The organism is Rathayibacter sp. PhB179 (assembly GCF_004345345.1).
Classification (GTDB): domain Bacteria; phylum Actinomycetota; class Actinomycetes; order Actinomycetales; family Microbacteriaceae; genus Rathayibacter; species Rathayibacter festucae.
Window position 1 is genome coordinate 338073 of record NZ_SLVD01000003.1, and the last position, 185409, is coordinate 523481.

Consider the following 185409-nt stretch of genomic DNA (forward strand, 5'->3'; position numbering starts at 1 on the left):
CTTCTCGCGCTTCTCCCGCGCGGCCACGAACTCCGGGTACAGCCCGATCGAGACGGTGTTCAGCACCGTGACCGGCTCGGCGTCCCCGGCCGTCACCTCGGCCACGTCGACGTCGCGGCGCTCGCCGTGCGCCGCCGCGTCGAGCGCGTCCTGGATCGTCACCAGGCCCAGCGCCTTGGCGAAGTGGTTCATCGTCCCGCCCGGCAGCACCAGGAGCGTCATCCCCTCGGCCCGCGCGAGCCCCGCGCCGACCGCCATCGTCCCGTCGCCGCCGTAGACGCCCAGCACCTCGGGCGGAGCGTCGCCGGCGCGCGCCGAGCGCACCACGTCGCCGAGGTCCTCGCCCTCGGCCAGCCGGTGCACCCGCGCCGCGGGGAAGCGCTGCAGGATCAGCGGCTCCGGATCCGGCCGGTGCGAGTCGCGCCCGGCGCTCGGGTTGAGCACCACCAGCAGCTCGGCTCCGTCGCCGAGAGGACGCACGTCGACCGGCGGCCGGCTCGTCCGCTCCGAGACGGGGACGTGCCGCGGGCGCGCCGGCACCAGCACCTTCCCGAGGCCCGCGACGACCGCGCCGAGCGCCGCTCCGCCGACCACGTCGGAGAGCCAGTGCACCCCGACGTGCAGGCGCGAGAAGGCGACGGCCGCGGCGAGCGGCGCGACGGCGAGTCCCACCCGCGGGTTCTCGAGCGCGACCCCGGCGGCGAAGGCGGCGGCACTCGCCGCGTGGCCGGAGGGGAAGCTCGGCGAGGTGGGCACGCGGGCGAGCCGCCGCCCCACCGGCACGTCCACCACGAGCGGCCGGACCCCGCCGAAGAGCTGCTTGCCGACGAGGTTCGCCGCGGCGCTCGCCACCGCCAGCGACGCCGCTCCCCGCGCCGCCTCGCGGGGCCGGCCGGCCAGGAGCAGCAGCGCCCCGAGCCCGAACCAGAGCACCCCGTGATCGGCGGCGCGCGAGAGCCCGACCAGCGCTCCGTCCACGAGCGGCACCGGACGGCGCGCGTTGAGCTTCCGGGCGGCGCGGGCATCGGCCCGGCGCACGGCGCGCGGCACCGCGAGGACGCGCCGGAGCAGGACGGACGGGGGTCGGGTTCCGCGCAGAGGCATGCCTCCAGGGTAGGAGGCGCCTTCCGCGACTCCCTGAGCCCTGGGCGGCTAGACCTCGCCGAAGCCCGACTCGACCAGGTCGGCGAGCCGCCCCACGGCCTCCTCCGCCTCGGCACCGGTGGCCGAGATCGCGACCTCGTCACCGCGGTCGAGCCCGAGCGACATCACGCCGAGCAGGCTCGTCGCGTCCTTGCCGTTCACGTCGATCCGCGCGTCGAAGCGGGTGGCGAGGGTGACGAAGTCGGCCGCCGGCCGGGCGTGCAGCCCGTTCGGGTTGATCAGCCGCACCGTCCGCCGCACGCTCGCCGACTCGGCGGGGGCCGCGGGCGACTCGGCGAGCAGCGCGCCCCGCGCCGACTCCGCCGCCGCGAGCACGTCCGCCAGCGCGGCACCGGTGCCCGCCGCCACGGCCGCCGCCACGGCACCCTCCACGAGCGGCGCGTCCGCGATCCGGACCCGCTCCCGCGCCTCGTCGTCCAGGAACTCCACCGCGGTCTCCGCGGTCATGATCGCCGAGCCGAGGTCGCAGAGCACCACGGCGCCCTCGCCGGAGTCGGCCTCGGCCAGCGCCGCGGTGATCCGCTCGAAGCTCGTCCCGATCCCGCCGTCGTCCGTGCCGCCCGCGGCGATCAGCGCGACGTCGGGCGCCATCTGCGCCGCCAGCTCCACAAGTCCCTCGGCCAGTCGCGCGCTGTGCGAGACGAGGACGAGCCCGACGCTCACGCCGCCGCCTCGGCCGCGGCGCGCAGCAGCAGGACGCTCGACACGCTGCCCGGATCGCGGTGCCCGACGGCCCGCTCGCCCAGGTAGCTCGCCCGGCCCTTCCGTGCGACGAGCGGGTCGGTCGACTCCGCTCCGCCCTGTGCCGCGTCCGCTGCCGCGGCGAGCACGGCGGCCGCCGAGGAGCCGTCGGCCGAGGCGGCCTGCGCGGCCTCGACCGCCGGCGTCCACGCGTCCACCATCGTCTTGTCGCCGACCTCGGCCTTGCCGCGCAGCACGATCCCGTCGCGCGCCGCCGCGAGCAGGGCCGCGACCGCGGCACCGTCGAGCGACTCCTGCCCGGTGACCGCGCCGGACGCCTTGAGGAACGCGGTGCCGAACAGCGGCCCGGAGGCTCCGCCCACCGTCGAGATCAGCGTGGTCGCCACCAGCTTGAGCACCTCGGCCGGAGTCGCGAGCTCGGCAGCCGCGTCGAGCTTCGCGACCACGGCCTGGAAGCCGCGGTCCATGTTCTCGCCGTGGTCGCCGTCGCCGATCGCGCGGTCGAGTGTGATCAGCTCCACCCGGTGCTCCGAGACCGCCTGCGCCGCGGCCCGGATCCACGCCACAGCCCATGCCGCGTCGAGCCCCAGTGCTCCCTGTCCGTCCTGCATCGATCCGTCCTCTTTCCTGTGTCGCCTCTGCGACCGTCGTGTCGTCGTGTCGTCGTGCGGTCGTGTCGTCGTGCGGTCGTGTCGTCGTGTGCGCGCCGCTGTCCGGGCCGGGCGCCCGCCCTCTGCTCGGGGCCGCTCAGCGTCCCCAGCGCAGCGCCGCGGTCTGCACCGGTGCGTCCCAGAGCTCCGTCAGCGCGTCGTCCAGCTTCAGCAGCGTGATCGAGACCCCCTGCATCTCCAGCGAGGTGACGTAGCTGCCGACCAGGCTCCGCCGCACCGTCACGCCCTTCTCGGCCAGCACCTCCGCGGCACGCCGGTAGACGAGGTAGAGCTCGACCTGCGGGGTGCCGCCCAGTCCGTTGACGAAGAGGAGGACGTCGTCGCCGGAGGAGAAGGGCAGGTCCTCGAGGATCGGCGCGAGCAGGCGGTCGACGATCCGGTCGGCCGGCTCGAGCGGGATCCGCTCGCGGCCGGGCTCGCCGTGGATGCCGATGCCGATCTCGATCTCGTCCTCGGCCAGCTCGAAGCTCGGCTCCCCCGCGTGCGGCACCGTGCAGGGCCGCAGCGCGACGCCCATCGAGCGGACGTTCGCGACGACCGTCTCGGCGATCGCCGCCACCTCGTCCAGCGAGTCGCCGCGCTCGGCCGCCGCTCCGGCGATCTTCTCCACCATCACCGTCCCGGCCACGCCGCGACGCCCCGCCGTGTAGAGGGAGTCCTTGACGGCCACGTCGTCGTCGACGATCACCGAGCGGACCTCCACGTCGTCGGCGAGGGCCAGGTCGGCCGCCGTCTCGAAGTTGAGCACGTCGCCGGTGTAGTTCTTCACGATGTGCAGGACGCCCGCACCGCCGTCGACCGCCTTCGTGGCGGCGACGATCGGATCGGGAGTGGGCGAGGTGAACACGGGCCCGGGCACTGCGGCATCGAGCATGCCGACTCCGACGAAGCCGGCGTGCAGGGGCTCGTGCCCGCTGCCGCCGCCGCTGACGATGCCGACCTTCCCCTGCCGAGGAGCGTCGACGCGCACCACGAACAGCGGATCGGGCTCGACCCGCACCAGGTCGGCGTGCGCGAGGCCGAATCCGGCCACGGACTCCGCGACGACGTTCTTCGGGTCGTTGATGAGCTTCTTCATCGAGGTCTCCTCCAGGGCGCTCCGCTCCGTCGCGGACAGCGGCTCCACGTTACGCCCGCCGTCCCGGCTCGCGCAGGCCCGGCCGCGCGGCTCAGGCGCCGCGCCGGGTCTCCTCGACCCACTGGTCCAGCTTCGCCGTCGCGGCACCCGAGTCGACCGCCTGCGCGGCGCGGTCGAGCGCCGAGCGGAGGCGGTCGAGGATCGCCGTCCGGATCAGCCCCGGGTCGCGCGCCAGATCGAACGCGATCAGTCCCGCCGCCGCGTTCAGCAGCACGATGTCCCGCACCGGCCCCTCCTCGCCGGCCAGGACCGAGCGCACCACCTGCGCGTTGTAGGCGGCGTCGCGCCCGCGGAGCTGGTCGATGCTCGCGCGGCGCAGGCCGAGGTCGCGCGGGTCGAGGTCGTGCTCGACGACCGAGCCGCGCGAGACCTCCCAGATGTGGCTGTGACCGGTGGTGGTCAGCTCGTCGAGACCGTCGTCGCCGCGGAAGACGAGCGCGGTCGCGCCGCGGGTCTGGAACACCCCGACGAAGAGCGGGACCCGGTCCAGGTGCGCGACCCCGACGGCGGACGCCTCCGGCCGCGCCGGGTTGCAGAGCGGCCCCAGGAAGTTGAAGACGGTCGGCACGCCCAGCTCGGCCCGCACGGGCCCGGCGTGGCGGAACCCCGGGTGGAACATCGCGGCGAAGACGAAGGCGATCCCCGTCCGGCGGAACACCTCGGCCACCCGGTCGGCGGAGAGCGTCAGATCGACGCCGAGCGCCGCGAGCACGTCCGAGGAGCCCGATGAGGAGGACGCCGCGCGGTTCCCGTGCTTGATGACCGGCGTGCCCGCGGCCGCCGCGATGATCGACGCGGTGGAGGAGATGTTGACCGTGCCGAAGCGGTCCCCGCCGGTCCCGACGATGTCGAGGGCCATCGGATCCACGTCCAGCGGCACCGCGTGCTCGAGGATCGCGTCGCGGAAGCCGACGATCTCGTCGACCGTCTCGCCCTTGGCGCGCAGCGCGATCAGCAGGCCCGCGAGCTGCGCCGGCGTGGCCTCGCCCTGCATCACCCGCTCCATGGCCCAGGTCGCCTCCGACACCGAGAGATCGGAGGAGTCGAGGAGGGAGCCGAGAATGAGCGGCCAGGACAGGGTTTCCGACATGGCTCTCAGATTATGCGACTACGAAGGCCCCACGGGAAGTGCGAGTTCCCCCCCTTGCGATCGTCCATAATGGTCTGTGTGACGAGCACCTCTCTCTCCCCCACGGCCACCGTGCCCGCAGTGAACCGACCCAACCCGGTCGCGGTCGGAACGATCGTCTGGCTGGGCAGCGAGGTCATGTTCTTCGCGGGCCTGTTCGCGATCTACTTCACCCTCCGCAGCACCTCACCGGAGCTGTGGTCGGCCGAGACCAGCATCCTGAACGTCCCCTACGCGAGCGTCAACACGGTGATCCTGGTCGCCTCGTCGTTCACCTGCCAGTTCGGCGTCTTCGCCGCCGAGCGCCTGCAGCCCCGGTCCACCGGGCTCAGCCCGTTCAAGTGGGGCATGGTCGAGTGGTTCTTCCTCACCTACGCCCTCGGCGCGGTCTTCGTCTGCGGCCAGGTCCTCGAGTACGCGACCCTCGTCTCGGAGGGCGTCACCCTCTCGAGCAACGCCTACGGCTCCGCGTTCTACCTCACCACCGGCTTCCACGCCCTGCACGTGACCGGCGGGCTCATCGCCTTCCTGCTCGTCATCGGCCGCGCCTTCGCCGTCAAGAACTTCGGCCACAAGGAGGCGACCAGCGCGATCGTCGTGTCCTACTACTGGCACTTCGTCGACGTCGTCTGGGTCGGCCTCTTCGTCGTCATCTACTTCCTGAAGTGAGGCCAGCCGCCTCCATGCCCCACCACACTCCCGAACCCCGCAGGAAGGTTGCCTCGATGGCCTCCCCGAAGACGAAGAGCCGCGCCAAGAAGGGTCGCCGTCACCCCCTGGCCACGCTGGCCCTGATCGCGATCGGCCTCGGCCTCACCGGCGGCACCTACGCGGCCGTCGGCGTCGCGACCTCCGCCTCCGCGGAGACCTCGGCCACCAGCCAGCAGACGATCGACGAGGGCTCGAAGCTCTTCGCCGCCAACTGCGCCACCTGCCACGGCCTCGACGCCGCGGGCACCGACAACGCCCCGTCGCTGATCGGCGTCGGCGCCGCCTCGGTCGACTTCCAGGTCGGCACCGGCCGCATGCCGATGCAGATGCACGGCCCGCAGGCCCTCGAGAAGCCGGTGCAGTTCACCGACGACCAGGTCGCCGAGCTGGCGGCCTACGTCGCCTCGCTGGCGCCCGGCCCAGCCATCCCCAGCGGCGAGGTCCTCGACGCCCAGGGCGACTCGGCCAACGGCGCCGAGCTCTTCCGGATCAACTGCGCGATGTGCCACAACGTCGCCGGCGCCGGCGGCGCCCTGACCGAGGGCAAGTTCGCTCCCCCGCTGGGCGGCGTCACCGAGGCGCACATCTACGAGGCGATGGTCACCGGCCCGCAGAACATGCCGGTCTTCAACGACCTCAACATCTCGCCGGAAGACAAGCGCGACATCATCTCCTACCTCAAGTACATCGAGGCCAACCCCTCCCCGGGCGGATTCGCCCTGGGCTCCCTCGGCCCCGTCGCCGAAGGCCTCTTCCTCTGGATCTTCGGACTCGGTTCCATCGTCGCCCTGACGGTGTGGATCACCGCACGATCCAACTAGCAGACACCGGCGCCCTGGCGGGCGCTCGACCCCCACGACGCCGAGCGGCGTCGACACGGCGTGAAAAGGAGAACCATGGCAGAGCACGATGAGGGTGGCACCGACCTCGCCACCTCGTCGGCCACCGGGCACGGGAGTGCTCCGGCCGGCACCGCGGTCGTGACGCGGGACCGCGTCCAGGACCCGGGCCTCCCGCCGCACCGCCCCCGGATGACCGACGTCGACCCCAAGGTCGCGAAGCGGGCCGAGCGCACGGTCTACACGCTCTTCTACCTCTCCTTCGCGGGCTCGATCTTCGCGGTGGCCGCCTACATGGCGTTCCCGATCACGGAGAACATCGAGTCGGTCCGGCTGAACACGCTGTTCATCGGCCTCGGCATGTCGCTGGCACTCCTGGGCATCGGCATCGCCGCCGTCCACTGGGGCAAGCAGCTGATGTCCGACCACGAGGGCATCGACATCCGCCACCCCGTCCGCAGCGCGGAGGACACCCGTGCCCGTGCGCTCGAGATCTTCGACCAGTCCGACAAGGAGTCCGGCTTCGGCCGGCGCTCGCTGATCCGCAACAGCCTCATCGGCTCGCTGGTCGTCTTCCCCCTGCCCGCCGTGATCCTGTTCCGAGGCCTCGGACCGCAGGACCAGAACCCCGTCGCCCTCCTCAAGACTACGATGTGGCGCGAGGGCACGCGGCTCACCCTGGACCCCTCCGGAGCGCCGATCCTCGCATCGGACGTCACGCTGGGCTCCGCCTTCCACGTCATCCCCGAGGGACTCGACGAGGTCGAGGGCAAGCTGGAGGAGAAGGCCAAGGCCGCCGTCCTCCTGATGCGCCTGAAGCCCGAGGACCTGACCGTCAGCGAGGGTCGCGAGACCTGGAACTACGACGGCATCGTCGCCTACTCCAAGATCTGCACGCACGTCGGCTGCCCCGTGGCGCTGTACGAGCAGCAGACCCACCACCTCCTGTGCCCGTGCCACCAGTCGCAGTTCGACATCAAGCGCGAGGCCGAGGTCATCTTCGGTCCTGCGAAGCGCCCGCTTCCGCAGCTCCCCATCACCATCGACGCCGACGGATACCTGGTCGCCCGCAGCGACTTCACGGAGCCGGTCGGACCATCCTTCTGGGAGCGATGACACACATGTCCACCACCACACCTTCCCGCCCCGCGGCGTCGCCCGCGGAGCCCGGCGACGGCGTCATCCTCGGCAGCGGCAAGCTGCAGAAGGGCTACGTCGGGGCCGCGTCGAACTACATCGACGAGCGCACGAGCATCTCGGCGGTCGTCAAGGAGTTCGGCCGCAAGATCTTCCCGGACCACTGGTCGTTCCTCCTCGGCGAGGTCGCGCTCTACAGCTTCGTGATCATCCTGCTGTCGGGCACCTTCCTCACCTTCTTCTTCCAGGCCTCCATGGTCGAGACGCACTACGAGGGCAGCTACCTGCCGCTCAAGGGCATCGAGATGTCCGCGGCGATGGCCTCGTCGCTCGACATCTCGTTCGACATCCGCGGCGGCCTGCTGATGCGCCAGATCCACCACTGGGCGGCCCTGCTGTTCGTGGCCTCGATCGGCCTGCACATGCTCCGCATCTTCTTCACCGGCGCGTTCCGCAAGCCCCGCGAGATCAACTGGGTCATCGGCTTCGTCCTCTTCATCCTGGCGATGGCCGAGGGCTTCACCGGCTACTCCCTCCCGGACGACCTGCTCTCGGGCAACGGCCTCCGCATCATCGACGGCATGGTCAAGGGCATCCCGATCGTCGGCACCTGGGTCTCGTTCCTCCTCTTCGGCGGCGAGTTCCCCGGCACCGACATCGTCGGCCGCCTCTACACCCTGCACATCCTGCTGCTCCCGGCGCTGGTGCTCGCGTTCATCGCCCTGCACCTCGTGTTCGTGGTCGTCCACAAGCACACCCAGTTCCCGGGTGCGGGCAAGACCGAGCAGAACGTCGTCGGCTACCCGGTGCTCCCGGTCTACGCCGCCAAGGCCGGTGGATTCTTCTTCATCGTCTTCGGTGTCGTCGTCCTCATCGCCTCGCTGTTCACGATCAACCCGATCTGGAACTACGGCCCGTACGACCCCTCCCCCGTCTCCGCCGGCACCCAGCCCGACTGGTACATCGGCTTCGCCGACGGTGCCCTGCGTCTGGTCCCGCCGGGACTCGAGTGGGCGATCCCGGGCCTCGGCACGATCTCGTTCAACATCCTCCTGCCGCTCTCCGTGGTCGGGCTGTTCATCGTCGTCGTCCTGCTCTACCCGTTCCTCGAGGCCTGGATCACCGGTGACAAGCGCGAGCACCACCTGCTCGACCGCCCGCGCAACGCCGCGACCCGCACCGCGATCGGTGCCGCCGGAGTCACGTTCTACGCCGTCCTCTGGGCTGCGGCGTCCTCCGACATCATCGCGACGCACTTCCACCTCACGATGGAGGGCGTCATCCACGCCCTGCAGTTCCTCCTCTTCGCCGGTCCGGTCATCGCGTACTTCGTCACGAAGCGCATCTGCCTCGCCCTGCAGAAGAAGGACCGTGAGATCGCCCTGCACGGCTTCGAGTCCGGCCGCATCGTCCGCCTCCCCGGCGGCGAGTTCATCGAGGTGCACCAGCAGCTCGACGCGTACGAGCGCTGGAAGCTGGTCGGCCAGGAGGAGTACGAGCCCCTCATGATCCGCCCGGACTCCCGCGGCCGCATCACCGCCCCGGAGCGCGTGCGCGCCGGCCTCTCCCGCTGGTTCTTCGAGGACCGGATCACCCCTGTCACCCAGAAGGAGCTCGAGAGCTCGCACAGCGAGCACTGACTCCCTCTCCCGAAGGGCCCGGACGCACAGCGTCCGGGCCCTTCGTCGTCCCCTGTTCGACCACCCCTCACAGAGCGCACCACTGACCGAGCGGCACCCCCGCACAGCAGAGCCCGCCCTTCATGCTGATCGAGCAGCCCGCCCAGCGGGCGTCTCGAGATCCACCACCGTCAGAACACGAGACTGCAGACCCGCACGTCTGGGGACGGCCGGTCTCGACGCTCCCCTGCGGGCCTCCTCGACCATCATGGACAGCACCGCCCCGCACATGCTGATCGAGTAGCCCGCACAGCGGGCGTATCGAGATCCACCACTGTCAGAACACGCGTCTGCAGACCCGCCCTGCTGGGGACCGCTGGTCTCGATAAGCCCAGGGAGAAAGCGCGGCTCCTCCCCCACGCACCATGGAGTGGGCGACGCGGCACCACCTCCCGAGACGCCGCGCAGCGGCTCGGACGGCTCCCCCCGGGCGGGAACCATGCTGATCGAGTAGCGACAGCAGGTCACGAATCGAGCGGAGGGGGGCGCCTTCGGCGCCATCGCAGGGCGGGGAAGAGACCGACGTCCTTGCGGTGGGCGGGTCTCGATACGCCCCTGCAGGGCTACTCGACCATCATGTCTGCGGGTGACTCTTCCAAGGAGATCCACCCACCTCAGAACCCGCAGTGTGCCGACCTGTACTGCGGAGCGAGCCGTGGAGTCGATAGTGCTGATCGAGTAGCCCGCGAAGCGGGCGTATCGAGCGGAGGGGGCGCCTCCGGCGCGAGTGCAAGCGGGGAAGAGACCGACGTCCTTGGGGTGCGCGGGTCTCGATACGCCCCTGCGGGGCTACTCGACCAGCATGTCTGCGGGCGTCTCTTCCAAGTAGATCCACCCACGTCAGAAGGACGAGTCTGCAGACCCGCCCTGTTGAGGAAGCCGGGTCTCGATACGCCGCTGCGGGGCTACTCGACCAGCATGAAGGGTGCTCCGCCCTTCGAGACTCTCCGGAACGGACGCAGGCAGTCGGCTGAGGCCCGTGACGGGTCCGTTCGCGGCCCAGCGATAGCACGAGTGGACTCGGGGCGGCCTCAGGGGGCCCTTCAGGGCCCGTTTCACGCCCGTTCGCGGTGTCGGGACGCCCGAGGCAGACCACAGACGCCCGCACCCGCCCCGCGGGCGCCCTCGCCCCACGCGAAAGGGCCGGGTGCCGGAGGTCGAAACCTCCTGCACCCGGCCCTCGGAGCCGTGCAGTCCGCCTAGCGGGCGAAGTACCCGCGGTAGTACTCGTACACCCAGCCGGCGATCGCGACCAGGAAGAGGCCGACCGCGATGTAGGTGATCCAGAAGCCGACCGCGAGGCCGAGGAAGGCCAGTGCGGCGGAGCCGCCCAGGATCAGCGGCCACCAGCTCCACGGGCTGAAGAAGCCCAGCTCGGGGTCACCGTCGTCGATGTCGGCGTCGAGGCGGTCCTCGGGCAGCTCAGCGCCCTGGGCCTTGTGCACCCGGCCGACGTAGAAGGCGATGAAGCCGCCCAGCACCGACGAGAGCGCGATGCCCACGGTGCCGACCCACTCGACCTGGCCGGTGTCGATCAGCGACCAGAGGATGTAGGTGACGTCCGCGAGGAGGAAGAACCCGGCGAGCAGCCAGAACAGATTGACGTTGGCGCGCATGGCCCTACTTCACCGTGCCTTCGGACTTGTCGTACGTGGGGGCGTCCGGAGCGTCCTTCGCCGGGCCGATGCCGACGGGGATGCCGGCCTCGGGGTGGTTGAGGTCGAAGGCCGGAGCCTCGCTGCGGATGCGCGGGATGGAGGTGAAGTTGTGCCGGGGCGGCGGGCAGGAGGTCGCCCACTCAAGCGAGCGCGAGAAGCCCCACGGGTCGTTCACCGTGACCTTGGGCGCCTTGCGGGCCGTGATGTACACGTTGAGGAAGAACGGGATGAGCGAGACCGCGAGGATCATCGCGCCGATCGTCGACAGCTGGTTCATCCAGGTGAAGCCGTCCTCGGGCAGGTAGCTCGCGTAGCGGCGGGGCATGCCCACGACTCCGAGCCAGTGCTGGATGAGGAAGGTGGTGTGGAAGCCGATGAACAGCAGCCAGAAGTGCCACTTGCCCAGGGTCTCGTTCAGCATCTTGCCGGTCCACTTGGGCCACCAGAAGTAGAAGCCCGAGAACATCGCGAACACGACGGTGCCGAACACCACGTAGTGGAAGTGCGCGACGACGAAGTACGAGTCGGACACGTGGAAGTCCAGCGGCGGCGAGGCGAGGATGACGCCGGTGAGGCCACCGAAGGTGAAGGTGATCAGGAAGCCGATCGCCCAGATCATCGGGGTCTCGAACGTCACCGATCCGCGCCACATGGTGCCGATCCAGTTGAAGATCTTCACGCCGGTCGGGACCGCGATGAGCATCGTCATCAGCGAGAAGAACGGCAGCAGGACCGAGCCGGTGACGTACATGTGGTGCGCCCACACGGTCACGGACAGGGCGGCGATCGCGATGGTCGCGTAGATCAGCGTCTTGTAGCCGAAGATCGGCTTGCGGCTGAAGACCGGGAAGACCTCGGAGACGATGCCGAAGAACGGCAGCGCGATGATGTACACCTCAGGGTGGCCGAAGAACCAGAACAGGTGCTGCCAGAGCAGCACGCCGCCGTTGGCCGCGTCGTAGATGTGCGCATCGAACACGCGGTCGGCACCGAGGGCGAACATCGCCGCCGCGAGGACCGGGAAGGCCAGCAGCACGAGGATCGACGTCACCAGGATGTTCCAGGTGAAGATCGGCATGCGGAACATCGTCATGCCGGGGGCGCGCATCGTGATGATCGTGGTGATGAAGTTCACCGCACCGAGGATCGTGCCGAAGCCGGACAGCGCCAGGCCGAAGACCCAGAGATTGCCGCCGAGCCCTGGCGAGAACGTCGTGCTCGAGAGTGGCGCGTAGGCGAACCAGCCGAAGGACGCGGCGCCCTGCGGGGTGATGAAGCCGGCGACCGCGATCAGCGAGCCGAAGCTGTAGAGCCAGTAGGCGAACGCGTTGAGTCGCGGGAACGCGACGTCCGGAGCGCCGATCTGCAGCGGCATGAGGACGTTGGCGAAGCCCGCGAAGAGCGGCGTCGCGAACATCAGCAGCATGATCGTGCCGTGCATGGTGAAGAGCTGGTTGTACTGCTCGCGGGTCTCGACCACGGCGAGGCCGGGCTCGAAGAGCTGGGCGCGGATGACCAGGGCCATCACGCCCGCGATGCAGAAGTAGATGAACGAGGTGATCAGGTACATGTACCCGATGACCTTGTGATCGGTGGACGTCATCCAGCGAACGAGGACGTTCGCCTTGCGCTCGACCGGCGGTGTGCCGAATGAGCGGGACGGGGCGGGTGCTGTGGCGGTGCTCATGCTCCCTCTACTCCTCGTTCTCGGTGCGGGCCGGCGCGCCGGTGCCGGGCAGGTTGCTGTTGCGGTCGTACTCGGCGCCGAGCTGGCCGGTCTGGCCCGCGTCGCGCAGCGACTGGATGTAGTCGTCGTACTCGCCCTGCGAGACGACCTTCACGTTGAAGAGCATCGCGGAGTGGTACTCGCCGCAGAGCTCGGCGCACTTGCCGGCGTAGGTCCCCTCCTTGAGCGGCGTGACGTACATGTAGTTCGTCTTGCCGGGGATCATGTCCTTCTTGTAGAGGAAGTCGACGACCCAGAAGGAGTGGATGACGTCGCGGGCGTCGAGCTGGATCTTGATCTTCTGGTTCACCGGCAGGTAGAGCGTCGGGACCTCGGACTCGACCAGCGAGCCGGCGCCGTCGGCGCTGTCCTCGTACTGGCCCTGGATGCCCGCGGAGTAGACGTCCTCGTCGACGTAGTTGAAGTCCCACGCCCACTGCTTGCCGTACACCTGGATGGTCTCGTCCGGGTCGTCGTAGGCCTGCTCGATGGCGGCCTGGTCGCGCGCGGTGAAGGCGAAGAAGCCGATCACGAGGATCAGCGGCACGATCGTGTAGAAGATCTCGATCGGCATGTTGTAGCGCAGCTGCACCGGGAGGCCGGTCTGGCCCTTCCGGCGGCGGTAGACGACGACCGCCCAGATCGTCAGGCCCCAGGTGATGACACCCACGGCGAGCAGGACGATCCAGGAGGTGACCCAGAGTCCGATGACCCGGTCGACGTGGTTCGTCGTGCCGGGTTCTGTGGGGAGCCAGCCCTGCAGCTGCTCCTGCGTGCAGCCCGCGAGGACGAGGGCGAGAGCTCCTGCGACGGGTACTGCGACCCATCGGCGGAGACGGCGATTGAAGCGCACCGGTGACCTTTCGGAAGACTGGGGACCAGTTCACACGAAACTGTATTAGACCGGCCCTAGCCTACCCGCCGTCGTCGGCAGGGAGTGCACCGGCACCCGCTCTTGACCTCTCGCCGAAGTGGTGCTGCAACGGCGAACGGCGCCCGGCCGCCCGCCGGAGCGGGGAGTCGGGCGCCGTTCGAGCGGGCCGTGCGGCGTGTCGCCGCGGGTGATCAGTGGAAGCTGTCGCCGCAGGCGCAGCTGCCGCCGGCGTTGGGGTTGTCGATGGTGAAGCCCTGCTTCTGGATGGTGTCCTCGAAGTCGATCGAGGCGCCGTCGAGGTAGGGGACGCTCATCTTGTCGACGACGAGGCCGACGCCCTCGAACTCGACCGCCGCGTCGCCGTCGAGCGTGCGCTCGTCGAAGTAGAGCTGGTAGATCAGGCCGGAGCAGCCGCCGGGCTGGACGGCGACGCGCAGGCGCAGGTCGTCGCGGCCCTCCTGCTCGAGGAGGCTCTTCACCTTCGCGGCGGCGACGGGGGTCATCGAGACGCCGTGCGCCGCGGTGGTGGTGCTGGCGGTCAGTGTCGTGTCGGACATGTCACTCCTCGGTGGGATCGGTCGGAACGGAGCCGAGCGGGAACAGAGCCGGCGGGATCGGACGGCGTGCTGCCGACGATTCTACGGTGGCAACCCAGGCGCGGGCCGGGCTATTCCGAATCGCTCAGGCCCGGTGCTCGGCGGCGCGCAGCAGGAACAGCGCCTCCGTCTGCGCCGCGCGCTGGAAGACGCCGAGGTGGAGGGACTCGTTCGGGCTGTGCGCGCGCGAGTCCGGGTCCTCGACACCGGTGACCAGGATCTGCGCGTCCGGGAACTCGCGCACGAGGTCGGCGATGAAGGGGATGCTGCCGCCGACGCTGGTCTCCAGCGGCGCGCGGCCCCAGGCGTCGGCCATCGCCTGCTCGACCAGGCCGACGGCCCAGCCCGAGGTGTCGACCAGGAAGGGCTCCCCCGTGTCGACGTCGGCGATCTCGAGGTGGGCGCCGAACGGAGCGTGCGCCCGCAGGTGCCGCTCGAGGGCGGTGAAGCCCTCCTGCGCCTCCTGGCCGGGAGCGATGCGGGCGCTGATCTTGACCCGCACGGACGGGCTGAGGGTGTTGGAGGCGTCCACCACGCTGGGCGCGTCGATGCCGGTGACCGTGATCGACGGCTTCGACCAGATCCGGGAGAGGAGCGGTCCGGAGCCGATCGGCGAGACGCCGTCGAGCAGGCCGGAGTCGCGGCGGAGGTCCTCCTCGGTGGTCTCCGGAACCGCACCGTCGTGCTCGGTGAGCCCGGCGACCGCGACCGAGCCGTCCTCGTTCCAGAGCGTGTCGAGGAGGCGGATCGTCGCGAGCATCGCGTCGGGCACCGCGCCGCCGAGCATGCCGGAGTGCGAGGCGTGGTCGAGGGTGCGGACGGTGAGGGTCAGCGTGACGTTGCCGCGCAGGCCCACGGTGAGCGAGGGGGTGTCGATGTCCCAGTTGTCGCTGTCGGCGACCACGATCACGTCGGCCCGCAGCGCGTCGTGGTGCTCGCGGAGGAAGGTCGGGAACGAGCGCGAGCCGAACTCCTCCTCGCCCTCGATGAAGAGCACGAGGCCGAGGTCGTGGTCGTCGCCCGCCACCCGGCGCAGGGCACGGACCGCGGCGAGGTGCGAGACCACGCCCGCCTTGTCGTCCGCGGCACCGCGGCCGTAGAGACGGTCGCCGCGCACGGTCGGCTCGAACGGCGGCGTCTCCCACGCCTCCTCCGCCCCCTGCGGCTGGACGTCGTGGTGGGCGTAGAGCAGGACGGTGGGTGCGCCGTTGCGGGCGGCCCGCGTCGCGAGGACGGCGGGCTGACCGAGGAGGTCGGAGTCGCCGATGGTGGAGCTGCGGATCGAGACCTCGTCGAAGGCACCCGTCTCCCGGGCGAGCTCGGCGATCGCCTCGGCGCTGGCGGCGACGCGGGTGGCGTCGAAGCCGTCCCAGGAGACGGAGGGGATTCGGACGAGCCGGCCCAGCTCGCCGAGCGAGCGGGGCAGGTCGTCGCGCACGGCGGCGAGCACCTCCTCCTCGGCGGCGGACAGGGTGGAGGACGGAGTCGGAGCGTCGTGAGCCATGGAGGTAATCTTAAGAGACCCTCGATTCCAAGGACGTTCCCCTGTGGCCAAGCACCCGATCGCACCCGACACCCCCGACGACGCCGACGTGACGGCCATCGGGAAGGGCCGGCCGACCCCGACGCGCCGCGAGCAGGAGCTCGCCCGCAAGCGTCCGCTGGTCGTGACCGACCGCAAGCAGGCCGCGCGGGACGCCCGCTCGAAGACCGCGGAGCTGCGCGAGCAGGCTCGGGTCGGCATGGCCGCCGGCGACCAGCGCTACCTGCCGGTGCGCGACAAGGGCCCGCAGCGCAAGTACGTCCGCGACTACGTCGACGCGCGCTTCAGCTTCGGCGAGTTCCTCATCCCGGTGATGGTCGTCGTGCTGCTGATCAGCTTCTTCCCGCAGCCCGAGCTCGCCTCGCTCACCCTGATCATCCTGTGGGCGTTCTTCCTGCTCGCCGTCCTCGACTGCATCCTGCTGGGCCGCCGCCTGAAGAAGAAGCTCGCCGAGCGCTTCGGCGGCGCCGACAAGGTCGAGAAGGGCATCCCGTGGTACGCCGCGATGCGCGCCCTGCAGCTGCGCGTGATGCGCCTGCCCAAGCCTCAGGTCAAGCGCGGAGCGTTCCCGGCCTGACCCGGCGGCGCGAACCGGGCCGGTAGAGGCCGGACCGGTCCCGGCGCCCTCGGACTACGCGGCGCGCAGCCTGGCGAGCCCGCGGTTGATCTGACGGCCCCAGAGCGGGCCGCGGAAGACGAACGCCGAGTAGCCCTGCACCAGCGTCGCGCCGGCGTCGAGCCGCTCCTGCACGTCCTCCGCGGTGTCCACTCCCCCGACGGAGATCACGCAGAACTCCGCGGGGACGACACCGCGGATGACCCGCAGCACCTCGAGCGCGCGCGCGGCGAGCGGAGCGCCGGAGAGCCCGCCCGCTCCCGCGCGCTCGACGACGGCGCGGTCGGTGCGCAGTCCCTCGCGGGACAGGGTGGTGTTCGTGGCGATGACACCGGCGAGGCCGAGGCGCACCGCGAGCTCGGCGACGCGGACGACCTCCTCGTCCGAGAGGTCCGGCGCGATCTTGACCAGCAGCGGAGTCGTGTCCGCCGCCTCGGCGACCGCGGCGAGCAGCGGCTCGAGCTTGTCGATCTCCTGCAGGCCGCGCAGACCCGGGGTGTTCGGCGAGCTGACGTTGACGACCAGGTAGTCGGCGAGCGGCGCGAGCATCCGGGCGCTGACCAGGTAGTCCTCGATCGCGTCGTCGACGTCGACCACCCGGCTCTTGCCGATGTTGACGCCGATCACGGGGCGGCCCCGGGCACTGCGCAGGCGGGCGAGGCGACCGGCCGCCGCGCGGGCGCCGTGGTTGTTGAAGCCCATCCGGTTGATCAGCGCGCGGTCGGCGATCAGCCGGAAGAGCCGCGGGCGGTCGTTGCCGGGCTGGGCGCGGGCGGTCAGCGTGCCCACCTCGACGTGGCCGAAGCCGAGCGCGCCGAGACCGAGCACGGCGGTCGCGTCCTTGTCGAAGCCGGCGGCCACGCCGAACGGCGTCCGGAAGCGCAGGCCGAGCGCCTCGACCGAGAGGTCGGCGCGCGGCACGGTGAGCCGGCGGACGAGCGGGGCGACGGGGCCGAGCGCTTGGATCACCGGGAAGGCGAGGTGGTGCGCCCGCTCGGGATCGAGGCGCGTGAGCACGGTGGAGAACAGCAGCGGGTACACGGCGGCCCTCACAGCTCGTCGGCGGTGTGCAGGGCGGCGGGGCGCTCGGCGCGCAGCAGGGCGATCGCCGACTCGAAGTCGTCGAGGGAGTCGAACGCCTGGTAGACGCTCGCGAAGCGCAGGTAGGCGACCTCGTCCAGCTCGCGGAGGGGGACGAGGATGGCGAGACCGATGTCGTTCGCGTCGATCTGCGAGGCGCCGGTGGAGCGGAGGTTCTCCTCGACCCGCTGGGCGAGCACGGCGAGGTCGGTGTCGGTGACCGGGCGGCCCTGGCAGGCCTTCCGGACTCCGCTGACGATCTTCTCGCGGCTGAACGGCTCCACGACTCCGCTGCGCTTGATCACGACGAGGCTCGCGGTCTCGGTGGTGGAGAAGCGGCGGCCGCAGGACGGGCACTGGCGGCGGCGGCGGATGGAGAGGCCGTCGTCGCTGGTGCGCGAGTCGATCACGCGGGAGTCGGGGTGCCGGCAGAAGGGGCAGAACATCTCGGGTGCCTCTCGAGGTCAGGCGAAGCGGGCGTCGACGGCGTCGCCGTGCGCGGGGAGCGCCTCGGCGTCGCTCAGCGCGCGGATGTGCGGGGCGACCCGCTGCAGGGCGGCGCGGTCGTAGGAGACGAGCTGCTGCGGGCGGAGGAAGGTGTGCGCGCCGAGACCGGAGGAGAAGCGCGCCTGCCCGAGGGTCGGCAGCACGTGGTTGGAACCGGCCAGGTAGTCGCCGAGGCTCACCGGGGTGGTCGGGCCGAGGAAGACGGCACCGGCGTCGTGGATCCGCTCGGCGGTGGCCTCGGGGTCGACGGTGTGCAGCTCGAGGTGCTCGGGGCCGTAGGCGTCGCTGAACGCGCAGGCGATCTCGAGGTCGTCGACGATCACGAGGGCCGACTGCGGGCCGGAGAGGGCGATGCGGACGCGCTCGGAGTGCTGGGTGCGCGCGGCCTGCTCGACGATCTCGCGGCCGACGGCCTCGGCGAGGGCCGGATCGTCGGTGACGAGGAGGGCGGAGGCGGCCTCGTCGTGCTCGGCCTGGCTGACCAGGTCGGCGGCGATCAGGCGCGGGTCGGCGCTGGAGTCGGCGATGACGAGGATCTCGGTGGGTCCGGCCTCGGAGTCGATGCCGACCTGGCCGAGCACCTGGCGCTTGGCGGTGGTGACCCAGACGTTGCCGGGGCCCGTGATGATGCTGACCGGGTCGAGGCCGAGGGAGTCGACGCCGTAGGCGAGGGCGGCGACCGCTCCCGCGCCGCCCATGGCGTAGACCTCGTCGACGCCGAGGAGCCCGGCGGCGGCGAGGATCGTCGGGTGCACGGAGCCGCCGAACGCCTTCTGCGGCGGCGAGGCGAGCGCGACGGAGCCGACGCCGGCGACCTGGGCGGGCACGGCGTTCATGATCACGCTGGAGGGGTAGACGGCCTTGCCGCCGGGGACGTAGAGGCCGGCTCGGCCGACGGGCTGCCAGCGCTGGGTGACGGTGGCGCCGTCGTCGAGCACCGTGGTGCGGGCCGGGGGGATCTGCGCGGCGCTGGCCTTGCGGACGCGGACGATCGCCTCCTCGAGGGCCGCGCGGATCGCGGGATCGAGGTCGCGGACCGCCGCGGCGATCTCCTCGGCGGGCACGCGCAGGTGCGGCGGGCGGACGCCGTCGAGGCGCTCCGCCTGCTCGAGCAGCGCCTCGGCGCCGCGCGCGCGGACGTCGGCGATCAGCTCGGCGACGACGGGCCCGACGGCGGCGGAGGTGCCCGGATTGCGCGGAACGAGGGCGAGGAGCTCGGCGGCGGACGGACGCCGCCCCCGCAGATCGAGAGTCTGAATCATGGCCGCCCCAGCCTACCGGCCGCGCTCGCGCCGCTCCCCCGCGGGCGCCTCCCGCGCCGTCCGAGCGCGATCTCGAGACGCCGCCCGCACGCCGGTCACCGGGTCTCGATACGCCGCTGCGCAGCTGCTCGACCAGCATGTGCAGCGCGCGCCGCGTCGGCGCGGCTCAGTACAGGCAGTTCGGACCCAGCAGGCTCTTCAGCTCGCCGAAGAGGTCCGGGGTGATCCGGACCGGGAACGGGACCTCGAAGACGCGGGCCGTGTCGCCCTTGATCAGCTTGAGGCGGACCTCGGTGCGGCCGGAGTGGCGGATGAGCACGTCGCTGAGCTGCGAGACGGTGTCGGTCGTCGCGCGCGACTCCGGCATCGAGACGGTCAGCGGCCCGGAGTCGCCGTCCTGGCTCATCTCGGGGGCGAAGAGGCTGAACGCGTGCAGGTTCATGCCGTCGTCGCGCATGCTGACGCGGCCGCGGACGACGACGATGGAGTCGTTCGTCAGCGCGGGAGCGAACTCCTGGTACGCCTTGCCCATGAACATGCAGGTGATCTCGCCGCCGAAGTCCTCGACCTGGATCATCCCGTACTGGTTGCCGGAGGCCTTCGCCATCCGGTGCTGCACGCTCGTGACGAGTCCGGCGACGACCACCGTCTCGCCGTCGCCGATCGACTCCGAGACCAGGAGGTCGGCGATCGTCGTGCTGTAGTGCTTGGCCAGCTCCGTCTCGAGCCCGGCGAGCGGGTGGTCGGAGACGTAGAGGCCGAGCATGTCGCGCTCGAAGGCGAGCTTGTCCCGCTTGGCCCACTCCGGCCGGGTCGGCACCTGGATCGCGGCCTGCGGCTCGTCCCAGAGGCTGTCGAAGTCGAACCCGACCTGGCCGTTGGCCTCGTTGCGCTTCTCGCCGACGGCGGCCTCGACCGCGTCCTCGTGCACCTCGACGAGCGCGCGCCGGGTCGAGCCGAGCGAGTCGAACGCGCCCGCCTTGATCAGCGACTCTATGGTGCGCTTGTTCGCGACCGGGAGCGGCACCTTGCGGAGGAAGTCGTGGAACGACTCGAAGCGCCCCTTCTCCTCCCGGGCGACCCGGATGCCCTCGACGACGTTGGTCCCGACGTTGCGGACGGCACCGAGGCCGAAGCGGATGTCGGGCCCCACGGCGGTGAAGAAGCCGATCGACTCGTTGACGTCCGGCGGCAGCACCTTGATGCCCATCCGCCGGCACTCGTTGAGGTAGGCGGCCATCTTGTCCTTGGAGTCGCCGACGCTGGTGAGCAGCGCGGCCATGTACTCCGCGGGGAAGTGCGCCTTGAGGTAGGCGGTCCAGTAGGAGATGACGCCGTACGCGGCCGAGTGCGCCTTGTTGAACGCGTAGTCGGAGAAGGGCAGCAGGATGTCCCAGAGGGTCTTCACCGCGGCCATCGAGTAGCCGTTGTCGGCCATGCCGCCGGAGAAGCCCTCGAACTGCTTGTCCAGCTCGGACTTCTTCTTCTTGCCCATCGCGCGGCGGAGCAGGTCGGCCTGCGCCAGCGTGAAGCCCGCGAGCTTCTGCGCGATCGACATCACCTGCTCCTGGTAGACGATCAGCCCGTAGGTGCCGCCGAGCACCTCGGCGAGCGGCTCCTCGAGCTCCGGGTGGATCGGGGTGATCTCCTGCACGCCGTTCTTCCGCAGCGCGTAGTTGGTGTGCGAGTCGGCGCCCATCGGGCCCGGCCGGTAGAGCGCGAGGACCGCGGAGATGTCCTCGAAGTTGTCGGGCTTCATCAGGCGCAGGAGCCCGCGCATCGGCCCACCGTCGAGCTGGAAGACGCCGAGCGTGTCGCCGCGGGCCAGCAGCTCATAGGCGGCCGGGTCGTCGAGCGCGAGGTCCTCGAGGACGAGGTCCTGACCGCGGTTGGCGCGGATGTTGTCGAGGGCGTCGTCGATGATCGTGAGGTTCCGCAGCCCCAGGAAGTCCATCTTGATCAGGCCGAGCGACTCGCAGGCGGGGTAGTCGAACTGCGTGACGATCTGGCCGTCCTGCTCCCGCTTCATGATCGGGATGATGTCCTTGAGCGGATCGCTCGACATGATCACGCCGGCCGCGTGCACGCCCCACTGGCGCTTGAGGTTCTCCAGGCCCAGGGCCGTCTCGAAGACGAGCTTCGCCTGCGGGTCCTCGGCGATGACGTTCCGGACGTCGAGCGCCTCCTTGTAGCGCGGGTGCTCGGGGTCGTTGATCCCGGTCAGCGGGATGTCCTTGCCCATGATCGCGGGCGGCATCGCCTTGGTGAGCTTCTCGCCCATCCCGAACGGGAAGCCGAGCACGCGCGAGGCGTCCTTGAGCGCCTGCTTCGCCTTGATGGTGCCGTAGGTGACGATCTGCGCGACGCGCTCGTCGCCGTACTTGTCGGTGACGTAGCGGATGACCTCGCCGCGGCGACGGTCGTCGAAGTCGACGTCGAAGTCGGGCATCGAGACGCGGTCGGGGTTGAGGAAGCGCTCGAAGATCAGGCCGTGCTTCAGCGGGTCGAGATCGGTGATCTTCATCGCGTAGGCGGCCATCGAGCCGGCTCCGGAGCCGCGGCCCGGGCCGACGCGGATGCCGTTGCGCTTGGACCAGTTGATGAAGTCGGCGACGACGAGGAAGTAGCCCGGGAAGCCCATCTGCAGGATGACGCGGGACTCGTAGTCCGCGCGGTCGCGCACCTCCTGGGAGATCCCGTCCGGGTACCGCTCGTTCAGCCCGGCCTCGACCTCCTTCACGAACCAGGTGTCCTCGGTCTCCCCCTCGGGGACGGGGAAGCGCGGCATGTAGTTCGCGGAGGTGTCGAACTGCACGTCGCAGCGCTCGGCGATCAGCAGCGTGTTGTCGCAGGCTTCGGGGTGGTCGCGGAAGACCTGGCGCATCTCGCGCGGGGACTTGAGGTAGAACTCGTCCGCGTCGAACTTGAAGCGCTTGGGGTCGTCGAGCGTGGTGCCCGACTGCACGCAGAGCAGCGCCGCGTGCGAGGTGGCGTCGTGCGCGTGGGTGTAGTGCAGGTCGTTCGTCGCCACCAGCGGCAGATCGAGGTCCTTCGCCAGCCGGATCACGTCGCCGATGACGCGGCGCTCGATCTCGAGGCCGTGGTCCATGATCTCGGCGAAGTAGTTCTCCTTGCCGAAGATGTCGCGGTAGTCGGCGGCCGCCTGCCGCGCCTCCTTGTACTGCCCGAGGCGCAGACGCGTCTGCACCTCGCCGCTCGGGCAGCCGGTGGTCGCGATGAGGCCCTCGGAGTGCTCGGCGAGGATCTCGCGGTCCATCCGGGGCTTGAAGTAGTAGCCCTCGATCGAGGCGCGCGAGGAGAGCCGGAAGAGGTTGTGCATGCCGGTCGTCGTCGAGCTCAGCAGCGTCATGTGCGTGTAGGCGCCCGAGCCGGAGACGTCGTCGCCGCCGCCGTCGCCCCAGCGGATCCGGGTCTTGTCCGAGCGGTGCGTCCCGGGGGTGATGTACGCCTCGGTGCCGATGATCGGCTTGATCCCCGCCGCCGTCGCGGTGCGCCAGAAGTCGAAGGCGCCGAACACGTTGCCGTGGTCGGTGACGGCGATCGCCGGCATGCCCTCCTCCACCGCCGCGTCGATCAGCGGCTTGACCCGGGCGGCACCGTCGAGCATCGAGTACTCGCTGTGCACGTGCAGGTGGACGAAGGAATCGTTACTCGGCAAAGGATGCGCCTCCGACGGACTGCGGGCAGGGAGACCGAAAGTCTACCCGCGTCACTCCCCGCGGAGGACGTCCAGCGCGTGCGCGAGGTCGTCCGGGTAGGTCGCCTCGAACTGCACCCACTCCCCCGTGCCCGGGTGGGTGAAGGCCAGCCGCACGGCGTCCAGCCACTGCCGGGTGAGGCCGAGGCGCTTGGAGAGCGTGGGATCGGCCCCGTACATCGCGTCGCCCACGCAGGGGTGGCGCTGGGCCGCCATGTGCACGCGGATCTGGTGCGTCCGGCCGGTCTCGAGCCGGATCTCGAGGAGCGAGGCGAAGGGGAACGCCTCGATCGTCTCGTAGTGCGTGACCGAGGGCTTGCCGTCGGCGCGGATCGCGAACTTCCAGTCCGAGGAGGGGTGACGTCCGAGCGGCGCGTCGATCGTGCCGGTCAGCGGATCGGGGTGCCCCTGCACGACGGCGTGGTAGATCTTCTCGACCAGCCGGTCGTGGAAGGCGCGCTTGAGGTGGGTGTACGCGCGCTCGGACTTCGCGACGACCATCAGGCCGCTCGTGCCGGCGTCGAGGCGGTGCACGATGCCCGCCCGCTCGGCGGCGCCGGAGGTCGAGATCGTGAAGCCGGCCGCGGCGAGGGCGCCGAGCACGGTCGGGCCCTCCCAGCCGACGGCCGGGTGCGCCGCGACCCCGACGGGCTTGTCGATCACCACGATGTCGTCGTCGTCGTGGACGATCCCCAGATCGGGGACCGCGATCGGGACGATGCGCGGCTCCTCGCGGGGACTCCACTCGACGCTGAGCCAGGCGCCCGCGGCGACGCGGTCGCTCTTGTCGAGCACCCGGCCGTCGGCGGTGACGCCGCCGGCGTCGATGACCTCGGCGGCGAAGGTGCGCGAGAAGCCGAGGAGCTTGCCGACGGCCGCGTCGGCGCGGAGGCCGGCGAGTCCGTCGGGGACGGGCAGCGAGCGGGACTGCACCATCAGGCGCCGCCGCGCGGCTCGGAGTCGATCGCCGCGGTGCTGTCGGTGTCCGCACCGTCCTCCGCGGCGGCCTGCTCGGCCTTCCGCGAGGAGCGCGTGCCGTCGAGGTTCACGCCGCGCAGGCTGAGGATCACGAAGAGCCCCATCGCCGTGCAGATCGCGATGTCGGCGACGTTGTAGATCGCCGGCAGCAGCCACGGCGTGTAGAGGAAGTCGACCACGTGGCCGAGACCGAACGACGGCTCGCGGAAGAGCCGGTCGAACAGGTTGCCGAGCGTGCCGCCGAGCAGCAGGCCGAAGAACAGCGCCCACGCCGTCGAGCGGATGCGCCGGGAGAACCAGATCACGGCGACGACCACGCACGCGGCGATGATCGAGAAGATCCAGGTGGAGCCGCTCGCGAGCGAGAACGCGGCTCCGGGGTTCTTCACGTAGTGCAGGATCAGCACGTCGCCGAGGACGCGCACGTCCTCACCGAGCGTGAGCCCGGTGCTGACGAGGTGCTTCGCGGTCTGGTCGATCGCGAACACCGCGAGCGCAACGAGGCCGAGGGTGACGAGCACCCTCGGCCTGACGTTCGCTGCGGTGGTGCTACGCCCCAAAGCCGGGGAACGAGGACGACTCGGCCGACACCGGCTGGGTGTCGAGGTCGCGGAGCTGGCCCTCGATGTAGCTCTTCAGCTTCTGGCGGTACTCGCGCTCGAAGGTGCGGAGCTCGTCGATGCGGTGCTCGACCGTCGCGCGCTCCTCCTCGAGCTTCGCGACCTGGGCACGCTGCTTGGCCTCGGCCTCGGCGACGATGCGCGCGGCGGTGGCACGGCCCTCGGCGACGAGAGCGTCGCGCTTGTCGGCACCCTCGCGGACGTGCTCCTCGTGGAGACGGCGCGCGAGCTGCAGGAGTCCGCTGGAGCTCTCGGCCTCGTCGACCGGAGCCGACTGCGAGGCGGCGGGAGCGGCCTGGGCGGGGGCCGGGGTGGGCTCCGGCTCGGGCTCGGGCTCCGGCTCGGGAGCCGGGGTCTCGTCGACCACGGGAGCGGGGGCCGGCGTGGACGCGACGGGGGCGTCCATCGGCCGCGAGTCACCGGAGGAGAGGCGCTGGCGCAGCTCCTCGTTCTCCTGGTTCAGGCGGCGGAGCTCCACGACGACCTCGTCGAGGAAGTCGTCGACCTCGTCCTGGTCGTATCCCTCGCGGAACTTCGTCGGCTGGAACCGCTTGTTGACAACATCTTCGGGAGTGAGCGCCATGGCTTTCCACCTTCGATTTCAAGTAGGTACACGTTCAAGAACGTTCGGCTGGAGCTAGCAACGACTAAAGCTAGCAACTGGGAGCGCGCGGCGCAGTGCGGGCACAGCGGAGCACGTCCGATCGACGCCAACGATACAGGGGACGCGGGCGACCCGTGCACCGCCGGGCATCAGACGCGCTGGAGCCAGGTGGCGATGTACATGCCCACGATGACGCAGAGCATGGTGAGGCTCCAGCCGAAGTCGAGGGCGATCGGGCCGATCGAGACCGGCTTGATCACGCGGCGGAAGAAGGAGATCGGCGGATCCGTGACCGTGTAGACGGTCTCGGCCGCCACGAGTCCCACACCGCGAGGGCGCCATTCGCGGCGGATCACCCGGACGAGATCCAGGACGAACCGCGCCCACATGGCGAAGAAGTACAGCAGGAGCGCGAAGTAGAGGACGCTCGCGAAGAGCGAGATGACGGAGCTCACCGAACGACAGGGCTCCCGGGATCAGGACTTCGCGAAGAACGACGCGTCGGCGTCGCTCTCGGCGGAGGCCGAATCGCCCGCGACCGTGATGTGCGACGGGGAGAGGAGGAACACCTTGCTCGTGACGCGCTCGATGCGGCCGTAGAGGCCCTGCGAGAGGCCGCTGGCGAAGTCGATCAGGCGGCGCGCGTCGGCGTCGCTCATCTGCGAGAGGTTGATGATGACGGGGATGCCGTCGCGGAAGTTCTCCGCGATCACCTGAGCGTCGCGGTACTGCTTGGGGTGGACGGTGAGGATCTCGTTCATCTCAGCGTGTGCCGTCGCCTTCGGGGTCTGGGGGGTGGGCTTGCGGAGCGGGGTGACCGTCGCGCGGGGCTGCTGCGGGGTCGGCTCGACCGGCGGGACCGGCTGGACCGGGGAGACCGGGGCGCGGTGCGCTGTCGCGGGGGCCGCCTCGACGGTCTCGGCACGCTCGTACTCGACCTCTTCGTCGGCGAGTCCGAGGTACACCATCGTCTTCTTCAGCGGGTTGGCCATCAGTGTCCTCCGTGTTGTCGTCGCACCCACAGCTGGGTCACGACGAGGCTACGGGCGGGCGGGCCGATTGCCGGTGATTGCCGACCCGATTCGCAGGTGTGTCGCACCCTCGGCGATCGCGTCGGCGAAGTCGTGCGACATGCCGGCGGAGATGCCGGTCGCACCGGGGTCGATCGAGCGCACCCGCTCCGAGATCGCGCGCAGCCGCGCGAAGGCCGGGCGGGGCTCCTCGCCGAGCGGAGCGACGGCCATCACGCCGCGCAGGGCGAGCCCTGGGGCGGCCGCGAGGGCCTCCGCGAGCGGCTCGACCTCGCCGAGGGCCGCTCCCCCGCGGTCGGGGTCGTCGGTCAGATTGACCTGCAGGAACACGTCGAGCGGCACCTGCCCGGGCTCCGGCGGGCCGGCGTCGAGCAGCGGCACGAGGGCGAGCCGGTCGACGGAGTGGATCGAGCTCGCGTAGCGCTCGACCTGGCGCGCCTTCTTGCTCTGCAGCTGGCCGATGTAGTGCCAGCGCGCGGGCGTGCCGACGAGCTCGGACGCCTTCTCCTGCGCCTCCTGGTGGCGGTTCTCGCCGAAGTCGGCGACGCCGAGCTCGAGCAGGTCGCGCAGGAGCGAGACGGGGTGGTACTTGGTGACCACGATCGTGGTCAGCTCCGACGGGTCGCGACCGGCCGAGCGGGCGGCGGCGGTGACCTGCTCGGTCACCGAGGCCCAGCGCTCGGCCAGCTCGCGATCCACCACGGCGGCGACTACTTGAGGAAGTCGGGGATGTCGAGGTCGCTCTCGTCGTCGTCGAACGACGGGTCGGCGACGGGAGCCGGCGCGGCGACGGGGGTGCTCGACCAGATCGACCCGGCCGACGGCGCGGCGACCGGGGCCGGGGCGGGCTCGGACGACGCCTCCGCGGGCAGGCTCTGCTGCGGGCGCGGCGCGGCGACGGCCGCGGGACCGGTCGCGCCGGGCTCACCGCCGTCGAAGCCCGCCGCGATCACGGTGACGCGCACCTCGTCGCCGAGGGTGTCGTCGATCACGGCACCGAAGATGATGTTCGCCTCGGGGTGCACGGCCTCCTGTACCAGGCGCGCCGCGTCGTTGATCTCGAAGATGCCGAGGTTCGATCCGCCCTGGATGGAGAGCAGCACGCCGTGCGCGCCATCGATGCTCGCCTCGAGCAGCGGGGACGCGACGGCCAGCTCGGCCGCCTTGATCGCCCTGTCCGCCCCGCGCGACGAGCCGATGCCCATCAGCGCGGAGCCGGCGCCCTGCATGACCGACTTGACGTCGGCGAAGTCGAGGTTGATCAGGCCCGGGGTGGTGATCAGGTCGGTGATGCCCTGGACACCGGCGAGGAGGACCTGGTCGGCCGTGGCGAACGCCTCGAGCATCGAGATGCCGCGGTCGCTGATCTCGAGCAGACGGTCGTTCGGGACGACGATGAGGGTGTCGACCTCGTTCTTCAGGGTCGCGACACCCGCCTCGGCCTGGGTCTGGCGGCGGCGGCCCTCGAAGCCGAAGGGCTTCGTGACGACACCGATGGTGAGCGCGCCGATCGACTTCGCGATGCGGGCCACGACGGGCGCGCCGCCGGTGCCGGTGCCGCCGCCCTCGCCCGCGGTGACGAAGACCATGTCGGCGCCCGCGAGCACCTCCTCGATCTCCTCCGCGTGGTCCTCGGCGGCGCGGCGGCCGACCTCGGGGTCGGCGCCGGCGCCGAGTCCACGGGTCAGCTCGCGGCCGACGTCGAGCTTGACGTCCGCGTCGCTGAGCAGCAGCGCCTGCGCGTCGGTGTTGATCGCGATGAACTCGACGCCGCGGAGGCCGAGCTCGATCATGCGGTTGACGGCGTTGACGCCGCCACCGCCGATGCCGACGACCTTGATCACGGCGAGGTAGTTCTGGTTTGAAGTCACGTGTCCGGCCTCCGGGCTGAACCTTAAACCTATAGTTGAGGCTTAAAGTTATGCTGAGTATGCATTTGGGGTGTGGGCTCGACGGTAGGCGGAGTGCGCGCCGCGCTGCGACAGACACGCCCGCAATCGGAAAAGAGCCGCGCGGATCCGTCCGGCGCGCCGCTCATCGCCGGGCGACGACGGCGGCCTCGGGCGAGGAGACGTCGTAGGAGGCGACGGCCGCGGGGTCCGTCGCCGCCATCAGCTTCTCCAGGACGACGGCCTTGAGCGCGGAGTCGTCCGACCCACCCCAGAAGACGACCGCGCCGTCCGCGAGGGTCAGGGAGACGTCGTCCCCCGTGGTCGCGGCCGCCGAGGCGACCTGGCTCTCGAGCGACTCCGGCAGGGTGAGCAGCACGCGTGCGGTCGCGCGGAACGCCGCTCCCGAGGCGGAGCCGGTCGGCGTGCTGAGCAGCGGGTAGCCCTCCTGCGCGGCCGGCGCCGTCTCGATCACCACGCCCGCCGGGTCGACGAGGTCGAACGCGGCGCCGTCGGCGATCACGCCGACCGGGGTCCGCTCGACGACGCTGACGATGAGCGTGCTCGGCGGTCGCGTCTGCACGGAGTAGCTGCGCACCAGGGGGTAGCTGCCGAGCACCCGTCCGACGGCGGCGCGGTCCACCAGCGTGAGCGGCACCCCGACCTGGTCGGCGAGCGAGCTCTGGATGTCCTCGGCGCTGACGCGCTGGGTCCCGGTGATCTCGATCGTCTTGACCGCCATCAGCGGCGAGTAGGCCGCGACCGCGACCACCAGGGCGAGGAGGACGAGCGAGCCGGCCGTGACCAGGGCGATGGTGCGGCGGCGGCGTGCGCGCCTGGTGAAGCGGCGGACCTCGCCGCGCTCGAAGCGGCGGCGCTCCCGGGCCGCCTTCGCGAGCGCGCGACCCTCCGACCCGGGCAGTGGGAGACCCCGGAGCCGGGACAGCGGCGTCCTCCGCGGCTCGGCCGCCGTCCCGGGCGGAGTCCTCTCCGACTCGGCCGTGGCGGGCTCGGCACGCGCGGGTACCGCCTTCTCGGACGTCGCCTTCGCGGGTGCGACCTTCTCAGGTGCGAGCTTCGCGGGTGTGACCTTCGCCGGTGCGGCCTTCGCCGGTCTCCCGGCCTCCGCCGCCTTCTCCGCCTTCATCCGCTCGGCCTGCAGCTTCCCCGCCGCGCTCCGGGGAGCGGACGGCAGCCGCAGTGACGCCGGCGTCGTCAGCCGGATCGGCTCGGTGGGGTGCTCGTCGTCGCCGGACGGACGCGACTGCGCCGGCGGAGGGCTCGCCGGACGATCGGGCGCGGAACGCACTCCGCTCGGCGGCCGCACGCCGTCCGGCCGCTTCATCGCGCGACCGGCGCGACCTCGCTCGCGCCGAGCGACTCGAGCAGCTGCGGGATGATCCGGTAGACGTCGCCGCAGCCGAGGGTGATCACGAAGTCGCCCTCGCGCGCGATCTCCGCGGTGCGGCGGGACGCCTCCTGCCAGTCGGCGAGGAACGAGACGTGCGAGGGGTCGGCGAACTTCTCGCTCACCAGCGCGCCGGTGACGCCGGGCTCGGGGTCCTCGCGCGCGCCGTAGACGTCGAGCACGATCGTCTCGTCCGCGTAGGTCTCCAGCGCCTCGGCGAACTCGCGGGCGAAGAGCCGGGTGCGGCTGTAGAGGTGCGGCTGGTGCACGGCGATGATCCGGCCGGTGCCGACGACGGTCCTCGCGGCCGACAGGGCGGCGGCGACCTCGGTGGGGTGGTGCGCGTAGTCGTCGTAGACGCTCACGCCGCGCACGGCGCCGTGCAGCTCGAAGCGGCGCTCGGTGCCGCCGAACTCGGAGATCGCGGCGAGGGCCGGAGCCGGTTCGAAGCCGAGGCCGACGAGCACGGCGAAGGCGCCCGCCGCGTTGATCGCGTTGTGGCGGCCCGGGATGCGCAGGCGCGTCGTGTAGCGGCGGCCCTCGTACTCGACGGTGAAGCCGACCGGGCCGACCAGCTCGAGATCGACCACGCGGACGTCCGAGCCCTCCGCCTCGCCGAAGGTCAGGACCTTCGGTCCGTCGATGCGGCGGGTGACGCTGACGGCGCCGGGGTCGTCGGAGGAGATGACGACCAGCTCGCGCGCGCTCGAGGTGAAGGTGACGAACGCCTCCTCGAACGCCTCGAGCGAGCCGTAGTGGTCGAGGTGGTCCGGGTCGACGTTGGTGACGAGCGACACCGCGGTGTCGTAGAGCAGGAAGCTGCCGTCGGACTCGTCCGCCTCGACGACGAAGACCTCGCCGGAGCCGGCCGCGGAGGAGGTGCCGAGGCCCTCGATGATCCCGCCGTTGACGAAGCTGGGGTCGGCGTCGAGGCCGAGCAGACCGGTGACGATCATGCCGGTCGAGGTGGTCTTGCCGTGTGCGCCGGCGACGGCGACGAGGCGCTTGCCGCGGACGAGCCAGGCGAGCGCCTGCGAGCGGTGCAGGACGGGCAGGCCGCGCTCCTTCGCCAGCAGGTACTCGGGGTTGTCCGGCCAGAGCGCCGACGTGACGACGACGGCCTCGGCGTCGCCGAGGTGCGCCGCGTCGTGCCCGATGGCGACCGGGATGCCGAGCTCGCGGAGCTGCTCGATCGGGTGCGACTCGCGCACGTCGGAGCCGGTGACGCGGTGACCGGCGCGGTGGAACAGCCGCGCGATCCCGCTCATCCCCGAGCCGCCGATGCCGATGAAGTGGACCGAGCCGAGCTCGTCGGGGACGGTGATGCCGAGGTCGGGCTTGATCACGGGGCTCTCGCTTTCGGGTGGACGGCTCGGCGTGCGGGGTGCCGCAGGCCGGACGAAGGGATCAGTTTAACCGCGGAGGGATCAGTGCGGACGGAGACCGGACCCGATGAGGTCGACCAGCCGGCCGGAGCCGTCGCGCACGCCGACGGACGCGGCACGGCGGCCCATCTCGGCGAGGCGCGGAGCGTCGTGCAGGAGCGGCACCAGGTCGCTCGCGACCCACGCCGGGGTGAACGCCGCGTCCTCGACGAGGAGCGCTCCGCCCGCATCGACGACACCGCGCGCGTTGAAGCGCTGCTCGCCGTTGCCGACCGGGTAGGGCACGTACACCGCAGGGAGGCCGAGCGCGCTGAGCTCGCTCACGGTGGCCGCTCCGGCGCGGGAGACCGCGACGTCCGCGGCGGCGAGAGCGAGGTCCATCCGGTCGCAGTAGGCGAGGAGGTGGTAGCCGGGGACGGCGGGGTCGGCGATCTCGGCACGGTCGCCGGTGATGTGCAGCACCTGGAAGCCGGTCGCGACGAGCGCATCGGCACTCGCGTGCACGGTCGCGTTGATCCGCCGGGCACCGAGCGAGCCACCGGTGACGAGCAGGGTGCGGCGTGCGGGATCGAGACCGAAGGCGGCCATCGCCTCGTCGCGGACGGCCGCGCGGTCCAGCTGCGCGATCTCCCGGCGCAGCGGCATGCCGACCACCTGCGCGTTCCGCAGCGGCGTGCCCTCGAAGGCGACGCCGACGTACGGCGTGAAGCGGGCACCGAGCCGGTTGGCGAGCCCCGGCCGGGCGTTGGCCTCGTGCACCACGAACGGGATCCCGGCGCGCCGGGCGGCGAGGTAGGCGGGCGCGGCCGCGTAGCCGCCGAAGCCGACGACCGCGTCGATCCGGCGCTCGCGGAGGGTGCGGACGATGCCGTCGATCGTCGCGCGGAAGGCCGATGGGAAGCGCAGGGCGGCGCCGTTCGGACGGCGCGGGAACGGCAGGCGCGGGATCACCGACAGCTCGTAGCCGCGCAGAGGCACCAGTCGGGCCTCGAGTCCCTCGGCCGTGCCGAGGACGAGGACCTCGTCCTCCGGGTGGCGCGCCCGGATCTCGTCGGCCGTGGCGAGCAGCGGATTGACGTGGCCGGCGGTCCCGCCGCCGGCGAGCAGGAAGCGGGTCATCGGGCGGCGGCCTTCTTGGCGGCGCGCGCGGCGGCGCCGTCGCTCGGCGAGGTCTGGTGGCGCGCGAAGGAGAGCACGACGCCGATGGCGAGGAGCGAGCTGAGCAGGGCGGTGCCTCCGGAGGAGATCAGCGGCAGCGGCACTCCGAGCACCGGGAGCACCCCGAGCACCACCCCGATGTTGACGAACGCCTGGCCGATCAGCCAGACCATGACGGCGCCGGTCGTGATGCGGACGAACGGGTCGGTGGACGCGTGGATGATGCGGAAGAACGCGATCGCCAGGACGACGAAGAGCGCGAGGACCACGATCGCCCCGATCAGGCCGAGCTCCTCGCCGATGATCGCGAAGATGTAGTCGTTGTCGGCCGCGGGCAGCCAGGACCACTTGGCCTTGGAGTTGCCGAGGCCGACGCCGAAGATGCCGCCGGAGGCCATCGCCCAGGTGCCGTGCACGGGCTGCCAGCAGGAGGTCTCGTACTGCTCGGAGCCCGAGCAGTCGCCGAGGAAGGACATGATCCGGGTCAGCCGGTTCTCGCTCGAGACGGCGAAGAGCACGGCGCCGACCGCGCCGACGAGCACGATCGGGATCAGCACCTTCATCTGCACGTTCGCGTAGAAGAGCGCAGCCAGGACGATGCCGGCGAGGATCAGGACGGTGCCGAGGTCGCCGCCGCCGAGGACGAGGCCGATCGAGCCGCCCGCGACGATCAGGACGGGCATCAGCGCGTCCTTCCAGTCCTTCGGGCCGCGGTACCGGCGGGCGAGCAGCAGGCCGAGCCAGAGCGCGAGCGCGAGCTTGATGATCTCGGACGGCTGCATCGTGAAGCCGCCGATCCGCAGCCAGTTGCGGTTGCCGCCGACCTCCCAGCCGAGCGGGGAGAAGAGCACGAGCAGCTGCAGGAAGCAGCCGGCCCCGAGCAGGAGGGGTGTCGCCTTCTTCCAGAAGCGGATCGGCACGCGCGACACCACGAGCATCAGCGGCACGCCGAGCAGGGCGAAGCCGCCCTGGCGGAAGAAGCCGCCGAAGGAGTCGTCGCTCCGGACGTAGGACGTGACCGACGAGGAGGAGAGCACCATCGTCAGCCCGAAGAGCACGAGGAAGAGCGTCGTGCCGAAGAGCAGGAAGAAGTTCGGCGATCCCGAGGCGAGGACGCGGGCGAGCACGATCCGCGCGGTGCGCAGTCCGCCGCGCTCCTTGTGCTGCTCGCCCTCGGTCGCCTCGGCGCGCGAGCGGTCAGTGCGCGAGCGGCCCGGGCTGCGGTTCGTCGTCGGAGCGGTCATCGGCTCCCCCTCCCAGATACGTCGCCACGGCGGCCGCGAAGAAGCGGCCCCGCTCCGCGTAGTCGCGGAACTGGTCCATCGACGCCGCGGCAGGTGCGAGCAGGACGACGTCACCCGTGCGGGCGATCACCGCGGCGGCCTCGACGGCCGCCTGCATCACCGCCCCAGTGTCATCCGGGACCACCTCGGTCACGGGGAGGGCGGGCGCGTGTCGCCGGAATGCCTCGAGGACCTCCGCGCGGTCCGCGCCGATGACCACGGCGCCGCGCAGGCGGCCGACGTGGGCGCCCACGAGAGCGTCGATGTCGACACCCTTCAGCAGCCCGCCGACGAGCCAGACGACGGACGGGTAGGCCCGGAGCGAGGCGTCGGCGGCGTGCGGATTGGTGGCCTTGGAGTCGTTCACCCAGACCACGCCGGAGCTCTCCGCGACCACCTGGATGCGGTGCGCGTCGAGCTCGAAGCTCGCGAGAGCGCGGCGGACGGCGGCGGGCTCGATGCCGCAGGCCCGCGAGAGCGCGGCGGCCGCCAGCACGTTCTGCACGATGTGCGGGGCGGCGAGTCCGCGGGCGGCGAGCTCGTCGACGGTCGCGATCTCGATCGCGCTCGTGGCGCGGTCCTCGAGGAAGGCGCGGTCGCAGAGGATGCCGTCGACGACGCCGAAGTCGCTCGGCCCGGGGACCCCCAGGCCGAAGCCGATCGCGCGCGCGCCCTCGATCACCTCGGCGTCGACCACCATCTGCTCGGTGGCGGCGTCGGCGCGGTTGTAGACGCAGGCGACCCGGGTGTTCGCGTAGACCTTCGCCTTCGCGGCGCGATAGGCCTCGAAGGTGCCGTGCCAGTCGAGGTGGTCGTCGGCGATGTTCAGGCAGGTGCTCGCGAGCGGCTCGATCCGGCCGAGGTAGTGCAGCTGGTAACTCGAGAGCTCGACCACCAGGACGTCGAAGCCCTGCGGGTCGCGGACCGCGTCGAGTACCGGGATCCCGATGTTGCCGCAGGGGGCGGCCCGCAGCCCGCCGGCGATCAGCATCGTCGCGGTGAGCTGCACGGTCGTGGTCTTGCCGTTCGTGCCGGTCACCAGCACCCAGTCGGCCGGGGTGCCGTCGGCGCGGACGACCTTGTCGCGCACGCGCCAGGCGAGCTCGACGTCGCCCCAGAGCGCGATGCCCGACTCCCCCGCCCACGCGACGATCGGATGCGTCGGCGCGAAGCCGGGCGAGACGACGACGAGCTCGGGGTCGAACGACGCCAGCTCCTCCGGGACGCGGTCGAGCCGCTCGGCCCGGTGCAGGCGCGCCCCGATCACCTCGAGCAGGCGCTCGCGCTCCTCGTCGGCGCGGTCGGCCAGGACGAGCACCTCGGCGCCCAGCTCGGTCAGCGTGTCGGCGACGGAGAAGCCCGTGACGCCGAGCCCCAGCACGGCGACGCGGAGACCGCGCCAGTCGGAGTGCCAGCTGGTCAGCGAGTCGGGGCGGGCGGACGAGGCGGGAGCGGTCATGCCAGGGAGAGCCATTCGAGGTAGAAGAGCCCGACGCCGGCCGCGACGAAGATGCCGGCGATGATCCAGAAGCGGACCACCACCGTGATCTCGGCCCAGCCCTTGAGCTCGAAGTGGTGGTGGAGCGGGCTCATCAGGAAGATGCGCTTGCCCCGGGTGAGCTTGAAGTAGATCCGCTGCACGATCACCGAGCCGGTGACGATGACGAACAGGCCGCCGATCAGGATGACGAGCAGCTCGGTGCGGGTGAGGATCGCGAGGGCGGCGAGCGCGCCGCCGAGGCCCAGCGAGCCGGTGTCGCCCATGAAGATCTGCGCGGGCGAGGTGTTCCACCAGAGGAAGCCAACGAGCGCGCCGGAGATCGCCGCGGCGATGATCGCGAGGTCGAACGGATCGCTCACCTGGTAGCACTTGTCGGCCACCTCCGGGTTGAGCTGCGCGTCGAAGCACCACTGGTTGGACTGCCAGAAGCCGATGATGACGTAGGAGCCGATCGCGAGGATCGAGGAGCCGGTCGCGAGGCCGTCGAGGCCGTCCGCGACGTTGACGCCGTTGGACGTGCTGGTCACGATCACGCAGATCCAGAGCACGAACAGCCCGATGCCGATCCAGCCGAGCGTCGCGAAGTCGAACGGCAGGTCGCGGATGAACGAGATCGACGTCGAGGCCGGCGTCAGTCCGTTGGAGTCGCGCACCATGATCGCGATGACCGCGAAGGCCGCGGCGACGATGATCTGCCCGGCGATCTTGGCCCAGCCGCCGAGCCCGAGGCTGCGCTGGTTGCGGGTCTTCAGGAAGTCGTCGATGAAGCCGACGAAGCCGAGCCCGACCATCATGAACAGCACCAGCAGCGCCGACGGCGCGAGCGCCCGGTTGCCGAAGAGCGAGCCGAGGAAGTAGCCCGCCACGGTGGCGATGATGATGACGATGCCGCCCATCGTCGCCGTGCCGTGCTTGACGTGGTGCGACTTCGGTCCGTCCTCGCGGATGAACTGGCCCCACTGCAGGCGGTGGAACAGCCGGATGAACAGGGGCGTCAGCAGCAGCGTGAAGGCGCCGGAGAAGGCTCCGGCCAGAAGGAGTGCTCTCATCGGTGGCGCTCTCCCAGTCGGTCGCCCAGGAATCGCAGCCCGGCGGAGTTGGACGACTTCACCAGGACGGTGTCGCCGCTCCGAAGATAGCCGTCGAGCAGGTCGTAGGCCTCGTCGGCGGTTTCGACGAAGACGGACTCGCCGCTCCAGGAGCCCTCGCGCTCGGCGGCGACGTGGATCCGTCGCGCCTTCGCGCCGACCACCACGATCTGCGCGATGTTGAGCCGGACGGCGAGCAGGCCCACGCGGTCGTGCTCCTCGTCGGCCCACTCCCCCAGCTCGCTCATCTCGCCGAGGACCGCGACGGTGCGCCCCTCCGGCTTCGCGATCTGAGCGAGGGTCCGCAGGGCGGCGGCGGTGGAGTCGGGGCTGGCGTTGTACGCGTCGTTGACGACCGTGACGTCGGCGCCGCCGAGCACCTGCATGCGCCAGCGCTCGGCGAGCGTGACGGTCCCGAGCGCGGCGACGATCGCGTCGAGCGGGACGCCGACGGAGAGCGCGGCCGCGGTGGCCGCCAGCGCGTTCATCACGTGGTGCTCGCCGAGGACGCGGAGGAAGAGCTCGGCGCGGGCGGCCTCGCGGCCCTCCCCAGCGCTGATCTCGACGGTGAAGCGGGTGCCCTCGGCCGTCGGCTCGATGTCGACGGCGCGGACGTCGGCCTGCTCGCCGTGGCCGAACCACAGCACCCGGGCGGCGGTCCTCGCCTGCATCGAGGCGACGCGGCCGTCGTCGGCGTTCAGCACCGCGACGTCGTCGGCCGTCAGGTCGGCGACCATCTCGGTCTTCGCCTCGAGCGTGCGCTCGATGCCGCCGAACTCGCCGGCGTGAGCGAGGCCCACCGCGAGGACGATCCCGACGTCGGGCTTCGCCATCCGGACGAGGCGGCGGATCTCGCCGACCGCGCTCGCGCCCATCTCGGCCACGAGGAAGCGCGTCGAGGGCGACACCTTCAGCATCGTGATCGGCGCACCGACCTCGTTGTTGAACGAGCCCTGCGGGGCGACGGTCTCGCCCTCGCGCTCGAGGATCGTGCGGAGCAGGTTCTTGGTGGTCGTCTTGCCGTTGGAGCCGGTGACCGCGAGGACGGTGAGGTTCCCGAGCGCGCGCACGCGGCGGACGACCTCGGTCGCCAGGGCGCCGAGCGCCTCGACGGAGTCGTCGACGAGCACCTGCGGCACGTCGAGGTCGAGCGGCCGCTCGACGATCAGCAGGGCGGCGCCGCGCTCGACGGCGACCGGAGCGAAGAGGTGGCCGTCGGTGTGCTCGCCGCGCTTGGCGACGAAGATCCCGCCGGGCGCGATCTCGCGCGAATCGGTCTCGGTCGCGCCGTCGACGACGGTGCTCGCGTTCGCGGAGGAGCCGGCGAGGTGCAGCCGGCCGGAGACGGCCGCGGCGATCTCGGTGAGGGTCAGGGCGATCATCTAGAGCCAGCCCGCCTCGCGCAGGGCCTGCCGGACGTCGTCTCTGGCCGAATACGGCATGTGCACTCCTGCAATCTCCTGATAGTCCTCGTGGCCGGGTCCGGCGTAGAGGATCGCATCGCCCTCGTCCGCGAGGGCGACGGCCGCCCGCACGGCGGCGCGCGGGTCGGGGATCTCGTGGATCTCCCGGCCGGGCACGGCCTCGGTCGCCGCGCCGACGAGGACGGCGCGGATCGCCGCCGGGTCCTCCCAGCGCGGATGGAAGTCGGTCACGATCACGACGTCGGACAGCTCCGAGGCGATGCGCCCCATGTCGGCCCGCTTCGTGGTGTCCCGGTCGCCGTCGGCGCCGAAGACCATGATCAGCCGGCCGGGCGTCAGCGCCCGCAGCGCCTCGAGTGCGTTCGAGAACGCGTCCGGGGTGTGGCCGTAGTCGACGTAGACGCGCGGACCGCGGTCCCCGGAGACGCGCTCGGCGCGACCGGGGATGTAGACGTCCAGCGCGCCCTCGCCCAGAGCGTGCGCGATGGCCTCGAGGTCGAAGCCCGACTCGACGAGCATGACGATCGCGAGCGCCGCGTTGGCCGCCATGTACCAGCCGATCAGCGGGATGCTCACGACGACCGAGCGGTTCTCGGGCCCCTCGAGGCGGAAGGTCGTGCCGTCGGCGGTGCTCTCGACGACGGTCATCGACCAGTCGGCCGGCGTGCTCGGAGCGACCCCGACGACGGGCGAGCTGGCGAGCGTCGTCACGGGGATGCGGCTGCGCTCGACGAGCTCGCGGCCCCAGCTGCTGTCGACGGTCACCACGCCGCGGCGCGCGCGGTCCGGACCGAACAGGTCGGCCTTCGCCTCGAAGTAGTGCGCCATGTCGGTGTAGTCGTCGAGGTGGTCGTGCGTCAGGTTGGTGAAGCCGACCACGTCGAAGACGAGGCCGTCGATCCGGTGGCGGGTGAGCGCCTGCGCGGAGACCTCGATGGAGACCGCGCGCACCGCGGACTCCCGCATCCGGGCGAGCAGCGCGTGCAGCTCGCTCGCCTCCGGAGTGGTCAGCGAGCTGACGACCGCCACGTCGCCGATGCGGCGCTCGGCGGTCGAGCTGAGACCGGAGACGACGCCGAGGCGGCGCAGCAGCGCGTCGAGCAGGTAGACCACGCTCGTCTTGCCGTTGGTCCCGGTCACGCCGAACAGCGTCGGCGCGTCCTCGCGGGTGCGGTGGATCCAGGCCGCGACGTCGCCGAGGGCGGCGCGGGGGTCGGGCGTGACCAGCACGGGGAGGCCGCTGCCGGCGGCCAGCTCGGCGCCCTCGGGATCGGTCAGCACCGCGACCGCACCGGCGGCGGCGGCACCGGCGGCGAAGGCGGCGCCGTGCGCGGCCCGGCCGGCGACGCCGACGTAGAGATCGCCCGGCTCGACGCAGCGCGAGTCGAGGGTGACCCCGCTGACCTCGACGCCCTCGACCCCGCGGACGGGCCCGAGCGAGAACTCGGCGACGAGCTGCGCGAGCGCTCGGGGCGCCGGGTGCTCGGGCCGGAGGGAGGACTGCGGGCGAGTGTCGTGCAATGCCCGCTCTTTCTCTCGTGCTGGTGCTCGTGCTGGTTCTGGTCTGCTGGGTCGTGTCCTGGAGAGGGCGGTCACCACGTGGTGGGGTACTCCACCGGCGGGACCGTGGACGGCTCCACCCGGTTGGTCTTGAGCACCTGGGTCATGACCTGCTGGAACACGGGGGCCGTCGCCTGGGACGTGTTCATCTTAACCGGATCGGCGATGGTGACCGTCACGACGTACTCCGGGTCCTCCGCGGGCGCGAGGCCGGCCAGCGAGACGGTGTAGCTCTTCGAGTAGCCGCCGTTGCCGTCCGGCTGCTGCGCCGTGCCGGTCTTGGTGGCGATGTTGTAGCCGTCGACGTGGATGTCGTTCGCCAGCCAGCCCTCGTTGTAGTGGGTCTGCAGCATGTCCACGACGTCCTTCGCGGCACCGGCGGAGACCACCGGGGTCCCGGTGGTGTCGGGCACGTCGATCACCGAGCCGTCGGGCATGGTGCAGCCCTCGACCAGCTGCGCGGGCAGGCGCACCCCGCCGTTGCCGAGGGTCTGGTAGATGCTCGCGACCTGGACCGCGGTCGCCGAGACGCCCTGCCCGAACATCGTCGTGTAGTTGGTCTGGTTGTCCCAGTCCTCGGAATCGGCGAGGAGGCCGCCGGTCTCGCCGGGGAAGTCGACGGCGGTCGAGGCGCCGAGGCCGAACTTCTTGAGGTAGTCGTAGCGCTGCGAGGCGGAGAGCTTGGAGCCCATCATCGCGATGCCGACGTTCGAGGAGTCCTTGAGGATCCCGGTCAGCGTGTAGTTCGTGGGCGTGTGCGCGAAGTCGTCGCTGAAGGAGGCGCCGTCCTTCTCGAAGGTGTCGGGGACGACGACCTGGCTCGTCGGGCTCGCGAGGCCCTGGTCGATCAGCATCGCCGCCGTCATCGGCTTGAAGGTCGAGCCGGGCTCGAACGGGCTCTGGAAGGCGCGCGAGCCGCGGTCGGCCGGAGCGCTCGCCGAGACGTTGTTCGGGTCGACGGTCGGGGTCTCGGCGACGGTCAGGAGCTTGCCGGTCTTGACCTCCTGCACCACGACGATGCCGTAGCTGCCGCCGACCTCGGCGACCCGCTGGGCGAGCACCTGCTGCGAGTAGTACTGCAGGTCGGCGTCGATGGTCAGCTCGAGCGTCCCGCCGTCGACCGCGGGGGTCTCCGCCACGGTGCTGCCGGGGATGCGGACGTAGTCGGCGCTGCGCTCGTAGCTCTCGGAGCCGTTGGCCCCGGCGAGGCACGCGTTCTCGGCGTACTCCATGCCCTCCTGGGCGGCGCCGTCGCCGCCCACGTAGCCGACCAGGTTGCCGGCGACCGCGCCGTTCGGGTAGGTCCGGCCCTGCTGCGTCTCGAAGTAGGTCCACGGGATGTCGAGGGCGACGAGCTTCTGGTACGCCTCGAGGTCGAGGCCCTCGGAGAGGATCAGGTAGTTCGCCTTCGGGTCCTTCGCGACCGCGTCGCTCACGGCCGTGACGATCTGCGGGACCGTCTGCCCGGTGATGGCGCCGATCTCGGAGGCGGCCTGCTCGACGCTGACCATCACCTCCTGGCCGTCGGGCATCTCGCGCAGGAACTCCGCGACGTTCTTCGGCGAGGTCGTCAGCCGGTACCGGGTCGTGGCGTCGGCGAGCACCGTGCCGGAGCGGTCGACGATCGAGCCGCGGGTGCCGTAGGTGATGACGCTGTTCGACTGGTTCTGCGCCGCCTCGTCGGTCAGCTCGTTGGCGCGGACGACCTGGATGTCGACCAGCTTGCCGATGAACAGTCCGACGACGGCGGCGATGACGAGGAAGGTGACGGCGGTGCGTCGCCTGCTCGAACGGTGGTGTCTCACGGCGCTAGGGGCCCTTCGGTGCGTGGTCGGAGCGGCTCGGTGCGTGCTGGGCGGAGTCAGTGCGTGATCGGGGCGGGCAGCTCGCCCTGCAGCGGTGCGACCGCCGTGGTGGAGCCGGGTGCGGCCGCGGCGGCCGGCGGTGCGATCAGCGCGTTCGGCACGGCGGAGGCGGTCGCGGCGGTGCCGACCTCGCTCGCGGCGGCGGTGGCGGGATCGCCCAGCACGGCACCGTCGGAGAGGCGGAGGTAGACGGGCGCGGTGTTCGCGACCATGCCCAGGCCCTGCGCGGCGGTCGCGAGGTTCTGCGGCGAGCTGAGGGTGTCGACCGCGTCCTGCTTCTCCGCGTTGCCGCGGGTGAGCGTCTTCTGCTCGCCCTGCAGCGTCGCGATCTGGTAGGCGCCCTCGGAGAGGCCGACGCTGACCAGGAGCTGGATCACGATGATCGCGAACAGCCCCGCGACGGCGACGATCCCGTAGACGAGCTTCGGCCGGGCCTGGCGCGCTGGAGCGGGGACCGCCTCGATGCGGGGTCGCTGGGCCGGCTCGGCGGGCTGCGCCGGTCGTGCGGTGCTGCGGTCGATGACGGGGTCGATGACGGCGGTCGCGCTCATGCGGTGCTCCTGATCCTCTCGGCCGCGCGCAGTCGCACGGGTGTTGCTCGGGGGTTGGCGGCCTTCTCGTCGTCCGAGGCGAGCTCTGCGCCGCGGATGACGAGCCGGAACTCGGGTCGGTGCTCGGGCAGCTCCATCGGCAGGCCGACCGGCGCCGTGGAGGAGGAGGCGGCCTGCAGGGCGCGCTTGACGATGCGGTCCTCGAGCGACTGGTACGCCTCGACGACGAGGCGACCGCCGACGGCGATGCGGCCGAGTGCGGCGGGGATCGCCCGCTCGAGCACGGAGAGCTCCTGGTTGACCTCGATGCGCAGCGCCTGGAAGACGCGCTTGGCCGGGTGCCCGTTGCGCTGGATCGCGACCGGGGTCGCCGCCTGGATGATCTCGACGAGCCGGCCGGAGCGCACGATCGGCGCCGACGCGCGGGCCTCGACGATCTTCTTGGCGTAGCGCGCCGCGAGCCGCTCCTCGCCGTACTCGTGGAAGATCCGCCGGAGCGCGACCTCGTCGTAGTCCGCGAGGATGCTCGCCGCGGTGAGCGGCGCCGACGCGTCCATCCGCATGTCCAGCGGAGCGTCCTTGGAGTAGGAGAAGCCGCGCTCGGTCTCGTCGAGCTGCAGCGAGGAGACGCCGAGGTCGAACAGTGCGCCGTAGATCGTGTCGATGCCGAGCTCGTCGAGGACGTCGGGCAGCTCGTCGTAGACGGCGTGCACGAGGTCGATCCGTGCGGAGTGCGCGGCGAGCCGGGCGCCCGCCAGCTCGAGGGCCTCCCGGTCGCGGTCGAGGCCGACCAGGTGGAGGCGCGGGAAGCGCTCCAGCAGCGCGAGCGAGTGGCCGCCCATGCCGAGCGTCGCGTCGACGAGCACGGCGCCGTCGCGCTCCAGCGCCGGAGCGAGCAGCTCGACGCAGCGCTCGAGGAGCACGGGCAGGTGCCGCTCCTCGGTCGGGCGCACGCCCGCGCGGGCTGCGTCGGCGCTGGTCGCGTCGTCCGCGCTCACGTCGGCGCGGTGCGCAGGGGTGCTCTCGGTGCTCTCTGTCATGGCGGTCCCGCCGTCCTGTTCCTGCCGTCCGATCCCCATCCAGCTCACGACCGGACACCGGGGAAGGTGCGTCCGGGCGCCGAGTGGCTGGGAGTCGCGCGGCAGGAGCTAGAACAGTCCGGGGATCACCTCCTCCTCGGTGTCGGAGAACACGGACTCCTGCTCGGTGAGGTAGCTGTCCCAGGCGTCCTGGGCCCAGATCTCGGCGCGATTGCCCGCACCGATGACGGTGAGGTCGCGGTCGAGACCGGCGTAGGCGCGCAGCGGCGCCGGGAGGGTGATGCGGTTCTGCTTGTCCGGTGTCTCGGCGCTGGCGCCGGAGAGGAACACGCGGAGGAAGTCGCGGGCCTGCTTGCTGGTGACCGGCGCCTGGCGGATCTTCTCGTGCATCGCCTCGAACTCGCGCTGGCTGAAGACGTAGAGGCACCGCTCCTGGCCGCGCGTGACGACGACTCCGGAGGAGAGCTCGTCGCGGAACTTGGCGGGAAGGATGACGCGGCCCTTCTCGTCGAGCTTGGGGGAATGAGTGCCGAGGAACAACGGACTGCCCCCACTTCTCTCCGGCCAAGGTTGGTGTGGGCCCCACAGTACTCCACTTCCCCCCACCCACAACCCTCCGAACCGTCGCGGCGCGCCGCGGCGGCCCCGTCGATCCGCGTCGTTCTGCGGATCCAGCATCGTGGAGCGCAGTGGAGGGGAATCGCACCCCCGGGGAGCGTCCGGGCACGAAAAAAGGGCCGATCCGTGAGGATCGACCCTGTGGGTGGTACGGGGTGGAGGACCCGCGCCGTGGAGCGCTAGGAGCGGCCGTCGCCGCGGTTGTCCCACCGGTCGTTCAGACGGTCCATGAAGTTGGACCCCTGGCGTCCGCTCGCGGAGCGCGGCTTCGAGGGCCGACCCGCCTCGGGGATTCCGGAGGTGGTGGAGCCGCCGGGCGCGGGGCGCATCGCGACGACCACGCCGGCCAGCATCAGCGCGAAGCCGGCGACGCCCACGAGGGGCTGACGGACGATCACGCCGGCGACGAGGACTCCCAGGCCGACGATGGCGAGGAGGATGCCGAGCACGAGCGCGCGGTAGTTGGTGCCGCCCCGGCCCTTGCTGACCGCCGCGACGAAGTCGGCGTCGTTCTGATAGAGATTGCGCTCCATCTCGTCGAGGAGCCGTTGCTCGTGTTCCGAAAGCGGCATCGGGACCCCTTCAGGGTGTGGCGTCGACCCGGCGGGGACGGCACCGAGGGTGGGCGGGCGGTCTGCTCGACCGGGCTGGTGGCGCTTCAGTGTAGACCGCGGCCCGCCGAGGCGCCAGGCGCCATCGGTGCATAGGCTGGTCGGGTGAACCACAGCACTCGTCTGGTCGATCGCGTCCAGTTCCGAATCGATGAATTCCTCACCGGGCGCACGCCAATTCTGCGCTCCATCGGAGAGGACGTCTCCGCCCTCGGCGACCTTTCGCGGGACTTTCTCAGCGGGGGCAAGCGCTTCCGGGCGCGCTTCTGCGAGGCGGGCTGGACGGCGGTCTCCGCCGTCCCGAGCGACGCGCACCGGAGCGCCTCGGATCCGGTCGCGCGGGTCGGCGCGAGCCTGGAGCTGTTCCACGCCGCGGCCCTGGTGCACGACGACGTGATCGACAACTCCGACACCCGCCGGGGCGCGCCCTCGGCGCACCGCCGCTTCGCGTCGCTGCACGCGGGCGGCGGCTGGTCGGGCGACGCGGACGAGTTCGGCCGCTCCTCGGCGATCCTCCTCGGCGATCTGCTGCTGGTCTGGTCCGACGAGATCTTCGCGGACGCCGAGTGGGCGCTCGAGGACCGCACCGCTGCGGCGCGGGCCCGGGCGGAGTTCAACCTGATGCGCACGGAGGTGACCCTGGGCCAGTACCTCGACATCCTCGAGGAGAGCGCCTGGGTGCAGCACCCCGAGCACGAGCACCTCGAGCGCTCGGAGCGCGTGGTCGTCTTCAAGAGCGCGAAGTACAGCATCGAGGCGCCGCTGACCATCGGCGGCTCGCTCGGCGGCGGCGACGACGCCCAGATCGACGCCCTGCGCCGCTTCGGCCTGCCGCTCGGCATCGCCTTCCAGCTGCGCGACGACGTGCTGGGCGTGTTCGGCGATCCGGCCGTGACCGGGAAGCCGGCCGGCGACGACCTCCGCGAGGGCAAGCGGACCGTGCTGCTCGGCCTCGCCCGAGCGGCCGCCTCGGCGGGCGAGCGCGACGAGCTCGACGCCGTGGTGGGCCGAGCGGACGCGAGCGCCGACGACATCGCCCGCGCTCAGGAGATCGTGGCGGGCTCCGGGGCGCTCGACAGCCTCGAGGAGCGGATCGCCCGCGACGTCGAGGCCGCGCTGGCCGTGCTGCCGGACGCGCCCCTGCGCGAGGAGGGCCTCGCGGAGCTCCGCGAGCTCGCCGACCGGGTCACCGCCCGGACGGCGTAGAGCGGATCAGCCCAGGACCGGCGCTGGTGCCGGCTCGGCTCAGGCGAGCGCCTGGGCCACGCGGCGGACCTCGGCCTTGCGGCCGGCGAGCAGCGCCTGCACGGGGCTGGTGCCGAGGCTGTCCTCGTCCGCGAGCAGCCAGTCGATCGCCTCGTCGTCCGAGAAGCCCTGGTCCGACAGCAGGATCGCGGTGCCGCGGATCTCGCTGAGCGGCTCGCCGTCGCGGAGGAAAACGGAGGGGACGACGAGCTTGCCGTCACGGCGAGTGCCGAGCAGGTGGCGCTCCTCCAGGAGGCGGCGCACCCGGCTGACGCCGAGACCGGTGAGCTCGACCAGATCGGGCACGGTCAGCCATTCGATCTCGGGAGCGGACGAGGAGGCGGAGGCAGCGGACGAGTCGGTCACCCGTCAAGAGTGCCACGAGCCGCCTCCGCGTTGCACGCCGGTTGTCAGGAGCGTCTTGCCTAGACTCGTCGCGTGACCACCAGCCAGCTCGACCCTCTCCTCGGCCGTCTCGTCGACGGCCGGTACGAGGTGCGCTCCCGCATCGCGCGGGGCGGCATGGCCACCGTCTACCTGGCGCACGACCAGCGCCTCGAGCGCCGGGTCGCCATCAAGGTGATGCACGGGCACCTCTCCGACGACGCGACGTTCAAGAACCGCTTCGTCCAGGAGGCGCGCTCCGCCGCGCGCCTCGCCCACCCGAACGTGGTCAGCGTCTTCGACCAGGGCCAGGACTCCGACATGGCGTACCTGGTCATGGAGTACCTCCCCGGCATCACGCTGCGCGACCTGCTCAAGGAGCGCGGGCGCCTGACGGCCCAGCAGGTCGTCGACATCATGCACTCGGTGCTGTCCGGCCTCGCGGCCGCGCACCGGGCCGGGATCCTGCACCGCGACCTCAAGCCCGAGAACGTGCTGCTCGCCGACGACGGCCGGATCAAGATCGGCGACTTCGGCCTCGCCCGCGCGGCGAGCGCGAACACCGCGTCGGGTCAGGCGCTGCTCGGCACGATCGCGTACCTCTCCCCCGAGCTGGTCACCCGCGGCACCGCGGACACCCGCAGCGACATCTACGCCATCGGCATCATGATCTACGAGATGCTCACCGGCGAGCAGCCCTTCACGGGCGAGCAGCCGATGCAGATCGCCTACCAGCACGCGAACGACTCGGTCCCCTACCCCAGCGCGAAGGTGCCCTCGGTGCCGACCTCGCTCGACGAGCTCGTGCTCTGGGCGACGGAGCGCGACCCGGACATGCGTCCGCGCGACGCCGGCGTGATGCTGGCGCAACTGCTCGAGGCCGAGCGCCTGATGGGCATCACGCCGACCGACCGCCGCGGCGCGGACACCCAGGCCGTCACCCCCCTTCCGGTGGCGGAGCCCGCCACCGCGCTGCTGTTCGACGAGGCGGTGACCGGGCACACCTCGGTGATCGAGGGCTCGCCGGCGGAGCTCGAGCAGCGCGACGACGACGACGCGGTCGCGCGGCTCGCGACCAAGCGCCGCACGCGGCGCCGCCGAGGCGTGCTGCTGACGGTGATCGTGCTGCTGCTCGCCCTCATCGGCGGCGGGACCGCGTGGTGGTACGGCGAGGGCCCGGGCGCGATCGTGAACGTGCCGGACGTGGTGAGCCGCTCGCAGGACGACGCGACGGCCGCGCTGGTGAGCCAGGGCTTCGAGGTGTCGCCGCAGCAGGCGAACGACCTGACCGTGCCGGCCGGGACCGTGCTCAGCACCGATCCGCCCGGCGGCCAGGGGCTGCACAAGGGCGAGGTCGTGACACTGGTCGTCTCCAGCGGCCCGCGGCAGATCGAGGTGCCCGCACTGGCCGGTGTCTCCGAGGAGGAGGCGACGGCCGCGATCCAGGCCGCGCCGTTCACCGTGGGCGACGTGACGCGGATCTTCGACGCCGACGTCCCCGCGGGCGTCGTCGTCTCGGCGTCGCTGCCCGACGGCGGCGAGCTGCCCGCGACGATGTCGGAGACGAGCACGATCGCCATGGTGGTCAGCCTCGGGGCGATCCCCAACGTCGTCGGTCTCACCGTCGACGAGGCGACCGCCGCGGCGAAGGACGCCGGGCTCGCCCTCGACCGCGAGCGCGAGGACTGGAGCGACACGGTCGCCGCCGGCGTCGTCCTCACCCAGATCAACCCGGAGGCGCCCGCGACCACCGGCGACACCGTCTCCGTCGTCGTCTCCAAGGGCCCGCAGCCGGTCGCCGTCCCCAACGTCGTCGGCATGACCCGCGACCAGGCCAAGGCCGCGCTCAGCGCCGTCGACCTGAAGTGGAGCTACGGCCTGACGACCCCGCTGATCGACCAGGTGCCGGACGAGGTGACGAAGGTGACCAACCAGTCCGACAAGGAGGGCGCCCTCGTGCAGCGCGGCACCACGGTCCAGCTCTCGATCACGATCACGATCTGACCACTGAGCACTGCGGCCGAGCGCGGCACGCCGCGTCGGCATGCCGCGCCGGCATGCTGCGCCGGCATGCTGCGTCGGCATGCTGGTCGAGTAGCCCCGCAGGGGCGTATCGAGACCCAGCCTCCAGACAACGGTGGATCTCGATACGCCCGCTCCGCGGGCTACTCGATCAGCATGGAGGACCCGCCGCGCCGGCCACTCGCTCAGCGAAGACTGCCACGGGCACACGACCAGCGGCGGAAACATGCTGGTCGAGTAGCCCCGCGGGGGCGTATCGAGACCCAGCCTCCAGACAACGGTGGATCTCGATACGCCCGCTCCGCGGGCTACTCGAGCAGCATGAGGGCGCCCGCCCAGCGGGCTCCTCGATCGGCAGGGAGGGCCCGCTGGCGGGCAGCGGCCGGCTCAGCGCTCGCGCAGCTCCTCGGCGACGAGGAAGGCCAGCTCGAGGGACTGCATGTGGTTGAGGCGCGGGTCGCAGACCGACTCGTAGCGCGTCGCGAGGGTCGCCTCGTCGATGTGCTCCGAGCCGCCGAGGCACTCGGTGACGTCGTCGCCGGTGAGCTCGACGTGGATGCCGCCCGGGTGCGTGCCCGCGGCGCGGTGCGCCTCGAAGAAGCCCTTGACCTCGTCGACCACGTCGTCGAAGCGACGGGTCTTGTAGCCGGTGGGCGTCGTCAGTCCGTTGCCGTGCATCGGGTCGGTGACCCAGAGCGGCAGCGCGTCGCTCGCCTTGACCGCCTCGAGCAGCGGCGGCAGGGCGTCGCGGATCCTGCCGGCACCCATCCGCGTGATGAAGGTGAGGCGGCCGGGCTCGCGGTCCGGGTCGAGCTTGTCGATCAGCTCGAGCATCGTCTCGGGCGTCGTCGACGGGCCGAGCTTGACGCCGATCGGGTTGCGGACGCGCGAGAGGAAGTCGACGTGCGCGCCGTCGAGCTCGCGGGTGCGCTCGCCGATCCAGATGAAGTGGCTGGACGTGTTGTACGGCGTGCCGGTGCGCGAGTCGATCCGCGTCATCGGGCGCTCGTAGTCCATCAGCAGGCCCTCGTGGCCGGTGTAGAACTCCGTGCGCTTCATGCCCTCGAAGTCTGCGCCGCAGGCCACCATGAACTTCACCGCGCGGTCGATCTCGCGGGCGAGCTGCTCGTAGCGCTGGTTCTGCGGGTTCTCGGTGAAGCCCTTGTTCCAGTAGTGCACGAGCCTCAGGTCGGCGAAGCCGCCCTGAGTGAAGGCGCGGATGAGGTTCAGCGTCGAGGCGGCCGTGTGGTAGCCCTGCACGATGCGGCGCGGGTCGGCGGTCCGCGACTCCGGAGTGAAGTCGTAGCCGTTGACGATGTCGCCGCGGTAGGCGGGCAGCGTCACGTCGCCGCGGGTCTCGAGGTCGCTCGAGCGGGGCTTGGCGAACTGGCCCGCCATGCGGCCCATCTTGATGACGGGCATGCTCGCGCCGTAGGTCAGGACGACGGCCATCTGCAGCACGGTCTTCACGCGGTTGCGGATCTGGTCCGCGGTCGCGCCGGCGAAGGTCTCGGCGCAGTCGCCGCCCTGCAGCAGGAAGGCCTCGCCGCGGGCCGCGGCGCCGAGGCGCTCGCGCAGCTGGTCGACCTCGCCGGCGAAGACGAGCGGCGGCAGCGCGGCGACCTCGGCGGACGCGGCGGCGACCGCGGCGGCGTCCGGCCAGTTCGGCTGCTGCTTGACCTCGAGCTCACGCCAGTAGTCCAGGCCGGCGACCACGGAGGGGGCGGCGAGGACGTACGGTTCGTTCGGATCGATGACCACGAGGGTTCCTGGTTCTGACGGGCGCGCGGCGCGCGCAGTGATCGCCGCCCGGTCGGACGGCGACGGTTGACGAGCTTATCGGCTCGGCGGAGCGTTCTCCGGAGGTGCGCGCAGTCGGCCCACCGGACCCGGCGGTGTGCGGCCGGCTCGGCGCGGCGGGTTCAGCGCAGCAGGGCCGCGCGCTTCTCCTTGACCGAGGTCGCGTAGACGTCCAGGTACTCCTGGCCGCTCAGAGCCAGCAGCTCGTACATGATCTCGTCGGTGATCGAGCGGAGGATGAAGCGGTCGCCCTCCATTCCCTCGAAGCGGCTGAAGTCGAGCGGCTCGCCGAAGACGATGCCGATGCGCCCGAGCTTGGGCAGCCGCTTGCCGATCGGCATGATGCGGGCGGTGTCGATCATCGCCACCGGGACGACGGGCACCCGCGCCTCGAGGACCATCCGCGCGACGCCGGTGCGGCCGCGGTACATCCGTCCGTCGGGGCTGCGGGTGCCCTCGGGATAGATGCCGAGCGCCTCACCGCCGGCCAGGACGCGGAGCCCCGTGTTCAGCGAGGCCTCGGACGCCTTGCCGCCCGAGCGGTCGATCGGCAGCATGCCGGTGGCGGTGAAGAAGAGCTTCGTCGCCCAGCCCTTCAGGCCCTTGCCGGTGAAGTAGTCGCTCTTGGCGAGGAAGACCATGTTGCGCTCGATCACCAGCGGGAGGAACACCGAGTCGATGAAGGAGAGGTGGTTGCTCGCCAGGATGACGCCGCCGGTGGCCGGGACGCGGTCGGCGCCGACCACCCAGGGCCGGAAGATCGTCTTGAGCAGGGGCCCCGCGACGATGTGCTTCATGAACCAGTAGAACAAGGGGCGCTCCTCAGCGGTCCGCGACCGGGGTCACAGCGAGCTCGCGTGCAGGCGGGCGAGGTCGGCGGCGCCGACGACCCCCGCGTCGTTGACGAGCTCCGCGATGCGGAACTCGGGCTCGGGGTGGTACCCCCGGGCGGGCAGGTTGTCGAGGTAGGCCTGGCGGATCGGGTCGAGCAGGAGGTCGCCGGCCTGCGCCACTCCCCCGCCGATCACGAACATCTGCGGGTCGAGGACCGCGCTCAGGCTCGCCGCCGCCTCGCCGAGCCAGTGGCCGAGCTGGCGGAGGGCGGCGAGGGCGCCCAGGTCGCCGGCGCTGATCAGCTCGGCGATGACGCCGCCGTCGAGCTCGCCGCCGTTCCTCGCACGCGCGTCGGCGATGCCCTGGCCGATCCCGCCGGCGTCGGCGAGCTCGGCGGCGAAGCGCTGCAGTGCGCGGCCGGAGCCGTACTGCTCGATGCAGCCGCGAGCACCGCAGCCGCAGGGCAGGCCGCCGGGGACGACCCGCATGTGGCCGATCTCCGCCGCCGCGCCGAAGCCACCGCGCAGGAGCCGGTCGTTGATGACGATCGCGCCGCCGACGCCGGTGCCGATCGTGAGCATCAGCATGTCGCTCACCAGTCGGCCGGCGCCGTAGCGGAACTCGGCCCAGCCGGCCGCGTTGGCGTCGTTCTCGATGATGATCGGCAGGTCGATCCGCGCCGAGAGCTTCTCGCGGAAGGGCTCGTTGCGCCAGTTGATGTTGGGGGCGTAGTAGACGATCGACTGCGAGGCGTCGATGAAGCCGGCCGCGGCGACGCCGACAGCGGAGACGTCGCCGGCGGGCAGGCCCTCGCGCAGGCGCGCCACCATCTCGACGACGACGTCGACGATGAGCTCGGGATGACCGGCGGGCGTCGGCTGGCGGTCCTCGCGGACGATGCCGCCGAACTCGTCGACCAGCGCTCCCGCGATCTTCGTGCCGCCGATGTCGATACCGATCGCGTGCACGCGAACCGCCTTCCGCTAGCCTCCGACGCCGCTGCGCCGCGGGTCCGCCCTGGAGCGGCGGCCACATCGAGTGTAGTGACCCGCCGAGAACCGACGTGCGGATCGTTATCCTGAGTGGATACACAGTCGGGATGCGCCGGTAGGCTGGATCCGACAATCATTCAGGTACCGAAGGAGTTGCCGTGGAGCAGTTCGATTCCCCCCTCGTGGTCGCGCCGGATCCGCAGGCCAACACGACGGCGCTGCTGCTCGACCGCGTGCGGGAGACGCCCGACCGGGCGCTCTTCGCCCTCCCCGAGGCCGGCGGCTGGCGCGACGTCACCGCCCGCGAGTTCCTCGACCAGGTGACCGCGCTCGCGAAGGGACTCGTCGCGGCGGGCATCGAGCCCGGCGACAAGGTCGGCCTGATCTGCAAGACCCGCTACGAGTGGACGCTGATCGACTTCGCCGTCTGGTTCGCGGGCGGCGTCCTCGTGCCGGTGTACGAGACCTCCTCCCCCGCGCAGGTGCAGTGGAACCTGTTCGACTCCGGAGCGCGGGCCGTCATCGTCGAGACGGCGGACCACTTCGCCCGCTTCGACGAGGTCCGCCCGGATCTCCCGGACGTCCGGCTCGCCTGGCAGATCGGCCTGGGCGACCTCGACAAGCTGGCCGCGCGCGGGGTGGACGTGCCGGACGCCGAGATCGAGCGCCGCCGCTCGATCGCCACCGGCGCCGACATCGCGACGATCATCTACACCTCCGGCTCGACCGGCCGCCCCAAGGGCTGCATCATCCGGCACTCCAACTTCGTCGAGCTGAGCCGCAACTCCGCCGTCGCGCTCACGGAGCTGATCCACCAGCCGGGTGCCTCGACGCTCCTCTTCATCACGACCGCGCACGTGTTCGCCCGCTTCATCGCGATCCTCTGCGTCCACGGCGGGGTCAAGGTCGGCCACCAGGCCGACACGAAGCAGCTGCTCCCCTCCCTCGGCTCCTTCAAGCCGACGTTCCTGCTGGCCGTGCCGCGGGTGTTCGAGAAGGTCTACAACTCGGCCGAGCAGAAGGCCGAGGCCGGCGGCAAGGGCAGGATCTTCCGGCGCGCGGCCGATGTCGCCGTCGCCCACTCGATCGCCGTCGAGGCCGGCTCGGTGCCGCTCGCGCTGAAGCTGCAGTTCCTGCTCTTCGACCGGCTCGTCTACTCGAAGCTGCGCACGGCGATGGGCGGCAACGTCCGCTTCGCGGTGTCCGGATCGGCACCGCTCGGCGACCGGCTGGGCCACTTCTTCCACGGCCTCGGCATCAAGATCCTCGAGGGCTACGGGCTCACCGAGACGACGGCGCCCGCGACGGTGAACCGGACCGAGCGGTTCAAGATCGGCTCGGTCGGCCCGGCGATGCCCGGCTGCTCCATCCGGATCGCCGCGGACGGCGAGATCCAGGTGCGCGGGATCGACGTCTTCGGCGGCTACTGGAACGACGAGAAGGCGACGGCCGAGGCCTTCGACGGCGAGTGGTTCAAGACCGGCGACCTCGGCTCGCTCGACGAGGAGGGCTACCTCCGCGTCACCGGGCGCAAGAAGGAGATCATCGTGACCGCGGGCGGCAAGAACGTCGCGCCGGCCGCGCTCGAGGACCCGATCCGCGCCAACCCGCTCGTCGGGCAGGTCGTCGTCGTCGGCGACCAGCGCCCGTTCATCGCGGCGCTGGTGACCCTCGACCCCGAGATGCTGCCGACCTGGCTCGCGAACAACGGCCAGGACGCGAAGCTCTCGCTCGATCAGGCGGCCGTGAACCCGGCCGTCCTCGCCGAGGTGCAGCGCGCCGTCGACGCCGCGAACGCCCGCGTCTCGCGCGCCGAGTCGATCCGCAAGTTCGTGATCCTGCCCACCGAGTTCACCGAGGCGAGCGGCCACCTCACCCCGAAGATGAGCATCAAGCGGAACGTCATCCTCGACGACTTCGCCGCGACCATCAGCAGCGTCTACAGCGCCGCCCCCGCCACCGAGGGCATCAGCCTCCGCTGACTGGTCCACGTCTGCACCACGGTGGATCTCGATACGCCCGCTCCGCGGGCTGCTCGATCAGCATGCTGAGCCGCTCCGCGGCCTACTCGATCAGCATGGACCGCGGAGACCGCAGGTCCTCCGCCGGTCGAGTAGCCCGCAGGGCGTACCGAGACCCACCCTCTGCAGGACGGCGGATCTCGATACGCCCGCTCCGCGGCCTACTCGATCAGCATGACGTCCGACCGCGGAGACCGCAGGTCCTCCGCCGGTCGAGTAGCCCGCAGGACGTACCGAGACCCACCCGCTGCACCACGGTGGATCTCGATACGCCCGCTCCGCGGGCTACTCGATCAGCATGGAGCGCGAGCTGCGCTTTCAGCATGCGTTCGGGCACGATGGCCGAAGGCCGAGCCGTATCCGGCGAAGCGCGTTGCAGCGCTTCGCCGTCGGCGGACGCACGACGCTCTGCGGAACGCGACCACCCCAGGAGGCCGACCGCGCCGAGCCGGGCAGGGACCGGCTCGGAAACGGACTCAGAACCAGGAGCTCTCGCGGACTTCCTTCATGGCGGCTCGGCGGTCGTCCTTGGAGAGGCGGTCGAGGTAGAGGCGGCCGTCGAGGTGGTCGCATTCGTGCTGGAGGGCCTGGGCCATCAGGCCGTCGCCCTCGAGGACGACCTCGTTGCCGTCGAGGTCGGTGCCGCGGACCTTCGCGTGCGGGTAGCGGATCGCGGGGTACCAGAGGTTGGGCACGGAGAGGCAGCCCTCGTCGACGGGCTCCGGCTCGCCGCTCAGCTCGACGATCTCGGGGTTGAGGATGTAGCCGACGACGCCGTCGACGTTGTAGCTGAAGGCGCGGAGGTTGACGCCGATCTGCGGGGCGGCGACGCCGGCGCGGCCGGGGGTGCGCACGCTGTCGACGAGGTCCTCGACCAGTCCGCGGATCCCGTCGTCGACGGTCTCGATCGGGGCGGACACCGTCTTCAGGACGGGATCGCCGAAGATCCGGATCTGGCGTTCGGTCATGCGGTGCGCTCCCTCAGTGCCTCCTCGGCGGAGAGGAGGGCGTTCTCGACGACTTCGCTCGCCGCGGGGTGCGGCCAGTACTGGCTGCGGGCGAGGCCGCGGATCCCGACCCCCGCGCTGGCGGCCTGGACGAGCGGCTGAATGAGGATACTCGCCTGTGGGCCCATCAGGTGCGCGCCGAGCAGCTCGCCGTCGAGTCCGACGACGAGGGTGCAGATGCTCGAGTCGTCCTCCATCGCCCAGCCGTAGGCGGTGGAGCCGAACTCCTGGGTGACGGCGACGACGTCGATGCCGCGCTCCCCCGCCTCCTTCTCCGTGAGGCCGAAGTGCGCGATCTGCGGGTGCGCGAAGATCGCGCCGGGCACGGGAGCGAGGGTGTTCGAGAGCATCTCGCCCGGGTGCAGGAGGTTGTGCGCGACGAGCCGCGCCTCGTGGTTGGCGACGTGCTTGAGCTGCCACTCCGAGGAGACGTCGCCGAGCGCGAAGAGCCCGGGGACGACGCGCCCACCGGAGAGGACCCGCTGCTCGTCGTCGACGACGACTCGGCCGTCGGGGTGCAGGTCGATGCCGACGGAGGCCGCGGCGATGGTGTCGCTGTTCGGGTCGCGCCCGGTGGCGACGAGGATCGTGTCGGTCTCGACGCGGGAGCCGTCGTCGAAGGTCGTGACGAGTCCGCCCGGAGTCGCCTCGACGCCCTCGGCGGAGACGCCGGTGCGGACGTCCCAGCGCTCGCGTGCCAGCGCGGTGAAGCCGCGGGCGATGCCCTCGTCGAGCGAGCGGAGCAGACGGTCGCCGCGGACGGCGACCGTCACCGCGGTGCCGAAGGCCGAGAAGATGTGGGCGAACTCGACCGCCACCGCACCGCCGCCGAGGACGAGCATCCGTGCGGGAAGCTCGTCGATCCGCATGATCGAGTCGGAGTCGTGGATCCGCGGGTCGGGCTCGTAGGCCGCGAGGAGCGGACGCGGACGCGAGCCCGCGGCGACGACCACCTGCGGTGCGCTGATCCGGACGCCGCTCGCGCTGACCAGCACGTGCGGCCGGTCGCCGTCGCCGAGCGACTCGAAGCCGAAGCTCTCGCGCAGCACGGTGACGTTCTCGGACCGGTTCGCCCGGTAGTCGAGGCCGCCGGCGCTGATGGCGTCGGTGCGGCCGAACACGCGGTCGCGCACCTCGGCCCATTCCGGCCGGGCCACGCGGCCGTGCACGCCGACCCGGTCGCCCTGGTCGACGTCGGTCACGATGTCGGCGACGTGCACGAACATCTTGGTCGGGATGCAGCCGGCGTTGAGGCAGGTGCCGCCGAACCACTCGCCGTCGTCGAGGATCGCGACGCGGGAGCCGGCCCACTCCTCGCCGACGATCGAGTTCCCGGAGCCGGCGCCGAGCACGATCAGATCGAACGTCAGGGTCTCCGTGGAGTCGACCGCCACGGCGTCCTGCAGAACCGCGTCAGGCACGACGGACCGGGATGCCCTCGACGACGAGCGCGGCGAGCAGGCGCGCCGCCTCCTGGGTCGCCGGTCGCAGCTGCTCCCACTTGACGACCGAGCCGGCGGCGAGCACCGGGTCGTACGGGATGCGGACGATGTCGCGCACGCGCGAGCGGAAGTGCGACTCGATCTCCTCGAGCTTCACCAGGCTGGTGCCCTGCGTCGCGGTGTTCAGCGCGACGACGGCGTTCCGGACGAGATCGCCGTAGCCGTTGGCGTCGAGCCAGGTCAGGGTCTCGGAGGCCAGGCGCGCCTCGTCGACGCTGCCGCCGGAGACGATCACGACGCTGTCCGCGCGCTGCAGCGTCGCGCGCATCACGGAGTGCACGATGCCGGTGCCGCAGTCGGTGAGCATGATCGAGTAGAAGCGCTCGACGAGGTCCGCGACGACGTTGTAGTCGTCCTCGTCGAAGGCCTCGGAGAGCTGCGGGTCCGTGTCCGAGGCGAGCACGTCGAGCCGGGTCTCGTCGCGCGAGACCATCGTCGAGAACTCGGTGAACCCGGTCACGCCGGCGGCGCGGTTGACGACGTCGCGGACGGTCGAGCGGGTCTGCTTGGGGACGCGCTCGGCCAGGGTTCCGCGGTCGGGGTTGGCGTCGACCGCGATGATGCGGTCCTCGCGCGAGTCGGCGAGAGCCATCCCGAGCAGGGTCGTGACGGTCGTCTTGCCGACGCCGCCCTTGCGGGTCATCACCGGGACGAAGCGGGTGCCGCCCTCGAACTGGCGGCCGATCCGCTCGTCCATCGCCTTCCAGGCCTGGACCTTCGCGGAGTCGCCGAGGTTGACGGTGTGGAAGGTGAGGCCGTAAACGAAGCGGTTCCAGCCGCCGGTCGGCGCGGGCCGGGTCTTGCGGTTGACCTCGAGGAGCCGGTCGGGAGTCAGCATCGACGCGGACTCGGGCGCGGAGGACGACCCGCCGGTGCCGGACTCGGCGCGGAGGCGGTCGCGCCGGGTGACGCCGGGAGCCGGATCCGCGGCAGCCGTGTCGGACTCGCGCTCGATCTCCGGGCCAGGCTCGGCAGGACGCTGCTCGCCGCGACCGCGCGGCCGCTCGCCCGAGTCCTCGGGGAGCACCGACACCTCGTCTCGCGAGGCGATGCCGGCCGAGACGGGCCGGACGGCGCCCGGTGCGTCCGGAATGCCGAGGCGTCCGACGTCGACCGTCGGGTCCTCCACGGGTGCCGGAGCGCTCGACCGACGGCGCGCCGGAGCCGGGGACTCCAGCCGGATGCCGTCGGGGATGCGGGTCGGAGCGGTGTCGCTCGCGCGCGGGGCGTACTGCTCGGAGTCCCGCGCCGCGTCGAGCGCCGTCCGCGGAGTCGGGCCGGTGTCGAGATCGGGCTGGTCGTCGTTGCGCTCATCCATGCGAACGAGCCTCCTTCCGCTTGCCGCCAGTGTACCGACGGGCCCGGCGGCGCACGGGGGCTCGGCTCCCGTCCTCGCGCCTGCTAGGTGCCGCGTGGAACCGTGTGCAGGGAACGGTTAGGTTCTCCCACCCCAGGGAAAGTAAAGTACTCAGCCATGCATGTACTCAGCGTGAGCTCCCTCAAGGGCGGCGTCGGCAAGACCACCGTGACGCTCGGCCTTGCATCCGCGGCGTTCTCGAAGGGCCTGCGAACGCTGGTCGTCGACCTCGACCCGCAGTCCGACGTCTCCACCGGCATGGACATCAACGTCGCCGGTCACCTCAACATCGCCGACGTCCTCACGTCGCCCAAGGAGAAGATCGTCCGCTCGGCGATCGCGCCCTCCGGCTGGACGAAGGAGCGTCAGGGCACGATCGACGTCCTGATCGGCAGCCCGTCCGCGATCAACTTCGACGGACCGCACCCCAGCATCCGCGACATCTGGAAGCTCGAGGAGGCGCTCGCGAGCGTCGAGGCCGACTACGACCTCGTCCTGATCGACTGCGCGCCCTCGCTCAACGCCCTGACCCGCACGGCCTGGGCCGCGAGCGACCGGGTCGCCGTGGTCACGGAGCCGGGCCTGTTCTCGGTCGCCGCCGCCGACCGCGCGCTGCGGGCGATCGAGGAGATCCGCCGCGGTCTCAGCCCGCGCCTGCAGCCGCTCGGCATCATCGTCAACCGCGCGCGCGTGCAGTCGCTCGAGCACCAGTTCCGGATCAAGGAGCTGCGCGACATGTTCGGCCCGCTGGTCCTCAGCCCGCAGCTGCCCGAGCGCACCTCGCTCCAGCAGGCGCAGGGCGCCGCGAAGCCGGTGCACGTCTGGCCGGGCGAGAGCGCGCAGGAGATGGCGCACAACTTCGACCTGCTGCTCGACCGCGTCATCCGCACGGGGCGCATCGGCGAGCAGGCGGTGCCGGCGGCGACGAGCTAGCCCGGCGAGGTCCGCGCACGGCGTCGCAGCCTCGGCTGCGGCGCCGTCGCTGTGTGCGGGAGCGGGTCACGCCGGAACGCCGGCGTCGGACGGCGGGTCTGCAGGCCCGGCGTGCTGGGGACGGTGGGTCTCGATACGCCCCTCCGGGGCTACTCGACCAGCATGTTGTGCGGGCGCCGCGCGGCAGGGAGCGCTCGACCTGGGCGGGTCAGCCGACCCTGCGGGAGGCGCGGCGGCGGGCGAGCTCGTCGGACGGGTCGACGGACTGGTGGTCGAGCTCGACGAGGCTGGTCTCGACCTCGCGGAGGACCTTGCCGACGGCGATGCCGAAGACGCCCTGGCCGCGGCTGAGGAGGTCGATGACCTCGTCGTTCGAGGTGCAGAGGTAGACACTCGCGCCGTCGCTCATCAGCGTGGTCTGCGCGAGGTCGTCGACGCCGGACTCGCGGAGCTGGTTCACGGCGGTTCGGATCTGCTGGAGGGAGATGCCGGTGTCGAGGAGGCGCTTGACGAGCTTCAGCACGAGGATGTCGCGGAAGCCGTAGAGGCGCTGAGTGCCCGAGCCGGAGGCGCCGCGGACGGTCGGCTCGACGAGCTCGGTGCGCGCCCAGTAGTCGAGCTGGCGGTAGGTGATCCCGGCGGCCCGTGCAGCGACGGCTCCGCGGTAGCCGGCGTCGGCGTCGAGGTCGGGCAGTCCGTCGGTGAAGAGGACGAGGTCGCGCTGGCCGCTGACGTCGCGGCTGACTTCTCTCATCCCTGTGCCTTCCGGATACGAACGCCGGTCGCTCCGAACGCGCTCCCTAAGCTACCGACCCGGGGATGCCGAGTAAACGACATCCGCTCTTCCGAGGGGGCGTGTCGTCCGCCTCGGCCGCGGATCACGAGCGCGCGATCCGCGAGAGGGCGCTGCGTACCATCGCCTCGCGAATGGTGCCGAGGTGCGCGGCGAGGCCGATCGCGTTCTCAGCGGCGCCGGCCGATCCGGACGCGTCGCCGCGGCGGGTGCTCGAGGCGACGACGCTCTCGATCAACGACATCTCGCGCTCCACGGCGATGCGGAGCGGACGGAGGTGGCGCGGCTCGATGCCCGAGCGGCCGAGGTCGACGAGCGCCTTGAGCGTCGTGACCGCCTCCTCGCCGAAGACGTCCCCACCGCGGACCAGCCCGGCGGCGATCGCCTCGCGCACCAGCGCCGGGCTCGCTCCGGATTCGCTCGCGAGGCCGTCGCGGGTGAGCCGGGTGGCGGGGGCCAGCAGGGACGGGGCGGCGCCACCGGCACCGGCGGGGAGGGACGGCTCGCGGCCGGCGTCGACGTCGTCGAGGTAGCCGCGGATCACCTTGAGCGGCAGGTAGTGGTCGCGCTGGAGCGCGAGGATCATCCGCAGGCGCTCGACGTCGCCGGTGGAGAACTTGCGGTAGCCCGAATCGGTGCGGGCGGGCGAGACGAGCCCCTGCTCCTCGAGGAACCGCAGCTTCGACGGCGTGACGTCGGGGAACTCGGTGGTGAGGTGCGAGAGGACCTGGCCGATGCTCAGGAGAACAGCCGGGCCGGACGGGAGTGCGCGAGCGGTCGAACGACCCACGGCTACGCGTCCGGAGCGGCGACGAGGTCGGCGCGGGACGCGTAGAAGGTGAGGCGGAACTTGCCGACCTGCACCTCGGAGCCGTCGGTGAGGATCGCGGACTCGATCCGGACACCGTCGAAGTAGGTGCCGTTCAGCGAGCCCAGGTCGCGGACCTCGAACGAGGTGCCGCGGCGCACGAACTCGGCGTGCCGGCGCGAGACGGTGACGTCGTCGAGGAAGATGCCCGCATCCGGGTGCCGGCCGACGGTCGTCGAGTCGATGTCGAGCAGGAAGCGGGCCCCGGTGTTGGGGCCCCGACGGACGACGAGCAGGGCGGAGCCGGAGGGCAGAGCGCCCACGGCCTCGGCCTCCTCGCGGGACGCCCGGTTGTCGAGCGCCGCCAGCTGGGCGCCGATGTCCTCGGTGAACGTGAGGGTCGTCTCCGTCGACGGCTCGACGGGAACGGACGGATCTGCGGATGACGCTCCGCGCACGGACTCGACCAAGACGTACCTCCTCGCTATCCCCTCAGCGTATCGGAATCGGAGGGCCCGCCGGTCGCCCCTGACGCTCCGTCGACCCCCAGGACGAGGCCTCGGGTCTGCACCGCGTAGACGATCCCCGCCCACCAGTAGAGGAACGCGCCCCAGAGCGCGAAGGCCCACGCGACGGGGAGGGACGCCGGGGCCAGCGCCGGGAAGGCCTGCCCGAGCATGATCAGCGGCAGCGCGTAGAAGAGGCAGAACGTGGCGAACTTGCCCAGGTGGTGCACCGGCAGCGGTCCGTAGCCGTGGTTCGCGAGGATCACGGCGAGCACCACCAGCATCAGATCGCGCGCCACCAGCACGGCCACCAGCCACCAGGGCACCAGCTCGCGGACGGCCAGCCCGATCACCGTCGCGAAGATGTAGAGACGGTCGGCGGCCGGATCGAGGACGGCGCCGAGGCGCGTGATCTGGTCGAAGCGGCGCGCGATCCAGCCGTCGAGGTAGTCGGTGAGGCTGGAGAGGACGAGGGTCAGCAGGGCGAGCGCGTCCTCGCCCTCGATGATGAGCACGAGGAACACCGGCACCAGTGCGAGCCGCACCATGCTGAGGATGTTCGGGACCGTCCAGATGCGGTCCTCCGCCGCGCGCGCCATGCCGGGAGCCCTCGTCAGCGCTTGTCGCGCCAGACGCGCTCGAAGGGGAGCCGCCAGGCGTGCGGGGCGATCAGCTGGTGGATCGCGTTCGGACCCCACGATCCCGGCGCGTAGAGGCGCACGGGCGGCGGGTCCTGCAGGAGCGGCGCCGACACCTCCCAGAGGCGCTCGATGCCCTCGGCGGTGGTGAAGAGCGTGTGGTCGCCGCGCATCGCGTCGAGGATCAGCCGCTCGTAGGCCTCGAGGGCGTCGCCGGCGCGGTCGGTCTCCTGCAGGGCGAACTGCATGCTCAGCTTGTCGAGCCGCATGCCCGGGCCGGGGCGCTTGCCGTAGAAGGACAGCGACACCTTGGAGGCGTCGGCCAGGTCGAAGGTGAGGTGGTCGGGGCCGTGCGCGCCGACTCCGGAGCCCTGCGGGAACATGCTCTTCGGGGGCTCGCGGAAGGCGATGGAGATGATCCGCTGGCCCTCCGCCATCCGCTTGCCGGTGCGCAGGTAGAACGGCACTCCGGCCCAGCGCCAGTTGTCGATCTCGCACTTGAGGGCGACGAAGGTGTCGGTCTCGGAGTCGGGGGCGACGCCCGGCTCCTCGCGGTAGCCGATGTACTGGCCGCGGACGACGTTCTCGGGGTTCAGCAGCCGCATCGAGCGGAAGACCTTGTTCTTCTCCTCGCTGATCGCCTTCGGCTCGAGGGCCGTGGGCGGCTCCATCGCCATGAAGGCGAGGACCTGGAAGAGGTGGGTGACGACCATGTCCTTGTAGGCGCCGGTCGACTCGTAGAACTCGGCGCGGCGGTCGAGGGTGAGCTTCTCGGGGATGTCGATCTGGACGTGGTCGATGAAGTTGCGGTTCCAGATCGGCTCGAAGAGGCCGTTGGCGAAGCGGAAGGCGAGGATGTTCTGCGCCGGCTCCTTGCCGAGGAAGTGGTCGATCCGGAAGATCTGCTCCTCGTCGAACGTCTCGTGCAGCTCGGCGTTGAGGACGACGGCGCTCTCGAGGTCGACGCCGAAGGGCTTCTCCATGATGATCCGCGAGCGCTCGACGAGGCCGGCCTCCGCGAGCATGCGGACGACCGAGAGGGCGGCGCGCGGCGGGACGCTGAGGTAGTGCAGGCGGCTGACGTCCGGGCCGAGCACCTTCTCGGCGTCGGTGACCGCCTTCGCCAGCGCGGCGGGGCCGGCGGACTGCGGGACGTAGCGGAGCTTGGAGGCGAACTCGTCCCACTGGGCGGGGGTCAGCGAGCGGCTGCCGAACTCGTCGTAGGCGAGCTTGGCGAAGGCGCGGAAGGACTCGTCGTCGTGCTCCTCGAGCGAGGTGCCGACGATCTGCAGGTCGGGTGCGAGCGAGGACAGCGCCAGGTGCGCCATGCCCGGGATGAGCTTGCGGCGGGACAGGTCGCCCACGGCTCCGAAGAGGACGACGACGTGAGGGGCGGCCTGCTCGGTCTGGACGGCGGGGGCGGGAGGTGCAGGGGTCACGGTCACCCCTCGATCATTCCATTCCGCCGCGTGACAGTGGCGTCATCCGCCGGACACGCGCCGCCGCTAAGGTCGTGCCGTGCCTCCGATCTCCGACGCGCCAGCCGCGACCGCAGCACCCGCCTCCTCCGCCTCCTCCGCCGACGGGACCGTCGCGCCGCCGATGGACGACCGCATCCGCGGCGACGTCCATCTGCTGGGCGAGCTCCTCGGCCAGGTCCTGCGGGAATCGGGCGACGACAGCCTCTACACCGACGTCGAGCGGCTCCGCGCCCTGACGATCGGCGCCTACGACAGCGGGCACCCGGACGAGCTCGCCGCGGCGGAGGAGTTCGTCGCGTCGCTGACCGCCGAGCGCGCCGAGGAGGTGGCGCGGGCGTTCACCTGCTACTTCCACCTCGTGAACGTGGCGGAGGAGTTCCACCGCGTGCGGGTCCTGCGCCGCCGCGACGCCGACGCCGGCGCCCAGCGGCCCGAGGACTCGATCATCGCGTCGATGGCGACCCTCACCGACGAGCTGGGCGAGGAGGAGGCGTTCGAGCGCCTCTCGCGCCTGGAGTTCCGCCCCGTCCTCACCGCGCACCCGACGGAGGCGCGCCGCCGCGCGGTCTCCTCCACCATCCGCCGGATCAGCGCCCTGCTCGAGCAGCGGGACGACCCGCGCACGGGCGGCGTCGTGCTGGTCGAGAACCGCCGGCGCCTGCTCGCCGAGGTCGACACGCTCTGGCGCACGGCGCCGCTGCGCGAGTCGAAGCCCAGCCCGCTCGACGAGGTCCGGACCGCGATGAGCGTGTTCGACGAGTCGCTGTTCTCCGTCCTGCCGCGGGTCTACCGCCGGCTCGACGACGCGCTGCTCGGCGACGCCTCCGGCACCCGCAAGCCGATCGCCCCCGCGTTCGTGCGCCTGGGCACCTGGATCGGCGGCGACCGCGACGGCAACCCGTTCGTCACCGCCGAGACGACCCTCGAGGCCGTCGACATCGCCGCCGAGCACGTCCTGATCGGGCTCGAGCGCGTCGCCCGCCGGGTCGGCCGCTCCCTCACGCTGGACGCCGGCACCACTCCCCCGTCGGCGGCCGTCGAGGCGCTCTGGGCCGCGGGGGTCGAGAAGGCGCCCGAGCTCGCCGCGGTCATCGCCGAGCGCTCGCCGAGCGAGACCCACCGCCGCGTCCTGCTCTTCACGGCGGACCGGCTCGCGGCGACCCGCTCGGGCGGCGCGCTCGCCTACGGCTCCGCCGCCGAGCTGCTCGCCGACCTGCGGACCCTGCAGGACTCGCTGATCGAGGCGGGCGACGTCCGCTCGGCCTACGGCGACCTGCAGGACCTGCTCTGGCAGGTGGAGACCTTCGGCTTCCACCTCGCCGAGATCGAGGTGCGGCAGCACTCGAAGGTGCACCGCGAGACCCTCGCGGCGGTCCGCGCCGGCGGCGAGCTCGACGAGCGCAGCATCGAGGTCCTCTCGGTCTACCGCGCCATCGCGACGATCCAGGAGCGCTTCGGCACCGACGCGGCCCGCCGCTACGTCGTGTCGTTCACCCAGTCGGCCGAGGACCTCAAGACGGTCTTCGACCTCGCCGAGGCGGCGACCGACGGGAACCCGCCGATCATCGACGCGGTCCCGCTCTTCGAGACGTTCGCCGACCTCGACGCGTCGACGGACATCCTGGCCGAGATGATCCAGCTGCCCCAGGTGCGCGCGCGCCTCGCCGCGACCGGGAACCGGCTCGAGGTCATGCTCGGCTACTCCGACTCCTCGAAGGACGTCGGCCCCGTCTCGGCGACGCTCGCGCTCTACGACGCGCAGGCCCGCATCGCGAAGTGGGCCGAGGACGAGGGCATCGTGCTCACGCTCTTCCACGGCCGCGGCGGCGCCCTCGGCCGCGGCGGCGGACCGGCGAACCGCGCGGTGCTCGCGCAGCCGCCCGGCTCGGTCGACGGCCGCTTCAAGCTGACGGAGCAGGGCGAGGTCATCTTCGCCCGCTACGGCAACCCGGACATCGCCACCCGGCACATCGAGCAGGTCGCCGGTGCCACGCTGCTCGCCTCCTCGCCCTCGATCGGCGAGCGCAACGCGGGCGCCGCGGACCGCTTCCGCGACGTCGCCGCGACGATGGACCGCGAGTCGCGCCGCCGCTTCTTCGAGCTGGTCAAGGCCGACGGCTTCGCGCCCTGGTTCGCCCGGGTCACCCCGCAGGAGGAGGTCGGCCTGCTCGCGCTCGGCTCGCGGCCGGCCCGCCGCGGCCTCTCGGTCGAGTCGCTCGAGGACCTGCGCGCGATCCCGTGGGTCTTCGCCTGGACCCAGGCCCGCGTCAACCTGACCGGCTGGTTCGGACTCGGCAGCGCCCTCGAGGCGGTCGGCGACCTGGACGAGCTGCGCACCGCCTACGAGACCTGGCCGCTGTTCACCACGATGATCGACAACGTCGAGATGTCGCTGGCCAAGACCGACGAGGGCATCGCCCGCCGCTACCTGGCGCTCGACTCCCGCGACGACCTCGCCGGGCTGGTGCTCGACGAGATGGAGCTCACCCGCCGCTGGGTGCTCTCGATCACCGGCGAGGAGAGCCTGCTCACCGGGCACCGCGTGCTCGGGCGCGCCGTGCGGCTGCGCACGCCCTACGTCAACGCGCTGTCGCTGCTGCAGCTGCGCGCGCTCCGGGCGCTGCGCACGGATCCGGGCGGCTCGGGCACCGAGCAGAACCAGCGGCTCCTGCTGCTGGCCGTGAACGGCGTGGCCGCCGGCCTCCAGAACACGGGCTGATCCGGCTCGCCGCGGGACTCCTGCGCGAACGACGGAACCCCCGGCGGCCTGAGCGGCTGCCGGGGGTTCCGTCGTCGTGCGGGTGGAGCGGTGCGGATCAGATCTGCGCGCCGTGGTCGAACTTCTGCGGGGCGCCGGACTCCTGCGCGGCCTTCGCCTCCTCGTACTGCTTGCGGACGGCGACCATGTCGAGGCCGCGGACCTGCTCGAGCAGGGAGTCGAGGGCCGGGGCGGGCAGGGCGCCGGGCTGCGCCATCAGCGGGATGCCGTCGCGGTAGACGACGAGGGTGGGGATCGACGAGATGCCGTAGCTGCCGGCGAGCTGCTGCTGGTCCTCGGTGTCCACCTTCGCGAAGGTGACATCCGGGTTCTTCTCGCTGGTCGCCTCGAAGACGGGGGCGAACTGGCGGCACGGGCCGCACCACTCCGCCCAGAAGTCGATGAGGACGATGCCGTCGGAGACGGTCTGGTCGTGGGTGTCGAGAGTCATCGCTGTCGTGGCCATGAGGGATGCAACCGACCCGATCCGCGCGCTATTCCCGGGCTGCCGGCGGGGTGGTCGGCGCCGCCGAGTCCAGCAGGTCGAGCAGGGTGCGCGGGCCGAGGGCCGTGGCGCCGAGCTCCTCGATCCGGGCGACGAGGCCGCGGTCGGCGGTCACCACGCGGGCGGTCGACCCGATCGCCGCGACGCGCTCGACGATCGCGTCGTCTCCGGAGCCGGCGGCGCTCTCGACGCTCAGCCGTCCGCGCGGAGCCGCGTCGACCGCGTCGGCGGTGCGTGCCGCCCGGGCGTCGCCCTCGAGGACGACCGCGATCCGCGGCCAGACCGTGTCGGCCTCGACGGCGAACAGCGAGCCGGGGACACCGAGTGCCGCGAGGCGCCCGAGCGCCGCGACGAGGCGCTCCGCCGCGCCGGCGCGGTCGCGCCACCAGCCGTCCGGACGCGAGCCGACGACGTTGGCCGCGTCGACGACGAGGACGCACGGCTCGGTGTCGAGGGCGCGCAGCTCGCGCCAGGAGGCCTCGAACCCCGGGTGCAGCGGGAGCGCGTCGACCTCAGCCGGCGGGACCCAGCGCAGCTCCTGGCTCTCGGCGTCGGCGATCCGCGGGGTGAAGTGCTCGAGGGCCCGGGCGACGACGGTGGTGTAGCTCCAGGGGCCGATGGTGACGACGCGGGAGAGGACGGGCACGACGATCCCGTCGGGCACTCCGGCCTCCTCGACCGATTCGCGCAGGGCGCCCTCGAAGGCGGTCTCCTCGGGGTGGCGGGCGCCGCCCGGGAGTCCCCAGGTGTCGCCGAAGTGGCTCCAGGTGGCGCGGTGCTGGAGCAGGACGCGGCCGTCCGGGTCGCGCAGCAGCAGCCCGGCGGCGCCGAAGCGGCCCCAGAAGCGCCGCCCGTCGCCGATCTCGACCCAGCCGTCGCCGAGCGCGGCGTCGAAGGGGTGGCGCGGAAGCGCTCCGCCGTCGGCCGGGCCGTCGCTCGTCATGCGCTCCAGCCTTCCACATCGCGCCGACCGTCCCGGACCGCCCGCCGCCCAGCACCGAGTCGCTCACCGGCTCGGATCGTGCACCTGGCAGAATCGACGGATGCGCCGCTCGAGGATCCTCCTGCCCGCGACGCTCGCCTGGCTCGGCGTGATCGCGCTGATCACCCTGACGCCGGCGCCGTACCCGGCCGGTCAGCCCTCGGCGCTCGTCCGCGGGATCATCGCGTTCCTCGCCTCCACGCCGCTGACCGCCTGGTTCACCTTCGACGTCGCCGAGTTCGTCGCCAACGTGCTGATGTTCGTGCCGCTCGGCGCGCTGGTCGCGCTGCAGCTGCCGCGGCGGCGCCGGCTGCTCGCCGCGCCGATCGGCCTCGGCGTCTCGGTGATCGTCGAGACGATCCAGCTGCTCGCACTGCCCTCGCGCGTCGCGGACGTGCGCGACCTCGTCTCGAACGGCACCGGCGCGCTCCTCGGTGCGCTGCTGGTCGTCGTGCTCGCCCGTCTCCCGCTCCGCCCCCGGAAGGACCGCACCGCGCATGCCCGCTGACACCCTCGTCGTCCTCGGCCGCCCCTCGCTCGACACTCCGGCGCACGACGCAGGCTCCGCATCCGTGCTCGATGCGACCGGTCGGGGCGGGCTGGACGTCACCGACCTCGGCTTCACCCGCGGCGACGGGGTCTTCGAGACGATCAACCTCGTCGACGGGCGGCTGCAGGCGCTCGACGCGCACCTCGACCGGTTCGACAACTCGGCGCGGATGCTGGACCTGCCCCGCCCGGACCGCGCCGCCTGGCGGACGGCGATCGACGAGGCGGTCGCCGCCCACCCGCGGGTGCCCGAGGCGATGGTGAAGACGATCCTGAGCCGCGGGGTCGAGGGCGACGGACGGCCGACCGGCGTCGTCTTCGTGCAGACGAGCCCGGACTTCGGGCCGGCCCGCCGGGACGGCGTGCGGGTGGTGCTGCTCGACCGCGGACTGCGCTCCGATGTGCAGCACACGTCGCCGTGGCTGCTCGCCGGCGCGAAGACGCTCTCCTACGCGGTCAACCGGGCGGCCTCGCGCGAGGCGCTGCGGCGCGGAGCGGACGACGCGCTGTTCGTCTCCAGCGACGGCTTCCTGCTGGAGGGGCCGACCTCGAACCTGGTGCTGCTCGCGGGCGGCGAGCTGGTCACTCCACCGCCGAGCCTGGGGCTGCTGCCGGGGACCACGCAGGCGGACCTCTTCGAGCTGGCAGGCGGGCTCGGGCTGGGCACAGCGGAGCGCCCGCTGCGGGCCGAGGACCTCGCGGCGGCCGAGGCCGCCTGGCTGGTCTCCAGCGCGCGGAACGCCGCGCCGATCCGCGCGGTGGACGCGCAGGAGCGCCGCGTCGACCACGAGCTCACGGCCCGGATCAACGCGGCGCTCCTCGCGCGCTAGGGGCGGCCGCTCGGACCGGCCCGCTCAGGCGCGACCGCTCAGACCTGGTCCTCGACGTCGGCCGCACCGCGGTGCAGCAGGCCGCCGCGCGTGTAGTCCAGCGCCGGGTCGGGGCTGCCCTGCACGCGCTCGTCGGCCGCCTCGTCGTTGATCACGGCGGTGACGATGCCGCGCCAGTCGGTGCCCTCGGCGACGGCCTCGTCGGAGCCGACACGGCGGGTGACGAAGACCGCTTCGCCCTCCTCGCCGCTGTGCGAGATGATCGCGAGGACGCCGACCGCGCGGCCGTCCGGGTGGCGGACCTGCCACTCCTCGTGACCCGACGGGACCAGGAGGAACTCGAGTCCGGCGTGCGGGAAGGGGCTCTCGCGCAGCTCGGACGGCGAGCCGCTGTGCTCGGGCGCTCCGCGGGTGGGGACGCCCTCGCCGGTGTCCTCGCCGTAGCTGTGGTACGTGCTCATGGTGAACCTCCTCGGTCGGCGGCCGGTGAGGCCGCGGATCCCTCGTCGATGGGACCACCCCCATCATGGCTTCGTAGACTGGACGGATGCAGATCCCGGTGACCGGCTCCGTCCGCGTGGACGCCTGGCTGTGGGCGGTCCGCGTGTACAAGACCCGCTCGGCCGCCACGACGGCCGCCCGGGCCGGTCACGTCCGGGTGAACGGCGAGCGGGCCAAGGCCGCGCAGACCGTGAAGGTCGGCGACGAGGTCCGCGCCCGCATCGGCGGCTTCGACCGCGAGCTCGTCGTCCGCGGCCTGATCGTGAAGCGGGTCGGCGCGCCGGTCGCGGCCGAGTGCTTCGAGGACCGCACTCCCCCGCCGCCGCCGCGCGAGGCGGCGCCCGCGATCATCGAGCGCGACCGGGGCGCCGGCCGCCCGACCAAGCGCGATCGGCGGGAGATCGAGCGGCTCCGCGGCTTCTGAGGGCACCTGCTCACCGGTCTCGCGCTCGGCCCGTGATCGCGCGCCACCGCTCCGCGCGGCGGCTCGGCGGATTTTTATGATGAGGGCATGTCAGTTCTCTCAGCCCCGATCCTGCGTCTGGCAGCATCGATCCCCCTCCCCCGATCGACGCGGCGGGACCGTGGACGAACGGGGCGACTGAGCGCAGCCGTCGCGGCGATCGCGGTCGTCAGCGTCCTGATCTCGGGGAGCGGGGCGTCGGCTGCGCCCGGCGGCGGCTCGCCGGCTGGCAGCGAGCTGCCGCCAGCCTCCTTCACCCTCGTGAAGAGTCCGAGGACAGGTCTCGTCTACAAGGCGTGGGAGGTCGCTCCGGGGATCGCGGTCGCCACTCAGCCGAGCGGTGTCGGGGGGATGGCGATCTCGCCGAAGGGCCTGCGGACCCAGCGGCTCGTGAGCTCCATGCTGTCCGAGCTCCTGACGGCGGAGCCGTCGAAGAGCCTCGTCGAGGTGGTGCCGGACCTCCTCGGGGCGAGCGAGGTGAAGGGCAACAGGTTCCTGCAGGTCAACGGCGACGTCTCCGACATCCGGGTCCTCGTCGTCCCGGGGGACAGCTGGTCGTCGTCCCGCCTGAGCAGGGAGCACGCCATCGCTGGAACCGGGTCCGACTCGTTCCTCACCTTCGACCCGGACCGCATCTCGTCGTACTTCAATGAGGAGACCGGGCAGATCCGCGCCTTCTCACCGACGGCGACCTTCGCCCACGAGCTGTACCACTCGGTCCAGGCGCTCGCCGGTTCGCAGGTCGGCAAGGAGTACGAGCTCTCGATCCCCACCCCGGTGCGCAGTGGCGACCTGGGGACACCCGGCACTCCGGAGAAGGATCAGCGGGTCTTCAGCCTGGTCGACGAGCTCGTGACGCAGGGAGGACCGCGCGGTCTCGCGGCGGTGAAGGACTGGCTCCTGAGTCCCGACCCCGCAGATCCCGGCGAGGAGGCTGCAGCGGAGTCGGGAAGCGACGACTCCTACGGGGAGGCACACTTCGCGCGGGGCCCGAATCCGTTCCTGAACTTCGCACTGATGCGGGCGACGACGGAGGAGCAGGGCGCGGAGAGCGGACCCGAGCACGTCCGCGATGCTCTCGGGCGTCGAACGCGAGCCCTCGACCGGCTCGTGACGCAGCACCCCACCGAGATCAGGATCGCCGAGGAACTGCACATCCCGGCCCGCGCCGAATACGAGCCGATGGTGCGGAGGAACGGCGCCGGGACGCTCCTCAACAACGTCGGGTCGTTCGAGAAGGCCGGGCCGATCGGGCACATCGACCTCCTGTATCCGCTCAGGTCCCCCTACCTCCGATGGGAGACGACCCTCGCCGCCGTCTGGTCGCGGACGAACAGCCCCGAGGAGTCGGCACCGGCGGCCTCGGACGCCCTGTGCGTCCTCTGCGACCTGAGCCCGAGCGCCGTCGACGGCGCCGGCTCGACCGCGGCCCGCCCGAGGACGGTCCCGGGTCCCGCTCCGGAGGGTTCCGCGCCGGAGGAGGAACCGTCGCCCGAGGAGAGACCGGCTGCGGAGACGGGCCCGCCCGGGCGGGAGCTGCCGGGTTCCGGGAGGCCCCTGGCGCCGGAGGCGGGTCTGGCGGACGACGCTGCGGCGGCGCGGATGGCGGCGCTGGCGGAGCGGTTCGGCGGGGAGTACGTGCCTGCTGAGGCGCGGGCGAGCGTGTGGAAGGGGTTCGAGGCGACGGCGTCCGAGCTGATGCGGGGCTCGGTCGGGAGCGGCGAGGGCATCGCGAACGCGGTGTTCGCCGTGAAGGGACTGGTCGATGCGTTCAGCGGGGACTCGGACGCGCTGACGGACGCGGTCGCGGTCTCGGGGGTGGCCTCAGTGGTGGTCCCGGAGATGGGTCCGCTCGCGGTAGGGTTGGGGACGGTGCTGAACCTGCGGAACTTCGCCGAGACGGAGGACGGGTTCCAGCTGGCGGAGGCGGTCGTGGGTCTGGTGGCACTGGCGTTCCCGGAGCTGGGTCCGGTGGCGCTGGTGATCGCGATGCTCGATCTGTGGCTGCGCGGGTCGGACCCCGCGGAGTGCGAGTCACCGGGGCAGAAGCTGATCGACGCGTTCCAGTGGCCGGCACACGAGGCGCTGTCGCGGATGACGCGGGTCGCGGCCGAGAAGGAGCTGACCGCGGTGCGGCTGGCGCAGGACCAGATCGCCTACCGGGCCCGGTTCGCGCAGTCGCGGATCGTGCTGGATGCGGTCGCGCAGGGGTACACCGCGGAGACGCTGCCGCCGTCCGTGCAGGGCGCGATCGACGACATCCAGGTCTCCGCGAACGAGGCGCTCCAGCTGACCTGGCAGGCGGGCCTCCAGGACCTGCGCAGGACGATCCGCGTGCTCACCGATGAGGTCAACGCCGGGAAGACCTTCACCGACTTCCGTGCGCAGTGGGTCGAGTCGGTGAACGAGAAGGGAGGCCTGACCCAGTGCGGGTCCGTCAAGCACACGGTCTCGGTGGACGAGCTGCCCTCGGTGAACACGCGTCCGATCGACCCGGACGCCTATCACGGCGCCGCGGAGGCGCAGTTCGGGTCGATCACGAACGAGACCCTGGACCTGTACGAGCACGCCGAGAACAGCCTGCGCCTGTTCGACCCGTCGAAGAACGCCCTCGTCGTCCCCTCCGTCGACCCCGTCGAGGTGGTCCATGCGATCACCCGCACCGACCTGCCGACCGCCTTCACCACCACCGGCGGGCGCTCGGCGGAGCAGACGGTGTCCCTGCTGAAGGGCACGGGGACGGCGGTCACGTTCGTGAGGGTCACCGACGAGGCGACGGGCGCCGTCGTCTGCGGTGCGCAGAAGGTCGACCAGGAGGGCCTCTGGCGCTGCGATTCCGGGCCGACCCCGTTCCAGGGACCGGGGACGACCCGCGAGTACCGGCTGTGGACGTCTCCGACCGACAGCGGGGAGTACACGCGCACCGAGCACCTGCTCAGCATCAGCACCGCCGGTGCCGCGACGACCGTCCCACTCGCGTTCGACGACCTCCACGTGAACGGACGCACTGTCACCGGAATCGTCCCCGCAGGCACCTCCGTCGTCCTGCGGCATCTGCCTCCAGGGATGTCCGAGGGGTACGGCGACGGTCCGGACCTCTCCGATCCCGTCACCACCGGCGCCGACGGCGCCTTCACGCTGACCCTCTTCCCGGAGGTGGCCGGCGGACGGACGCAGATCGTCGCCGCTCGTCACGGCGAGGTGATCAGCCTCGCCGTCGATCTCGATCGGCCCGCCGCGCCCGCGCCGGCCTCAGGGCCCTCCGTGACCGCTCTGCGCACCACGATCTCCGCCGGGAGTCCGACGCTGACCCTCACGGGTGCAGGCTGGCCGATCACCACCAGCGTCGGATTCCGGCTCGACAGCGGAGGACGCTTCACCTCCGTCGTCTCCGACGAGCACGGCGGCTTCGTCACCGAGGTCACTCTTCCGGCCGCGCTCGCGACGCCGGGCAGCCACACCCTCACCGCGAGCGACACCGGCACGACGAACATCGTCCGCACCGTCACGATCGTCGTCACAGGGTGATGTCGTCGGGGCGCATCCGTCTCATGCTGGTCGAGTAGCAGCGCAGCGGCGTATCGAGACCTGCTGTTCTGAAGCAGGGTGGATCTCGATACGCCCGCTCCGCGGGCTACTCGATCAGCATGAAGGCGGGCCGCTGCCTGAGCTGCTCGATCAGCAGGGAGAGGGAGTCTCGGCGCTCAGGGAGCGAGCGCGCGCGCCCGCTCGAGGAGGTCCTCCGCGACCTCGTCGAGGAAGCGCTGCTGCAGGGCGTCGCCGACCTGGACGAAGGCGATGTCGGTGAAGCCGGCCTCGATGAAGGGGACGACACTCTGGGCGAGCTCGTCGAGGTCGGGGCCGCAGGCGATCGACTCGGCGACGTCCTCCGGGCGCACGAACTGGCTGGCGCCGGCGAAGCCGGCCGGGGTGGGCAGGTCGGCGTTGACGGACCAGCCGCCCGCGAACCAGCGGAACTGCTCGTGCGCCAGGGCGATCCCCTGCTCCTTGTCCGGCGCCCAGCAGATCGGGATCTGCCCGATCGAGCGCGACGGAGCGGCGTCGGCACCGCGGACGGCGGTCCACTGCGAGATCAGCTCGGCCTCGGGCTCGGTGGTGATCAGGTGGTCGCCGAGCGGGGCGAAGCGCTCGATCGACTTCTCGCCCGAGACGGCGAGGCCGATCGGCACGGGCTTGTCCGGGAGGTCCCAGATCCGGGCGGAGTCGACGCGGAAGTAGTCGCCCTCCCAGGTGACCAGCTCACCGGTATGCAGGGCGCGGATGATGTGCACCGCCTCCTCGAGCATGTCCTGGCGTGCGGAGACGGCGGGCCAGCCCTCGCCGACCACGTGCTCGTTGAGGTTCTCGCCCGAACCGAGGCCGAGGAGGAAGCGGTCGTCGGAGAGGATCGCGAGGGTCGCCGCCTTCTGCGCGATCACGGCGGGGTGGTAGCGGATGGTCGGCGCCGTCACGTAGGTGGCGAGCTCGATGGTCGACGTCGCCTGCGCGACCGCGCCGAGCATCGTCCAGGCGTAGGAGGCGTGCCCCTGCTCGGTCAGCCAGGGCGAGTAGTGGTCACTCGAGACCGCGAACTCGAAGCCGTGCCTCTCGGCATCGACCGCGTAGCCCACCAGCTGCTTCGGGCCGCTCTGCTCGGTCATCAGGGTGTAGCCGAATCGCACCATCGTCCGCCTCGTTCCGCTCGTCGTCGTCGCCGTGCCGGAGGGCAGGCGTCCATCATGTGCGTCCATCGTCGGGCGGGGACGGGTGGCGCCGACAGCCCCTTGCCCGCCGGGCGGGGGCGGGCTAGCGGCGCCGCGCGTCAGACGAAGCGGACGCGGTTCTGGACGCGGGTGCGGACCTCGAAGGACTCGCCGTAGCCCCCGAGGCGCGGGTCGTCGGTGCCGGAGCGCAGCAGCTGCGGGAGGAGGGAGCGGCGGAGGAGCACGTCACCCGCGTGGCGACCGCGCTCGACCTGCTCGTAGGGCTGCTCGAGCGCGTCGTCGGGGACGACGATCACGCTCGCGGAGAAGCGCACGCCGAGCTCGCGGCCGAGGCGGCGGGCGGCCTTCGAGAGCGAGGCGAGCGGCTTCTCGTCCTCGGCGAGGCCCACACCCTCGACCTCGCCCTTGCGCAGGCGGACGGGCTCGCCCCAGTCGGCCGAGGTCAGGGCGAGGAGACCGGACGGGCCGAGCACCAGATGGTCGATCTTGACTCCGCCGTCGCCGACCGCGACGTCGTTCCAGATCGTGAAGGCGATGCCGAGGGCGCCGACCAGGGAGGCCGTCGCCTCCTCCGCGTGGGCCTTGGCCAGCCAGGAGCGGACCTCGCGGGGGGCGGAGCGCACCAGCGCCGGGTCGAAGGGATCGTCGATCTCGACGCCGCGGCCGACCCACTCGCGGACGAGGCGGAGGTAGTACTCGCGAGCGGCGCCACCCGGGTGGCCGTAGGAGCGGGCGCGCACCGAGGACGCGGTCTGCTGGCGCGGCGAGCCGGTGTACGGCGCGTGCGAGGAGGCTCCGGGGGCGGGCGCTCCGCGGTCGTAGTCGACGCGGGCGCCGGCGCTGCCGATCCGCTCCCAGGCGACCTGCACGGCGTGGAACGAGGCCGCGTCTCCCCCGGTGTCCGGGTGGGTCTCGCGGAGCAGGCGGCGGTAGGCGCGCTTGAGCTCGTCCTCCGACGCGCTCGCGGGGACGCCCAGCACCTCGTAGGGGGTGCGGGCGGCGTGGCTGTCTGGCATGTGCTTCCGGAGGGTCGGGGGCGGCGGGTGAACGCCCGGTCTCCGAGCATATCGACGCCGCCCGGGCGCCCGGTGGGAGCGCGCAGTGCGCACGCTCCACGGCGCCCGGGTGCGGGTCGGCGTCCGGCCCCGGGTCAGCTGTCGGCGAGCAGTTCGCGGACGCGCGGGATCACCCGGGTGCCGTAGAGCTCGATGTTCCGCATGATCGCGGCGTGCGGTAGGGTGCCGGCGCTGTACTTGAGGTCGAAGCGGTCGATGCCCAGGGCGCCGACCGTGTTCGCGATCTTCCGGGCGACCGTCTCGGGAGAGCCGAGGTGCAGCGCGCCGTCGGGGCCCGCCTCCTCGGCGAAGCGCTCGCGGGTGAGCGGGGCCCAGCCGCGCTCGCGGCCGATCGAGTCGAGCATGCCCTTGTAGTGGCCGAAGTACAGCTCCTGCGCCTCCTCGTCGGTGTCGGCGATGAAGCCGGGCGAGTGCACGGCGACGGGCAGGCGCGGCTGCTCGAGCTGGTCGAGGGCGCGGCCGAAGAGGTCGACGTAGGGGCGGAAGCGGGCGGGAGCGCCGCCGATGATCGCGAGGACCAGCGGGAAGCCGAAGCGCGCGGCGCGGACGACCGACTCGGGGCTGCCGCCGACGCCGATCCAGGTGCGCAGGCGGCGGTCGCCCTCCATCGTCGGGTAGACGCTCTGCTCGGTCAGGGCCGGGCGGACCGTGCCCTGCCAGGTGACCGGGCCGCCCTGCACGAGCTCGTGGAACAGCTCCAGCTTCTCCTCGAAGAGCACCTCGTACTGGGAGAGGTCGAGGCCGAAGAGCGGGAAGGACTCGGTGAAGGACCCGCGGCCGAGGATGACCTCGGCGCGGCCGTTCGAGAGCCCGTCAAGGGTGGCGAAGCGCTGGTAGACGCGCACGGGGTCGTCGGAGGAGAGGACGGTGACCGCGGAGCCGAGGTGGATGCGCTCCGTCCTCGCGGCGATCGCGGCGAGCACGACGTCCGGGGCGCTGACGGCGAAGTCGGCGCGGTGGTGCTCGCCGACGCCGAAGAAGTCGAGGCCGACCTCGTCGGCGAGGACGCCCTCCTCCACCACGTCGCGCAGGACCTGGCCGTGCGAGAGGAGCGTGCCGTCGGCCGCGGCCGTGACGTCGCCGAAGGTGTCGACACCGAACTTGATTTCATGCGTACTCATGGACTTTGCAACCTCCGAGGGTCGGGGACTATTCCGGCGGCGACGGCCGGCTCGCGGTAGGCCAGCCCCAGCGAGGCGACGGTGTCGTGCGCGTTCAGGCCGCTGGGGTTGGGCAGCACCCAGAGCGGGGCGCCGGCGATCGGCTCGTCCTGCCGGCCCTGGCGCGCCTTGGCCCGACCGAAGGCGGCGCGGTAGGCGGTGATGCCGACCATCGCGACGGCGGCGGGGCGGACGCGCTCGACGGTGCGGACCAGGCGCTCGGCGCCGGCGCGCAGCTCCTCCGGAGTGAGCTCGTCGGCGCGGGCGGTGGCGCGGGGCGCGAGGTTGGTGATGCCGACGCCGCGGTCGGTGAGGGCGCGGCGGTCCTCGGCGGTCATCCCCTCCGAGACGCGGAGCACGCGGTCGAGGATGCCGGCGGCGGCGAGGGCCGGGTAGAAGCGGTTGCCCGGGTGCGCGAAGTGCGCGCCGGTCGCGGCCGTCCAGAGGCCGGGGTTGATGCCGACGAAGAGGAGGCGGACGTCGCCGTCGAGCAGGTCCTCGACGGTGCGGTCGCGGTACGAGGCGAGCTCGGCGCGGGAGAACGGCATGCGGCCATCCTGCCGTGCGGGCCGCGCGGACGGTGGCAGCATGGGGACATGACGAACGCATCGCAGGACCACCCGATTCAGCACGGCAGCGACGACGCACCCCTGGACGAGAAGCTCCGCGGCATCCTGCTGCAGGTCGCCGGCGATGCCGAGCTCCGGCCGGAGGAGGACGTCGAGGCCCTGCTGCGCCAGCGCCTGCGCGACACCCGCATCGAGATCGCGGAGGAGCACATCGCCGGGCTCGCGCGGCGGATCCCCGGGCTGACCCAGCGCGGCGGCGGCGACCTGAGCCCCGGCGCGCACTGAGCGTCGGCATCCCCTGAAGCGCGGCGCGTCACTCCGGCAGCGCCGGTCCCTTCCGGTGGTGGTCGAAGACCAGGCTCGTCCGGGTCGAGGCGACCGCCGGGTGCGCCGAGAGGTTCGACACCACGAAGTCGCGGATGTCGTTCGAGTCGCGCACGGCGACGTGGAGGAGGAAGTCCTCGGAGCCGCCGAGGAAGAACAGCTGCACGACCTCGGGCAGCGCGCGGATCTCCTCGGCGAACCGGGTGATCGCCTGCCGCTGACCGGCGCGGATGTTGACGCTGATCAGTGCCTGCAGGGTCAGCCCGAGGGCCGCGGGGTCGAGCTCGGCGGTGAAGCCGGTGATGATGCCGCGTTCGACGAGGGAGCGCACCCGCGAGACGCAGGTGGAGGGCGCGATGCCGGCCTGCTCGGCGAGGCGGCTGTTCGGGGTGCGGGCATCGGCCCGGAGCAGGCGGACGAGGGTCCGGTCGATCGGATCGAGGTCGCCGAGGTCGTGCAGATCCTGCGGTCTCATGGCGGCACGGCTCCTTCTGATCACGGATCCTGCGGTGAACGCTTCGATTCTCGACGATCCTGCGGATGTTCTCCCGTTCGAAACATGATCTTCGCACGATAGGGGCAGTCCACCGCGAAGGAGCAGTCATGCGCATCGGCATCCCCACCGAGATCAAGAACAACGAGAACCGCGTGGCGGCGACGCCCGCCGGAGTGCACGAGCTCGTGCGACGCGGGCACGAGGTGCTGGTCGAGGCGGGCGCCGGGCTCGGCTCGCGGGTCTCGGACGAGGACTTCGCCGCCGCCGGCGCCCGGATCGTCGCGGGGCCGGACGAGGTCTGGGGCGAGGCCGACCTGGTGGTCAAGGTCAAGGAGCCGATCGAGGCGGAGTACCCGCGGATGCGCTCCGGGCAGATCCTCTTCACCTACCTGCACCTCGCCGCCTCCCGCGCGTGCACCGATGCGCTGCTCGCCGCCGGCACCACCGCGATCGCCTACGAGACCGTGCAGCTGCCCGATCGCCACCTGCCCCTCCTCTCGCCGATGAGCGAGGTCGCCGGGCGGCTCTCGATCACCGTCGGCGGCTACCACCTGATGCGGGCGGCCGGCGGGCGAGGCACCCTCCTCGGCGGAGTGCCCGGGACGCCGAAGGCCAAGGTCGTCGTGATCGGCGGCGGCGTGGCCGGCGAGCACGCCGCGGCGAACGCGCTCGGCATGGGCGCCGACGTGACCGTGGTGGACCTGTCGATCCCGCGGCTGCGCGAGCTCGAGGCGCGCTTCGACGGGCGGATCCAGACGCGCGCGTCCTCGACGTACGAGATCGCGGCGCAGATGGCGGAGGCCGATCTGGTGATCGGGTCGGTCCTGATCCCGGGTGCGCGGGCGCCGAAGCTCGTGACGGACGAGATGGTGGCGACGATGAAGCCGGGCTCGGTGCTGGTCGACATCGCGATCGACCAGGGCGGCTGCTTCGAGGGATCGCGGCCGACGACGCACGACGACCCGGTCTTCGCGGTGCACGACAGCGTCTACTACTGCGTCGCCAACATGCCCGGCGCGGTGCCGGAGACGTCGACGCGGGCGCTGACGAACGCGACGCTCCCCTACGTCGTCGCGCTGGCGGACCGCGGCTGGAAGGCGGCGCTCGCGGCGGATCCGGCGCTCGCGAAGGGGCTCAGCACGCACGACGGGCAGGTCGTGAACGCGGCGGTCGCCGAGGCGTTCGGGCTGCCGGCGGCGAGCCTCGAGGGGCTGCTGGGCTAGGCGGCCTGCAGGCCCAGGGTCTCGACGATCTGCGCGATCTCGTCCTCGGGAGCGGCCGCGAGGTCGACGGTGACGTGCCGCTCGTCGTCGCCGAGCGGCTCCAGGGCCTCGAACTGCGAATCCAGCAGGGCGGGCGGCATGAAGTGGCCGGTGCGCGCGCCGAGGCGGTCGGCGATCAGCTCGCGGGTGCCGGCGAGGTGCACGAAGACGAGGTCGTCGCGGCGGAGCACGTCGCGGTAGCGGCGGCGCAGGGCGGAGCAGGTGACGACGACGGAGTCGCCCCCGCTCACGAGAGAGTCCACGCGGGCCGCGATCGTCGCCAGCCAGGGGGCGCGGTCCTCGTCGTCGAGCGGGACGCCCTCGGCCATCTTCGCGACGTTCGCGGCGGGGTGGAGCTCGTCGCCCTCGACGAAGGTCCAGCCGAGGCGGTCGGCCAGCAGGGTGGCGATCGTGGACTTGCCGCTGCCGGAGACGCCCATCACGACGAGGGCGCGGACGGGAGTGGCGGAGGGACTGGCCGATGCGGTCATGACCTCGATTATGTCCGACGAATAGCTGGTCGGGCGAGGCGTGCGCCGGAATACTGAGGGCATGGACGGACCGCGCTCGCTGCACGAGGCGGTGCTCGACGAGCTCGGGGCGCAGATCGTGCAGGGCGCACTGGCGCCCGGGAGCGCCTTCAGCGCGGACGAGCGGGCGGAGCGCCGCGGGGTCTCCCGCTCGGTGATGCGCGAGGCGGTGCGGGTGCTGGAGTCGCTCGGGCTGGTGGTCTCGCGGCGGCGGGCGGGGACGCGCGTGCAGCCGCCGGAGTGCTGGAACGCGCTGGATCCGCGGGTGATCGGCTGGAGCCTCGACGGGCCGGATCGGCAGGTGCAGCTGCATCGGCTGAGCCAGCTGCGCCTCGGTGTCGAGCCGCTGGCGGCGCGGCTCGCGGCGGAGCACGCGACGGCCGGGCAGCGGATCGCGCTCGCCGAGGCGGCGGGCGGGATGTCCGAACACGCTCGGGCTGCCGATCAGGCGGCCTACCTCGCCGCCGACGTCGTCTTCCACCGGACGCTGCTGGCGGCGTCGGGGAATCCGATGCTCGCGCAGCTCGGCGACCTCGTCGCGGAAGTGCTCGCCGGGCGCACGCGGCACGCGCTGATGCCGCGCGAGGCGGACTCGGAGGCGGTGGGGCTGCATCGCGCGGTCGCCGCCGCGGTGGCGGAGGGCGACGGCGAGGCGGCGGAGGCGGCGATGCGCGCGATCGTCGAGGAGGCGGACCGGGCGGTGCAGGCGGGGTGAGCGCGGGGGCGGGTCGCGGTCGGCGGGTCTCGATACGCCCTGCGGGCTACTCGACCAGCATGCACGGCAAGCCGCTCCCGACGGGGCGGGTCTCGATACGCACTGCGGGCTACTCGACCAGCATGCGGCGGGACGTCGTGCCGTGGAATCCGCCAGCAGGGCTCTCCGCATGCTGATCGAGTAGCCCGCGGAGCGGGCGTATCGAGATCCATCAGCGTCAGTCGACCTGTCTGCAGACCCGTCCTTCTGGTGACGGTGGGTCTCGATACGCCCCTGCGGGGCTACTCGACCAGCAGGGGTCGGGCTGCTCGAGCGGCCCGGCTCGGGCTGGTCGACCGGCGTGACTCGGGTGCTCGACCGGAGGGGGCGGTCGGGCTGCGAATGGGGTGGGGCGGGTTGCTGTGCGGGCCGGCGGGGCGCACAGTGGAGGGATGGCCGAGGGATACTCCTCCGCGCAGGTGCGGGCCGCCGAGGCGCCGCATCTCGCGCGTCGAGAGCCGCTGATGCAGCGGGCAGCGGACGGGCTCGCGCGCGAGCTGCGGGCCGCGCTCAGCACGCGCCGGGACCGGCGCGGTGCGGGCAGCGTGCTCGTGCTGGTCGGGCCGGGGAACAACGGCGGGGACGCGCTGTACGCGGCGGCCGAGATCTCCTCCTCCGGCAGCGACGTGTCGCTCGTGCTGACCGCCGACAGGGCGCACCAGCGCGGACTCGCCGTCGCGCTGGACGACGGCTGCGGCCGCGTCGCCGCCGACGACCCGGCCGCCCTCGCGGCCGCCGTCGCCCGCGCGGACGTGATCGTGGACGGGATCCTCGGCATCGGCACGGCGGAGCCGGCGCTGCGCGGGCGGCCGCGCGAGGTGGTGGCGACGGTGATCGAGGCGCTCGGACGACGCGAGGACGCGCCCGTCGTGGTCGCCGTCGATCTGCCGAGCGGGATCGGGCCCGACGACGGCGCGGTACCGGACCAGACCGTCCTGCCCGCCGACGTGACCGTGACCTTCGGGGCGATCAAGGCGGGGCTGCTGCTCGAGCCCGCGCGCTCCTACGTCGGCCGGATCCGGCTCGTGGACATCGGGCTCGGGCCCGACCTCGCCGGGGTCGAGCCGATCGTCAGGACCTAGAGCCTCGGCCTACGCCTGCGCGCCGCGGGTGAGCAGGTGCGCCCGCTCGGGGTGCTGGTCGAACCACTGTCCGACGTACCAGCACATCGGCACGATGCTGCGGCCGCTCGTCGCCTCGATGTCGTCGACGGCGAAGGCGACCAGCTCACCGGCCAGCCCCTGGCCGCGGTGCGGCGGCGAGGTGAAGGAGCGCACGAGCGAGACGCTCTCGTCGTTCTCGTGGAAGTCGAGGACGCCGACGAGCGCCCCGTCCTGGTGCAGCTCGTAGCGGGACGCGTGGTCCGCCCGGCGGAAGTCCTTGGCCATCTCCCCAGGGTAGGCCGCTCGCGCTCCGCACGGCCGGGGTGGTCAGGATCCGTCGCCGAGCAGATCGCCGTCGACGTAGTACCAGCGGCCGTCCTCGCGGAGGAAGCGGCTGCGCTCGTGCACGAGCCCCGGCCCCTCCGACGAGCGGTAGGAGGCGCGGAACTCGACGAGCCCCTCCGCGTCGTCCTCGCCGCCGAACGAGGTGTCGACGATCTGCAGGCGCCGCCAGCGGACGTCGTCGTCGAGGTCGACGCGCTTCGGCCGGGTGGACGGGTGCCAGCTGGACAGCAGGTAGCCGGCGCTGCCGAGCACGTTCGCGCTGTAGCGGCTGCGCATCAGGCGCTCCGCGGTCGGCGAGGGCGTCTCGCCGAGGTGGGCGGGGCGGCAGCAGTCGGCGTAGTGGCGGCGGCTTCCGCACGGGCAGGCGTCGGCGGGGTGCATCCGGACAGTCTCGCAGGGCGCGGGACCCGCCACTCCGCCGCTAGTCCTTCGCTATTCCCCCGCGCCCGCCACCAGCGACACCGCAAGCAGATCGCCCGTCGGCCCGGCGCCGACGGCGTGCAGCGAGAACTCGACCAGGCCGTCCTCTCCCGTCGACGGGGTGATCGCGTACTCCACCTCGACGGCGTCGTCGAGCGTCCGGACGGCGAGCGGCTCGCCGAGCGGGCGGCCGTCGATCCGGAGCTCGTGCTCGCCGCCGCCGTCGCGGTCGCGCAGCAGGACCCGGAGCACGGCGGCGCGCTGCGACGGATCGACGAGGGTGTAGCCGAACCAGCCGTCCGGGCCCTCGGCGCTGCGCCAGTGCACGCCGTCGGCGCCGCGCGCGCGGCTGCGGTGCCCGACGAAGGCGTGGTCCGACTCGGGCTGCTGCTCGCCCGCGGTCACGGAGTCGATCACCGCGGCTGCAGAGGCGGCCGCGCGGTCGAGCGCGGCGAGCTCGGCCCGGCGCGCGGCGGCGTCGGAGCCGGTGGGCCAGTAGAGCGTGTAGCGGCTGTCGTGCAGAGCGGAGAACGGCTCGAGGCGGACCGGACCGGCGTCGGTGCGGAGCTCGGCGGTCAGGGTCGCGCGGTCGAGGAGGGCGACGGCGCCGACTCCCCCGGTCACGACCGGGGTCGCGGCGAGGTCGCGGAGCGGGCCCGCGGCGACGTGCGCCATCCGCCGGTCGTCGGCGATCAGTCCGTCGAGGTCGGCGTCGTCGGTCCTCGCCGCGAGCACGACGGGGCCGTAGGAGAACGCGGACCAGGCGGAGCCGTCGGGCAGCGGCTCGGCGCGGAAGCCGATCGCGAAGACGACCCGGATCTCGTGGCGACCGGGCGCCAGGACGGCGGTGCGGACGAAGCCCTCGACGGCCGCGGAGTCGAGCGCTGCGCCGTCGACCGTCACGGTCATCGACTCCGCCCACGACGGCCGGCGGAGCCGCACGGCGCCGACGCGCTCCAACTCCACGGTGATGGTCACGTCGTCCGCCTGCGGGAAGGCGGTGTCGATCCGCGCGCGCAGCCCGTGCTCCGGGGCGTCGAGGGTCGAGGGCAGGTAGAGGGCGATCAGCAGGTCGTCGCCGGTCTGCGCATGGTCACCGTCGCGCGACTCGTCGCCGACGAGGGCGTAGACCAGCTCGCCGTAGCGGGCGTGGTTCTCGAGCCCCGTGCCGACGCAGCACCACATCCCCTCGTGCGGCGCCGAGTAGACCCGGTAGTGCGCCGGGCGCAGTGGGGTGAAGTAGACGAAGCCGCCGTCGGGGTGCTGCGAGGAGAGCAGGTGGTTGTACTGCGCGCGCTCGACGTAGTCGAGGTAGCGCTCCTCGCCGCCCGCCTCGAAGAGGACACCGCTCAGCTCGATCATGTTGGCGGTGTTGCAGGTCTCGGGGCCCTCGCGGTCGAGGATCATCGGCGTGAAGTCGCTCGCGCGGTGGAAGTGCTCGCGCACGCTGTTGCCGCCGATCGCGACGGTGCGCTCGCCGGTGACCCGCTCCCAGAAGAAGCGCGCGGCCGGCAGCTGCTCGCCGCCGAGGCGCGCGTAGCCGACCGCCTTCGGGATCTGGGTGTTCGCGTGCAGCCCGTCGAGCGCGTCGCGCCGCTCGAGCAGCGGGTCGAGCAGCGCGCGGTGCGAGAAGCGCGCGGCCTCGGCGCGGTAGGCGGCGGCGCGCTCGGAGTCGCCGGGGTCCGCGGCGGCCACCTGCTCCGCGAGATCGGCGAACGCCTCGTTCATCCCGCCGAACTCGGCGTGCAGCATCGCCTCGAAGGCGTCGTCGTCGAGCCCGGCGGAGACGCCGAGCCACCAGTCCGCGAACCGCACGGCCATCGCGAGCGCCCGCTCCGAGCCGCCGGCGGACGCGGCGTCGAGCAGGCCCGAGAGCGTCTTGTGCAGGTTGTACAGCGGCACCCAGCGGCCGTTGAGGGTGAAGAGGTCGGCGTCGACCTCGCCGCGGGCGAGCTCCTCCCCCAGTGCGCGCCCGCCGGGGACGCCGCCGAGGTAGCCGGTGCCGACCGCGTCCTGGGCCCGCTCGAACCCGTCGAGCAGGGTCTCCATCCGCTCGCGCGCGGCGGCGTCGCCGGTGGCCGCGAGCATCAGCGCGCTCGCCGAGAGCGCGTGACCGCCGACGTGCCCGTCGAGCCCGTCCGACTCCCAGTTGCCGTAGCCCTCCGCCGCGGGCAGGCCCGCCTCGCGCAGGAACGGCGCGAGCAGGCGGTCGGGGTCGAGCGCGAGGAGGTAGCGCAGGCCCGTGGCCTGGGCGTCGGCGAAGGCGCTCGGCAGCAGGCGGACGGAGCGCAGCGGGAAGCGGCGAACGGGGCGGACGGCGGGGGCGGTGCGGGGCAACGGGAGACCTCTCAGCCCTTGACGGCGCCCGCGACGAGACCGCGGACGTAGTACTTCTGGATGGCGGCGTAGAGCAGCAGGCACGGGATCATCAGCAGCACCGCGCCGGCGATGACGTAGCCGAAGTCGGTCTGGCCGAAGGCGCCGGAGGAGATGTTCTGGATGGCGACCGGCAGCGTGAAGAGGTCCTGCCGGGTGAGGAAGGTCAGCGCGCCGAGGAAGTCGCTCCAGGCGCCGAGGAAGGCGAAGAGGAAGACCGTCGCGACACCCGGGACGATCATCGGCCGCAGCACCGAGAAGAGGATGCGGAACGGGCCGGCCCCGTCGATCCGTGCGGCCTCGGTCACCTCGCGCGGGATCTGCGCGAAGGAGTTGCGCATCAGGAACACCCCGAACGGCAGGTTGAAGGTGAGGTAGAAGAGGATGATGCCGAGGTGGGTGTCGGTCAGCCCGAGCGCGTTCATCTCGAGGAAAAGCGGAGTGAGCACCGCCTGGAACGGCACCATCATCGTCAGCAGGATCAGGCCGAAGGCGACGTTCGAGCCGCGGAACGGGAAGAGCACCAGCGCGTAGGCGGCGAGGGTGGTCACGACCACGCTGAGCACGGCGGTGCCGAGCGCGATGATCAGCGAGTTGACGATGTAGGTCCCCGCGCCGATCGAGCCGAGCAGGCCGGTGTAGTTGTCGAGGGTCAGGTTCGAGAAGGACTGCTCGGCGGCGGGCGCGACGATCTGCGCGCCGGGCTGGAACGAGCGCAGGATCGACCAGGCGACCGGCGCGACGAACGCGACCGAGACCAGCGTGCCGAGCACGACGTAGAGGACGGTGCGGAGCCGGGCGGCGGGGGTGCTGCGGCGACGGGCCGGCACCGGGGCGGCGGCGGGCGCCGGCGGGCGGGTGGGGGTCGGAGTGCGAGGGGGCATCAGTCGTCCTTCATCACGCGGAACTGGAGCAGCGTCAGCGCGGCGGCGATGACCACGACCACGAACGACAGCGCGGTCGCGTAGCCGACCTGCAGATCGCCGAAGGCCTTGTTGTAGACGTAGAGCATCACGGTGAGGGTGCCGGTGCCCGGCCCGCCGCCCGTGATCACGTAGAACTGGGTGAAGGCGAGGATCGCGCCGACGAAGCCGAGCACGCTGAGCAGCCCGAGGTAGCGCTTCACCAGCGGCACCGTCACCAGGAACTCCTGCTTCCACCGGCCGGCGCCGTCGATCGCCGCGGACTCGTAGAGGGCGTCGTCGATGCCCTGCATGCCCGACATCAGGACGATCATCGTGAAGCCGGAGCCGACGTAGGCGCCGAGGAGGACGATCAGCGTCGTCGCGCTCGTCGCGTCGAGCAGCCAGGCGGTGGGTGCGTCGGTGAGGCCCAGGGCCATCAGCACCTGGTCGAGCGCGCCGCTGTCGGGGCGGAACTCGAGCAGCGCGACGAAGCTCAGCGAGGTGAGTCCGATCACGTAGGGCACGAAGACGGCGGTGCGGATGATCCCCGCCCCGCGCCGGTTCGAGCGCACCAGCACGGCGAGCAGGTAGCCGACGACGATGCCGAGCAGCGTCGAGACGACGGCGAAGCCGAGCGTGTAGAGCACGGACGCCCAGAACGTGGTATCCGAGAAGGCGGTCGCGTAGTTGTCGAACCCGACGAAGCCGACGGTGCCGACCAGCGGCCAGTCCGTCACCGAGATCACCACCGCGAAGATCAGCGGTACGACGACGAAGACGACGACGAGCACGAGGGCGGGCAGGATCATCAGGAGCCCGGTGCGGGCGTCCTTCCTGCCGAGGGCGACGCTCATGCCTGGTTCACCTCCAGGACGCGGGCCGTCTCCTCCTGGCCGCGATCGAGGACCGCGTCGAGGTCGTCGTCGCCGAAGACCGCGCCGCGGAACATCGCGAGCCACGGGGACTGCACGGTGTTGGTGAGCTGGGTGTACAGGGTGGTCGGGGCGGCGAAGCCCTCGTTCATCCGCTCCATCCCGGGGACCATCAGCGGGAAGTCGTCGACGAAGCCGGTCTCGAGCACGTCGTCGCGCACCGGGTACCAGCCGAGCGCGGCGAGCTCGGACTGCTGCTCCAGCTCGGTGACGAAGCGCATGAAGTCCCAGGCCGCCTCGGGGTTCCGCGCGCCGCGCGGGATCGAGAGCACCGCGCCGCCGGAGAACTGCGAGACGCCGCCGTCGGGGCCGGGGAAGGCGCTGACGCCGAGGTCGCCGAGGAACTCGGGCGTGGCTCCGCCGACGAGGAGGTCGTAGGAGCCGGGGAAGAGCCCGACCGTGCCGTCGAGGAAGTCCTTGCCCCAGGCCGTGCCGCTGTCGGCCGAGGCGCCCGGCTGGGCGAGGCCCTCCTGCGCGAAGGTGCGGTAGAGCTCCAGGGTGCGCCGCAGCGGCTCGTTGCCCGCGACGGTCGCGCGCTGGCGGCCGACGACGCCGTCGTAGAACGGACTCTCGTCGGCCCAGAAGTGCGGCTGGATCACGTAGCCGAGGATGCCGGCGGAGTTGCCGGTGAAGGTCACCCCGGAGACGCCGTCGAGCCGTTGGAGCGCCCGGGCGTGGGTCAGGTACTGGTCGAAGTCGGTCGGTCCCTGCTCCGGGTCGAGGCCGGCCTGCTCGTAGAGGCGCTTGTTCCAGAACAGCTGCGACACGTTGGAGAGGGCGGGCAGGCCGTAGACCTTGCCGTCGTAGGAGGCGACGTCGAGCAGCGGCCGGTTGAGGCGGTCGGCGTAGGGCAGCGCCTGGATCAGCGGGGTGAGGTCGGTCAGCGCCTCGCGGGAGCTGAAGACCGGCGTGGTGACCGAGTCGGGAGCGACGACGTCGGGCACGGCGTCCGCGCGGATCGCCGTGGCGAGCTTGGTGACCATCTGCCCCTCGGGCAGCACGGTCAGCTCGACCCGCACCGCGCTCTGCGCCGCGTGGTACTTCTCGACGATCAGCTGGGCCGGCGTGAAGGCGACACTGCGGCACCAGAACCGGATCGTGCCGCTCGGGGCGGCGGCGAACGAGGGCGCGGAGACGTCGGCCTCGGGCAGCACGGCGGAGCAGCCGGTCAGGCCGAGCGCGGCCGCGAGACCTGCGCCGCCGAGGGCGAGCGCGCGCCGGCGGGTCAGGGCGGGCAGGTGCGGGTCGAGCAGGCGGAGAGGAGAGTGCATCGTCGGTCCCTCGTCGTTCGGTCGGTGCGGGCGGTCGGGTGCGGGCGGGCGGGTGCGGGCGGGTGCGTGCGGGAGGGCGCGTGCGGCGGGTGGGCGCCGGGTCAGGTGGAGTCGCGGACGATCAGCTGGCAGGGGTGCGCCTCGATCCCGGCACGGGGGCGGCCGTCGATCGCCTCCAGCGCGCGGGCGCCGGCCGCCCGGCCGAGCTCCTCGAGGTTCATGTCGACCGTGGTGAGCGCGGGACGGGAGTTCATCGCCGCGGCGGCCCAGTTGTCGAAGCCGACGATCGCGACGTCGTGCGGGACGCTGACCCCGGCCTCGCGGAGGCCGTCGGCGACGCCGCGGGCGATCTCGTCGCTGCCGCAGAGCACCGCGTCGACCGGCTCGACCCGCTGGCGCAGCATCTGCGCGGCCTGACGGCCCCAGGTCTCGGTCCAGTTGCCGTAGAGCGAGCGGTCGCCGACCAGGCGCAGGCCGAAGGAGGGCGCGTGCTCCTGGACCGCCTCGGCGCGGATCCGGGCGGAGTAGTCGAGTCGGGGCCCGGCGACGTAGGCGATGTCGCGGCGGCCGAGCGCGGCGACGTGCTCGAGAGCGAGCAGGATGCCCTGGGTCTGGTCGACGACGACCGACATGTCCGCCGGGTCGTCGGAGGAGCCCATCACGTAGACGATCGGCACGCTGGTCGCGGGCAGCGCCGGGCGCGGGCCGGTGAGGTTGGTCATCACCACGATCGCGTCGACGCCGCGGGCCGCGAGGATCTCGACGCAGTGCCGCTCGCGGACCCGGTCGCCGCGGGAGTTGCTGAGCAGCACCGAGGCCTGCTCGGCGGGGAAGGCGTCCTCGAGGCCCCACATCACCGGGATGCTGAAGCGGCCGATGTCGTCGGAGGTGACCAGGCCGATGGTGAGCACCCGCTGCTCCGGGGCCGGCCCGCTCGCGGCGGCCGGCAGCGCGAAGCCGAGCTCGGCGGCGGCGGTGAGGATCCGCCCGCGGGTGTCGCCGCTCAGCTGGCCGCGGTTGTTCAGCGCCTTCGAGACGGTGCCGATGGAGACGCCGGTCGCCGCGGCGACGTCGCTGAGGGTGACGCGGCGGGCGGGGAAGCTCATCGGGGTCGTCCTCTTCTCGTCGTCGAGAGCGCGGGTGCGCGTGACGGCCACGGTAGCTTGCGGCAACTTTCCGCGTCAAGGCAAACCTTGCCGCGGCTTGCTGCAGGCGAGGGCTCAGGTGTGCATCCCCTCCACGTCCGCGGCTCCGGGTTGAGACGGGCCGGGGATCTCGGCATCGTGGCTCCCTCATCGATCACGGACGGAAGGAACGACCCGATGCTCACGCTCACCGACAACGCCAGCACCGTCGTCAAGACCATCACCGGTCAGACCGAGACCCCCGTCGAGGGTGGACTCCGCATCAGCGGCGACGACCTCGACGCCCGCAACTTCGCCGTCGCCGTCGCGCCGGCCCCGGAGACCACCGATGCGGTCGTGGAGCAGGACGGTGCGCGGGTCTTCCTCGACGTCGCCGCCTCCGTGGCCCTCGGCGACAAGGTGCTCGACGCGCAGGTGGACGAGGGCGGCTCCGTCACCTTCGGCATCACGCCGCAGGGCTGACGCCCAGCCGCACGAACGACGGAGGCCGCCCTCCCGCTGCTGCGGGGAGGGCGGCCTCCGTCGTTCCGGGCGGCTCAGGACAGGACGTCGCGGGTGGTGAAGCGCGCGATCGCCAGCGAGCCGAAGACGGCGACGTAGGCGAGCTGCAGGAGCGCGTTCTCGCCGAACGAGCTCCAGGCGATCGGGTCGCGGAGCAGGTCGGCGAAGTCGAACCAGCGGTCGGTGAACAGGAACGGGTGCAGGGCGTCGAGCTGCGAGAGCGAGCCGACGATCTGCGCCGCGATCGAGACGACGACGGTCGCGGCCATCGCGCCGACCGGGACGTCGGTGAGCGTCGAGACGAACAGGCCGATCGCCGCGAGGCCGACCAGCGAGAGCGCCGCGTAGACGGCGATCGCGAGCGCTCGGCCGATGGCGTCCGCGAGCGGGACGGTCGTGCCCGAGAGCAGGGTGACCGGGCCGGCCGGGAAGAGCGCCAGGCCGATCAGGATGCCGACGACCATCACGGTCAGCGCCGCGGCGAGGCAGAACGCGATCGCGGCGGCGAACTTGACCGCGAGCAGCCGGATCCGTCCGACCGGGCTGACCAGCAGGTAGCGCAGGGTGCCGAGCGACGCCTCCCCCGCGATCGCGTCGCCCGCGACGACGCCGACAGTCAGCGGCAGGAAGAGCGGGACGGCGACCGTGATCGCCGCGAAGCCGGTGAAGAGGCCGTTGCCGGCGATCGCGCCGACGAAGGAGGGCCCGCCGCCGTCGCCGCCGGACAGCCGCACGGCGACCGCCAGCAGGATCGGGATGGCCGCGAGGGCCGCCAGCAGCGCCCAGGTGCGGCGGCGCCGGAAGAGCAGGGCCAGCTCGGAGACGAGCAGCGAGCCGATGCCGAGGCGGCGCCCGGTGCGGGCCGGGGCGGCGGGGGTGGCGGCGGCGGTGGTCTCAGCGCTCGACATCGAAGCCCTCCCCGGTCAGCTCGACGAAGCGCTCCTCGAGCGAGGGGCGGCGGACGGAGAAGCCGCGGACGCGGACGCCGGCGGTGACGAGAGCGGCGACCACGGACTCCGGGGCGGCGGTCGTCGGCATCGCGGCGACGACCAGCGGCGGATCGATCGGGTGCTCGGCGGGGACGAGCCGCGGCGCGAGTCCCAGTTCGACGAGGGCGCGCTGGGCGTCGACCACATCGGGCGTGAGCAGCTCGAGGGAGGCCGCGTCGCCGCGGAGCTCGTCGAGCCCGCCCTGCGCGACGAGGCGGCCGGTGCGCATCACGGCGGCGTGGGTGCAGAGCTGCTCGATCTCGGCGAGCAGGTGGCTGGAGACGAGGACCGTCGTGCCGTCGGCGTTGAGGCTGCGCACGAGCGAGCGGACCTCGCGCGTGCCCTGCGGGTCGAGCCCGTTGGTCGGCTCGTCCAGGACGATCAGGTCGCGCGGCGAGAGCAGAGCGACGGCGATGCCGAGCCGCTGCTTCATCCCGAGCGAGTAGGAGCCGACCTTCTTGCCCGCCGCGGCGGAGAGGCCGACGCGGGCGAGCGCCTCCTCCGCCCGGCTGTCGCGGCTGCGCGCGGAGGTGCCGGCCTCGGCCGCGTCGAAGCGGCGGAGGTTGGCGCGGCCGGAGAGGAACGGGTAGAAGCCGGGCCCCTCGACGAGCGCGCCGACCCGCGGCAGCACCTCGGCGGCGCCGCGCGGCATCGCCGTGCCGAGGACGGTGATGTCGCCCTCGGTCGGCGCGGCCAGGGCGAGGAGCATCCGGATGGTCGTGGTCTTCCCCGAGCCGTTGGGCCCGAGGAAGCCGAAGACGGCGCCGCGCGGGACGGCGAGGTCGAGACCCGACACCGCCTCCTGGCGCCCGAAGCGCTTGGTGAGGCCCCGGGTCTCGACCGCGAGCTCGCCGGTCGTCACCGACCGGCGGCGGCGGTCAGCGCGTCGACCGGGACGGCGCCCGCGAGGACGCGTCCGTCCTCCGCGAAGAGGACCGTGAACAGCGCGGACGAGAGCACCCGGCCGCCGTCGACGGCCGTGGTCACGGCGTTCAGCTGGGCAAGCGACTCGGCGTCACCGGCCGGCAGCTCGACGATCGAGCCCCAGCCGGTGCCCGTGGTGGTGACGCCGGAGTCGCCCTCGGGCGCGGTCGGGACGTCGGTGGCGTCGGCGGCGGGGTCCTGCTCGTGCGTCGGTGCGGCCTTCTCGGTGACCTCCGCGCCGACGGGCGGAGTGAAGGAGAACATCGCGGCGTCGGGCGCCGAGACGTCGATGCTCGTGTACGCGACGCTGAAGGCGGGCGCGGTGCCGCCGACGGGAGTGACGGCCACGCCGAGGGGCAGGCCGGTCTCGCCGTCGATCGAGACGGTGACCGAGCCGACGAGGGTGCTGCTGTCGCGCGGAGTGAGCACGAGCTCGTAGGCGTCACGGCCGGCGACGCGGACGTCGGAGCCGACGGCGATGGTGGTGGTCGGGTCGATCGAGGCGAGCAGCTGCTCGGCGATCGAGGACGGGGTCGGGATCTCGCCGGCGGGAGCCTCGGTCGGCGGAGCGGCCGTGTCGCCGGTGGGCGGCAGCAGGTGGGTCGCGGAGTTCTCGGCGGAGTCGTAGATCCAGACGCCGTCGGCCTTCGTCGCGACGACGTCGCGCTCGGCGAGGCGGTCGAGGACCTGCAGGCGCGCGCCGTGCTCGGCGTCGACGAAGACACGGGCCTGGTGCGAGCCGGTCGCGAGCTCCATCAGCGCACTCGTCGCGGAGGCGTCGTCCGAGCCCTGCGCACCGGAGCCGGTGCTGCCGAGCGCGGAGAGGTCGGGGAGCCCGAGGGCGGAGGTCTGCTGGACGTCGCCCGAGAAGGCGGTGGTGTCGCTCTCGGCGACGAAGGTCAGGAGGTCGGCGGCGGACTTCTCCGGGAGGTCCCCGGCCGCGCTCGCGGACAGGGGCAGGGTGACGGCCGCGGCGACGACGACCAGGGGGACGGCGGCGGCGGGGACCCAGCGCTTCCAAGAGGTGCTCATAGTCCTCGACGCTACGCCTCGAAACGGCGCGCCGCCTCCGAGTCGCGCGCCGTCACGGCGGACCGTCAGGCGATGCGGTCGGCCGAGACGACGACGTTGTCGACGTAGTGGCCGTAGGAGTCGTCGAACACTCCCCCGCAGGTGATCAGGCGCAGCTGCGGAGTCGGGCTCGGGCCGTAGACGTCCTCGGTCGGGAAGTCCTCCTTGGGCACCGAGACCGAGCCGGTGACGGAGAAGGTGCGCGTGCTGCCGTCCGACAGGATCACGTCGACCGTGTCGCCGGGGACGAGGGCCGTGAGGTCCAGGAAGACGCCGGGGCCGATCCGCGAGTCCACGTGCCCCGCGATGACGGAGGGGCCGATGTCGCCGGGGACGACGCCGTCCCGGTACCAGCCAGCCTCGTCGACCTGGACGGGCGGCTGGATCCAGCCGGTGTCGTCGCGGGTCAGCGACTCGAGGGTGGAGTCGACGCCGATCGCGGGGATCACGACGCGGACCGGGGTGACCGCCGAGCGCGCGGGAGCGGCGGCGGCGACCGGGTTCTGCAGCGCGCCCGCGTCACCCGGGGACGGGGTGGCCGGCGCCGTGGTGGCGGGGGCGGCGGAGGAGGCGGGCGTCGCCGCGGGGGCGGCCTCCTCCCCCGCGGTGGCGCAGCCGGCCAGGAGCAGGAGCGCCGCGAGGGCGGCTCCCGCTCCGGCGAGGCGGCGCATCAGCTCGCTCGGCCGGTGCCGACCGAGGAGCGGCGCGCGATCAGGGCGAGGGCACCCGCGACCGCGGCGAAGACGCCGAGGACCGAGAGCACGCCGAGGAGTCCGTCGACGAGCGGCGCGGCGGCGGAGGTGGTGGAGGCGACGTGCACGGCGGTGGCGCCGCCTCCGGTCTGGATGCCGCCCGTGGGCAGGTCGCCGATGGCGGCCGAGTCGAGCACGGGCGAGACGACGAGGCCGTTCGAGGCGTCGTCGAGGACGAAGAGCGAGGCGACGGAGCCGGGCGCGAGGTCGAGGTCGGCCGTCGCGGTCACGGCACCGGCCGAGAGGTCGAGGCTCCACGGGCCGGCGGGGACGCTGGTGTAGCCGGTGGCGGTGCCCTGGGCGGCGCCGGTCGCGAGCAGCGTGCCGGTCGTCGTGGCGACGTCCACCTGGCTCGCGGTGGTCGAGGCCTGGACGACGCGGACCCGGGCCTGGCCGTCGGCGGGCGGGGTGAGGTCGTCGGTGAAGACCGTGGTGCGCAGCACGGCGTTGCGGCCGAGGGCGGCCACGGTCAGCGGGGTGCCGGCCGAGACGTCGACGGACTGCTCGATGACGGGGGCGGTGCCCTCGGGGGCGCCGGACGGGACCATCGCGACGACGTAGGTGCCCGGCTGGAGCGTCCAGTAGGGCGAGACCGCGCCGTAGGCCACGCCGTCGAGCTCGAAGCTCGCCCCGCCGCCGCCGAGGGCGGTCAGGGTGACGTCGACCGACTTGGTGTCGGGCGAGAGGTGCGCGACCCGCACCCAGCCGGTGGCCGGCGGCGCCTCGGCCGCCGAGGCGGGCGCGGCGCCGAGAGCGGCGAGCGCGGACACCGCGGCGAGGGCGAGCGCGGCGCGCGCGAGACGGAGGGGGCGGATCGGGTTCATGGCGGGTCCTTCGGGTGGGTCGTGCTACTGAGCGCCCGGGAGCAGCCCGGCCGGCTCATCGAGATCGAGGGTGACGAGGAGACCCTCGGGGGTCGACTCGACGGAGGTCGGGACGAAGTCGCCCGACTGGCTGCCGAGCCAGGTGGTCGCGCTCTGCAGCGCGGCGGCGTCGGCCGGGAGCGCGGCGCCGTTGTAGCCGGACAGGATCATCCGGTGGCGGACGCCGTCGACCTCGCTGGTGCCGACGGGGAAGTCGGCGACCGAGAGCGGGGTGAAGGCGAGCTGCTGGCCGAGCAGGAGGAGGAGCCGCGAGTCGACGCGGCCCCCCTCGAGCAGGGCGCGGGCGGCGTCGGTCGTGGTCAGCGCGGGGTTGGCCGCGAGCTGGCTGCCGGCCGAGGCGCGCGCGGCGGTCAGGACGGTGGCCGCGGCGGCGGCCTGATCGGTGCCCTGGTCGAGGACGCGGCGCACCTCCACGGCGGTGTCGCCGCTGCCGAAGCTCGCGACGGCCTCCGAGTTGTCGAGCGCCGTCTCGGTCTCGCCGGTCGCGCTCGCCCGCAGGCTCGGCGTGACGAGGATGTAGTCGGCCGCGCGCCAGGCCGAATCGGGTGCCGCCGCGGAGAGCGTCGACTCCGACACGACGGTGTCGCTGGGGAAGCCGGCGTCGGTGACGTCGCCGACGAGGTCGTCCTGCACCAGGAGCACCGAGGCGGGATCGATCGTGTCCGCGACCCAGGCGACGGCGGCCTCGGTGGTGCCGGGAGCGGCGGCCGCGACGGGGCCGGTGGCGCTGCCGCCGTCTCCGCCGCCGTTCGTGATCAGCGGGACGGCGACGAGCGCGCCGCCGATGAGCAGCACGGCGGCACCGATGCCGGCGACGATCAGGACGGTCTTCCGGCGGGGGCGGGGGCTGCCCTCGTCGTCCGCGGCCTCGGCGGAGACGGGAGCGCCGTGCCACTGGTGCGCCGTGGCGGGCACGGGCGGCGCGAGGAAGCCGTCGGCGTCGTCGTCGTCGCGGGTGTCGCCGTCGGAGTCGCTGCGGCCGGGGAACGGCGCGGGAGCGAGGAAGCGCTCGCTGAAGAGGTCCTGTGCGGGGTCCTCGGTGCGGTGCTGAGGCGCGGTGTGCTGCTCGGGTCCGCCGAAGGACTCCTGCGCGTACTGCTCGGGTGCGTCGTACTGCTCCGGCTCGTCGTACGGCTCGGGCTCGTCGTACGGCTCGGGCTCGACGTGCTGCTCGGGCTGGACGGGCGCGGAGCGGCGGGCCGGATCGGGCAGGAGCAGCCCGAAGGCGCCGCGGCTGCGGCCCTGGACCGGCACGAAGGAGGCGGCGTTCGGGTGCGGGAACTCGAGGTGCTCGGTGTCGAGCTCGCAGACCTCGCCGATGACGGGCGCGAGGGCGGGGCCGTCGGTGTCGGTCGGCGCGAGGGCGAAGCCGCGGAGGAGCGCGGCGTCGACGGTGGGCGCCGGCGGGAGCGGCGGCGCGACGGGCGGTGCGGCCTCGACAGGGGCCGGCGGCTGGAGGGCGGACGGCGCGGAGGTCGGCGGCTCGAAGAACTGCGCGTCGACCGGCTGCGCGTCGGCGGGCGGAGCCGCGGGCGGCCGGGGCGCGGCGAGACGGGTGCCGTCGAACTCGAGGTCCGCGGGCTCCTCGGTCCCGGACCACTCGGTCTCGTCGGTCTCCTCCGCGGCGGGCTCGTCCGGCTGCTCCGCGAGGGGCGGGGCGAGGACGGGCGGGGCCGGGGGTGCGGGCGGGGCCGGGGGTGCGGGCGGGGCCGGAGGCGCGTCGAAGAACTGCGCGTCGACGGGCTGCGGCTCGAAGCGCGACGGCGGGGGCGGGGGCGCGATCGTCACGGCGTGCTGCTCGTGGGTGTGCGGCTCCTCGATCTCCTCGGAGGGCGCGAAGTCGCGCGGGAGGTCGATCATCGGCGACGGTGCGGCGGGCGCCGGGGCGGGCGGCGGCGGGCTGCGGAACGCGCTGTGCGATCCTCCGCCGCGGACCGGGCGCGAAAGATCGGGGACGAAGGAGGCGACCCCCGGATGGGGGAATTCGAGAGCATCCGCGTCGAGTTCGCAGTACTCGCCGATCGCGGGCGCGGGCACGTCGAAGACGTACCCGGCATCCACGTGCGCCGGAGGGGCGTGCTGCTCGAGGAGGGCGTCCCGGCGGGGAGCCTCCTCGTCGCGCGCCGGAGCCGGCAGGTACTCGGTCACGTCGGGCTCGACTCCGTACGGGGGTTCCCCTTCCCCGGGGGAGTCGCTGCGCCGCGAGCGCGAGAACAGCTGCCGGGCGGCCGAGACGGCGGTGCGCGCCATCAGCGGCGGCTCCGTCCGGCGTCGTTCCGACATTCGAGGGTCACAGCTCCTCTTCGGAGCGGACGCACCGATCGGTCTGGTCTGGCGCGCGTTCCGGAGTGCTGTCCCCACATGCTCATGAGGCGCAGTCTTCCGTATCCGCTGGCGCGAAAGGTACCGGAGGTGGCGCTTGTGATCTGTTCGTCACGCGGTCGACCCTGGGGAGGAGCCTCTGCGGGAGGGATGCGCCGGGGCGGCCGCGGCGAGGATGATCGCAGGATGGACCTCCCGTTCCCCCTCCCCCTCGCCCCGATGCTCGCCAAGGCGGTCGCCGCGGTGCCCGCGCAGGACGCGGTCGACGGCGGCTACTCCTACGAGCCGAAGTGGGACGGCTTCCGGGCGATCGTCTCCGTCTCCGGCGGGGTCTGCGAGATCGGCAGCCGCGGCTCCAAGCCGCTCACGCGCTACTTCCCCGAGCTGGTCGAGGCGTTCCTCCGGCTGCTGCCCGACGGCTGCGTCCTCGACGGCGAGATCGTGCTGGCGACCGGACCCGGCGGCGCGCAGCGGCTCGACTGGGAGCTGCTCTCGCAGCGCATCCACCCGGCGGCCAGCCGCGTCGCGACGCTCGCGGCCGAGACCCCGGCGATGCTCGTCGCCTTCGATCTGCTTGCCGTGGACGGCCGGAGCCTCCTCGACGAGCCGTACTCGGCGCGGCGCGAGGCACTCGCCGCACTGCTGGACGGAGTGACTCCGCCGGTGCACCTGGGCCGGACCACCGCCGATGAGGCGCTCGCCCGCGACTGGCTGGAGCGGTTCGAGGGCGCGGGGCTGGACGGCGTGATCGCGAAGCCCCTCGCCGCGCCCTACGCTCCGGGCAAGCGGACGATGCTCAAGGTCAAGCACCACCGGACGGCCGACGTGATCGCGATCGGCTACCGCGAGCACACCTCGAAGCCCGGGCTCGGCTCGCTGCTGCTCGGTTTGTACGACACCGACGGGACGCTGCGGCAGGTGGGCGGCGCGTCCGCCTTCACCGACGCCCGGCGGGTCGAGCTGATCGAGGAGCTCGCCGACGTCGTCGAGCGCGATGCGGACGGCGAGGCGGTGCGCGGCGACGGCGAGCGCAGCCGCTTCTCCGGGAGCCGCGACACCTCGTTCGTCCGGCTGCGGCCGGAGACGGTGCTCGAGGTGCGCTACGACCAGATGGAGGGGGCGAGGTTCCGGCACACCGTGCAGTTCGAGCGCTGGCGGCCGGACCGCGACGCCGGCTCGTGCACCTTCGCGCAGCTGGAGCAGCCGACCGCGTACGACCTGGGCGACGTGCTGGGCTGACGCTACTCGGCGTCGACCTCCGCGGACTCCGCCGCCGGCTTCTTCGCGCGGCTGGGCTGGACGCGGGGCGGCTCGCCCGGCATCTTCGGGAAGTCCGGCGGGAAGGGCAGCTCGCCGAGGCCCGCGGAGAGGTCGCGCTCCCACCAGCCGAGGAGCACGTCGAGGCGGCCGGGGGCGTCGTGCATCCGCGCCCAGGGGTCGCCGGTCGTGCTCAGACGCTCGGGAACCGTGCGGATCGTGAACGCGGTCGGATCGATCCCGTCGAGCTCCTCCCACTCGACCGGGCAGGAGACCGGAGCGTGCGCGAGCGGACGCGGACTGTAGGCGCCGGCCATCGTGCGGTCGCGGTTGGCCTGGTTGAAGTCGACGAAGATCCGCTCGCCGCGCTCCTCCTTCCACCACGCCGTCGTGACCTGCTCGGGCATCCGCCGCTCGAGCTCGCGGCCGGCGGCGATCACCGCGTGCCGCACGTCGAGGAACTCGTGCTCGGCCACGATCGGCGCGAACACGTGCAGCCCGCGGTTGCCGGAGGTCTTCACGAACGACTCCAGGCCCGCCTCGCGCAGCACCTCGCGGAGCGCGTGGGCCGCAATGACAGCGTCGGCGACATCGGTGCCCGGCTGCGGGTCGAGGTCGATGCGGAGCTGATCGGGCCGGTCGGAGTCCTCGGCCCGGGACGCCCACGGGTGGAAGACGAGGGTGTTCATCTGCGCGGCCCAGACGGCGACGGCGGGCTCGTCGATCACGAGCTGCGGGTGCACGCGGCCGCTGGGGTAGGTGACGGGGACGGAGCGGACGTACTCCGGCGCGCCCTTGGGCGGGTTCTTGGAGAAGAACTGGTCGCCGTCGATGCCGGAGGAGAAGCGCTGCAGCGAGATCGGCCGGTCGCCGTTGGCGGCGACGAAGGCCGCGCCGACCGCGATCAGGTACTCCGCCACCTCGCGCTTGGTGATGCCCGGCTCCGGGAACAGCACGCGGCCCGGGCTGGAGACGCGCACCTCCCGGTCGCCGTGCGGTCCGGGGACGGTGAGGACGACGGCGTCGCTGCTGGGCATGTCAGCGAGGCTAGCGGGCGCCGCCGTCGGGCGACAGCGGTCCCCCGGGTCGGCGGCGCAGGCGGATCGGGCCCTTGGCGCGGGAGGGATCGATGATCTGCCCGCCCTGGACGATGTCGATCTCGCCGCGGTCGACGAGGCGGCGGGCGGCGCGGCGGACCGGCTCCATCAGCGGCCGCCACTCCTCTCCCCCGACGCGGCGGGCGACCTCGGACGGGCAGGCGGTGGCGGACGCGGCGCGGGCGAGGAGGACGGTGCGGATCTCCTCCTCGAGGCGCGCCTCCTCCGGGCCGACGCCGCGGCGGCGGCAGGCGTCGGAGCAGTAGCGGACGTTCTCCCAGTCGCGCGCCCACTTCGCGCGCCACTCCATCTCGCGGCCGCAGGAGGCGCAGGTCTTGTTCTCGGGGCGGGTGCTCGATTCGCGGGGGCGGTGGGCCATGGTGTCGAGTCTGCGCGCGTGCGGGCGGGGGTGCCACGGGTTGCGCGGGGAGCGGACGGGGGGTGGGTGTTCGATCTGCAGGCGATCCGGGGGCTGTGCCGTCCCCGTGCGCGGGTGGGAGGGCTCTCACCGTCGCATCGCCTGCAGATCGGACGAGCGGTGCGTGCTCCGGGGGGGGCGGAGGCGGGAGTGTCATACTCCGCAATGAGGCGAACGGACTCCGCCCGGTGCGACAGGCTGGAGGGGCCGTGCTGCGGCGCGATGACGGGCCCGTTCCGCGCCGCAACCCCGATCGATCTGGAGTCTCCGATGAGCCGTGAGAACCTCGCCACCGCGTCCGACACCGCCGCGTCCGTCGGGTCCGCGCCTGCCGACGGCCGACCGCACGCCGCCTTCGCCGGGCTCTCGCCCGCGGACTTCAAGCTCGCCTTCCGCAACCACGCCGCGGGGGTCGCGCTGATCACCGCCGACCCGGGCACCGGACCGGTCGCGCTGACCGCGACGTCCGTCTTCTCCGTGAGCGCCGAGCCGCCGCTGTTCGTGTTCTCGCTGTCCTCCGCGTCGTCCAGCTCGCCGGCCATCCAGGCGTCGGAGACCCTCGTCGTGCACCTGCTCGGCGCCGAGCAGCTCGACCTCGCCCGCCTCGGCTCGACCAGCGGCATCGACCGCTTCGCCGACACCTCGATCTGGTCGAGGCTGCCCACCGGCGAGCCGTACTTCCCCGGCGCCTCCGCGTGGATCCGCGGCACCGTCATCAACCGCATGGAGGCCGGCTCGTCGACGATCGTCGCCGTGCACGCCCTCGAGGCGCACGTCCCCGACGACTCCGACGCCACCGCGCCGCTGGTGTACCACAACCGGACGTGGCACCACCTCGGCGAGCACTCCCGCCTGGGCTGACGCCGGGGGCGCCGCCGCCCCATCCCACTCCTCGAAAGTTGCGGTAGTCGAACGCGACTACCGCAACTTCTGCTGAGTCATCGGCGGAGCCGACTCGACGCGGGGCACGCGGCGCCGGCGAGTGCGCAGAAGTTGCGGTAGCCGAGCGCGACTACCGCAACTCTTGAGGAGTCGGCGGCGCCGACCGCGGCTGCGGCCGCGAGTGCGCAGAAGTCGTCGTACCCGAGCGCCCGCTCCGACAACTCCTGCGGAGCCGACTCGACGCAGGCGCACGCGGCGCCGGCGAGTACGCAGAAGTTGCGGTAGCCGGGCGCGACTACCGCAACTCTTGAGGAGTCGGCGGCGCAGACCGCGGCTGCGGCCGCGAGTCGGCAGAAGTTGTCGTACTCGAGTGCCCGGTACGACGACTTCTGCGGAGTGATGAGTGGTGAGCGGGGCTCTCGGCTGATGGTCTGGTCGCGGGCGGGTCTCGATACGCGCTGCGCGCTACTCGACCAGCATGGGGTGCGCTGCACGCAACTCGACCAGCATGAAGGGGGCTAGGCGTCCGGGCCGGTGGCGACCGGGCGGGCGGGGGTGTTCGACCACTGGGACCAGGAGCCGGGGTAGAGGGACGGGGCGAAGCCGGCGAGGGTGAGTGCGACGGCGTCGGCGGCGGCCGTGACTCCGGAGCCGCAGTAGACGCCGACGGGGGCGTCGGGGCGGACGCCGAGGGACTCGAAGCGGGTGCGCAGGGCGGCGGCGTCGAGGAAGCGGCCGTCGGCGTCGACGTTGCCCGTCGCGGGGGCGTTCAGAGCGCCGGGGATGTGGCCGGCGCGGGGGTCGATCGGCTCGACGTCGCCGCGGTAGCGCTCGGGGGCGCGGGCGTCGAGGAGGACGCCGGAGGACGGCAGCGCGGCGGCCTCGTCGATGTCGAGCACCGGCAGGGCGCCGTAGGCCAGCTCGACGTCGCCCGCGACCGGCGAAACGGGGCCCGTCTCCAGCGCGCGGCCCGAGGCGGTCCAGGCGCGGAGCGAGCCGTCGAGGAGGCGCACGTCGGCGACTCCGGCGGCGCGCAGCAGCCACCAGGCCCGCGCGGAGGAGAGGTTCTTCAGGTCGTCGTAGACGACGACGGCCTGACCATGGCGCAGACCCCAGCGGCGCGCCGACTCCTGCAGCGCCTCGATCGGAGGCAGGGGGTGGCGGCCGTCCTCGGGGGCGCCGTGCGCGGCGAGCTCGTGGTCGAGGTCGACGTACACGGCGCCGGGGACGTGGCCCTCGAGGTACGCGGGGCGGCCGTCGGGGCGGTCGAGACGCCAGCGCACGTCGAGGACGAGCGGCGGCTCGGGTGAGGCGAGTGCCGCCGCCAGCTCGTCGGGGGTGACGAGCACGTCGGAGCGGAGGGTGGTGGTCATGTCGGTCCTCTCGAGGGGTGCGCTCACAGCGCGGTACCGGGATTCAGGATGCCCTGCGGATCGAAGACCCGCTGCACCGCGCGCTGCAGGGCGACGACGTCGGGGCCGAGCTCGCGGCGGGCCCAGTCGCGCTTGAGGGCGCCGACGCCGTGCTCGCCGCTGACGGTGCCGCCGAGGTCGAGGGCGAGCGCGAAGACCGCCTCGGCCGCGGCGTCGGCCTGGCGGCGGGACCGCTCGGAGTCGTCGCGCAGGCGGATGATCGGGTGCAGATTGCCGTCGCCGGCGTGGGCGAAGACGTAGACGTCGGCGCCGGTGTCCGCGGCGATGGCGTGCACGCGGCGGATCGCCTCGGCGAGGCGGGAGCGGGGCACGGCGATGTCCTCGATCAGCACGCGACCGCGGGCCTCGATCGCGGGCAGGGCGTCGCGGCGGGCGCTCGCGAGGGCGAGACCCTCGGCCGGGTCGAGGGTGGTCTCGACGCTGAGCGCGGTCGCGGCGAGCACCGCGCGCACCTCGGCGATCTCCTCGGCGGCGCCGAAGCCGTCGGTCTGCACCAGGAGGAAGGCGCCGCCGCGGCCGGCCAGGGTCGAGCCGCGCAGGGCGTCGATGGCCTCGAGCGTGCGGTCGTCGACCAGCTCGAGCACGCTCGGGCGCAGACCCGCACGGGCGAGGGCGACGGCGGCCTCGGCGCCCGCGGCCACGTCGGCGAAGAAGGCGGCGGCGGTCGCGGTCGCTCGCGGCCGGGGCAGCAGGCGGAGGGTCGCGCCGACGACCACGCCGAGGCTGCCCTCGGAGCCGACGACGAGCGCGGTGAGGTCGAGGCCGACGACGCCTTTCCCGGTGTCGCGGCCGAGGTGGACGAGCGAGCCGTCGGCCAGGACGACGTCGAGCGCGAAGACGGCGTCGCGGGTGACTCCGTACTTCGCGCCGCGCAGGCCGCCGGCGTTGGTGGCGATGGTGCCGCCGATCGTCGCGATCTCGACGCTGCCGGGGTCCGGAGCGTAGAGGAGGCCGTGCACGGCGGCGGCGCGGTCGAGATCGGCGGTGATGACGCCCGGCTCGACGCGGGCGACGCCGTCGACGGGGTCGATCTCGAGGATGCGGTCCAGGCCGGAGACGTCGAGGACGAGGACGCCCTCCCCCGCGCTGGCGCCGCCGGCGAGTCCGCTGGCGGCGCCGCGGGTGACGACGGGGATGCCGTGGGCGGAGGCGTGCCGGAGCGCGGCGCGGACGTGGTCGACCGAGCGGGCGCGCACGACGCCGAGCGGGGTGCCGCCGGGGGACCAGCCGGAGCGGTCGGCGGTGGGGACGTCGGCGGTGATCTCGACAGGGGTGGGGTCGACGGCCGGGCCGAGCGCGCTCACTCCGCGATCCGCTCGATGATCGGCGCGGCGGCGGCCGACGCCTTCACCCGCTCGAGGAAGAGGACCACCGTCGCCGCGGCCGAGCGGTGCGTCGCGTCGTTCAGCGCGTCGTGGCGGCCGTCGGCGAGGACGTGGATCTCGGCCCGCGGGGCGGTGCGGTAGACGGCGACCGCCTCCGCGAGCGGGCTGATCGCGTCGGCCGCGCCGTGCAGCGCGAGCAGCGGAACGGTGACGGCACTGGCGGCGACGGTGAGCAGCTCGGGCGGCAGTGCGGCGTCGCGCGCGGCGGAGTCGGTCTCGCGCTCGAGGACGCCGGCGTGGTTCGGACAGGCGGTCCGCTCGCCGATCCCCCCGCCGCTCTCGGCGCGCACGGGCAGTCCGGCGAGGACGACGGCGTCGACCGGCTCCGTCGCGGCGAGCTCGAGGGCGACGGCCGCGCCGGCGTCGGAGCCGACGAGGACGAGCGGGGCGATGGTCGCGGGGTCGCGGAGGAGGGCGAGCGCGGCGTCGCGGACGCCGGGGGCCGTGGCGTCGCCGAAGGCGCGGACACGGTAGGCGTCGCGGGCGATGCGGCTGCCGAAGCGCTCGTAGACGGCGGGAGTCTCGCCGCGGCCGCCGAGGACGACGAGGATGCCGCGCGGGGCGATGCCCTCGGGCTCGTCGAAGGCGCGGGCGGCGGGGGCGGTGGTGGGCGGGTGGGTGAGGGTCATGGGGGGCTCCTTGGTAGGGCGGGCGTACCGGCGGGTGAGTGTTCGAAGGGGGTGGGTCTCGATACGCCCCTGCGGGGCCACTCGACCAACATGAGGCTGGCCTGGTGGGGCTGCTCGACCAGCATGAGGACGGGGCTACTCGACGAGCACGGGGACGGGGGCGAGCAGGTCCGCGAGCGGGAGCGGCGCGGCGGCCGCGGCGCGGCCGTGCAGGCCGAGCAGGAGCTGCAGGCGCTCGTTGACGGGGGCGGGCACGCCGGCACGCCGCGCGAGCAGCACGATCTCGCCGGTGAGGTGGTCGATCTCGCTGCTCGTGCCGCGGGCGGCGCTCTGCCAGGTCGACAGCCGGCCGGCGGTGTGGCCGGGCACGGGATCGACGGCGAGGCGCGTGCCGTCGTCGGGAGCGACCGCGAGGCCGTTGGCGGCGAGGGCGGCGCGCGCCTCCGCGACGAGCAGGACGCGCGCGGCGGCGCGCTGCTCGGCCGGGCCCTCGAACAGGTCGAGGCCGTTCGCCGCGTTGGCGAGCAGCTTGCGGGCCTTCCAGGCGCCGATGTCGGGCACGGCGCGGGCGGCGAAACCGGCGTCGCGGAGGATCGCGGCGTACTCCTCCGCGCGCGGATCGGCGGCGTCGGGGTGCCGGCCGATCCGGAGCACGCCCACGGTCGGGAAGGAGGGCGAGACGACCTCGCCGGGCACCAGGAAGCTGGCGGCGATGCCGATCGACACCCCGTAGACCGCGGCGAAGCGGCGCAGCGCGCTGTCCTCCGTGGCGAGTCCGTTCTGCAGGGTCAGCACCGGCAGCTCGGCCCCGGCCCCGGCCCGGGCGAGCGGCGTCCAGGCCCACTCGGCGAGCGCCGCCTCCGCGTCCTGCGCCTTCACCGCGAGCACGAGGACGTCGCCGCGCGCGGGCGCCGCCTCCGCGGGGCCGGCGGCGACGGGCAGCCGGACGATCTCGTCGCCCGCGGGCCGGCGCACCCGCAGCCCGTTCTCGCGGAGGAGCCGCAGGTGCTCCCCGCGCGCCACGAGCAGGACCGGCTGCCCTGCCAGGTGCAGCTGCGCGGCGAGGACCGAGCCGACGGCCCCGCCGCCGATCACGAGGAAGCGGCCGCTCACGGGCGCACCGCCGCTCGGCCGGGGATCGCCGCGAGCAGGGTGCGGGTGCACTCCGCGGCGGGCGAGCCGAAGACGCGGGCCGTGGTCCCCGCCTCCCGCACCCGCCCGCGGTCGAGGACGACGACCTCGTGCGAGACCTCGGCGACGACGGCCAGGTCGTGCGAGACGAAGAGGTAGGCGACGCCGAGATCGCGCTGCAGCTCGACCAGGAGCCCGAGGATCTGCGCCTGCACCGACACATCCAGCGCGGAGACGGGCTCGTCGAGGAGCACGAGATCCGGCCCGAGGGCGAGCGCGCGGGCGATCGCGACCCGCTGGCGCTGACCGCCGGAGAGCTCGGCCGGCAGCCGGGAGAGGAAGGAGCCGGGCAGCCCGACCCGGTCGAGCAGCTCGCGAGCCCGCTCCAGCCGCGAGGCGCGGTCGCCGATCCGGAACGAGACCAGCGGCTCGACGACCGACTCCAGCACCGTGAAGCGCGGGTCGAGCGCGGCGAAGGGGTTCTGCTGCACGAGCTGGATCCGCCGGCGCAGCGGCCGCCACTGCCGGTCGCTCGCCGCGGTGAGGTCCTTCCCCTCCACGAGCACCCGGCCGCTCGACGCCCGCTCGAGACCGAGGGCGATCCGCAGCGCGGTCGTCTTGCCCGAGCCCGACTCCCCCACCAGCGCGAGGGTCTGCCCCGCGCGGATCGAGAACGAGACGTCGTCGAGCGCGCGGTACGGCGGGCGGCGGCCCGGCAGCGCGAAGTCCTTCACCACGCTCTCGACCCGCACGATCTCCGGAGCCGGCTCGACGTGCTCGAAGCGCGGCACGAGCTCGCCGCCGAGTCCCGGCGCCGCCGCGAGCAGCTCGCGGGTGTACTCCTCGCGCGGCGCGACCAGGATCTGCGCGGGCGGGCCCTGCTCGACCACCCGGCCCTCGCGCAGCACGAGGACGCGGTCGGCCCGGTCGGCGGCGACGGCGAGGTCGTGGGTGATGATCAGCAGCGCGATGCCCTGCTCGCGGACCAGCGACTGCAGGTGATCGAGCAGGCGCTTCTGCACGGTGACGTCCAGGGCCGAGGTCGGCTCGTCGGCGATGATCAGCCGCGGCCGGCCGGCCAGCGCGATCGCGATCAGCGCCCGCTGGCGCAGCCCGCCGGACAGCTCGTGCGGGTACTGCCGGGCGCGCAGCTCCGGATCGTCGATGCCCGACTGCCGGAGCGCCTCGAGCACCTCGGCGTCGACGGAGCGGCGGTCGACGCCGCGCAGGCGCACCGCCTCCGCCACCTCGGCGCCGATGCGCAGCGTCGGGTTGAGCCCGACCATCGGGTCCTGCGGCACGAGGCCGACGAAGCGGCCGCGCAGGTGCCGGAGCCGCTTCTCGCCCGCATGCGTCACGTCCTCGCCGGCGATTGCGATCGAGCCGCCGGTGATCCGGCCGCCGGAGGGCAGCAGGCAGAGCACGGCGTTCGCGGTCGTCGACTTGCCCGAGCCGGACTCGCCGACCACGGCGACGATCTCGCCGGCCGCGATCTCGAGCGAGACCTCGTGCACGACCGTGCGCTCGCCGTAGGCGACGCTGAGGCGGTCGAGCCGCACGAGCGGGCCGGACGCGGCGGGCCCTGCGGAGGGGACCACCCCGGCGCTCATCGCTGCACCTCCTCGAGGCTCTTGGCCACGTGGTTGAGCGCGAAGACCAGCAGCCCGACGAAGAGCCCCGGCAGCAGCGACAGCCACGGGCTGGTGACGAGGTAGTTGCGGCCGCTGGAGATCAGCGTCCCCCACTCCGCTGCGGGCGGCGCCGCGCCGAAGCCGAGGAAGCTCAGCGCGGCGATCGCGATGATCGCGGTGCCGAGATCGAGCACGGCCAGCACGGCGACCGGCCCCCAGGAGTTGGGCAGCACGTGCCGCACGAGCACACGCAGCCGGCTGGCCCCTCCGGTGCGCGCGGCCTCGACGTAGGGCAGCGTGCGCACGCGGAGCACCTCGGCGCGGGTGGTGCGCGCGAAGCCGGGCAGGATGCCGATCCCCACGGCGAGCGCCACCGGCAGCGTGCCGAAGCCGATCGCCGTCACGATCGCCAGGGCGAGCAGCAGCCCCGGGATCGCCAGCAGCACGTCGACGATCCGCATGATCACCGCGTCCACCACTCCGCCCGCGGAGCCGGAGACCACGCCGAGTGTCAGCCCGCCGACCAGGGCGATCGCGAGGGCGATCACCGTCGCCTGCACCGTCAGCGCCCCGCCGTGCAGGACCCGCGCGAACAGGTCGCGGCCCAGCTCGTCGGTGCCGAAGAGGTGCACGAGGCTCGGCGCCTGCAGCTTGTCGGCCGGCGCGGTCGCCGTCGGGTCGACGCCGGTGAACAGCGCGGGAGCGATCGCCGAGGCCAGGACGAACAGCACGAAGACCAGCGCCAGCACGAAGCCCGGGCGGCGCAGCAGCAGGCGGAGGACCCGCACGCGGCGGGCGCCCCGGCCGTGCGCCGCGCGGGTGAGCGGCTCGGGGACGACGAGCGCCTCGGGCCGGGTGAGTTCGAGAGTCATGGTCGGCTCGCCTTCGGTGTCGAGGTGATGCGCGGATCGAGGAGGGGGTAGAGCAGGTCGACCAGGAGGTTGATGCCGACGAACACGACGGCCGCCAGCACGACGATCGCCTGGACGACCGGCACGTCCTGGGTGAGCACCGACTCCTGGGCGAGAGTGCCGATGCCCTGCCGGGCGAAGATCGTCTCGGCGACGATCGCTCCCGTGACGGTGTTGCCGGCCAGGATGCCGAGGATCGTCAGCGTCGGCAGCGAGGCGTTGCGGAAGGCGTGCCGCCACTGCACCGCGCCGCGGGAGAGGCCCTTGGCGCGGGCCGTGGTGATGTAGGCCTCCGCCTCGACGTCCGCGAAGCTGCGGATCAGCACCTGGGCGAGCATCGCGGAGGTGGGGATCGCCATGGTCACCGCCGGCAGGATCAGGCTCGCCGGGATCGCGCTGCCGGTGGAGGGCAGCAGGTGCAGCGAGAAGGCGAAGAACTGGATGAGCAGCAGGCCGATCCAGAAGCCCGGGAACGCCACACCCGCGGAGGGCAGCCGGCCGAGCACCGTCTTCAGCGGCGCCCAGCGGACGTACGCCGCGAGGTAGGCGAGCACGGTGCCGCCGATCAGCGCGAGGCCGATCGCCAGGGCGCTGAGCTGCAGGGTGCCGGGCAGCTTCTCCGCGATCAGGTCGGTGACCGGGATCCCCTTGGTGATCGAGGTGCCGAAGTCGCCCCGCAGTGCGTCGCCGAGCATCGTCGCGTACTGCTGCCAGACCGGCTGATCCAGCCCGTAGCGGGCCCGAGCCTCCGCGAGCTGCTGCGGGGTGAGCGAGTCCACCTCGACGTTGTTGGCCGAGAGCAGGAGCGCCAGCGGGTCGCTCGGCAGCAGCCAGAGCACCGCGAAGGTCACGGTGTACGCGGCCCAGAGCACCAGCACCGCCTGGCCGAGCCGGCCGAGGAGGTAGCGGCCGAGGCCCGAGGGGGCCGAGCGGGCGCCCGGCCTCCCCGGAGCGGTCCCCGGTGCCGCCGCCGCCGGTGCCGAGCCGAGCGCGGTCACGGCTGGATCCAGGCGTCGGCGAAGTCGCCGAACGCCTCCGAGGTGAAGCGGAAGCCGTGCACCGCCGATGAGACGCCCGCCAGCTGGACCCGCTCGGCGAACGGGAAGACCAAAGCGTTGTCGATCAGGTAGTCCTGCAGCTCGCCGTAGACCTCGGCGCGCGCCGCGGTGTCGACCGTCTGCACGCCCTCGTCGAGGAGGGCCTGCACGGTCGCGGCCTGCTCGGCGTCGAGGCCGTTCGTCGCCTGCGCCTTCGAGCCGGCGTAGCGGGAGTCGATGATCCACTGGATCACTCCCGGGTCGGCCCGCGTGTAGTAGGTCGAGATCAGGTCGTAGTCGCCGCTGCTCAGCACGTCGGCGCGCTGGGCGTTGGTGATCACGTTCAGCTCGAGCTCGATGCCGACCTGCTTCAGCTGGTCCTGGATCAGCTGATCGCCGGCACCGAACTGGGTGACGATCGGCACCGAGAGCGTGAGCCGCCGCCCGTCCTTCGAGCGGTAGCCGTCGTCGCCGAGCTCCCAGCCCGCCTCGTCCAGCAGCTCGCCCGCGCCCTCGGCGTCGAAGGCGAGCTTCGACGACTCGTCTTCGTAGAACGGAGTCGTCGTGTTGTAGATGCTGGTCGCGGCCGGGTAGCCGGAGCCGAAGACCGTCGTCGCGTAGGTGTCGCGGTCGATCGCCTTCTGCACGGCCTGCCGCACCCTCTCGTCCGAGAGGATCTTCCCCTCGGCGACGTTCGGGTAGTAGTTGCTCGCGGGGCCCGGCAGCGAGCGGCTCTCGACCGTGTCGCCGGAGCCCGTGATCACGGCCTGGTCGTTCTCCGAGATCGGGTTCCGCGGCCAGGCGATGTCGATCTCGTCGCTGGTCAGCTGCCCGACGCGGACGCTGTCCTCCGCGACGTAGCTGATGTCGATCCCGTCGAGGTGCGCCTCCCCCGTGTTCTCGCGCAGGGCCGAGCCCCAGGCGTACCCGTCGCGCTTGTCCAGCGTGATGCCGGTGCCGGGGGTGTAGCCGGTCAGCGTGAACGGGCCGGAGCCGACGATCCCGCCGAGGCAGCGCTCCTCGGGCGTCTTCTCGTAGGAGGAGGCGGCGAGGATCGCCAGGTTGGTGGTCGAGGTGCCCTGCAGGAACGCGGCGTTGGGCGTGGAGAAGACGACCTTCACGGTGTCGGCGTCCACGACCTCCGTGCCCGAGTAGCCGGCGAGGTAGACGCCTCCGTAGGCCGAGGGCAGCTGCGCGAGGGTCGCCTTGTCGTTGTCGAACGAGGTCTTCACGCTCTCCGCGGTCAAGGTCGTGCCGTCCGAGAAGGTGACGTCGGTGCGCAGGTCGAAGGTGTACTCGGTGCCCGCGTCGTTGACACTCCAGTCGGTCGCGAGCCAGGGCTGGATCTCGCCGGTCTCCGGATCCTGGTCGGTGAGCGAGTCGGCGACGTTGCGGATCACCGTGCGGTGCTCGATCCAGTAGGTCTGGAACGGGTCGACGCAGGAGAACGCGGCGTTGTCGGGGAAGAAGGCGAGCGAGAGCCGGCCGCCGTCGACGGGGGTCGCGTCGTCGGAGACGGCGCCCGCGCCCGAGGCGCCCGAGCAGGCGGAGAGGGCCAGCGCGGAGGCGAGGGCGAGCGCGGCGGCGGCGGTGCCCGATCGTCGGAGGGGGCGTGAGCGGTGGAACGTCATGGCGGTGGTCTCCCGTGCAGAGAAGTCGGAGTGCGGGGTGTCGGAGTGCGGGGTGTCGGAGTGCGGGCTGTCAGAGCGCGGCGGCCGCGAGCGAGCGCGTGCCGGCGATCAGGAGGGCGGCGTCGTCCTGCGGCGGGTGCACCCGGGAGGCGAGGACGTCGCGGAGGTGCCGCTCGAGCGGGTGGTGCCGGGTGAGCCCGGGGTTGCCGAGCGCGGCGACGGCCGTCTCGACCGCGGTGACGGCCGAGCGGGTGGCGAGCAGCTTGCCGACCACGAGGCGCTCGGCGGCGCGCGGATCGCCCGCGTCCACTCGCGCGGCCAGCGAGAGCAGCACCTCCTCGGCCTGCACCAGCTGCGCCTGGATCTCGCCGGCGACCGAGCGGATCCGCTCCGTCGTGGCGATCGGCCGGCCGAGCGAGGTGGGCACCCGGTCGTTCGCGAAGCGCACGAAGAAGCTCTGCGCCGCCCGTCCGACGCCGACGTAGAGTGCCGCGACCGCGAGACCGAAGCCGCCGGCCGCTCCGGCCTCGGGCGCGAGCTGCGAGCGGGGCGTGCCGCGGAAGTGCTCCAACGGCAGGCGGACCTGCTCGTAGACCACGTCGTGCGTGCTCGAGGCCCGCTGGCCCAGGTGGTCCCAGGTCCGCTCGATCCGGACCCCGGGGGCGTCGCCGGGCACGATCGCGTGCGCGAGCTCGGGCTCGCCCGACGCCCCGCCGTGATCGACCGCCCAGACCAGGTTGTACGCCAGCCCCTCCGAGCCGGTGGCGAAGCCCTTGCGGCCCTCGAGCAGCCACCCGTCGCCGTCGCGGCTGATCGTCGTGGCGGGCAGGCCGCCCCGGGCCGGAGCGCCCCACTCGGGCTCGGCGCGCACCGCGTTCAGCAGCACAGGGCGCTCGGCGGAGTCGGCGAGCACCGAGCGGTAGAGCTCCTCCGGCCAGAGCGCGGCGCGGTCCTGCGCGGCGTGCTGCAGCACGGTCATCGCCGAGATCAGCGCGACCGCCGGGTCGCCCTGGCCGAGCGCGCCGAAGACGCGGACGAGGTCGACGGTGGTGGCGGGCGTGCCGCCGTAGCGGGTGCCGACGCCGAGGGAGAGCAGTCCCGCCTCGTGCACGGCCTGGATCCCCTGCCAGGGGAACTCGGCGGTGCGGTCGTAGTGCTCGGCGGTCTCGGCGAGGCGGGCGGTGACCCGCGCCAGCGCGCGGTCGGTGAGGTCGGGCGCGGGCGGGACGGGCGCGCGAAGCACCGTGGCGGGCGCTCCCGTGAGCAGCGTCACGCGATCGCCCCGGCCAGCTCGGCCTCGAGCGGCGGCTGCGCGACGACCTCGCCGCGGCGCCCGGTCGTCTCGCGGTGCGCGAGCTCCTCGCGGACCAGCGGGATGACGTACCGGCCGTAGTCGACCGCGTCGTTCAGGTTGTCGTAGCCGCTGATCGAGATCAGGTCGGCGCCGAGGTCGACGTAGTCGAGGATCGCCGCGGCGACCGTCTCCGGCGTGCCGACGAGCGCGGTGGAGGCGCCGGCCGCCCCGGTGGCGGTCGCGGTCGGCGTCCAGAGCGCCCGGTCGTGCAGGTCCTTCCGCCGCGCGATTTCGAGGAGGCGCTGCGAGCCGACGTTCGCCGGGCCGGTGGCGCTCGGCGTCTGCACCCAGAGTCCCTTCTCGCCCTTCCGCGGGTTCGTCGTGCCGCCGCGGCTCTGCAGGATGCCGAGGATCCGGTGCGCCTTCTCCCAGGCGAGCTCCTCGGTCGGCGCGATGATCGGCCGGAAGGTGACCCAGGTGCGCGGGGTGTCCGCGCGGCCGGCGGCGAGCGCCGCGTCCGCGATCCGGTCGATCTGCTGCTGGGTGTCGGCCAGCGGCTCGCCCCAGAGGCCGAAGACATCCGCGAGTGCGCCGCCCTGGCGGTAGGCCTCGTCGCTCGAGCCGCCGACCGAGATCGGGATGGTGCCGCGCACCGGCCGCACCCGCGAGACGAAGTCCTCGAAGCGGTAGTACTCGCCCTCGTGATCGAACGGCTCGGTCGCCGACCAGACCTTCCGGAGGATGCGGAGGTACTCCTCCTGCCGCGCGTAGCGCTCGGCCTTGCTCAGCCGGTCGCCCTCGCGGGCCTGCTCGTGGTCGTTCCCGCCGGCGATGAAGTGCACGACGGCCCGGCCGCCCGAGAGCTGGTCGAGAGTGGCGAGCGCCTTCGCCGCGACGGTCGGGTAGACCGTGTTGGGCCGCAGCGCGACGATCGGCTTCAGGTGCTCGGTGTACTGGGTGACCGCGGCGGCGATCGTGAACGGGTCGTGCCCGGCCGAGCCGTAGGGCACCAGCGTGTAGTCGAAGCCGCCGTCCTCGAGGATCCGGGAGTAGCGGCGCAGGTAGGCCACGTCGATGGCCGGGTCGGCCAGGCCGTTGACCTCGTTGGAGTGGTTGACGTTGATCGCGGAGATGAACTCGACGGTCATGGGAGGTCCTTTCGAGAGGGTGCGGAGGCGCACCGGAGGCGCGCGGGCACGCCGGAGGAGCGCGGGAGGGCGCGGAGAGAGGGACGCGCGGCGGGCGGCGGCGCGCACATGCCGGGACAGGCGGCGAGGGCCAGGCCGTCGGGCGGAGGAGTCGGGCGACGCGGAGGCGTCAGCGGGAGACCGGACAGGAACATCCGCGCACCGGCGCGAAGGGGTTCCCGTCCGAGGACATTCGAGTGCCGACGCTCCCGCGGCTCGCTGCACCGGTCGCGCCGAGCGGCGCGGCGGCGGTGAGGGCGGGCGGGAAGGTCATGGCTCCGACGCTACGGGCGGGGTGCTCCGGGCGTCCAACGACGATTCCGGATGCGTTCCGATCGGCGATCCCGATCGTTGGTAACTCTTCGTCACACCCGCGTCGGCGGCCGGCGACGGACATCACACTCGCGCGCCCGCGGGCACCGCGACCGGCCGCGCCCGCACGGTGCCGAAGACCTCCGCGAGCGCGGCGAGCGCCGTGTCCTCGACGTCCGGTGCGAGGCCGCGCCGCGAGACGAGGCGCAGGTTGACCGAGCCGAGCGCCGGCAGGTCGTGCCGCTCGACGAGTCCCTCGGCGACCGCGCCGCGGTGCGCGGTCGGCAGCACCGCGACTCCGACACCGGCGCGGGCCGCCGCGATCACTCCCTCCAGCCCCGCCGACTCGGCGACCACCCGCACCTCGTGGCCGAAGGCGCCGAGCTGCTGCAGCGCGCGCTGGCGCATCCCGCACGGCTCGGAGTAGGCGACGAGCGGGATCGGCGCGTCCTCCGGCGGCTGCCAGCCGGGTGCCGAGTACCAGTCGAGCGGCAGCGTCGCGACCTGGCGGCCCGGCAGGTCGCCGCCCACGCCGAGGATGACGGCGAGATCGACGACGCCGCGGGCCACCGCCTCCGCCAGGTGGGTGGAGCGGTCGAGTGTGAAGGTGAGAGGCCGGTCGTCGAAGGCGCGGTGCAGCGTCTCGAGGAGGCGCGGCAGCAGCTGCTCCGCGGCCGGCTCGGTCAGGCCGAGGGCGAGCGGGTTCTCGCTCGCCGCGTCGAGCAGCTCCAGCGCGTCGTCGTGCACGGCCAGGATCCGGCGGGCCTGCACCAGGAGGCGCTCGCCGGCCGGCGTGAAGCGGGCCCGGCGCCCGACCTTCTCGATGAAGGTGCGCTCGAGCCGCCGCTCGAGCGTGCGGACGTGCTGCGAGACCGTCGGCTGGCTGATGTGGAGGGCGACGGCCGCCCGGCCGAACCCACCGCAGTCGGCGATCGCCACGAGCGTGCGCAGGTGGACGATGTCGAGCGTCTCGGGCATCCCCCGACGCTACGCACGCACCCGACCCGGGGCGACCGACGGCGCAACACGCGGACATCTCCCCTGCGCAGGGGAACGGCCGAGGTCTCCGCTGCTGCGGAGCGCCCCGGCCGTCTCCGTGCGAACGCCTCTCGGATCAGGCGCCGGAGATGCCTACGTACCCGTTCGGCTGCCAGTCCCAGAGCGCCCGGCCGTCGGCGCTGCGCACCACGAGATTGCCGTCGTTCTGCATCGTCAGCACCGATCCCGGATTGCCGCCGGTCCCGGAGGACCACAGCGCTCGGCCCGAGGCGCTGTAGACGACCGCGTTGCCGTCGTTCTGCATCACGAAGCGGTTGCCCGCGCCGGAGGTCCCCGTGCTCCACAGGGCGACGTCGCCGGAGGGACTGCCGTAGTACACGACGACGTTGCCGTCGCTCTGCAGCACCGTGCGGACGTCCCCGCCTCGCGAGCGGAGGAACTGGCCGACGGAGAGCTGCGCGCCGGGCACCAGCGAGTCGCGGTACGCCGGGCTTCCGCCGTCGCTCGACCAGAGAGCGCGGAACGAGCTCGAGTAGAGCACCAGATTGCCGTCGTTCTGGAGCACCAGCTGGGCACCGTTGAAGCCGGACGTGCCGGTGAACCACACCGCCGCTCCGCCCTGATAGCTGACGAGGTCGCCCGCCTCGAGGGCGAGTCGCGTGCCGCCGCTCGTGCCGGCGCTCCAGCGGACTCCGCTCTGCCCGATGACGACGAGGTTGCCGTCGTTCTGGTAGACGGCGCGGTAGCGGCCGTCGGCGGAGGCGAGCGCCTGACCGCGGTCGAGCTGACGACCGTCGACGAGGATGCTCTCGCCGCGGCTCGCCCAGAGCGGTGCCGCCGTGGCGGAGTAGGAGACGAGGTTGCCGTCGGCCTGGATCGCGAGGAACGACGGCTCCCCGCGGCCGTTGCTGCCGCTGGCCCACAGCGCCGCGCCCTGCGCGGAGTAGATCACGATGTTTCCGTCGCGCTGCAGCGTGAGCGAGTTGCCGGCACCCGAGGTGCCACTGACCCAGAACGCCCCACCGTTCGGGTCGTAGACGACCACGTTGCCGTCGGTCTGCATCACGAAGCGGAAGACGCCCTGGCTGCCGAGGTTCGACCGGAGCTCCTCACCGGCCTTCAGCGTCGCTCCGACGGCGAGCCGATCGCCGGTCGCGACGGCCGCGGCGGCGGTCTCGGCGTGCAGCGCCGGCGGAGCTGCGAGCGCGGGACCGGCGACGGCGCCGCAGGTCAGGGTGGTGGCGAGGACGACGGCCGCGAGGCGGCCTCGAGTGGACAGGATCATGTGGTTCCCCCGGTGAATCGATCGCCCGCGGCAGTGCGGGCCCGCTCATCCTGGCAGTCGCGCACGACGGCCCGCCGACGGCGTTCTCACGATCCGATCACGGCCGCACGACGAGGCGGCCCCTCCCCCGGCCCGCCCTGTCGGACGGTCGTGGAAGGGGCCGCGCGACTCGGCGGATCAGTGCGCGAGCACCGGCTCCGCGGACGCCCCGGACGAGACCGCCAGGCCCGCCGAGCGGCGGCGGAACAGCAGCACCGAGAGCACCGCGCCGAGGGCGAAGAAGCCCGCGCCCCAGCCGTAGGCGACCGCGTAGCTCTGCACGGCGGCCTCCGCCGCGGTCGCCGCCGTGGTCGGGGTGTGGCTGAGGAGGTAGTCGGTGACCGCCGTCGCCGCGAGCGTGTTCAGCAGCGCGGTGCCGATCGAGCCGCCGACCTGCTGGCTGGTGTTGACCATCGCCGAGGCGACGCCGGCGAAGCGCATGTCGACTCCGCGGGTGGCGGTCTGCATCGAGCCGGGCATGATCGAGCCCATCGCGAAGCCGAGCACCATCAGCGCGGGCAGCACGTCGGCCGCGTAGCCGCTGTCGAGGTCGAGGCGGGTGAGCAGCAGCATGCCGACCACGCCGAGCAGCATGCCGAAGGTCACCATGATCTTCGGTCCGAAGCGCGGCAGCAGCAGGTTGGTCGAGAGCTGCGCGGCGAGCACGAGCATCCCGATCATCGGCAGGAACGACAGCCCGGTCTGGATCGGCGAGTAGCCGAGCGAGACCTGCAGGTAGTAGGTGACGAAGAGAAAGATCCCGAACATCCCCGCGCCGGCGATCAGCACCGAGAGGTACGCGGCGCCGCGGTCGCGGTCCAGCACGATCTGCAGCGGCAGCAGCGGGTGCTCGGTGCTGCGCTGGCGGAGCACGAAGCCGACGAGGAGCACGACGGCCGCGGCGAGCGGCACCCAGGTCATCGGCGAGTCCCAGCCGTCGGTCTCCGCGTTGGCGAAGCCGAAGACCAGGCCGAAGAGGGCGGCCGAGACGAGGATCGTCCCGGGCACGTCGAGCCGCGGGCGCGGGCCGACCCGGTCGATGGTCGGCACGAAGACGATCGCGCCGATGACCGCGACGACCGCGATCACGACGTTGATGTAGAGGTTCCAGCGCCAGTCGAAGCTCTCGGTCAGCACGCCGCCGAGGAGGAGGCCGACCGCGCCGCCGGCCCCCGCGATCGCGCCGAAGACGCCGAACGCGCGGGCGCGCTCCTTCGGGACGGTGAAGGTGGTGGTGAGCACGGCGAGGGCGGTCGGCGCGAGGAGGGCGCCGAACACGCCCTGCAGGGCGCGGGCCGCGATGAGCAGCTCGAAGTTGGGGGCGGCTCCGCCGAGCGCGGAGGCGATCGCGAAGCCGATCAGGCCGATGACGAAGGTGCGCTTGCGGCCGATCAGGTCGGAGAGGCGCCCGCCGAGCAGCAGGAGGCTGCCGAAGGCGAGCGAGTAGGCGGTGACGACCCACTGGCGGTCGCCGTCCGAGAAGCCGAGGTCGGCCTGGGCGGCGGGGAGGGCGATGTTCACGACGGTGGAGTCGAGCACGACCATGAGCTGGGCGAGCCCGACGGCGACGAGCGTCCACCAGCGGCGGGAGGACGGGGCCGGAACCGCGGGGGCGGCGGAGTCCGGCAGTGATGTGGTCTGCGACATGGAGGAGACCATATACGAGACTCGCTAGTTTCGGAACTGCGGAGTTCTTCAATTAGCATGGTGTTCACACGGGCCGTTCGCGCGGCCCTCCCAAACCGATTGGAGAAGCCGCGATGACGCCGCCCACTCCCTCCGCCGCCACCTGCGACGCCCCGGCACGCCCCGGCCGCCGCCGCGACCCGAACCGCGACGGCGAGATCCTCACCGCCGCCCTCGACGTGCTCGCCGAGACCGGCTACGACGGCATGACGATCGACATGGTCGCCGCCCGCGCGAAGGCCGGCAAGGCCACGCTCTACCGCCGCTGGGAGTCGAAGGCCGAGCTCGTGCTCGAGGCCGTCGCCTGCCTGAAGGGCGCCGACCTCGACCAGGACGCGCTCCCCGACACCGGGACCCTCCGCGGCGACCTGGTCGCCCTGATCCGCCCGCGCGCGATCGAGGACGCCGAGCGCAAGCTCCGGATCATGTCGGGCGTCGTCGCGATGATCTCCAAGGCCCCCGAGCTCGCCGACGCCGTCCGCCAGGCCATCGTCGAGCCGCGCGCCCGCGCCAACCGGACGCTCCTGCGCCGCGCCATCGACCGCGGCGAGATCCCCGCCGACGTCGACGTCGACATGCTCGCCGTCCTGACCCCGTCCATGGTCTCCTACCGCGTGCTCCTGATGCGCGAGCCCGTCGACCGCGACTACCTCATCTCCCTCGTCGACAACGTGCTCCTCCCCGCAGTCGGCCTGCGCGCCGGAGCCCCCGCCGCCTGACCGCCGCGCATCGCGGACCCCCCGTTCCATGCTGATCGAGTAGCCCGCGCAGCGGGCGTATCGAGATCCACCACCGCCCGAAGCCGAGCCTGCAGACCCACCCTGCTGAACACGCCGGGTCTCGATACGCCCCTCTGGGGCTACTCGACCAGCATGAAGGCGCACTGTCGCGCCCTGCCCTTCCGGCTGCCGCCGCACTGCGGGATCGTCCGGCCGCCCCCTACAGGACCGGGAAGAAGTAGAACGTCCCCGGCTGCTGGTAGGTCCACAGAGCCCGTCCGCTCGCGCTGTACACGACGAGGTTCGCGTCGTTCTGCAGCACGAAGCGGGCTCCAGGGTTGCCCGAGGTCCCGGTCTGCCACAGTGCGCGGCCACCGGCGCTGTAGATCACGACGTTGCCGTCGGTCTGCTGCACGAGGCGATTGCCTGCTCCTGAGGTGCCGCTGCTCCAGATCACCTTGTCGCGGCGGACACCGCTGTCGTCGATCGTGCTGACGACCATGTCGTAGAGCACGAAGTTCCCGTCGCCCTGCAGGACGGCGCGGAACCGCTCATCCGCGCTGGTCAGCTGCTGGCCGACCCCGAGCTCCTGGCCCGCCGTGAGGGTGTCGCGCTTCGCCGGAGCCGGCGCGGCGGCATCGCTCGACCAGAGCGCACGGCCCGCGGTCGAGTAGATCACGAGATTGCCGTCGTTCTGGATGACCAGGCGGGCGCCGGCATTGCCGCCCGTGCCGGTGAACCAGAGGGGTCGGTAGAAGTCGTCGATGACGAGGTTGCCGTCGGCCTGCATCAGGAGGCGCAGGCCGCCGCTGGTCTCCGCGTTCCAGCGCACGCCGTTCGGGCCGTAGGTGACGAGGTTGCCGTCACGCTGGAAGACGGTCCGGTAGGCCCCGTTCTGCGAGGTGATCGACTGGCCGCGCTCGAGGCGCCGGTCGGAGCCGAGCGTGTCGGCGCCGCGACTCGACCACAGCGGCCCGCCGCCGTCGAAGCGCGCGTAGGAGACGAGATTGCCGTCGTCCTGCAGCACGAGCCGGTCGGGCTGCTCGTAACCGCTGGAGCCGCTGGCCCACAGCGGCGCGCCGCCCTCGGTGTAGACGACGATGTTGCCGTCGTTCTGGAGCGTGAAGGAGTTGCCGGACCCGCGGGTGCCGGTCGTCCACTCGACGCCGCCCGAGGCGGAGTAGAGCACGACGTTGCCGTCGCCCTGCATGACCAGGCGGTACTGCCCGTTCGCCGAGGCGAGCTGCTCGTCCACGTGGAGGGCGGTGCCGGGCGCGAGGGTGTCGCCGACCGTGACGGCGGCGGCGAGGCGGACCACGGCGAACGACGTGGCGGGCGCGGCGAGGGCGGGCGCCGCGGCGACCCCGGAGGCGGAGACGACGGCGGCGGCGAGGACGGCGGCCGCGAGGCGGCTCCGAGGGGGCAGGGACACGGGCGAGGGCCTTTCGAACGGGGTGCGCATCGGTGCGGACACGGCATCCTGACACGGCGGGAAGCGCCGCGTGCCGCACGTCACAAGCTGGCGAGCCACGCCCGTACCGATGGCGCGGAATCGACGAAGGGCCCGCCTCCCGAAGTGGGGAGACGGGCCCTTCGTCGATCGAGATCGTCCGACTAGCGGCAGATCAAGGACGGTTGCCCTCGCAGGCGACCAGGTCGTTGTTCTCGTCGAGCCCGAAGACGTCCTCATAGTCGAGGTAGTAGCGGTTGAACTCGGCCTGCGCGGCTCGCTGGGTCGCGAAATCCGAGCAGTTCTTGGTGTCACCCGGATACGGAGGACGTGCGGAGTTCGTCTGCCAGAGCACTCGTCCGCCGGTGCTGTAGATGACGAGGTTCCCGTCGTTCTGCATCACCATGCGGGCGCCCGGATTTCCGGAAGTGCCGGACTGCCAGCGCACGGACCCGCCTCCGGCGGAGTAGATCACGGCGTTGCCGTCGGTCTGCATCGCGAGGAAGTTGCCCGCTCCGGAGACACCGGCGTTCCAGCGCAGGCGGGTCCCCGCGCCGTAGACCGCGAAGACGCCGTCCGACTGCATCGCAGCGCGGAAGTCGCCAGCGACCAGGTTCTGGTTGCCGTACAGATTGTTGTTGCCGTTCAGCTGGCTCTGACCGTTGCCCGAGGCGGGCGGGGCCGGCGCGGGCGGCGCCGGCGGCGTGTAGCTCGACCACACGGCGCGGTTGCCCGAGTAGATCACCAGGTTGCCGTCGTTCTGCATGACCATGCGCGCGCCCGGGTTGCCCGAGGTGCCCGACTGCCAGCGCACAGCGCCGCCAGCCGAGTAGACCACCGCGTTGCCGTCGGTCTGCATCGCGAGGCGGTTGCCGCTGCCGGACGTGCCGGTGGAGAAGCGGACCTCGCCACCGCGGTAGACGACGAAGTTGCCGTCGCTCTGCATCGCGGCGCGCGAGCCGCCGTCGCTCGAGACGAGCTGCTGGCCGGAGCGGATCTCGCCGCCGCCGTTCAGCACGTCGCGGATCACGGGTGCCGGAGGCGCGGGCGGGGTGTAGCTCGACCAGAGGGCACGGCCCGAGGCGGCGTAGATGACGAGGTTGCCGTCGTTCTGGATGACCATGCGCGCACCCGGGTTGCCCGAGGTGCCCGACTGCCAGCGCACTGCGCCGCCGGCGGAGTAGACGACCGCGTTGCCGTCGCCCTGCATCGCGAGGCGGTTGCCCGCGCCCGAGGTGCCGGCGCTCCAGCGTGCGGAGCCGCCGCTGTAGACGACGAAGTTGCCGTCGCCCTGCATGACCGCGCGCGAGCGCGAGTCGGTCGAGGTGATCTGCTGGTCGGCACGCAGCTCGGCGCCACCGCGGAGGGTGTCGCCGACGACGGCGGGCGGAGCGGCCTGGTAGGAGGTCGCCCAGGCGGGGGTGCCGTTGGTGCGGTAGACGACGAGGTTGCCGTCGTTCTGCATCACCAGGAACGCGCCGGGGTTGCCGCCGGTGCCCGACTGCCAGAGCGCGCGGTTCGCCGTCGTGTAGACGACGAGGTTGCCGTCGGCCTGCATCGTGATGCGGTTGCCGGTGCCGGACGTGCCGGTACTGAAGGTCGAGCGGCCCGCGGCGTCGTAGACGACCGCGTTGCCGTCGGTCTGCATCACGAAGCGGAACTGGCCGTTGCGCGAGACGATCCGCTGACCGGCGGTGAGAGTCGAGTCGGAGGCGAGGCGGTCGGTCGCCGCGGCCGGGGGCTGCGTCGGAGTGGGGGTCGGCGTCGGCGTCCGCGTCGGGCGCGGGGTCGAGGTCGGAGTGGCAGTGGGCGTCGCCGTGGGAGTGGCGGTGGGCGTGACGGTCGGAGTGGCCGTCGGAGTCGGCGTCGCGGTGGGCGTCGGCTCGGGCGTCGCGGTCGGCGTCGGCGTCGGCTCGGGAGTCGGCTCCTGCGTCGGAGTCGGCTCCTGCGTCGGGGTGGGCGTCGGAGTCGGAGTGTCCGTCGGGTCCGCCACCGAGGACGAGAGCGCGGACGCGGTCGGAGCGAGCGCGGCGGCACCTCCCGCCGCGAGGAGGCACGCGAGCGTGAGTGCTGCGAGGCGGCGGGCGGGGGGCTGTGGCATGAAGCGCCTTTCACAGTGCGGATGCAGAGGAGGCCCGCGCATCGTCGAGCGGGCCAGGCGGAGCCTCCCACGCGCCCTCCCCGCCCGTCCATCCTTTTGGGTAGAACTACCCAACAGATGTCGTGCGGCCGGCCGCGTCACGAGGACCCCCGCGAGTCTCCTAAAATCGGAGCCATGTCGAAGGTCTTGAACAGTCTGCCCGTGGGCGAGCGCGTCGGAATCGCATTCTCGGGAGGGCTCGACACATCGGTCGCGGTCGCCTGGATGCGCGAGAAGGGCGCGGTGCCCTGCACCTACACCGCCGACATCGGCCAGGCCGACGAGCCCGACATCGACAGCGTGCCCGCGCGCGCCGCGCAGTACGGCGCCGAGATCTCGCGCCTCGTCGACGCGAAGAGCGCCCTCGTCGAGGAGGGGCTCGTCGCGCTGCAGTGCGGCGCCTTCCACATCCGCTCCGGCGGCAAGACCTACTTCAACACCACCCCCCTGGGCCGCGCCGTCACCGGTACCCTGCTGGTCCGCGCGATGCGCGAGGACGGCGTCGACATCTGGGGCGACGGCTCCACCTACAAGGGCAACGACATCGAGCGGTTCTACCGCTACGGCCTGCTGGCCAACCCGCGCCTGCGGATCTACAAGCCCTGGCTCGACGTGCAGTTCGTCAACGAGCTCGGCGGCCGCACCGAGATGTCGGAGTGGCTCGTCGCCCGCGGCTTCCCGTACCGCGACGCCACCGAGAAGGCGTACAGCACCGACGCGAACATCTGGGGCGCCACCCACGAGGCCAAGCGCCTCGAGGAGCTCTCCAGCGGCATGGAGCTGGTCGAGCCGATCATGGGCGTCGCCGCCTGGCGCGAGGACGTCGAGATCGCCGCCGAGACGGTCAGCGTCCGCTTCGAGGCCGGCCGGCCGGTCGCGCTCAACGGCGTCGAGTACTCGGACCCGGTCGCCCTCGTCCTCGAGGCCAACGCGATCGGCGGACGCCACGGCCTGGGCAACTCCGACCAGATCGAGAACCGCATCATCGAGGCCAAGAGCCGCGGCATCTACGAGGCGCCCGGCATGGCGCTGCTGCACCTGACCTACGAGCGCCTGCTGAACGCGATCCACAACGAGGACACCATCGCGCAGTACCACTCCGAGGGCCGCCGCCTCGGCCGCCTGATGTACGAGGGCCGCTGGCTCGACCCGCAGTCGCTGATGCTGCGCGAGTCCATCCAGCGCTGGGTCGGCTCCGCCGTCTCCGGCGAGGTCACCGTGCGCCTGCGCCGCGGCGACGACTACACGATCCTCGACACCACCGGCCCCGCGCTGAGCTACCACCCCGACAAGCTGTCGATGGAGCGCGTCGGCGACGCCGCGTTCGGCCCCGAGGACCGCATCGGCCAGCTGACCATGCGCAACCTCGACATCGCGGACTCCCGCTCGCGCCTCGAGCAGTACGCCGCCGCGGGCCTGGTCGGCGGCTCGACCGCCGAGCTGGTCGGCCACCTCGAGATCGGCGAGTCCGAGGCGATCACCGAGGGCAACGGCTCCGCCGCCGCCGACGCCCTCGGCCGCGCCACCGACCTCGCCTCCGAGGGCGCCGCCTTCGACGCCGGCACCGACTGACGCACCCCTCCTGAGGGCCGGCGGGGGACCTCCCCGTCGGCCCTTCGTCGTACCGGGACTCCGTACCACCACCTCCGGCACGCGAACCCACCCCCGGCACGCCGACTCCCCCGGATTCCCCGAGCCGAACGTGATTCCACGAGCCGAACCCGCCCGCCCCGCACCTCCGGCACGCGAAACCACCTCCGGCACGCCGAAGCGGCCCGATTCCGCGAGCCGAACGTCATTCCACGAGCCGAACCGCCCGGCCCGTCACCTCCGGCACGCCAAACGAGCCTCGGCACGTCGGGACAGCCCGATCCGCGAGCCGGCCGCACTTCCACGAGCCGAACCCGCCGCCCCGCCACCTCCGGCACGCGAAACGAGCCTCAGCACGCCCGAACGGGCCGACCCCGCGAGCCGAACGCACTTCCACGAGCCGAACCCGCCGCCCCGCCACCTCCGGCACGCGAAACGACCCTCGGCACGTCGGAACAGCCCGCTCCCGCGAGCCAGACGCACTTCCACGAGCCGAACCCGCGGCGCCGCCACCTCCGGCACGCGAACCCAACCCCGGCACGCCGAAACCCTTGGATTCCACGAGCCGACCCTCGATCCGCGAGCCGAAGGTCCCCACTGGCTACCTCCGGCACGCGGAACACCCCTCGGCACGTCGAGTCGGCCCGTTCCCGCAAGCCGAACGCGGTTCCACGAGCCGAACATCCGCCCACGCCGCCCGATCCCTGGCGTTCCCCTCCGGCCCGAGCACACGGCCGCCGCCACCTCCTCCGACCGGAGGGGTGGTCGCGGTGCCTCGTCGCGGCTCCTGGCTCGGGTCTGGCGGGCGCGCCGCAGGCGCGCGGGAAGGAGCCGCGACGAGGCACCGCGTCCGCCCCGTTCGCACCGAGCGCGACGTCGCGAAGCGACGAGCACGCCAGCAGTCAGCACCCGGGGCCGTCAGTCCCCCCGCACCAGCCCCAGCGCCGCTTCCGCCGTCGCCACCGCCTGCCCCGGATCGACCCGCGCCAGCACCAGCGCCGTCACCAGCAGCGACACCAGCACCCCCGCCTGTCGCCCCCGCCACTCGGCGGACTCCCCCGGCCACCGCGCCGCCGCCCCCGCGAGCATCGCCCGCTGCAGCTCCGCCCGGTACTCCGCGATCACCTCGCGCACCGCGTCGTCGCGCGCGATCGGCGCCCCCGCCGCGTTGAGGAGGAGGCACCCGCTCTGCGCCGACACGGTTCGCGGATCGGCGAGCGCGTCCCGCAGCCCCGAGAAGTAGTCCTCGAGGGCCGTCGGCGAGACCTCGTCGCGCGTCAGCGGTTCCAGCCTCGGCCGCACGATCTCGTCGAGGTAGCTCTGCACCGCCGCGTCGAAGAGCCCGCGCTTGCTGCCGAACGCGTGGTACAGGCTGGAGCGGCCGAGTCCGGTCGCCGCCTCGAGCTCGGGCAGCGACGCCTCCTCGAAGCCGCGGTCCCAGAAGACGGCGCGCGCCGACCGGACGACCTGGTCGGTGTCGAAGCTCTGCGTGCGTCCCACGGCTACTCCCTGTTCTGACTGATCCGGTGCCGGTCGTGCTGCCGAGGGCAGCCGGACTGTTGTGAACCGGTCGTTCCAGTATAGAGTGAGGCCGTTCGGTAGTGAACCGAGCGATACACAATCAGGAGGTCCCGTCGTGATCGTCATCGGACTCGTTCTCGCCGCCCTCGCGGCGCTGCTGCACGTCTACATCTTCGTGCTCGAGTCGCTGCTCTGGACGACCCCGCGCGCCCGCTCCACCTTCGGCACCACCGCCGGAGAGGCCGAGTCGACGAAGGAGCTCGCCTTCAACCAGGGCTTCTACAACCTGTTCCTCGCGATCGTGACGATCGTCGGCGTGATCGTGCTCGCCTCGGGCGCCACGGCCGTCGGCGCCGCCCTCGTCTTCACCGGCACCGGATCGATGGTCGCCGCAGCCCTCGTGCTGCTGCTCTCCTCCCCCGGCAAGCGGCGCGCGGCGCTCACGCAGATGGCGCCCGGACTGCTCGCGGTCCTCGCGCTCGGCATCGGCCTCGCCGCCTCCTGATCCCCACCCCCACGACCCCTCGGAAGGCTCCATGACCACCGTCACCAGCACCCAGATCCAGCTCGTCCGCCGCCCCGTCGGCTGGCCCGTCGCCGAGGACTTCCGCACCGCGCAGGTCGAGTACGACGAGCCCGCGGCCGGCGAGATCCGCGTCGAGAACGCCTTCCTCTCCGTCGACCCGTACATGCGCGGTCGGATGAACGACGTCAAGAGCTACACCCCGCCGTACGCGCTCGGCGAGACGATGACGGGCGGCGCGATCGGCCGCGTCACCGTGTCGGCCGACCCGGACTTCCCCGTCGGCGCCGTCGTGCTGCACCAGCTCGGCTGGCGCGACATCGTGCAGGCCGAGACCTCGGCCTTCCGCGTCGTCCCCGAGATCCCCGGCGCCCCGCTGTCGCTGCGGCTCGGCGTCCTGGGCATGACCGGCCTCACCGCCTTCGTCGGCCTCACCACCATCGCGGGGCTGAAGGAGGGCGACACCGTCTTCGTCTCCGGCGCCGCGGGAGCCGTCGGCTCGGCGGCCGGCCAGATCGCGCGCCTGCTCGGCGCGAAGCGCGTCATCGGCTCGGCCGGCTCGGCCGAGAAGGTCGCGCTGCTGACCGAGAAGTACGGCTACGACGCCGCGTTCGACTACCACGCCGGTCCCGTCCGCGAGCAGCTCGCCGCGGCGGCGCCCGAGGGCATCGACGTCTACTTCGACAACGTCGGCGGCGACCACCTCGAGGCGGCGCTCGACGCCTTCAACGACGGCGGACGCGCGGCGCTCTGCGGCGCGATCGCCGGCTACAACAGCACCGAGAAGCCGGCCGGCCCCGACAACATGGCCAACATCATCACCCGCGCGCTGACCCTGCGCGGCTTCACCCTGTCGGCGTACCTCGACCACGCCCCGGAGTTCAACCGCCTGATGGGCGGCTGGTTCCAGGAGGGGAGCATCGCCTACGACGAGACCGTCGTCGACGGCATCGACCACGCGGTCGACGCCTTCCTCTCGATGATGCGCGGCGGCAACACCGGCAAGATGATCGTCCGCCTCTAGGACCCGGATCTCGATACGCCCTCTGCGAGGGCTACTCGATCACCATGAAGGACATGCTGGTCGAGTAGCCGCGCAGCGGCGTATCGAGACCCACCCACCGAACGACGCCGGATCTCGATACGCCCTCTCCGAGGGCTACTCGATCACCATGGAATTGCACGCGTCGCAGACGCGCTCCTCTTCCCTGCCGGTCGAGTAGCCGCGCAGCGGCGTATCGAGACCCACCCACCGAATGACGGCGGATCTCGATACGCCCTCTGCGAGGGCTACTCGATCACCATGCAGTACCCCCGTCCGCCGGTCAGCGCTTGACGGCGTCGATCTTCAGCATCTTGGCGATGACGGAGTCGAGCTCCGAGTCGTCGAAGATCTTCTTCCAGTCGTCCTTGATGAGCGCCTCGCGGCCGTAGCCCATGGCGATGTGGCACGCCTCGGAGAACGGGTTCGAGCCGCGCAGGCCGTTGGTCAGCGCGATCCAGGTGTGGCCGTAGAGCATCGCGCGGGCCGCCTCGTAGGGAACGCCGACGCCGTTGACGGTCTCGTCCAGCGCCTCCTTGAGGAACTCGCCGACCATGCAGGCGATCGTCTCGACCAGGGTCGGCTCGAGCACGGCGAGCTGCTTGACGGTCACCCAGTGCACGGCGATGACGGGCGCGTAGATGGTCGAGATGACCTTCTCCGCGATGGCCCGCACGTCGTCGTCGGCGTCCTCGAGGGCCGCGACGACCTCCTGGGGCGCGGCGATGCCGCCGAACGTGTCGGCCCACTCCTCCGGCGTGGTGCGCTCGAGGAACACCGACGGGTGGCACGGGTGCGCCACGGCGTAGTGGATGTCCTCGCGCTTCGCCAGCAGCCCCGCGTACGCGGCGGCCGGGTCGAGGGTGAGGATGATCGCGCCGCTCTTCATCTGCGGGATCACGTCCTCCGAGACCGCGCCGAGCACGACGTCGGGGACGGCGAGGATGACGACGTCGGCGTCCTTCACGGCGTCCGGGGTCGCGGTGATCTCGCGGCCCGCCTCGCGGGTGCGCTCCTGACCGGCGGGCGAGGCCTCGCTGTAGAGGGCGTTGTACTCGGACTTCTGCAGGTTGTTCGAGACCCGCATGCCCATCTTGCCGCCGGCGCCGACGACGGCGACGGTGAGGGCGGAGGCGGCGGTGCCCGGGGCGGTGGTGGCGGTGGTGTCGGTCATGAGTTCCTTCTCCTGAGCTGGTCGAGGGTGGTGCGGGTCCACTCGGCTTCGAGCCGGGTGGTGACGAGCGCCTGCTCCGCGGCGGGGACTGTGTCCTGCCAGGGGAGCCAGAACTCGATGATCTGGGTGATGCCGCGCTCGGCCGGCCGGAGCAGCGCGAGCATGCCGTCGTAGTCGAGGCGGCCGTCGCCGAGCGCCGTGCCGGTGTAGACGAAGCCGACCCAGCCGGGGTTGCGGCTGAAGTCGAAGTCCTTGACGTGCCAGTTCGCGACGTACGGAGCGCAGCGGGCGGTGACGTCCTCCGGCAGCTCGAGGTTCGCGACGGTGTTCGCCGGGTCGAGGCAGATCCGGATCCGCGGGTGATCGAGCGTCGCGATCACGTCGACGAGGTCGGCGGTGCTCACCTGCTCGTACGTCTCCAGGGCCAGCGTGACGCCGGCCTCCTCCAGCTCGGGCGCGATCTCGCGCAGGCGCCGCAGCGTCTCGGCGCGGTCCGGCCGGTCCTCCCTCGACGTCCACATGCTGCGCAGCAGCACGACGTCGAGCGCGCGGGCCAGGCGGAGCCAGCGGCGCAGGTGCGCGGGATCGGTGCCGCGGGTGCCGAGCTCGAGCGCGACCCCCTCGGCGGCGGCGACCGTGCGCAATGACCCGAGCTGCTCGTCCGAGTACTCCTCGAGCGCCGGCACGTCGCAGAGCTGCAGCAGGTCGACGCCGAGGGCGGCGGTCTCGCGGACCATGTCCTCGACGCCGAGAGGCTCGGGGACGCGGTCGGAGGAGCGCCAGAAGAAGGCGTAGCTGCTCAGTCCGAGGCGGCTCACGGGCGGGCCCCCTCGGTGGAGCGGGCGAGGGCGAGCGCCTCGTCGAGGATCGCGCCGACCGCCTCGGGGTCGTGCGCGAAGCGGCCGAGGAAGAGCCCGGGCACGCGGCCCTCGAGCGCGGTCAGCAGCCCGGGTCCGGCGCTGCCGCCGTAGATGACGCGGCTGCCGGCGCGGCCGGGCAGCTCCGCGAGGGCCGCCTCGAGTGCGGTGACGACGCCGGCGATGAAGGCCGGCTCGGCGGGCTGGGGGGCGCCGATCGCCCAGACGGGCTCGTAGGCGGCGAGGATCGGGCCGACGGCGCCGGCCTCGTCCGCGTCCGCGAGGGCGGAGCCGATCTGCGCGAGCACGAGCTCGACGGCGTCCTCGACGGAGCCGCGCTCGGTCTCGCCGACGCAGAGCAGCGGCACGAGGTCGTTGCGGAACGCCGCCGCGACCTTCGCGCGCACGCGCTCGTCGTCGTCGCCGAAGAGCGCGCGCCGCTCGGCGTGGCCGATCTCGACCAGCCGGCAGCCGACCTCGCGCAGCTCCGCTCCGCTGACCTCGCCGGTGAACGCTCCCGCGTCCTCCCAGAACAGGTCCTGGGCACCGAGCGCGACGCCCGCCTCCGCCGCGAGGGCGCCGACCGGCACCAGCGCAGGGAAGGTCGGCACCACGAACAGCTCGACGGCTCCGGAGGCGGTCGCCTCGTGCGTCCGCGCGATCTCGGCGATGCGCCGCATCCACTCGAGCGTCCGCGCGTGGCCGAAGTACATCTTGAGGCTCACGCCGACGGTGAACGCCGGGGCGTCCCCGGCGGCGCGGCTCAGCACGAGCCGACCGTGGCGGCGTCGTCGGCGACCGGGTTGCCGGCCTCGTACGCCTCGATCACGCGCACCTTCTCCGCGGAGGCGGAGGACGTGTCGAACTCGTAGCCGAGCCACTCCTTCGCGAGGCGGCGGGCCAGCTCGATGCCGACGACGCGCTGGCCCATGCAGAGCACCTGCGCGTCGTTGGAGAGGATCGAGCGCTCGACCGAGAACGAGTCGTGCGCGGTGACGGCGCGGATGCCGGCCACCTTGTTGGCGGCGATCGCGACGCCGAGCCCGGTGCCGCAGATCAGGATCGCGCGGTCGGCCTCGCCGCGGGCGACCATCTCGGCGGCGGCGATGGCGACGCTGGGGTAGGGCGTGTGCGACGAGGCGTCGACGCCGACGTCGACGACGGACGCGACGCGGGAGTCCTTCTCCAGGTCGGCCTTGACGATCTCCTTGTAGTCGAGACCGGCGTCGTCGGAGCCGACGACGAGGCGGAAGGGTGCGCTCATGGGTGTTCTCTCCTTGCTGGAAGCGGATTCGGGGACGGGGTCGACGCTACGCGCCGCTGCCGACAGAGCCGGGGGCGGCGGCGGCACCGGAGCGCAGCACCGCGCCGATCGCGGTGACGATCAGCCCGAGCGAGTGCGCGCCCGCGTCGGGGGTGCCGAGGCTCTTCTCGGCGTGCGGCCGGGCGCGGCCCATCCTCGGCAGCAGCCGCGCGGTCGCGGCGGCGGCGGCGGTGCAGGCCTCGGCGGCCCGGGTCCACGCCGCGGGCAGCTCGTCGCCCGCGGCGACGGCCTCGCCGAGGACGTCGGCGAAGGGCACGAGGGAGTCGACCATCGTCTTGTCCCCCGGCGTCGCGCCGAAGCGGAGGATCGCGGCGCGCGCGCCGTCGACGCCCTCGACCACCGCGGCGGCCGTGGGCGCGGCGGTGTCGCCGAGCGCCGAGCCGACCGCCGCGAGCGCGGCGCCCCAGAGCGCTCCGGAGGTGCCGCCGGCCCGGTCGGACCAGGCGTCGCCGGCGTGGGCGAGCACGGTCCCCGCCCCGGCGCCGGCCTCGAGCGCGGCCCGGGCGGCGGTGACCGCCGCGTGCACGCCGCGCTGCATGCCGATGCCGTGGTCGCCGTCGCCGGCGACCGCGTCGATCCGCCCGAGCTCGTCGGCGTTCTCGTCGATCGTGGACTGCGTCGCCTCGAGGGCGGCGAGCACGGTGCGGGCGGCGTCGCGGGAGTCGTCGCTCGCCTCGCCGATGACGACCGCGGCCGTCTCCTGCTCGGTCACCGCCGCCTGCTCGGCGGGGCGGACCGAGCCCTTGCGATACGCAGGCGCCTCGGCCGGCGCGGCCCACAGGCGCTCCAGCTCGTCGTCCACCCAGAAGAAGGTGAGCGAGACGCCGGCCATGTCGAAGCTGGTGACGAGCTCGCCGACCTCGGGCTCGAGCACCTCGAGGCCGCGCTCGCGCAGGCGCCGCTCGACGCCGGCGTAGACGACGAACAGCTCCTCGTACTTCACCGATCCGAGCCCGTTCAGCACGACGACGAGGCGCGAGCCCTCGGCCGCGTCGACGCCGTCGGGCAGCTCGGCGAGCAGGGACGAGACCAGCAGCTCGGCGAGACCGTCGGCCGTCGGCACGTCGTCCTCGCGGATCCCGGGCTCGCCGTGGATGCCCATGCCGACCGCCATCCGCCCCTCCGGAACGGTGAACAGCGGCTCGGACGCCCCGGGCAGCGAGCAGCCGGAGAAGGCCACGCCGAAGGAGCGGGTGCGCTCGTTGGCGAGGCGGGCGATGCGCTCGACCTCGTCCAGCGACGCACCCTCCTCCGCGGCGGCGCCAGCGACCTTGAAGACCGTCAGGTCGCCGGCGATCCCGCGGCGCTTGTGCTTCTCGGCGACGCTCGCGCTCGAGACGTCGTCCGTCACCGTCACGGTGCGGACGTCGATCCCCTCGTCGCGCAGGCGCCGCTCGGCCGCGTCGAAGTTCAGCACGTCGCCCGCGTAATTGCCGTAGCTCAGCAGCACACCGCCACCGTGCTCGGCCGCCGCGGCGACCGAGTGCACCTGCTGCGCGGACGGCGAGGCGAAGAGGTTCCCCATCGCCGCGCCGTGCGCGAGACCCTGCCCGACGAGTCCGCCGAACGCCGGGTAGTGGCCGGAGCCGCCGCCCACCACGAGGGCGACCGAGCCGGGCGCACTCACGGTCGAGCGCACCACGCCGCCCTGCACCCGCCGCACGAAGCGGCGGTTCGCGGCGACGAAGCCGTCGATCATCTCGTCGGCGAAGTCGGACGGGTCGTTGTAGAGCCGGGTCATCAGGAGTCCTGTTCGAGGAGGGGCGTCGGGCGTCGGACGGTCGGCAAATCGCGCGGGGTGCTCAGTGCGCGATCACGTCGACGCTGGGGGCGTCGAGCGGTGCGTCCTTGTAGCGGCGCGCCAGCAGGGACATCAGCACGGCCGAGAGCAGCAGGAAGAAGCCGACGATGAACATCGGGACCTCGTAGCCGCCGGTCGCGTCCTTCAGGGCGCCCGTGATGTACGGGGCCGAGAAGCCGGCCAGGTTTCCGACGGTGTTGATCAGCGCGATGCCCGCCGCGGCCGCCGCGCCGGTGAGGAACCGGGTCGGGAAGGTCCAGAAGTTGGGCAGCGCCGAGAAGATCGCCATCGCGGTGACGGTGATCACGGCGATCGTGGCCGCCGGGGAGCCGGCGAAGAGCGCGAGCGGGATGGACAGGCCACCGGCGATCGCGGGGATCACGATGTGCCAGGTGCGGACGCCGCGGCGGGTGGCGTCGCGCGACCAGAGGTAGAGGGCGATGGCCGCTGGCACATAGGGGATCGCGGTGATCAGGCCCTTCTCGAAGATGCCGAAGGTGGTGCCGTACTGCTCCTGGAAGCCCTCGATGATCGTGGGAAGGAAGAAGGCGAGGGCGTAGAGGCCGTAAATGAAGCCGAAGTAGACGAAGCTCAGCATCCAGACGCGGCCGCTCTTGAAAGCGGACGACATCTTGGGGTGGGTGGTGACGCCCTTGGTCTTCACGTCCTCCTCGCGCTTGAGCGCGGTGGTGAGCCAGACCTGCTCCTCGCGGGTCAGCCACTTCGCGTCGGAGGGCTTGTCCTTGAGGTAGAACCAGGCGATGACACCGATGACGATCGCCGGCAGCGAGACGCCGAGGAACATGAAGCGCCAGCCCTCGAGGCCGAGGATGCCGTCCTGCTCGATCAGCAGGCCGGCGAGCGGAGCGCCGATGACCGTCGTGAGCGGCTGCGCCAGGTAGAAGAGCGCGAGGATCTTCGAGCGGTGCTTGGCCGGCACCCAGAGGCTGAGGAAGAGGATCGCGCCCGGGAAGAAGCCCGCCTCGGCGACACCGAGCAGGAAGCGCAGGGCGACGAGCTGCTCGAAGTTCTGCACCCAGGTGAAGAGCAGCGCGACGATGCCCCAGCTGACCATGATGCGGGCGAGCCAGCGGCGAGCGCCGAAGCGGTGCAGCGCGAGGTTGCTCGGCACCTCCAGCAGGATGTAGCCGATGAAGAAGACGCCCGAGGCGAAGCCGAACTGGGCCGCCGAGAGGGCGAGGTCCGCCTCCATGCCGTTCGGCGCGGCGAAGCCGATGGCCGTCCGGTCGAGGTAGTTGATGAAGAACATCAGGGCGACGAACGGCACGAGCCGGATCGACACCTTCCTGATGGCGCTCTTCTCGACGGCGGCGTCCGCCGTCGCGGTTCCGCCTGTGCGGGAGGGAAGGTCCACGTCGATCTCCTGATCCGTGTCAACGACTGTGTTGGGTGGTGCGGTGGGCTCGGGCCGCCTTCGGGGGAATTGGCTGACCGGTTGACCAATTAGAGAATGCCGTGCCGGGTGCCGCTTGTCAACCGGTTCTCCGGTCGCGTCGCTGCGGGTGGGGTGCCGGCGCGGTTGCTACGGTCGGACCATGCCGGCGTACCCCGAAGACGATCCGTCCCTCGTGCGCCTGGAGCTGCAGGTCCTCCCCCGCGGCACCGCCGTCGCCGAGGTGGCCAAGCAGCTCACCTCGCTGCTCACCCGCGGTGATCTCGTGCCCGGGTCCCGCCTCCCCCCGGAGCGCCAGCTCGCCGAGAGCCTCGGCGTCGGCCGGTCGGCGGTGCGCGAGGCGCTCGCGGCGCTGGAGATCCTCGGCATCGTCACGGTGCGGCCCGGCTCCGGCACCTACCTGCGCGACAGCACCTCCGAGCTTCTGCCGACCACGCTGAGCTGGGGCCTGATGCTCTCCGCGGGGCGCACGGCCGAGCTGATCGAGGTGCGCGGCACCCTGGAGGTGCAGGCCGCGATGCTGGCGGCGCTCCGGATCGACGACGAGGGACTCGAGCGCCTGCGCGCGCATCTGGCGGCGATGGAGTCGCACCTCGACGACATCGCGGCGTTCGTCGAGGCCGACGTGCGCTTCCACCTGCAGATCGCGGTCAGCGCCGAGAACGTGGTGCTGCGCGATCTGCTGCAGACCATCCGCTCGCTGCTGCGACTCTGGGTCGAGCGCGCGCTCAGCAGCCCCGAGCAGGCCCTCGACGCCTTCACCGAGCACCGCGCCGTGCTCGAGGCGATCGAGGCCCGCGACCCGTCCGCCGCCGCGCGGGCGATGGAGGCGCACATGAGCACCGCGTCCCGGCGCCTGGCGGACACCGGGAGCTGATCGAGGGCCGTCGGTCCGGGGCCCTCGGTCCGGGGCTGCTGATCGCGCCCCGCGGTGGCAGACTCGGCCCATGAGCGACCTCCTGCGCCGCGGTGCCGCGGCGGCCCTGACCCTCGCCGCGGTCGGCCTCCTCGTCACCGGCTGCGCGGGGCGCGCCGACATCGCCTCCTCCACCTCGCCGCTGCCGCGGCCGAGCGCGACGGCCACGGTGACGCCCACCGCCTCGCCCACGGCGACGGCGTCGGCACCCGCCTCGATCGTCCCGACCGCGGAGCCGACCGCCGCGCCGACGGCGGCATCCGAGACTCCCGCCCCGCTGCCGACCTCGTCGCAGCCGCCGGCACCGGCGCCCGAGCCTGCGCCCGAGCCCTCGACCGTCCGCTGCGTCGGAAGCGACCTCTCGCTCGAGTACCGCGCCGACCCCGACGCGTCCGGCGCGGGGAGCAGCGCCTTCGACCTGATCTTCACGAACACGACCGACCGGACCTGCACGCTCGCCGGCATCCCCGGGGTCTACGCCGCCGGGGCCGACGGCAGCCGCCTCGGCGCGGTCGCCTCCGCCGACGGCCCGAACCCGGACGGCCTGCTCGCCCTCGCTCCGGCGGCGCAGGCGGACGTCCGGGTCGCCTGGCACTCCCCCGGCGCCTTCGGCTGCCCGACCGCGACGTCGACGTTCCTGGTCGCCGAGGTGATCGACGCGGCCGATGCCGCCGTCCGCGCGCCCGCCGCGATCGAGGTCTGCACCGACGGCACCGTGTAGCTGGACGCCTCCACCTACACGCTGCTCGGCTAGGTCCTGCGCCGGTCCCCCGAGGACCGCGCTCAGGTGGTGGAATGGACGAGGACAAGGAGAACCCATGCTCATTCCCCTGCACGACACCGGCGCCCGCGCCCGGTCCACCCAACTGCCCTCCGCTCCGGCCACCCGCTCCGGCGGTCACTCGCCGCTGTCCGAGACGGTCGCCGTCTGATGGCCGAGGAGCGCGCGATCCTCGCCGGCGGCTGCTTCTGGGGCCTGCAGGAGCTGATCCGGGACCTGCCGGGCGTCTTCGAGACCCGTGCCGGCTACTCCGGCGGGACCACTCCGAACGCGACCTACCGCCACCACGGCGACCACGCCGAGGCGGTGGAGATCGAGTTCGACCCCGAGAAGACCTCGTACCGCGACCTGCTCGAGTTCTTCTTCCAGGCGCACGATCCGACCACCCGGAACCGGCAGGGCAACGACATCGGCACGGGCTACCGCTCCGTGATCGTCGCCCTCTCGCCCGAGCAGGAGCGCGTCGCCCGCGAGACGATCGCCGAGATCGACGCCTCCGGCCGCTGGCCGGGCCCGGTCGTCACCGAGGTCCAGCCGGCCGGCGAGTTCTGGGACGCGGAGGAGGACCACCAGGACTACCTCCGGAAGCACCCCGGCGGCTACACCTGCCACTGGGTGCGCCCGGGCTGGACGCTCGACGCCTGAGCGTCGCCGCTTCCGGCGGCACCCGGGCAGCGGAACGGGGCCGGCGCCCCGATCGCGACCCGGGCGCCGGCGGCGGCGCTCACGTCCCGCGGAGGGCCGCGATCGGCTCGATGCGGGAGGCGCGCCGCGCCGGCACGCTGCCCGCGAGCAGTCCGATCAGCGCGCCGAGGAGCGCGCCGCCGAACGCCACCCCGGGGTCGAGCACCGGGGTCCACTGCTGCGCGAGCGAGACCGCGAGCACCGCGAGGACGCCGGTCGCCGCACCGAGCAGACCGCCGAGGAGGCCGATCACGGCCGACTCGACGACGAACTGCTGCGCGATCCGGCGTCGCGTGGCGCCGAGCGCCCGGCGCAGGCCGATCTCGCCGACGCGCTCCATCACCGACAGCGTGGTGACGTTGGCGATGCCGACGCCGCCCGCGAGCAGCACCACCACCGAGAGGATCAGGAACACGAGGTCGACGTCGGCGCGGACGTCCCCGGCCAGCTCGGACGGACCGCCGGGCGCCGAGACGGAGACGGAGTCGGGCGCGTCCGGGGCGAGGGTCAGCGGTGCCTGCGCCGCGACCTGCGGGCCGGCGCCGATGTCGATGCGCGCCTGGAGGTCTCCCGGCGTCGCGAGCGCGAAGTCGGCCCGCGCGGTGCCGGTGGGGAGGACGACCGCGTCGAGCAGCTCGGCGCGGGCCTGGACGTCGGCGAAGATCCCGAGGACCGAGTAGGCGACCCCGTCGATCAGGATCGACGGCCGGGAGTCGACGCGCTCGACACCGAGCCGCTCGGCCGCGCGGGTGCCGAGGACGACGACGCGGTCGGCGCGCGCGTCGTGCCCGGAGTCGAACATCCGCCCGGCGGTCACCTCGCCCTCGAGGGTGCCGAGGAGATCGGCGGAGGCGGCGAACACCCGCGGCGGGGCGGCGGCGGGCGCCGAGGGGTCGTTGACGGGGACGGCGGTGACGGTCGCGCCCTCGCGGAGGGACACCTCGCCGACGAGGGCCGCCTGCTCGATGCCGGCGAGCCGGAGCACCCGGTCGACGGCGTCCCAGGGCAGGCGCCCGGTGGCGACGCTGTCCCCGGTGGAGTCCTTCGCCTCGGCCGGCTGCACGACGACCTGGGTGGCGGCGAACGCGTCGAACCGGCGGGCGAGCTGGTCGGCGGTCGTCTGCGCGAAGCCGATCGTGGCGACGAGGGCGCCGATGCCGAGCACCGTGCCGAGCAGGGTCATCACCAGCCGGGCCGGCCGCGTGCCGATGTCGGAGGTGGCCTCGGCGAGCAGGTCGGCGGCGGTGAAGCGGTCCGCTCGGCGGACGGGCCGCAGCAGCGCGGACGCGGCGGCCGAGCGCGGTCGCCGGCGCCCGAGCCGCCGGCGCAGCGCCGCGAGTGCCGGGCTCATGCGGTCACCTCCTGCATCCGTCCGTCGGCGATGCGGAGGCACCGGCGCGCCCGCCGGGCGACGGCGAGGTCGTGCGTGATGACGACCAGGGTGAGTCCGGTGTCCGTCAGCTCCTCGAAGAGCCGCATCACGTCCGCGGTCGTCGAGCCGTCCAGATTGCCGGTGGGCTCGTCAGCGAGGAGGAGGCTCGGGCGGGCGACCACGGCGCGGGCCACGGCGACGCGCTGGCGCTCGCCTCCCGAGAGCGTCGTCGGCAGGAAGCCGAGCCGGTGCCCGAGGCCCACCCGGAGCAGGGCGTCGCGGGCGCGCGCCTCGCGGTCGGCCCGCGGTGTCCCGCTGTAGAGCATCGGCAGCATCACGTTCTCGAGCACCGTGCGTCGCGGCAGCAGGTGGAAGGACTGGAACACGAAGCCGATGCGCTGCGCCCGCACGGCCGCGCGCGTGTTCTCGTCGAGCGCTCCGGTGAGCGCACCGTCGAGCCGGTACTCGCCGACGCTCGGCCGGTCGAGCAGCCCGAGGATGTTCAGCATCGTCGACTTGCCCGAGCCGCTGGGGCCGACGATCGAGACGTAGTCGCCCTCGTCGATCCGGAGGCTGACGCCCTTCAGCGCCTGCACCTCGGGCGGGCCGGGGAACGAGCGGGTGACGTCCCGCAGCTCGACCAGCGGAGCGGTCACCGGCCGACCACGACCAGGTCGCCCTCGTCGAGCGTCCCGTCCACCGGCGACACCTCGACCGCGCCCTTCGCGGCGAGACCGGTGGTCACGACGACGAGCCGGGTGGCGGCGCCCGGATCGCGCGGATCACCGTCGACGACCTCGACCCGGCTCTCGCCGCCGGAGCCGGTGGACAGCGCGGCGACCGGGACCGAGAGCACGGCACCCTCGGTCGCTCCGACCGCGACCGTGACCTTGACGTTGGTGTCGCGCAGCTGCTCGACCTGCTCGGGCGAGAGCGGATCGGGGGTGAGCGTCACCGTCCAGCGCCCCTTGCCGTCCTTCGCGGGATCGACGCCCGACACCGTGGCGCCGTGCGACGACCGGTCAGGGAGCTCGAACGAGGCCTTCTGGCCGACCGAGAGCAGCCGCGCGTCGGCCTCGGCGGCGGAGCCGGAGAGCTCGACCTGCGCGCCGGAGACCGTCATCGCCGCCCCGGACAGGACGCCGCCGCGCTTGGCGGTGACGGCGTCCACCCGCCGCGGGAGCGACGTGAGGAACAGCACCTCCCCCGCGGGGAGCGCCGGCAGGACGGACTGGCGGGCTCGAGTCAGGTCCTCCTGCGCCTGCGTCACCTGGGACTGCGCCGACTCGACGGCGCCGCGCTGGGCGCCGGTGTCGGTGCTCGCACCCAGCTGGGCCCGCCGGAGCTCGGCGAGGCCGAGCGCGTCGTCGAGGTCCGCGATCCGGAGGCCGTCCGGCGGCTCGGCCGCGCGGGCGGCCTCCAGTTCGCGTCGTGCGCTCGCGACCGCGTTGTCCGCCTCGCGGACCTCGACGGGCGAGGAGCCCGCCCGAGCGGCGTCGAGCTCCTTCTGCGCGGCGACGAGCCCCTGCTCGGCCGCGCGCAGCGTCTCCTGGGCGGCGCGGACGACGTCCTCGCCGTCCTCCTGCGTCGCGGGCGCCGCGTAGCCGGCCTGGGCGTAGAGCTCGGTGACCGCGTTCGCGGCCGTCTCGTCGAAGACGTCGTCGGCGGGGTCGCCGGCGTCGATCCCGAGGCCGCGCAGCGCCGACTTGAACTGCACCACGTCAGGCCCGGACACCCCGAACCGCAGGGTCCGGTAGGCCGGCAGATCGCCGGGGAGGACGATGACGGGGCGGCCGGCGATCTCCAGCGCGATCGACAGCGGCGACAGCTCGGTGCCGGCCGCCGGGACCTGACCGGTCACCACCGCCGCGCCCTGGATCCCCGTCGTGTCGATGGTCACCTCGACGGCGTCCGCGTAGCGCACCTCGCCGCGGAGGGTCACGTCGTTGCTCAGCTCGCCGGACTCGACCGGCGCGGTGATCAGGCCGGGGGCGGGCGGTTCCGCGTTCGCGGCGGCCTCGGCGGGCGAGACCACGAGCCTCCCGACGAGCAGGCCCGCGACGAGGCTCAGCAGAGCGGCGGCGGCCACGATCCAGAGGACGCGGTTGCGCGAGACGACGGCGGCGAGTGCGGCGAAGCGGCTGCGACGTCCCGGAGCGTCGGACCCGCTGTCGGGACCGTCGGCGGGCCCGGTGACCGCGAGGAGGTCGAGCGGATCGGTCGGTGTCGGATCGGAGGTCGGCCGACCGGTCGGCGCCGAGTCGGACGGCGTCGGATCGCCGGAGCCCGAGCGGCGGGGAACGCGCATCTACTCGCCCTGCTCGGCGTCGGCCTTCAGCGCGTCGAGCTCGGCGCGGTGGTCGTCGATGAACTGCTGCTCCAGCGCGTCCTGGACCTTCTTGTGCACCGCTGAGTAGTCGGTCTTCTCCCGGCAGTCCAGATCGGCGAGGGCGAGCTCGATCTCCTCGTCCTTCACCGCGACGAGCTTCGGGTCGGTGGGCTCGATCACCTGGTCGCCGGCCGCGTCGTAGACCGCCGTCAGCTTGTCGCTGATCGAGTTCACGGCGTCGTAGGGGGCGGCGAAGCCGGGGTAGCCCGCGTCGCTCAGGCAGGCGGACCACGCCGCATCCAGATCCGCCAGCTCGGGGACCGACTGCAGATCGGTGTAGAACTCGTTCAGCGCGTCCATCACCGGCTTGTGCTTCTCCGCCGACGCCGGATCCTCCCCCTCGAGCTCGTGCTGGGCGGCGCCGAAGCAGCCCGCCGTCGTCCAGTCGTACTCGTACGACCCGTCCTCGGAGGCAGCGGCGTCCTCCGGCTCCGCCGGGCCGTGCAGCGCCTCGGAGTAGGCCGCCTTCTCGGACTCCGAGAGGCTGTCGTAGTACTCGGAGTTGGCGTCGACGTACTCGTCCTCCGGCTCGGCCGAGTCGTAGCGACCGGGAGAGTCGACGACGCCGTAGCCGTACTGCGCGACCCATTCGCGATCGTCCGGCTTGTAGGCGTCGGCGTCGGACGACGAGAACGACGCCGACTGCACGCTCGGGGTGTAGTCGAAGCCCGACTCCTGCATGCAGGTCGCGACGAGCTCCTCGCGCTTGCGGTCCTGCTCCCTGTACTTCTCCTCCTGCTCCTCGGGCGAGAGGTCCCCGCCGTAGAGCGCACCGAGGTAGTCGATCAGCGGAGAGGTCGGCTCTTCGGTCTTCGCGTCCTCGGCGGGGGCGGAGCAGCCGGCGAGCGCCAGCACGCCGGACAGCGCCAGGGCCGACAGTGCCAGTGCGGAGCGTGCGGCGGTCAGGTGGGCGCGGCGTCGATGCTTCACGGAGGTCCCTCTCGTTCAGGGGCGCGCGGCGCGGGCGGGGGTCCCGCGCTCGCGCGCCGCCGACGACGATACCGACGGATCCTCATCACCGTGTGGTCGGGGCGGGCTCTGGCGTCGCACGTCGGTCGACGCGCCGCGGGACGCCCGCGTCGAGCGGTTCCTGCGGCGCGAGACGTCGGTCCGCGGACGCGGCTACGGCGTCAGCAGCACCCGCGCGGCTCCGCCCGGTTCGAGCACGAACGACTCGCAGTCCGCTCCCCCGGCCGCCTCCCAGCGCTCGATCCCCGTCGGATCGACCGCCACCGCGGTGCCGCCCGCATTGCCGAGCAGCACCACCCGGCGGTCTGCGGCGAAAGCTCCGAGCGCGACGAGTCCCGGCGCGTCCGCGTCCAGACGAGGTGACCCGGTGAGGGCCGCCGCCCACTGGAGCACTGTGCCGGCGGCCGTGACGCCGGCCGCCGTGACGACACCGCGCGGTCCCCACTGCTCGAAGTAGGCGAGCGAGGCGACGCCCGGGACCGCGAGCGCGCCGACGCTGCCGACGACCCAGGCTGCGAACTCAGGCGCGTGCTGGCGCTCGTCGGTCGCTCCCGGGACGATCTCCGGGCCGTAGCCGGACCCGTCGATGTCGGCGGCGCCGGGGTCGAACGGCGAGGTCGACACCGCGTTCATCCGCGCACCGAGCGTGACCGGACCGATGTGCAGGCGTCGGCCGTCCGCGATCGCCGCCGCGTCGCGGACCACCGTGCGCTGCACGCCGAGGGACTCGACGAGCTGGTGCCCCGAGCGGTCGTGCATGAAGGGGGTGATGCTGAAGGCGAGCGACGCCTCCCCGTTCGCGAGGGCGTCCGCGCCGCGGTTGAGCTCGGTGAAGTGCGAGCGGACCCCGCCGACGACCTCGGCGCCGCGCTCGGCCGCCGCCCGTCGCGCCGCCTCGAGCAGCTCGGGTGTGCTGCGGTGACCCTGGGCGGCGAAGACGCCGAGGCGGGCGAGCGGCGCGTCGCCGAGCTCGTCGAGGACCGTGCGGACGTCCTCCGGCCCGGACGCGACGACGCGCAGATCGACAGGGCGTCCGCCGGCGTCCTCGAGCGCGCGCTGCAACGCGCGACGCCAGCCGGTCCAGCGCACGTCGCACTCGACCAGCAGATCGAGCGCCGGTCGCACATCCGGCCGGAGGCCCGTCGACGCGCTCGCGGCGGAGGTGCGGATCTCGGGGAGCGGGTACCCGGCCCTGCCGGTCCGCAGGACGGAGGGGGACGCGATCGATTCCCGTGTGACGGTCGGCGGCGCGCCGCCGCAGTCGATCCGCAGGCTCTGCCGGACGATCTCCCCCGCGGCGACCGGCACCGGGAACGGCAGACTCAGCGGCGTCGAGTAGGTCTTGAACGACGCGTCGGTCCAGTTGCGCTGATCCTCCGTCTCGAACACGTCGCCCTCCAGGGTCAGCTCGACCGGGACGCCGTCGGCGGTCCAGGCGAGACCGGCGAGGTCCTGCGCGGGCTGATGGGGCGCGATCCGCTCGGGGAAGGCCAAGCGGTCGGTGGTGCCGCCCGGGTGGCGCGCCTCGACGGTCGCTCCGGCGCTCTCCGTGCCGTGCAGCACGATCAGCCCCAGGCGGTTGCGGAGGAAGGGCGTGCTCGCGCGTGCCTCGAGTGCGATCGTGAGCGAGTTTCCGGAGAAGTCGGCGCGCAGGGTCCAGGTGACGCGGGCCTCGCCCTGAGCGCTCTCGCCCTCGACCACGAGAGTGCCGCCCTCGATCTCGAGCGCTGCGCGGACGGTCGCGAAGGTCCCCCAGTCCTCGTCGCGGACGACGAAGCGGACCCCGCGGAGGATCCGCGCCGTGCCGAACCGGAGGTCGTCGAGCCGGCCGTCGGAGAACCGCAGCGACCACGGGCCGCAGCGGACCGCCCGCTCGTCGCGCTCGGCGTCCTGGAGGAGCCCGGCCGGGACCGTCTGCGCGGCGGGCCGGATCTCGATCGCGGGCACGATCAGAGGGTGGTCATGCCGCCGTCGACGCGGAAGAGCGCGCCGGTGGCGTAGCTCGACTCGTCGCTGGCGAGGTAGACCATGATTCCCTCGACGTCCGCCGCGGAGCCGGGCCGACCGAGCGGGATCCGCGAGGTGATCGCCGCGCGGGCCTCGGCGTCGCCCGAGATCGCGGTCACCAGCGGGGTCTCCGTGTAGCCGGGGACGACCGTGTTCACGCGGATCCCCTCGCCCGCGTAGGCGGCGGCGACGGTGCGGGCAAGGCCGTGCATGCCGGCCTTCGAGCTGCTGTAGGCGGTGAAGTCCTGACCCTCGCCGTTGAGCCCGGTCGGGCTGCCGGTGAGGACGATCGAGCCGCCGCGGCCTCGCAGTGCACGGACGGCGTGCTTGACGGTGAGGAAGGTGCCGGTGAGGTTGATGTCGATCGTGCGGCGCCAGACGTCGAGGTCGAGGTCGGCGATCTTCGCGTCCTGGCCGAAGAGCTGCACGCCGGCGTTCGCGACGACCACGTCGACCGCGAAGCCGTCGGCCGCGAGGCGGGCGAAGGCCTGCTCGACGCTGCTCTCGTCCGAGACGTCGAGCCGGACGGCGACGGAGTCCGGGAAGGCGGCCGCTGCGTCCTCCGCGGCGGCGAGGTCGCGGTCGGTGAAGGCGACCCGGGCGCCCTCGCGCGCGAAGCGCTCCGCGACGGCCCGGCCGATGCCGGAGCCGGCTCCGGTGACGAGGGCGGTCTTGCCAGTGAGGCGTCCGGTCATGCGTGCTCTCCTTCGAGTCGATCTGCTCCGATCATAGGAGGCGAACCGGTTGACCGCCTAGGCCTTGTCTGCTCGATTCCAGAGGTCGGCGCGACCCCTTGACCCGGCCCGGTCCAGCCGCGACGCTCGCTCTACACGTCCCACACCACCCCACCCCTCCCGGAGGTCACCATGAAGGTCGGCTCGCTCGTTCTCCGTCTCGCCGTCGGCGGTCTGTTCGTCGGACACGGACTGCAGAAGCTCCGCGGCTCGTTCGACGGCCCGGGCCTCGACGGCACCGAACAGATGATGAAGAGCCTGGAGCTGCACCCGGCGCGCCGGAACGCGGTCGCCGCCGCCGTCACCGAGACCGCGGGGGGCGCCGCGCTCGCCCTGGGCCTGGCGACGCCGGTCGCGGCGGCCGGGCTGATCGCGACGATGGTCACGGCCGTCCGCAAGGTGCACTGGGCGAACGGCCTCTGGAACAGCGGCGGGGGCTGGGAGTACAACGGCCTGCTCGCGGCCGCCGCGACCGCGATCGTGGCCGACGGCCCCGGCGCGCTCTCCTTCGACGGCCTCGTGGGGAAGCGGAAGTGGGGCGCCGGCTGGGCGCTCTTCGCCCTCGTCGCCGGCGCCGCCGCCTCCACCGCCGTGATCGAGGCCGGCCGCCGCGCCGCGGCCGCCGAGGTCGAGGGCACCAGCAGTGAGACCCTCACCGCGCCCGACTCCCCCACGGCGTCGGATGACACCGCATCCGCATGAGCGAGCCCATGCTGATCGAGTAGCCCGCGCAGCGGGCGTATCGAGACCCGGTAGCGTCGGCACGTGACCGCCTCCACTCCCTCCGCCGTCCGCCAGCTGCGTCTCGTCGTCCAGGTGGACGACCTCGACGCGGCTCTCCGCTTCTACCGGGACGCCCTCGGTCTGACCGAGCGCGCCGCCTTCGACGGCGACGGCGACGCCCGCGTCGCGATCCTCGAGGCCGGCATCGCCACCCTCGAGCTGGCGAACCCCGCGCAGGTCCGGATGATCGACGGCCTCGAGACGGACGGCGACACGAGCGACCCCCTCCGCGTCGCCTTCGAGGTCGACGACGCCGCCGCAGTGACCGCGGCCCTCGCCGGCGCGGGCGCCGAGCTCGTCGCCTCCTCGCGGGAGACGCCGTGGCGCTCGCTCAACTCCCGCCTGCGCTCCCCCGACGGCCTGCAGCTGACGCTGTTCGAGGAGCTCGGAGCGGCGTCCGAGGACGACGCGGACGACGAGCTCCTCCTCTGGCAGCGCGCCGTCGATCGGCTCGACGGCCTCGAGGATCCGGACGGTGTCGTCGAGCGGATGCGAGTGCTCGCCGCGCGCTATCCGGGCACCGACGGCGTCGCGCACTTCGAGCTCGGCGGCGCCCTGGACAGTGCGGGCCACGAGGCGGAGGCGGCCGCGGAGTACGAGCGCGCCGTCGCCGCCGGTCTCGACGACGAGCGGCTCGCCCGGCTGAGCATCCAGTACGCCTCCACTCTGCGGAACCTCGGCCGGACCGAGGAGGCGATCGTCCTCCTCTCCTCCGCCCCGCAGCACCCGTCGATCGGTGCGGCGCGCGAGGTCTTCCTCGCACTCGCCCTTCACAGTGCCGGTCGCACCGACGAGGCGCTGCGGACCGCCCTCGAGGCGCTCGCCCCGACGTTGCCGCGCTATCGCCGATCGGTCGCCGCGTACGCCGCCGACCTCACCGACTCGGCGCCGCAGACCTGAGACGGCCGGTCGCCGGACGGCACGCCCACCGACGCGAGCCCTCGGCCCTGCTCACTCCGCGAGCAGCGCGTCGATCTGACCCATCGCCTGGTTCATCCCCTCCTCCATGCCCATCTGCACCATCTGCTCGAGCTGCTCGAGGGTCTCGAAGGAGGAGCGGACGGTCATCCGGGTGCGTCCGTCCGCCTCGGCGAGGGTGACCACCGCGTGGGTGACCCCCATCGAGTCGTCCGGGCGCCCCTCCTCGTCGGCGAAGCCGTCGTCGAACTCGAACCGCGTCGGCTCCTCGACCTTCGTCACCACCCAGTAGCCGCGGGCCTTCTCCCCGTCCGGCCCCGTCATGAAGTACCGGCTCCGAGAGCCCTCCACCGCCTCGTGCGTCTCGAAGGTCGCCGGCCAGGTCGGCGGTCCCCACCAGCGCTCGAGCCGCCGCGGATCCACCCAGATCCGCCACACCCGCTCGACGGGCGCCTCGAACTCGGCGGTGATGGTCATGGTCAGGTTCTCGATGTCCTTGACGGACTCCACGACGGTCATCCTGCACGTCCCTTCCTTCGTTCCTCCGGTGGTCGCACCTCGTCCTCGGCGAGGACGTCGGCGATGCGGTCGACGCGATCGCGCCAGAGCAGCTCGTAGTCCTCGAGCAGTCGCGCCGCCCTCCTGAGCGAGGCGACCTCTCCGCTCACGAGCTGCTCCCTCCCGCTGCGGCGCTTGCGGACGAGCTCCGCCCGCTCCAGCACCGCGACATGCTTCTGCACCGCGGCGAAGGACATCTCGTAGCGTGCCGCGAGCACTGTCACGGACTGCTCCGCTTCCAGCACCCGTGCGACGATGTCGCGCCGCGTTCTGTCGGCCAGCGCCTGGAACAGCCGGTCGACGTCGCTCTCGTCCTCGATTCGTACAACCATGTGGTTGCACGTTACTCTCGCTCGTCCGAGGAGGCAAGAGCAGCCCTCGGCACCTCGTCACCCCGTGCTCTCCGCGCCGGTCACACGTGCGCCGCCGCCCGGTCCAGGGAACGCGTCGCGGAGTCGAGCACCCAGTCGGGCACGGCGCGGATCTCGAGCACCGACCGGTGGAGCCTCGCCAGCGAGTAGTGCGGGTCGATCCGGAGCGCCTCCTCGAGATGCCGGGTGGCGATCGAGGAGACGCCGAGTGCCCACCAGCACCAGGCGAGGACGGTCAGCACCGGCGGCCGCGCCTCGGCGGGCGCGAGCGCTGCTGCCCGAGCGAGCCGACCTGTCGCTCGCTCGGTCCGCTCGAGATCCGGGCCGGGCCCCGTCCCCATCATCAGCGACGCGGAGAGCAGGTCGTGCGCGTCCTCGAGTCCTGCGTCGGCGTCGCTCTCGATGAGCTCGTCCATCGAGCGGCCGGTGCGCGCCTGCTCCCCCTCGAGCCGCTTCTGTCGCCGCCGCTCCTCGAACGCCGTCTCGCAGCCGAGCGCGATCTGCAGGGTCGCCTGATCGCGCAGCGCCGGGGACTGCAGCACCCGGATGAGCGTGGCCTCCTGACGCGGTGCCGACGGGCCGTGCAGCCAGCGCTCGACCAGGCCGATCACGTCGTGCGCCCCCGAGGCAGGATGACGCACGATCGCCTCGACCGTCGCACGATCGGAGTCCGAGACCGTCGGCAGTGCGGCGAGCGCCGTCACGTCGAGCGGCTCGGGAGCCGCCGCGCGCGCGAGGACGCCGGTCGGGCTCTCCTCGATCTCGGCGAGCGGGCGCGGCTCGCGCTTCTCCTCGATCGAGGTGTAGCGCCCCCAGCCGTCGGCGGCGACGCAGGCCACGCCGACGATCCCGAGGTCGGTCCGTTCGAGCCGCCGGAGGACGGTGCGGCCGAGGTCGAGCAGCGGGATGCCGCGCGCGGTCTCGTAGCTCTGCCGCGTGTAGACGATGGCCAGCACCGCGGTCGCCCGCGAGATCGACGCCGTGAAGCGCTCGCACCGGCCCGCCAGCTGGTCGATCTCCGCTCGGCGCAGTCGGTGAGGGATCGGGAAGCGGAAACCGCCTCCCGCCCGGTTCCCGAGGAACGGGACGACGACGAGGGCGTCCTCCGGATGGAGGCCGATCATCGAGGGGACGGCGGCGAGCAGGTCGGGCAGCCCGCTCACGCGGAGGAGCTCCGGCTCCCGGGAGGGGCTGTGGCGGGCGGTGGCGAGGCGATCGGTAGGAGTCATGCGGCTACGGTCGTCGTCGCCGCGTCGGCCGTGGGAGCCGATCGGCCGATCCGTGGAGAGCCGCCGCACCTCATCCCCTGTGGAGGGACGGCCTCACCTCGACGCAGCGGCGTGCATCCGCTCGAGAGCCGCGCGCACCGCCGCGAGCGTGTTCGGATCCCCGTCCACCCGATGCTCCACGCCCACCGGGATCCAGACCAGCGCCGCGAGCAGACCGGCCACCGTCTCCGCCTCCACCGGCCAGCGCGTCCACCGAGCGTCGAGCGCGACGGATCCCGCCGACCACCGCCCGAAGACCCGCACCACCTCGTCGATCGGCATCGCCAGATCGACCACCAGCTCGTACCGCGCCGTCCGCCCGGACGACGCCACGAACGCCGCGGCGTCGTCCTCGGGGAGCCGCCGCGGCTCGAAGTGCACGCGCGTCTCGAGGAGCCGGCTCACCCGGTCGAGCCGGAACGTCCGCCAGTCCTCGCGCTGCCGGTCCCAGCCGACCAGCACCCAGGAGCGGTGCGTGGACACCACCGCGTGCGGCTCGACGACGCGGTCGCTCTCGGCCCCGTCCGCCGCGACGTAGTGGAAGCGGAGCCGTTCGTGGTCGCGGCAGGCCAGCGCCATCCGGCCGAGGATCTCCGGCGGGATCGACGCGGCGCGCGGCCTGGCGGACCGGAGCACGCCGCCGACCGCGCTGACGCGCTCCCGCAGAGCACTCGGCAGCACCTGCTCGAACTTCGCGAGGGCACTCAGCGTCGTCCGCTCGCCGTCGGCGAGCCCCTCGTCGGCCGCGAGCCGGAGTCCGACCGCCACGGCCACGGCCTCGTCGTCACTGAGGAGCAGCGGGGGAACGCGGCTGCCCGGCTCGAGCCGGTAGCCGCCGAGTGCGCCGCGGGTCGCCGCCACGGCGTAGCCCAGCTCGCGCAGCTGCTCGATGTCGCGGCGCAGAGTCCGCTCCGTCACGCCGAGGCGCGTCGCGAGGACCGGCCCCGACCACTGCCGGTGGGTCTGCAGCAGGGCGAGCAGAGCGAGTGCGCGGGAGGTGGTCGCAGCCATGCCGACATCCTGCTCCTCCATCAGGACGTGAACCGACCTGATGCCGCTCTAACGTCGTCCCCGAGAGCCCGGCCGGGCGCTCGAAGGACACGGAGCAGGAGAGACACCATGGACATGAAGCTCGAGCTCGTCGCGGTTCCGGTGACCGACGTCGATCGCGCCAAGCGGTTCTACGTCGAGCGGATCGGCTTCGTCGCCGACCACGACCACACGGTGCACGAGGGGCTGCGCTTCGTGCAGCTGACGCCTCCCGGGTCGGCCTGCTCCATCGTCCTCGGCATCGGCATCACCGAGATGGTGCCCGGCTCGCAGAGGGGCCTGCAGATGGTCGTCGCGGACGCGGCGAAGGCCCGGGAGGAGCTGCTGGCCCGTGGCGCGGAGGTGTCCGAGGTCGACTCGCAGCCCTGGGGCGAGTTCGTGTACTTCGCCGATCCCGACGGCAACACCTGGGCCCTGCAGCAGATCGTGATACCCGATCTGTCCTAGCGGGGGGCGCTCTCCTCGGCGGCCGGATCGGATTCTGAGACGATCCGCGCCCGCCCGACACTGTCAGAGTGAGAGGGAGAGGAGGTCCGCGGATGACGCCCACTCAGGAGAGCACGCCTCAGGCGCGAACGCCTCGGGAGGAGACGACGGCACCTCGCGGGGCGGGCACCGCCTCGGAGGAGACCGACGCCGAGCTCGTGCGCCGCGCGGCTGCGGGCAGCGAGCTCGCCTTCCGCTCCCTCTATCGCGCCTACGTCCGCCCCGTCTACTGGCTCGCGCACGGAATCCTCCGCGACCCCCGGGACGCCGAGGACGTCGCGCAGGAGACCTTCGTCCTCGCCTGGAGCCGACTCGGCGGGCTCGAGCTGGTGAGCGATTCCCTCCTCCCCTGGCTCGCGACGATCTGCCGCTTCCAAGCGGCCAACCGCCTGCGCTCCCGCCTCCGCGACCGGGAGCGGACCGTCGAGGCCGACGACGAGACGCCCTCGCCGCACGACCTCGAGCAGCAGATCGTCACCGCCGCGCTCGCCGAGGCGATCCTCCGCGAGACGGCCGGGCTCGCCGAGCTCGACCGCGCGATCTTCCGCCTCTGCGCCACCGAGGGGCGCGGCTACGAGGAGGCCGCGCTCACCCTGGGCGTCTCGCACGCCACCGTCCGCAACCGCCTGTCGCGCGTCCGTCGACGCCTCCGACTCGTGGTGGACGACTTCCGAGGAGCCGAGACGTCATGACCGAACCCACCGACGAGCGGGTGAATGCGCTCCAGGCCTCCGAGTTCCAGCCTGCCGAGATCCACGCGTCCGATCGCCCAGCGCCCGAGCTCGACACCCTCGACGAGGACCGCGTCTCGGCACTCGAGGCGCGGGTCTTCCGCTCCATCAGCGCCGCGCGCCGCGAGAGCGGAGCCCGTCGCCGACGCGTCGCCGCGATCGGGAGCGTCGCCGCGGGCCTCCTCGTGATCGCCGTCGTCGTCGGCCCCCTGATCGGAGGCGGCGCCGGTGCGGGGTCCGCGTCGAGCGCGGCAGGGTCCTCGAGTGAGGCGGGCGGTCTCGACTTCGGGCAGTCGGGCGCGGAGTCCGCACCCCAGTTCGCCGACGGCTCGGCACAGGGCGCGGCGGAGGCACCCGGCGACGCGTCCGCGGAGGGGACCGGTAGGGAGGTCGTGTCCACGGCGAACGCGACGCTCGAGGCCGGCTCCGTCGCCGACGCGATCGCCGCGCTCAGCGCGACCGCCGCCGCGCTCGGCGGCTACGTCGAGAGCTCCAGCTCCACCATCAGCTCCAGCACCAGCGCGTCGGCGGCCGGAACCGATCCCGCTCTCGACCCGTCGCAGTACGCGCCCCTCCCCGAGGGCGCGGGGAGCGTCTCGATCCGGGTCCCCGCCGACCGGCTCGCCGACGCTCGAGAGTCGCTGGCGGCCCTCGGCACGGTGACCGGCTCTTCGATCGACCGGCGCGACGTGACCACCCAGGCGATCGACCTCCGCGCGCGGGTCGACGCCGCCCAGGCCTCCGTCGACCGGCTGACCGAGCTGATCGCCCAGGCCGGCAGCCTCGCCGACCTCCTCGCCGCGGAGTCCGCCCTCGCCGATCGCCAGGCCTCGCTCGAGTCCTCCGAGCAGCAGCTCGCCGCCCTCGAGGGTCAGGTGTCGCTGGCGACCCTCACGGTGACGATCCTTCCGCAGTCGTCGCCCGTCACCGCCCGGCCCACCGGCTTCCTCGACGGCCTGCTCGCCGGCTGGAACGGTCTGGTCGTCGCCGCGAACGGCGCCCTCATCGGCCTCGGCTTCCTCCTCCCCTGGCTCGCCGTCGTCGCCGTGATCGCGCTCCTCGTGATGGCCGTCCGACGCCGACGTGGTCCGCCGGTACGCAGACCAGCCGGACAGGTATCCGGCTCAGGACCGGGTCAGGGGTCCGACGGCAGCACGGGCAGCGATGAGTGAGGGCACACCGAGCGACGACTCCGCTCTGGCCTCGATCGACCTCCCGGCGACGCCCCCGGAGGTCTGGCGTCTCCTCGTCGACCGGTCCACCTGGTGGCCCGACCTCGAGTTCGATGCAGTGACCGGTTCTCCACTCCGTGAGACCTGGACGGACGGCGGGCGCACGTTCGAGGCGACCGGCCGCGTCCTCGCGGTCGACGCCCCGACGCGCCTCTCCTTCGAGTGGACCGAGCCCGGGTGGAGCGGCTTCCTGACAGTGACGGTGACCGTGACCACGGCGGCGTCGGCGGAAGGAGCGGAAGTGATCATCGTCGAGCAGGGCTTCGCCGAGATCCGCGCGGAGGAAGGACTCCGCCTCGAGCACGAGGCCGGATGGCGGGAGCATCTCGGCCGACTGCGGGACGCCTGCATCGCGGCCTCGGGCACGAGTCGCGGTCTGCAGCGGTGACCGCCGGTCAGCCGCGCAGCACCTTCGTCATCGCCTTGCCCTTCGCCAGCTCGTCGACCAGCTTGTCCAGCCAGCGGATCCGCTGCATCAGCGGATCCTCGACGCGCTCGACGCGAACGCCGCAGACGACTCCCGTGATCAGGGCCGCGCTCGGGTTCATCGGCGCCGCGGCGAAGAAGTCCTCGAAGGTCGTCCCGGCGTCGAGGTGGCGGTGCAGCTCCTCGTCCGAGAAGCCGGTCAGCCACACGATCACCTCGTCGACCTCGGCCCTCGTCCTCCCTTTCCGCTCGGCCTTCGCCACGTAGTGCGGGTACACGGAGGCGACGCTCGTCGTGAAGATCCGGTGCATGCGTCGAAGGGTAGCCCCGCACCCCCGACCACGGCGAGGCCGCGCCCTGCGGACTTCGCCGATCAGCCCCGCGCCCGCGCCGCGTAGACCGCGGGCGTCGACCCCAGCCGAGCACGGAAGGCGACGATGAAGCTGCTCACCGAGTCGTACCCGACCGCGGGCGCCACGGTCTGCACGGCGTCCCCCCGCACGAGCATCCCGATCGCCGAGTGCATCCGCGCCCGCACCCGCCACTCGCGGAACGTGCTGCCCGTCTCGGCGGCGAACGCGCGCGCGATGGTCTTGGTGCTCACTCCGATCTGCGCCGCCCACTCGGCGAGCTCCCGAGGATCCGCCGGGTCCTCGAGCAGCGCCGTCGCCACCGCGCGGGCCCGCGGGTCTCGCGGGAGCGCCACCGCCGCCGCGTCGTCGGGCGCCTCGTCGAGCAGCTCCCCGAGCAGCAGCCAGCACCGCCGGCGACGCAGCGCCGACGGGGCGGAGTCCGTCAGGTGCAGCACCAGCGACCCGGCGAGGTCCTCGAGCCGCAGGGTCCGCGCGCCGCCCCACCGCTCGCCGCGCGGTCGCAGCACCGGATCCACGTAGACGCTGATCAGCTCGCCCGGCTCGACGAACGCCATCTCGTGCGGCACGCCGGCCGGGATCCAAGCCATGTGCTCGCGCCGTAGGTGCCAGTGGTTGCCGAGCACGCCGAGCTCCATCGACCCCGATGCCATCCAGGCGAGCTGATCCTCCTGGTGCACGTGCGCGTCGAAGCCGGTGCCGCGGACGACCCGGGATCGCGAGGCCGAGAGAGCGGCGGATGTCCACTCGAAGGGATCCGCATCGATAGGAGCCGCGCCACCGGGTCGGAGATGTTCGCTGACGGACACGACGGTGTCCCCCCTCCTTGATCGGCGTCCGCTCGAGGTGATGGCGGACCGAGTAAGGCAAGGCTAACCTGACGTCCGCCTCCCCTGCCCCACGATCCCGGAAGAGCCATGACCCCTCGCGCCCTGCCCGCCCGCCTCCTCGCCGCCTCCGCGGCACTCGCCCTGAGCGTCGCCGCGCTGTCCGGCTGCAGCAGCACCGCCGCGGCGAGCGCCGAGAACCCGGACTACACGACCGAGCCGTCCGACTCCTTCCCGGTCACCGTCGAGCACCAGTACGGCGAGACCGTCGTCGAGGCCGAGCCGCAGCGCGTCGTCGTGGTGGGGCTCACCGAGCAGGACATCCTGCTCGAGCTCGGCGTCACTCCGATCGCCACCACCGAGTGGTACGGCGAGCAGCCGTTCGCCGTCTGGCCCTGGGCGACCGACCTGCTCCGCGACGCGGAGCCGACCGTGCTCGACCAGACCGACGGCCCCGAGTACGAGCGGATCGCCACCCTCGAGCCCGACCTGATCGTCGGCACCAACGCGGGGATGACGGAGGAGATCTACGACAAGCTCGCCGGGATCGCCCCGACCGTCACGAGCGTCGAGGGCTCCGGTCTCTACTTCTCCAGCTGGCAGGACCAGACCCGCCAGGTCGCCCGCGCCATCGGCCGCTCGGCCGAGGGCGAGGCGCTGATCACCGGGGTTGAGGACGCCTACGAGGACGCCGCCGCCGCGCACCCCGAGTTCGCCGGGCTCACCGCCACCTTCTCGCAGGGCGTGCCCTACGACGGCAGCATGTACGTCTACCCCGACGGCCTCAACACCGACTTCCTCACCGACCTCGGCTTCACCATCACGCCCGGGCTCGAGCAGTACGCCCCCGGCGCCGACCAGCAGGCGCTGATCTCCCCCGAGAACATGGGCCTCATCGACGCCAACGTGATCGTCTTCGCGACCGAGTCGGCCGAGGGGGTGCAGGAGGTGCTCGACTTCGGCACCACGTCGAGCCTCTCCGCGGTCACCGGCGGTCACGCCGTCTTCACCGACCCCGAGCTCTCGGGCGCGATCTACTTCCTCACCCCGCTCAGCCAGAAGTTCGTCCTCGAGAAGCTCCTGCCGAGGCTCGTCGACGCCGTCGCCGGCGAGGCCCCGCAGAGCATCGAGGGCTGACGACTCCATGACGACACTCCTCGAGACCGAGGCGGCGGTGCCGACCGTCCGGCGGAACCGCCGCCTCGGTCTCGCGGCCTCGCTCACCGCCCTCGTCGTCGCCGCACTGCTGAGCGTCCTCGTCGGCTCGAACCACCTCGGCCCGGCCGAGCTCTGGCACGCGCTCACCGCCTACGACGGCTCCATCGCCGATCAGGTCGTCGTCGACCTCCGCCTCCCCCGGACGCTCGCCGGCCTCGTCGTCGGCGCCGCGCTCGGAGTGTCGGGCGCCGTGATCCAGGCGCTCACCCGCAATCCGCTGGGCGACCCCGGCATCCTCGGCGTCGACGCCGGGGCGGCGCTGTTCGTCGCGATCGGCGTCGCCCTCGGCGCGAGCTCGCCCGCGCAGTACCTGCCGTTCGCTTTCCTCGGCGCGCTCGTCGTCACGGCCGTGGTCGCCCTGATCGGCTCGGTCGGCCGCGGCGGCCCGGACCCGGTGCGCCTCACCCTCGCCGGCGTCGCCGTCGCCGCCGTGCTGAGCGGGGTCACCACCGCGATGATGCTGCTCGACCCGGTCACCTTCACCGCCCTGCGCGGCTGGAACGCCGGGTCGTTCGTCGAGCGCGGCCTCGACGTCGTGCTCCCCGCCACCCCCTTCGTCCTCGTGGGAGTCGTGATCGCCCTCGCCGCCGCCCGCTCGCTCACCGCGCTCGGCCTCGGCGACGACCTCGCCGCCTCCCTCGGCACGCGTCTCGGCCGGACCCGGCTGCTCTCGGTCCTCGCGATCACGCTGCTCGCCGGGTCGGCGACGGCGATCGCCGGGCCGGTCGGGTTCGTCGGGCTCGCGGTGCCGCACGTCGCCCGCTGGATCGCCGGGCCGGACCAGCGCTGGATCCTCGCGCTCTCCATCCTGCTCGCACCGACTCTGCTGCTCCTCGCCGACGTGCTCGGCCGGGTGGCGCTCTGGCCGGGCGAGGTCCCGGTCGGAGTGGTCACCGCGTTCGTCGGCGCCCCCGTGCTCATCCATCTGGTGCGCCGCGCGAAGGCGAGCTCCCTGTGACGCTCGTTCTCCGCGGCGGCCCGCTCTCGGTGCGGGTCCGCCGGCGCACCCTCCTCGTCGGCGCAGTGCTCGCCGCCGCGGTCCTCGCCCTGGCGGTCGTCGCGCTCGGGCTCGGCGAGCTGCCGCTCTCGGCCCCCGACGTCGTCGCGGCCCTGCTCGGGCAGCGCTCCGGCATCGCCCGCACGGTCGTCGTCGAGTGGCGGCTGCCGCGCGTGCTCGGCGCGATCCTTTTCGGCGCGGCACTCGGAGTCGCGGGCGCCGTCTTCCAGTCGCTCACCCGCAACCCGCTCGCCAGCCCCGACATCATCGGCCTCACCTCCGGCTCCTACGCCGGCGGCCTGCTCGCGATCATCGTGCTCGGCGCCGGCGCCGGCTCGCTGCCCGTCGCGGCCGGCTCCATCCTCGGCGGCCTGATCGCCGCCGCGCTCATCTACCTGCTCGCCTACCGCCGCAGCGTCCAGGGCTTCCGGCTGATCGTCGTCGGCATCGGCGTCTCGGCAATGCTCGAGGCGCTGAGCACCTACCTCGTCCTGCGGGCGAAGCTCGAGATCGCGATGGTCGCCTCCGTCTGGGGCGCGGGCTCGCTGAACCCGGTCGGCTGGGATCAGCTGCTGCCCGCGGCCGCTGTGATCACGGTGGCGCTCGCCGGTCTCGGCCTCCTCGGCCGACCGATGCGGCAGCTCGAGCTCGGCGACGACGCGGCCCGCGCGCTCGGCACTCCCGTGGAGCGCACCCGCGTCCTGCTCGTGATCGGCGCGGTCGCCCTGACCGCCGCGGTGACCGCCGCCTGCGGCCCGATCGCCTTCGTGGCCCTCGCCGCTCCGCAGATCGCCCGCCGCCTCGCCCGCACCGCCGGGATCGCGCTGATCCCCTCCGCGCTCGTCGGCGCGCTGGTGCTGCTCGGCGCCGACACGGCCGCCCAGCACGTCCTGCCCGGCTCGCTCCCCGTCGGCGTCGTGACCGTCGTCGTCGGCGGCCTCTACCTCGTCGGCCTCCTCATCCACGAAGCACGGAGACGCTCATGACCGCCCGCCTCGCCGCCGTCGACCTCACCCTCGGCTACGACCGCCGCGTGATCTCGCGTGCGCTCTCCCTCGAGATCCCCGACGGCTCCTTCACCGTGATCGTCGGACCGAACGCCTGCGGCAAATCGACCCTCCTGCGCGCGCTCTCCCGCCTGCTCGCCCCGAGCACCGGGCAGGTCCTGCTCGACGGCCGGGCGATCGCCGCCGCGAAGCCGCGGGAGGTGGCGCGCGTGCTCGGGCTGCTGCCGCAGACCTCGCTCGCCCCCGACGGCATCACGGTCGCCGACCTCGTGGCGCGCGGCCGGCACCCGCACCAGGGGTTCCTGCGGCAGTGGTCGATCGCCGACGAGGAGGCGGTGACCGCGGCGATGGCCGCGACCGGCGTCGCCGCGCTGGCCGACCGCCCCGTCGACGAGCTCTCGGGCGGGCAGCGGCAGCGGGTGTGGGTGGCGATGGTGCTCGCGCAGGAGACCCCGCTGCTGCTGCTCGACGAGCCGACGACCTTCCTCGACATCGCCCACCAGATCGAGCTGATGGAGCTGCTCACCGACCTGCACGAGCAGGGCCGGACCCTGGTCGCGGTGCTGCACGACCTCAATCAGGCGGCGCGCTACGCCAGCCACCTCGTCGCGATGAAGGACGGCGCCGTCGTCGCCCAGGGCGCTCCCCGCGAGATCGTCACCGCGGAGCTGGTCGAGCACGTCTTCGGCCTGCGCTGCGTCGTGATCCCCGATCCGGTCACCGGCGCTCCGCTCGTCGCCCCGGTCGGCCGCGAGCGCGCCGGGCAGCGCCGATGACGCGGCGCCGGCGGGAGCGCCAGGGGAGACCGCGGACGAGGAACCCGCGCGGTCCGCTGCTGCAGGCGCCGCCCGAGCCGATCGACGCCCGGCCGATCCGCCGCGACGGCACCACCACCCCCGCCCGGCTGACCCTCCGCGTCCTCACCGGCGCCCGCCGCTACTCCGTACCGGCCCTGGTCCTCGTGATCAGCCATCAGATCGGCGAGGCGCTGGTCCCCGTGCTGATGGGGCTGGCGATCGACCGAGCCGTCGCGACCGGCGATCCGCTGCAGCTGCTGCTCCACCTCGCGCTGTTGGCGGCCGACTTCGCCCTGCTCTCCTTCTCCTGGCGCTTCGGCTCGCGGTTCGCCGAGCTGGGGATGCTGGTCGTCCAGCACCGCCTGCGCGGCCTCGTCGCCGAGCACCTGCTGCTGCGGCCCGCGCGGGGCGGCCGCGCCTCCGATCAGCCGGGCGTCGCACTCTCGCTCGCCACCTCGGACGTCAACCGGCTCTCGGCCGCCGTCGAGATCGGCGTCCACCCGGTCGGCCAGCTGGCCGCGGTGCTCTTCGGCGGCGCGGTCCTGCTCGGCATCTCCTGGCCGCTGGGCCTGGCCGTGCTGGTCGGCGCCCCGCTGCTGCTCGGGGCGACGGAGCTCGCCGGGCGCGGGCTGCGCCGCCGCAGCGAGGACGAGCAGGAGGCGGCGGCCGACACCGCGGGGCGCGCCGCCGATCTCCTGGCCGGCTACCGCGTCCTCCGCGGCATCGGCGCCGAGCAGGAGGCGTCGCGCCGCTACCGCACCGCCAGCCGGCTCGCCCTGCGCAGCACCGTCCACGCGCGGCGGGCGGAGGGAGTCCTCGGCGGGGTGATGGATCTTGCCACCGGTCTCCTCCTCACCGCCGTCGCCGTCGCCGCCGCCCTCCTCGCCCTGGCCGGCGAGCTCGGCGTCGGCGGTTTCATCACCGTCGTGGGCCTCGCGCAGTTCCTGATCGATCCGCTGCAGAACGCCGCCCGCGAGGCCGGCTCGTGGTGGGCGACCGCGACCGCGTCGGCCGCGCGCCTGCTCGCCCTGCTCCGCGAGAGCGAGGGCGCGGATCCGCCCGGGCGCTCCCTCCCCCTCGACGAGCTGCGCGCCGGAGAGCTCGTGGTCGTCGCCGTCGACGGCGCCACCGCCGACGCGGTGCTGGCCGGACTGCGCTCGGCGCACCCGGGCGCCCTCGTCGCCCCGCACGCAGCCCGGCTGTTCTCGGGGAGCGTGCGCCAGAACGTGCAGCTCCCCGGCGTGCACCCGGCGAGCGCCGACCGCGCCCTCACGGCGTCCGGCTGCGCCGAGCTGGCCGGCGTCCTCCCCGGCGGCCTCGACGGTGACGTCGGCGAGGGCGGCTCCGCACTGTCCGGCGGTCAACGCCAGCGCGTCGCGCTCGCCCGGGCGCTCGCTCAGGACGCGCCGCTGCTCGTGCTGCACGATCCGACGACGGCGGTCGACGCCGTGACGGAGGCCGCGATCGCGTCGAGGCTGCGCGCCGTCCGCGGCGCGCACCGCACCGTCGTCCTCTCGCGCTCCCCCGCGTTCCTCGCGGTCGCGGATCGCGTCGTCGAGGTCCGCGCCGACGAGGTCGTGGCCGACGACGGAGCCGACCGGATCTCCGAGGTCTCGCGTTGACCGCCGACCGTCTCCCGACCGCGTCCAGCCGCACCGTCCTCCGTGCCTCGTGGAGCGCCCTCGGCCGCGGCCGCCTCCTGCTCCCGCCCCTCGTCGTCGTGCTCGTCGCCGCGGCGGCCGCTGGCGTCGTCCCGCCCCTCGCCCTGGGCGCCGTCGTCGACGCGGTCACCGCCACCGAGCGCGACCCCGCCGTCGTCGTGCTGCTCGGCCTCGTGACCGCCGCCGCGGTCGCCGCCGGTGCCGTGCTCTCGGCCGTCGGCGTCGTCGCCGCCTCGCGGCTGTTCGAGCGGATGCTCGCCGAGCTGCGCGAGCGGATGGTGGACGCCGCCTTCCGCCTCCCCCCGGCCCGCGTGGAGCGCGCCGGCACCGGCGACCTGATCGCCCGCGCCGGCGACGACGTCGCCGAGGTGTCGGACGCGATCCCGAGCGTCGTCCCCGCCGTCACCGGGGCCCTCTTCACCATCCTGGTCACCGTCGTCGGCATGGCCGTGATCGACCTCCGCTACGCCGCCGCGATGCTCGCCGTCGTCCCCGTGCACCTGCTCGCGCTCCGCTGGTACCACCGGACCGCACCCGACGTCTACGCCGCGGAGCGCTCGGCGATGTCCGACCGCGCCCAGCGCCTCCTCGACTCCCTGAACGGCCTCGAGACCGTGCGCGCCTACGGCCTCGGCCGACAGCACCTCGAGCGGATCGCCGCAGCGTCCTGGTCGGTGGTGCGGGTGACGATGCGGGCCCGTGCGATCCAGAACGGCTTCTTCGCTCGGTTGAACCTCGCCGAGCTCCTCGGCATGAGCGCCCTGCTCGTCGTCGGCTTCCTCCTTGTGTCGAGCGGCTCCGGCACCCTCGGCGGCACGACCGCCGCGATGCTGCTCTTCCTCCGCCTGTTCGGCCCGATCAACCAGCTGCTCTTCGTCGTCGACGAGCTGCAGTCGGCCCTCGCCTCCCTCGGCCGGATCGTCGGAGTGATCACCGCGGAGACGCCGACCGAGCGGCCTGCCTCGTCCTCCGACGACCTCCGGCTCACCTCGATCCACCATGCGCACGTCCCAGGCCACCCCGTGCTCGTCGACGTCTCGGTGCAGGTGCCGGCCGGCACGACCGTCGCCGTCGTCGGCGCCTCCGGGGCCGGCAAGAGCACCCTCGCGGCCCTCGCCGCCGGCCTGCTCCTGCCCGACTCCGGCGCCGTCACCCGCCCGCATCGGACCGTGCTCGTGACCCAGGAGGTGCACGTGTTCGACGCGACGCTCCGCGACAATCTGACCCTGGCCGCACCCGACGCCTCCGACACCGCCCTCGCCGACGCCCTGCAGCGCGTCGGCGCCGAGCGGATGCTCGCCCGCCTCGGCCTCGACGCCCCGCTCGGCGCCTCGGGAGCCGCGCTCACCCCCGCCGAGGCGCAGCAGCTCGCGCTCGCCCGGGTGCTGCTCGCCGACCCGGCCGGCGTGATCCTCGACGAGGCCACCGCCGAGGCCGGCTCGACCGACGCCGGCCTCCTCGAGCGCGCCGCCGCCGAGGTCCTGCGCGGCCGCACCGCGCTGGTCGTCGCCCACCGCCTCAGCCAGGCCGCGTCCGCCGACCACGTCGTGCTGCTGGACGCCGGCCGCATCGCCGAACAGGGCACGCACGCCGAGCTGCTCGCCGCCGGCGGGCCGTACGCGCTCCTGCGGGCGGCGTGGAGCGGCCTTCCGCGCCAGTGAAGCGGCAGGGAGCGGACAGGCGGAGGAGGCTCCGCCGCTCACCTACGGGATGTCGGCGCAGTGCACGAGAATGGCGGCATGCCCGCCGTCGCTCAGGTTCATCACCTCCGCAAGCTCGCCGATGACGACGTCGCCCTGCGCCTTCTCTCGACCGACAACCTCCCCGTCATCGCGGGACTCCTCGGCACGCACCTCGGCGCCGACGAGCGACGGGTCGACGCGGAGGAGCTGTACGAGCGCCTCGACGGCGACCTCGAGCGGCTGCGCGATCAGGGCCTGCACCTCCCTCTGAGCGCGAAGGGCTACTGCGCCGACTGGCGTTCGGCCGGCTACCTCGTGCGTCGGCCGTCGACCGAGGCTCGCGGCGAGACGTTCGAGCTGTCCCCCGAGGCCATCGTCGCGATCCGCTTTCTGGAAGGGCGAGCCGCGCCGCGCTCGAGCGTGACGGAGTCACGGCTCACCGGTCTCGCGACGCAGGTCCGGCTCCTCGCGATCGAGACCGACCCCGACACGAACACCCGGGTCGCGCTGCTCGAGGAGGAGCTCGATCGCATCGAACGACGCATCAGCGACCTGCAGGCGGAGACGCCCCCACGCTCGACCCCGATCGCGCGCTCGAGAGGGTGCGCGACCTCCTCGCCCAGGCCGCCGAGGTGCCCGACGACTTCGCCCGCGTCCGCGGCGAGTTCGAGGCGCTCAATGCGTCACTGCGAGCCAAGATCGTCGAATCCGGCGCCTCCCAGGCGACCGTCGTCGACGAGGTGTTCCGCGGGATCGACCACATCAGCGACTCGGACGCGGGGCGCAGCTTCGCCGCGTTCTCGCAGCTCGTGCTCGATCCCGCGCTCGGCGCGGCGTTCGAGGCGGATGTCCGGCGGATCCTCGACCGCTCGTTCGCCAGCGCTCTCAGTTCGGCGGAGCGCCGGTCGCTGCGCTCCTTCCTGACGACGCTCAAGGGCCGCAGCGCGGAGATCCACGACGTGATCACCCTCTTCGCGCGGGCGCTCCGCCGCTACGTGCAGTCCCAGGACTACCAGCAGGATCGGGTGATGCGCTCGCTCCTCCGGACCGCGCAGCACGCAGGTATCACTGCCGCACCGCACACTCGGCCGTGGTCGTCCGTCGGTCTGTCTCTCGACCTCTCCGCGGTCTCGATGACGAGCGTCGGCTCGATCGACCTGCACGATCCGGCCGAGCTCGACGCCACCGCGGAGATCCACGAGAACCCCGCGGCGGTCGCCGACCTCGCGCACCTCCGGGCTCTGGCCCGGGAGACCGAGATCGACTTCGACGAGCTCATCCGCAACACGAACGATCTGCTCGCCGCGCGAGGGTCCTGCACGGTGGCCGAGGTCCTGCACGTCCATCCCGCGACGCAGGGCGTCGGCAGCGTCGTCGGCCTGCTCGCCCTCGCAGCCGAGCAGGGAACCGTCGACGACGAGCTCGAGGTGCTCTCCTGGCGCGGCACCGACGAGATCCCACGGACCGCCGTCGTCGCGGCGCACCGCTTCATCGGGACCGTCTCGTGACCGGCGAGCAGCAGGCCGTGCCCTCCTCCGACGGAACGGACGACCTCGACGAGCCAGGTCTCTGGCAGGGTGACAGCGGGACCTTGCCCGACCGCACCCGGCGCGTGCAGCTCCGGCTCATCCGGGGCCCCTACCTCTCGGGAGCACGGGAGCCGCAGCTCTGGGCCGTGCTCCTGAGCGACGAGAGAGTGATCCGCTCGCGACTCGCCGATCTCTTCCTCGAGCTGGTCCTCGACCGCGACCGCGAGTTCGCGTTCGTGCGGAACGCGCCCTCCGACGACGCACCGAGCGCGGTGCGCTCCGAAGCCCTGACCTTCCTCGACAGCGCGATGCTGCTCGTGCTTCGGCAGACCCTGCTGAGCGAGGAGGGGCGAGGACGCGTGATCGTGGGCAGGACCGAGGTGCTCGAGCAGCTGACCGTCTACCGCACGAAGGATCGCGACGAGAAGGACTTCGCAAGCCGCCTGAACGCGTCCTGGCACAAGATGCAGAACAAACTGCGTGTCCTGCACCCGCTGAAGGACGACCGCGCTGAGATCTCTCCGGTGCTGCGGCTCATCGTCGACGCCGACCAGGTCCGCGCCATCACCGCCGAGTACGAACGGATCTCTCGGCTGGGTGCGGCCGCTCCCGAGGCCCTCCGCGACGAGAGCGACGACGAAGACCTGAAGGACGAGGAGGACGAATGACGATGCTCACCTTCGACGACGACGCCTCCGACGTGACGCCAGGGTCTGAGCCCACCCGGCAGTGGCGCCTGGCGGAGGTCGAGCTCTTCAACTGGGGCACCTTCTCCGGCCGGGTGAGAATCGGCATCGCGCGCTCCGGCCACCTCCTCACCGGCGCGTCGGGCTCGGGCAAGTCGTCCGTACTCGACGGGATCGCCGCGGTCGTGACTCCCGACCGCTGGCTCAGGCTGAACGCCGCGGCACAGGACGGCGCCTCCAGGCAGAGCGATCGCTCCCTGATGAGCTACGTGCGGGGCGCCTGGACGAAGGAGGTCGACGAGAGCTCCGACCGGGCGACCACGACCTTCCTCCGGTCCCGCGCCACGTGGAGCGGGGTCCTGCTGCGCTACGAGAACCTGCACGACGAACCCGTCGTGCTCGCTCGTGTCTTCCATGCGCCGGGCACCCGCACCGAGACGACCGCGCTGAAGGACGCCCGGATCTTCACGCGCGGCGACCTCGACATCGTCGCCCTCGCGCCGCACGTCGCGAGCGGAATCGATGCGCGGCGGATGTCGGCCGCGCTGCCCGACGCGCTCATCACGACCGGAGGCAAGCACGGCAGGTTCCACGAGCGGGTGGTCCGGCACTTCGGCTTCCGCAGCGACACCACGCTGCAGCTGCTCCACAAGACGCAGTCCGCGAAGAATCTCGGGACGCTCGACGCCCTCTTCCGCGGTTTCATGCTCGAGTCCCCAGCGACCTTCGCGCGGGCCGACAATGCGGTCGAGCAGTTCGTCGAACTCGATCAGGCACACGCGCACGTCGTCGATCTCCGGCGCCAGGCCGACGCCCTGCGGTCCCTCGACGCCTCGATCACGGCGTTCGATCTCGCCTCCGCCGAGTCGTCCTCGGTCGCCCAGCTGCACGACGCTGTCGAGCCGTACACCGATTCGGTCAAGCGCCGGCTGGCGCACGAGGCGCTCGGCCCCGCGCGCGCGACACTCGCCAGAGCCCGGTCGCGGTTGTCTGAGACCTCGCGCCAGCAGGCGATCGCGCGGGGTGCCCTCGACACTGCCGTCGCTCGGGTGCGGGAGGAGGGCGGCGCTCGTGTCGAGCTGCTGCAGGAGCGGATCACCGCCGGCGAGCGGGCCGAGCGCGAGGTGACACGGGAGCGAGATCGCCTGTCGAGTGAGCTGAAGCGGATCGGCGTTCCGCTGCCTGCCGATGCGGCGCAGTTCGCCGACCTCCTCGCGACGGCCGCCGCCGAGCTGACGAAGCGCGTGGCTCCTGTGCCCCATTCCATCCGGGATGCGGCGAGCGAGACCCGGAAGCGGTTGGCAGCCGTCGAGGCTCAGATCGTCGCACTGCGCGAGCATCGCAGTAATCTCGACCCTCGGCTCCTCGCCGCGCGCCGTTTCCTCGCCCGCTCGCTCGGCGTTCCGGACGCTGCGGTTCCCTTCGCCGGCGAGCTCGTCGCCGTCCTGCCCGAGCACGCGGCCTGGCGCGGCGCGATCGAGCGGGTGCTCGCACCACTCGCCACGACGCTCCTCGTGCCCGACGACCTCCTCCCTGCAGCTCGTCGGGCGTCCGACGCCCGACATCTCGGTGTCCGTCTGGTGATGGAGGCCGTACCGGAGGTGAGCGAGCCACCTCGCCGACCACGCGACCCCCGCTCACTCCTCCATCGCGTCACGGTGAGTGAGGGCCCGTTCACCCTGTTCCTCCGGCGGCGACTCGCATCCGACTTCGATTTCGCCTGCGTGGCCGACGCTGACGAGCTCGATGACGTCGACCGCGGAGTGACGATCGGCGGGCTCGTCAAGCGCACCTCGCGCCGATACGAGAAGGACGACCGCTCCGCCGTCAGCGATGCGACCCGGTGGCTTCTCGGCGGTGACACGGAGGCGCGGCTGGACGCGCTCCTCGCTCAGCAGCGGGAGGCCGAACGTGCCAGCGCGACGGCCGCCGCAGCCGACGGGAAGGCGGACGCCGCACGAGAATCAGCGCTCGGTCAGCGAGCGGTCCTCGAGAGGGTCGTGACGGTCTCGTGGGAGCGCATCGACCTCGCCGCGGCTGCGGAGCTCAGTGCGGCGCACCGCGCGGAGCTGGTAACTCTGACGTCGCGGTCGTCATCGCTGCGCGACGCGCAGGAGGCTCGGGAGCAGGCGGCCTCGCAGCTCGAGGACGCCACGCGCCGGAACGAGCAGGCGCTCCGCGAGGAGGCGATCGCTCAGGGTGCGCTCGAGCGGATCGAGTCGCAGCTCGCTGCTCTGGAATCCGCACCCCCTTCGAGCCTGGACGACTCCACAGCCGAAGCCCTCGGCGCTCGGTTCCGGGCCGAGAGGCGCTCGCTGACCCTCGAGACCGTGGACGCGATCGCGCGCGCCGTGCAATCGGCACTCTCCCGGGAGAAGGACATCGCCGCGCGACGCAGTGGCGACGCCGCGGCCGCCTTCGCCGCGGGTGCCGCCGCGTTCCGCGCCGCCTGGCCCGCGGCGTCCGCCGATCTGACCGCCGAGATCGAAGACAGGTACGGCTACCGGGCTCTCCTCGAGGGCATCCTCAGCCGGGGGCTCCCGGAGAAGGAGAGCGACTTCCGGCGCCTGCTTCGAGAGCGGTCGCGGGACGTCGTGGCCCACCTCCTCGGCGATCTGCGGGATGCGCCGGGACTCGTCCGGGAGCGCATCCTGCCGGTCAACGCCTCTCTCGGACGGTCTCCGTTCGAAGGACGGGACCGATTCCTCGAGATCGACATCAAGACGACACGCTCCCCCGAGGTCGAGGACTTCCTCGCGAATCTGCGCCGCATCGTCGAGGGCAACTGGGCCGACGAGTCCGCGGCGGGCGCCGAGCAGCGCTTCGCCGTCCTGCGCACGGTGATGGGTCGGTTGGGCTCGCGGGACCGGGTCGATCAGGACTGGCGAGCTCGCGTTCTCGACACCCGCCTGCACGTCAGCTTCCTCGCCCGCGAGAAGGACGCCGCGGGGACCGTCCTCCGGGTGTACGACTCCGCCGAGGGGCTGTCGGGCGGTCAGCGGCAGAAGCTCGTCATCTTCTGCCTTGCGGCCGCGCTCCGCTATCAGCTCACCGAGGAGGAGGCGGAATTGCCCCGGTTCGGGACGATCATTCTCGACGAGGCGTTCGACAAGGCCGACAGCCGGTACACGCGGAACGCGATGGACGTCTTCCGCTCGTTCGGGTTCCACATGGTCCTCGCCACGCCGCAGAAGCTCCTCCAGACACTCGAGCCCTATGTGGGCGCCATCACCGCGGTGTCCAACCCGGACCGCAACGCCTCGAGGATCGCCGACGTGGTGTTCTCTCCGCAGGAGGCCGGCGGAACGCCTGGAGAGGAACAGCATCGATGACGGCACCTGTCACCGTGGCCGACCTCCGCGACCGCGCCCAGCGGATCTTCCAGCGCGAATCGCGCTCATGGGCTGCGCGCGGCGACCATGAGCCGATGCTCGATCTCCCGCTCCATCCGCCCACCGAGCGCGATGCATTGACCGATCTGGATGCCGCGCGGACCTGGGTGGAGTCCTGGCGCCGCGCGGCGGAGTCCGGCGAGATCGAGGTCTCCTGGACGGTGCGGAGCTGGTCGAGGGTCGGATCACAGGAGATACCGGAGCGCGCCGTCGTCCGGGGGGCCACCTCGATCGCGCGTGCGGCGGGAGCGGAGCCCGAGTGGCTGCGCCTGCGGCACCGCATCGATGCGCTCCGATCCCTCACCGGTGGCGGAGACGCCGCGGTCGCGACACTGCAGACCCACGCGCGCACCATCACGGCACTGACCGAGGACGACTTCGACCGGCTCGTCGCCGTCCTCCTCTGGCTACGGGACAATCCGGTCTCGAACCGGTTCGTCCGCGAACTCCCCATTCGCGGCATCGACTCGAAGTGGATCGAGCGACGCCTCGGTCTCGTGACGGCACTGCACCGCTCCACTACCGGCGGGATCGATCTCGGACTGAGGAAGCCGTCGACGCTCCTGCGGGTGCGCATCCTGGACTCCGCCCTCGCCCTGTCCGGGCTCTCCGATGTGACGGCGCCGATCGACGATCTCGCCCGGTTGTCCTTTCACCCCTCGAGGGTTTTCGTCTTCGAGAACCTCGCCACGGTCCTGGCGATGCCGGACGTACCGGGCGCGGTCGTCCTGCACGGGGGAGGCGACCGAGCGGGACTGGTCTCGCATCTGCACTGGGCCCGCGAGGTCACCTACTGGGGTGATCTCGACTCCCGTGGCTTCTCGATCCTGCACCGCCTGCGGGCGCTCGGTGTCGCCGCGACATCTGCGCTGATGGACACGGAGACCCTCCTCGCCCACCGCGACCTCTGGGGGACCGACCCGGCACCCGATCTGGGAGCCCTTGCTCTGCTCACCCGCTCCGAGGACGATGCTCTGAGTCTCCTCAGCACCGCGGGCAACATCCGACTCGAGCAGGAGCGGATCGCCTGGTCGTACGCGCTCGATCGCCTCGGGGCGCTCTGACCACGAGGGACGTTGATCACGACAAACCCCCCGTCACCGTCCTCGCTTCGCTCGCGTCGGCCTCGCCCGATCCCGATGAGAGACAGAACCCGCCAGTGCGCCCACTTCACGTCACTTCTTCGCTGCGCCGCGGGGTGCTGCCGGACACTCTCAGCGGTCCCGCGCCGATCCCCCGACTCCCCCGCAGGACGGCTCCGGAACCACCACTCACCGACGAGAGGTCGCAGAATGCCGTTCGACGAGCACACCGGAGATCAGCACGATCACGACTCCGCCCAGAGGCCGGGAGTCGTCCGACGGTCCACTCTCGCCGCCGCGTTTTCTACGCCCGTCATCGCCGCCTGCGCGGCGGCGCCCGGTGCCGCGGCATCCGTCTCCCCTTCCCCCCCCCCCCCCCCCCCCGCGGCGGGGGGGGGGGGGGGGGGGCCCCGGCCCCCCCCCCCCCCCCCCCCCCCCCCCCCCCCCCCCCCCCCCCGAGACCTTCCTGGGGGTGCGCGTCATCGATGCCGGACTCGTGACCACCAACCTGGGTGCCCGTCGGCGCTTCGAGATCTCGGTGTTCGTGAACGGAGACGGGATCACAGGAACTCCGATCGTGCTGCGCCAGGAGGGCAGGGTGGACTTCAGGACGGATCACGACCTCACCCTCGGGTCGACGCAGGTCATCCGCGTCGGTCCCCGCGGCGGCTACATCCTCATCCCCGCGGGCTCCTACGCGGGTTCGATCCCCTACAGCATCGGCGGTGTCATGAAGGTCGCAGCGCTCGTGAGCGGAGAGCCCTACCTCTTCGTCTACTCCGACCCTCCGCAGCGCGCCCACGTCGAGGTGATGGTCACCGGCGGCCCCGCCCATCCCGGGACGCCCGCTCCGGGAACGATCAGCACTCGGGAGAAGGACGAGCTCACGACGGATTGACACCGGCCCCGCCGCAGGAGCGCGCGAAGGCCCCCGCCTCCCGCCATCGGCGCGAGGGCTGCCGCACGGGCCCGCCGCGCCGCTATCCTCCCGGAGTGCCGTCGCATCGCGACCCGCTGCACACCGCGTCACCTCACCAGAGAGAACCACCGTGAGCCTCCTCCGCACCAAGTCCGTCGAGCAGTCCATCGCCGACACCGACGAGCCCGAGACCCGCCTCAAGAAGTCGCTGAGCGCCCTCGACCTCACCGTCTTCGGCGTCGGCGTCGTGATCGGCGCCGGCATCTTCACGCTCACCGGCCGCGCCGCGCATGACATCGCCGGCCCCGCGATCGTGCTGAGCTTCGTCGTCGCCGCCTTCGCCTGCGCGCTCGCGGCCATGTGCTACGCGGAGTTCGCCTCCACGGTGCCGGTCTCCGGCTCCGCCTACACGTTCTCCTACGCCTCGCTCGGCGAGCTCTTCGCCTGGATCATCGGCTGGGATCTGATCCTCGAGCTGTTCCTCGGCGCGAGCGTGGTCGCCCAGGGCTGGAGCGCCTATCTCGGCTCGTTCCTCGGGCAGCTCGGCATCGTCCTGCCGGAGGCGATCTCCTACGGGGGCGTCGTCGACGTCCCCGCGATCCTCCTGGTGCTCGTGCTCGGCGCCCTGATGACCTTCGGCATCAAGGAGTCCCTGCGCGTCAACCTGGTGCTGGTCGCCGTGAAGCTCTTCATCGTGCTGTTCGTCATCATCGCCGGGCTGCAGTTCATCAACGCGAGCAACTACTCGCCGTTCATCCCGCCCGCGGAGGCGTCGCAGGCCGCGTCCGGTCTCGCCCAGCCGCTGCTGCAGTTCCTCTCCGGCATCGAGCCGGCGACCTTCGGAGTCGGCGGCATCATCGCCGGCGCCTCGCTGGTCTTCTTCGCCTACATCGGCTTCGACGTCGTCGCGACCACCGCCGAGGAGACCCGCAACCCGCAGCGCGACATGCCCATCGGCATCATCGCCTCGCTGATCATCTGCACCGTGCTCTACTGCGCCGTCGCCCTGGTCGTCACCGGCATGGTCCCCTACCGCGAGCTCGACCCCTCCGCCGCCCTCGCCAACGCCTTCGCGTATCACGGCCAGACCTGGATGGCGACGGTCATCTCCGCCGGCGCCGTCGCCGGCCTCACCACCGTCGTGCTGACCCTGCTCATCGGAGCGACCCGCATCATCTTCGCGATGTCGCGCGACGGCCTGCTCCCCCAGCGCCTGGCGAAGGTCCACCCGCGCCTGCGCACCCCCTGGGTCACCTCCGTCGTCGTCACGATCATCGTCGCCCTGCTGGCCGGCCTCACCCCGATCGGCGTCCTCGAGGAGATGGTGAACATCGGCACCCTCTCCGCCTTCGTCCTGGTCTCCGTCGGCGTCATCGTCCTCCGCCGCAAGCGCCCCGAGCTCAAGCGCGGCTTCCGCGTCCCGCTCAACCCCTGGCTGCCCGGCCTCTCCGCCCTGATCTGCACCTACCTGATGCTCAACCTCTCCATCGAGACCTGGCTGCGCTTCCTGATCTGGCTGGCCATCGGCTTCGCGATCTACTTCGCCTACTCCCGCTCCCACGCGAAGCTCGGACAGCTCGCGAAGTAGACCACGGCGCGAGGCCGGCAGTCGGTCAGATCGTGTGCAACGCGCCACTTCGAGGATTCCTCTTGTCTTGTGGTGGGCGCGAACCTATGCTCCTCGATGACGTCGAGGAGGTGGAGCGTGAAACGCGCAGCAGAGTTCCGCAGGGTGATGACCATCGCCGGACAGGTGGCCCAGCAGCAGAGTGAGCCTGTGTCGGCGCTGCACGTCGCATTCGCCTACGCCGCGTGCCTCGCGCCGGGTGACAGCACCGAAAGCGTGATCCAGGCATTCGGCGACGAGCGCGGCTGGGATGCGAGCACCACCGCACGACCCGTCCTTCGACCGCTCATTCGTCATCGACGAGCGTTGCAGTACGACCCCGCAGTCCGTCGGGCAGTCGAGAGGGCCGCCGCGAGCGGATCTCCCGATATCCGGAAGATGCTCGCAGCGCTTCTGAAAGAGGGCGGCCTCGATCCGTTGCGGGAGGCGATCGAGCGGGCCGGCGGCGATCTCTCCCGCTGGCTGACCACCGATGGGTGACAACGACACTCCTCGCCTGCTCCTCGACGTTCGAAGCCTCGGGAAGCGCATGGGCTCAGTCGATGTGCTCCGCGACGTCTCCTTCACGATCGACGCCGGCGAGGTGGTCGGACTCGTCGGACCCAACGGCGCCGGGAAGACCACCCTCATGCGCGTTCTAGCCGGACTGTACGAGCCCTCGCATGGCAGTGCCCTCGTCCTCGGTCACGCGATCGGCACGACGGAGGCTCGACGAGCCCTCAGCCTCATGCCGGAGGAACCGGACCTGTACCCGGGTCTGAGCGTTGTGGAGCACGTCCGGCTGATCGAGCGACTGAGCGGCTCACCCCGGAACGAGTCGCTCGGACCGTCGTTCCTCGAGCGCTACGGACTGAGCGACAAGCACGACCTCCTCCCCCATCAGCTCTCGCAGGGGATGCGCCGCAAGCTCGCTCTCGTTCTTGCGCTGCTGAAGGGCGCCGGGCTCCTCTTGCTGGACGAGCCGTTCAACGGCCTCGATGCCGTCTCGGTGCGCGAGCTCCGGAACGAGGTCCGGCGGCTCGCCGACGAGGGCTGCGGCGTCCTGCTCTCGATGCACGGGCTGACCGAGCTGGAGCGCATCGCCGATCGAGCGGTGATCCTGCACGCCGGGAGGATCGCGCACATTGCGCGTCTCGGGCGCGACGATCTCGAGGGGCAGCCGCCTCTGGAGGACGTCTATCTCCGTGTCGTGGGAGCTCTTCGCGATGACGACGACTGAACGAACGCGGCGTCTTCCCCTTGCAGGAGCGCTCGCTCTCTCCCGGGCCTACCTGCGCATCCGCATCCGCAGCACCACGGCCCTCGTGACGAATCCCCTCGCGATCGTCGTCCTCGTGATCGCTGCGTCGAGCGGCGTCTGGCTCCTGGTTCAGGGTGGGGCCGGCGGGTCTCCGACGGAGTCGCCCCCCACGCGGATCGCGGGATTCGTCCTCGGTCTCTCTCTGATCCTGGTGTCACTGACAGCGCAGCGGGGTTCGCCGCTGCGGTTGCAGCCCGCGGACGTGTCCTGGGTGCTGCAGAGCCCGAGTGGTCCGCGCATCGTCGTGGTGGTGCATGCGGTCGGGACCGCGGCGATCGCGTTCGTCAGTGCCTCCGCGGCGTCGGCGACGGCACTGTTTCTCCGTGGAGAGCCGGTCGCGTGGGGCGTGCTCTCGGGGTGCGCGATGACGGCCGTCCTCCTCCTGATCCGGGCGACGTCGTTGACCAGCCATCTCCTCGGAAGAATCGCCCGGCCGGACCGGCGCCGGATCGGGCTGGCCTGCGTCCTCGCCGCGGGCGCGGTCTGGATCGCCCTCGGGGTGCAGTCGCTGCTCGTGGGCGAGGACTCCATCGGGTCGGCCGCGATGAGCGCCGCCGGTCTCCTCTTCGAGGTGATCCTCGCGCCCGAGGCGAGCGGACTCGCGCACGCCTCCGCCACCATCGGCGTTCTCCTGCTCTCGAGCATCGCCGTCGGCCTGCTCGTCCGGCGAGCCGGAATCTTCGTCGAACCCGCGGTCGAGGAGAGCATCCTCGCGAACCAGCTCACCCGAGTCCTCTCCGGCGAGTCGAGCAGAGCTCTGTCCGGCCGGGGCTACGCCGTCGGCCGTCCCTCATGGACGCGATGGCCCGACTCCGCGGTCGGCGCAGTCCTAGCGAGCCACCTGGCGCAGACTCGGCGCCGGCGCTGGCAGGAGCCCCGCACTGCGCTCGCCCTCCTCGCCGTGGCGGTGCTCTCCAGCCTGCTGCGGGACAGCGTGCCGATGCTATTGGGCGGACTTCTCCTCGTGCTGATCCTCGCGCTTCCGGGTCCGTCTCAGGCGACCGCGCAAGACCTCGACCACCAGCACCTTCCGCTCGCGGACGTCTCGATCGCCCGAGCCGGATTCGCCGGTGTCGGGCTTCACGCCTTCCTCTCGTCGGCCGTGTCGCTGCCCGCCGTCGTTCTCTGGGCCTCGGTGTACTTGCACGGGATCGGCTGGGGTCTGCTCGCAGTCCTTCCTCTCGCACTCTGCTGCACGAGCGCTGCGCTCGCGGGCATCGGATCACGCGCCTTCTCGGATCTGCTTCTCGGCCGGGTGGTCGCGGCGGTCGCGCTCACCATGCTGCCGGTGGCCGGTGCCGCCTCCAGCCTTGCGCTCCACGGCCAGGGGAACGATGCACTCCGTGTCCTGCTGACCCTCTCCGGCGCCCTGCTGATCTCCTGCCTGCTCTCCTCCGGTCTCGCCTGGGCCGTCCTCCAGTCCGCCCGGCCGGCCCGATCGTCACGCGCACCCGGGGTCTAGGGTGCAGTCATGCCCCGCGCCATGGCCGACCTCGACTTCCGCCGGCAGCAGTGGGAGCAGCGCTACGCGCCCCACGTCGCCCCGATCAACCGCTGGATCGACGAGCTGCGGAACCCGTACGATCGCGGCTGGCTCCCTTATATCGCTCCCCTGCACGGCGGCACCGAGGCGCGGGTGCTCAGCATCCTGCGCGACCCCGGCCCCGGCACCCGAGACGGCGCGGGCAGCGGGTTCCTCTGCACCGAGAACGACGACGGCTCCGCCGAGCTGATGTGGCGCCTACTCACGGACGTCGGACTGTCGCCGTTCGATCTCCTGCCCTGGAACGCCTACCCCTGGTACATCGGCAAGGCACCGACCGCGGAGCAGCTCGACGCGGGGATCCCGACCGTCCTGCATCTTCTCGACCTCGCCCCGAGCATCGAGGTCGTCCTGCTGCAGGGCGCCGACGCCGACCACGGCTGGCGCCGCCTGCTCCGGCTGCACCCGGGCATCGAGCGCGAGCGCGGCCTGGCCGTCGTGCGCACGTTCCACCCGTCACAGCAGGCCCCCTTCACGAAGGACCCGATCGAGCGGGCGGCGCGGGTGGCTCGCCGCGAGGCGGCCTTCACGGAGGTCGCGGAGCTGCTGCGCTGAGCGGCTCGTCCCGCTGAAGAGCTGGCGGAGAAACGACGAAGCCCTGATGAGAACCAGTCCGCGATCGGACATCCCATCAGGGCTTTCTGTCGGGCTGACAGGATTTGAACCTGCGACCCCTTGACCCCCAGTCAAGTGCGCTACCAAGCTGCGCCACAGCCCGTGGCAGTCCGGACCGAGGCCCGGGCAACTCGACTACCTTAGCGGATCGCGGGGCCGAGAGTGAAAACGACCGACGCTCGGCGCCCGTAGAATCGCTGAGGCGGTGCGCGCCGGGCGGACCGGAGCGCGCGCCCTACAGGAGGCAGCAGCAGTGGACGCGCGGCAGAAGCGATCGCAGGTGGCCCTGCACCGAGCCATCATCGATCTGGCGACTGCCAGGGACGTCTCCAGCCTCACGGTCTCCGAGATCACCGATCGTGCCGGCGTCAACCGCTCCACCTTCTACGCGCATGCGACCTCGGCCGCCGAGCTGCTCTGTGCGGCACTCGCCGACGAGCTCGACGCGATCCGCGACGAGTATCTCGACACCCTCCGGACCGGCGCGGCGACCGACGCGACCATCCGCCAGGGCACCGCGCGGATCCTCGCTCACCTCGAGACGCGCCGCGACCTCTACTTGCGCGCGTTCGACGCTCCCGGCGGCGACTCGGGTGTCCGGGCGATGCTCGCGCTGCACTTCCGCGCGGCCGTCCTCGCGACGCTCGAGACCGGGACGCTGCAGCTGCCCGACGGCGACGACATCACCGCGTTCCTCGCGGACGGCACCGCCTCCTTCCTCGCCGCCGGTTCGACCGGCCTGATGGAGGCGTGGCTGCGGCTCCCCGAGCCGCGTACTCCCGAGACCTACCTCGCGGCGTACCGGCGGCTGCTGCCGTCCTGGTGGCCGTTCGCCACGCAGGACTGACGCCCAGAGGCATCTATCCGTCACGAGTGGTCGGGTCGGCGCGCGGAGCACGACCGTTCCTGACCGATCGATCGCCGGATGCGCGGGCGGGGGTGGATCTCGATACGCCCGCTCCGCGGACTACTCGATCAGCATGCTCCGGCACGCAGAAACGCGTCCGGCTCGCGGGATCCGAGGATTCCCGCGAGCCGGACGCAGAACGACGTGCCGGAGCCGCCGCGACAGAACGTGTCAGCGCGCGCGCTTCTCCCGCACGCGCATGTTGACGTTCACCGGCGAGCCCTGGAAGCCGTAGATCTCGCGCAGGCGGCGCGCGATGTAGCGGCGGTAGCCCGGGTCGAGGAAGCCGGTGGTGAACAGCACGAATGTCGGCGGGCGCGAGGACGCCTGGGTGCCGAACAGCACACGCGGCTGCTTGCCGCCGCGCAGGGGGTGCGGGTGCGCCGCGGTGAGCTCCGCGAGGAACGCGTTGAACTTGCCGGTCGGGATGCGGGTGTCCCAGGACTCGAGGGCGAGCTCGAGCGCGGGCACGAGCTTCTCGAGGTGGCGACCGGTCTTCGCCGAGATGTTCACGCGCGGAGCCCAGGCGACGTGCGCGAGGTCCTTCTCGATCTCGCGCTCGAGGTAGCGGCGGCGCTCGTCGTCGAGGAGGTCCCACTTGTTGAACGCGAGCACGAGCGCGCGGCCCGACTCGAGCACCAGGTCGATGATGCGGACGTCCTGCTCCGAGATCGGCTCGGAGACGTCGATCACGACGACCGCGACCTCCGCCTTCTCGAGCGCGGTCGAGGTGCGCAGCGACGCGTAGAAGTCGGCGCCCTGCTGCAGGTGCACGCGGCGGCGGATTCCGGCCGTGTCGACGAAGCGCCAGATCTTGCCGGCGATCTCGACCTGCTCGTCGACCGGGTCGCGGGTGGTGCCGGCCAGCTCGTTGACGACGACCCGCTCCTCCCCCGCGGCCTTGTTCAGCAGGCTGGACTTGCCGACGTTCGGGCGGCCGAGGATGGCGACGCGCCGCGGGCCGCCGACCTCGCGCTTGGCGACGAGCGACTCGAGCGGCAGCTTCTCCAGCACCGTCTCGAGCAGGTCGGCGACGCCGCGGCCGTGCACGGCCGAGACGGGGTGGGGCTCACCGAGGCCGAGCGACCACAGTGAGGCGGCGTTCGGCTCCTGGCGCACGTCGTCGACCTTGTTGGCCGCGAGGAACACGGGCTTCCTGGTCTTGCGGAGCAGCTTCACGACGTGCTCGTCGGTCGCGGTCGCGCCGACGTTCGCGTCGACCACGAAGATGACGGCGTCGGCGAGGTCGATCGCGATCTCGGCCTGCATCGCGACGGAGGCGTCGATGCCGCGGGCGTCGGGCTCCCAGCCGCCGGTGTCGACGACGGTGAACTGGCGGTCGAGCCAGTCGGCCTTGTACGAGACGCGGTCGCGGGTGACGCCGGGGGTGTCCTCGACGACGGCCTCGCGGCGGCCGAGGATGCGGTTGACCAGCGCCGACTTGCCCACGTTGGGCCGGCCGACGATCGCCACGACCGGCAGCGCCGGGAGGTAGCGGATCTCGTCGGGGTCCTCGCTGGCGTACTCGAGGAGGTCGCGGTCCTCCTCGTCGAGGTCGTAGTCCTCGAGTCCGCTGCGCAGCGCCTGGGCGCGCGAGGAGGCGAGCTGCTCGTCGAGGTCGCCGAGGCGCTCGACGAGGTCGTCGTCTCCGAAGTTCAGCTCGTCGTCACCGACGTGCGTGTCCTGTGCCATGATCGGCCCTTGCTCTCGAAGTTCGGACCTCGGCGATGACCGCATCGACGGTCTGCTCGAAGTCGAGATGAGTGGAGTCGAGAAGAGTGACTCCGTCTGCGGCGTTCATGAAGTCCACCACCTGGGAGTCGGCGCGGTCCCTGGACCGCAGTGCCTGACCCGTCGCTTCAGCGGATTGCGTGGTGACTTCGCGCGAACGCCTCGCCATCCTAGCCTCTTCGCTCGCCGTCAGGAGGATCCGCACCCCGGCGGTCGGCGCCACGACCGTCGTGATGTCGCGCCCCTCGACGATGATGCCGGCCTTGCGGGTCTCGCCGATGATGCGGCGGAACAGCAGCGTGATCCGCCGGCGCACCTCCGGGACCTTCGCCACGGCCGAGACCTGACCGGTCACGCGGGGCTCGCGGATGGCCGCGGTCACCTCGGTCCGGCCGACCCAGACCGAGTACGACTCGGGGTCGGTGCCGATGGAGTAGTCGAAGCCGTCGAGCGCGTCGACGATCGCGTTCTCGTCGGCGAAGTCCAGCCCGGTGTCGAGGCCGTGCCAGGCGAGCGCGCGGTACGCGGCGCCGGTGTCGAGGAACTCGAAGTCGAGCCGTCGGGCCGCCTCGCGCGAGACGCTCGACTTGCCACTGCCGGCCGGTCCGTCGATCGCGACGACGACGGCGTCGCCGAAGTCGGGCACGTCGTCGGTGTGCGAGCCGCTCGCGCGCTCGGGCGCCGCTCCCCCGTCCTCCGGGATGCTCTGCTGCGCGCGGCGGGCGGGCGTCATCCGGTTCAGGCCGCCCTCCTGCCTGTTCTGCTCCGTGCTCATCCGGCGATCCTCCAGCCGCGTGCGGTCAGTTCCTCGGTCAGCGGGCCGACGGCCTCCGGCACCACCGAGATCTCGGCGAGGCCCACGCGGCGCCCCTCCGCATGCTCGAGGCGCACGTCCTCCAGGTTGACCCCGGCCTCGCCGATCTCAACGAACAGCCGGGCGAGGGTGCCCGGGGTGTCGTCGACGAGGACGATCAGGGTGGAGAAGCGCTGGTCCTGGCCGTGCTTGCCGGGCAGGCGGGCGACGCCGGCGTTGCCCGCGGCGAGGTGCTCGGCGAGCAGGCGGCGGGCACCCGGGGCGTCGAGGTCGCGCAGGGCGTCGGCGACCGCGGCGACGTCGTCGCGGAAGGCGTCGAGCACGGCGACCACGTGCTCGCGGTTCGCGCCGAGGATCTGCACCCACAGCTCCGGGGCGGAGGCGGCGAGCCGCGAGACGTCGCGCACGCCCTGGCCGGCGAGCCGCAGGGCGTCGTTCGGCGCGTCGACGAGCCGCTGCCCGAGCAGGGACGAGATCACCTGCGGCGCATGCGAGACGAGGCCGACCGAGCGGTCGTGCTCCTCCGGACCCATCTCGATGATCGAGCCGCCGAGGTCGAGCGCGAGCGCCTCGACCCGGGCGAGCGCCTCGGGCGGCGTCTCGCCGTCGCGGCAGATCACCCAGGGCCGGCCGACGAAGAGGTCGCCGCGGGCCGCCACCGGACCGCCGCGCTCCCGACCGGCCATCGGGTGCGAGCCGATGTAGCGGCTGAGGTCGAGGCCGCGGGCGCGCAGCTCGCGCAGCGGCTGCATCTTGACGCTCGCCACGTCGGTGACGACCGCCTCGGGGAACGCGGCCAGCTCGCGCTCGACGACGCCGGCGACGACGTCCGGCGGCACGCAGACCACGATCAGCACGGGCCGGTCGTCCGCGGAGGCGGCGCGGCCGGCCCCGTAGTCGATGGCGAGCGAGAGACTGGCGGGCGAGGCGTCGTCGAGGACGACGTCGACCCCGCGCGAGGCGAGGCCCAGGCCGATCGACGCGCCGAGCAGACCGGAGCCGACCACCCGCACCGTCCCCGTCGTCCGCATCGCGGGCGGGGCGGGGTGCAGGAGCTCGTTCACCCCGACAGCCTACCGATCAGGCCGACGCCGCTTGTCCTGGCCGCTGCGCCGCACACCGGAGTCGGGCCGCTCGGCACCGTTCGCGGAGGGGCGTCGCCGGTCCTGCGGCGGCGTCGCGCGGTCGTCGGCGCGCAACGCATCGGAGGGGCGCTCGCGCGGCCGCTCGTCACGACGGCGCTCGTCCGAGCGTCGGTCGCCGCGGTCGTCGGCGCGACGCTCGGGCCGCTCCTCGGAGCGACGCACCGGGCGATCGTCCGAACGGCGCTCGGGCCGTTCGTTCGACCGGCGCACGGGGCGGTCCTCCGACCGGCGCTCCGGCCGCTCCTCGGACCGCCGCACGGGCCGCTCCTCGGACCGCCGCACCGAGCGCTCCTCGGTCCGCCGCTCTCCGCGCCCCTCGGTCCCCCGGTCGTCCGCGGTCTGCGGCCGCGGCCGCCGCGCGCCCGCGCTCGCCTGGCGTGTCGGCTCCGGCTTCTCCACCGGCGCCTCGCCGCCCTGGCGCGAGATGGTCAGCAGCGCACCCAGCTCGTCGCGGGTCAGGTCGCGCAGATCGCCGGACCGCAGCGAGCCCAGGTGAAGCGGGCCGAACTGCCGGCGCACCAGCTCGAGCACCGGATGCCCGACGGCCGCCATCATCCGCCGGACGACGCGGTTGCGCCCGGAGTGCAGCGTGATCTCGACGAGCGACGCGTTCGAGCGACCCTCCGGTCGGCCGAGCAGCCGCGCCTTGTCGGCCGCGACCGTGCCGTCCTCCAGCTCGACGCCGGCTGTCAGCGCCGCGATCGTCTGCGGCAGCACCTGCCCGTGCACCTTCGCGATGTAGGTCTTCGTCACCCCGAACGACGGGTGCGCGAGCACGTGCGCCAGCTCGCCGTCGTTGGTCAGCACCAGGAGCCCCGAGGTCTCGGAGTCGAGGCGGCCGACGTTGAACAGCCGCTCCTCGAAGTTCTGCGTGTAGGTCCGGAGGTCGGGCCGGCCGTTCTCGTCGGAGAGCGAGCTGACCACGCCGACCGGCTTGTTCAGCATCACGTAGCGCCGCGAGGTGTCCAGCTGCACGGCGACGCCGTCCACCTCGATCCGGTCGTTCTCCGGGTCGATGCGGCGGCCGAGCTCGCTCGCCACCTCGCCGTTCACGCGGATCCGCCGCGCGACGATCATCTCCTCGACGACGCGGCGGGAGGCGACCCCCGCGGCCGCGAGGACCTTCTGCAGTCGTTCGCCCTCGGGCAAGTCAGCCGCGCTCATCGAATCCGTTCCGTCCGTCGCTCAGTAGGGGGGAGATCTTCGGCAGCTCGTCGAGCGAGGCGAGGCCGAGATGGACGAGCAGCTGCTCGGTGGTGCCGTAGAGGACCGCGCCGGTCTCGGGGTCGCTGCCGACCTCCGCGATCAGGCCGCGGCCGAGGAGGGTGCGCGCGACGGAGTCGACGTTGACCGCGCGGATCTGCGCGACCTGGCCGCGGGAGATCGGCTGCTTGTAGGCGATCACCGCGAGAGTCTCGAGGGCCGCCTGCGACAGCTTGGTCGGGTTCTGGGTCAGCACGAAGTCGGAGACGACGGAGTCGTACTCGCGGCGCACGTAGACCCGCCAGCCCCCGCCGACCTCGCGCAGCTCGAAGCCGCGGCGGATGCCGCCGTCCGCGCCGTCGAAGTCCGCGGCGAGCCGCTCGACCGACTGCCGGACGACCGGGATCGGCCGGGAGAGCGCCGTGGCGAGCGCGGCGAGCGACTGCGGCTCGTCCGCGATCATCAGGATCGCCTCGACGGCGCGGTCGATCTCGAACGCGACGGTCCCGGGACCGGCGACGGCCGCGGAGTCGGTGCTCGTGGGCTCACTGGTCATAGTCGGCCCCCAGGTGCGCGAGGCTCGCGTCCGACCAGTTCTCGGCCACCCACTGCAGGGTCAGCTCGCCGAGCGGCTCCGGCTGCTCGAACGCGATCGCGGCATGCCGGTAGAGCTCGAGCACGGCGATGAAGCGCGCCACGATCACGCCCTTCTCGTTCGCATCGGCGACGAGCTCGCGGAAGGTCGCCGTCGTCCGCTCGCGCAGCACGGCCACGATGTACGCGGCCTGCTCGCGGATGCTGATCAGCGGCGCGTGCAGGTGGTCGAGCCCGACGGTCGGGATCTCGCGCGGAGCGAGCGCGACGGCGGCGAGCGCCGCGAAGTCCTCGGGCGAGAGCGTCCAGACCAGCTCCGGCTTCTTCGCGCGGAACTCCTCCTCGAGCGGCACCTGGCGCACGTGCCGGCCGGTCTCGGCGTCGATCCGCTCGGCGAACCACGCCGACACCTGCTTGAACGCGCGGTACTGCAGGAGCCGGGCGAAGAGCAGGTCGCGCGCCTCGAGCATCGCCGCGTCCTCCGCATCGACCAGCTCGCCCTGCGGCAGGAGCCCGGCGATCTTGAGGTCGAGCAGGGTCGCCGCGACGACCAGGAACTCCGAGGCGCGGTCGAGCCCCTCCGCCGTGTCGATGCCGTGCAGGTAGGAGAGGAACTCGTCCGTCACCGCGCTCAGCGCGATCTCGGTGATGTCGACCTGCTGCTTCGCGATCAGGCTCAGCAGGAGGTCGAAGGGCCCCTCGAAGTTCGACAGCGCGACGGTGAAGCCGCGGGAGACGGGGGCGGTGTCCGCCTCCTGGTCGAGCAGGAGCGCCTCAGGCGACCGCGCCACGCGAGATCAGCTCCCTGGCGAGCTTGCGGTAGGCCTTCGCCGCGTTGTGCTCCGGCGCGAACGTGGTGATCGGCACCCCCGACACGCTCGCGTCGGGGAACTTCACCGTGCGTCCGATCACCGTCTCGAGCACGCTGTCGCCGAAGGCGTCGACCACCCGGTCGAGCACCTCGCGCGAGTGCAGTGTGCGCGAGTCGTACATGGTCGGCAGGATGCCGTCGAGCTCGATCACGGGGTTCAGCCGGTCGCGGACCTTGTCGATCGTCTCGATCAGCAGCGCGACGCCGCGCAGCGCGAAGAACTCGCACTCGAGCGGGATGAGCACGCCGTGGCTCGCGGTGAGCGCGTTCACGGTGAGCAGGCCCAGCGACGGCTGGCAGTCGATCAGGATCACGTCGTAGTCGGCGCTGACCTTGCGCAGCACGCGAGCCAGGATCGTCTCGCGGGCGACCTCGTTGACGAGGTGCACCTCCGCGGCCGACAGGTCGATGTTCGCGGGGATGATGTCGAGGCCGGGGACGCGGGTCGGGCGGATCGCCTCGCTCGGGTCCTTGACGGTGCCGAGCAGCAGGTCGTAGATCGTAATCGCGTCGTAGGTCGCGACGCCGAGACCGGCGGACAGCGCGCCCTGCGGGTCGAAGTCGATGGCCAGCACGCGGCGGCCGTACTCGGCGAGCGTCGCGCCCAGGTTGATGGTCGTCGTCGTCTTGCCGACGCCGCCCTTCTGGTTGCAGAGCGAGATGATGCGCGCGGGCCCGTGCCCGGTCAGCTCCACCGGGAGCGGGAAGTCGCGCAGGGGCCGGCCGGTCGGGCCGAGCGTCGGGGCTTCGAGACCGGTGAGCTCGGCCTTGTCGTCCGTCTTGCGTGTCACCTGCGTCGCCTCGCTTCCCGTGTCGGCGTGCGCTCCCGCGCGGCCTCCGTCGAGTGTACCGGCGACCCCGTCGTCGTCCCCGCCGCCGCCCCGGCGTCCGCCGATCTCGAGCGCGCCTGCTGATCAGCCAGCCGCGCAGCGGCACACCCCTGCTGGTCGAGCAGCCGCAGCGGCCCACTCCATGCTGGTCGAGTCGCCGCGCAGCGGCCCCCTCCATGCTGGTCGAGTAGCCGCGCAGCGGCGTATCGAGACCCACCCCCTTCGAACGCCGGATCTCGATACGCCCGCTCCGCGGGCTACTCGATCAGCATGAAGCGACCCGCCCCCTCAGCGCCGCGCCCGCGGGTGCGCCGTCGTGTACACGTCGCGGAGCGTGTCCGCCGTCACCAGCGTGTAGATCTGCGTCGTCGCCACCGAGGCGTGCCCCAGCAGCTCCTGCACCACCCGCACGTCCGCCCCGCCCGCGAGCAGGTGCGTCGCGAAGGAGTGCCGGAACGTGTGCGGCGAGATCTCGCGATCCAGCCCCGCCTTCTCCGCGACCGCGCGGATCACCAGCCACGCGCTCTGCCGCGACAGCCGACTTCCGCGCACTCCGAGGAACAGCGCCGGCGTCGCCCGCCCGCGCCGCGACAGCTCGGGCCGCGCCCGCACCAGGTAGTCCTGCACGGCCTCGCGCGCGAAGCTCCCGAGCGGCACCATCCGCTGCTTCGAGCCCTTCCCGGTCAGCCGCACCACCTCGGAGTCGAACACGTCGTCGACGCTCAGATCGACCGCCTCCGAGATGCGCGCCCCGGTGGCGTAGAGCAGCTCCAGCAGCGCCCGATCGCGCAGCTCCGACAGCTCCTCGCCCCGGGCCGCCTCGAGCAGCGACGCCATCTGCTCGACCGTGATCGCCTTGGGCAGCGTCATCGGGAGCTTCGGTGGCAGCACGTCGTGGGCGACGTCGTCGGCGACGTGCCCCTCCTCGAGCGCGAAGCGGTGCAGCCCACGCACGCTCGAGAGGATCCGCGCCCGCGAGCTCGCCGCCAGCGGCCGTTCGGCCCGCGCCGCGAGCCAGGACGCGAACTCCCCCACGTCCGAGCGCCGGAGCGCCGCGAGATCGGTGACCCCGCGCTCCTCGAGCCAGCCGAGGTACAGCCCCAGATCGCGCCGGTAGGCCGCGATGGTGTGCGCCGAGAGTCCGCGCTCGACGCTCGCCTGCCGGAGGAAGGCGTCGGCGATCGCGGCCGGAGTCACCCCCGGCGGACCCGCGGGTGCCGCGTCCACGGTGCCGAGGCGTCGCCGAGGCCGGCCCAGCCGCGCGCGCGGAAGGCGTCCGCCGCGAGCACCGCGAGGCAGAGGGACGGGTTCTGCACCCGCCGCGCGAGCACGGCGTCGACCGCCTCGTCGAGCGCGACCCAGCGCAGCTCCATGTCGGCCTCCTCCGCCTCGCGCTCGAAGGCGGCGTCGGTGGCGGAGAGATCGCGCGCCAGGTAGATGCGGATCACCTCGTCGCTGCCGCCGGGCGAGGTGGCGAACTCCGAGAGCAGGTCCCAGCGGCCGGCCCGCAGGTCGGTCTCCTCCCCCAGCTCGCGCTGCGCGGCGAGGAGGGCGTCCTCCCCCTCGATGTCGAGGAGGCCGGCCGGGATCTCCCACTCGCGGGTGCGCACGGGGTGGCGGTACTGCTTGATCAGCGCGACGCGGTCCTCGTCGTCCAGGGCGAGCACCGCGACGGCGCCCGTGTGGTCGAGGAACTCGCGGCGCAGCTCGCCGTCGCCGTAGCGGAAGGTCTCGGCGCGGACGCCCCAGACCATGCCGTCGAAGACGCGCTCGCTGGTGAGGATCTCGGGCTCGACGAGCTCGTCCGAGAGCAGCGCGTCCGAGGGCACGGAATCGGTCGCGTCAGTCATCGGAGCCGGCCTCCGACGCCGGGAACAGGCGCGACGCCTCCTGGCGCTCGAGCGCCGCGGTCACGAGCCCCTTGAACAGCGGGTGCGCGTTGTTCGGCCGCGAGCGCAGCTCGGGGTGAGCCTGCGTGCCGACGTAGAACGGGTGCTTCTTCCGCGGCAGCTCGACGTACTCGACGAGGCTGCCGTCCGGCGACGTCCCCGAGAACCAGAGGCCGGCATCGGCGATGCGGTCGCGGTAGCCGTTGTTCACCTCGTAGCGGTGGCGGTGGCGCTCCGCCGCCTGCGGCGCTCCGTAGACCTCCGCGACGATCGAGCCCTCGGCGAGATCGGCCGTGTAGAGACCGAGCCGCATCGTGCCGCCCATGTCGCCGGCGGCGAGGATCTCGACCTGCTCGGCCATCGTCGCGATGACGGGGAACTCGGTCTCCGGGTCGAACTCGGAGGACGACGCGCCCTCGAGTCCGGCCTCGTTGCGTGCGTACTCGATCACCATGCACTGCAGCCCCAGGCACAGGCCCAGGGTGGGGATGCCGTTCTCTCGGGCGAAGCGCAGCGCGCCGAGCTTGCCCTCGATGCCGCGGATGCCGAAGCCGCCGGGGACGCAGATGCCGTCGAGCTCGGAGAGCGCCTTCGCGGCCGCCTCCGGGTCCTCGAGTCCGTCGGACGCGATCCAGCGCAGGACGACCTTGGTCTGCTGCGCGAAGCCGCCGGCCCGCAGCGCCTCGGTGACCGAGAGGTACGCGTCCGGCAGGTCGATGTACTTGCCGACCAGGCCGATGGTCACCTCGTGCTTGGGCTCGTGCACGGCCTCGAGCAGCTGCGACCAGCCGTCCCAGACGACCTCGCCGGCCGACAGGTCGAGCTGATCGATGATGTACGAGTCGAGCCCCTGCTCGTTGAGCATCGAGGGGATCTCGTAGATCGAGGCGACGTCCTTCGCGTTGACGACGGCCTGCTCGTCGACGTCGCACATCAGCGCGATCTTGCGCTTGTTCGACTCCGACACCGGCCGGTCGCTGCGCAGCACGAGCGCGTCCGGCTGGATGCCGATCGAGCGCAGCGCGGCGACGGAGTGCTGGGTCGGCTTGGTCTTCTGCTCGCCGGAGGCGCCCATGAACGGCACGAGCGAGACGTGCACGAAGAAGACGTTGCGGCGGCCGAGCTCGTGGCGCACCTGGCGGGCCGACTCGATGAAGGGCTGCGACTCGATGTCGCCGACGGTGCCGCCGATCTCGGTGATGATCACGTCGGGCTGCGGGTCGTCCTCGGCCTGCAGGCGCATGCGGCGCTTGATCTCGTCGGTGATGTGCGGGATGACCTGGACCGTGTCGCCGAGGTACTCGCCGGCCCGCTCGCGGGCGATCACCCGGGAGTAGATCTGACCGGTGGTGACGTTCGCCGCCTGGTTCAGGTTGATGTCGAGGAAGCGCTCGTAGTGCCCGATGTCGAGGTCGGTCTCCGCGCCGTCGTCGGTCACGAAGACCTCGCCGTGCTGGAACGGGTTCATCGTCCCGGGATCGACGTTGAGGTACGGGTCGAGCTTCTGCATCACGACGCGCAGTCCGCGCGCGGTGAGCAGGTTGCCGAGGCTGGCGGCCGTCAGGCCCTTGCCGAGCGAGGAGACGACCCCGCCCGTGACGAAGATGTGCTTCGTGACCTTCGCGGGGGCGGTGTCGCGCCCGGCCGCAGAAGTGTCGGAAGAGGAAGAGGAAAGGCCCGAGTTCGAATTGTCCACCACGGGGTTCCACCGTAACAGCAGAACCGGGTCCGGGCGCCGCCCCCGCCGATTTCGCACCGGTCGGGGGGCGGCGCACCGGCCGGCGTCAGCGCCGGCGGCTCGACTCGAGCAGCTCGCGCGCGTGCGCCAGGGCGTTCTCGGAGTCCGTGAGCCCGGAGAGCAGGCGCGCCATCTCGGACACCCGCTCCTCCGCGTCCAGCTGGGTCACCGCGCTCGAGGTGACCGAGCCGTCCGAGCCCTTCTCGACCCGGAGGTGGTTGGTCGCGAAGGCCGCGACCTGGGCCAGGTGCGTCACCACGATGACCTGCGACGTCTCGGCCAGGCGCGCGAGCCGGCGCCCGATCTCGATCGCCGCCGCACCGCCGACGCCCGCATCGACCTCGTCGAAGACGAACGTCGGCACCGGATCGTTCGCCGCCACGACCACCTCGATCGCGAGCATCACCCGCGAGAGCTCTCCGCCGGAGGCGCCCTTCGCCAGCGCGCGCGGAGTGGCGCCGGTGTGCGGCTGCAGCAGCATCTCGACCGTGTCGCGCCCGTGCACCGTCGGCTCGCTCGCGCTGCCGACCTGCACGTGCAGGCGAGCATCGGCCATGGCCAGCGCGGTCAGCTCGTCGCTCACCCGCGCGCCCAGCTCGGCGGCGGCCGCGGTGCGCAGCTCGGTCAGCCGGTCGGCGAGCCGCTCGACCAGATCGGCGTCGGCGGCGGTGTCGGCCTCGAGGGCCGCGATCCGCTCGTCGTCGCCGTCGAGCTCGAGCAGCCGCAGCCCGGAGGAGTCGACGAGGTCGAGCACGTCGTCGAGGGTCGGCCCGTAGGTGCGCGCGAGCGCGGAGAGCTCCGCCCGGCGGTTCTCGATCAGCTCGAGGTCGTGCGCGCCGTCGAGGTCGAGCTCGGCGAGGTAGGAGGAGAGGCCGGCCGCGACGTCGCCGAGCAGCACCGACGCCTCGCCGAGGGTCTGGGTCAGCGGCTCGAGCGCCGCGTCGTGCTCCGCCGCGCGCTCGAGCACCCGGCGGGCGATCTCGACGAGACCGAGGGCGTCGCGGCCGTCGAGCTCCTCCGAGGACACGGCCTCGCGGGACTCCCCTGCGGCGATGCGCAGCTGCTCGATGCTGCCGAGCCGCTCGGACTGCGTCGAGAGCTCGACGTCCTCACCGCGCTGCGGGGCGACCACCTCGATCTCGGCGAGCGCACTGCGGAGTCGCTCCGCCTCGCGCGCCCGCGACTCCCGCGCCGTGGTCAGCTCGTCGAGCTCCTCGCGGTTGGCCCGCCAGCGCTCGAAGGCGCTCGCGTAGTCGCGCAGGGCCTCCCCCAGCTCGGGTCCGCCGAAGCGGTCGAGCGCGTCGCGCTGCGCGGCCGCCGAGCGCAGCCGGATCTGGTCCGACTGCCCGTGCACCACGACGAGCTGATCGGCCAGCTCGCTGAGCACGCTGACCGGGGCACTGCGGCCGCCGACGACGGCACGCCCGCGCCCCTCGGCCGAGACCGAGCGCGCGAGCAGCAGCTCGGGTCCGTCGAGGTCGCCGCCGGCGTCGTGGACGCGGTCCGCGACCGCACCCTCCTCGGGCACCAGCCAGCGGCCGGACACCCAGGCCTGCTTGCTGCCGGAGCGGACGGCGGACGCGTCGGAGCGCGCGCCGAGCACGAGGCCCAGGGCGGTCACGACCATGGTCTTGCCGGCACCGGTCTCACCGGTGACGGCGGTGAATCCCGGTCCGAGCGGGAGGGTCGCCTCGGCGATGACGCCGAGGTCGCGGATCTGCAGCTCCTCGAGCATGCGGCTACTCCGTCTCCGCCGACCCCCGCCATCCGCGGATGGGGAGACCGAACTTCTGCACCAGGCGATCGGTGAACGGGGCGTCGTGCAGGCGGGCGAAGCGCACCGGCACGGGCGAGCGGCGGTACACCACCCGCGCCCCGGGCGGCAGCTCGTAGGTGCGCCGGCCGTCGGCCCAGAGCACGCCGACGCCGTCGGTGCGCTCCTTCACCTCGACGGCGAGGCTGGAGTCCGGCCCCACGACGAGCGGGCGGGCGAACAGGGCGTGCGCACTGAGCGGCACGAGCAGCATCGCCTCGAGCGTGGGCCAGACGACGGGACCGCCGCCGGAGAAGGCGTAGGCGGTCGAGCCGGTGGGCGTCGACACGACGATGCCGTCGCAGCCGAAGCTGGAGAGCGGACGACCGTCGACGCCGACCATCACTTCGAGCATCCGCTCGCGGCTGCCCTTCTCGACGGTGGCCTCGTTGAGCGCCCAGGTCTCGTAGACCACGGCGTCGTCGATCTTGACGCGCACCTGCAGCGTCATCCGCTCCTCCACGGCGTAGTCGCCGTCGAGTGCGCGAGCGACCGCGTCGTCGAGGTCGTCGCGCTCGCTCTCGGCGAGGAAGCCGACATGGCCGAGGTTCACTCCGAGCAGCGGAGCCGTGCCGGTTCGGACGATCTCGGCCGCGCGCAGGATGGTGCCGTCCCCGCCGAGGACGAAGACCAGCTCGATCTCCTCCAGCGTGACGTCGGCGCCGAGGACGGCCACGTCGCTGAGCTCGGGCGCGGTGCGGACGATGTCACCCTTGTCGTCGGCGCAGAGCACGGGCCGGGCTCCGGACCCGCGGAGGCGTCCGACCACGAGGATCGCCGCTTCGAGGGAGTCCGCCCGTCCGGTATGGGCGATGACGAGGATGTTGCGCTCGCCAGGAGGGGACTGCATCGAGTGGGTGTCCTTCGGGTCGATCGACGGCGGCGGACACGATCGCGTCACCCGAGGGTGAGCGCGGTGACCGCGTCCCTCCATTCTGTCGGAATCGTTCCGCGGTCGCGGTGGAGGTGCACCAGATACTCCTGATTCCCAGCGCCACCCGGGAGCGGCGAGGCGATCAGACCGGCCACTCCGAGTCCCGCGTCCCAGGCGGACCAGAGCACGTCGGAGAGTGCCTCGCGCCGGAGTTCCGGATCACGGACGATCCCCTCCTTGATGCCGAGGCGGCCCACCTCGAACTGCGGCTTGACCAGCACGACGAAATCGGCGGTCGGCGCGACGGACGCGGCGACGGCCGGCAGCACCATCGACAGGGAGATGAAGGAGACGTCCGCGACGACGAGGTCCGGCACGACATCCGTTCCGGAGGCCGCTGCGAGCGAGGTCGCCGTCATCTCCCGCGCGTTGAAGCCCTCGACGACGCGCACTCGCTCCTCGGAGCGGATCCGAGGCGCAAGCTGCCCGTGTCCGACGTCGAGCGCGATCACCGACGCGACTCCGCGCTCCAGGAGCACCTGGGAGAACCCGCCCGTGGAGGCGCCGACATCCAGGGCGTTCGCACCGTCGACTCGCACGGTGGGGAACGCGTCCAGGGCGGCGATCAGCTTGTGGGCCGCCCGGCTGACGTAGTGGTCCAGCGAGGCGACGGCGACCTCCTGCTCGGGCCGCACTCGGATCGACGGTTTGAGCGCCGGCGCACCGTCCACGGTGACGACACCGTCGGCGATCATGCGCGCCGCATGCACTCGGGAGCGGGCGATGCCTCGCGTGGCGAGTGCGGTATCGAGCCGCTGGTCCTCGGAGTCGGTCATCGAGCGGAGTCACCACCCTCGAGCCGGATCCGAAGCTGCTCCTGCAGTTCCGCGTAGGCAGCCGCCCGCGATGCCAGGGGCGACTGCTCGATGTCGTCGAGACGATCGCCGAGCTCGACGCTCTCGCTTCCGGACGTGCGGTCCTCGGACATCGTCACTCCTCACGGCGCCGCGTCGAGCGGCTAGCGGCTCTCAGGGAGAACCTCTGGTTAAACAGCGATGGCCACCCATTTCTGGGTGGCCATCGTGAATTGGTGTCCGGCGGTGTCCTACTCTCCCACAGGGTCCCCCCTGCAGTACCATCGGCGCTGAGAGTCTTAGCTTCCG

Annotated in this window: 168 protein-coding genes, 1 tRNA gene and 2 pseudogenes (1 of these 171 cut by a window edge); 51 read left to right on the plus strand and 120 right to left on the minus strand. The window is 72.6% G+C overall.

Annotated elements, in window-relative coordinates:
* From EDF43_RS08805 to trpD, 5 genes are all read right to left on the minus strand, one after another.
* Positions 1–1104 carry the 5' portion of a bifunctional phosphatase PAP2/diacylglycerol kinase family protein gene (locus EDF43_RS08805; RefSeq protein WP_132436333.1) on the minus strand. 510 nt of this gene lie to the left of the window's left edge, so 1104 of the gene's 1614 nt are visible here — the first part of the coding sequence; it begins with the start codon at positions 1102–1104; its stop codon lies off the left edge, out of view.
* Between the two features lie 48 nt (positions 1105–1152).
* Complete coding sequence (dhaM, locus tag EDF43_RS08810; protein WP_123733009.1) at positions 1153–1827, minus strand: dihydroxyacetone kinase phosphoryl donor subunit DhaM; 675 nt, start codon at positions 1825–1827, stop codon at positions 1153–1155.
* On the minus strand, positions 1824–2477 hold the full coding sequence (gene dhaL, locus EDF43_RS08815; protein ID WP_185019968.1) for a dihydroxyacetone kinase subunit DhaL: 654 nt from the start codon (positions 2475–2477) through the stop codon (positions 1824–1826). The genes dhaM and dhaL overlap by 4 nt, the downstream gene beginning before the upstream one ends.
* A gap of 136 nt (positions 2478–2613) precedes the next feature.
* Positions 2614–3615, minus strand: a complete 1002-nt coding sequence (dhaK, locus tag EDF43_RS08820; RefSeq protein ID WP_123704887.1) for a dihydroxyacetone kinase subunit DhaK — start codon at positions 3613–3615, stop codon at positions 2614–2616.
* A gap of 91 nt (positions 3616–3706) precedes the next feature.
* On the minus strand, positions 3707–4765 hold the full coding sequence (trpD, locus tag EDF43_RS08825; protein WP_123735877.1) for an anthranilate phosphoribosyltransferase: 1059 nt from the start codon (positions 4763–4765) through the stop codon (positions 3707–3709).
* Between the two features lie 69 nt (positions 4766–4834).
* Between trpD and EDF43_RS08830 the strand changes: the two genes are divergently transcribed.
* The 4 genes from EDF43_RS08830 to EDF43_RS08845 all read left to right on the plus strand — a co-directional run bounded on the left by EDF43_RS08830 (position 4835) and on the right by EDF43_RS08845 (position 9131).
* Complete coding sequence (locus EDF43_RS08830) at positions 4835–5473, plus strand: heme-copper oxidase subunit III (protein ID WP_123446158.1); 639 nt, start codon at positions 4835–4837, stop codon at positions 5471–5473.
* A gap of 56 nt (positions 5474–5529) precedes the next feature.
* On the plus strand, positions 5530–6336 hold the full coding sequence (locus tag EDF43_RS08835; protein WP_123735878.1) for a c-type cytochrome: 807 nt from the start codon (positions 5530–5532) through the stop codon (positions 6334–6336).
* A 75-nt stretch (positions 6337–6411) separates the two neighbouring features.
* Positions 6412–7470: a Rieske 2Fe-2S domain-containing protein gene (locus EDF43_RS08840; RefSeq protein WP_132436335.1), complete on the plus strand. Its 1059-nt coding sequence runs from the start codon at positions 6412–6414 to the stop codon at positions 7468–7470.
* Between the two features lie 5 nt (positions 7471–7475).
* The gene (locus EDF43_RS08845; RefSeq protein ID WP_132436337.1) at positions 7476–9131 is read left to right on the plus strand and encodes a ubiquinol-cytochrome c reductase cytochrome b subunit; all 1656 of its coding nucleotides are present in this window, start codon (positions 7476–7478) and stop codon (positions 9129–9131) included.
* A gap of 1238 nt (positions 9132–10369) precedes the next feature.
* Here the strand turns inward: EDF43_RS08845 and EDF43_RS08850 are convergent.
* The 5 genes from EDF43_RS08850 to EDF43_RS08870 form a co-directional block, all read right to left on the minus strand.
* Complete coding sequence (locus tag EDF43_RS08850) at positions 10370–10786, minus strand: cytochrome c oxidase subunit 4 (protein ID WP_123446154.1); 417 nt, start codon at positions 10784–10786, stop codon at positions 10370–10372.
* Positions 10787–10790: 4 nt separating this feature from the next.
* Positions 10791–12515 (minus strand): cytochrome c oxidase subunit I, encoded by a 1725-nt coding sequence (gene ctaD / locus EDF43_RS08855; RefSeq protein ID WP_123446153.1) that lies wholly within the window; start codon positions 12513–12515, stop codon positions 10791–10793.
* A gap of 7 nt (positions 12516–12522) precedes the next feature.
* Positions 12523–13407 carry a cytochrome c oxidase subunit II gene (gene coxB / locus EDF43_RS08860; protein ID WP_123446152.1) on the minus strand — a complete coding sequence of 295 codons (885 nt, stop codon included), beginning with the start codon at positions 13405–13407 and terminating at the stop codon, positions 12523–12525.
* Between the two features lie 212 nt (positions 13408–13619).
* Complete coding sequence (gene erpA / locus EDF43_RS08865; protein WP_123446151.1) at positions 13620–13985, minus strand: iron-sulfur cluster insertion protein ErpA; 366 nt, start codon at positions 13983–13985, stop codon at positions 13620–13622.
* 124 nt (positions 13986–14109) lie between these two features.
* Complete coding sequence (locus tag EDF43_RS08870; RefSeq protein ID WP_132436339.1) at positions 14110–15528, minus strand: dipeptidase; 1419 nt, start codon at positions 15526–15528, stop codon at positions 14110–14112.
* Between the two features lie 43 nt (positions 15529–15571).
* Between EDF43_RS08870 and EDF43_RS08875 the strand changes: the two genes are divergently transcribed.
* A complete protein-coding gene (locus EDF43_RS08875) occupies positions 15572–16144 on the plus strand; it encodes a DUF3043 domain-containing protein (RefSeq protein WP_243582539.1) in 573 nt (190 codons plus the stop codon).
* A gap of 54 nt (positions 16145–16198) precedes the next feature.
* Here the strand turns inward: EDF43_RS08875 and EDF43_RS08880 are convergent, their stop codons facing one another.
* The 24 genes from EDF43_RS08880 to EDF43_RS08995 form a co-directional block, all read right to left on the minus strand.
* Positions 16199–17224, minus strand: a complete 1026-nt coding sequence (locus EDF43_RS08880) for a quinone-dependent dihydroorotate dehydrogenase (RefSeq protein ID WP_132436474.1) — start codon at positions 17222–17224, stop codon at positions 16199–16201.
* An 8-nt stretch (positions 17225–17232) separates the two neighbouring features.
* Positions 17233–17709: a transcriptional regulator NrdR gene (gene nrdR / locus EDF43_RS08885; protein ID WP_123446147.1), complete on the minus strand. Its 477-nt coding sequence runs from the start codon at positions 17707–17709 to the stop codon at positions 17233–17235.
* 18 nt (positions 17710–17727) lie between these two features.
* Positions 17728–19032: a histidinol dehydrogenase gene (gene hisD / locus EDF43_RS08890; protein WP_132436341.1), complete on the minus strand. Its 1305-nt coding sequence runs from the start codon at positions 19030–19032 to the stop codon at positions 17728–17730.
* A gap of 166 nt (positions 19033–19198) precedes the next feature.
* On the minus strand, positions 19199–22711 hold the full coding sequence (dnaE, locus tag EDF43_RS08895) for a DNA polymerase III subunit alpha (protein WP_132436342.1): 3513 nt from the start codon (positions 22709–22711) through the stop codon (positions 19199–19201).
* Between the two features lie 51 nt (positions 22712–22762).
* Positions 22763–23683, minus strand: coding sequence for an RluA family pseudouridine synthase (locus EDF43_RS08900; protein WP_123736007.1), 921 nt, complete (start codon positions 23681–23683; stop codon positions 22763–22765).
* A 2-nt stretch (positions 23684–23685) separates the two neighbouring features.
* Positions 23686–24249 carry a signal peptidase II gene (gene lspA / locus EDF43_RS08905; protein WP_132436344.1) on the minus strand — a complete coding sequence of 188 codons (564 nt, stop codon included), beginning with the start codon at positions 24247–24249 and terminating at the stop codon, positions 23686–23688.
* 28 nt (positions 24250–24277) lie between these two features.
* Positions 24278–24931: a DivIVA domain-containing protein gene (locus EDF43_RS08910; protein ID WP_123446143.1), complete on the minus strand. Its 654-nt coding sequence runs from the start codon at positions 24929–24931 to the stop codon at positions 24278–24280.
* 170 nt (positions 24932–25101) lie between these two features.
* Entirely contained in the window at positions 25102–25407 is a 306-nt protein-coding gene (locus tag EDF43_RS08915) for a YggT family protein (RefSeq protein WP_260300677.1), read from the minus strand.
* A gap of 21 nt (positions 25408–25428) precedes the next feature.
* Entirely contained in the window at positions 25429–25944 is a 516-nt protein-coding gene (gene sepF / locus EDF43_RS08920) for a cell division protein SepF (RefSeq protein ID WP_123446142.1), read from the minus strand.
* Between the two features lie 48 nt (positions 25945–25992).
* The gene (locus tag EDF43_RS08925; RefSeq protein ID WP_132436346.1) at positions 25993–26685 is read right to left on the minus strand and encodes a YggS family pyridoxal phosphate-dependent enzyme; all 693 of its coding nucleotides are present in this window, start codon (positions 26683–26685) and stop codon (positions 25993–25995) included.
* 8 nt (positions 26686–26693) lie between these two features.
* Entirely contained in the window at positions 26694–27854 is a 1161-nt protein-coding gene (ftsZ, locus tag EDF43_RS08930) for a cell division protein FtsZ (protein WP_123704523.1), read from the minus strand.
* 163 nt (positions 27855–28017) lie between these two features.
* Entirely contained in the window at positions 28018–29217 is a 1200-nt protein-coding gene (locus EDF43_RS08935) for an FtsQ-type POTRA domain-containing protein (RefSeq protein WP_132436348.1), read from the minus strand.
* Positions 29214–30626, minus strand: coding sequence for a UDP-N-acetylmuramate--L-alanine ligase (gene murC / locus EDF43_RS08940; RefSeq protein ID WP_132436350.1), 1413 nt, complete (start codon positions 30624–30626; stop codon positions 29214–29216). Before murC ends, EDF43_RS08935 begins: the two co-directional genes overlap by 4 nt.
* Positions 30627–30707: 81 nt before the next feature.
* The gene (gene murG, locus EDF43_RS08945; RefSeq protein ID WP_132436352.1) at positions 30708–31784 is read right to left on the minus strand and encodes an undecaprenyldiphospho-muramoylpentapeptide beta-N-acetylglucosaminyltransferase; all 1077 of its coding nucleotides are present in this window, start codon (positions 31782–31784) and stop codon (positions 30708–30710) included.
* Positions 31781–33067, minus strand: coding sequence for a putative lipid II flippase FtsW (gene ftsW / locus EDF43_RS08950; RefSeq protein ID WP_132436354.1), 1287 nt, complete (start codon positions 33065–33067; stop codon positions 31781–31783). The genes murG and ftsW overlap by 4 nt, the downstream gene beginning before the upstream one ends.
* Entirely contained in the window at positions 33021–34565 is a 1545-nt protein-coding gene (gene murD, locus EDF43_RS08955) for a UDP-N-acetylmuramoyl-L-alanine--D-glutamate ligase (RefSeq protein ID WP_132436356.1), read from the minus strand. The genes ftsW and murD overlap by 47 nt, the downstream gene beginning before the upstream one ends.
* Entirely contained in the window at positions 34562–35656 is a 1095-nt protein-coding gene (gene mraY, locus EDF43_RS08960) for a phospho-N-acetylmuramoyl-pentapeptide-transferase (protein ID WP_123732994.1), read from the minus strand. Before mraY ends, murD begins: the two co-directional genes overlap by 4 nt.
* The gene (gene murF, locus EDF43_RS08965; RefSeq protein WP_123735892.1) at positions 35653–37077 is read right to left on the minus strand and encodes a UDP-N-acetylmuramoyl-tripeptide--D-alanyl-D-alanine ligase; all 1425 of its coding nucleotides are present in this window, start codon (positions 37075–37077) and stop codon (positions 35653–35655) included. The genes mraY and murF overlap by 4 nt, the downstream gene beginning before the upstream one ends.
* Positions 37078–38640 (minus strand): UDP-N-acetylmuramoyl-L-alanyl-D-glutamate--2,6-diaminopimelate ligase, encoded by a 1563-nt coding sequence (locus EDF43_RS08970; RefSeq protein ID WP_132436358.1) that lies wholly within the window; start codon positions 38638–38640, stop codon positions 37078–37080. It abuts the gene before it with no gap.
* A 71-nt stretch (positions 38641–38711) separates the two neighbouring features.
* Positions 38712–40484, minus strand: coding sequence for a penicillin-binding protein 2 (locus tag EDF43_RS08975; RefSeq protein WP_243599891.1), 1773 nt, complete (start codon positions 40482–40484; stop codon positions 38712–38714).
* A 56-nt stretch (positions 40485–40540) separates the two neighbouring features.
* The gene (locus EDF43_RS08980) at positions 40541–41095 is read right to left on the minus strand and encodes a hypothetical protein (RefSeq protein WP_123735894.1); all 555 of its coding nucleotides are present in this window, start codon (positions 41093–41095) and stop codon (positions 40541–40543) included.
* A complete protein-coding gene (gene rsmH / locus EDF43_RS08985; RefSeq protein WP_132436360.1) occupies positions 41092–42135 on the minus strand; it encodes a 16S rRNA (cytosine(1402)-N(4))-methyltransferase RsmH in 1044 nt (347 codons plus the stop codon). The genes EDF43_RS08980 and rsmH overlap by 4 nt, the downstream gene beginning before the upstream one ends.
* 108 nt (positions 42136–42243) lie before the next feature.
* The gene (gene mraZ / locus EDF43_RS08990) at positions 42244–42675 is read right to left on the minus strand and encodes a division/cell wall cluster transcriptional repressor MraZ (RefSeq protein ID WP_123446130.1); all 432 of its coding nucleotides are present in this window, start codon (positions 42673–42675) and stop codon (positions 42244–42246) included.
* A gap of 257 nt (positions 42676–42932) precedes the next feature.
* Complete coding sequence (locus EDF43_RS08995) at positions 42933–43325, minus strand: DUF3040 domain-containing protein (RefSeq protein ID WP_123704544.1); 393 nt, start codon at positions 43323–43325, stop codon at positions 42933–42935.
* 144 nt (positions 43326–43469) lie between these two features.
* Here EDF43_RS08995 and EDF43_RS09000 point away from each other — a divergent pair, with 144 nt between their 5' ends.
* Positions 43470–44570 (plus strand): polyprenyl synthetase family protein, encoded by a 1101-nt coding sequence (locus tag EDF43_RS09000; protein WP_132436362.1) that lies wholly within the window; start codon positions 43470–43472, stop codon positions 44568–44570.
* Positions 44571–44609: 39 nt separating this feature from the next.
* On the opposite strand, the gene EDF43_RS09005 is transcribed toward EDF43_RS09000, so the two are convergent.
* Positions 44610–44975: an Rv2175c family DNA-binding protein gene (locus tag EDF43_RS09005; RefSeq protein WP_243646260.1), complete on the minus strand. Its 366-nt coding sequence runs from the start codon at positions 44973–44975 to the stop codon at positions 44610–44612.
* Between the two features lie 72 nt (positions 44976–45047).
* On the opposite strand from EDF43_RS09005, the gene pknB reads away from it, so the two are divergent.
* Complete coding sequence (pknB, locus tag EDF43_RS09010; RefSeq protein ID WP_132436363.1) at positions 45048–46997, plus strand: Stk1 family PASTA domain-containing Ser/Thr kinase; 1950 nt, start codon at positions 45048–45050, stop codon at positions 46995–46997.
* Positions 46998–47402: 405 nt separating this feature from the next.
* Here the strand turns inward: pknB and EDF43_RS09015 are convergent, their stop codons facing one another.
* The 3 genes from EDF43_RS09015 to EDF43_RS09025 all read right to left on the minus strand — a co-directional run bounded on the left by EDF43_RS09015 (position 47403) and on the right by EDF43_RS09025 (position 50617).
* Positions 47403–48731 carry a 3-deoxy-7-phosphoheptulonate synthase class II gene (locus tag EDF43_RS09015; RefSeq protein ID WP_123446548.1) on the minus strand — a complete coding sequence of 443 codons (1329 nt, stop codon included), beginning with the start codon at positions 48729–48731 and terminating at the stop codon, positions 47403–47405.
* Positions 48732–48937: 206 nt separating this feature from the next.
* On the minus strand, positions 48938–49627 hold the full coding sequence (locus EDF43_RS09020) for a lysophospholipid acyltransferase family protein (protein WP_123735898.1): 690 nt from the start codon (positions 49625–49627) through the stop codon (positions 48938–48940).
* Between the two features lie 30 nt (positions 49628–49657).
* Entirely contained in the window at positions 49658–50617 is a 960-nt protein-coding gene (locus EDF43_RS09025; RefSeq protein WP_123446125.1) for an ROK family glucokinase, read from the minus strand.
* A gap of 182 nt (positions 50618–50799) precedes the next feature.
* Here EDF43_RS09025 and EDF43_RS09030 point away from each other — a divergent pair, with 182 nt between their 5' ends.
* Positions 50800–52623 carry an AMP-dependent synthetase/ligase gene (locus EDF43_RS09030; RefSeq protein ID WP_132436365.1) on the plus strand — a complete coding sequence of 608 codons (1824 nt, stop codon included), beginning with the start codon at positions 50800–50802 and terminating at the stop codon, positions 52621–52623.
* A 515-nt stretch (positions 52624–53138) separates the two neighbouring features.
* Here the strand turns inward: EDF43_RS09030 and def are convergent.
* From def to EDF43_RS09045, 3 genes are read right to left on the minus strand one after another with little or no spacing between them, the layout of a single operon-like run.
* Positions 53139–53630: a peptide deformylase gene (gene def, locus EDF43_RS09035; RefSeq protein ID WP_123446123.1), complete on the minus strand. Its 492-nt coding sequence runs from the start codon at positions 53628–53630 to the stop codon at positions 53139–53141.
* The gene (locus tag EDF43_RS09040) at positions 53627–55090 is read right to left on the minus strand and encodes a mycothione reductase (RefSeq protein ID WP_243582605.1); all 1464 of its coding nucleotides are present in this window, start codon (positions 55088–55090) and stop codon (positions 53627–53629) included. Before EDF43_RS09040 ends, def begins: the two co-directional genes overlap by 4 nt.
* On the minus strand, positions 55083–56489 hold the full coding sequence (locus tag EDF43_RS09045; protein ID WP_243646261.1) for a MinD/ParA family protein: 1407 nt from the start codon (positions 56487–56489) through the stop codon (positions 55083–55085). Before EDF43_RS09045 ends, EDF43_RS09040 begins: the two co-directional genes overlap by 8 nt.
* A gap of 156 nt (positions 56490–56645) precedes the next feature.
* Between EDF43_RS09045 and EDF43_RS09050 the strand changes: the two genes are divergently transcribed.
* Entirely contained in the window at positions 56646–57461 is an 816-nt protein-coding gene (locus tag EDF43_RS09050; protein ID WP_123446122.1) for a ParA family protein, read from the plus strand.
* A gap of 208 nt (positions 57462–57669) precedes the next feature.
* On the opposite strand, the gene EDF43_RS09055 is transcribed toward EDF43_RS09050, so the two are convergent.
* From EDF43_RS09055 to zwf, 5 genes are all read right to left on the minus strand, one after another.
* Entirely contained in the window at positions 57670–58215 is a 546-nt protein-coding gene (locus EDF43_RS09055) for a MerR family transcriptional regulator (RefSeq protein WP_132436367.1), read from the minus strand.
* A gap of 124 nt (positions 58216–58339) precedes the next feature.
* Complete coding sequence (locus tag EDF43_RS09060; protein ID WP_132436369.1) at positions 58340–59044, minus strand: MerR family transcriptional regulator; 705 nt, start codon at positions 59042–59044, stop codon at positions 58340–58342.
* Positions 59045–59046: 2 nt separating this feature from the next.
* The gene (locus tag EDF43_RS09065) at positions 59047–59520 is read right to left on the minus strand and encodes an FHA domain-containing protein (RefSeq protein ID WP_132436480.1); all 474 of its coding nucleotides are present in this window, start codon (positions 59518–59520) and stop codon (positions 59047–59049) included.
* Positions 59521–59546: 26 nt separating this feature from the next.
* On the minus strand, positions 59547–60167 hold the full coding sequence (locus EDF43_RS09070) for a CDP-alcohol phosphatidyltransferase family protein (protein ID WP_123735902.1): 621 nt from the start codon (positions 60165–60167) through the stop codon (positions 59547–59549).
* Between the two features lie 14 nt (positions 60168–60181).
* Positions 60182–61645, minus strand: a complete 1464-nt coding sequence (gene zwf / locus EDF43_RS09075) for a glucose-6-phosphate dehydrogenase (protein WP_123704898.1) — start codon at positions 61643–61645, stop codon at positions 60182–60184.
* A 163-nt stretch (positions 61646–61808) separates the two neighbouring features.
* On the opposite strand from zwf, the gene EDF43_RS09080 reads away from it, so the two are divergent.
* Positions 61809–64406 (plus strand): phosphoenolpyruvate carboxylase, encoded by a 2598-nt coding sequence (locus EDF43_RS09080; RefSeq protein WP_123736012.1) that lies wholly within the window; start codon positions 61809–61811, stop codon positions 64404–64406.
* A 97-nt stretch (positions 64407–64503) separates the two neighbouring features.
* Here the strand turns inward: EDF43_RS09080 and trxA are convergent, their stop codons facing one another.
* Entirely contained in the window at positions 64504–64911 is a 408-nt protein-coding gene (gene trxA, locus EDF43_RS09085) for a thioredoxin (protein ID WP_123446118.1), read from the minus strand.
* 28 nt (positions 64912–64939) lie between these two features.
* Positions 64940–65893, minus strand: a complete 954-nt coding sequence (locus EDF43_RS09090; protein WP_132436371.1) for an NUDIX hydrolase — start codon at positions 65891–65893, stop codon at positions 64940–64942.
* Positions 65894–65993: 100 nt separating this feature from the next.
* Here EDF43_RS09090 and EDF43_RS09095 point away from each other — a divergent pair, with 100 nt between their 5' ends.
* Positions 65994–66440, plus strand: coding sequence for a VanZ family protein (locus EDF43_RS09095; RefSeq protein WP_165909061.1), 447 nt, complete (start codon positions 65994–65996; stop codon positions 66438–66440).
* Positions 66430–67311 carry an aminotransferase class IV gene (locus tag EDF43_RS09100; protein WP_132436375.1) on the plus strand — a complete coding sequence of 294 codons (882 nt, stop codon included), beginning with the start codon at positions 66430–66432 and terminating at the stop codon, positions 67309–67311. Before EDF43_RS09095 ends, EDF43_RS09100 begins: the two co-directional genes overlap by 11 nt.
* Positions 67312–67349: 38 nt before the next feature.
* Here EDF43_RS09100 and EDF43_RS09105 read toward each other — a convergent pair whose 3' ends face one another.
* The gene (locus EDF43_RS09105) at positions 67350–67772 is read right to left on the minus strand and encodes a hypothetical protein (RefSeq protein WP_123735907.1); all 423 of its coding nucleotides are present in this window, start codon (positions 67770–67772) and stop codon (positions 67350–67352) included.
* An 86-nt stretch (positions 67773–67858) separates the two neighbouring features.
* Between EDF43_RS09105 and EDF43_RS09110 the strand changes: the two genes are divergently transcribed.
* Together EDF43_RS09110 and EDF43_RS09115 are read left to right on the plus strand one after the other, a co-directional pair.
* On the plus strand, positions 67859–68236 hold the full coding sequence (locus tag EDF43_RS09110; protein ID WP_123446113.1) for a S4 domain-containing protein: 378 nt from the start codon (positions 67859–67861) through the stop codon (positions 68234–68236).
* A gap of 87 nt (positions 68237–68323) precedes the next feature.
* Entirely contained in the window at positions 68324–71803 is a 3480-nt protein-coding gene (locus tag EDF43_RS09115) for a hypothetical protein (RefSeq protein WP_132436377.1), read from the plus strand.
* Between the two features lie 176 nt (positions 71804–71979).
* On the opposite strand, the gene EDF43_RS09120 is transcribed toward EDF43_RS09115, so the two are convergent.
* From EDF43_RS09120 to EDF43_RS09135, 4 genes are all read right to left on the minus strand, one after another.
* On the minus strand, positions 71980–72960 hold the full coding sequence (locus EDF43_RS09120; RefSeq protein WP_123446112.1) for a TIGR03557 family F420-dependent LLM class oxidoreductase: 981 nt from the start codon (positions 72958–72960) through the stop codon (positions 71980–71982).
* Positions 72961–73097: 137 nt separating this feature from the next.
* Positions 73098–74015 carry a J domain-containing protein gene (locus EDF43_RS09125; RefSeq protein ID WP_132436379.1) on the minus strand — a complete coding sequence of 306 codons (918 nt, stop codon included), beginning with the start codon at positions 74013–74015 and terminating at the stop codon, positions 73098–73100.
* Between the two features lie 134 nt (positions 74016–74149).
* On the minus strand, positions 74150–75196 hold the full coding sequence (locus EDF43_RS09130) for an LLM class flavin-dependent oxidoreductase (RefSeq protein ID WP_132436381.1): 1047 nt from the start codon (positions 75194–75196) through the stop codon (positions 74150–74152).
* Entirely contained in the window at positions 75193–75783 is a 591-nt protein-coding gene (locus EDF43_RS09135; RefSeq protein WP_132436383.1) for a mismatch-specific DNA-glycosylase, read from the minus strand. The genes EDF43_RS09130 and EDF43_RS09135 overlap by 4 nt, the downstream gene beginning before the upstream one ends.
* Positions 75784–75831: 48 nt before the next feature.
* On the opposite strand from EDF43_RS09135, the gene EDF43_RS09140 reads away from it, so the two are divergent.
* Complete coding sequence (locus EDF43_RS09140; protein ID WP_123446108.1) at positions 75832–76089, plus strand: hypothetical protein; 258 nt, start codon at positions 75832–75834, stop codon at positions 76087–76089.
* A 28-nt stretch (positions 76090–76117) separates the two neighbouring features.
* On the opposite strand, the gene EDF43_RS09145 is transcribed toward EDF43_RS09140, so the two are convergent.
* Positions 76118–76603 (minus strand): Lrp/AsnC family transcriptional regulator, encoded by a 486-nt coding sequence (locus EDF43_RS09145; RefSeq protein WP_123446107.1) that lies wholly within the window; start codon positions 76601–76603, stop codon positions 76118–76120.
* A 128-nt stretch (positions 76604–76731) separates the two neighbouring features.
* Between EDF43_RS09145 and ald the strand changes: the two genes are divergently transcribed.
* Positions 76732–77847 (plus strand): alanine dehydrogenase, encoded by a 1116-nt coding sequence (ald, locus tag EDF43_RS09150; RefSeq protein ID WP_123446106.1) that lies wholly within the window; start codon positions 76732–76734, stop codon positions 77845–77847.
* Here the strand turns inward: ald and EDF43_RS09155 are convergent.
* Positions 77844–78377: a gluconokinase gene (locus EDF43_RS09155; RefSeq protein WP_132436387.1), complete on the minus strand. Its 534-nt coding sequence runs from the start codon at positions 78375–78377 to the stop codon at positions 77844–77846. The two genes, ald and EDF43_RS09155, sit on opposite strands and share 4 nt — an antisense overlap.
* A gap of 61 nt (positions 78378–78438) precedes the next feature.
* Here EDF43_RS09155 and EDF43_RS09160 point away from each other — a divergent pair, with 61 nt between their 5' ends.
* Positions 78439–79131, plus strand: coding sequence for an FCD domain-containing protein (locus EDF43_RS09160; protein WP_132436389.1), 693 nt, complete (start codon positions 78439–78441; stop codon positions 79129–79131).
* A gap of 431 nt (positions 79132–79562) precedes the next feature.
* The gene (locus tag EDF43_RS09165) at positions 79563–80252 is read left to right on the plus strand and encodes an NAD(P)H-hydrate epimerase (RefSeq protein ID WP_132436391.1); all 690 of its coding nucleotides are present in this window, start codon (positions 79563–79565) and stop codon (positions 80250–80252) included.
* A gap of 9 nt (positions 80253–80261) precedes the next feature.
* On the opposite strand, the gene EDF43_RS09170 is transcribed toward EDF43_RS09165, so the two are convergent.
* The 7 genes from EDF43_RS09170 to EDF43_RS09200 form a co-directional block, all read right to left on the minus strand.
* A complete protein-coding gene (locus EDF43_RS09170; RefSeq protein ID WP_123706542.1) occupies positions 80262–80558 on the minus strand; it encodes a GNAT family N-acetyltransferase in 297 nt (98 codons plus the stop codon).
* A gap of 42 nt (positions 80559–80600) precedes the next feature.
* Entirely contained in the window at positions 80601–80999 is a 399-nt protein-coding gene (locus EDF43_RS09175; protein WP_123446101.1) for a YchJ family protein, read from the minus strand.
* 51 nt (positions 81000–81050) lie between these two features.
* The gene (locus EDF43_RS09180; RefSeq protein WP_243646262.1) at positions 81051–83375 is read right to left on the minus strand and encodes a beta-L-arabinofuranosidase domain-containing protein; all 2325 of its coding nucleotides are present in this window, start codon (positions 83373–83375) and stop codon (positions 81051–81053) included.
* Between the two features lie 11 nt (positions 83376–83386).
* A complete protein-coding gene (locus tag EDF43_RS09185) occupies positions 83387–84298 on the minus strand; it encodes a carbohydrate ABC transporter permease (protein WP_123735916.1) in 912 nt (303 codons plus the stop codon).
* A complete protein-coding gene (locus EDF43_RS09190; protein ID WP_132436393.1) occupies positions 84298–85173 on the minus strand; it encodes a sugar ABC transporter permease in 876 nt (291 codons plus the stop codon). The genes EDF43_RS09185 and EDF43_RS09190 overlap by 1 nt, the downstream gene beginning before the upstream one ends.
* Positions 85170–86522 (minus strand): sugar ABC transporter substrate-binding protein, encoded by a 1353-nt coding sequence (locus tag EDF43_RS09195; protein ID WP_132436395.1) that lies wholly within the window; start codon positions 86520–86522, stop codon positions 85170–85172. The genes EDF43_RS09190 and EDF43_RS09195 overlap by 4 nt, the downstream gene beginning before the upstream one ends.
* A 101-nt stretch (positions 86523–86623) precedes the next feature.
* Positions 86624–87628 (minus strand): LacI family DNA-binding transcriptional regulator, encoded by a 1005-nt coding sequence (locus EDF43_RS09200; protein ID WP_132436397.1) that lies wholly within the window; start codon positions 87626–87628, stop codon positions 86624–86626.
* A gap of 216 nt (positions 87629–87844) precedes the next feature.
* Here EDF43_RS09200 and EDF43_RS09205 point away from each other — a divergent pair, with 216 nt between their 5' ends.
* Positions 87845–88129 carry a hypothetical protein gene (locus EDF43_RS09205; protein WP_123446096.1) on the plus strand — a complete coding sequence of 95 codons (285 nt, stop codon included), beginning with the start codon at positions 87845–87847 and terminating at the stop codon, positions 88127–88129.
* Between the two features lie 74 nt (positions 88130–88203).
* Here the strand turns inward: EDF43_RS09205 and EDF43_RS09210 are convergent, their stop codons facing one another.
* From EDF43_RS09210 to EDF43_RS09235, 6 genes are all read right to left on the minus strand, one after another.
* Positions 88204–89076, minus strand: a complete 873-nt coding sequence (locus EDF43_RS09210; RefSeq protein WP_132436399.1) for an ABC transporter permease subunit — start codon at positions 89074–89076, stop codon at positions 88204–88206.
* Positions 89063–90019 (minus strand): ABC transporter ATP-binding protein, encoded by a 957-nt coding sequence (locus tag EDF43_RS09215; protein ID WP_132436401.1) that lies wholly within the window; start codon positions 90017–90019, stop codon positions 89063–89065. The genes EDF43_RS09210 and EDF43_RS09215 overlap by 14 nt, the downstream gene beginning before the upstream one ends.
* On the minus strand, positions 90016–91113 hold the full coding sequence (locus EDF43_RS09220; protein ID WP_132436402.1) for a hypothetical protein: 1098 nt from the start codon (positions 91111–91113) through the stop codon (positions 90016–90018). The genes EDF43_RS09215 and EDF43_RS09220 overlap by 4 nt, the downstream gene beginning before the upstream one ends.
* 65 nt (positions 91114–91178) lie before the next feature.
* Positions 91179–91823, minus strand: a complete 645-nt coding sequence (locus tag EDF43_RS09225) for a class F sortase (RefSeq protein ID WP_132436404.1) — start codon at positions 91821–91823, stop codon at positions 91179–91181.
* The gene (locus tag EDF43_RS09230; protein WP_123735924.1) at positions 91823–92728 is read right to left on the minus strand and encodes a DUF4397 domain-containing protein; all 906 of its coding nucleotides are present in this window, start codon (positions 92726–92728) and stop codon (positions 91823–91825) included. Before EDF43_RS09230 ends, EDF43_RS09225 begins: the two co-directional genes overlap by 1 nt.
* A gap of 24 nt (positions 92729–92752) precedes the next feature.
* On the minus strand, positions 92753–95038 hold the full coding sequence (locus EDF43_RS09235; protein ID WP_132436406.1) for a hypothetical protein: 2286 nt from the start codon (positions 95036–95038) through the stop codon (positions 92753–92755).
* 258 nt (positions 95039–95296) lie between these two features.
* Between EDF43_RS09235 and EDF43_RS09240 the strand changes: the two genes are divergently transcribed.
* Complete coding sequence (locus EDF43_RS09240; protein WP_132436408.1) at positions 95297–96349, plus strand: ATP-dependent DNA ligase; 1053 nt, start codon at positions 95297–95299, stop codon at positions 96347–96349.
* A 2-nt stretch (positions 96350–96351) separates the two neighbouring features.
* Here EDF43_RS09240 and ligD read toward each other — a convergent pair whose 3' ends face one another.
* Both ligD and EDF43_RS09250 read right to left on the minus strand, forming a co-directional pair.
* The gene (gene ligD / locus EDF43_RS09245) at positions 96352–97404 is read right to left on the minus strand and encodes a non-homologous end-joining DNA ligase (RefSeq protein WP_207901649.1); all 1053 of its coding nucleotides are present in this window, start codon (positions 97402–97404) and stop codon (positions 96352–96354) included.
* 10 nt (positions 97405–97414) lie between these two features.
* Positions 97415–97843, minus strand: coding sequence for a DUF2256 and DUF3253 domain-containing protein (locus EDF43_RS09250; protein WP_132436410.1), 429 nt, complete (start codon positions 97841–97843; stop codon positions 97415–97417).
* Positions 97844–98152: 309 nt separating this feature from the next.
* On the opposite strand from EDF43_RS09250, the gene EDF43_RS09255 reads away from it, so the two are divergent.
* Positions 98153–98743, plus strand: coding sequence for a flavin reductase family protein (locus tag EDF43_RS09255; protein WP_132436412.1), 591 nt, complete (start codon positions 98153–98155; stop codon positions 98741–98743).
* Between the two features lie 539 nt (positions 98744–99282).
* Here EDF43_RS09255 and EDF43_RS09260 read toward each other — a convergent pair.
* From EDF43_RS09260 to EDF43_RS09320, 13 genes are all read right to left on the minus strand, one after another.
* Complete coding sequence (locus tag EDF43_RS09260) at positions 99283–100137, minus strand: sulfurtransferase (protein WP_132436414.1); 855 nt, start codon at positions 100135–100137, stop codon at positions 99283–99285.
* Between the two features lie 23 nt (positions 100138–100160).
* On the minus strand, positions 100161–101501 hold the full coding sequence (locus tag EDF43_RS09265; RefSeq protein ID WP_132436416.1) for an FAD-linked oxidase C-terminal domain-containing protein: 1341 nt from the start codon (positions 101499–101501) through the stop codon (positions 100161–100163).
* On the minus strand, positions 101498–102211 hold the full coding sequence (locus EDF43_RS09270) for a lysophospholipase (RefSeq protein WP_132436418.1): 714 nt from the start codon (positions 102209–102211) through the stop codon (positions 101498–101500). Before EDF43_RS09270 ends, EDF43_RS09265 begins: the two co-directional genes overlap by 4 nt.
* 135 nt (positions 102212–102346) lie before the next feature.
* Positions 102347–103324, minus strand: a complete 978-nt coding sequence (locus EDF43_RS09275; RefSeq protein ID WP_165909062.1) for a 2-dehydropantoate 2-reductase N-terminal domain-containing protein — start codon at positions 103322–103324, stop codon at positions 102347–102349.
* Positions 103321–104952 carry an ABC transporter ATP-binding protein gene (locus EDF43_RS09280; RefSeq protein WP_132436422.1) on the minus strand — a complete coding sequence of 544 codons (1632 nt, stop codon included), beginning with the start codon at positions 104950–104952 and terminating at the stop codon, positions 103321–103323. The genes EDF43_RS09275 and EDF43_RS09280 overlap by 4 nt, the downstream gene beginning before the upstream one ends.
* Positions 104949–105845, minus strand: coding sequence for an ABC transporter permease (locus EDF43_RS09285; protein ID WP_132436424.1), 897 nt, complete (start codon positions 105843–105845; stop codon positions 104949–104951). The genes EDF43_RS09280 and EDF43_RS09285 overlap by 4 nt, the downstream gene beginning before the upstream one ends.
* Positions 105842–106882, minus strand: a complete 1041-nt coding sequence (locus tag EDF43_RS09290) for an ABC transporter permease (protein WP_132436426.1) — start codon at positions 106880–106882, stop codon at positions 105842–105844. Before EDF43_RS09290 ends, EDF43_RS09285 begins: the two co-directional genes overlap by 4 nt.
* Positions 106879–108552 carry an ABC transporter substrate-binding protein gene (locus EDF43_RS09295; RefSeq protein ID WP_132436428.1) on the minus strand — a complete coding sequence of 558 codons (1674 nt, stop codon included), beginning with the start codon at positions 108550–108552 and terminating at the stop codon, positions 106879–106881. Before EDF43_RS09295 ends, EDF43_RS09290 begins: the two co-directional genes overlap by 4 nt.
* Before the next feature lie 70 nt (positions 108553–108622).
* Complete coding sequence (locus EDF43_RS09300; protein ID WP_132436430.1) at positions 108623–109825, minus strand: acyl-CoA dehydrogenase family protein; 1203 nt, start codon at positions 109823–109825, stop codon at positions 108623–108625.
* Positions 109822–110994, minus strand: a complete 1173-nt coding sequence (locus tag EDF43_RS09305) for an LLM class flavin-dependent oxidoreductase (protein WP_132436432.1) — start codon at positions 110992–110994, stop codon at positions 109822–109824. The genes EDF43_RS09300 and EDF43_RS09305 overlap by 4 nt, the downstream gene beginning before the upstream one ends.
* A 435-nt stretch (positions 110995–111429) precedes the next feature.
* Positions 111430–112323, minus strand: coding sequence for a LysR substrate-binding domain-containing protein (locus tag EDF43_RS09310; RefSeq protein WP_132436434.1), 894 nt, complete (start codon positions 112321–112323; stop codon positions 111430–111432).
* Between the two features lie 136 nt (positions 112324–112459).
* The gene (locus tag EDF43_RS09315; RefSeq protein WP_132436436.1) at positions 112460–113629 is read right to left on the minus strand and encodes a hypothetical protein; all 1170 of its coding nucleotides are present in this window, start codon (positions 113627–113629) and stop codon (positions 112460–112462) included.
* Positions 113630–113806: 177 nt separating this feature from the next.
* Positions 113807–115315 carry an MFS transporter gene (locus EDF43_RS09320; protein ID WP_243646263.1) on the minus strand — a complete coding sequence of 503 codons (1509 nt, stop codon included), beginning with the start codon at positions 115313–115315 and terminating at the stop codon, positions 113807–113809.
* A 113-nt stretch (positions 115316–115428) separates the two neighbouring features.
* On the opposite strand from EDF43_RS09320, the gene EDF43_RS09325 reads away from it, so the two are divergent.
* The gene (locus tag EDF43_RS09325) at positions 115429–116073 is read left to right on the plus strand and encodes a TetR/AcrR family transcriptional regulator (RefSeq protein ID WP_132436440.1); all 645 of its coding nucleotides are present in this window, start codon (positions 115429–115431) and stop codon (positions 116071–116073) included.
* Between the two features lie 220 nt (positions 116074–116293).
* Here the strand turns inward: EDF43_RS09325 and EDF43_RS09330 are convergent, their stop codons facing one another.
* Together EDF43_RS09330 and EDF43_RS22120 are read right to left on the minus strand one after the other, a co-directional pair.
* Positions 116294–117505, minus strand: coding sequence for a hypothetical protein (locus EDF43_RS09330; RefSeq protein ID WP_132436442.1), 1212 nt, complete (start codon positions 117503–117505; stop codon positions 116294–116296).
* 193 nt (positions 117506–117698) lie between these two features.
* Entirely contained in the window at positions 117699–119624 is a 1926-nt protein-coding gene (locus EDF43_RS22120; RefSeq protein ID WP_132436444.1) for a hypothetical protein, read from the minus strand.
* A 174-nt stretch (positions 119625–119798) separates the two neighbouring features.
* On the opposite strand from EDF43_RS22120, the gene argG reads away from it, so the two are divergent.
* The gene (gene argG / locus EDF43_RS09340; RefSeq protein WP_123446074.1) at positions 119799–121235 is read left to right on the plus strand and encodes an argininosuccinate synthase; all 1437 of its coding nucleotides are present in this window, start codon (positions 119799–119801) and stop codon (positions 121233–121235) included.
* Between the two features lie 936 nt (positions 121236–122171).
* On the opposite strand, the gene EDF43_RS09345 is transcribed toward argG, so the two are convergent.
* Complete coding sequence (locus EDF43_RS09345; protein ID WP_123735943.1) at positions 122172–122753, minus strand: TetR/AcrR family transcriptional regulator; 582 nt, start codon at positions 122751–122753, stop codon at positions 122172–122174.
* A 136-nt stretch (positions 122754–122889) separates the two neighbouring features.
* On the opposite strand from EDF43_RS09345, the gene EDF43_RS09350 reads away from it, so the two are divergent.
* A complete protein-coding gene (locus tag EDF43_RS09350; RefSeq protein WP_123446072.1) occupies positions 122890–123279 on the plus strand; it encodes a DUF1304 domain-containing protein in 390 nt (129 codons plus the stop codon).
* 31 nt (positions 123280–123310) lie between these two features.
* Positions 123311–124321, plus strand: a complete 1011-nt coding sequence (locus EDF43_RS09355) for an NADP-dependent oxidoreductase (RefSeq protein WP_132438454.1) — start codon at positions 123311–123313, stop codon at positions 124319–124321.
* Positions 124322–124622: 301 nt separating this feature from the next.
* Here EDF43_RS09355 and EDF43_RS09360 read toward each other — a convergent pair whose 3' ends face one another.
* The 6 genes from EDF43_RS09360 to EDF43_RS09385 form a co-directional block, all read right to left on the minus strand.
* Positions 124623–125513, minus strand: a complete 891-nt coding sequence (locus tag EDF43_RS09360) for a phosphogluconate dehydrogenase C-terminal domain-containing protein (RefSeq protein ID WP_132438455.1) — start codon at positions 125511–125513, stop codon at positions 124623–124625.
* Positions 125510–126331, minus strand: a complete 822-nt coding sequence (locus EDF43_RS09365) for a sugar phosphate isomerase/epimerase family protein (protein ID WP_243646401.1) — start codon at positions 126329–126331, stop codon at positions 125510–125512. The genes EDF43_RS09360 and EDF43_RS09365 overlap by 4 nt, the downstream gene beginning before the upstream one ends.
* Positions 126328–127140 carry a triose-phosphate isomerase family protein gene (locus EDF43_RS09370; RefSeq protein ID WP_243582641.1) on the minus strand — a complete coding sequence of 271 codons (813 nt, stop codon included), beginning with the start codon at positions 127138–127140 and terminating at the stop codon, positions 126328–126330. Before EDF43_RS09370 ends, EDF43_RS09365 begins: the two co-directional genes overlap by 4 nt.
* On the minus strand, positions 127134–127634 hold the full coding sequence (locus EDF43_RS09375; RefSeq protein ID WP_127887006.1) for a ribose-5-phosphate isomerase: 501 nt from the start codon (positions 127632–127634) through the stop codon (positions 127134–127136). The genes EDF43_RS09370 and EDF43_RS09375 overlap by 7 nt, the downstream gene beginning before the upstream one ends.
* Before the next feature lie 46 nt (positions 127635–127680).
* Entirely contained in the window at positions 127681–129435 is a 1755-nt protein-coding gene (locus EDF43_RS09380; RefSeq protein ID WP_132438456.1) for a dihydroxyacetone kinase family protein, read from the minus strand.
* A gap of 61 nt (positions 129436–129496) precedes the next feature.
* Positions 129497–130765, minus strand: coding sequence for an MFS transporter (locus EDF43_RS09385; protein ID WP_221181106.1), 1269 nt, complete (start codon positions 130763–130765; stop codon positions 129497–129499).
* Positions 130766–131051: 286 nt separating this feature from the next.
* Between EDF43_RS09385 and EDF43_RS09390 the strand changes: the two genes are divergently transcribed.
* The 3 genes from EDF43_RS09390 to msrA all read left to right on the plus strand — a co-directional run bounded on the left by EDF43_RS09390 (position 131052) and on the right by msrA (position 133251).
* Entirely contained in the window at positions 131052–131786 is a 735-nt protein-coding gene (locus EDF43_RS09390) for a FadR/GntR family transcriptional regulator (RefSeq protein WP_123735949.1), read from the plus strand.
* A gap of 70 nt (positions 131787–131856) precedes the next feature.
* A complete protein-coding gene (locus EDF43_RS09395; protein WP_132438457.1) occupies positions 131857–132546 on the plus strand; it encodes a DUF4232 domain-containing protein in 690 nt (229 codons plus the stop codon).
* 210 nt (positions 132547–132756) lie between these two features.
* On the plus strand, positions 132757–133251 hold the full coding sequence (msrA, locus tag EDF43_RS09400; RefSeq protein ID WP_132438458.1) for a peptide-methionine (S)-S-oxide reductase MsrA: 495 nt from the start codon (positions 132757–132759) through the stop codon (positions 133249–133251).
* 79 nt (positions 133252–133330) lie between these two features.
* Here msrA and EDF43_RS09405 read toward each other — a convergent pair whose 3' ends face one another.
* The 6 genes from EDF43_RS09405 to EDF43_RS09430 form a co-directional block, all read right to left on the minus strand.
* Positions 133331–134641, minus strand: coding sequence for an ABC transporter permease (locus EDF43_RS09405; RefSeq protein WP_123735952.1), 1311 nt, complete (start codon positions 134639–134641; stop codon positions 133331–133333).
* Positions 134638–135318, minus strand: a complete 681-nt coding sequence (locus EDF43_RS09410) for an ABC transporter ATP-binding protein (protein ID WP_123735953.1) — start codon at positions 135316–135318, stop codon at positions 134638–134640. Before EDF43_RS09410 ends, EDF43_RS09405 begins: the two co-directional genes overlap by 4 nt.
* The gene (locus EDF43_RS09415; protein ID WP_207901650.1) at positions 135315–136970 is read right to left on the minus strand and encodes a TolC family protein; all 1656 of its coding nucleotides are present in this window, start codon (positions 136968–136970) and stop codon (positions 135315–135317) included. Before EDF43_RS09415 ends, EDF43_RS09410 begins: the two co-directional genes overlap by 4 nt.
* The gene (locus tag EDF43_RS09420; protein ID WP_132438459.1) at positions 136971–137981 is read right to left on the minus strand and encodes a hypothetical protein; all 1011 of its coding nucleotides are present in this window, start codon (positions 137979–137981) and stop codon (positions 136971–136973) included. It abuts the gene before it with no gap.
* Positions 137982–138173: 192 nt separating this feature from the next.
* Positions 138174–139967 (minus strand): hypothetical protein, encoded by a 1794-nt coding sequence (locus EDF43_RS09425; RefSeq protein WP_132438460.1) that lies wholly within the window; start codon positions 139965–139967, stop codon positions 138174–138176.
* Positions 139968–139969: 2 nt separating this feature from the next.
* The gene (locus EDF43_RS09430) at positions 139970–140722 is read right to left on the minus strand and encodes an SDR family NAD(P)-dependent oxidoreductase (protein WP_123735956.1); all 753 of its coding nucleotides are present in this window, start codon (positions 140720–140722) and stop codon (positions 139970–139972) included.
* Positions 140723–140893: 171 nt separating this feature from the next.
* On the opposite strand from EDF43_RS09430, the gene EDF43_RS09435 reads away from it, so the two are divergent.
* Together EDF43_RS09435 and EDF43_RS22305 are read left to right on the plus strand one after the other, a co-directional pair.
* Positions 140894–141463, plus strand: coding sequence for a DoxX family protein (locus EDF43_RS09435; RefSeq protein WP_132438461.1), 570 nt, complete (start codon positions 140894–140896; stop codon positions 141461–141463).
* A 63-nt stretch (positions 141464–141526) separates the two neighbouring features.
* Positions 141527–142444 (plus strand): tetratricopeptide repeat protein, encoded by a 918-nt coding sequence (locus EDF43_RS22305; RefSeq protein ID WP_243646402.1) that lies wholly within the window; start codon positions 141527–141529, stop codon positions 142442–142444.
* Between the two features lie 51 nt (positions 142445–142495).
* On the opposite strand, the gene EDF43_RS09450 is transcribed toward EDF43_RS22305, so the two are convergent.
* The 4 genes from EDF43_RS09450 to EDF43_RS09465 form a co-directional block, all read right to left on the minus strand.
* On the minus strand, positions 142496–142981 hold the full coding sequence (locus EDF43_RS09450) for an SRPBCC domain-containing protein (protein WP_132438462.1): 486 nt from the start codon (positions 142979–142981) through the stop codon (positions 142496–142498).
* Complete coding sequence (locus tag EDF43_RS09455; RefSeq protein WP_123735959.1) at positions 142978–143352, minus strand: helix-turn-helix domain-containing protein; 375 nt, start codon at positions 143350–143352, stop codon at positions 142978–142980. Before EDF43_RS09455 ends, EDF43_RS09450 begins: the two co-directional genes overlap by 4 nt.
* A gap of 80 nt (positions 143353–143432) precedes the next feature.
* Positions 143433–144620 carry a DUF4192 family protein gene (locus EDF43_RS09460; protein ID WP_132438463.1) on the minus strand — a complete coding sequence of 396 codons (1188 nt, stop codon included), beginning with the start codon at positions 144618–144620 and terminating at the stop codon, positions 143433–143435.
* 93 nt (positions 144621–144713) lie between these two features.
* Positions 144714–145670 carry a YafY family protein gene (locus tag EDF43_RS09465; RefSeq protein ID WP_132438464.1) on the minus strand — a complete coding sequence of 319 codons (957 nt, stop codon included), beginning with the start codon at positions 145668–145670 and terminating at the stop codon, positions 144714–144716.
* Between the two features lie 108 nt (positions 145671–145778).
* Between EDF43_RS09465 and EDF43_RS09470 the strand changes: the two genes are divergently transcribed.
* The 4 genes from EDF43_RS09470 to EDF43_RS09485 all read left to right on the plus strand — a co-directional run bounded on the left by EDF43_RS09470 (position 145779) and on the right by EDF43_RS09485 (position 148546).
* Positions 145779–146156 (plus strand): VOC family protein, encoded by a 378-nt coding sequence (locus EDF43_RS09470; RefSeq protein WP_132438465.1) that lies wholly within the window; start codon positions 145779–145781, stop codon positions 146154–146156.
* A 92-nt stretch (positions 146157–146248) separates the two neighbouring features.
* Positions 146249–146887: an RNA polymerase sigma factor gene (locus EDF43_RS09475; protein ID WP_132438466.1), complete on the plus strand. Its 639-nt coding sequence runs from the start codon at positions 146249–146251 to the stop codon at positions 146885–146887.
* Positions 146884–148098 (plus strand): DUF4349 domain-containing protein, encoded by a 1215-nt coding sequence (locus EDF43_RS09480; RefSeq protein WP_132438467.1) that lies wholly within the window; start codon positions 146884–146886, stop codon positions 148096–148098. Before EDF43_RS09475 ends, EDF43_RS09480 begins: the two co-directional genes overlap by 4 nt.
* Positions 148091–148546, plus strand: coding sequence for an SRPBCC domain-containing protein (locus EDF43_RS09485; RefSeq protein WP_132438468.1), 456 nt, complete (start codon positions 148091–148093; stop codon positions 148544–148546). The genes EDF43_RS09480 and EDF43_RS09485 overlap by 8 nt, the downstream gene beginning before the upstream one ends.
* A gap of 7 nt (positions 148547–148553) precedes the next feature.
* Here the strand turns inward: EDF43_RS09485 and EDF43_RS09490 are convergent, their stop codons facing one another.
* Both EDF43_RS09490 and EDF43_RS09495 read right to left on the minus strand, forming a co-directional pair.
* Complete coding sequence (locus tag EDF43_RS09490; protein ID WP_132438469.1) at positions 148554–148895, minus strand: DUF2200 domain-containing protein; 342 nt, start codon at positions 148893–148895, stop codon at positions 148554–148556.
* 62 nt (positions 148896–148957) lie between these two features.
* Positions 148958–149764, minus strand: coding sequence for an AraC family transcriptional regulator (locus EDF43_RS09495; RefSeq protein WP_347812540.1), 807 nt, complete (start codon positions 149762–149764; stop codon positions 148958–148960).
* 108 nt (positions 149765–149872) lie between these two features.
* Here EDF43_RS09495 and EDF43_RS09500 point away from each other — a divergent pair, with 108 nt between their 5' ends.
* From EDF43_RS09500 to EDF43_RS09525, 6 genes are read left to right on the plus strand one after another with little or no spacing between them, the layout of a single operon-like run.
* Entirely contained in the window at positions 149873–150919 is a 1047-nt protein-coding gene (locus tag EDF43_RS09500) for an ABC transporter substrate-binding protein (RefSeq protein ID WP_132438471.1), read from the plus strand.
* A 7-nt stretch (positions 150920–150926) separates the two neighbouring features.
* Positions 150927–151958, plus strand: a complete 1032-nt coding sequence (locus EDF43_RS09505; RefSeq protein ID WP_132438472.1) for an iron chelate uptake ABC transporter family permease subunit — start codon at positions 150927–150929, stop codon at positions 151956–151958.
* Positions 151955–152983 (plus strand): iron chelate uptake ABC transporter family permease subunit, encoded by a 1029-nt coding sequence (locus tag EDF43_RS09510; protein ID WP_132438473.1) that lies wholly within the window; start codon positions 151955–151957, stop codon positions 152981–152983. Before EDF43_RS09505 ends, EDF43_RS09510 begins: the two co-directional genes overlap by 4 nt.
* Positions 152980–153780: an ABC transporter ATP-binding protein gene (locus tag EDF43_RS09515; RefSeq protein ID WP_123735970.1), complete on the plus strand. Its 801-nt coding sequence runs from the start codon at positions 152980–152982 to the stop codon at positions 153778–153780. Before EDF43_RS09510 ends, EDF43_RS09515 begins: the two co-directional genes overlap by 4 nt.
* Positions 153777–155423 (plus strand): ABC transporter ATP-binding protein, encoded by a 1647-nt coding sequence (locus EDF43_RS22125; protein ID WP_132438474.1) that lies wholly within the window; start codon positions 153777–153779, stop codon positions 155421–155423. The genes EDF43_RS09515 and EDF43_RS22125 overlap by 4 nt, the downstream gene beginning before the upstream one ends.
* A complete protein-coding gene (locus tag EDF43_RS09525) occupies positions 155420–157123 on the plus strand; it encodes an ABC transporter ATP-binding protein (protein ID WP_132438475.1) in 1704 nt (567 codons plus the stop codon). The genes EDF43_RS22125 and EDF43_RS09525 overlap by 4 nt, the downstream gene beginning before the upstream one ends.
* 42 nt (positions 157124–157165) lie before the next feature.
* On the opposite strand, the gene EDF43_RS22310 is transcribed toward EDF43_RS09525, so the two are convergent.
* Positions 157166–157405 (minus strand): hypothetical protein, encoded by a 240-nt coding sequence (locus EDF43_RS22310; protein WP_243646403.1) that lies wholly within the window; start codon positions 157403–157405, stop codon positions 157166–157168.
* Between EDF43_RS22310 and EDF43_RS09530 the strand changes: the two are divergent.
* The 10 genes and pseudogenes from EDF43_RS09530 to EDF43_RS09580 all read left to right on the plus strand — a co-directional run bounded on the left by EDF43_RS09530 (position 157292) and on the right by EDF43_RS09580 (position 169777).
* Positions 157292–158652: pseudogene (locus EDF43_RS09530) on the plus strand (DUF3375 domain-containing protein). The gene EDF43_RS22310 and the pseudogene EDF43_RS09530 sit on opposite strands and share 114 nt — an antisense overlap.
* Before the next feature lie 17 nt (positions 158653–158669).
* Complete coding sequence (locus tag EDF43_RS09535) at positions 158670–159341, plus strand: DUF4194 domain-containing protein (protein WP_123736020.1); 672 nt, start codon at positions 158670–158672, stop codon at positions 159339–159341.
* Positions 159338–162691 carry an SbcC/MukB-like Walker B domain-containing protein gene (locus tag EDF43_RS09540; protein WP_132438476.1) on the plus strand — a complete coding sequence of 1118 codons (3354 nt, stop codon included), beginning with the start codon at positions 159338–159340 and terminating at the stop codon, positions 162689–162691. The genes EDF43_RS09535 and EDF43_RS09540 overlap by 4 nt, the downstream gene beginning before the upstream one ends.
* On the plus strand, positions 162688–163815 hold the full coding sequence (locus tag EDF43_RS09545; RefSeq protein WP_132438477.1) for a Wadjet anti-phage system protein JetD domain-containing protein: 1128 nt from the start codon (positions 162688–162690) through the stop codon (positions 163813–163815). The genes EDF43_RS09540 and EDF43_RS09545 overlap by 4 nt, the downstream gene beginning before the upstream one ends.
* 514 nt (positions 163816–164329) lie before the next feature.
* Complete coding sequence (locus tag EDF43_RS09555; RefSeq protein WP_148070824.1) at positions 164330–164731, plus strand: hypothetical protein; 402 nt, start codon at positions 164330–164332, stop codon at positions 164729–164731.
* Positions 164732–164882: 151 nt separating this feature from the next.
* The gene (locus EDF43_RS09560; RefSeq protein ID WP_123735977.1) at positions 164883–166340 is read left to right on the plus strand and encodes an amino acid permease; all 1458 of its coding nucleotides are present in this window, start codon (positions 164883–164885) and stop codon (positions 166338–166340) included.
* Between the two features lie 117 nt (positions 166341–166457).
* The gene (locus EDF43_RS09565) at positions 166458–166859 is read left to right on the plus strand and encodes a hypothetical protein (RefSeq protein WP_132438478.1); all 402 of its coding nucleotides are present in this window, start codon (positions 166458–166460) and stop codon (positions 166857–166859) included.
* A 49-nt stretch (positions 166860–166908) separates the two neighbouring features.
* Positions 166909–167598, plus strand: a complete 690-nt coding sequence (locus tag EDF43_RS09570; protein ID WP_165909239.1) for an ABC transporter ATP-binding protein — start codon at positions 166909–166911, stop codon at positions 167596–167598.
* Between the two features lie 445 nt (positions 167599–168043).
* Positions 168044–169141 (plus strand): hypothetical protein, encoded by a 1098-nt coding sequence (locus EDF43_RS09575; RefSeq protein ID WP_148060256.1) that lies wholly within the window; start codon positions 168044–168046, stop codon positions 169139–169141.
* 9 nt (positions 169142–169150) lie between these two features.
* Entirely contained in the window at positions 169151–169777 is a 627-nt protein-coding gene (locus EDF43_RS09580; RefSeq protein WP_132438480.1) for a uracil-DNA glycosylase, read from the plus strand.
* A gap of 89 nt (positions 169778–169866) precedes the next feature.
* Here EDF43_RS09580 and EDF43_RS09585 read toward each other — a convergent pair.
* Positions 169867–169940 (minus strand) — tRNA-Pro (locus tag EDF43_RS09585).
* 177 nt (positions 169941–170117) lie between these two features.
* On the opposite strand from EDF43_RS09585, the gene EDF43_RS09590 reads away from it, so the two are divergent.
* On the plus strand, positions 170118–170684 hold the full coding sequence (locus EDF43_RS09590; RefSeq protein ID WP_132438481.1) for a TetR family transcriptional regulator: 567 nt from the start codon (positions 170118–170120) through the stop codon (positions 170682–170684).
* A 231-nt stretch (positions 170685–170915) separates the two neighbouring features.
* Here the strand turns inward: EDF43_RS09590 and der are convergent, their stop codons facing one another.
* The 14 genes and pseudogenes from der to EDF43_RS21780 all read right to left on the minus strand — a co-directional run bounded on the left by der (position 170916) and on the right by EDF43_RS21780 (position 185234).
* On the minus strand, positions 170916–172436 hold the full coding sequence (gene der, locus EDF43_RS09595) for a ribosome biogenesis GTPase Der (protein ID WP_123735983.1): 1521 nt from the start codon (positions 172434–172436) through the stop codon (positions 170916–170918).
* Positions 172411–173250 (minus strand): (d)CMP kinase, encoded by an 840-nt coding sequence (cmk, locus tag EDF43_RS09600; RefSeq protein WP_243582657.1) that lies wholly within the window; start codon positions 173248–173250, stop codon positions 172411–172413. Before cmk ends, der begins: the two co-directional genes overlap by 26 nt.
* Positions 173247–174320, minus strand: coding sequence for a prephenate dehydrogenase (locus tag EDF43_RS09605; protein ID WP_123736021.1), 1074 nt, complete (start codon positions 174318–174320; stop codon positions 173247–173249). Before EDF43_RS09605 ends, cmk begins: the two co-directional genes overlap by 4 nt.
* Before the next feature lie 528 nt (positions 174321–174848).
* Positions 174849–175598 (minus strand): annotated as a pseudogene (locus tag EDF43_RS22315) (pseudouridine synthase); the annotation flags it as partial.
* A complete protein-coding gene (scpB, locus tag EDF43_RS09615) occupies positions 175585–176193 on the minus strand; it encodes an SMC-Scp complex subunit ScpB (RefSeq protein WP_123735984.1) in 609 nt (202 codons plus the stop codon). The pseudogene EDF43_RS22315 and the gene scpB, both read right to left, overlap by 14 nt.
* Positions 176183–177022 carry a ScpA family protein gene (locus EDF43_RS09620; RefSeq protein WP_132438483.1) on the minus strand — a complete coding sequence of 280 codons (840 nt, stop codon included), beginning with the start codon at positions 177020–177022 and terminating at the stop codon, positions 176183–176185. The genes scpB and EDF43_RS09620 overlap by 11 nt, the downstream gene beginning before the upstream one ends.
* Positions 177006–177893, minus strand: coding sequence for a ParA family protein (locus EDF43_RS09625; RefSeq protein WP_123446039.1), 888 nt, complete (start codon positions 177891–177893; stop codon positions 177006–177008). The genes EDF43_RS09620 and EDF43_RS09625 overlap by 17 nt, the downstream gene beginning before the upstream one ends.
* Positions 177894–178220: 327 nt before the next feature.
* Positions 178221–179159 carry a site-specific tyrosine recombinase XerD gene (gene xerD, locus EDF43_RS09630; RefSeq protein ID WP_243582658.1) on the minus strand — a complete coding sequence of 313 codons (939 nt, stop codon included), beginning with the start codon at positions 179157–179159 and terminating at the stop codon, positions 178221–178223.
* A complete protein-coding gene (locus EDF43_RS09635) occupies positions 179126–179782 on the minus strand; it encodes an NUDIX hydrolase (protein WP_132438484.1) in 657 nt (218 codons plus the stop codon). The genes xerD and EDF43_RS09635 overlap by 34 nt, the downstream gene beginning before the upstream one ends.
* Positions 179775–181520 (minus strand): CTP synthase, encoded by a 1746-nt coding sequence (locus EDF43_RS09640; protein ID WP_132438485.1) that lies wholly within the window; start codon positions 181518–181520, stop codon positions 179775–179777. The genes EDF43_RS09635 and EDF43_RS09640 overlap by 8 nt, the downstream gene beginning before the upstream one ends.
* A gap of 85 nt (positions 181521–181605) precedes the next feature.
* On the minus strand, positions 181606–183294 hold the full coding sequence (gene recN / locus EDF43_RS09645; protein WP_132438486.1) for a DNA repair protein RecN: 1689 nt from the start codon (positions 183292–183294) through the stop codon (positions 181606–181608).
* 4 nt (positions 183295–183298) lie between these two features.
* Positions 183299–184222 (minus strand): NAD kinase, encoded by a 924-nt coding sequence (locus tag EDF43_RS09650; RefSeq protein ID WP_123733311.1) that lies wholly within the window; start codon positions 184220–184222, stop codon positions 183299–183301.
* Between the two features lie 47 nt (positions 184223–184269).
* Complete coding sequence (locus tag EDF43_RS09655) at positions 184270–185082, minus strand: TlyA family RNA methyltransferase (protein WP_132438487.1); 813 nt, start codon at positions 185080–185082, stop codon at positions 184270–184272.
* Positions 185079–185234 carry a hypothetical protein gene (locus EDF43_RS21780; protein WP_165909240.1) on the minus strand — a complete coding sequence of 52 codons (156 nt, stop codon included), beginning with the start codon at positions 185232–185234 and terminating at the stop codon, positions 185079–185081. The genes EDF43_RS09655 and EDF43_RS21780 overlap by 4 nt, the downstream gene beginning before the upstream one ends.
* Positions 185235–185409: the final 175 nt, after the last annotated feature.

Coding starts and splice junctions, on each gene's coding strand:
- dhaL (WP_185019968.1), bottom strand. CDS start 2,477: ATGCAGGACGGACAGGGAGCACTGGGGCTCGACGCGGCATGGGCTGTG.
- dhaK (WP_123704887.1), bottom strand. CDS start 3,615: ATGAAGAAGCTCATCAACGACCCGAAGAACGTCGTCGCGGAGTCCGTG.
- trpD (WP_123735877.1), bottom strand. CDS start 4,765: ATGTCGGAAACCCTGTCCTGGCCGCTCATTCTCGGCTCCCTCCTCGAC.
- EDF43_RS08830 (WP_123446158.1), top strand. CDS start 4,835: ATGGTCTGTGTGACGAGCACCTCTCTCTCCCCCACGGCCACCGTGCCC.
- EDF43_RS08835 (WP_123735878.1), top strand. CDS start 5,530: ATGGCCTCCCCGAAGACGAAGAGCCGCGCCAAGAAGGGTCGCCGTCAC.
- EDF43_RS08840 (WP_132436335.1), top strand. CDS start 6,412: ATGGCAGAGCACGATGAGGGTGGCACCGACCTCGCCACCTCGTCGGCC.
- EDF43_RS08845 (WP_132436337.1), top strand. CDS start 7,476: ATGTCCACCACCACACCTTCCCGCCCCGCGGCGTCGCCCGCGGAGCCC.
- EDF43_RS08850 (WP_123446154.1), bottom strand. CDS start 10,786: ATGCGCGCCAACGTCAATCTGTTCTGGCTGCTCGCCGGGTTCTTCCTC.
- ctaD (WP_123446153.1), bottom strand. CDS start 12,515: ATGAGCACCGCCACAGCACCCGCCCCGTCCCGCTCATTCGGCACACCG.
- erpA (WP_123446151.1), bottom strand. CDS start 13,985: ATGTCCGACACGACACTGACCGCCAGCACCACCACCGCGGCGCACGGC.
- EDF43_RS08870 (WP_132436339.1), bottom strand. CDS start 15,528: ATGGCTCACGACGCTCCGACTCCGTCCTCCACCCTGTCCGCCGCCGAG.
- nrdR (WP_123446147.1), bottom strand. CDS start 17,709: ATGTTCTGCCCCTTCTGCCGGCACCCCGACTCCCGCGTGATCGACTCG.
- hisD (WP_132436341.1), bottom strand. CDS start 19,032: ATGATTCAGACTCTCGATCTGCGGGGGCGGCGTCCGTCCGCCGCCGAG.
- EDF43_RS08910 (WP_123446143.1), bottom strand. CDS start 24,931: ATGGCGCTCACTCCCGAAGATGTTGTCAACAAGCGGTTCCAGCCGACG.
- sepF (WP_123446142.1), bottom strand. CDS start 25,944: ATGGCCAACCCGCTGAAGAAGACGATGGTGTACCTCGGACTCGCCGAC.
- EDF43_RS08935 (WP_132436348.1), bottom strand. CDS start 29,217: ATGAAGCGGCCGGACGGCGTGCGGCCGCCGAGCGGAGTGCGTTCCGCG.
- murG (WP_132436352.1), bottom strand. CDS start 31,784: ATGACCCGCTTCCTGCTCGCCGGCGGCGGGACCGCCGGCCACGTCAAT.
- ftsW (WP_132436354.1), bottom strand. CDS start 33,067: ATGACCGCTCCGACGACGAACCGCAGCCCGGGCCGCTCGCGCACTGAC.
- murD (WP_132436356.1), bottom strand. CDS start 34,565: ATGACCGCTCCCGCCTCGTCCGCCCGCCCCGACTCGCTGACCAGCTGG.
- mraY (WP_123732994.1), bottom strand. CDS start 35,656: ATGAGAGCACTCCTTCTGGCCGGAGCCTTCTCCGGCGCCTTCACGCTG.
- murF (WP_123735892.1), bottom strand. CDS start 37,077: ATGATCGCCCTGACCCTCACCGAGATCGCCGCGGCCGTCTCCGGCCGG.
- EDF43_RS08980 (WP_123735894.1), bottom strand. CDS start 41,095: ATGAGCGCGACCGCCGTCATCGACCCCGTCATCGACCGCAGCACCGCA.
- rsmH (WP_132436360.1), bottom strand. CDS start 42,135: ATGACAGAGAGCACCGAGAGCACCCCTGCGCACCGCGCCGACGTGAGC.
- EDF43_RS08995 (WP_123704544.1), bottom strand. CDS start 43,325: ATGCCGCTTTCGGAACACGAGCAACGGCTCCTCGACGAGATGGAGCGC.
- def (WP_123446123.1), bottom strand. CDS start 53,630: ATGACCGAACGCCAGATCCGGATCTTCGGCGATCCCGTCCTGAAGACG.
- EDF43_RS09045 (WP_243646261.1), bottom strand. CDS start 56,489: ATGGATGAGCGCAACGACGACCAGCCCGATCTCGACACCGGCCCGACT.
- EDF43_RS09050 (WP_123446122.1), top strand. CDS start 56,646: ATGCATGTACTCAGCGTGAGCTCCCTCAAGGGCGGCGTCGGCAAGACC.
- EDF43_RS09055 (WP_132436367.1), bottom strand. CDS start 58,215: ATGAGAGAAGTCAGCCGCGACGTCAGCGGCCAGCGCGACCTCGTCCTC.
- EDF43_RS09070 (WP_123735902.1), bottom strand. CDS start 60,167: ATGGCGCGCGCGGCGGAGGACCGCATCTGGACGGTCCCGAACATCCTC.
- EDF43_RS09080 (WP_123736012.1), top strand. CDS start 61,809: ATGGACGACCGCATCCGCGGCGACGTCCATCTGCTGGGCGAGCTCCTC.
- trxA (WP_123446118.1), bottom strand. CDS start 64,911: ATGGCCACGACAGCGATGACTCTCGACACCCACGACCAGACCGTCTCC.
- EDF43_RS09090 (WP_132436371.1), bottom strand. CDS start 65,893: ATGACGAGCGACGGCCCGGCCGACGGCGGAGCGCTTCCGCGCCACCCC.
- EDF43_RS09095 (WP_165909061.1), top strand. CDS start 65,994: ATGCGCCGCTCGAGGATCCTCCTGCCCGCGACGCTCGCCTGGCTCGGC.
- EDF43_RS09100 (WP_132436375.1), top strand. CDS start 66,430: ATGCCCGCTGACACCCTCGTCGTCCTCGGCCGCCCCTCGCTCGACACT.
- EDF43_RS09105 (WP_123735907.1), bottom strand. CDS start 67,772: ATGAGCACGTACCACAGCTACGGCGAGGACACCGGCGAGGGCGTCCCC.
- EDF43_RS09110 (WP_123446113.1), top strand. CDS start 67,859: ATGCAGATCCCGGTGACCGGCTCCGTCCGCGTGGACGCCTGGCTGTGG.
- EDF43_RS09115 (WP_132436377.1), top strand. CDS start 68,324: ATGTCAGTTCTCTCAGCCCCGATCCTGCGTCTGGCAGCATCGATCCCC.
- EDF43_RS09120 (WP_123446112.1), bottom strand. CDS start 72,960: ATGGTGCGATTCGGCTACACCCTGATGACCGAGCAGAGCGGCCCGAAG.
- EDF43_RS09125 (WP_132436379.1), bottom strand. CDS start 74,015: ATGCCAGACAGCCACGCCGCCCGCACCCCCTACGAGGTGCTGGGCGTC.
- EDF43_RS09130 (WP_132436381.1), bottom strand. CDS start 75,196: ATGAGTACGCATGAAATCAAGTTCGGTGTCGACACCTTCGGCGACGTC.
- EDF43_RS09135 (WP_132436383.1), bottom strand. CDS start 75,783: ATGCCGTTCTCCCGCGCCGAGCTCGCCTCGTACCGCGACCGCACCGTC.
- EDF43_RS09140 (WP_123446108.1), top strand. CDS start 75,832: ATGACGAACGCATCGCAGGACCACCCGATTCAGCACGGCAGCGACGAC.
- EDF43_RS09145 (WP_123446107.1), bottom strand. CDS start 76,603: ATGAGACCGCAGGATCTGCACGACCTCGGCGACCTCGATCCGATCGAC.
- ald (WP_123446106.1), top strand. CDS start 76,732: ATGCGCATCGGCATCCCCACCGAGATCAAGAACAACGAGAACCGCGTG.
- EDF43_RS09155 (WP_132436387.1), bottom strand. CDS start 78,377: ATGACCGCATCGGCCAGTCCCTCCGCCACTCCCGTCCGCGCCCTCGTC.
- EDF43_RS09160 (WP_132436389.1), top strand. CDS start 78,439: ATGGACGGACCGCGCTCGCTGCACGAGGCGGTGCTCGACGAGCTCGGG.
- EDF43_RS09165 (WP_132436391.1), top strand. CDS start 79,563: ATGGCCGAGGGATACTCCTCCGCGCAGGTGCGGGCCGCCGAGGCGCCG.
- EDF43_RS09170 (WP_123706542.1), bottom strand. CDS start 80,558: ATGGCCAAGGACTTCCGCCGGGCGGACCACGCGTCCCGCTACGAGCTG.
- EDF43_RS09175 (WP_123446101.1), bottom strand. CDS start 80,999: ATGCACCCCGCCGACGCCTGCCCGTGCGGAAGCCGCCGCCACTACGCC.
- EDF43_RS09185 (WP_123735916.1), bottom strand. CDS start 84,298: ATGCCCCCTCGCACTCCGACCCCCACCCGCCCGCCGGCGCCCGCCGCC.
- EDF43_RS09190 (WP_132436393.1), bottom strand. CDS start 85,173: ATGAGCGTCGCCCTCGGCAGGAAGGACGCCCGCACCGGGCTCCTGATG.
- EDF43_RS09195 (WP_132436395.1), bottom strand. CDS start 86,522: ATGCACTCTCCTCTCCGCCTGCTCGACCCGCACCTGCCCGCCCTGACC.
- EDF43_RS09200 (WP_132436397.1), bottom strand. CDS start 87,628: ATGAGCTTCCCCGCCCGCCGCGTCACCCTCAGCGACGTCGCCGCGGCG.
- EDF43_RS09205 (WP_123446096.1), top strand. CDS start 87,845: ATGCTCACGCTCACCGACAACGCCAGCACCGTCGTCAAGACCATCACC.
- EDF43_RS09210 (WP_132436399.1), bottom strand. CDS start 89,076: ATGTCGAGCGCTGAGACCACCGCCGCCGCCACCCCCGCCGCCCCGGCC.
- EDF43_RS09220 (WP_132436402.1), bottom strand. CDS start 91,113: ATGAGCACCTCTTGGAAGCGCTGGGTCCCCGCCGCCGCCGTCCCCCTG.
- EDF43_RS09225 (WP_132436404.1), bottom strand. CDS start 91,823: ATGCGCCGCCTCGCCGGAGCGGGAGCCGCCCTCGCGGCGCTCCTGCTC.
- EDF43_RS09230 (WP_123735924.1), bottom strand. CDS start 92,728: ATGAACCCGATCCGCCCCCTCCGTCTCGCGCGCGCCGCGCTCGCCCTC.
- EDF43_RS09235 (WP_132436406.1), bottom strand. CDS start 95,038: ATGGCGCGCACCGCCGTCTCGGCCGCCCGGCAGCTGTTCTCGCGCTCG.
- EDF43_RS09240 (WP_132436408.1), top strand. CDS start 95,297: ATGGACCTCCCGTTCCCCCTCCCCCTCGCCCCGATGCTCGCCAAGGCG.
- ligD (WP_207901649.1), bottom strand. CDS start 97,404: ATGCCCAGCAGCGACGCCGTCGTCCTCACCGTCCCCGGACCGCACGGC.
- EDF43_RS09250 (WP_132436410.1), bottom strand. CDS start 97,843: ATGGCCCACCGCCCCCGCGAATCGAGCACCCGCCCCGAGAACAAGACC.
- EDF43_RS09255 (WP_132436412.1), top strand. CDS start 98,153: ATGAGCCGTGAGAACCTCGCCACCGCGTCCGACACCGCCGCGTCCGTC.
- EDF43_RS09260 (WP_132436414.1), bottom strand. CDS start 100,137: ATGACCACCACCCTCCGCTCCGACGTGCTCGTCACCCCCGACGAGCTG.
- EDF43_RS09270 (WP_132436418.1), bottom strand. CDS start 102,211: ATGACCCTCACCCACCCGCCCACCACCGCCCCCGCCGCCCGCGCCTTC.
- EDF43_RS09280 (WP_132436422.1), bottom strand. CDS start 104,952: ATGAGCGCCGGGGTGGTCCCCTCCGCAGGGCCCGCCGCGTCCGGCCCG.
- EDF43_RS09285 (WP_132436424.1), bottom strand. CDS start 105,845: ATGACTCTCGAACTCACCCGGCCCGAGGCGCTCGTCGTCCCCGAGCCG.
- EDF43_RS09295 (WP_132436428.1), bottom strand. CDS start 108,552: ATGACGTTCCACCGCTCACGCCCCCTCCGACGATCGGGCACCGCCGCC.
- EDF43_RS09305 (WP_132436432.1), bottom strand. CDS start 110,994: ATGACCGTCGAGTTCATCTCCGCGATCAACGTCAACCACTCCAACGAG.
- EDF43_RS09310 (WP_132436434.1), bottom strand. CDS start 112,323: ATGCCCGAGACGCTCGACATCGTCCACCTGCGCACGCTCGTGGCGATC.
- EDF43_RS09315 (WP_132436436.1), bottom strand. CDS start 113,629: ATGATCCTGTCCACTCGAGGCCGCCTCGCGGCCGTCGTCCTCGCCACC.
- EDF43_RS09320 (WP_243646263.1), bottom strand. CDS start 115,315: ATGTCGCAGACCACATCACTGCCGGACTCCGCCGCCCCCGCGGTTCCG.
- EDF43_RS09325 (WP_132436440.1), top strand. CDS start 115,429: ATGACGCCGCCCACTCCCTCCGCCGCCACCTGCGACGCCCCGGCACGC.
- EDF43_RS22120 (WP_132436444.1), bottom strand. CDS start 119,624: ATGCCACAGCCCCCCGCCCGCCGCCTCGCAGCACTCACGCTCGCGTGC.
- argG (WP_123446074.1), top strand. CDS start 119,799: ATGTCGAAGGTCTTGAACAGTCTGCCCGTGGGCGAGCGCGTCGGAATC.
- EDF43_RS09355 (WP_132438454.1), top strand. CDS start 123,311: ATGACCACCGTCACCAGCACCCAGATCCAGCTCGTCCGCCGCCCCGTC.
- EDF43_RS09360 (WP_132438455.1), bottom strand. CDS start 125,513: ATGACCGACACCACCGCCACCACCGCCCCGGGCACCGCCGCCTCCGCC.
- EDF43_RS09375 (WP_127887006.1), bottom strand. CDS start 127,634: ATGAGCGCACCCTTCCGCCTCGTCGTCGGCTCCGACGACGCCGGTCTC.
- EDF43_RS09380 (WP_132438456.1), bottom strand. CDS start 129,435: ATGACCCGGCTCTACAACGACCCGTCCGACTTCGCCGACGAGATGATC.
- EDF43_RS09385 (WP_221181106.1), bottom strand. CDS start 130,765: ATGTTCTTCATCAACTACCTCGACCGGACGGCCATCGGCTTCGCCGCG.
- EDF43_RS09390 (WP_123735949.1), top strand. CDS start 131,052: ATGCCGGCGTACCCCGAAGACGATCCGTCCCTCGTGCGCCTGGAGCTG.
- EDF43_RS09395 (WP_132438457.1), top strand. CDS start 131,857: ATGAGCGACCTCCTGCGCCGCGGTGCCGCGGCGGCCCTGACCCTCGCC.
- msrA (WP_132438458.1), top strand. CDS start 132,757: ATGGCCGAGGAGCGCGCGATCCTCGCCGGCGGCTGCTTCTGGGGCCTG.
- EDF43_RS09405 (WP_123735952.1), bottom strand. CDS start 134,641: ATGAGCCCGGCACTCGCGGCGCTGCGCCGGCGGCTCGGGCGCCGGCGA.
- EDF43_RS09415 (WP_207901650.1), bottom strand. CDS start 136,970: ATGCGCGTTCCCCGCCGCTCGGGCTCCGGCGATCCGACGCCGTCCGAC.
- EDF43_RS09430 (WP_123735956.1), bottom strand. CDS start 140,722: ATGACCGGACGCCTCACTGGCAAGACCGCCCTCGTCACCGGAGCCGGC.
- EDF43_RS09435 (WP_132438461.1), top strand. CDS start 140,894: ATGAAGGTCGGCTCGCTCGTTCTCCGTCTCGCCGTCGGCGGTCTGTTC.
- EDF43_RS09450 (WP_132438462.1), bottom strand. CDS start 142,981: ATGACCGTCGTGGAGTCCGTCAAGGACATCGAGAACCTGACCATGACC.
- EDF43_RS09455 (WP_123735959.1), bottom strand. CDS start 143,352: ATGGTTGTACGAATCGAGGACGAGAGCGACGTCGACCGGCTGTTCCAG.
- EDF43_RS09460 (WP_132438463.1), bottom strand. CDS start 144,620: ATGACTCCTACCGATCGCCTCGCCACCGCCCGCCACAGCCCCTCCCGG.
- EDF43_RS09465 (WP_132438464.1), bottom strand. CDS start 145,670: ATGGCTGCGACCACCTCCCGCGCACTCGCTCTGCTCGCCCTGCTGCAG.
- EDF43_RS09470 (WP_132438465.1), top strand. CDS start 145,779: ATGGACATGAAGCTCGAGCTCGTCGCGGTTCCGGTGACCGACGTCGAT.
- EDF43_RS09475 (WP_132438466.1), top strand. CDS start 146,249: ATGACGCCCACTCAGGAGAGCACGCCTCAGGCGCGAACGCCTCGGGAG.
- EDF43_RS09480 (WP_132438467.1), top strand. CDS start 146,884: ATGACCGAACCCACCGACGAGCGGGTGAATGCGCTCCAGGCCTCCGAG.
- EDF43_RS09485 (WP_132438468.1), top strand. CDS start 148,091: ATGAGTGAGGGCACACCGAGCGACGACTCCGCTCTGGCCTCGATCGAC.
- EDF43_RS09490 (WP_132438469.1), bottom strand. CDS start 148,895: ATGCACCGGATCTTCACGACGAGCGTCGCCTCCGTGTACCCGCACTAC.
- EDF43_RS09500 (WP_132438471.1), top strand. CDS start 149,873: ATGACCCCTCGCGCCCTGCCCGCCCGCCTCCTCGCCGCCTCCGCGGCA.
- EDF43_RS09505 (WP_132438472.1), top strand. CDS start 150,927: ATGACGACACTCCTCGAGACCGAGGCGGCGGTGCCGACCGTCCGGCGG.
- EDF43_RS09515 (WP_123735970.1), top strand. CDS start 152,980: ATGACCGCCCGCCTCGCCGCCGTCGACCTCACCCTCGGCTACGACCGC.
- EDF43_RS22125 (WP_132438474.1), top strand. CDS start 153,777: ATGACGCGGCGCCGGCGGGAGCGCCAGGGGAGACCGCGGACGAGGAAC.
- EDF43_RS09540 (WP_132438476.1), top strand. CDS start 159,338: ATGACGATGCTCACCTTCGACGACGACGCCTCCGACGTGACGCCAGGG.
- EDF43_RS09545 (WP_132438477.1), top strand. CDS start 162,688: ATGACGGCACCTGTCACCGTGGCCGACCTCCGCGACCGCGCCCAGCGG.
- EDF43_RS09570 (WP_165909239.1), top strand. CDS start 166,909: ATGGGCTCAGTCGATGTGCTCCGCGACGTCTCCTTCACGATCGACGCC.
- EDF43_RS09575 (WP_148060256.1), top strand. CDS start 168,044: ATGACGGCCGTCCTCCTCCTGATCCGGGCGACGTCGTTGACCAGCCAT.
- EDF43_RS09580 (WP_132438480.1), top strand. CDS start 169,151: ATGCCCCGCGCCATGGCCGACCTCGACTTCCGCCGGCAGCAGTGGGAG.
- der (WP_123735983.1), bottom strand. CDS start 172,436: ATGGCACAGGACACGCACGTCGGTGACGACGAGCTGAACTTCGGAGAC.
- cmk (WP_243582657.1), bottom strand. CDS start 173,250: ATGAGCACGGAGCAGAACAGGCAGGAGGGCGGCCTGAACCGGATGACG.
- EDF43_RS09605 (WP_123736021.1), bottom strand. CDS start 174,320: ATGCGGACGACGGGGACGGTGCGGGTGGTCGGCTCCGGTCTGCTCGGC.
- scpB (WP_123735984.1), bottom strand. CDS start 176,193: ATGACCAGTGAGCCCACGAGCACCGACTCCGCGGCCGTCGCCGGTCCC.
- EDF43_RS09635 (WP_132438484.1), bottom strand. CDS start 179,782: ATGACTGACGCGACCGATTCCGTGCCCTCGGACGCGCTGCTCTCGGAC.
- recN (WP_132438486.1), bottom strand. CDS start 183,294: ATGCTCGAGGAGCTGCAGATCCGCGACCTCGGCGTCATCGCCGAGGCG.
- EDF43_RS09650 (WP_123733311.1), bottom strand. CDS start 184,222: ATGCAGTCCCCTCCTGGCGAGCGCAACATCCTCGTCATCGCCCATACC.
- EDF43_RS09655 (WP_132438487.1), bottom strand. CDS start 185,082: ATGACCGACTCCGAGGACCAGCGGCTCGATACCGCACTCGCCACGCGA.
- EDF43_RS21780 (WP_165909240.1), bottom strand. CDS start 185,234: ATGTCCGAGGACCGCACGTCCGGAAGCGAGAGCGTCGAGCTCGGCGAT.